We start from the raw sequence: 230,686 nt of genomic DNA on the forward strand, positions 1-230,686 counted from the left end.
GGTGCGCACCGTGTGGCATCCGGCGCTGCTGGGGCGGGTGGAGATCTACCTGGCAGTGCTGCCGGGGGTGGCCTGGTTCGCGGTGCTGCTGGAGTTGAGCCGGCCGTGCGACCGCTGGACCGGCCGGGCCCGCGATGTGGGGTTCATCAGCGTGGTCTCGATCGCCGCATTGATCGGCGCGACCTGGGCCGGCAGCGTCGACGGTCCGCCGCGGGCCGGACACTGGCTGCTGTTCGGGGTGGTCTCGGTGTCGACATTGGCCGCTATGGTCAAGGCCCTGATCCGGCCGGCGCAACCGGGGTCGGTGCTCGGTGTGGCCGCCGTCGCGACGCTGTTCTTCGCCCTGGCCAACGCGATCCTGATCATTCCGCTGGGTGTGGTGCCCAGCGGCATCGCGCTGGCGAGCACCGGCGTCGACGTACTTCTGCTGGGGCTGGCGGTGGCACTATGGGACGCCTTCGACGAGGGGCAGGCGCTGCGCCAGGACATGCTGCGGTCGTTTCTGGCTGCCGTCGCGATGGCAGCACTGCTGGGCGGGCAGGTGCTGATCGGACTGTGGCTGACCCGCACCGAAATCGTGGCGCAGACCGCGTTGACCGTCCTGCTGTTCACCACCATCGCGGTCGGCATCGAGGTTCAGGTGTTTGTCGACCGGCTGGCCGGACTCTGGGATCGGCTCGCGTTCTGGCGGTCGCCGGGATTGCGCGCCGACCGTGCCGCGCTGCGCGACACCGAGGCGGCGCTGCCGCTGCGGTCTACCGGCCCGCTCGACGAGCTTGACGAGGAGACCTTCGCCCGGCTGACCCGGCGGGCGCTGGGGCACTATGGCGATCTGTCGAAGCTCGTGGCCAGTCCGCTGACCGCGTTGCCGGCCATCGACGAGCGGTTGGCGGCGCGGGGCGCGCCCGATGCGCCGCTGGAACGCGCCAACGAGCTCAAGGCCCTGCTGGCCGACCGGATCGCAGCCCTCAAGCCGCGCGACGGTGGCGAGTTCGGCACCACCGAACAGTGGCGCCACTACAACGCCCTGTACTTCCCCTACGTCGTGGGCGTGCGGGCTTACGCGCAGAACGCCACCGCCGCTGGGCTCGATCCCACCGCCCGGCAGGCGTGGCAGTGGCTGGTCACCGAGGTGCCGCAGCGTTCGCTGCACAACTGGCAGAACGCCGGTGCGCGGGTGATCGCCGCCGATCTCCGGGGCCGGATGCCGGTGACGTCAGGTCTGTGACCTGGGCGTGGCAGTGCTTGGCAGCGTCGTGGGTCGATGTGGCAGCGGCTGCTGAGCAGTCTCAAGGGTGTTCCGCCACGCCTCGAAGGGAGATTGACCCATGACCGCTATCGCCACCCCGACCCTGTCCGACTCGACCGATTCACTGCTTCGCTTCGCATTGCGCGCCGACGCCGTGATCGTCGGAATCGCCGGGCTTGCCCTTGCGGTCGCCGCCGGACCGATGGCGGCGCTGGAAGGCTTGACCGCTACCCATGAATACGCCTTGGCCGCGTTCTGCATCGTCTACGGCGTGACGGTCTACTTCCTGGCGGCGCTGCCGAATCTGCGCGGCGTCGGCATCGGCGTGATCGCCGCCAACGTGGTGTGCACCGTCGCGGCCATCGCGGTGGTCGAGTCCGGAGCTTTGCCGCTGACCGGGATCGGCGTTGCGGCAACCCTGGGCTGTGCCGCCTACACGGCGTTCTTCGCGGCACTGCAGTACGCCGGCCTGCGTCGTCTGGGCTGAGACGCAGCCCACTCAGCGTGTCGCCGTCGCCGCCACCGTCTAAAGTTCACTCCCATGATGTGGCGGCTGGCGGCGATGACGCTGATCCCCGGAACCCTGATCTTCGCCGCGGTGCCGGCGCAGGCTGACGAGAAGAGCTACCTCAGCTACCTCGATTCACACGGCTTCAAATACCAGAACAGCCCCGGGTTGACCACGCCGTCCGGTGCGGTGCAGTTCGGCACGGTCATCTGCCAGAACCTGCGGAAGGGCCGTCCCGCCAAGGACCGGTTCGGCGCCAAGGTCGCCGACGGCGTCACCAAGGTCATGATCGACGCCGCGCAACACGAGTTGTGCCCGGACACCTTGACGGTTGCCGCCACCCCGACCCCGGCGGTGCCGCCGCCAGGTGCCGAGCCGTCGCCGGGGCCTGAGGTCCCGCCCCCGCCTGGCTTCCCGCCGCCCCCGGAGTTCCCACCACCGCCGGAGTTCCCACCGCCGCCAGTTTTCCCGCCGCCGCCTGAGCCGGTGCCCGGTCCCGCGGCAGAGCTCCCGCCGCCGCCCGCCGAGCCGGCGCCTCCGCCGCCGGGCCAGCCGCAGCCTGGCACCGCGACACAGCCCTAGGCCCCTAGGCGCTGGGTTCAGAGCTTGCGCAGGCGCAGCCGATTAATGGAGTGATCGGCGTCCTTGCGCAGCACCAGGGTGGCCCGCGGCCGGGTGGGCAAGATGTTCTCGATCAGGTTGGGACGATTGATCGAACGCCAGATGTCGCGCGCGGCGGCCACCGCCTGCTGGTCGTTGAGCCCCGCGTAGTGGTGGAAGTGCGAATCGGGATTGGCGAACGAGGTGGACCGCATCGCCAGGAATCGTGAGATGTACCAGCGCTCGATGTCTTCCACCCGGGCGTCGACGTAGAGCGAGAAGTCGAACAGGTCCGAGATCATCAGCGTCGGCCCGGTCTGCAACACGTTGAGGCCTTCGAGGATCAGGATGTCGGGGTGCTGAACCACCTGCTTGGAGCTCGAGACGATGTCGTAGCTCATGTGTGAATACACCGGCGCGCACACGTAGTCCGCACCGGATTTCACCGAGGTGACAAAGCGCATCAACGCGCGGCGGTTGTAGCTTTCGGGGAACCCCTTGCGGTGCATCAGGTTCCTGCGCTTCAACTCGTGGTTGGGGTACAAGAAGCCGTCGGTGGTCACCAGGTCCACCCGAGGGTGGTGGTCCCAGCGGGCCAGCAGCGCCTGCAGCACGCGGGCTGTCGTGGACTTGCCGACGGCTACGCTTCCGGCCACACCGATGATGAACGGCACCGGCCGGTCAGGACTCAGTTCGTTCTCGCCGAGGAATTCCGCGGTGGCGGCGAACAGCTGCTGACGGGCGGCCACCTGCAGGTGCAGAAGTCGGGCCAGCGGCAGGTAGACCTCTTCGACCTCCAACAGGTCGACCTGTTCGCCGAGGCCACGCAGGGCCACGACTTCGGCCTCGCTCAGTGGCATGGGCGTCGACATACGCAGTGTCCGCCATTGACGTCGGTCGAACTCCACGTATGGACTCGGCTCACTCAGCCGCCGCATGACCACACAGTCTTGCAGCTGACCCGACCATTAGCCTGATCGGGTATGGAGCCCGCCGCTTTGATCCGTGAATACTTGTTGCTCGGTCTGCGCTTCGACCGGATCGAACAGGGGTACGTCGATGCCTTCACCGGCGATCCGGCGCTGCAACGAATCGTCGCCGACGAGCCGCCGCCGGAGCCGTCCGCGCTGGCGCGGCAGGCCGAGCGGCTGGCCGCCGCGTTGCCCGGGGGACTGGATCCGGAGCGGGCCGAGTACCTGCGGGTGCACCTGCGTGCCTTGGCCTGCGCCGGCCGCAAGTTCGCCGGCGAGCAGGTCGGATTCGTCGAGGAGGTGCGTGAGTACTTCGACGTCGACATCGTCAAAGGCGACACCGACCGCTATCGCCAAGCCCATGCCCGCCTCGACGAAGCGCTGGGCGGCACCGGCCCGCTGGCGGAACGGATGACCGCGCACCGCCAGGCCGAGGAGATTCCGCCGGAGCGGCTGGAAGCGGCGATCCACGCCTTCTCCTCGGCTCTGCGCGACCGGGTGCGGGTACACTTCCCGCTGCCGGATACCGAGATGATCACCTACGAGGTGGTGACCGATAAGCCGTGGTCGGGGTTCAACTACTACCGCGGCGACTACCGCTCCACAGTGGCGGTCAACGCCGACCTCAAGCAGCTGATGTCGAACCTGCCGAGACTGGTGGCCCACGAGTCCTATCCAGGCCATCACACGGAGCACTGCCGCAAAGAGGCCGGACTGGTGGCCCGGCTGGGTCAGGCCGAGCAGACCATCTTTCTGGTCAACACCCCCCAGTGCCTGATGGCTGAGGGCCTGGCCGATCTGGCGCTGTATGCCACGGTCGGGCCGGGCTGGGGTGCCTGGGCGGCGGAGATCTATGCCGACCTGGGCCTGCAGTTCGACGGTGAGCGGGCCGAAGCGGTGTCCGAGGCCGCTGCGGCTCTGGCGGACGTGCGCCAGGACGCGGCGCTGATGCTGCACGACGAACACCGCGACGCCGACGAAGTGACCGAATACCTGCGTCGGTGGCTGTTGGTCACCGACGACCGGGCTCGCCAGAGCCTGCGGTTCCTGTCCTCGCCGCTGTGGCGGGCCTACACCTCGACCTATGTGGAGGGCTACCGGCTGCTGCGCGGCTGGTTGGATGCTGCGCCTGCCGGGGTGAGTCGCACCGAGCGCTTCCGCCGGCTGCTCGATGAGCCGCTGACGCCGTCGACGTTGCGGGCCGATTGACGGGCTTGGGCACCGGGCCAGCCCCGCGAGTGTGCGGTTTTACACACCGGACCTCGTGATTTGCGAATAAATCCGCACAGTCGGCGGTAGGGGAGCGATCGCTGGCCTGCGGCAATCGAGCGAAGGTTCGCGTGCCAAACTGGAGGGCGTGACTGCTGCACCGAACACCCGCCCCGCATCCACTATGTCGACGCCGTTGGCAGAACTCGACCCCGACATCGCCGAACTGCTCGGCAAGGAACTGGGGCGTCAGCGCGACACGCTGGAAATGATCGCCTCGGAGAACTTCGTGCCGCGGGCGGTGCTGCAGGCGCAGGGCAGCGTGCTCACCAACAAGTACGCCGAGGGCCTGCCGGGCCGGCGTTACTACGGCGGCTGCGAGCACGTCGACGTGGTGGAGAACATCGCCCGTGACCGCGCCAAGGAGCTGTTCGGCGCAGATTTCGCCAACGTCCAGCCGCACTCGGGTGCCCAAGCCAACGCCGCGGTGCTGCAGGCGCTGATGGAGCCCGGCGACCGGCTGCTGGGCCTGGATCTGGCCAACGGGGGACACCTGACCCACGGCATGCGCCTGAACTTCTCCGGCAAGCTCTACGAGAACGCTTTCTACGGGGTGGACGCTGTCACTCACCGGATCGACATGGATGTGGTGCGGGCACAGGCGTTGGAATTCAAGCCGAAGGTGATCATCGCGGGCTGGTCGGCTTACCCGCGCACCCTGGACTTCGAGGCTTTCCGCTCGATCGCCGACGAGGTCGACGCGACGCTGTGGGTGGACATGGCCCACTTCGCCGGGTTGGTGGCCGCGGGCCTGCACCCCTCGCCCGTGCCGCACGCGCAGCTGGTGTCGACCACCGTGCACAAGACCCTCGGCGGCCCGCGCTCCGGGCTGATCATGGGCAAGAAGGAATTCGCCAAGCAGATCAACTCGGCGGTCTTCCCCGGGCAGCAGGGCGGTCCGCTGATGCACGTGATCGCCGCCAAGGCCGTCGCGCTGAAGATCGCCGGTACGGCCGAGTTCGCCGAGCGTCAGCAGCGGGTGCTCTCCGGCGCGAAGATCATCGCCGAGCGGCTGCTGGCCGCTGACGTGGCCAAGGCCGGCGTTTCGGTGGTCAGTGGCGGTACCGACGTGCACCTGGTTCTCGTCGACCTGCGTGACTCGCCGCTGGACGGTCAGATGGCCGAGGACCTGCTGCACGAGGTCGGTATCACCGTCAACCGCAACGCGGTCCCGAACGACCCGCGGCCGCCGATGGTGACCTCCGGGCTTCGGGTGGGCACTCCGGCGCTGGCAGCCCGTGGCTTCGGGGACACCGAGTTCACCGAGGTCGCCGACATCATCGCCACCGCACTTGCGGCCGGTTCGGCCGCTGACGTGCCGGCGTTGCGGGCCCGGGTCGCCAAGCTGGCCCAGGACTTCCCGCTTTATGACGGCCTGGAGGACTGGAAGCTCGCCTGACCGGCGAAGTCGATCGGGGTGCGGAACACGCCGTACCCCGAGTTGACAAGATAGTGTGAATTAGGGTTACAGTTACTTTCATGGCTGAACGTCCCGTTGCTAATGCACTGATCCGCGAGCTGGAGCCGGTGGTCGACGCGAACTTGGTCCGGCACATCGACACGGTGGACCCGTGGTACGCCCACGACTACGTGCCCTTCGAGCAGGGCCAGAACTTCGCCTTTCTCGGCGGCAAGGACTGGGACCCCTCGCAGGTCAGCCTGCCCAAGGTGATCACCGACGCCTGCGAGGTCCTGCTCGTGGAGAAGGACAGCCTGGCCGGCTACCACCGTGAGCTGGTCGAGCACTTCATCCTCGAGGACAAGTGGGCCCGCTGGATCGGCCGGTGGACCGCCGAAGAGCACCTGCACGCCATCGCGCTGCGCGAGTACCTGATCGTGACCCGCGAGATCGACCCGGACGAGAACGAGCGGGTCCGGATGGAGCACGTTCAGAAGGGCTACCGCTCGGACCGCTACAGCCAGGTCGAGACGCTGGTGTTCATGGCCTTCTACGAGCGTGCGTGCGCCGAGTTCTGCCGCAACCTCGCCGACCAGACCGAGGAGCCCGTGCTCAAGGGTCTGATCGGCCGGATCGCCGCGGATGAGGAACGCCACGAGGAGTTCTTCGCAAACCTGATCGTGCACTGCCTGGACTACGTGCACGACGAGACGGTTGCGGCCATCGCGGCTCGTGCCGCCGAACTCAAAGTCGTCGGCGCCGACATCGATGGCTACGCCGACCGGCAGCCCGTCATCGCCGAGGCGGGCATCTTCGGTCCCGAGCAGTTGCGCCGGGTGATCTCGGATCGGATCAGCGCGTGGGGCCTGGCCGCACACCCCGACCTGAAAGCCTTTGTCGTCGGCTGAGAACTCCGGCGCGCCTGCCCAGCGCGCTCCCGCAGACGGGGGTACCGTCGCAATCGATGGCTAGCCCAAGCTTCGCTGTCTCATCGGCACCACCGGTCGTGATTACGACAGGACCGGCCCCGGTCCTGTGCCCGTGCCCCCCGTCGAACTGTTCGCGCGGGGTCGCGCGTGCCTTCACCGCTGGAGCGCCTAGTGCCTGAAATTCGGACGTACGTGCTCGACACCTCTGTGCTGTTGTCGGACCCCTGGGCCTGCACCCGGTTCGCCGAGCACGAAGTTGTCGTCCCATTGGTGGTCATCAGCGAGTTGGAGGCTAAACGCCACCACCACGAGCTGGGCTGGTTCGCGCGCCAGGCGCTGCGGCTCTTCGACGACATGCGACTCGAGCATGGCCGCCTTGATCAGCCCATTCCTGTTGGCACACAGGGCGGCACGTTGCACGTCGAGCTCAATCACAGCGACCCTGCTGTGCTGCCGACCGGGTTTCGGACCGACAGCAATGACTCGCGCATCCTGACCTGTGCGGCCAATCTGGCCGCCGAGGGCCGCAAGGTCACCCTGGTAAGCAAGGACATTCCGCTGCGGGTCAAGGCCGCCGCGCTGGGCCTGGCCGCCGACGAATACCACGCCCAGGATGTGGTGGTCTCCGGCTGGACCGGGATGGACGAGGTCGAGTCTGCGGTGGAGGACATCGACGCCCTTTTCGACGAGGGTGAGATCGACCTGGAGGCCGCCCGGGATCTGCCGTGCCACACCGGGATCCGGTTACTGGGCGGCAGCTCGCATGCCTTGGGCCGGGTCAACGCCGCCAAGCGCGTGCAGTTGGTCCGCGGGGACCGCGAGGCATTCGGCCTGCGCGGACGTTCCGCCGAGCAGCGGGTGGCGCTGGACCTGCTGCTCGACGAGTCGGTGGGCATCGTCTCGCTGGGCGGCAAGGCCGGTACCGGCAAGTCGGCGCTGGCACTGTGCGCCGGCCTGGAAGCGGTCTTGGAGCGCCGCACCCAGCGCAAGGTGGTGGTGTTCCGCCCGCTCTACGCCGTCGGCGGTCAGGAGCTGGGCTATCTGCCCGGCAGTGAGAGCGAGAAGATGGGGCCTTGGGCCCAGGCGGTGTTCGACACCCTGGAGGGGCTGGCCAGTCCGGCGGTACTTGAGGAAGTGCTGTCGCGCGGCATGCTAGAGGTGTTGCCACTGACCCACATCCGGGGCCGGTCGTTGCACGACTCGTTCGTGATCGTCGATGAGGCGCAGTCGCTGGAACGCAACGTGCTGCTGACCGTGTTGTCGCGGCTGGGCACCGGGTCGCGGGTGGTGCTCACCCACGACGTCGCTCAGCGGGACAACCTGCGGGTCGGCCGGCACGACGGCATTGCGGCGGTGATCGAGAAGCTCAAGGGCCACCCGCTCTTCGCTCACATCACCCTGCTGCGCAGCGAGCGGTCACCGATCGCCGCGCTGGTGACCGAGATGCTCGAGGAGATCAGCGGCCCCGATCTGCACTGAGATTCCCCGGTAGGCTGCCGGGGTGCGGTTAGTAGCAGGGACGGTCGCGACCGTCGCAGCAGTGCTGATCGGGGCCTGCGCCGCCCCGCCGCACCCGGCAGCAGCCGAACCTGTCGACTGCGCCGTGGCCAAGTGTGTGGCCCTGACCTTCGATGACGGGCCATCGCCCTATACCGATCGGCTGTTGCGGATCTTGAACGACTCGGGTGCGCGCTCGACGTTCTTTCTGATCGGCAACAAGGTGGCGGCCGACCCTGCGGGCGCCCGCCGGATCGCCGAGGCCGGCATGGAGATCGGCAGTCATACCTGGGAACACCCGAACATGACCACCATCCCCGCCGCGGATGTGCCTGCGCAGTTCTCGAAGGCCACCGAGGCGATCCAGGCCGCCACCGGCGTCACGCCCACACTGTGGCGCCCGCCCGGCGGGCTCACCGATGATGCGGTCAATGCGCAGGCCGCGGCGGCCGGGCAGGCCGCCATCCTGTGGGACGTCATCCCGTTCGACTGGATCAACGACGCCGACACCAACGCCACCCGCTACATGCTGATGACCCAGATCAAGCCCGGCTCGGTGGTGTTGTTCCACGACACCTACTCGTCCACCGTCGATCTGGTCTACCAATTTCTCCCGGTGCTCAAGGCCAACGGCTACCACGTGGTCACGGTCAGCCAGCTGCTCGGCCCGCGTGCGCCGGGCAGCGTGTACGGGGGCCGGGAGAACGGGCCACCGGTCAACGAGCTGCGCGACATCCCGCCCGCCGACATCCCGGCCCTGCCCGCGACTCCGTCGCCGCCGCCGATGCCGAACCTGCCGATCACCGACATCGCCGGGGCGAATTCGGGGGGACCCAATAACGGGGCGTGAGCCTACGGGATGAGGCTGGCCAGAATCCCGCCCAGATCCGGGAGGCTGGCGTCGGGGTCGAATGCCGCGCCGACGTCGACCACGGACGTCAGGTCTAGGCCCGATGTCAGTGCCCCGGGATCGAGCATCGCAGTCACGTCGTGGATGAGGCTGCTGGGATCGAACGCCACGGCTGCCTCGGCTGCGTCGGCGAACTGCGGGCTATCGAAGCTCGGCGCGATCTGCGACCACAGATAGGCCAACAGCAATGCCCCCGGGAACGCCACGAACAATCCGAGGCCCCAGAGCAGTGGACCGATCAGGGGAAGTTCTTCGATTGCTCCGATGAGGTCTAGCCAGGCGGCGGACCCGGCGTCGGGATTGAACAGGTCGGCCCAGAACAGTTGCCAGAACTCGGGGTCGAGTAGCGCCAGGGTCGCCTCGCTTGTCGCCGCGTCAGCCCACGTGCCGTCGACCAGGCCGGCGAGATCGCCGGGGACTTCGGCCGCGGCGAGGGCAACGGCGGGCTGCAGCACAGCGGGTGCGGCTATCGGCGTGACGGAGATCAGACCGCCACCGAGCACGGCGACACCGGCCGTGGCAAAGGGACGCAGTGTTAATCGCATGGTCAGCTCCTTCGAGCGGTTCCGCCTCATGATGTTGGGAACACAACGACATGCTCGCTCGCCGGAGCCGCGACGGCCTCAGTGGTGCACTACTGCATCTGCGATCCTTGACACCTTGACACAAAAAACTATTCTTTGTGTCAAGCCAGCCGAGGAGGCCACATGACCGCAGTGACCAGCAACGTCACCCGCATTGCCCCGACCGCTCGGATACGGCCCGAGGTCATGGCCCAGTTCCGCCGGCACTCCGGCAGCGTGTTGTCGGGCCTGTTCGGCGCCGCAGCTTTCGACGAGGTGGCGTTGGTGCCGGTGGCCGCCGCCGTCGACAAGACCGGTCGCTTCGAACGTAACTTCACCGACCGCGCCATCCGCAGCGGATTCTCTGCGCTGCTTGCCATCTGGGGCGATGCCGAGGACCGCGCCGCCGAAGGCGAACGACTCAAGCGGATGCACCGCGACGTGCACGGCCACGGCAAGGGGGAATTCGCCGACGTTCGCTACAGCGCACTGAACCCCCGCCTGTGGAACTGGATCGCGATCAGCGGCATGTTCGTGACGCTCAATTCCTTCACCCCCGTCACCGGCATCGCCTGGAATGACGCCGAACGAGAGGCCGCCTACCAGCAGCTGATCGAGGCTTTTGGGGCCCTTGAGCTGCCCGGCAAATCCGGCAAGTTCCCCGCCAGCTATGCCGCGGCCGCCGCCTACTACGACGAGATGGTGCACAGCGACCTGGCGGCCAACCCCTTCTTGGATCGCGTCACCGCCGGTCTGGGACGGCTGCCGCTGCCCTCGGCGCTGCCGGCGCCGGTTCGGGCCGCGGCCGCTCCGCTGTGGTCGGTCCTGAGCGCCGGGGCGGGACGGGTGGTGAAGATCTGCTCGTTCGGGATCATGCACCCGGGCGTGCGGGAGCTGACCGGCTTCCGGTGGGAACCGCGCCACGACGCCGAATTCGCCTTCTACACCCAGCTTGTGCAGATGGCGTGGCGGGTCCTGCCGGATCGTGTGGTGCTGGTGCCGCTGGCCTATAACCGGATGCAGTACGAGAAGCTGGTCAAGATGCATCGCTCGGTCGCGCTGGACTCCTTCGCGCCGCCGGCCGGCTGTCCGATGCGATGACGCACTGGCCCCGATGACAGCGCGACGCAACACCGCCAGCCCCGCCGAGCAGGAGGCGGCCATCCTCAAAGCGGCCGCCGAGGAAGTCGGTCTGGTGGGGGTGGGGCGCGCGAGCCTTGATGTGATCGCCCGCCAGGCGGGGGTCAGCCGCAGCACTTTGTACCGGCGCTTCCCGACCCGCGACGCGTTGATCACCGAGCTCGGGCGACAGGCCTTCGACAACGCGATGCTTCAGCTGCGCACCGTCGCCGTGGACTCCGGCCCGCAAAACGCTGCGGTCGCGGCGTTTCGGGCCGGATTGCGGGTGCTCATCTCCGACCCGGTGGTGCGCAAGCTGCTGCGGCTCGATGCCGGGGTGCCGATGATGGCCGGGATGTACCGCGAGGTCGAGGTCTTCCTGGACAGTGCCTCGGGGGCCATGGCCAAGGCGCTGCGCGCCGCCGGAGCTACCATGCCCGACGAGGAATTGGTGGCCGCCGCCGAACTGCATGTGCGCCTGGCTGCTTCGATCGCTCAGGTGCCCACGTCGGTGCTAGACCCGGGCGATGAGCAGGCGGTCAGCGCGTATGCGACAAAGTATCTGGCCCCGCTGATCTGGTAGCCGCCGGAGCGGAACCCAGCAGGATCACCACCGCGGCCGACGCCAGCGAGAAGGCCCCCACCACCCACAGCGAGGCGTGGGGACCACCCGTCAGGTCGTTGAGCCATCCGGTGACATAGGGGCCACCGAAGCCGCTGATGTTGCCCAGCGAATTGATCAGCGCAATACCGCCGGCTGCCGCGGCCCCGGTGAGAAACGTCGAGGGCAACGCCCAGAAGACCGGCATGGCGCACATGATCGAGCACGTGGTCAACGTGATCGCGACCATCGCCAGATACGGGTTGGCCATATACAGCGCCGCGGGGGTACTCACCCCGCCGACGATCGCCGGGATCGCCACATGCCAGACGCGTTCTCCGGTCCGGTCGGCGTGGCGGGCCCAGGCCACCATGACGATCGCTGCGACGGCGTAGGGGATGGCGGTCACCAAGCCTCGCCCGATGATGCCGAGGTGGGTGTCGTACTGCTGCTGAAAACCCGCCACGATGGTGGGCAGGAAGAACCCGACGGCATACAGCCCGTAGACGATGCCGAAGTAGATGAACGCCAGGGCCAGCATCCGTGGGTGGCTGAGCGCCTTGCGCAGCGGCCAATGCGCAGCGGCCTCCGCCGTCGCCCGCTCAGCCTCCAGCGTGGTCTGAAGCCACTGCCGTTGCTCGGCGCCGAGCCAGCGGGCCTGGGCGGGACGGTCGGTCAGGTAGAACCAGCACACGAACGCCAAGGCGATGGCGGGAAGTCCCTCGACCAGAAACATGAAGCGCCACCCGGCCAGCCCGAGAACGCCGTGGCCCCAGTCGATCACCAGTGCCGAGATCGTGGAGCCGATCGCGGTCGAGACCGGGACCGCCACCATGAACAACGAGACCGCCCAAGCGCGCTGCTTAGCCGGAAACCAGAATGTCAGGTACAAGATGATGCCGGGAAAGAAGCCGGCCTCGGTCACCCCGAGCAGAAATCGCAGCACCACCAGGGTGTGGGCGTTGGGCACGAAAGCGATTGCGGTGCTGAAGATTCCCCAGGTCAGCATGATCCGGGCCAGCCAGCGTCGGGCGCCGAACCGGTGCAGGGCGATGTTGCTGGGCACTTCCAGGAACAGGTAGCCGAAGAAGAAGATCCCCGACGCGAACCCGAACATGGTTGCGCTCAGGCCCAGCTCGGCATTCATGCCGTTGGGTCCGGCGAACCCGATATTGACCCGGTCCAGATAGTTGATGAAGTAGAGCAGCGCCAGAAACGGGATGAGCCGGCGCGTCACTTTCGTGATCGTCGACCGGCCCAGCTCCGATACTGCGGACTCGGGGTTCATCCGCGGCGGCGGTTCAGTCCTTCACCTTGGCCATGGCCAGCACGTCGAGGCGGCGGTCCAGCTCTTCCTCCGACAGATTCTCGCCGATCAGGCCGCGGTCGATCACCGTCTGACGGATGGTCTTGCGCTCCTTGAGGGCCTGCTTGGCCACCGCGGCGGCCTCCTCGTAACCGATCGCGGAGTTCAGCGGGGTCACGATCGACGGGCTGGACTCGGCCAGCTCGCGCAGGTGCTCCTCATTGGCGACCAGTCCGACGATGCAACGCTCGGCGAACAGGCGCGAGACGTTGGACAGCAGCGTGAAGGACTCCAGCGTGTTGCGGGCCATCATCGGGATGTAGACGTTGAGCTCGAATGCGCCGTTGCCGCCGCCCCAGGCGATCGCGGCGTCGTTGCCGATCACCTGCGCCGCCACCTGGGTGACCGCCTCGGGCAGCACGGGGTTCACCTTGCCCGGCATGATCGAGCTGCCCGGCTGCAGGTCGGGAAGCTGGATCTCGGCCAGCCCGGTCAGCGGGCCCGAGCCCATCCACCGGATGTCGTTGGCGATCTTGGTCAGCGACACCGCGATGGTGCGCAGCGCACCCGACGCCTCAACCAGGCCGTCACGTGCCGCCTGCGCCTCGAACGAGTTCGCCGCGGTGCGCAGCTCGGTGATCCCGGTCTCGGCCACCAGGACCTCGACCACCTTGGCGCCGAAGCCGTCGGGGGCGTTCAGGCCGGTGCCGACGGCGGTGCCGCCGATTGCCAGCTCGCCCAGGCGGGGCAAGGTGGCCTGAACCCGCTCGATACCGGCGGCGATCTGACGTGCGTACCCGGAGAACTCCTGGCCCAGGGTCACCGGGACGGCGTCCATCAGGTGGGTGCGGCCCGACTTCACCACCGTGCGCCACTGCGCGGCCTTGTCGGCCAGCGCCTCATGCAGCACCTGCAGCGACGGAATCAGGTGGCGCACCGCGGCCTCGGTGGCCGCAATGTGGGTGGCGGTCGGGAACGTGTCGTTGGACGACTGCGACATGTTCACGTCGTCGTTGGGGTGCACCGTGACGCCGTTGGCCGCCGCGATAGAGGCGATCACCTCGTTGGTGTTCATGTTCGAGCTGGTGCCCGACCCGGTCTGGAACACGTCGATCGGGAACTGGTCGTCGTGCTTGCCGTCGGCGATCTCGGCGGCGGCGGCCTTGATGGCGGCGGCCTTCTCCGGGGCCAGCAGGCCCAGGTCGGCGTTCACCTGCGCACAGGCGCTCTTGAGCAGCCCGAGCGCCCGGATCTGGGTGCGCTCCAGGCCGCGACCGGAGATGGGGAAGTTCTCCACCGCGCGCTGGGTCTGCGCGCGCCACAACGCGGTGACCGGCACCCGGACCTCGCCCATGGTGTCGTGTTCGATGCGGTATTCGATCTCGCTCATAGCTTTTCCGGTCCTCGCTAGACGGTCAGGGCAGGGGGTAGGCGGCGTGAGAGTCGCCGGTGAAGTCGACGGCCGAGTACTCGTTGAGCTTCGACAGCCGGTGGTAGGCCTCGATCATCCGGACGGTGCCGGACTTGGAGCGCATCACGATCGATTGGGTGGTGCAGCCGCCGGGGTAGTAGCGAACCCCCTTGAGCAGGTCGCCATCGGTGACACCGGTGGCGCAGAAGAACACGTTCTCCCCGGAGACCAGGTCTTCGGTGGTCAGCACCGCGTCCAGGTCGTAACCGGCGTCGAGCGCCCGCTGCCGCTCGGCGTCGTCGGTGGGCGCCAGCTGGGCCTGGATCGCCCCGCCCATGCAGCGGATCGCGGCCGCGGCGATGATGCCCTCGGGGGTTCCGCCGATACCGGCCAGCATGTCGGTGCCCGAGTCCGGCCGGCACGCCGAGATGGCGCCGGCCACGTCGCCGTCGGTGATCAGGCGAATGCGCGCCCCGGTGGCGCGCGCGTCGGTGATGAGCTGCGCGTGCCGGGGCCGGTCCAGGATGCACACCGTCATGTCACGGGCGGTCAGGCCCTTGACCTTGGCGACAGCGGCGATGTTGTCCGCGATCGGCTTGGTGATGTCCAAGACGTCCGCGGCTTCGGGGCCGACGGCGATCTTGTTCATGTAGAACACCGCCGACGGGTCGAACATCGCGCCGCGCTCGGCCACCGCCAGCACCGAGATCGCGTTGGGCATGCCCTTGCTCATCAAGGTGGTGCCGTCCACCGGGTCGACCGCGAAGTCGCAGTCCGGGCCGTCGCCGTTGCCCACCTCTTCGCCGTTGTAGAGCATCGGCGCGTGGTCCTTCTCGCCCTCGCCGATCACCACGACGCCGCGCATGGACACCGAGTTCACCAGCTCACGCATGGCGTCGACGGCCGCGCCGTCGCCGCCTTCCTTGTCGCCGCGGCCTACCCAGCGGCCAGATGCCATGGCACCGGCCTCGGTCACCCGCACCAGCTCCATGGCCAGGTTGCGGTCTGGAGCTTCACGTCGCGTGGGTCCCGTCATGCCAGTCACGGCTGATGATTCTCCCAGAGCCGGATCAGCAGTATTGAGCTGGGATACTGGCTCCCGTGACCAACGAGCCCCAGCCGGCGCCCAAGCCCGCCAAACCACGCATCTTGCAGGACTGGCGCGACATGTTCTGGTCGCTCGTTCCGCTGGTCCTGGCCTGCGTGGCGCTGGCCGGTCTCGCCGGAACCTGCGCCTTTCGGCCGGGAGGGGTCACCGCGGGGCCGGTGCCCGCCTATGACGCAGTGACAGCGCTGACCGCCGACGCGCAGACGTTGGGGTTCCCGGTGCGCCTGCCCAAACTGCCCGAGGGCTGGCAGCCCAACTCCGGCAGTCGCGGCAGTATCACCGACGGGCGCACCGACGCCTCGGGCCAGCGATTGCGGGCGGTCACCTCGCGGGTGGGCTATGTCAGCCGGTCGGGCAGGTACATCAGCCTGACGCAGAGCAACGCCGACGAGGTGGCCCTGGTCTCCTCGATCCGGCCCGGCCTGCATCCCACCGGCAGCGAGGACGTCGACGGCACCCGTTGGGTGGTCTACGGCGGTGAGGGCGATCCGGTGTGGACCACCCGGCTGGCCGGAAAGTCGGGGGCGGCGCAGCTGGCGATCACCAGTGCGGGCGACGCGGAGGTGTTCCGCACCCTGGCTGCGGCCGTGCAGTCACAGCCGCCGCTGCCGTCGACCCGCTAGCCGCCGGGCGTAGTTTTCCTAGTCCGCGTTGGCCCGGGCGAGGAAACGCGGCAGCGGTATTCGCCGGCGCGCCTTGGGTTCTTCGTCGGGTTGCTGCATCTCCACGCCGTGGTAGACCGCCAGATACACGTCGATGGTGGTGACGATGATGATCATCAGCACCGGACCGATCACGATGCCCCAGAAGCCGAACATGCCGATTCCGGCAAAGACCGCCAGCAGCATCAGTGCCGAGTTGAGCCGGGCATCGCGTGGCACCAGCATGGGGCGCAGGAAGTTGTCGATGTTGGTCACCACGATCAGGTGGAAGAAGAACACGAACAGCCCGCCGGGAACGTTGCCGAACAAGGCCATGCCGATGCCGAACGGCATGGTCACGATGCCGCCGCCGAGTGGGATGATCGACAACGCCGTCAGCAGGATCGCGAAGATGAAGAAGGCCTGGTGAAAGCCGGCGATGTAGATGGATGCGGCACCGCTGACCCCCTGGCAGAACGCGATCACGAACTGTCCGCCGACGGTGCCGCGCACCATCGAGCCCATCTTGGCCAGGTACAGGTCGGTGGCCTCGGCGCCCAGCGGGTTGAGCCGGCGGATCAGCGTGTGCAGCTCTTCGCGGTGCGTCAGCATCGCCAGGAACACGTACAAGAAGATGATCGCCGAGGTGATCGCGCCGACCGCGCCGCCGACGGCGCCCTGCAACACGTGCAGCAGCAGCTCTCCACCCTTCTGCGCCACCGTGACCATGGCCTGGCGCAGTGACTCCATAGTCACCTCGACATGCACGAACGGCAGCCGGGTCAACGTGCCGTTGACGAATTTCAGCGCCTTGTCGCCCAGCACGGTGGGGTCGGTGGCCTGCACCCATTCAGCGACTTCACCTGCCGTGCGGGAGATCTGCGCCACCGCCAGGAAAACCGACACACCGACCGGCACGATCACCGCGAACAGCGCCGCCAGCAACGTGACGGTGGCCGCCAGGCCGGTGGGCAGCCGTCGTCCCAGCAGACGAAACAGTGGCGTGAACAGGTAGGCGCCCACCGCGGCCACCACGATCAGCACGAAATAGCCCCGGAGAAAGTACGCGCCGAAAGCCAGTGCGAGCACGGTGAAGACGGCCAACGCGCGCCGCTGAGTGGGGGTGAATTCGGATTTCACGGGCGCGGCTCATTCCATTTGTCGGCGATAGCCCGCCAGGGGTCGGCGAACTGCTGTCCGGTGCGGTGATAGGGGGCGCGGCTTCGCAATACGGTCCGGGACAACGGCGCCACCATCCGCAGCAGGCCGCGCAGCGCTCCGGCTCGGGTAGCCGTCTCCGCCAGCATGTCCGGCCAGGAGTGGTGCTGAAAACCCAGTGCTTCCTGGGCGCGGCTGGAATCCATCCAGTCGGTGGTGAACCAGTCTTCGTCGTGATCGGGATTGCCGGGCAACCCGGTGGGCAGACCGTTGACCAGCCCCATGGCAGCGGCCATGGTCGGTGCGACATCGCCTTGAATCTGACGGTGCGAGTCGTCGCCGCCGATCAGCAGGGTTTCACCGACGACGGGCGCGGTGGTGGCTGCGGCGAAGGCCGATGCGACATCGCGGACGTCGACGGTCTGCAGCCTGCCGTCGATGGGGAGCAACTGTTCGAAATAGAGGTTGTCGAGCTTCATATAGGCGCCGGGATCGACGGTGATCACCCCACCCAATCGCAGGATCACCCAATCCAACGGGGAGTCGCGCACCAACTTTTCGGCCTGAAGTTTCTGATCGCCGTAGACGTCGGCGGGATGTGTCGGGGTGTCGGCGCTCAGCAGGCCGGAAACCGTGTGTGGGTTGCGTGACCCGTACACCGCGATGCTGGAGGCCTGCACGAAGCGGGTTCCGGCGGGGGCAGCTGCCAGCAGATACCCGGTGGCATCGACGTTGACGCGCCGCGCCAGGTCACGGCGGGTGTAGATGAACGGCGGGATCACCGCGGCAAGGTGGATGATCGCTGCGGGCCGCACAGCCTCGACCAGAGCGTCCACTGCGGCCGGATCGGTGAGATCGGCATAGCGCACCTGCACCGACGACGGCAGGGCCGCGGCCGCCTTGCGGTGGGCCCCGATGTCGAGGTCGGTGGCCACGACGTCGCGGCCGTCGGCCGCCAATTGCCGTACTACCGCCGAACCGACCAGACCGAATGCGCCGGTGACCAGGACTGCGTTCATGAGCCTCCTCGGTTGTTGATTTTGCATTAAACAAATCAACCGTGTGGCGCTGCGGGCCTATTCTTTTCCGATCGGGTGAAATCCCGGATCGGCGGCGTGACGATGGGCGCGACAATCAGGTGCCAGGGGTAGTGATTCCATGACCACCTGCATCTCGTGCGGCACCGAATTGTCGCAGCACGCCAAGTTCTGCTCCGAATGCGGCGCATCGGTCGCGGTGCCTGCGCCCGCCGAATACAAGCAAGTCACGGTGTTGTTCGCCGATGTGGTTCATTCGATGGATCTTGCCGCTGAGGTGGGCGCGGAGCGGTTGCGCGAGATCATGGCCGAGCTGTTCGACCGGTGCAACGCCGTGGTGCGGCGGTATGGCGGCCGAGTGGAGAAATTCATCGGCGACGCAGTGATGGCCGTGTTCGGTGTGCCGCTGGCGTTGGAGGACCATGCGGTGCGGGGATGTCTGGCCGCGTTAGAGATTCAGCAACAGGCCCAACAACTGGCGGCCGAACTCTCTCGCGCCGACGGTGTCGACCTGGCGCTGCGGGTGGGACTGAATTCCGGCCAGGTGGTCGCCGGAGAGCTCGGCTCGGCCACGCAGAACTACACGGCGATCGGAGAGGAGGTCGGTTTCGCGCAACGGATGGAGTCGGTGGCGCCGCCCGGGGGTGTGATGCTCAGCGAATCGACCGCCCGGCTGGTACACCACGTCGCGGTATTGGGCGAGCCCGAGCTGGCTCGGATCAAGGGCGTCGATGAGCCGGTGCCGGTGCATCGGCTATTGGGGATGTCCCCGGAGCGCCGGCACACTCCGCGCCATGATCCGCGGCTGGTGGGTCGGTCCTGGGAGATGGGGGCACTGCAGGGCATTTTGGACGAGGCGATCGCGGGTAACGGCTGCGTCGTCGGGTTAGCCGGTCCACCGGGAATCGGCAAGAGCCGCATCGCCCGCGAGGTCAGCGCCGCGGCGCGCAGCCGCGGTGTTGAGGTGTTCGCCGTCTACTGCGAGTCCCATGCGCGCGAAATCCCTTTCCACACGGCGATTTCGCTGCTGCGCACCGCGCTCGGGATAGCGGACTTGGACGACGAGGCCGCGCGCGCTCGAGTCGAGGAGAGCGCTCCTGGCGCGGATCCGGAAGACCTGCTGCTCTTCGAAGATCTGCTCGGTATTCGGGGTGGGGCGCAGTTGTCTGCCATCGATCCCGATGCCCGTCGGCGCCGGGTGACACGGTTGGTCAACCTGGTCTCGCTGGCGCGCACCACCCCCGCGGTCTATGTCATCGAGGACGCGCATTGGATCGATGAGGTCAGCGACGCGTTGCTGGCGGATCTGCTGAGCGTGACGTCGCAGACCCCCTCGCTGGTGCTGATCACCTACCGGCCCGAATATCACGGGGCGCTGAGTCGGACGGCGAGCTCGCACATCATCAACCTGGGGCCGTTGAATGCGTCACAGACGGCTCAACTCGCCGCGGATCTGGTCGGGTCGGACCCGTCGGCGGCACCCCTGCGCGGGCGGTTGGCCCAGCGGGCCGCCGGAAACCCGCTGTTCGCCGAGGAGATGGTCCGCGACCTGGCCGAGCGCGGTGTGCTGACCGGCTCGCCCGGAAACTATGCCTGCGCCCTCGATCATGCCGACCTTGTTGTGCCGGCTACGGTGCAGGCCACCATCGCTTCCCGCATCGACCGGCTTGACCCGGCGGTCAAGCGGACCCTGCAAGCCGCTGCGGTGATCGGATTGCGTTTCGACGCCGACCAGTTGGCGTTGCTTGATGGTGAGGCTCAGCTGAACCCCCTACTCGCCGCGGAACTCATCGATCGAGTCAGGATCGCCCCGCGCGCCGAATATGCCTTTCACCACCCCCTGATCCGCATCGTCGCCTATGAGTCTCAGCTCAAGGCCAAACGTGCGGCGCTGCATCGGCAGTTGGCTGCCGCGATCGAGGAACACCACGCGGATGCCCTCGACGAGAACGCCGCGCTGATCGCCGAGCATCTCGAGGCCGCCGATGATCTGCAGGCCGCGTTCGGCTGGCACATGCGTGCCGGAGGGTGGGCGCAGAACCGCGACATTCGCGCCGCGCGGCTGAGTTGGGAACGCGCCCGAGCGGTCGCCGACCGGTTGCCCATCAATAACCCTGGCCGGTCAGCGATGCGGATCTCTCCGCGAACCCTGTTGTGCGGCAGCACCTCGTGGGTCAGCGGGACCGTCGCCGACACCGGATTCGATGAACTGCGCGAACTGTGCACCATGGCCGGCGACCAGGTGTCGCTGGCAGTCGGTATGGCAGGCTTGATGACGACGCTGATCTTCCACAGTCGCTACGTCGACGCCTCACGGGTGGCTTCGGACTGTGTCCACCTGTTGGAGTCGATCGGAGACCCGGATCTCATGGTGGCGCTGGCCATCGCGCCGGGCAACATCAAGATCCAGGCCGGCGAGGCAGTCGAGTGTCTGCGGTTGGCCGACCGCATCATCGAGTTGGCCGAGGGCGATCTCACCAAGGGGAATCTGCTGATCGGTTCGCCGCTGGTGATCGCGCTGATGTTTCGCGGCTCCTGCCGATACTGCCTGGGGTTGCCCGACTGGAGAGCGGACCTCGACGAGGCGCTGGAGCGGGCCCGTGAGGTGGACGTGCGGACCTTTGTCACCGCCGTACTGGCCAAGTACGGCTTTGCGATTCACTCCGGGGTGCTGCTTCCCGACGCGGCGGCAGATCGGCACACCGCGGAAGCACTGGCGAGGGCGGAGCATTCCGGCGACGACTACGCGGTGGACACCGCACTGCTGACCCGCGGACTGGTGCTGGTTCGGCAGGGCGGCGCGCAACGCGAGGCCGGGATGGCATTTCTGGCCGCCTATCGTGACGCCTACCTGCGGCACGGGTATGTACAGGACAGCGTGCGCTTCTACGACACCGAGCTTGCTCGCGAGCAGGCCCGTATCGGTGACGTCGACGCAGCGATCCACACCGCACGCGCCGCCGTGGATTACCTGTTCGACGTGGGAGACATGATCGCGCGTGGCGAGGCCGTCCGAGTCTTCGTCGAGTCACTGCTGCAGCGCGCCACCCCGGCAGACCTGGGCGAAGCGCAGGCCGCCGTTGACCGACTGGCCTCGGTACCCACAGATCCCGGGTATGCACTGAACGCGATTCCGCTGCTGCGCATGCGTGCCCTTTTGGCCCGCGCCCACGGCGACGATGCCGGCTACCGCGAAAATGCCGCCCGCTACCGTGCGCAAGCCGTCGATGCCGGATATGAGGGGCACATCGCCCTGGCGGAGGCGATGACGTGAGGCGGCCACCGTGAGTCTGTCGTGGCCGCTCACCGGACGCTCGGCAGAGCTGCAGACCCTGCAAACAGCCCTGGCGACTCCCGAGACGTCCGGCGTGCTGGTGTGTGGTGCGTCAGGGGTGGGCAAGAGCCGGATCTGCCGCGAGCTGCTGGCGGTGGCCGCGCCCCAGGGGCAGGACCTGCGCTGGGCGATGTGCACCTCGTCCGCGCGAAACGTTCCACTCGGGGCGTTCGCCGCATGGGCACCTACGGGTGTCACCGACACGGTGCAGCTGATCCGCGGTCTGATCGAAGCCCTGACCGCCGCGCCGTCGGGTACTGCGGTGGTGGGCGTCGACGATGTGCACCTGATCGATGACCTGTCGGCCTTCGTGGTCCATCAGATCGTGCAACGTGGCCTGGCGAAAGTGATCCTCACCCTTCGTGAGGGCGAGTCCATTCCCGATGCCGTGCGCGAAATCTGGACTGCCGGCCGTTTCGAGCGCCTGGATCTGCAGCCGTTGTCGCTCAACGAGACCGCCGGTCTGCTGTCGGCGACATTGACTGGTTCGGTGGATGCCCATGCCGCTCAACGGCTGTGGAAGCTCACACAGGGCAATGCGCTGTATCTGCGTAGCATCGTCGAGCACGAGCTGGCCGAGGGGCGCATGGTGCTCCGGCGCGATCAGTGGTGCTGGATCGGGGAACCGACCATGCCCCCGAGTTTGGCCGGATTTCTCGAACCGCGGATCGGGTCACTGCCCGGGCCGGTCGGTGACGTGGTCGATCTGTTGGCGGTCGCGGAACCGATCGAACTCGGGGCGCTGTCGCGCATCGGCGACCCCGCCGCGGTGGAGGAAGCCGAGGTACGCGGGCTCATCACGATCGAGTCCGGTGAAGGCGGTGCGCAGGTGCGGCTGGCGCACCCGTTGTACGGCGAGATCTGCCGCAGCCGCGCCGCCACCACCCGGCTGCGCAGGCTGCGCGGCCTGGTCGCTGCCGAACTCGCGGCTGACGAGGACCGCGACGACATCGCAGCACTGGTGCGTCGCGCCACCTTGACCCTTGAATCCGATCTCCCGCCGGACGCGGACCTGTTCACCCGGGCCGCCAGCGGCGCGGTCTGGCTCGCCGATCTGGTCCTCGCCGATCGACTCGCGCAGGCGGCCGCGCGTGCGGGCGCCGGGCCGGAGTCGAGTTTCGTCTCCGCGCATGCACTGTCGTGGCTGGGGCGCGGGGAGGAAGCCGACGCGCTGTTGGCCAAGGTCGGAACCGGCGACCTCGATCATCGCGACCGAGCCAGGCTGGCGTTCCTGCGCGCCAGCAATATGCTCTGGGCGCTGGGCGAACCCGCGCGCGCCAAGGACATCATCGATGCTGCCTCGGCCACCGTGCCGTCACCAGCCCGCAGCTATATCGACGCCTTTCTGGCGGTGTACTGGTTTGCCACCGATGATCTGGATTCGGCCCGACAGGCCTCGGAGCATCTGGATCTGGAGGACCTGCCGCCGGTGGTGGGCGCCGAAATCGCCTGGGTGCTCAGCGCCATCTCCGCGGATGCGGGCCGCGCCACCGATGCCCTGACCGCCGCGGACACGGGGTACACCATCGCGGCCCGCTCCTTGGACGCCCCGCAGATGATGTTCAACATCGCCGATGCCCACGTCAGTGCGCTGATGTGGGCGGGACGGCTCGACGAGGCCGTTGAGGTGGCGGAGCGGGTGCGCCGGCAGGCTGCCGACCTGCCGGGTGCGGCCCAGCTCCTGGGCGCCGCGATCGCGGGCCGGGCGGCGCTGGGGGCCGGCTGTGTCGACTCGGCCGATCAGCTGTTGGAGCAGGTCGCGCTGGCCTTCTCCGAGCGCGGCCATGGCAGCGGCTGGGGATACCGGTATCTGCTGCCGCGGATCACCGCACTGGCCCTGCGTGGTCGCATCGACGCCGCGGCGACCGCGCTGGACAGTCTCGATACGGTACGGCGGCGCTTCCGGTTGCTTGACCATGAGCGGAGCCTGGCTCGAGCTTGGGTGGCCGCCGGCCAGGGCGCAGTCCGGGAGGCGATCACCGTCCTGCGGTCGGCGGCCGAGGCGGCCGCGGCCAAAGGACAGTTCGCGGCGGAAGTGATGTGTCTGCAGACCGCCGCTCAGTTCGGGGACAGCGCCGGTGCCGCCCGGCTACGTGAGCTTGAAGCTGTCGTCGAGGGGCCGCGGGTTGGTCTGGCCGTCCGGTTCGCCGCCGCGCTACGTGATGGAGATGCCGCGGAATTGGCCGCGGTGTCGCTGGACTTCGAGCGCATCGGGGATCTGGTCGCGGCGATCGATGCTGCCGCCCAGGCGGCGATCGGCTACCGCCGCAAAGACCTACGGGGAACAGCGTTGGTCTGCGGAACCCGCGCCGCCGCCCTGGCCGAACAGTGCGGTGGCGCGAGCACGCCGGCGCTACGTCAAGCCGCGCAGCCCTTGCCGTTGACCGAGCGCGAGCAGGAGATCGTGATGTTGATCAGCGCGGGGTTGTCCAATCGGGAGATCGCCGAGCGGCTGACGCTGTCCGTTCGCACTGTCGAAAGTCATATCTACCGGGCCATGTTGAAAACGGACACCAACGGCCGCGACGAGCTCGCCGCTCTGCGACCGCACCGCCGAAGCGATTCCTGATTCCGGTCAGCGGTGAACCCGACGGATTCATCGCGGGAGGACGTCACCGGCACACCGGAACCGGTGCAGGTGTTCCCGAACAGCGGGGCTGGACATGGCCTCGAATTCTCTGGGCGGCAACGACATCTGAAAGACCAACCCGTGACCGTCGGCCCCTTCCATCAGGGCGCCGAGGCCCGCAACCGGCAACCTCATCAACGGGGTGCAGTAATACGGCCAGGTGTCTTCGAAGTGGATGCGATAGACGCCGAAGCCGCTCCAGTTCGTGATGATCGGATTCCACTGGACCGGATCGAAGGCAGCGGAGACGCAGCGGGCGGCCCGCCAAGAACCGGCGGCGTCGAAGAACTGTTGGTTGATCCGCATGTCGCAGTGCTCGTCGGAAAAGTGGTCCACACTGTGGCGGATGCGTTCGGCGATGGCACTGGCGGCCTCTCCACGTCGCAGGTCCAGGTTGAGCGTCGTAAGGATGTTGCCGGCGAGCATCGGATCCAGGCCGCACCGCTTCCGGGTGTTCACGGCGATCGCGAGCCTGCGACGATCCACCACAGGATCGGCCCTCATGAGCGATTCGGACATGTGAGCGCACACAACGTCGTTGGCCGACAAACGCATCCGGCTGCCGTAGGCGCCGGGCATACGAGCGATCTCGTCGTCGGTGAAGTACAGATTCAGAGTCCGCTGCGAGCGAGCATCCTTTGCCAGGTAAAGCCCACTGCGGGCGAGTTCTGCCCATCCCAGACAACGCACCCCGGGCTCCCGAGCGCCGTCGGTGGGCAGGTGTTCGTCGAGATAGGCGGCGCGGTCTTCCACGATCAACGGCTCTGCGACCGGCCTGCCCGCAGCGGCAGCGACCCACGCGTTCATGAAGTGCATCGCCGTCTGCATGTCGCCGATCGTGTGGTGCCAGGAAAATCCGATCGCCGCAGCCTCGTTCGCGAGATGGGTGAGGCGCACCTTGCACAAGGGACCTCGCACCCATCGCGCTGCGGGGCCGTTGACCGGGTCGATGAGCCAGCCTCCGCTGTCCTCTGATGCCGAACGAATCGCCTGCCGCAGCGTGCGTCCAGAGGACACGGTGGTGAAGGGCACCCCCTGCCCCGCGCAACGGATTCGCATCCTGCCGTGGCTCATGGCCAATCGCCCCGCGAAGAGGGGAAAGCTGTCGAGCACCTGCGCAAAGGCGCCGGTGAGCGCCCGCGCCTCGAGCCGCCGGGGGAAGAAGAAGACAATGTGGACGGCCAGGTTCGCGACGATCGCATCGCCGACGTTGCAGCGGATGTCGAACCGTTGTGGGTGACGTGGCTGGATGAGCTGGGTCGACATGATGGTCTAGGTTCGCCGGCTCACCGTTACGCGGGCGCCGCGTAGGGGAGTGTGCGCGACTCCGCGAAAATACGACTTCTCGTCGGCGGCGGCGTCGGTCTGGATCGAGAAGTGCCGGAGCACCGTCCGCAGCACGACATCTATCTCGGCGACCGCGAAATCAGCACCGAGGCAGCGGCGTGCTCCGCCGCCGAACGCCAGCCATGCCGGCGCGACCGGCCTGGTGTCGAGGAATCGAGACGGGTCGAATGTTTCCGGATGCGGGAAGATCTCGGGATTCTCGTGCAGATCAGCGATACGCACGAGCACCGTGCGCCCCCGCGGAATGCGCCATGGCCCGAGGTCGAAGGTCGACGCGCTGACCCGGCGGCCGATCACGTCGACGACGGTGCGTACCCGCAGCACCTCCCAGATTGCGGCCCGGCGAAGTTCGCTGCCTCCGTCATCGGCCTCCCTGACCAAGTCGGCCAGCACCGCGGGGTGACGTCGCAGCCTCTCGAACGTCCAGCCCAATACCGTTGCCGTGGTCTCATGTCCCGCACCGATGAAGGTCAGCAACTCGTCACAGAGTTCACGGTGCGGTATCGGCATCCCGTTGTCGTGGCTGCCGCGCAGCAGCATCGCCAGGATGTCCCGGCGCTCGGCGAGCTGTGGATCGGCATCGGCCTGCGCGATCAGGGTGAGCATGATCCGGTCGATCGCCGCGCGGTACCTGTCCAACCTGGCCCACGGTCCGTGACGACCGGCCCACCCTGGCGGTGCCGGCACAAAGGCCATGACCTGTCCCAACCGCATATAGGGCGGGACGATCTCGCGGAGTGTGTTCCGCTCCGCGGACGTGGCCCCGGCTGACCCGAAGATGGCCCGCAGGATCACGTTCAGCGTGATTCTGCTCATCGGCTCGAGAATCCGAAATTCTTCTCCCTCAGGCCAGTTCGCGCACTCGCGCAGTGTCTCCTCCGCGATGACCTGCTCGTAGTTATCGAGGCTGCGGCCGTGCAAGGCCGGCGCCAGCAGCCGGCGCCGATCGTGATGCCGGTCGCCGTCAAACCCGAAAACGGATCCGGGCCCGAACCAGTTGCTGAGGTTCGGTTGCACGTTGACCAGCTGTTCGGTGCTCGCGGTACAGACCGTTCGCACCAGGGCTGGGTCGGAGACGACCACGGATCGGCCAAAGAAAGGGATGTTGATCTCGAAGACCGGTCCGTGCCGCGCGGCCCAATGCCGCATCGCCTTGCGACGGAAGAAGGCGAATCCGATCCCCTGCACGAGCCGCGGCAGGCGAACCGACGGCGGGTTTCTGCTCTGCGCCGTCGCTTCTTCGTCGGAGTGGACCGATGCCAGATCGGTCATGTCTTCCTCCCACGGTGTTGTGCTGCGGCGCCCAGAAGAATCGTCGCGCCGGCGCCACCGAACGCGCTCAGTAGTGCGGTACTGCAAACCGGGCGAGATTGCAGTGGCCCGCCACTGCGGTCGTTCTGCCGGACGCGAGTCACGCTGTGACGATCACAGCGCACAAGAAAGAAGGCGCACATCATGGCCACGATGTCTGCGGCACACGCCCATCCGCTGCTGGTGCCCAACCTGAAGCACGTCGAGCTCGTCGTTGTTGGCGCCGTGCGGGCAATGTTCCGCCGCGGGAGGCGGACGGAACGGGCCCACTATGTGCCGCCGTTGAACGTTCTTCTCGAGGACGCCGCCATGGCGCGAGAGCTGCGGCACCTGTGATGGCGCAACCCGCACCGGTCGGCGGGCCGGGTGTTTCCGGCCGACACCGCTACCGCTGCGCCCCGAAGCCAGTGGCGCTGCAGCTCAAGGGCGTCGCCAAGCAGTACCGCTTGGGCGACGAGCAGGTGAACGTGCTTGTCGAGTTCGACTTTGACGTCACTGCAGGAGAATTCGTCGTCGTGACCGGACCGTCGGGCGCCGGAAAGTCGACCCTGCTGCATGTCGCCGGGGGGCTGGATGCGCCGGATACCGGCACGGTCGTCGTCGCCGGCCACGATGTGTGGGCGATGAGCGCGCGGGCCCGGGCCGAGTTCCGGCTCCGCAACCTGGGATTCGTGTTCCAGTTCTTCAATCTGGTGCCGATGCTGACCGCCATCGAGAATGTGTCGTTGCCGCTGGTGCTTGACGGGGTGTCGGCCCGGTCGGCGGATGCGCGCGCGGAGGAGCTGCTGCATCGGGTCGGGCTTGCCGACCGGGCTCGACATCGGCCGGCCGAACTGTCGGGTGGACAGATGCAGCGGGTCGCGGTCGCGCGTGCGCTGGCGGCCCGGCCGTCGATCATCCTTGCCGACGAGCCGACCGGGAACCTCGACCGGCGTTCGTCGATGGAGATCGTGGAGCTGCTGCGCTCGCTGTCGGATGAGGACGGCACCGCGGTGGTGGTGGTGACACACGACCGGGGAGTAGCCCGCTACGGCTCCCGCGAGGTGCACTTGGTCGACGGGCGCGCCTATGCAGTCGCCGGCGTATCCGGCGCGCGGCGATGATCCGGCGACTGTCGGCCGGGTGGGTGTCTTTTCGGCGAATCCACCTCGCCGCACTGGGCGCCGATTGGCGCCGCACGCTGCTCAGCGTGATCGGTGTCGCGGTGGGGGTCATGGTGGTACTCGGGGTCTTGGTCCTCAAGTCCGAACTGGTTCGTCCGTTCGACGCATTCGGTCCGTCGCTGGCCCACGCCGCCGATAGCGGGGTCGTCGAGGTGACCCCGAACATCGACGGCCGGTTGCCGATCGAGACGGTGGACCGCCTGCGCACCGAGGTTGCCGGCGCGCAGGCGGTGATCCCGATCGTCGCCGGCCTGACGCCGGTGGACATCGCCGGAGGCAGCGACACTCGCCCCGCCGAGTCACCCCCGGGTTTCTTCCTGCTCGGCGGGTCCTGCCAGATCGAGCTGTTGGTCGGTTCTTTCAACTGCGAGCAGCGCGCCAAAGACCAGCCCGCGGCCGGACCCGGGGTGCCACTGCAGATTCCGGAGGTGATCGCTGCGCGGCATCACCTGCAGCTCGGCGCCGAGCTGCGCATCCCCGGTCTACCCCCAGGCTCGGCACATGTGGGGTGGATGTTCCAAGAGTTCGACCGCGTGGCCGACATCAACGGGGGCTACGTCCTGCTGGCGCCCTCCGGGGACATCGCCGCTGAACTGCTCTCGGCACGCGGCTACGTCACCGCTGCGTTCGTCGTGCCGAGACCTGAGGCTGACATCACCGCCGGCATCGACCGTGTCATCGCCGGCGTCGCAACGGCAGGCCCGCCCCGGCCGCACCAGCCGGCCATCTTCGCCAACGTCGCACAGAGCCTGGACCTGACCGCGCTGTGCGGCGTTCTGATCGGCTTCCTCATCGCGCTGAACACCATTCTGTTGGCCATCGAGGATCGGCGGGCGGTGCTGGGGACCATCGGCGCGATCGGCGCCAAGCCGGTCGGGCTGTTCGGCGGCATGCTCGGCGAGGGCGCCGTGGTGGGCCTTCTCGGGGGCCTGGCCGGGGTGCCGGGCGGCTTTCTCCTGGGGTGCTACCTGGTGGACCGGTTCGGGCGGTCCATGTTGTCCGGCTCCGGTGGCACCGTCACAGCACACTTCACGCCGAGCCTGATCGTGGCCGGTGCGGTCGCGGGAACGGTCTGCGGCATCCTCGCGATGATCGGCCCGGCCATGCGGCTGGCCCGGGAAGGGCCGCTGGCGTCGATGGCCAGCGCCGGCGGGGTGCAACGTGCCCGGACCATCTCGATCTGGCCGCTGCTGGCCGGGACGGCTGCGCTGGCAGGCGCTTTCGTCGTGATGACGATCTTCGAGCACGGGTCGCTGCCGGCACATGTGGGCATCAACGCAATATCGTTGTGGCAGTTAGGGGTCGCGCTGACGACGGTGTGGCTCGCCCCGCGTGGTGCACGGCTGCTCATCGAACTGCTGACGCTCGCCCGCCCCGACGTCGGGCGCCTGCTGGGAGCCGACGTGCGGCGCTACGCGCTGCTGTTCGCCATCTCCGCGGCCATCCTGGCCATCGGCGCCAGCTTGGCGATCGCCGCGCAGAGCATGCAGTTGCTCGGCACCGAGCAGGTCGCCGCGCAGAAGGCCCAGCGATTGCCGGACTCCCTGCTCATCACCGCGCAATCGATACTCGATCAGCGGGACGGTCAACTCCCCGATGCCACGCTCGCGCTGGCGACCGACGCGGCCGGCGGGCGCAGCGTGTCGTCGCGGTGGAGGTCGATGATCTCCTCGGGCACCGTTGCGCGCCTCGTCATCGGCGTTACGCCGGGTGACTGGTTCAGCCAGGGGCTGTATCAGCCGACCGGTGCCTCCGACACTTTCTGGGAGGAGCTCCGGGCCGGGCAGATCGGCCTGAGCGAGATCGCCGCCAGCCGGCTCGGTGTGGCCAGGGGCGGGACGGTCGAGCTGCCCACCGTGGCGGGATCGAAGCGATACCGGGTGGCGGGGATCATCTCGCCGCGGATGATCGATGACTCCGCGGTGGGCGACATCGTGGTGGCCTCGGAAGCCGTCGCGCGCGCGGACTGGGCGGCGGCGCGCGATCAGATCGCCGTGCGCTATCCGACCGCCGCCGAGGCGACCGCGCATCGCGCTGATTTTCTGGCGCTGGGCGCCGGACTGTCGGTGTATGACAACCAGCAGTGGCGTACTGCCGCCACCGGCGGACTCACGCGATTTCTGGAGCCCTTGACGGTCGCCGCATACGTGGTGATGGCCGCGGCCGGGCTGAGCGTGCTCAATGTCTTCGTCCTGGGGCTGGTGCAACGCAAGCGGGAGCGGGCCGTGTTGCGGGCGATCGGCGCGCGGCCCGGACAGGAGCAGGCTGTCGTCGCGGCTCATGCCGGACTGCTGGGCCTGCTGGTGGCGCTACTCGGTGGGCTCGGGGGAGTGGGGCTGACCTATCTCTGGTCGATGGGCTCACCGGTGTTCTACGGCACCACGATTGACGGGGACGTGCTCGGCCTACCGCTGCGAACCGGGGTGGCCGCCGTGACCGTGCTGGTGTTGGCGGCGGCGGTGTATCCGGCGATCCATGCGCGGCGGTTGGAGACGGCCGAGGTACTACGGACCGCCTGATGTCCGGCGTCGCTAAGTACTACCGCTATGGAGACCGTGAAACTGCAGTGGTGCGCCACTGAGCGCGGCTCACCCAACCTGAGTGACGATCCTGGCAGCGGAGCGAAAACCGGCTTCGGAGTGTTCTTCACCACGACGGGAGATGGACATGCAGGCAGTACAGGTGCCGCACTTCACCACGGCAGCAGCAGTGCTTGGCGCTTGCCTCATCGCCCTTCCCGCGGCGATCGCACCTCCAGTCCCGCAGCATCCGGTCGCGTGGGTGGCCGCCGCGGACCCGATCGAGCTGACGGGCGCATTCAGTCCGATGATCGGCGATCTGAATGCGGGTGATCCGGCGCCCGTGGTCGATGCCTTGGCGAGCGTTGAGTTGGGCACTGCGGAGGCGGATCCGTTCACCGACTTCGTCCAACAGATCTCGAACTACCTGCAAGGCGCACTCTTACTGGGGATTCTGGTTTTCGGCGGCGTCGTGGCCAATGTGGCGCAGGCCTTTGTGGACGTCTATGACTGGTTCGCAGGCATTTTCGGCTTCGAGCCCTACGGCGTGATGGACGCCGCCCCTGCCCTGGCCTCTGACCTCGGTACAGCGCTGGGGGACTTCACCGTGCCGCTCGGCGAACTGATCCCGGCGTTCGACATCAGCGGGGGAGCAGAGGTGAACCCGATAGCCGATGACGCCGGGATCATCGGTGCGCTCGTGGACAGCCTGGGCCTCTGAGGGACGTCCGGCTGTGACCCTATGGAGAGGAATCAGATCATGGCGACTGTGACTGTGGGGCAAGCTCATTGGCTGGCGCTCAGTGTGGGCGTCGTGTTCGCCGGCATTGCTCCGATGCCGGCTGCGTCGGCGGCAGCGCCGCTGCCCGAGGTTGCGTTCGGCGACATTCAGCTCACCGCCGGCGGCACGGCGTTGGTCTATGACGGCAGTGGTGGCCCTATGCTGCCGCCCCCGCAATTTCTCGATGCGATCAACACGCTTTACCTGCAGCCTGGCGGCTTCACCGGCACGATGCAGGCCGCGTTGCTGCCCAACGAGCTCTATCCGATCACCGGTGTCAAGAGCATGGGATTCGGTGCGTCGGTGAGCCACGGACAACCGATCATGCTCTCCGACATCCAAAACCAGATCGCCGCCGGCGGGGTGACGGCGGAGAATCCCCTCGTGGTTTTCGGCTACTCGCAGAGCGCCGCGGTGGCCTCGCAGATCATGCCGCAACTCCGCGATGCGGGTGTCCCCAGTGACCTGGTGCACTTCGTGCTGGTGGGCGATGTCAACAACCCCAACGGCGGCCTGTTGAACACCTTCGATTTTCCGGCCGGCAACAGCTGGGCCTTCACCGCCGCGAACTTCCCGTTCAGCCCCCCGACCCCGTCAGATCTGTATCCGACCGACATCTACACCCTCGAATACGATGCCAGCGCCGACTTTCCGCACTACCCGCTCAATCTGTTGTCGGTCTTCAACGCCTTGATAGGCAACTTCACCCAGCACTTCATCTATGCGAACCTCACCCCGGAGCAGATCGACAGTGCCATTCTGCTGCCGGGATCCGAGGCGCTGTCCGGAGAAGGCCTCACCGACTACTACATGATCCCGAGCGCGAGTCTGCCGTTGCTGATGCCGCTGCTGTTCCTCCCCGGGATTGGCCAGCCCCTGTATGACTTGTTGGAGCCCGTCACCCGCATCCTGGTGAACCTGGGCTACGGCAGCATTGACGAGGGATGGAATCAGGGCCCGGCGAATGTCCCGACGACGTTCGGGTTGTTCCCGCAGATCGACCTGGGTCAGCTTTCTACGGCACTGGGCAACGGCCTGCAGCAGGGAATCAACGACGCCCTCAACGCCCTTGCGAATCCGGTCAGCTACGAAGAGCAGCTCGCGCCCTGGCTGCCCTTCGCGGACTCGATCTACACCCACGGATTCGCGCCGGAGAACCCGACGTTTGACGATGTGATGGAGGGGATTCTCACGCTCGCCGGCTTCCCGGTTTCCGACGTGACGCTCAATTCACCGGTAACCGACATCATCACCATGATCAACAGCACGCTGGCCTACGACTACTCGGCACTGCTGCCCGCCGCCGACGCGATCAGTGCGCTGTTCACCAGCCTGCCCGCGTACGCCGCGAATATCTTTGTCGACCAGCTTCTGGACGGTGACCTTCTTGGCGCGATCGGGCTTCCACTGGCCGCTTATTCAGGTCTGGTCCCGTTCGATTTGCTGCTCGGGGCTCCACCGGCACTGTTCGCGGCCATCGGCACTCTGGACAACTTCATGGAGCTGTTCTCATAAGCGCCCTGGCCCCGTCGATGTGACGTTCGAAGCCGAACGATTCCGCGCTGGCGAGGTAGCTGGCGGCCATGTCCGGGACGGCGGCGTGATCACCGCGGGCCCGGCACAGCAGTGTGTTGAGGCGCAGCAACGTGACCTGATACATCGCCGAATGGTGAGCGGACCACAGGTCTGCCAATCGGCGGAGCGCGCGTTCGGCCTCGGTCAGATCACCGTCGGCGCCGCGCTCCAGCAGTGTCTCCACCAAGAGCCCGGTGCCCCACAACCCGTAGAAGAGGTTGCCGACCCGGCAGAGATCGTCGACTGCTGTGCGCATAAGCGCGATGGCGGCATCGCGATCGCCGCTGTGGGCGGTCTCCCGGGCGGCCCACACATCGGTGACCGGGATGAGGAACAGTGCGCGCTTGCGCAGCCAGATATCGCGGCACTGCATGATCAGTTCGAGCCCCCGGTGACGGTCGCCCGCGCTGTCCCGATTGAGCAGCACCACACCCAAGGCATAGCCGGACAGGCCCAGCGCGCGATCGCTGCTGGCGCGGTGCGCGGACTGCACCGCCTCCTCACAGGCACGTTCGGCGGACTGGTGGGGCCGCAGCGCGCCGAACTGCATCGCGAAACCGTAGGTCCAGGCCACGGTGCTGGACAGCGTCTCGGCGTTGCTTCTGCGGGCCATCTCGACGGCGTCGTGGAGATCGTCGCGCCACTGCGGACGGCCCAGCCACCAGCGGGCAGTGCCGCGCCAGGCCAACGCGATCGCCAACGGTGATCCCACCCCGAAGTTGGCGCCTTTGGCCGGATCTCCCTCGGCCAAGTCGATGATGGTCTGCGACCACCGCGATATCGCGTCGAATTCGCCCACGCACAGCCAGTTGACGAACGCCATGAATGCCAGTCCCATGGTGGGGGAGCGATCGCCGATCGACTCGAACAGTGCCATCTGTTCCGAGGCCAACTGCGCGCCTTCACGGGAGCGGCCTGCGTAGAGCAGCTCGGTGGCGAGCGCCGTCATCCCGATGGCCAAGGACGCGTTGTCCCCGGCGGCGTCGCACAACGCCCGCAGCTCCCCGAACCGGCTCCGGCTCTCTTGGACTTCTCGGGCCTGCCAATCTGTGGCGCACAACATGGTTCGCGGCGCGATACGCATCGACAGCTGGTCTGGCGAGTCGTCCGACAGGGCGTCGGCGATCCGGCGGGCCCGCTCCCAGCTGCCTCGCGCGGCCACCAGGTCGCGGTTGGTGGACCAGGCGCCGGCGCGCATGTGCCAGGCATATGCCGCGTGCAGGTCACCTGCGGCCTGCAGATGCTCGGCGATCAGCGCTGCGTTGTCGTCCACCGATGCGGGGGCGCCCGCCTCGATGGCGGCGGCGAGTTTCCGGTGCCAGTCGGCCCGATCCGATCTGAGTTGCGATTCGTAGACCACCGCACGGATCAACGGATGCCGAAACGCGTATTCGGCGCTGGGGGTGAATCTGACCTGATCGATCAGCTCGGCATGCAGCAGTTCGTCGAAGTCGGCGTCGACGCCCAGCGCGGGCAGTAACTGGGCCTCGAAGCGGGCCCCGATCACCGAAGCCGCGCTCAAAGTTCTTTTGGCCCTGCCTGGGAGCTTGTCGATGCGGGCCTCGATGGTCGCCTGGACCGTGGCGGGCACTGTGACGTCGGCGGCCCGGGTGTGGCAGACGTAGCAACCGTGTTCGCCCGTCAACGTCCCGCGCTGGGCCAGCTCACGCACCATCTCCTCGGCGAAGAACGGATTTCCGGCTGCTCGCCGGGCGATGATCGCGGCCAGAGCGGTAACCGAGGGGTGCGAACCCAGAAGTTGCCCGATCAGTGAGGTGATGTCTGAATCATCCAGCGGAGCAAGGATTATGCGCTCGGTGGCGGGCAGTTGGGTCAGCGCGCCGCGGTACTCGGGTCGATAGGTGATCAGCGCCAGCGCTGGGGTGCGGGGGATCACCGCCAGAAAATCGGCGATCAGCGACTCGCTGACGATGTCCATCCAGTGGGCGTCTTCGATGATGAACAGCGTGGGTTCGGTGCGGGCCAATGATGCGGCGTTGATCAGCGCGGTCAGCTTGCTGCGGCGGGTGTCGGGCTCCCAATGCGGTAACTCGACGTCGGCGTCGGCAATGCCCAACACGTCCTCGAGCAGCAGCAGGTCCTGGGGATCGGCATGCCGAACCCGTTCCCGGACCTGCGTCCGGGCGTCCTGGCCGCCGAGTTCGGTCACGCCGATGCTGGCCCGCAACAGCGTCGACACAGCGTGGAACGGCAGGTCGCTGGCGTGTGACTCGCAGAAGGTCCACACCACCTCGATTCCGCGAGCTGCCGCGGACGCCGCGGCCTCCCGGGCCATCCGGCTTTTGCCGATGCCCGGTGTCCCCACCACGGTGGACACCCCGCCGCGCCCCTCGATCGCGCGGTCCATCATCGCCTCCACCGCCGCCAGCTCGCCGCGCCTACCGATCAGACTTGACTCGGCGCGCCGGACCGTGCGATCCCGCTCGGCCATGCCCAACAACTGGCGGGCGGGCACGGGTTCCCGACTGCCCTTGATCTGCACCGATTCGACGGCACCCAACGTGGCCGCGCCCTCGACGAGCCCGGCCGTCGAAGCACTGAGCATGATCCCGCCCGGCGGGGCGACCGACTCCATCCGCTGGGCCATGCCGACCTGCTCGCCCACGGCGGCATAGCCGAACTGCCCCGAGCCGATCCCGCCCGCGATCACCTCACCGGAGTTCAGCCCGACCCGTAATTGCAGGGCGATACCGTCACGCCGGCCGACGTCGACGGCAAGCCTGGCCGCCTCCTGCTGCACCTCCAGAGCCGCCAGGCAGGCCCGCAGGGCGTGATCTTCCAGAGCAACGGGGGCACCGAACACCGCCATGATCCCGTCCCCGGTCCATTGCGCGATCGTGGCGCCGTAGCGGTGCACCACGGCCGCACAGCGGTCGGCGAGGGCGGCCATGATCTCGCGCAGGCGCTCCGCGCCCACCGCCGTGGCGATCTCCATCGAGTGCACGACGTCGGCGAACAGCACCGTCACCTGCTTGTACTCAGCGGGTGGCGGGGCAATAGCAACGGCCGTTCCACACTCATGGCAGAACTTGAAGGTCGTGGGCAGCCGTGTGCCGCAGGAGCTGCACACCAGGGCCGGCAGCTCCGAGGGCGGCCCAACGCCGTTCACGTCGCTATCGTGTCACCGTCGACCCCTGGCTGGATAGCGGCTTCGGCGAAGAGACGATGCTATTCCGGATGCGGCTCGGCGACCACGGTCGCCAGGTGCGGCTGGGCTTCGGCCTTGACCTGCTCGAAGAGCTTCTTGTAGTACGGCAGGCAATCGGCCATGGCCTGTTCGGTGGTGAACAGCGGCTGGTACCCGAGATCGCGCTGGGCCTTCTCGATGGAGAAGTAGTTGTTCAGGTAAAGCCGTTCCACCGCACCGGGTTCCAGCATCGGCTCGGGCAGGCCGAACCGGAAGTGCAGCCACTGCCAGGCGAACATGACATCGCGCACCATGCGGCCGGAAACCCGGATCTTGGGCCACGGTTCGCCACAGGCCTCGACCACGGGGCGGGCGAACTCGAACATGTTGATCGGGTCACCGTCGTTGATGAAGTAGGCCTGGCCGGGCGCCGAGCCGCCGGGCACCAGGTGTTCGGCGGCCAGGATGAAGCCGTGAATCAGGTTGTGCACGTAGGAGTTGTCCAGCTTGGCGCGCTTGCTGCCGATGAGGACCTTGACGTGACCGGCAACCACGCTCTCGAACAGCCTGCGGAACATGGTCTGGTCACCGTTGCCCCAGATACCCGAGGGCCGGATGGCGCAGGTCAACATGCCGTCCACGCCGTTCTCGCCGAGCACGAACTTCTCGGCGACCACCTTGGTCTCGGTGTAGAGGTCGTTGAACTTGGTGGTGTAGGCCATGGTCTCGTTGCCGCCCGAGATGGCCTTGCCGCCCATCACCACGCTGTTGGACGCGGTGTAGACGAACCGCTTCACCCCGGCCCGCTGCCCGGCCTGGACCAGGTTCTTGGTGCCGTCGACGTTGACCGCGAAGCTGCGGCGACGGATCTCGTCGGTGACTTTCGCGCCGCCCTGCAGGTCGATGATCGCCGCGGTGTGGAACACGGTGTCGATCCCGGCGACCGCCGCTGCCACCGTTGCCGGGTCACAGATGTCGCCTTCCAGTTTCTCCAGGTTGGGGTGGTCGGGCAGCGACGACGGCGCACGGTCGAAGGACCGCACCTGGTAGCTCCGCTCGAGCAGGGTCTGGACGAAATTGGTTCCGACGAAACCGGAGCCCCCGGTGACAAGTACCCGGCCCAGTTCAGTAGTCAGTGAAGGATCACCCATCGGGCGAGCATAACTGAACGTGTTTCAGTTCTTGTGTTCGAAGTCACCCGCGGAGGTCGTCGCCGGGTTCTGCGTCGAGGGCTTCCTGCACTCGGCGGCGGGCTCCGGCCAGATGCTCTTCGCACCGCTTGGCCAGCTGCTCGCCACGTTCCCACAGGCTCAGCGACGCGTCGAGATCCAGCCCGCCCTGTTCCAACCGCTGCACCACATCGATCAGCTCATCCCGGCACTGCTCATAGCCCAGCTCACTAACGGGTGTCACCGGATCGGCTTGCTCAGCTGGCATCGCTGGGTCCGTCAAGAAGTCGTCCTTCACGAAGTCGCCCCTCACTGGTCGCTGCGACGGCCCCATCGGCCACCCGGATGCGCAACCGGGTGCCGGCGGCGGCGTCCTCGACCGACCGCAAGACATGCGGCCCGCCGGCGTCGACAGTCTGGACCACCGCGTAGCCGCGTGCCAAGGTCGCGGCCGGACCCAGGGTAGCCAGGCGTGCCGACAGATGCCCCACCCGTTCGCCCTGTTGGTCGATCAACCGGGTCACGTCGCGGCGCACCGCCGCTAGGGCACGCCGTATCTGGTCGCCGCGCTCGGTCAGGGCGCGCAGCGGGTCGGTCAGCACCGGGCGGCTGCGCAGCTGGGTGAGCAGCCGCTCCTCGCGCACCACCCAGTGCCGCACGGCGTGCGCGCTGCGTCGCCGCAGGTCGTCTACCAGTGCCTGCTCCGCGGCGGCGTCCGGGACGATCCTCTTCGCGGCGTCGGTGGGGGTGGCCGCGCGCAGGTCGGCGACCAAATCGCACAGTGGGCTGTCGGGTTCGTGGCCGATGGCGCTGACCACCGGGGTGCGGCACGCGGCGATCGCCCGGCACAGGGTTTCGTCGGAGAACGGCAGCAAGTCCTCGACGCTGCCGCCCCCACGGGCCAGCACGATCACCTCCACGCCCGCGTCGGCGTCCAGGTCGCGCAGTGCCTCGACCATCTGGGCCACGGCGGTCGGTCCCTGCACGGCGGTGTTGCGCACCGTGAAGCGCACCGCCGGCCACCGGGTGCCGGCCACGGTCATGACATCGTGCTCGGCGGCGCTGGCACGCCCGGTGATCAGGCCGATCGTGCCGGGCAGAAACGGGATCGGCCGCTTGAGCCGGGCGTCGAACAATCCCTCGGCGTCCAGCAGCCGGCGTAGCCGCTCGATACGGGCCAGCAGCTCGCCGATGCCCACCGCACGGATCTCGCTCAGGCGTAGCGAGAAGGTGCCTCGGGCGGTGTAGAAGTTGGGTTTGCCGCAGACCACCACCTGGGTGCCCTCGGTCAGCTTGACCGGCGCGCCAGCCACCAGCTCGGGGCTGCAGGTCACGGTCAGCGACATGTCCGCGGCCGGATCACGCAAGACCATGAACACCGTCCGCACGCCCGGGCGCAGGTTGATCTGGGTCAACTGACCCTCCACCCACACCGAACCCAGCCGGTCGATCCAGCCCTTGACCCGGATGGCAACCGCGCGGACCGGGAACGGGTTCTCCGCGGACTCACCCGGCGCGGGGGAAGTCACTTCGCGGTGGTGCGGGTGATCCTGTTGGCCAGCAGCGTCTGAAACGGTGCGCGGGCCTTGGTGGCCTCTTCGTAGGCGAGCAGGGTCTCCAGCTCGTCGAGGCTGAGCGAGGCCAGGCGGGCCCGCAGCTGGGCCAGGGTCAACGAGCCGTAGTCGAGCTCGTCGACCAGGTCGGGGGTCGGCACGTCGGAGTCCGCAGCGCTGCTCGGGGCGTCGTTGCCGGCGGGCGGGGTGGCTCCGTCGTCACTGAACGAGTACAGGGCGAACCGGCCCTCGGTGCGCGGGTCGGTGTCGTCGTCGTCGAAGGTCGCGCCGGCACCGTCGAAACTGTCCTCGACGTCGTCGTCATCGAAGGTTGCCCACTCCGGCTGCTCGTCCTTGGGGGGAAAAAGTGACTCCAGGGTGGTGTCGCCCTTGTTGACCAGCTCGGCGACGCCCTGCTGCCAGCGCATCACTGCGTGCGCGGCCTGGCTGGCCAGCGTCATCGGGTAGGTCAGGATGGTTTGCGGCAGCTTCAGGGTCTCCTCGACCGCGACCGTCGCCGCGCCGACCAGAAGCCGGACTCCAAAGGGTGCAGGTGCCATGGCCCCCAGCCTGCCTTACCCGCCGGTCATCTCCAAGTATTTGGGTGCGTGGCCGCGAGCTGGCGGTCTCGCGTCGGCAGACCGTACGCTGGTTGCCATGCCGCCGACCGTCCATGTGGAGATCTCTTCCCGTCTCGGGGGGCCGGTTCCCGCCGGCCACGCCGGTAAGCGGGTGCTGCTCGCGGAGCCGCGCGGCTACTGCGCGGGTGTGGACCGGGCTGTGGAGACCGTTGAGCGGGCGCTGGAGAAGCATGGCGCGCCGGTCTACGTGCGGCACGAGATCGTGCACAACAAGCATGTGGTGGACACCTTGACCAATGCGGGCGCGGTGTTCGTGCACGAGACCGACGAGGTTCCCGAAGGCGCGATGGTGGTGTTCTCCGCGCACGGAGTGGCGCCCACGGTGCATGAGACCGCTGCCGACCGCGGTCTGCGGGTGATCGACGCGACCTGTCCCCTGGTGACCAAGGTGCACAACGAGGCCAAACGCTTCGCCCGGGACGGCTACGACATCCTGCTGATCGGCCACGCCGGCCACGAAGAGGTCGTCGGGATCATCGGCGAGGCACCCAACGATGTGCAGTTGGTCGACGGCTTGGACGCGGTGGACACGGTGCAGGTGCGCGACGAGAACAAGGTGGTGTGGCTGTCGCAGACCACACTGAGCGTCGACGAGACCATGCAGACGGTGGTCAAGCTGCGGCAACGGTTCCCGAATCTGCAGGACCCGCCCAGCGACGACATCTGCTACGCCACCCAGAACCGCCAGACCGCGGTCAAGGCGATGGCGCCGGAGTGCGAGCTGGTGATCGTGGTGGGCTCACGCAACTCGTCGAACTCGTGCCGGTTGGTGGAAGTGGCGCTGGGCGCCGGTGCCCGCGCCGCGCACCTGGTCGACTACGCCGACGACATCGACCCGGCGTGGCTTTCGCCCGAAGACGGCCCCGTGCAGACCATCGGCGTCACCTCGGGTGCCTCGGTGCCGGAGATTCTGGTGCGTGGCGTGCTGGAGCGGCTTGGCGAGTATGGCTACGGGAAGGTGTTCCCGGTGGCCACAGCCAACGAGACCTTGGTGTTCGCCCTGCCCCGCGAGATCCGCCCGAGCCGACGCTAGAGGTACGTGCGGCGGCGCAGCGGCTTCTCACTCCGTTGTTGTGGGGCTCCGTAGCGCCGTGAGGTCGGCCAGGGCGATCCGGGCACTCGTCTCGTGCTTGGAGAGGGGCCGCATGTGGTGCCATCCCTCGATCGTCAGCTTCGGCCGGTTGTCCTGACCGCTGAACTCCTCCAGGAAATAGCGCAGGGTCTCACTCGTCGTGTGATCGACGAGGGGCACGTTCGAGCTTAGGTGCAGCTGGACCGTCTGGGTGTCCGGTGGAAGCTGCCCCAATTCCCGAATGACGTGGAACAGGTTGAAACACACCAGCGAACCATCCAGGTGCAGGTGGTAGGCGCCCTCCGTGAAGTCCCGCCGCGACACCGGGTTGCGGAAGAGGCCGAGGAATCGACCGGCAAGGCTCGGTTCGGCGGAATCTGAGCCGGTGTGCGAGGTGTGCCACAGGCTCTCCAGCCACAGGTTCAACACCAATTTCACGGCGGTGCCGGCGAGAAGACCGATGAGCAGGTCCGTCGTCAGCGTCACGAGCAAGGTGATCGTGAAGATGATGAGCTGCTCGGTCCCGACCCGTGCGACATTGAGCCATACCGTGGGCCGACACAGTTTGTAGCCGATGAAGACCAGGACGGCGGCCAACACCGTCAGCGGGACCTTATTGATCAGGTGGCTGAACATCAGCACGAATATCAGCAGAAAGCAGGCGTTGTAGAAGTTGGCCCACTGGGTCCGGCCGCCGCCGAGGATGTTGGCAGTGCTCTTGACCATGCCGGGGATGATGGTCAGGCCGCCGAACACGCTGGAGGCGACGTTAGAGGCCCCCATGGCCTGCAGGGTTCGATCCGGGTCGGAGCGGCGCCGAAAGGGATCGATCTTGTCGACGGCCGCGATCGTCGCCAGGGACTCGACCCCGTCGATCAAGACCAGGGTGAGTACCAGGTAGGCCAGCGCCAGCCAGAGTTCGGGATGGGCGAACACCGTGCCGAACTCGGGCAGGACGACCCCGTCGATGAGCGAACTGGGGACTTCGATCAAGTAGCGCTTGTCCAGCTTGAGGATGAATACGCTGGCCAGCGTGCCCGCGAAGAACACCCAGACCGGCGGCGGCATGACCTTCAGCAGCCGCCCGGGCATCGCAGTCAGGAGGAAAAGCCCCGCCAGGCAACCGATCCCCAGGATGAAGACCGGACGATTCATCGACCCGACATGGCGGGGAACTTCGGCCAGGATCGCCCAGAATTCGCGGCCTTCGAACTTCTCGCCCATAAACAGCGGGATCTGCTTGGCGATGATCATCAGGCCTATCGCGGCCAGCATGCCCTGAATCGCCGCGGCCGGGAAGATGGCGCTCAGCCGAGCCACCTTCAACTTGGCAAGGAGCACCTGCACCACGCCCGCAAGGGCGATGGCAACCAGAACCAGGGGGTATCCCACCGCGAGCAATTCGGATTCCGTGGCGCCCTCGCCCAGGCGGATCTGTCCGAGCGTGATCATGCCGGCGAACAGGACTGGCGCCAGTCCCGCCGCCGGGCCGCTGATGGTCACATACGAACCACCCAAGAACGGCAGGACAAAACCGGCAATGACCGCCGACACGATCCCGCAGATCGGCGGGGCGCCCGAGGTGATCGCGATTCCCATCGAGAACGGCAGCGAGATCATGGCCACCGTGAAGCCCGACCGCAGATCGTAGCGCCAGTGCTTCAGACCGGCCAGGCCATTGCGCGGCTTTTCGGTCAGAACGGTCAGGATCTCTTGCATGAATCAGCTTTCTCGGCAGCGGCTAAAGGTGATTGCGGTAATGCGCTGCCGAAATTCGTGCAGCGTCAATCCACCTTCATAAGGGGAGGCTGCAAATTCGTGCGGGGCGGAAAAACCGCGCCGTCGCCGTTAATGCTGAATGAGCCACTTGAACCCACAGTCTCCGTAAAATCCGCGCTGCGGGGTACGCCAATCTGTCTGCCCGATACGACGATTGACCCCGAACCGACTGGCGCCGGTATCAGCAAGTCCAGCTTGTTGGCGCTGCGCCAACATCGGGATCATAGGCCGAGGCAGCGCGAGAATTCCAAGCCTGGAGCCGCCATTGGTGCATCCACAGCAAGTTGGCAGCAGAAATTACGGATAGACCCAGCTTCGATTTTCGGGCTCGAAATAAGAGGACTTAGGGCACCGAATTTGCTGCATCGCCTGATTTCGGCTCGCGACGATGATCCATGCCAGCCCAAAAAGGACTTGTTTCACCACGTCAGCGCCCCGCCTCCTCGGCAGGCGTCGATCGCCCGCGCATGGCAGGTCAGCGTCGCTAGATGTCGAATTCCCAGGAATCGGCTTGTTCGCGCTGCTGACGGGGGCGGGCGCGGCGCTGCGCGTTGGCCTCCTCAGCATCGGTCCCGCGGTAGCGCACCTGGGATACCGGGTGGCGGGTTCCGTTGCCGTTGCCCCGGCCATCGGCCGACGACGCGGCCGGACGCCGGCCTGGGGCCTCGGTCGGGCGGTAGCTGCGCGGATGCGGATCCCGGTTGGCTCGCGAGAGCGGGTCACCGGTGCGCGGCCCTTCTTGAGGCGGACGCGGCCGCCGGCGCGGCTCGCCCTGCCCGTCGGGGGCGGGACCCCGGCGTGGCTGGCGCTCATCACGGGCCTCGGTCGCCGGGCGTCGGCGTCGCTGCAGCGATTCGTCGCCTGCCGGACGCCGGCGGGGACGCGGGTGTTCGGCGGCCCCGGCCTCCATGGGCGGCCGGACGTGCCGGGAGCGGGTCGGTGCCTCGCCGTTGGCGCGTCGCTCGGGGGAACGAGTGCGGGTGCGGGTCCCGGCGGAGGCCTCCCGCGCGGCCCGACGGGATTCCGCGCTGGCCCGGCGGGGACGCTGGCCGGAGCGCTGTTCACGGGGCGCCGGCTGCTCGATGGCGTGCGCGGGGTTGCGGCTCAGGGCCGAGGAGATCAGGGCGCCGAGCCGGTCGCTGAGCGTGGGGCGTTGGGGTGTGCCGTGGTCCTCGGCGGTGCGGCGTTTGGCGGCGGCGCCGTCCAGCATCCCGAGATACCAGCGGACCATTCCGATCAGCAGCACAGTCGCGGCCGTGAACAGCATCAGCGGGAATCGTTCGATCAGGGGATAGCCGCAGTTGATGACGATGGCTTTGAGGCCGGGGAACCCGGCGCCGCGGAACAGCCAGTAGGCGCCGGGGACGATCACGAACAGGATCAACGGCGGCTGGATGACCGTGGTGAAGACGCCGGACTGCTGCACCATCAGCACCGCCGCGATGCATCCCATGACATAGAGCGCAGAGAAGACGAACGTCAGGTCTTTGTCGCCGGAGCCGGCGTCGAATGCCACTCCGATAGCGGCCGCCACCACCGCGACCGCCACCGCGCTCCACCATGGCAATCCGGCGATGCTCGGCAAGATCGAACGGTGGTCAGCGGCCACTGCCGACTTCTCGCGCGCTACTGCCACACACTGACGGTACCGGCTGACGGTGGCGGGAGCGCAGCGCGGCACGCGTGGCGGTGATCGCCGCCGCGGCGACTCCGGGCGAGGAGAGCCGCCGCCGTACTCCTAGAATTGGCTTCCCGTGAGCCTGAGCCTGGGAATCGTGGGGTTGCCCAACGTCGGTAAGTCGACCCTGTTCAACGCGCTGACACACAACGATGTGTTGGCCGCCAACTACCCTTTCGCGACCATCGAGCCGAACGAGGGCGTGGTGCCGCTGCCCGACCCACGGCTGGTCAAGCTCGCGGAGATCTTCGGATCCGAGCGGATCCTGCCCGCGCCGGTGACGTTCGTCGACATCGCCGGGATCGTCAAAGGCGCCTCGGAGGGGGCCGGGCTGGGCAACAAGTTCCTGGCCAACATCCGCGAGTGCGACGCCATCTGCCAGGTGGTGCGGGTGTTCGCCGACGACGACGTGGTGCACGTCGACGGCAAGGTGGACCCCGAGGCCGACATCGAGGTGATCGCCACCGAACTGATCCTGGCCGACATGCAGACCCTGGAGAAGGCGGTCCCGCGGCTGGAGAAGGAAGCCCGCAACAACAAGGACCGCAAGGCCATGCACGAGGCCGCGGTGGCCGCCGCGGCGATCCTCGACACCGGCAAGACCCTGTTCGCCGCCGGCGTGGACACCGCCCCGCTGCGCGAGCTGAACCTGCTGACCACCAAGCCGTTCCTCTATGTCTTCAACGCCGATGAGTCGGTGCTCACCGACGACGCGCGGGTGGCCGCGCTGCGTGAGCTGGTGGCACCGGCCGACGCGGTGTTCCTCGACGCCAAGATCGAAGCCGAACTGGCTGAGCTGGACGACGAATCCGCCATGGAGCTGCTGGAGTCCATCGGCCAGAGTGAGCGCGGCCTGGATGCCTTGGCGCGGGCCGGTTTTCACACCCTGAAGTTGCAGACCTACCTGACCGCCGGGCCCAAGGAAGCGCGGGCCTGGACCATCCACCAGGGCGACACCGCCCCCAAGGCGGCCGGGGTGATCCACACCGACTTCGAGAAGGGCTTCATCAAGGCCGAGGTGGTCTCCTACGACGACTTGGTGGAGGCCGGATCGATGGCCGCCGCCAAATCCGCCGGCAAGGTGCGCATGGAGGGCAAGGACTACGTCATGGCCGACGGGGACGTGGTGGAGTTCCGGTTTAACGTCTAGCGTTAATAACGGGGGTCGTTATAGACTCCGCATAGTGATCAGGTCCTTTGGGAGCAAGGACACTGAGCGGCTTTCGCGTCGTGAACGTGTTCGTTCGTTGGACCCACAGATCCAACGGGCAGCGCTACGGAAGCTGCGTCAAGTCGGCTCGGCGGTCACGCTCGAAGACCTCCGACTGCCGCCGGGCAATCGGCTTGAGCGACTCAAGGGCGATCGATCTGGTCAGCACAGCATCAGAATCAACGACCAGTGGCGGATCTGCTTCACATGGACCGACGCTGGACCGGAGGAGGTGGAGATCGTTGACTACCACTGACAAGCACCCGCCGATCCACCCCGGAGAGATCCTTCACGAGGACTTCCTGGAAGGCTTCGGCGTCACCCAGAACAAACTCGCGGTGTCGATCGGAGTTCCGCCCCGGCGCATCAACGAGATCGTGCACGGTAAGCGCGGCATCACCGCGGACACCGCATTGCGGCTGGCGAAGTATTTCGGTACCTCGGCCCAGTTCTGGCTCAATCTTCAGTCGCACTACGACCTCGACCTCGCCGAGGATCGGGTTGCCGATCAGATCGCTGCGATCACTCCGCTGAAGAGCGCATGACGCCAGAAGAACTTGCGCGTCAGTGGGATGTGGTTCGCGATGTGGTGCGACGCTCGACCGGTCCGCTGGCCATTGCGTCGGTCGATGCTGACGGTGCGCCGACGATCACCCCGATTGGCACCGTGTTCTTGCGCGATGACGGCACCGGCTTCTATTTCGATCAGTACACCGAGCGCCTTGCGCAAAACCTTGACCGTGACCCTCGCGTGTGTGTGATGGCGGTCGTCAGCGGCCCGGCCTTCTGGCTTCGCTCGTTGTTGGAGGGGCGCTTTCGCAAGGCCATCGGTGTTCGGCTCTACGGAACTGCCGGTCCCCGCCGTCCGGCAACTGTGGGAGAACTCGATGCGGTGCGGCGGCGCGTACGACTGAGCCAATTGACCAGGGGCGGAAGGGCGCTCTGGTCGGACTTCAGCCACGTTCGTGACCTCACGTTCACCGGACTTCGATTCGTTCGGTATCCGGTCATGATGCCGTCGGCGTAATCCTCGCGGGGTCAAAACTGACTCCGGATCAACTTATGCAACAAAGGTTTTGAAGCGGCCTTTGAGATTCGGTGAACTGGGGGTTTAGCGCGTTACTGCACTCCTGGCGGCGCGTCGCAGATCTAAAAGATTTGAGACGGAGACACCCCTGTTGTCGACATCAAGTAGTTGTTCATTCGGGCGGACCGACGGAGACACGGTGATTGTCGCGACGACGGTGAAGGTCAAAGGCGGCGGTGGCTCTGTCATCAAAGCGGGCACGAAGGTCCGTGGAATCCGGCTCATCGCTGATGGCGTCGGCGATCACGATATCGACGCGAATGTGCCCGGCCTGGGCCGAATGCAGCTCAAGTCGAGCGTGGTCAAGAAGGTCGGCTGAACCCGGCTGCGTGAAGACGGTCGACAGCGGTTCTGCAGCGAGCTGACCAACCGGTGTGACGGGTTCGCTCGTTAAATCATTGAAACATCGGGTGCGCAACGGGCCTCTAGGCGGTTAGCTATCGGTACCTGCGGATAGAGGGAGCACCGGATGGCTGCGGACAAGCCGCGATTGCGGCCGGTTTCGGATGACCCGATCCGAGTCGAATACCGAACCGTGCATGGCTATCGCCGGGCGTATCGGGTGGCCGGGGACGGGCCGCCACTGCTGTTGATTCACGGGATCGGAGACAATTCGTCGACCTGGGAGCCGCTGATCCCGCTGCTGGCGGAGAAGTACACGGTGATCGCCCCGGATCTGCTCGGTCACGGGCTCTCGGATCAGCCGCGCGCTGACTATTCCGTCGCCGCGTTCGCCAATGGCATGCGAGATCTGCTGTCGGTCTTGAGCTTTGACCGGGTAACGGTGATCGGGCATTCCTTGGGCGGTGGGGTGGCGATGCAATTCTGCTACCAGTACCCGCAGATGGTGGAGCGACTGGTCTTGGTGGCTGCCGGCGGTGTCAAGCGCGAGGTGAACCCCGCGCTGCGGCTGGCGTCGCTGCCGGCCGCGCCGCAAGCCTTGGCCGCACTGTCGGTGCCCGGATTTGAGACAGCGCTGCGGATGGCGCGGGGGTGGTTCGACGACGTGAGCCTGCCGCCGCTTCTGGTCGATCTTCCCGAGATCCTGCGGGTGCTCGGTGATTTGAGGTCGCCGAACAAGCGGGCAGCGTTCGTGCGGACGCTGCGCGCCGTGGTGGATTGGCGCGGGCAGATGGTCACCATGCTCGACCGCAGTTATCTCACCGAACGACTCCCGATCATGATCGTCTGGGGCACCCACGATCTGGTGCTGCCGTATGCGCACGCCAAGCTCGCACACGCCGCCATGCCGCATTCGCGGCTGGAAACCTTCGTCGATTCCGGTCATTTCCCGTTCCGTGACGACCCGCTGCGGTTCGCCGACCTTGTCGACGACTTCATCACCGGCACGGTGCCGCTGGATTTCGACCTGGAACGGTGGCGTCGGCTGCTCACCGACGGAGCGACCGAACCCGCGGCCGCGGATCAGGATGAGGAGCTCCTGCGCGCGTTGTCCGACGGCCGCAGCGCCACCTGACCCGCGGGGTCTGGCCTGCCGCGCAGAAGTCGCCGACGTGTGTCTCAGCGGTGACCTCACCGCGACGGCGATAGTGCAGGCTCATCCTCATGTCGGTGGTTGAGGCGATCTATCTGGTCGCGGCTGTGCTGTGGATTCTTGTGGTGGTGGCCGCGGCGGGCGTCGGGGGCCACTACCTGGTGAAGCTTCGTGCCAGGCGGCGCCAGGTGACCGGGCTTTTCGACACGGTGCGGCTGTCCATCGAGCGCGCCATCGACCCGTACCGGGCCGTGGCCGCCGGCGGCGCCGCGGTTGTGCAGCGGGTGGTCTCTGGACGCAATGTCTTCGCCAGCGTCGCTCAGTTGATGATCTCGTCGAGCCCGTCAGCGCGCAGCGCGGCCAGCCGATCACGCCACTCCTGAAGCGCCTCGGGCGTCAGTCGCGGCCACTCGATGATCTCGTCGACAACGCGCAGCGGGGCGCTGCTGCGGTAGGAGCGGGTCGGGTTGCCGGGGAACTTCTTGTCGGTGACGTTGGGGTCGTTCTCGAAGTCCCCGGTCGGTTCGACGCGATACACCCGCGGCTCCCCGTCACCGGCGGCGAGCTCGGCCGCCAGCCCGGCCCCGCTGAGCATCGCGGTGAAGTAGATGTGGTTCATCACGATCTCGGGCCGGTAGTTGGACCGGAAGCCCGCGCTGAGCAGGTCACCCGCCACCAGTTGAGCCTTGGTGCCGTGAAAGAACGGGCCCGCTTCCTCGATCGCGTCCATCGGTTCCAGGGTAGAGCTACGGCCGCACTTGATCGGTAACCTGACCGCGGTGCGGATTCGTGATTGCGCCGGCCCAGCCGAATACCCGCTGCTGGTGGAGATCTGGCGCAGTGCGGTCGAAGCGACACACCACTTCCTGGCCGAAGCCGATCGTGCGGACATCGAGGGCCGATTGGCGGATGCCTATTTCCCGAACGTTCGCCTCACCGTCGCCGAGGTTGAGGGCCAGCCGGTGGGTTTCGCGGGCACGGCGGGGGAGCACCTGGAGATGCTGTTCGTCCGCGCCGATGCCCATGGCCGGGGTGTCGGGAGTGCGCTGCTGGAACACGTTGTGGCGAGGCAACGCGTTCGCGGGGTGGACGTCAACGAGCAGAACGCACAGGCGGTGCGCTTCTATCGCCGACGCGGCTTCGTGGTCACCAGGCGCAGTGAGCTTGACGAGGCGGGACGCCCCTATCCGATCCTCGGCTTGATTCGGCAACCCCAGGACGACACCGGTAGCCGCTGTTAGCCTTCGAAAAGGTGGGCCGCAACCTCCGGCTGGGCGGGCACCACTGTCGGTGGCTGCAAGACCACCCTCGATGACAGCTCGCTGACGGGCACGTATCAGTGCCCGATGCTGCCGCCGATCGACATCGCTTTGGTCAGCGCCGGCTGAATCCGGAGAACCCGATCACGCTGATCGCAACCGGGCCGCACCCGGCTACCAGATGACGGCGAGCCCGGCGGCGGTCAGCGCGAGTGCACCCGCGGCGTAGAACAGCGGGCGAGGGGCCTGCCCACCCGACTTGCGCTGGCGGGCCCGGCCGATGCCCAGCACGGCGCCCAGGGCCAGCAGGATCACCAGCTTGATGCTGATCTTGGGGTAGTTGAGCACGATGCCGGCGGGCCAGGGTGCGGCCAGCGCAAGGCCGGTCAGCAGCGACAGCAGCACGCCGTAGTCCATCACCTTGGTGAGCTGGAAGCGCCGTGCCGCGGCTTCGGTGACCAACGCTCCGAACGTCACCGCGAATCCGACGATGTGCAGCAGAACTATTACGTGCCGTAGTACCTCCACGTCGCTCAGGCTAGCCCCTGGCGGCGGCAAATGGTATTCGATCCGAACACCGGAGGGTCGCGCGTTGGCCGACCCGTCGGCGTGGTCTTTACCCTTACCGGCATGACCACCTCGACATCTCGCCTGGCCGCCGTCGTCGCCGCCACCAGTGACCCCGCCGCCGCCGACCCCGCCACCTCCCAGGTCGTGTTCCGCGCCTCGGCAGTCGCCCACGACGCCGTGGCCAGCACCATCTCCCTGGGCCAGTACAAGGTCGAGGTCGACGAGCCGCCCGCCCTCGGCGGGGAGAACACCGCACCCAACCCGGTCGAGTACTACCTGGGGGCACTGCTGTCCTGCCAGGTGGTCACCTGGCGCTATTGGGCAGAGAAGTTGGGCATCACGGTCGATGAGATCACCGGTCGCGCCGAAGGCGATCTCGACGTCCGCGGGTTCTTCGGCCTGGACGACGCTGTCCGCCCCGGCTTCAAGGAGGTGCGGGTGGTGGTCACCGTGACCGGCCCCGAAACCGAGGAGCGCTATCGGGAACTGCACGAGGTGGTGGAAAAGCACTGCCCGGTGCTGGACCTGACCACCAACGTCACCCCGGTGCGCAGCACCCTGGAAATCGGCTAGCCGGGGTCAGTCCAGGTCGATCCGGACGGTCAGCAAGTCGGTGCCGAACGTCCGGACCAGGGCACTGTTGACGCGCGGCAAGGTCTCGAGGCGCGCCTGCGCGTCGTCGTCGGGCATCAGGTGGGCAGTTCCGCTGTGCCAGCGGCCACCGATGCGGACCCGAACGGCGTTGTTGGCCTTGATGTTACGGATGTAGTTCGCCGTTTCGCCGTGCTCGGCGACCAGCCAGAACTGAGTGCCGTCACGTCGCCCGCCGATCGGGGTGGTGCGGCGCTGCCCGCTGACCCGGCCGGTGGTCTCCAATAGGACCTGGGTCGGCAGACGCCGGGTGATCGGATTGGCGATGTGCCGCTGGAAGAAATCGACCATGCTGCGCTTGTGCGCCGGTGCCGTGGACATGTAGACCGATTGTGGTCGGCTTCGGGCACCATGTCATCCGAACCCCATAGTCAGCAGCAACCCACAACCAACGAGGAGCCTCGGTGATCTTCATCGTCGTCAAGTTCGCGGTCAAACCGGAGTGGGCGCAGCGCTGGCCGCAGTTGGTGGCCGGCTTCACCGAGGCCACCCGCGCCGAGCCGGGCAACCTCTGGTTCGAGTGGTCACGCAGCCTGGACGACCCGAACGAATACGTGCTCGTCGAAGCCTTCCGTGACGGCGAGGCCGGCGGCGCACACGTCAACAGCGACCACTTCAAGCAGGCCATGGCCGAGATGCCGCAGGCGCTGGTGTCGACACCGAAGATCATCAGCCAGCAGATCGACGCCACGGACTGGTCGCAGATGGGCGAGCTGAGCGTCGAGGAGCAGGCCTAGCGGACGACGGCGATCTCCCGGCCCAGCTGATAGCCGGGGGCCAACGGCAAGATGTCGCCGCTCCAAAAGGACCCGGGGTCAAACCAGTTGGAATCCTTGTCCGTCGAGAGCAAGCCCATCTCCTCGTAGGTGATGGCCACCGTCTCGGCGCAGTAGGCGGTCTGCAGGGCGACCCGGTTGTTGCGGGCCTTGCGCCGCTGAGTGATCTCGTGGGCCTTGCGGTCCAAGAACGGAATCCCGCGGGTCCAGTCGGCCAGGGTGGGCAACCGGCCCCGCAACCACCGGCCGGTCAATCGGGCGGTGGTGGGAAACGCAGTCCCGTCCATCCGGGCGATCGCCTGCAGCAGGTGGTTCTCCTGTTTGCGGGTGACGGTCCCGTTGAGCTGACGAAACCAGCAGCGCTGCTCGTAGCGGCCCATCCACTGCTCGACGGCGGCGCGGGCATCGTTGAGCTGCACGCCGCGATGGTTGGTGCCGGTCCAGAAGTCATGCAGTTTGTCGCCGAGCTCGGCGTGCCAGATCAGCGGTGGCAGGTCATCAAGGGCCACCGTCATCCCGACATGGTTCACCGGGGAGTTCGACAGCGTTTGGATGGCGCGGTCCGGGCCGGAACGGCCGCGGAACAGCCAGATGTCGCCGGTGCGGGTCTCGGCCAGCGCACGCTCCAAAGTCACTGTGTGTTCATCCACGCTCAGCACCCTAAAGTGTGAGCGTGCGCAGCATCTGGAAATGGATCGGCCTGGCGGGTGTGGTCGGGGTTGCCGCCGGCGGCGTGCTGGTGGCGCGAGACCAGCGACGGCGGCGGGCCTACACACCTGAGGAGATCCGCGCCCGGCTGCACGAGCGGCTGGCCGAGGCCGGCGGCGAGGACTGATCAGTCGGTGACGTCGACGCCGTAGAGACGATGCGTGCCGGCGAAACCTTTGAGTTCGGCGTCGCGCCCGGGGCCCACCGTGATGTCGTCGCATTCCTTGATCGCGTCGCGTACCGGCCCACTGATCAGGATCTGGCCGCCTTCGGCGGCCGCGGCCACTCGCGCGGCCATCGCCACGTTGCGGCCGAACAGGTCGTCACCGCGGCGCACCGAACGGCCCATATGCACCCCGATGCGGACCCGGATCGGATGCTGCGGCTTGCGGCCCCGCGACGACGCCAACGCGTGCTGAATGTCGATGGCGCAGCGCACCGCCTGCTCGGCTTCGGCGAAGGCGATCATGAAGCCGTCGCCCTGACTTTTGACCACGTGACCGCGGTGCTGTTCGACCAGCCGTTGCACCATGGCGTCGTGTCGGGCGATCAGCTTCACCCACGCGCGGTCGCCGATCCGTTCGTTGAGCGCGGTGGATCCCTCGATGTCGGTGAACAACACCACCACATGCCCGTCTGGGGTCAGGCGGGCCAGGTCGGGCCGCTCCACTGCCGCCCAGTCGGCGAGGTCTTCGATCGAACTGCGCACGGCCGCGCCGAATCCCTTCGTGCGCACCAGGTTCGCCGTCTGCCACACCGTCTTGACGGCCTCACGTCCGCCGCTGAGCAGCAGATTGCGGGTGTCGACCTGGCTGCGCAGTGCCTCGACCTCGGCGCGGATCTGCCGCAGCCGGGCAGCCATGAACGCCAGCGCGATTCCTTCGCCGGCAGCCAGGGCCGCCAGCGCGTACGCCGCCAGCAGGGGCGGCGCCAGCCAGCCGGTCAAGGCCCGGACACGAACTCGACGACGGCCGCGCTGAAGGCGTCATTGTCGTCGCCGGCCGCGGTGTGACCGGCCTCGGACAACTCCACTAGTCGCGCGCCCGGAACCTTGGACAGAAAATCCGCGACGCCCTCGGCGCTGACCACGTCGGACAGTTTGCCGCGGATCAGCAGGATCGGAATCTGCAGACCGATGGCGGCCGCCTCGATCTTCTCGGTGCGCAGCGCGGGGTCGTCGCCGGGCTTGGTCATCAATGCCGGATCCCAGTGCCAATACCAGCGGCCGTCACGCAACCGCAGATTCTTCTTCAACCCCTCCGGGCTGCGCGGCTTGGCCCGGTGCGGCAGATACGCCGCCACCGCGTCGGCGGCCTGCTCCAGGGACTCGAAGCCGTCGATGTGGCTGGCCATGAAGTCGCGGATGCGGGCGCTGCCGTCCTTCTCATACCGCGGCACCACATCGACCAGCACCAGCTTGGTCACCCGTTGCGGCCCCGCCTCGTCGGCCACCAAGATGCCGGTCAGCCCACCCATACTGGCCCCGATCAGGGCCACCGGCCGGCCGATCGCCGCGATGACGGCGACCGCGTCGGCGGTCAGGGTCTCGATGGCGTAGTCGGCGTCGGGTGCGCGGTCGCTGTCGCCGTGCCCCCGGGTGTCGAGAGCGATGACGTGATAGCCCCGGTCCGCCAGAATCTGGCCGGTCTTGTGCCAGGAGTGCCGGTTCTGTCCACCGCCGTGCAGCATCAGGATCGTCGGATTCCCAGCCGCCTCGATGGCGCCTCGGTTCCATTCGTCGGCGACCAGCGTGACTCCGTCGACGCCGTCGTATTCGACGGTCTGGGCTGCGCGCATTTCAAGATGGTAGATAGGTTGGACGACAGGGCGGACAGAAACGGCCGCCCGGCCCGGTCTGAGGGGTATGTGATGACTGAACCGCGGTGGATCGACGTGCCGACCCCCGGTATTGCGCTCAAGGCACTGAGTTGGGGGACACCGGGTGACCCGGTGGCGTTGTGCCTGCACGGCTTTCCCGACACCGCCTACGGCTGGCGCCGCCTGGCACCGCGACTGGTGGCCGACGGTTGGCATGTGGTGGCGCCGTTCATGCGGGGTTACGCGCCGTCGGCGATTCCCGACGACGGCAGCTTCCACATCGGCGCCCTGATGGACGACGCCCTGCGGGTGCTCGCCGCCGTCGGCGAGACCGGCCGCGACGTGGTGATCGGGCATGACTGGGGTGCGTTGACGGCCACCGGCCTGGCCGCCATGCCCACCAGCCCGTTCACCCGGGCCGTGATCATGTCGGTGCCGCCGCCCGCGGCGCTGCGTGCCGTCGAGGGGACCGGCCGGCTCAGCCTGGCCGCGCAGCTGCCGGCGCAATTGCTGCGCAGCTGGTACATCAGTTACTTCCAGCTGCCGTGGCTGCCGGAACGCTCCGCGTCCTGGGTGCTGCCGTTGCTGTGGCGGCGGTGGTCACCGGGCTATCCGGCCGAGGAGGATCTGCGGCACGTCGACGCCGCCATCGGAACCCCGGAGGGCTGGCGGGCCGCACTGGGGCCGTATCGGGCGTTGCGCAGCCGGCGGGTCCCCGACCGCTACGCCGAGCTGCACCGGCACTGGCTGCAACTGCCGCGGCTGCCAAGCCTGTATCTGCACGGGCGCACCGACGGCTGCATGGCGGAGGAGTTCACCCGGTGGGTGCAGCCGGCATTGCCGCCGGGCAGTGCCGCGGCCGTGGTCGAAAACGCCGGCCACTTCCTGCAACTCGAGCAGCCCGAGGAGATCGCCGTGCGGGTGCTGCAATTCCTGAGTTGACCCCGGCACCTGATCGCCGGATGACCGCGATCGACGCACAGTTCTACTGGATGTCGGGGAAGATCCCCAGCGACCAGTTCCTGCTGTACGCCTTCGCCGGTGTGCCGGCCGACGTCGACGCCGCGATCGCTGAGGTGCTGGAGCGGGCCCGGCAAGTCCCGGATCTGACCATCCGGGTCGCCGACGCCGGTGCACTGCGCTACCCGCGCTGGATCCCGTTGCGCGAGCACCCGAAAGTGATCCGGCGCCGGGCAGCCGAAGACACCTGGAGCGGCTGCCTGGATGCGGTCGTGGAACTGGCCGATGACCAACTCGACGTCCGGGTGGCACCGTGGCGGCTGCACGTGTTCGTTCCGGTCCACGACATTCCCGGTCACTCCGGCGCAGGCACCGTGGCGGTGCTGCAGGTGGCCCACGTGCTCGCCGACGGCGGGCGTGCGTCGGCGCTGGCCGCGTGGCTGTTCGGCCGTGACGCACCGGTGCGCGAGGTGACAACGCCGCGGCGCGGCTTCCTGCCGTGGCGCGCGGTGGCCGCGGCACGCACGCACCGCGGCCGCGTCGAGGACACCCAGGCCGGGCGGCTGCCGCCACCCGTCGGGGACCGTCCGTTGGTGGCCACCAACAATCGGCCGGCCGGCGGCCGGGCGGTGCGCACGCTGCTGCGGCACCGGGCGGAGCTGAGCGGGCCGACCGTGACCGTGGCGGTACTCGCGGCGGTGTCCGCGGCGCTCAGCGAACATCTGGGCACCCCCGGCGATGAGCTGGGTGCGGAGGTGCCGATGGCCAAAGCCGGTGTTCGCTACGCCCACAATCACTTCGGCAATGTTGCGGTGGGGCTCTACCCGCAGCTGCGTCATGATGAGCGATGCGCGCGGATCGCCGCGGATCTGGAGTGCGGGCGGGCTCGCGGCAGCCACCCCGCCTCGGCCGCCGCCGACCGGGCTTTTGCCGCGACGCCCGCGGCCCTGTTGCGCTGGGGCGTCGGCTATTTCGACCCCGACGCTCGTCCACAGCGGGTGACGGGCAACACGGTGGTCTCCAGTGTCCACCGGGGTGCTGCGGACCTGCGATTCGGTGCGGCGCCGGTGCTGCTCACCGCGGGGTTTCCGGCGTTGTCCCCGGCGATGGGGCTGACCCACGGTGTGCACGGGATCGGCGACACCGTCGTGATCAGCGTGCACGCCGCCGAATCGGCGATCGGTGATATCGACCGATACTTACGCTTGCTGGACGCCGCGTTGTAGTTTGTGCAGATGGTCACTGCTGCTGATGTTGCGCTCCTGTTCCTGCGCCTGGTTCTGGGTCTGACCATGGCGGCGCACGGATTCAACAAGTTCTTCGGAGGCGGCGGAATCGCCGGTACCGCGGGCTGGTTCGAGAGCATCGGGATGAAGTACGGCAAGTTCCAGGCCGTGACGGCGGCAACGGCCGAGATCGCGGCCGGGTTGGGGCTGGCGGTGGGGCTCTTGACGCCGATCGCCGCCGCCGGATTTGTGGCCCTGATGGCGGTGGCGGTGGTGACCGCGCACGCGTCCAACGGCTTCTTCGTGATGAACAACGGCTGGGAGTACAACCTGGTGCTGGCCGCCGGTGCGGTCGCGATCGCGATGCTGGGTCCGGGCTACCTCAGTGCCGACCACCAGATCTTCTGCCACTGCTGGAAGAACGGCTGGCCGGGGCTGTGGATCTCGCTGGGTCTGGGGCTGGCCGGCGCGATCGGTCAGTTGGCGCTGTTCTACCGGCCGGCCGGGTCCACGGCCACCGGCGAGTAGGGCAAGCCGCTGCCGGCGTTCTCGTCGACCACCACGCGGCGGCCCAGGTAGGGGAACGCGCGCTGCGGGCAGGACTCTCGTTCGCAGATCTTGCAGCCCGCTCCGATCGGCACCACGGTGGCGTCGTCGTTGAGGGCGACGCCGGTGGAGTACACCAACTTGTCGGCATGCGCCAGGTCGCAGCCGAGTCCGACGGCGAAGGTCTTGTGCTGTCCCAGGTAGCCGCGTCCCTCCGGCGGGGTGGTGGTGGCGATCCAGAAGTACTTGCGGCCGTCGGGCATCTGCGCCACCTGGGTGACGATCCGGCCCGGCTGGCTGAACGCGTCATGTACCACCCACAGCGGGCAACTGCCCCCGACGCGACTGAAGTGAAATGCGGTGGCCGACTGACGTTTGGAGATGTTTCCGGCCTTGTCGGTGCGGACGAAGATGAACGGTACCCCGCGCCGGCCGGGCTGTTGCAGGGTGGAGAGCCGATGGCACACGGTCTCGAATCCGACCTCGAAACGCCGGCCCAACAGGTCGATGTCGTAGCGCAGATCCATCGCCGACCGTTGAAACTGACGGTAGGGCAACAGGAATGCACCGGCGAAATAGTTGGCCAACCCGATCTTGGCCACGCCGCGGGATTCCGGGCTCAACGACTGATCCTGGGCCACGATGTCGGAGATCAGCTCCTGCTGCGTCAGCAGCGCCAGTTGAGTGGCGATCTGGAACGCGCGTTGGCCCGCCAGCAGCCAATGTGCGATGCGCAGCACTCGGGTGGCCGGATCGAAGACGCGCTTGATTCCCGCCGGCAGGTCGTCGACGATCGCCACGGTGATGCCGAATCGGTCGCTCAACAGCGTCGCCAGCTGAATGTCCAAACCGCCGAAGCGCATCCCGGTGTCGATGAACAGCCGCTCGGCGGCGTTGTCGAGTTCGCCGATGTAGTTGTTGCGATCGTAGAAGAAGTCGCGGACCTCCTCGAACGGCATGGGACGGGCCACCGACTGCGCTGAGTCGACCGAGATCTGTGACCGGTAGGACTCCAATTCCTCAGTGGCCCCGCGGAGCTGGCGATGCATGGTCAGCAGACTGTTGCCGATGTCGGGCATCCGCGCGACCAGTTCCTCGATCTGACTGTCGCTGGCCGCGTGTTCCCCGGCGGTCGCGGTGAACATGTCACGCAGCTCTGCCACCAGCCGGGCGTCGGTGTCTCCGGAGAAGTACTGCGCGGGCAGGCTGAATCGGTCGGTGAGCGCCAGCAACACCGGCACGGTGATCGGGCGCTGGTCGTTCTCGAGCTGATTGACGTAGCTGGTCGACAGGTTCAGTGCGCGTGCCAGCGCCACCTGGGTCAGGCCGCGCTCCTCACGTAGACGTCGCAGCCGGGCCCCGGCGAAGGTCCGGGTAGTGGGTGCCATGCCACGCAGCGTAACCCGCGAACGCATTCGCAACGTTTGCAAAATTGCGAAACCTAGGACGCAGTAATACGCATTTTCCGTGCGTATCGGGGGTGCGACGTCGTGCGTAGGGTGTGGAATATGCAGCTACACGACGTGAAGACCCGCCGCAGTGCCGATGAGTTCCCCCGGGAAGAACACCTCGCCTGGAAGATCGCTCAGGTGGCCGCCGACCCGGTCGCCGTGCCCGACGACACCGCCGCCATGGTGATCAACCGGATCATCGACAACGCGTCCGTCAGCGCCGCTTCGGTGCTGCGCCGCCCGGTCACGGTGGCCCGCCGTCAGGCGCAGGCCCACCCGTCGGCCCCGGGCGCGACCGTCTTCGGCATCGAAGGCAGCTACTCGGCCGAGTGGGCCGCCTGGGCCAACGGCACCGCGGTGCGCGAACTGGACTTCCACGACACCTTCCTGGCCGCCGAATACTCGCACCCCGGTGACAACATTCCGCCGCTGGTGGCCGTAGCCCAGCAGTTGGGCCTCTCCGGCGCCGACCTGATCCGCGGCCTGGCCACGGCCTACGAGATCCAGGTAGACCTGGTCAAGGGAATCTGCCTGCACGAGCACAAGATTGACCACGTCGCGCACCTGGGCCCCTCGGTCGCTGCCGGAATCGGCACCATGCTGCGGCTGGACCCCGAGGTCATCTACCAAGCTGTCGGCCAGGCGCTGCACCTGACCACCGCCACCCGCCAGTCGCGCAAGGGCCTGATCTCCAGCTGGAAGGCCTACGCCCCGGCCTGGGCCGGCAAGGTCGGTATCGAGGCCGTGGACCGGGCGATGCGCGGCGAAGGCGCACCGGCTCCCATCTGGGAAGGCGAAGACGGTGTCATCTCCTGGATGCTGTCGGGCAAGGACCACACCTACCAGGTGCCGCTGCCCGGCCCCGGTGAGGCCAAGCGCGGAATCCTGGACACCTACACCAAGGAATACTCCGCCGAATACCAGAGCCAGGCCCTGATCGACCTGGCCAAGCGACTGCGCGAGCGGATCGGCGACCTGGGCCAGGTGGCCACCATCAAGCTGCACACCAGCCACCACACCCACTACGTGATCGGTACCGGCTCGGGTGACCCGCAGAAGTTCGACCCGGACGCCTCGCGCGAGACCCTGGACCACTCGGTGATGTACATCTTCGCCGTCGCCCTGGAAGACGGCAGCTGGCATCACGTGCGGTCCTACAGCCCCGAGCGTGCGCACCGCCCCGAGACCATCGCGTTGTGGCGCAAGATCTCCACCGTTGAAGACCCCGAGTGGACCCGGCGCTACCACTCGAGCGATCCGAACGAGAAGGCCTTCGGTGCGCGCGCCGAGGTGACACTGGCCAGCGGTGAGGTGATCACCGACGAGCTCGCGATCGCCGACGCCCACCCGCTGGGGGCGCGGCCGTTCGAACGCAAGCAGTACATCGGCAAGTTCGTCGAGCTCGCCGAGGGCATCGTGACCAACGCCGAGCAGGAGCGCTTCCTGGCCGCGGCAGAAGGTCTGGCGGGGCTCTCGGGTGCCGACCTGCGTGGCCTCAACATCGTTGTCGAACAGTCGGTGTTGGACCAGGCGCCGGCGACGCCTGAGGGAATCTTCCGGTGAGTAGCGGCCTGCTCGGGGCCACCGCGGCACCAGCGGAGAAGCGGGCGGCCTTTCGGGCCGGCCTGACTTCTGGCCGGCTGCAACGGTTCCCGGGGGCGTTCTCGCCGTTGGTGGCCAAGCTGATCGCCGAGATCGGCTTCGAGGGTGTCTACGTCTCCGGCGCGGTGCTCTCCGCCGACCTGGGGCTGCCCGACATCGGGCTGACCACGCTGACCGAGGTCGCCGGTCGCGGCGCGCAGATCGCCGCCGCGACCAGCCGGCCCACGTTCATCGACGCCGACACCGGCTTCGGCGAGCCGATGAGCGCCGCGCGCACCATCACGGTGCTCGAAGACGCCGGGCTGGCCGGCTGCCATCTCGAAGACCAGGTCAACCCCAAGCGATGTGGACATCTCGACGGCAAGGCCGTGGTGCCCGCAGGCGAGATGGTGAAGCGACTGCGGGCGGCGGTCGCCGCGCGCCGGGACCCGAACTTCATCATCTGTGCCCGCACCGATGCCGCCGGCATTGAAGGGCTGGACGCCGCGATCGAGCGCGCCAAGGCCTATGCCGACGCCGGGGCGGACCTGATCTTCACCGAGGCCCTGAGCGGGCCGGCCGATTTCGAGAAGTTCCGTGCCGCAGTCGATGTGCCGCTGCTGGCCAACATGACCGAGTTCGGCAAATCGGAGCTGCTGAGCGCGGCGCAGCTGGCCGACCTGGGCTACAACGCCGTCATCTACCCCGTCACCACCCTGCGACTGGCGATGTATGCCGTCGAAGTGGGACTTCGTGAGATCGACACGGCGGGAACGCAATCCGGTCTGCTGGACCAGATGCAGCACCGCAGCAGGCTCTACGAACTGCTGCGTTACGCCGAATACAACCAGTTCGACGACGACATCTTCAACTTCACGTTAGGAGCGTCCCAATGACCGTCGCCCCCTCGGAGACCGCCTCGGCACCCGAGATCCGCAAGGGTCTGGCCGGTGTTGTCGTGGACACCACGTCCATCTCCAAGGTGGTGCCGGAGACCAATTCGCTGACCTACCGGGGCTATCCGGTGCAGGATCTGGCCGCCAACTGCAGCTTTGAGCAGGTCGCCTACCTGCTCTGGCACGGCGAGCTGCCGGGTGACGCCGAGCTGGCGCTGTTCTGCCAGCGCGAACGGGCCGCCCGGCGGGCCGACCGGTCGCTGCTGTCGCTGGTCGACAAGCTTCCCGACAATTGCCACCCGATGGACGTGGTGCGCACCGCGATCAGCTACCTGGGCGCCGAGGACCCTTCCGAGGACGACCCCGCCGAGTCGGCCAACTTCGCCAAGGCGCTGCGGATGTTCGCAGTGTTGCCGACCATCGTCGCCGCCGACATGCGCCGCAGGCGCGGCCTGGCCCCGATCGCCCCGCACAGCCACCTCGGCTACTCGGAGAACTTCCTGCGGATGTGCTTCGGCGAGGTGCCCGACCCGGTGATCGTGTCGGCTTTCGAGCAGTCCATGACCCTCTACGCCGAGCACAGCTTCAACGCCTCCACCTTCGCCGCGCGGGTGGTGACCTCCACCCAGTCCGATATCTACAGTGCGGTCACCGCTGCCATCGGCGCGCTCAAGGGTTCGCTGCACGGCGGGGCCAACGAAGCGGTCATGCACGACATGATCGAGATCGGTGAGCCGGGCAAGGCCGCAGAGTGGCTGCACGGCAAGCTGTCCCGCAAGGACAAGGTGATGGGCTTCGGCCACCGGGTGTACAAGCACGGCGACTCTAGGGTGCCCACCATGAAGGCGGCACTGGAGCGGGTCGCAGCCGAGCGTGACGGCCAGCGCTGGCTCGACATCTACCGCATCCTGGAGACCGAGATGTTCGCCGCCACCGGGATCAAGCCCAACCTGGACTTCCCGACCGGACCGGCCTATTACCTGATGGGCTTCGACATCCCGATGTTCACGCCGCTGTTCGTGATGAGCCGGATCACCGGGTGGACCGCGCACATCATCGAGCAGACCGCGTCCAACGCACTGATCCGTCCGCTGAGCGCCTACTCGGGAAGCCCGCAGCGCGCGCTCGCGGTCTGACGGGGCGCTCAGGCGACGGTGAGCTTCAGGTGCTCCAGGCGTCGCACCAGCAGGCTGGGCAGCCATCGGCCGGCCTGGTCGAGCCCGATATCCGAGGTGCGCGCCAGGAGTTCGCCGATCACGATTCTGGCCTCCATCCGTGCCAGCGTGGCACCGACGCAGAAGTGCGCGCCCCGGCCGAAGGCCAGATGGCCTAAGCCTGTACGGTCCAGCCGGAACTCGTTGGGCTCGCTGAACCGTGACGGGTCGCGGTTGGCCGCGCTCCACAGCAGCAGGAGTCGCTCTCCGGAGCGCAGGGGTACCCCGGCCAGCGTGGTGTCGCGCCGGACGTGCCGGTAGTGGCCCCGAAAGGGGGGCTCGCAGCGCAACACCTCTTCGAGGAAGGGGCCCAGCAGCTCAGGGCAGGCGCGGACCCGGCGCTGAATATCGGGGTGCGTCGCCAAGATCCACGCCGCCGATCCGATCAGCGATGCGGTCGACTCGCCGCCGGCGCTGAACAGGGTGATCATCATGACCTGGGCGGTGACGGTGTCGAGGGCGGCCGTGGCGCAGGCGGTCGCCACGTCGCCGAGGAGGTTGTCGCCCGGATCGATTGCGGCCCGACCGAAGTGGTCGCTGATGTAGCCCGCGAGCTCCATCACCGCGACCCCCGCGGCGGCCAAGCCTTCGGCGTCGCCCAGACCCTCCAAGAGCTGGGTGCCCGCGTAGGCCCACCGCACCAGCTGGTCGACGTCCTCATCGGGCACACCGATCAAGCGCGCGACGATCATCATCGGCAGCCGGTTGGCGACGGCACTCATCCACTCGATACCCCCGTCATGCCGGCCCTCGTGCCATAACCGATCCATGGTCTGGGCGATCAGCGGCTCCACGGCGTGAATCCGCTTGGCAGCCAGCCGCGGCACCAGCATCTTGCGGTGCGCCGCGTGGGCCGGGTCGTCGGCGGTGGCCAGCACCTGGGTTGGTCCGCCGAGCCCGTCCATCTCGAAAGCGCCCACTGTGCCGTCGGGCCGGCGAAGCATGGTCGCGGTGAGATTGGAGGAGAAGTCGTCTAGTCGCTCCACGGCCTCGCTCACTGCGTCCCAACCACACACCGCGGAGAAACCGGAGTCCCCGATCGGGTGCACGGGTGCCGTGGCGAGCATCTGCTCGTAGAGCGGGTAGGGCTGCTGAAGGTAGGCGTCGTCGAACAGCGTCAAGCCCAACCGGTCGGTGCTCACGATCATCGCTCAAGGGTGATCAGGGGCTGCCACCTGCGTCAACGTCGTGGCAGAAGTTGAGTGCCGCCCGCCGGGGCGGCCGCCGAACCTTGTCTCAGGAGGGTCGCGGGACCTGCCCACACGGTGAGATATTGGGGACAATACGTCTCAAGATGAGATCGTCATTCCAGGCGATAGGGGGCTCAGAGTGGCAGGTCATGACTGGCTGGTGGGTGCCGACCGCCGTACCGCGGGCGCCGAACGCATCTACGCGGCGGCCACCGACCTGGTGATGAGCGACGGACTCGACGCCCTCGATATCGACGCGTTGGCGGCGCGGGTGCACTGCTCGCGAGCCACCATCTATCGACATGCCGGCGGCAAAGCCGAGATTCGCGATGCCGTGCTGGCCCGAGCCGCCGCGCAGATCGTCGGCACCGTGCACGAGGCGGTCGCCGGACGCAGCGGGGCTGAACGTGTGGTGACCGCGATCGCGGCGGCGCTGCAGCGGATCCGCGCCGATCCGCTCGGACAACTCATGCTCGGGTCGGTGCGCGGCACACAGGAGATGTCCCGGCTGGCCGCGTCACCGATGCTGGCCGGTTTCGCGCGCGACCTCAGCGGCCTCAGCTACGACGATCGGGAGGCGGCGCACTGGGTGGTCCGGGTGGTGCTGTCGCTGCTGTGCTGGCCGATCGAGGAAGCCGCAACCGAGCAGCACATCCTGGAGCGCTTCGTGGCGCCGGCATTCGCCGGGGGCGGGGACGGTTTTCGCGCGGGGATCTAGAACACGTTCTAGTCTATCGGCCATGGGATTTCTCAAACCTGAACTGCCCGTTGTCGACTTCGCCGAATGGAGCAAGGGCACGCGCAGCGAGAAGATCCGGCCGATGGCCCGGCACTGGGCCGAGGTGGGCTTCGGCACGCCGGTGGTGCTGCACCTGTTCTACGTGCTCAAAATCGGCCTCTACATTCTGGGCGCCTGGCTGTTCGCACTGGCCACTGCCGGTATCGACGGATTCACCGACGTCCGGCAGTGGTGGAGCGAACCGATCGTGTTCGAGAAGGTCGTGCTCTACACGATGTTGTTTGAGGTGATCGGCCTGGGCTGCGGTTTCGGCCCACTCAACAATCGCTTCTTCCCGCCGATGGGGTCCATCCTGTATTGGCTGCGGCCCGGGACCATCCGGCTGCCACCGTGGCCGCGGCGCATTCCGCTGACCTCCGGCAACGCCCGTTCCCCGATGGACGCCGCGCTGTACGCGGCGCTGCTGGTAGCCCTGCTGGTGGCGCTGGTCTCCGATGGAACGGGACCCATCGCCGCGCTGCACACCGAAGTCGGGGTGCTGCCGCATTGGCAGATCTTCACGATTCTGGGGATCCTGGCGGTGATCGGCCTGCGGGACAAGGTGATCTTCCTGGCCGCGCGCGGTGAGGTGTACGCGCCGTTGGCCACCGCGTTCCTGTTCACCGGCGTCGACATGATCATCGCGGCCAAAGCCATCTTCATGGTGATCTGGATGGGCGCGGCGACCTCGAAACTCAACCAGCACTTCCCGTTCGTGATCTCGACGATGATGAGCAACAACCCGCTGATCCGCCCGAAGGCGCTCAAGCGCCGGTTCTTCAAGAATTTCCCCGAAGACCTGCGGCCCGGCTGGCCGTCGAAGGCGCTGGCGCACGTGAGCACGGCGATCGAGATGCTGGTTCCCCTGGCACTGTTCTTCAGCCATGGCGGTCTGCCCACCGCGATCGCGGCCTTCGTGATGGTCTGCTTCCACCTGGGCATCCTGGCGGCCATTCCCATGGGGGTACCGCTGGAATGGAACGTCTTCATGATCTTCGGGGTGCTGTCGCTGTTCGTCGCACACGCCGATCTCGGACTGTCCGACGTCAACAACCCGTGGGCGGTAGGGCTGCTGTTCGCGGTGAGCGCGGGCACCGTGGTGCTGGGCAACCTCTTCCCGCGCAAGGTGTCGTTCCTGCCCGGGATGCGCTACTACGCCGGCAACTGGGACACCACGCTGTGGTGCGTGAAGCCCTCGGCCGAAGAGAAGATCGCCCGCGGAATCGTCGCGATCGCCAGCATGCCCGCCGCGCAGCTGGAACGCTTCTACGGCAGCGCCGAGGCCGCCCAGATCCCGATCTACATGGGCTATGCGTTCCGCGGCTTCAACACCCACGGCAAGGCGCTGTTCAGCCTGGCGCACCGGGCCATGGCCGACGGCGACGAGAGCGACTACACGCTGACCGACGGGGAACGGATCTGTTCCACGGCGATCGGCTGGAACTTCGGCGACGGTCACATGACCAACGAGCAGCTGATCGAGGCATTGCAGCAGCGCTGCGGATTCGAGCCGGGGGAGGTGCGGGTGGTGATCCTCGACGCGCAGCCGATCCACCGCCAGACCCAGGCCTACCGGCTGGTGGACGCCGCCACCGGAGAATTCGAGCGCGGCCACGTCAAGGTCGCCGACATGGTGGCCCGCCAGCCCTGGCAGGACGACCTGCCGGCCTATGTCGACTCGGCCGGCAGGCAGTCCCGCTAGGCGACCGGGATGTCGTGCCCCGGGCCGCGTTCGTCCTCGGGGCGCGGACCGAAGTAACGGCGCTCGTCTTCGGCGATCGCGACATCGTTGATGCTGGCCTCCCGGCGGCGCATCAGGCCGTTGTCGTCGAACTCCCACAGCTCGTTTCCATAGCTACGGAACCACTGGCCCGACGCGTCGTGCCACTCGTACTGAAACCGCACCGCCATGCGGTTCTCGCGGAATCCCCACAGGCTCTTGCGCAGGGCGTAGTCCAGTTCGCGTTCCCACTTGGCGGTGAGGAAGGCGACGATCTCGGTGCGGCCGGTGAGGAACTGGTCGCGGTTGCGCCACACCGAGTCTGGGGTATAGGCCAGGCTCACGTGCTGCGGATCGCGGGTGTTCCAGGCATCCTCGGCGGCTTGCACCTTGGCGAGTGCGCCGGCGGTGTCGAACGGTGGCACGGGTGGGCGTTGTGCGGACATGGTCTCCCTTTCCTCGGGGCTCACAGCGCGACGACGGGCCAATCATTGTCGACTCGCGCCAGGACGTTGAAGTAGTTGGTCAAGGTGTTCAGCGCCAGATGGGCGACCAGTTCGCCGATCTCCTCGTCGGTGACCCCCGCGGCGCGAGCGGCGTCGAGTTCGGTGACATCGACGTCACCGGCGTTGGCTGCGATGGTGGCCGACAGGGCCAGCAGTGCGGCGACATGACTGTCGCTCGACTCGGCCCGGCGTGCCGCGTCGAGTTCGCCGGCGTCGATCTTGGCGACAGTGCCGCCGACGAAGGTGTGCGCCGACAGGCAATATTCGCAACCGTTGAGCTGGGCAGTGGAAATCGCCAGGCGCTCGCGCACCTCGGGCCGCAGGGTGCCGCCGGCCACCGCACCGGACAGGGCCAGATAGCTCCGCAGCAGGGTGGGGCTGTTGGCCATCGCCTTGGTCATATTCGGTGCCTTGCCCATCGATTTCTTGACCTGTGCCAGCAGCGTTGCCGCCTCTCCGGTGGTGGTGTCGGGGTCGACGGGGGCGAAGTGCGTCATGGGGGATCCTCTCCGGGAACTTGCGCCTAACGGGTGGTAGTGCATTCATCCGTTAGAAGATTTAGCACGAAGTTCTAACGGATGCAAGTGCATCTATCCGTGATAATCTGGCGCGGTGACGACCGGAACGCCCGCGTGGCTGCTACCTGACGAGCCGGCGCCGGTCCGCCTGATGAACACCATCTGGGCCGACTCCGGCGCGATTCACGACGCGTTGACCGGTCCGGACGCGGTGCGCGACTGGATCGCCACGGTCGCCGGCCGCGACGGCTCCGAACTGGGCGTTCCCGACGCCGGGGAGTGGAACGATGTGCGGCTGCTGCGCGACGCCCTGAGGTGCCTTGCTGCGCTGATCGCGGGCGGGCCGGATGCCGGGGCAGCGGTGGCCGAGGCGATCGCCGTGGTGAACCGGCTGCTCGCCGACCGGCCTGGCGGAGAACTCGCCCTCGTCGACGGTGGGCTCCGCGTCATCGACGTGCGCCGCGCGTCGCCGATTCGGAGCGCGCTCGCCGAGCTGGCGCAGCAGGCTGTGGAGCTGTTCACCGGGCCGATGGCGGCCAACCTGCGGTCCTGTAACGCCCCTGGCTGCGTGCTGTTTTTCGTCAAATCGCACCCGCGACGTGAGTGGTGCTCACCGGGGTGTGGCAACCGCGTTCGTGCGGCGCGCCACTACCGGCGCATCCGAGAGAATCGCTGACCTGCCAGCCATGGCCTGAGCGCCGCTCCGCTGCGAACGTGACCCAGATCACTGGTACAACCAGTTGACCAGTGCGGTTCGGGTGGCCCAGCATGGAGCCCATGGACCTGGCGCCCATCTCCCGCACCGCGATCTCCGACACGATCTTCGTGCGGCTGGTCGAAGAGATCCTGACCGGACGCCTGCCCGCCGGCGAGGCGTTGCCGTCCGAGCGTGAACTCGCCCTGACTCTGCAGGTCAACCGGCATGCCGTGCGTGAAGCGCTCAAGCGACTGCAGCAGGCCGGGCTGATCCGGATCAGTCACGGGGGCAAGACCCGGGTGCTGGACTGGCGCGAAAGCGCCGGCCTGGACGCCCTGACCGGCCTGGCCGTCGCCGGCGCAATCCCCACTCGCCAGATCATCGGCGATGTCGCGGTCATGCGGCGCTCGATCGCCGCGGATGCAGCACGGCTGTGCGCGCGGCACGCGACGGCCGAGCAGCGGGCGGCGATCACCGCTGCCGCGGCGGCCTACCCGGTGGCGGGGGACCTCGCGGCGGTCAGTGATGCCGATCTGACGTTCTGGACGGCAGTAATTGACGGCTCTGTAAATATTGCCTACCGGCTCGCGCTCAACACCCTGGTGGCCGCCTACGACGAGATGGGACGCGAGGCCATCTATGCACTGGGGGCCGCTGAGTTCGCGGATCGTAGCGCCCACATCGCGTTGGCCGCCGCGATCGCCGCCGCCGACGAGGACGCGGCGTACCGGCTGGCCGACGACTTACTGACCCGCTTCGTCACGGCCTGCCAGGCCGAGGGAGAGGAATAGCCGCATGTTCGATCTCATCGCTCACGCCATTCCGGTGTTCGTGCTCTGCCTGCTCCTGGAAGCTGTCTCGTTCGCGGTTCGCCCCGACGACCAGGAGCGCGGCTACGAAATGCGCGACACCAGCACCAGCCTCACGATGGGAATCGGCAACGTCGTCATCAACATCGGCTGGAAGCTCGTGGTGCTGGCGGCCTACAGCGCGGTCTACCTGGTGGCGCCGGTGCACCTGCCCGCCACCAACCCGCTGACCTGGATCGCCCTGTTCCTCGCCGACGACTTCGCCTACTACTGGTATCACCGCACCCACCACACCATCCGGGTGTTCTGGGCCAGTCACGTGGTGCACCACTCCAGCCAGCACTACAACCTGTCCACCGCGCTGCGCCAGACCTGGACGCCGTTCACCGCGGTGCCGTTCTGGATACTGCTGGCGTTCGCCGGATTCGCCCCGTGGATGATCTTGCTGCAGCAGTCCATCAGCCTGCTCTACCAGTTCTTCATCCACACCGAACGGGTGGGAAAGCTCTGGCGGCCAGTGGAATTCGTCTTCAACACCCCGTCACACCACCGTGTGCACCATGGCTCCAACGCCGAGTACCTCGACAAGAACTACGGCGGCATCCTCATCGTGTGGGACCGCCTGTTCGGCACCTTTGAGCCCGAGGGCGAGCGCGTGATCTACGGGCTGACCAAGAACATCGACACCTTCAACCCGGTGCGGGTGGCCACCCACGAGTACGTGGCCATCTGGCGTGACATCCGCACGGCGCGCGGTTGGCGCTCGGTGTGGGGCCACCTCTTTCGCGGCCCGGGCTGGCAGCCCGCCCCTGGCCGAGCGTGAAGCCCGCCCCCGGCCGAGCGTGAAGTTAGCTGCACACTCGACTACGCAGAGTGAAGCTAACTTCACGCTCGGCGGTGGGTGAGCCGGGGCGGACGGGGCTAGCCGGGGTTAGACGGGCTTGACCCACTCGTCGTAGAACGGCGGCATCTGCGAGGCCTGGGCGGTGAACTGCGCGTCGCGCTTCTCCAAGAAGGCCCGCACGCCGTCGGCGCCGTCGCCGATGCTGGTGTAGAACATCGCCAGCGAATCGACCCGGTGCGCCTCCACCGGATCTGGTTGCGCGGAGTTGCGGTAGAGCATCTGGCGGATCAGTGCGAACGACACCGGCGAGCGACCCTTGGTCCAGGCGTCAGCCAGCGCCCGCGCGTCGGCCAGTAGGGCATCGGGTTCGTGTAGCGACTGGGCGATACCGCAGGCGCGCGCACCCTCGGCATCGAGGATGTCGGCGCGGTAGAGCAGATCCAGTGCCGTGGGCATGCCGACGATCCGGGGCAGAAACCACGTCGAACACGCCTCGGGGGTGATGCCCAGCTTGCCGAACACCAGGCCGAAACGCGCCTTGGTGGAAAACATCCGGGCATCCATGGCCAGCATCATGGTGGCACCGATTCCGACCGCGGGCCCGTTGACCGCGGCGATCACCGGCTTGCGGCAGTTGTAGACCGCCAGGGTCACCCGCCCGCCGGTGTCGCGCACCCGGGCCAGCTCGGGGTCGCCGAGGTCGGCCATGTCGGCCAGCGACGGCGACTTGGACTCGTCAAGCCCGAACACATTGCCCGAACTCGACAGGTCCATGCCCGCGCAGAAGGCACGCCCGGACCCGGTGACGATGACCGCGCGGATGCGGTCATCGTCGTTGACCCCGACGAAGGTGCACTCCAGCTCTTCGGCCATCTCGACGGTGAACGCGTTGAGGTTGTCCGGCCGGTCCAAATACACGGTGAGGACGCCGTCTTCGACCTCATGGCGCAGCGTGGTGAACTCCATCTCCCCGAGGCTAGTGGGCCTCGGCGCCGGACAAGAAGCGGGGCACGATGGCCGACGCGGTGGTCGCGACCGCAGCCGAGCTCAGCGCCTGGCCCCAGCCGATCGGGCCGAGCGGCGTGCACCCCATGAACTGGCTGATGCCCGGGATGCTGATCAACAGGGCCATTGCCGCGAACGACCCACCCGCGGTCGCCAGCAGCACCGGCGAGCGTGACTCCAACAGTGTCTGGCCCAGCTGGGTGGTCACCAGGGCGACCAGCGCCACGGTGGAGGCGCGTCGGGGAAAACCGGTGAGCCGCGCCATGAACCAGGCCGCAAGGGTGGCACTGGCGGTGGTCGTGCCCCGCAGCGTCACCGCGCGCAACAGCGCCTTCTCATCGGGCCCGCGACCCCCGAAAGGCATGGGGCGCCGAGGCTGGCTGATCGCCAGTGCGGTGGCAGGGAACGCGTCGGTCACGATGTTGACCAGCAGCAGTTGCCGGGTGCTCAACGGTGCCTGACCCGTCAGCGCGCTCCCGATGATCGCGAACAGTGCGCCGCTGGCGTTACCGCCCAGCAGCACCGCCACCGCCGCCTGCACCCGCTGCCACAGTTGGCTGCCCTCATTGAGGGCGTCCAGCAGTGTCTCGATCTTGCCGTCGAGCAGCACCACGTCGGCGGCCGTGTGGGCGGCGTCGCTGCCCTGGGCGACGATCCCGATGCCGACCGTGGCGGCCCGGATGGCGGCGGCGTCGTTGGCGCCGTCACCGACCATCGCCGACACCTTGCCGCTGCGTTCCAGCGCCTGCACGACCTGCACCTTGTTCGCCGGCGACATGCGGGCGAACACCACCCGCTCCGCCACCGCACGTTCCTGCTCCTTGCCCGACAGCGTCTCCCATTCCGAGCCGGTGATGACCTCATCGGGCGACAGCGCCACACCCAACTTGCGGGCGATGGCGCGGCCGGTGGTCGGATGATCACCGGTGATCATCCGAATGGGCACCTGCCGGCGGTGCAGCTCGGCCAGCAGCCCGGCGGACCCGGCGCGTGGCGTGTCGGCGATGCCGACGAATCCGACCAGCGTCAGACCGCCGGCGCACTGCTGCGCCAGCGTCGCGAGCTGCGCTTCGGGGTCGTCGGGATCGGCCGAAAGCGATTGCACCTGAGCGGGACTGAGCTCACGCCGCGCGACGGCCAGCACCCGCAGTCCCTCGTCGGCCAGTTGCTCCACCACGTCGTGGATGTCGGCCGCGACATCGTCGCAGGCAGCCAGTATCACCTCGGGTGCACCCTTGATGGTCAATTCGGTGCCGAACACCGATGCCGCGAAGGGCCGCCCGGAACGGAACGGCAGGTGGGCATCGGCGGCCCCCGGTGCGACGGCGCCGGGCACCGGTTCGGCCGCCGCCACGATCGCGGCGTCGGTGGCGTCGACGTGGCTCCGTCCCTTGGCCGACGGGGTCGCGCGCACCGCGCAACGCAGCACCTCATCACGGGAATGCTCGGCCGCCGTGCGCACCTCGGTGACCCGCAACCGGTTCTCGCTGAGGGTGCCGGTCTTGTCGAAGCACACCACGTCGACGCGGCCCAGGGCCTCCACGGAGCGGGGGACCCGCACCAGCACACCGGATTTGGTGAGGCGCTGGGCTGAGGCGTGCTGAGCCAGCGTTGCCACCACCGGCATGCCTTCGGGGACGGCGGCGACGGCCACCGACACTCCGTTGGCCACCGCCTGCTGCAGCCGGGTGGCCCGCAACACCCCGAGCACGCTGACCAAACCGCCGGCCATCAGACTCAGCGGCCAGGTCCGGCTGGTGATCTGTCCGAGCTGATGGGTCAGGCCGATATCCCCATGCCGGCTGGTGACCAAGTCGGCGGCGCGCCGCACCTCGGTGTCGGGGCCCACCGCGGTCACCAACGCCAGACCGGTCCCGGAGGCCACCGTGGTGCCCGCGAAGAGCATGCAACGCCGCTCGGCCAGCTCGGTGCCCGGGGTGGCATCGATCTGCTTGGTCACCGGCAACGACTCACCGGTCAGTGAGGCCTCGTCGACCTCCAACTTCTCCAGTTCGATCACCCGGGCATCGGCGGGCACTACATCGTCGGGACCCACCTCGATCAGATCGCCGCGCTGCAGCTGCTCGGGGAGCACCTGAACCCGGTCGCGTGTGCCATCGGGCCGGATCGTCACCTTCCAGGCGGGCGGGATCTGCTCGGCCAGTAGCCGATCCAGCCGCAGCTCGGCGCTCAACCGTTGACCGGCCGCCAGGACGGCGTTGCTGACCAGCACAGAACCGACCATGAGCGCGTCGATCGGTGCGCCCAGCAGCGCGGTGGCAGTCGCACCCAGTCCGAGGACGGGCGTCAACGGGTCGGACAGTTCGTCACGCACGGCGTCCAGGAACTGCCAGATCACATGCCGCGTGGCGGTATCGGCGTCCGGGGCGGATTCGGGCTGCGACGGCGAGGCCAGGGCGGCACGCACCTGTTCGACCGACATGGCATGCCATTCGTCGACGGGGACCGGCCGGGGCAGCGGCGCCGTGATCACCTGGCGGGCCGACCAGTAGCCGGACACCAGACCCGCGGCCGCGCCCAGCGCGACCGGCTCGGGGCCGCGTCCTCGCACGGTGGGAATGAGCAGCATCGAACCCAATGCCGAAGCGCCGGTGGATAAGGCGATACCAAGGCGGGTGGCCGCTTGGGCTGCGGGCAGGGCATGCAGGACCCGCCATACCCCCGACAGGTCATCGACGATCAGATCCGCCACCGGCTCGCTGGCGTCGGCCAGGATGCCGACGCCGAGGTCGGCCGCCGACAGTGCCTGGGTGGCCGCCGAGGAGATCACCGCGACGGTGTGGCCTTCCTGCTGGTAGTCACGCACCGCATCGAGCAGCGCGCCGTCGATCGAATCGCCTGTCATGGGAGCGATTTCGTCGAACGCGGGCCGCAGTACTCCCAGGCCGATGGAGTCGTCCGCGGTCACCGTCTGCACCTGGGCGCGCTGTGTCTGCGCGAGTGTCGCCGCCGCCAGCGGATGCGGCGCCGGAGCAAACAGTGCCTCGGTGCCGGGGCGGCCGGTGACGGGATGCCAACCTGGCCGCAGTTCGCCTTCCGCGAGCATCGCCCGGGCGCCCTCCCAGGCGGTCAGATCCTTCTCGTCGGCGCCGCGAAGGCGCTCCAGGCGCAATGATTCGGTCCGCAGCACCCGCGGATCGAAGATCACCACGTCGACGCGGTCGAGTCGGCGCAGGCTGTCAGGGTCGATCTGTAATGCCTCGTCCCGGTTGGCCAGCCCGCGGCCCAGCGTGGCCGCAAACGATTCGTGAGTGGCTCGGGCTGCCTTGGGCACCGCGACCAATGCGGCATTGCCGGCCAGCTCGGGGTCGCGACTGGTCGCGGCGACGACGGCGGCGCCCACCGCCTGAATCCAGGTTCCGCGTTGTAGGTGTTGGTCGACCGGGCTCTCCGGTGATTCCGCTGTGCGCTGGGCCGGCCGGGCGGGCGGGCGGGCCAGCTCCGGCTCGCGCCGCGCCCAGGCCCGGGTGTCCGCGCGCGCTTCGGCAGCCCTGATGGTGTTGATCGCCAGGTCTACCGCCAGCATCGACGGCGCCGCAGCGAGTGCGTTGACGGCGGTGGTCGCCATCCCCAACGCGGTGGCGGTGGCCCGCTTGCCGATACGTTCCTCCAGCAGGCGGCGTAGTTGCGGCTGGTGGTCCAAGGTGATGACCGCGCCCTGGAGGCTGGAGGGCAACCGGCGAAACCGCAGAACGCGACTGGCAACGGCGAGCCCCAGGCCGACGGCGTTGATGCCGGCCATTGCGGCACTACTGACCGCTATCAGGCCATCGCCGGGTTCGGGGGCCGGACGAAGGTGGCGCCGTGGGCGCTCAGCCTCCGCTGGTGGGTCGGCAACCACGTCATAGCCCGTTTCGGCGTCGTCGATCAGGGCGGGTATCGAGGGGGGCATCGGTCTCCTTCGCTGGGCGACCGAAGCCTGAGAGAGCGCGCGGAACCTTCGGTCGACATGGTGAATCGTCCGAAGGTCTCGCTCGCGAAAGTCCTGGGTCCGCTGAATGACCGGGCGAGGCGACCCGCCGTATTGACGACCATTCACATCCGCCACCGGTGTGGCGGGTAGGAACTACTCCCCTTCGCCACCGACCGTAGGGCCGGTAAGCGGCGGGCGGCTGAACGCCGCCGAGACCCGACTTGAAATGCCGGTGAATGCTCTGCGTTGCAGACGGTTTCGAGGCGGTTTCAGGAGCGCGGCGACCAGTAGGCGAGCATCTCGGCGAAGGTGTCGAATGCCGGCTTCGCAATGCCGTAGGGAGCCTCGAAGTGCAGGCTCAACGGGAAGCCCAGCTCGGCCACACCATCGATGACCCGCTTGTACAGATCGAGTAGCTGACGACGTTTGGCATCGGGTTCGCCTGCGGCCAATTTCCGCACGAAGTCCTGCTCGGCGGCGACCGCCTCGTTCCCCGGGTCCTGGATGAGCCAATCGATCAGTCCCACCTTGGACTCCATCTTCGGCACGAAGCCGAACGACAACAGAACTTCGGGCCGGTGGTCACTGACGTGGGCGAAGTCGCGGAGGAATCCCACGATGGCATCCGAATAGAGCAGCTGCGTCATCCCGAACGTGGCACCCCGGTCGCATTTGAAGGCAAAGCGCCCCTGCTCGGCGTCGCGGGTCGGGATGAGGATGACTCCCCGGTTGTCCACGAGATCGTCGAATTTGGACAAGGCGTCGGTGGGTGCGACTCCGCTGCCCTCGCCGTCGTTCAGCGTGCGGGGGACACCGACGAAGATTATTCCGTCGAATCCGGCCTGGCGCAGGCCCGCGAGTCGCGTCCGCAGGTCCGCCTCGTCGAGGAATGCGGTCACCTGCGTGCACAGTCCGCGTACGCCGGGCAGTTCGGGACGGATCACCGACCAGAAATCGGCGACGTCGAGTTTGGGGACCATCTCGACCGGCCGATCGTCGTCTTCGGCGATCAACCCGGGAATCATCACGTGGCTGATCCGGCCGGCGATACCCGCCTGCTCGGACAGTCGCAGGACCTTGAAGGCCTCTTCGCGAGCGTGCTCAGGCCCGCGATCGGTGTTGGTCGGCACTAATTCCAGTGCAATGGTGTTCAGCGGCACCAGGGAACTCCGTATCTCATCGGAACGGACATGTTGCGCCCCAGAAAAGCTCTGGGGCGCAACATGTCAGACGGTCACAGGCCGGTGCGGGCGTCCTTGGCGGCGGCAACCAGGTTGGCCAACGACGCGTTCACCTCGTCGGGCTTACGGGTCTTCAGGCCGCAGTCCGGGTTGACCCAGAGGCGCTGCGCCGGAACGGCACCCAGTGCCTCACGCAGCGACGCCGCCATCTCCTCGGTGCTGGGCACCCGCGGCGAGTGGATGTCGTAGACACCCGGGCCGACTCCGTTGGAGAAGCCGATCGCGTTGAGGTCGTCGAGCACCTCCATGTGCGAACGGGCCGCCTCGATCGAGGTGACATCGGCATCCAGATCAGCGATCGCGCCGATCACCTCGCCGAACTCCGAGTAGCACAGGTGGGTGTGAATCTGCGTCGCGTCGGACACCCCCGAGGTCGACATCCGGAACGAACCCACCGCCCAATCCAGGTACGCCGCCTTGTCGGCGTCGCGCACCGGCAGCAGCTCGCGCAGAGCCGGCTCGTCGACCTGGATCACCGCGATACCGGCCGCCTCCAGGTCCACGGTCTCTTCGCGAATCGCCAGCGCCACCTGATAGGCGGTGTCGGCAAGCGGCTGGTCGTCACGGACGAACGACCAGGCCAGGATGGTGACCGGCCCGGTGAGCATGCCCTTGACCGGCTTGTCGGTCAGCGACTGGGCGTAGGTGGCCCAGTCGACGGTCATGGGGTTGGGCCGCGTGACGTCACCGAACAGCACCGGCGGACGCACGCAGCGGCTGCCGTAGGACTGCACCCAGCCGTTGCTGGTGGCGAAGAAGCCCTCCAGCTGCTCGGCGAAGTACTGCACCATGTCGTTGCGCTCGGGCTCGCCGTGCACCAGCACGTCGAGGCCGAGGTCTTCCTGCAGCTTGATGACGGCGGCGACTTCGGACTTCATCCGGTTGGTGTACTCGGCGTCGTCGATCTCCCCGGCCACCAGCGCGGCGCGGGCCTTGCGGATCTCCACGGTCTGCGGGAACGAGCCGATGGTGGTGGTCGGTAGTGGCGGCAGGTGTAGCCGCTCGTCCTGGGCGGCGCGGCGGGCCTGCGCCGAACCGCGCTGGACGCCGGCCGACCGGATCTCGGCGATCTGCGCGCGCAGCTCAGCGTTGTTCAGGCGCGGGTCGGACTCGCGGGAGGCCACCGCGGCGTTGGACGCGGCGATCTCCTGCGCCACGGCGTCCCGCCCGTCACGCAGGGCGCGTGCCAGGGTGGCGACTTCGGCCACCTTCTCGGCGCCGAACGCCAGCCAGCTGCGCAGTGCGTCGTCCAGACCGGTCTCGGGCTCCAGCGAGTAGGGCACGTGCAGTGTCGAGCACGACGTAGAAACAGCCACCGCCTCGGCTGAACCCAGCAGGCTCGCCAGCTTGGCCAGTGCGGCCTGCAGGTCGGTACGCCAGATGTTGCGGCCGTCGACCACACCGGCGACCAAGGTCTTGGAGGCCAACTCCGGCACCGACGCGATCTTGGTGTCGGGGCCGTAGACCAGGTCAACGCCGATGGCCTCGACCGGGGTACGAGCCAGCGCCGCCAATCCTTCGCCGGGGTCACCGAAGTACGTGGCCACGAAGATCGCCGGCCGCTTGGTCAGTGCGCCCAGACGGTTGTAGACCTGCTCGGCCAGCGCGGGGGCGTCGGCGGAGATGTCGGTGACCAGCACCGGTTCGTCGATCTGGACCCACTGCGCGCCGGCCTGCGCCAGCTGGCCCAGCAGTTCGGCGTAGACGTCGGTCAGCTCGTCGAGCCGCTCGATGGGCGCCGCGGCGCCGTCAACGGCCTTGCTCAGCAGCAGGAAGGTGACCGGTCCGATGATTACCGGCCGCGCGTTGACGCCTTGTTCCTTGGCTTCGGTGAGCTCGGAGAGCACCTTGGCCGGGTTCAGGGCGAACGTGGTGTCGGGACCGATCTCGGGAACGATGTAGTGGTAGTTGGTGTCGAACCACTTCGTCATCTCCAGCGGGGCGATGTCGGCATTGCCCCGGGCCGCGGCGAAGTAGCGGTCCAGCTCGTCGGAGACACCGGCCACGCGGGCGGGCAGAGCGCCCAGCAGCACCGCGGTGTCGAGCATCTGGTCGTAGTAGGAGAAGGTGTTCACCGGCACTGAGTCCAGTCCGGCGGCGGCCAGTTGCGCCCAGGTGTCGCGGCGCAGGCCGGCGGCCACCTTTTTCAGTTCGTCCTGGCCGATCCGGCCGGCCCAGTAACTCTCGGTGGCTCGCTTGAGTTCGCGGCGAGGTCCGATGCGCGGTGTGCCGAGAACGGTGGCGGTAAAGGGTTGAGCGGTCACGATGTGGTCCTTCGATTGACGAGGGTGGGTCAACGCCAGCAGTCGTCCAGCTGATCCGGTCCCGTGCCTATATAAAGCACCACAACCCTCAAAACCAGACGCCTATTCCGCGAGGCGTTGATCCGCCGGGCGCGGCGCGCCCAGCACAACAGGCAGGTATTCGGACTCGCAGGCGCGCACCGAGGTGCTCCTAATGGCCGTCGCTTCCCAGTCGGGCGAACCCATGACCAGTGCTTATGACGGCGGTCGTTCCTGCATACCGCTGCGGGACAGTCCCGGATTCTCACCGGGTTCCCTCTCGCGCTCCACACACACCGTGTTGCGCTCGATGCCGAGGCCGCGACTACTGCGGCAACGGCAGACCAGTTGCGTGATCGAGATTACTCGGCCGGGCCGCCGGCGAGTGCCTCCGGGATCGGGGTGGGGCCGTCATTGAATTCGATGGTGCGGCCGATGGTCGCGTCGTCAGCCAGGCAGGCCGCGATCGCTAACGCGACGTTGCCGCGGGAAACCTGCGCCTTGCCGGTGTCGGGGCCGACGGCGATCCGGCCGGTCGCCGGCTCCGCGGTGAGCCGGCTCGGACCCAGCACCGTCCAATCCAAGTCGGTGGCACGCAGATGGGCGTCGGCGGCGGCTTTGGCCTGCGCGTACGGATAAAAGGAATCGCCTTCGGGCACACCGTGATCGGGGCCGGCTCCGAAGTAGGACACCATCACGAACCGTCGAACGCCGGACTGCGCGGCGGCGTCGACGGTGCGCATCGCGGCATCACGGTCCACGGCATAGGTACGGGCCGGATTGCCGCCACCGGCACCGGCGGAGAACACCACCGCGTCATGGTCGGCCAGCAGGCGGCTCAACCCGCCGGTGTCGAGTTGCTCGATGTCGGCCACCACAGGGACCGCGCCGGTGGCCGCCACCTGCGGCGCGTGGTCGGGATTGCGGAACACCGAACTGACCTGGTGGCGGGATTGAGTCAGAAGCGGGGCGAGCAGCAGGGCGATTTTGCCGTGGCCGCCGATGATCACGATGCGTGCCATGGATTCGACGGTACGTGAGGCCCGGAGTGACCCCCGCTGACAAGCGCCGAGTGGCCCGGTTGACAATCGAGGCAACAAACCGCGAACAAACTAAGGAGCACCCATGGCTGAAGCCGTCATCGTCGAAGCGGTGCGCGCGCCTGTCGGCAAGCGCAACGGCGGACTGTCCGGGGTGCACCCGGCCGAGCTGTCTGCCCAGGTGCTCAACGGTCTGGTCACCCGGGCCGGTGTGGACCCGGCGCTGGTCGACGACGTGATCTGGGGCTGTGTGATGCAGGCCGGTGAGCAGGCTCTCGACATCGGCCGTACCGCCGTGCTGAGCGCGGGCTGGCCCGAGAGCGTCCCCGCGGTGACGGTGGACCGCCAGTGCGGTTCCAGCCAGCAGTCGGTGCACTTCGCCGCGGCCGGTGTGGTGGCCGGACACTACGACGTCGTCGTCGCCGGTGGCGTCGAGTCGATGTCGCGCACTCCGATGGGTTCGTCGCTGGCCAACGGCGGCCGGCCGTACGGCGACTCCTTCAAGGCGCGCTACAGCCAGACGCCGAACCAGGGCATCGGCGCCGAGATGATGGCCACCCAGTGGGGCCTGAGCCGCACCGCGCTCGACGAGTTCGCGCTGGCGTCGCACGAAAAGGCCGGCAACGCCCAAGACGCCGGTGCCTTCAAGGACGAGATCGTCTCGATCACCGACTCCGAGGGCAATGTCGTCAGCGAAGACGAGGGCATTCGCCGCGGCACCACCCTGGAGAAGATGGCCCAGCTCAAGCCGGCTTTCAAAGAGGACGGCGTGATCCACGCCGGCAACTCCAGCCAGATCTCGGATGGCTCGGCCGCGTTGCTGTTCATGTCGGCGGAAAAAGCCAAGGAACTGGGACTGACCCCGCTGGCGCGGGTGCACACCGCGTCACTGGCCGGGTCTGACCCGGTGATGATGCTGTCCGGGCCCATCCCGGCCACCCAGAAGGCGCTGAAGCGCTCGGGGCTCAGTGTCGACGACATCGGGGTGTTCGAGGTCAACGAGGCCTTTGCTCCGGTGCCCATGGCGTGGCTCGCCGAGATCGGTGCTGACCCCGCCAGGCTCAACCCCAACGGTGGAGCCATCGCACTGGGCCACCCGCTCGGCGGATCCGGCGCCCGGATCATGACCACCATGCTTTACCACATGCGCGCCAACGGAATTCGTTACGGACTGCAGACCATGTGTGAGGGTGGCGGCCAGGCCAACGCGACCATTCTGGAGCTGTTGTGAGTGCTGGAGCTGCTGTGAGTGAAGGGGCCGTTCTGGTAGAGCGGCGCGGAAACGTCCTGCTCATCACGATCAACCGGCCCGACGCCCGCAACGCCATCAACGGCGCCGTGAGCGCCGGCATCGGTGACGCACTGGCACAGGCGCAGGCCGACGACGAGGTTCGCGCGGTGGTGCTCACCGGCGCCGGCGACAAGTCCTTCAGCGCCGGAGCCGACCTCAAGGCGATCGCCAACCGGGAGAACATCTTCCACCCCGAACACCCGGAGTGGGGCTTCGCCGGTTACGTGCAGCACTTCATCGACAAGCCCACCATCGCCGCGGTCAACGGCACCGCACTCGGTGGCGGGACCGAGTTGGCGCTGGCCAGCGACCTGGTGATCGCCGAGCAGCGGGCCCAGTTCGGGCTGCCCGAGGTCAAGCGGGGTCTGGTCGCCGGGGCGGGCGGCGTGTTCCGCATCGTCGACCAGCTGCCCCGCAAGGTTGCCCTCGAACTGCTCTACACCGGGGACCCGATCTCCGCGGCCGACGCGGCCCAGTGGGGATTGGTCAACCGGGTGGTCGAGGACGGCAAAGCCCTCGAAGCAGCGCTGGAGCTGGCCGAACGCATCACCGGCAATGCACCGTTGTCGGTGCAGGCCAGCAAGCGGATCGCCTACGGGGTCGACGACGGCGTCATCACCGACGAGGTGGCGGGCTGGGCCAGGACCGGACGCGAGTTCTCCACCCTGCTTCGGTCCGAGGATGCCAAGGAAGGACCCCGGGCGTTCGCCGAGAAGCGCGCGCCGGTGTGGAAGGCACGTTGAGCGGCGTGCCTGAGCCACTGATCATCTCGATCGGGGACTTTGTTCCGCAGCGGCACGCCCAGTCATGGGTGGCACCCAACGCGACCCTGATCGGCCAGGTCAGCCTGGCCGCCGGGGCCAGCGTTTGGTATTCGGCGACGCTGCGCGCCGAGGTCGAACCGATCGAGATCGGTGCCGAGTCCAACATCCAAGACGGGGTCACCATCCACGTCGACAAGGACTTTCCCTGCCGAGTCGGCGAACACGTCAGCGTCGGGCATAACGCCGTGCTGCATGGCTGCACCATCGGCGATGGCTGTCTGATCGGGATGGGGGCGATCGTGCTCAACGGTGCGGTGGTGGGCGAGGGGTCGCTCGTCGCCGCCGGCGCGGTGATCCCGCAGGGCATGGTGGTGCCGCCCCGATCGCTGGTGGCGGGGGTGCCGGGCAAAGTGCGGCGCGAACTCAGCGACGCCGAAGTCGACAACAACCGGTACAACGCGGTCGGTTATGGGCTGTTGAGGGAACTACATCGGGCGAACTAGCCCATTTGCGCCACCGGCGGCACTTGGGCCGCTACGTTCAAGGGACGTGCTCAACCCGCCGCTGAGGGGACGTCTCGTATGACCCAGATCAGTCCAGTCCGTCCTGGCCTGCTGCGCGAGATCACCAAAATCGTCACCAAAGTCGCACCGCCCTATCACGAACCACGGGCAGTGGTGCAGCGCCGCCGGGTCGTGGTCGGGATCGTGGTGGTGATCGGTGCCGCGGTGCTCAGCCTGATGCACAGCAAGCTGCCGGGTGACCCGGCGTTCTACTGGCTGTCGCTGGTATTGGCCGCAGTCTGGACGGTGGGTGCGGTCGCGGCCGGACCGTTGCACCTGGGCGTGCTGAGGTTCCGGGGGCGCAACGAGCGGCCGGTGTTCACCGGTACCGGCGTGGGTCTGGTGCTCGGTTCCGTTTTCCTGCTCGGCGGGCTTGCGGTTCAAGACATTCCGCTGCTGGCCAATCAGGTGGTCGCGATCCTGACCTACACCACCGAGGTGTCCTGGCGGCTGGTGGTGGTGATCGCGCTGGTCAACGCGATCGCCGAGGAGTTGTTCTTCCGCGGCGCCCTATTCAGCGCGTTCGGTCGCCGCTCCCCGATGGTGTTCTCCACCCTGCTCTACGTCGCGGCGATGATGACCGCAGGCAACCTCATGGTGGGACTGGCTGCGCTGGTGCTCGGTACCGTCTGCGCCATCGAACGCCGCGCCACCGGTGGCATCCTGGCGCCGGTGATCACCCACATGGTGTGGGGGCTGATGATGGTTGTGGCGTTGCCGCCGATCTTCGGGCTCTAGCGCGAACCGCCTGCTGCCCCGAACCTCAGTTGTCGGTGAAGTGGGGGGAGCGTCGCTCCTGAAACGCCCGGGTGCCTTCGCGGAAGTCGTGGGAGTTCAACAGAACCGACTGTCCGACGTATTCGCGGTCCAGCGTGGCATCGAGTTCGGTCAGGGTCGCGGTGTTGATGGCGTGCTTGGTCTTGGCCAAGGCTGCGGCGGGTCCGGCCAGCAGGCTGGCCATTAGCTTGTCCACCTCGGCGTCGAACTCCTCGGCCGGGTGCACCGCGCTGATCAGTCCCCACTCCAATGCGTCGGCGGCCGAGAGTCGTTCGGCCAGCAGGGCCAGCCGCATGGCGCGTGTCCGGCCGATGGCCGCGGCGACCAGCGCCGAAGCGCCGCCGTCGGGCATCAGCCCAATCTTGGTGAACGCCAACAGGAAAAACGCCTTCTCGGAGGCCACGATCAGGTCGCAGGCCAGCGCCAGCGATACGCCGATGCCAGCCGCCGGGCCCTGCACCACGGCCACAATCGGCCTGGGCAGCGCGACCATCGCCCGGATCGCCCGGTTGGCTTCGATGATGATCTCGGTCGCCAGTTCGTCGGTCGCATCCTCGGCGCTGATCCCGGCTCCCGAACAGAAGCCGCGACCCGCGCCGCCGAACCGCACCACCCGCACCCGGGGGTCGCGGGCGGCAGCCTCCATGGCGTCGGCGATCCCGGCCAGCACTCCGGTGGTCACCGAGTTGAGGCTGTCGGGGCGGTCGATGGTCACCGAGAGCACCCCGTCGGTCAGGGCGACGGACAGGCCTGCCACCGCTGCGAGGGTGTCGATGCCGGAGTCGATTGCAGTCATGGCCCTCACCCTAGGATGCAGAACACACAGGCATTCGACGAGGAGGCAGATATGGCGGGACCACTGGCGGGGCTGCGGGTCATCGAACTGGCCGGGATCGGACCGGGGCCGCACGCGGCGATGATCCTGGGCGACCTGGGCGCCGACGTGGTCCGCGTGGATCGGCAGCCGAAGTTCGGTGGTGGACCCAGCAAGGACGCCATGCTGCGCAACCGGCGTTCGGTGACCGCCGACTTGAAGTCGCCGGAAGGGCGCGATCTGGTGCTGGCGCTGGTGGCCAACGCCGATGTGCTGATCGAGGGCTTCCGCCCGGGCGTCACCGAGCGGCTGGGCCTGGGTCCCGAGGACTGCGCCAAGGTCAACGAAAGGCTGATCTACGGCCGGATGACCGGCTGGGGCCAATCCGGTCCGCGTTCCCAGCAGGCCGGCCATGACATCAACTACATCTCGATCACCGGCGTGCTGCACGCGATCGGCCGCAACGGCGAGAAGCCGGTGCCGCCGCTGAACCTGGCCGGCGACTTCGGTGGTGGGTCGATGTTCCTGCTGGTCGGCATCTTGGCTGCGCTGTGGGAACGTCAGACCTCGGGCAAGGGGCAGGTGATCGACGCGGCGATGGTCGACGGGGCCAGCGTGCTGTCGGCCATGATGTGGAGCTTCCGTGCTCAGGGCATGTGGAATGACGAGCGTGGGGTCAACATGCTCGACACCGGAGCGCCCTACTACGACACCTACGAATGCTCCGATGGGCGGTACGTGTCGGTCGGTGCCATCGAGCCGCAGTTCTACGCCGAACTGCTGGCCAAGCTGGAGCTGGATCCCGCGGCGTTGCCGGCGCAGAACGACGTGACCAGCTGGCCCCAGTTGCGGGCCACTCTCACCGAGGCGTTCGCCGCCCACGACCGCGATCACTGGACCGCGGTGTTCGCCGGCTCGGATGCCTGCGTGGCACCGGTACTGGCGTTCGGCGAGGTTGAGGCCGATTCGCACATCGCCGAACGTGACACCTTCTACGACGTCAACGGCTATCTGCAGCCGATGCCGGCGCCGCGGTTCTCTCGAACCGCTCCCGAGGTCCCCACGCCGCCGGCCGTTCTGGGAGCCGACAACGAGACCATCCTGAACGACTGGGTATAGTCCCGACCAACCAGACGGTTGGGATTGAGAGGGGCCAAGAGAGTGCAGATCAAGGACGCGGTAGCCGTTGTCACCGGCGGTGCTTCCGGATTGGGTTTGGCGACAGCCAAGCGCCTGCTGGACGCCGGCGGACAGGTCGTGGTGATCGACCTCAGGGGTGAGGACACCGTCAAGGAGCTCGGCGACCGGGCCCGCTTCGTGGAGGCCAATGTGGCCGACCCCGAGGCCGTGACCGCTGCACTGGACGTCGCTGAGTCCATGGGACCGGTGCGGATCAACGTCAACTGCGCCGGCATCGGCAACGCGATCAAAACGCTGAGCAAAGACGGCGCCTTCCCGCTGGATGCCTTCACCAAGATCATTCAGGTGAACCTGATCGGCACTTTCAACGTCCTGCGGCTCTCGGCCGAGCGGATCGCCAAGACCGAGCCGATCGACGGCGAGCGTGGGGTCATCATCAACACCGCTTCGGTGGCGGCGTTCGAGGGTCAGATCGGGCAGGCCGCCTACTCGGCGTCCAAGGGCGGTGTGGTCGGCATGACCCTGCCGATCGCGCGTGACCTCTCGCGCGACCTGATCCGGGTGTGCACCATCGCGCCGGGCCTGTTCAAGACCCCGCTGCTGGGCTCGCTGCCCGAGGAGGCGCAGAAGTCGCTGGGCGCGCAGGTGCCGCACCCGTCGCGGCTCGGCGACCCCGACGAGTACGGCGCGCTGGCCGAGCACATCATCAACAACCCGATGCTCAACGGCGAGGTCATCCGCCTCGACGGTGCCATCCGGATGGCCCCCCGATGAGCGCTTGCGCGAAGAGCATCAAGCAGAGCTAGGAGTCCTTATGGCTATTACAACGAAGTTCACCGAGACGTTCGGGGTCGAGCACCCCATCGCCCAGGGCGGCATGCAGTGGGTGGGGCGCGCGGAACTGGTGGCGGCCGTGGCCAACGCCGGTGCGCTGGGGTTCCTCACCGCACTCACGCAGCCGACGCCGGCGGATCTGGCCAACGAGATCGCCAAGACTCGGGACCTGACCGACAAGCCGTTCGGCGTGAACCTGACCATCCTGCCGGCGATCAACCCGCCGCCGTATGACGAGTACCGCCAGGTGATCGTCGACGCCGGCATCAAGATCGTCGAGACCGCCGGCTCCAACCCGGCGCCGCACCTGCCGATGTTTCACGACAACGGGATCAAGGTCCTGCACAAGTGCACCTCGGTCCGGCATGCGGTCAAGGCGCAGAGCCTGGGTGTGGACGGCATCAGCATCGACGGGTTCGAGTGCGCCGGGCACCCCGGCGAAGACGACGTTCCCGGCCTGGTCCTGATCCCGGCCGCGGCGGCTCAGATCGAGATCCCGATGATCGCCTCCGGGGGTTTCGCCGACGCTCGCGGCCTGGTCGCGGCGCTGGCGCTGGGAGCCGACGGCGTCAACATGGGTTCACGCTTCATGTGCACGGTGGAGTCCTGCATCCACCAGAACGTCAAGGAAGCGATCGTCGCCGGTGACGAGCGTGGCACCGAACTGATCTTCCGGTCGCTGCACAACACCGCGCGAGTGGCCAGCAACCAGGTGTCGCGCGAGGTGGTCGAGATCCTCAAGAACGGCGGTCAGTTCCCCGACGTTCAAGAGCTGGTGGCCGGCGTGCGCGGCCGCCGCGTCTTCGACGAAGGTGACGTGGACGCCGGCATCTGGACCGTCGGCACCGCGATGGGCCTGATCAACGACATCCCCACCTGCGATGAGCTGGTATCGCGGATGGTGTCGGAGGCCGAGGAGATCATCCTCGGACGCCTGGGCAACATGGTCGAGGACGACGACGAGGAGAACGTCGCCTGACCAGGGTGGCTTAGGCGCTACCTGCGCCGAACGTGCAATCAGGCCGGAGAATCTACGGATTCTCCGGCCTGATTGCACGTTGGACGTCGTCTTGGACACCGTTGGCTCACGGCACGGCCGGGCCGACGAGGAAATGTCAGAGAAATGGGATGACTGAAGGAAGGCGGCCCACCGAGATGGGGCTGCCGTCGCCATGCAACAGCGTGACCGTGATCGGTGCCGCTCGCGCGGCACCGATCAATCAGCTGGCCAGCGAGTGCAGGCTTTCGAACTGCTCCGAGGTGTCGCCCTCGACGAGAAAATCGCCGTGGTAGAGGGCCTCGAAATCAACTTTGATTACGTCGGCACTGGAGTCATCGATCCACATGAGACTGAGCTTAAGGGTCACTATTAAGGAATCTTTGAGTCACGATTGGGGAAATGGTGGCAATGCTACTGACGGGTAGCGTTTTGCCGGCGCCCTCGTGAGACGGCGCGCGCCCGAGTCCGCCGCCGGGGCTAGGGTGGCAGCCATGACTGCACCGGACACCCTGGACAACCCGCTATTCGCCCGGATTTGGACGTTCATGTCGAGCCACGAGACCGACTGGCTGCGCGATCGGCGCCGGGAGAACCTCGCGGGCTTGAGCGGGCGGGTTCTGGAGGTCGGCGCGGGCACCGGAAGCAACTTCGCCTTCTATCCCGAGACTGTGACCGAGGTGGTGGCAGCCGAACCTGAATCTCAGCTACGCGATGCCGCGCTGATTGCCGCGGCAGCGGCGCCGGTACCGGTCACCGTGGTGGCCAGCACCGTCGAGGCCCTCGACGCCGGGGAGCCGTTCGACGCGATCGTGTGCTCCCTGGTGCTGTGCTCGGTGGACCGTCCCCAGGACGTGCTGCGCCAGCTCTACACCTTGCTGAAGCCCGGGGGAGAGCTGCGCTACTTCGAACATGTCGCCAGCCCCGGCCTGCGAGGCGGACTGCAGCGGGTGGCCGACGCCACCTTCTGGCCGCGTCTGTTCGGCAACTGCCACACCCACCGCGACACCGAGCAGGCGATCACCGCGGCTGGGTTCGCGGTGACGGCGTCGCGGCGCGGCCACCAGTTCCCGGCGTGGGCGCCGCTGCCGGTGTCGGAATTTGCGTTGGGTTCGGCAAGCCGCCCGGCCTGAGGCCGGTCAGTCCACCAGGAAACGCAACCGCTGGGCCATCCCCGGCAGTGCCGCCGAGGCGGACGTCTGCAGGAACACCGTGGCCCGCTCCGACAGCGGCGTGGGTTCCAGATTCACCTGGACCACGGTCTTGCCCAATTCCAGCGCCCGTTCGGGCAGGCTGGCAGCGGGATAGACCACCCCGGACGTTCCCACCACGATCAGGACGTCGGCGGCGTCGACGGCCTCGACCGCGGCATTCCACGGTTCGTCGGGAAGCTGTTCGCCGAACCAGACCACATCCGGGCGGATCAGACCGCCGCATTCGCACGACGGCGGCATGATCTCGAGCACCGGTTCGGGCAGGTCGGGCAGCTGCGTGTCGTGCGGCTGTTCGCAATCCGAGCAGCGGAACGTGAACATCCGGCCGTGCAGATGGTGAACGGCCGAGCTGCCGCCGCGCTCGTGCAGATTGTCGACGTTCTGGGTGATGACCGTGACGTCGTCGACGTGGTTCTCCCAGTCCGCGATGGCGCGATGCCCCAGGTTCGGTTCGTAGCGTCGGGCCAGCTGGCAGCGCCAGGTGTACCAGCCCCAGACCAGTTCCGGCTGCCGGTTCCAGCCATCGATGCTGGACACCTCATAGGGGTCGTACTGCGACCACAACCCCTTCTCGTCATCGCGGAAGGTCGGTATCCCGCTCTCTGCTGAGATCCCTGCACCGCTGAACACCGCCACCCGCACGCCACCAACATAGCGGGATACTGGCCGCATGGACTTCGCGCACCTGCTGAAACCCGACGTACCGTCAGACGCGCCGCTGTTCGAGCAGATCAGGTTCGCGCTGATCGAGGCGGTGCGTACCGGATCGCTGCCGGCGGGAACCCGGCTGCCCACCGTGCGCGACCTGGCCGGTCAGCTGGGCCTGGCGGTCAACACCGTCGCGCGGGCCTATCGCGAACTGGAGGCCGGCGGCGTCGTCGAAACGCGGGGCCGGTTCGGCACATTCGTGGCCAGCAGTGACCCGGCCGAGGCCACCATGACCCAGGCCGCAAGCGCCTTCGTTGCGGCCGCACGCGCGGTCGGCCTGGGCAAGCCCGAAGCGCAGCGCTATCTCGATGCGGCCTTCGCCAGCCCCGGTGGTGCCTAGCCGAATTCGAGCAGCGTCAGTGACGGGCGGACGGGAGCGAGGAAAGGCAGCCGATAGGCACTGGCCAGCACGCTGTTGAACAACCACCCGCGACCGGGCGGGAACTGCAGATCCCGAACCGCCCGGATACCGGGCATGGTGTTCACCAGATCGGCGGCCTCGTTCACCGACAGGTTGAACGGCATCGGCGGGACCTTGTAGCGCAGCGAGGTCCGAATTCCGCGCCGCATCAGCATCGCCAGCAGCGGAGGCGGCACGTCGAACAGCATGCGACCGCCCGGGAAACGGCGAGCGCACTCGGCGATCAGTCCAAGCGACTGCTCGGGCTGCAGGTACATCAGCAGGCCCTCGGCACTGATGAATGCGCCTTTGTCCGGGTCCACCTGGTCCATCCAGCTGTAATCCAAGGCCGACTGGGCGCACACCGAAATCTGCGGTGACGACGGCAGCAGTCGGGTACGGATGTCGACGATCGGGGGCAGATCGACGGTGAGCCAGCGGAATCCGGGGTCGGGAACGCTCGCGCTCACTCGCCAGAAGCTGGTCTGCAATCCTTCGGCCAGGGCGACCACCGTGCCCGACGGGTGCTGGCTCAGGTACTGACGGGTCTGCTCGTCGAAGGCCAGGGCGCGCAGCGCGATGTCCTGGCGGGTGGGCCCGAACTTCGCGAAGTCGAAGTCGATGGAGTCGACCAGTTCGATCGCCATCGGGTCGTCGATGATCCCGTCGGAACGGCGGGCTTCGGTGGCCCGCGCATTCAACGTCAGCAACGCGGTCTCGGAGACGCCGGTCAGGGTGACTTTCTGTGCCTGGCTCACCTGTGCGACCTTACCGGGGGTCGGCGGCGTGCAGCACTTTGCTCAGGGTGCGCAGGTTGCGGGTGGTGGTGGTCGACTTGTGCCGCTTGTTGCCCATCGTCTTGCCGACGATGCTGGACAGGGTGTCGCCCTTGGGGATCTGCCAGTAGATCACCCCGTCGCCGACAGCGATGGTCTCCTCGGAGTTCTCGGCGAGCACGGACAGGTCGGTCCACGCCGCGTCGTCAGCGATGAACGTGACATAGGAGTGCAGGCCGGGGACCTCCGCCTCGAAGGGGAACGCCGCCACGATGTCGCGCAGCTTCGCCACGTCGTACACCAAGACCCAGGCCTCATAGCCGAATCGCTCCCGCAACGTCGACTCGGCGGTGGCCCGCACCGCAGCGGCCTTGGCCGACGAGTCCACCAGTACGTTGCCGCTGGCGAGCAGTGTGCGAACCGCGCTGAAACCGGCGGCGGTCAGGGTCTCGGCGACGTCGGCCATCTTCAGGTTGACTCCGCCGACGTTCACGCCGCGCAGAAACAGCGCATACCGAGTCATGAGGTGGGCTCCAATCGGTGGAAGTACGAGGGTAATCACCCGTGGCGTCGGTAGGCTTCGGACATGGGACGCCAGGTATTCGACGACAAGTTGCTGGCAGTGATCAGCGGGAACTCTCTCGGCGTTCTGGCCACGGTCAAACGTGACGGACGCCCCCAACTGTCCAACGTGTCTTACCACTTTGATCCGCGTTCCCTCGAGGTGCAGATCTCGGTCACCGAGCCGCGGGCCAAGACCCGCAATCTGCGGCGTGACCCCCGCGCGTCACTTCTGGTGAGTGCAGACGACGGCTGGTCCTATGCGGTGGCCGAGGGTGATGCCCAGCTGACGCCGCCGGCTGCCGCGCCCGACGATGCCACCGTCGAGGCGCTGATTGCGTTGTACCGCAATATCGCCGGCGAACACCCGGACTGGGATGAGTACCGCGAGGCGATGGTGACCGATCGCCGGGTGCTGCTGACGTTGCCGATCCACCACCTCTATGGCATGCCGCCGGGCGTGCGCTGAAGCATCTCCCGTCGGTTCGCGGCGCGCTGGGCTAGGCTCCCCGGTATGCCCGAATCAGATTCAGCCGCAGACGAGAACAAGCGCAAGTTCCGCGAGGCGCTGGAGCGTAAGAAGGCGCAGTCGGCGGGCGGCTCGGACCACAAGGACGGCGGCGCCAAGCAGTCGCGGTCGCACGGACCGCTGGAGAGCCGCCGGGAGTTTCGCCGCAAGAGCGGATAGCTACTGCACCGGGCAGGCGTACTTGCGGGCCACATCCATCGCCCGTTGGTTCGCGGCCGGACCGACGACCCCCTGCGCGGCGAGTTCCAACCCGATGTAGCCCGGCAGGCCACCCTCGCAGGACTGGTGGGCCAGGCGCCATGCGGTGTCGGGGTTCAGGTTGAACCCGTTGCGCTCCAAGCCTTCCATGTAGGTGTCGAACTCCGGGGTGCCCCAGATTGACATTCGTTACGCAGCGTGGACGCTAGGGGGCTTTGCGACTGCCTACCGTGCGACGTCAGTTGACTGGCCCGCGGGTGGCGCGGCGCGGCGATATGCGAGGCGGTGCGACCTATCTGCGCCCCGTCACGGTTCGTTGGGGTGACCCCAAGGCCCTGGGGGGCATCCCCACCCCCGTATCCCCGACCGGGCTGTAATGCGTCGGCGGGAACGCGTACGGGTTACAGAGTCCGGTCAGCGCGAAGCTACCTACTTGGGCCAAATGCTCTTTGAGCAGTTATCGAATTGCCAGCGGCCGTCGATGAACGTCCATGTTCGTGGATTCATTGAGTCTGCAGGTGCGCTGGGGTCTTCATCGATTGAAACGACTTGGCCATGCGAACCATTGATGTTTGCGGTGGCGCTTACGTATTTCGGATTTCGGTCCTTGAAGAATATTTCAAGTATCGATCTGAAGTCTTCAAGGTTGCCGATGATAATTTTGCAGCGTTGTGAGTATAAAGCGTAGGCGCCAGCCGCATCCCCCTGCGAAGCTAGCATGTCGAGTCGATGAGCTGCGGCTTCGAGTGCTTCCTTCGAGTTCGGCGCCATGTCCGTAGTGTTCGCCGAGCCAATGAACGCAGTTTTGTACGCCTCGGCGTCAGAAGGCTTGAGTTCCCCTGTGACTCGGAGGACGAGGCTGTCTTTAACCGTGGTCCACTCCTGGCCTACTAAAGGCACGGTCGCTCGCACTTGTTGTATGTACTCGGCGCGCTTCTGCGCAGCATTCTCATCTGGCCATTGCTCGACAGTCGCGCCGCAATCGACGCCTGCGTCAGCGATGGAACACGGGTTTACATTTGAGACGCGTGTGTCGACAAGAACGGTTGCCGCGACGTAACCGTTTGGGCGCCCGATCAGGTTGTTGGTGTCGTTGTCCTCAGTCAGGGCGATCAGGGTGGTTACTTCTGGGATTGCTGCTTGGATCGCTTCTGCGGCAGTCTGCGCCGTTCTCGGACCAGGTGCCGGGGCTGCTGAGGGCCTTTCGGCTCCTATAAGGAACGAACCGGGTTCACCGCTGTGATGGTCGGCTGATAGGCGGGACACAGTCCAAGTGCCGCCGACTATAGCCACGGCTGCGGCAACACCCCCCGCAATCCATACCGCTCGACGTTTTGCTATTGCGTCATATGGCTGTGAATCGGACGATGAAGACGATGGAACGGCTCCGGGGAACTCCCCGGCCTGTGTTGGCGCAGCGTCGGCCAACGTGGCGGCCGGCAGGGCCGCCAGAGTGGCCTCGGCAGCTATGGGCGCTCCTAGTGCATTTCGTGCGAAATCTCGCGCGAAAGCATCGCAATCCAAGTAGCGCCGGTCAGGATTCTTGTCTAGCGCCTTTTCGAATACGTTATCGAGCGCGACCAACTCGGGCCGTAAATCGCTAAGTTTGGGTGGGGTGGCAGTCAGGTGCTGGCTGATGACAGCGACAGGGTTGGTGCTCTGGTACGGCGCTGAGCCGGTGAGCAAATGAAATGCGGTCGCAGCCAAGGCGTACTGATCGGCGCGACCGTCAATCGCTTCGCCCAGTAACTGTTCGGGGGCCGCGTAGGCGACTGTCCCTACGGTCATATTTGTAGCTGTCAGACCGGATGGATCGCTGATTGCGCGGGCAATGCCGAAATCGGCTAATGCGATGCGCTGCCCACCGGGTCGTGGGTGTCCGCACAAGATATTGGCTGGCTTGACATCCCGGTGCAGCATCCCGGACTGGTGCGCGTAGTCCAAGGCGGAAGCGACCGCCGTGACTATTTCGGTGACGTGCAGTACGGGTATGCCTGCTGGATGCTGTGTGCGTATCAACTCCGCGGTGTCGAGGCCGTCGATGTAGTCCATTGAGATCCATAGCCGCCCATCGGCTTCTCCTCGGTCATGAAGGGCTACCAGATTGGGGTGCCACAACGCGGCAGCCAGCTCTGCTTCCTGCTGGAATCGCTTCTGGTACTCCGCGTCCGACGCAAATGACCTCGAGAGAATCTTCAGTGCCTCTTGGCGCGGCAATCGTGGGTGATCGGCGAGGTAAACCTCTCCCATCCCGCCGGAGCCGAGTTGTCGAATGATGCGAAATCCCGCGAAAACTGCACCGTTCTCAAGGGATGGGTTCACTAGCAATGTGGGGTGGTCTTCCTATCTCAAGTGTTCTGTCTGTCACGCTTCTGGTTTCTAGCTGTCGCTCGACCGAACCAATAAGAGCCTGTCGCTCCGGTGATGTAGAACATTGTCCATGAGAATGCTACTAGCTGCCATGTCGGTACCTGTCGCTGTCTTGCTTGCTCCATCGGCGTCTGCGGGAGTGGATGAGTTCGTAGACGAGATCACCAAGCAGAACGTCGACATCGGTATGGCAAACCTCCAACGACACAACCTCCCGTTGATGGGGCTTGAAGCCTGTACCCGTTTGCGAGGGGGGATGAGCTACGAGCAGACCCTCGCCTCATACCCCGGAGTGTTCGGTGACGGTGCCAGCGTGATCCGTATTGCCCAGCAGACCATCTGCCCGGAGACGATCAAGTAGAACTGGCCTTACCTAGGAGAACACCCCCGGCCACCGTGGCCAGGGGTGTCTTTCACCAGCCTGCCCTACGAGGCTGGGTCGTCAGGCTCGCGCGGCGGCATCTGGAGCACGTAGTAAGCCGTCAATGAATCCAACGCAGCAGTGATGGCTTTGCGCCGTAGCTCCGTCCGCATCTCGAAGCCCGTCCTCTTGAAAATCAGCAGCACGGTAGCGCCATTCGAATCAGCCTGACCCATCTGATCGGTAATACGACTGAGGTCGGTTTGCTCCTCCGATGCCCGCTGCATCACTTCCCTTACCGGCCCAACGATGAATTGGTCATCGGCGATCTCGACAATCGCCGAGCCTAGTGCGGAAATTTCTTGCAGTTGTCGTCTGAGCCTCGGCTCTGCATTGCTCCACACCAGGTGTGCCTTACTAAACTGTCGCTTGAAAACTTGCAGCACGGGGATTCTGCGCGTCGGCACTGGCGGTTCAACCGCGAAATCTTCTCTGTCCAGGAAGCTGTTGACAGTGGACCTGAACTGTGTGATTAGTCCGTCCAACGGTTTGGTAGGCGGTAGATCAGTCATGCTGACACCCCTTCGGTCGACGTTACAATTCAGCTCCGGCTATCCGTCGAGATCGCGGAACTCTCCAGGCGGTAACGCTACAGCTAGTGGGTGACAGTCTTGGTGCGCACAAGGGCTTGTGTTTTGGCGTGTCGTTTTTCGCCTCAGCAACTGTCCACATCCACGGCCCAGCAAACGATCTTCCTCAGAGTCCACTCGCTGAGTCGGCGTCGGCGGCCTGCTGGGGTTTCGGGAACGCACAGGGCTATCCGAGTCCTCTAACGCTCCCGGTTATCCGGCCCGGATGTTGAACTCGCGGCCCTTGCTCCGCGGCCCCCGATTCCGTGGTTACGCTCTCCGATGGTGGTGTAGTGCGGACGTAGATCGTCCGCGGTGTCGAGAGGTTGGCGTGGTGACTCGAAAACTTTGCCTCGCTCAAGATCCCGAGGCCGACGAGCTGCTGGCGAAAAATCCGTTTGCTTTGCTAACAGGTATGTTGCTTGATCAGCAGATATCGATGGAACGGGCATTTGCTGGACCAAAGAAGATCGCCGAGAGGCTCGCCCGTAATCGTGTTGATACTTCTCAACCTAGTGGAATTGCACTGATTTGCTATCGCACCGTTGCTACTGACCTGCATCAGGTGGCTTGCCTGCGCTTGGCTGATTCCGACCTGTCTGAGCATCGGCAACCAGTCCCCGTGTATCACCTCCGCTTTGGCCGCGATCAACTTCTAGCCTGAGCGCGATAGGGATTCTTTAGATAGGTTTACCGTACGCGCGTTAGGTGATCTCAACTATTTCTGGAAAACGAGCATCGGGGTTATCTATCTTTTCGACTGATGTGAAATAGCACTGATTGTCGACTTCCCCGATGAGCTGCGTCGTCAGTAACTCTACTCTGGATATTGTTGAGTGACTTCTAAGTGCAGTAAGTATATCCTCACGGAGATGAGCTAGTACGTCTTCTCCGCCGCCGATTGTTATCGCTGAAATATCTACAGAAACAATCGCCGGGTAGCGGCCGGAAAACTGGCTAGCGGCAGATTTGACCGACCGTACGACGCCTTTAACCCGGTCTTGTCGAACCTCGCACGCGATATTGACATTGATAAATCGGCGAAGTGTCCCGTTCTCGTCTACGGTGACTGCCTCGGTAGAAAGCTGATCAAATTCAGTAACTCCCCTGGGTAGAACCAGGCTAGTTGGCCCAACGCCGGCGGGGAGGATAGAAAAATGCGCCGTATAATTCCCCTCATCGGTCTCGCTGAAATTCGAGGGCTCGGTGCTGCGTAAACCTAATCGGGCAGCTGAGGCAATTCGGTCAATAGCGGCCCGGTTCGGCTCGGTGTGAAATGTAACTTCCAGAAGTAATGTCGAGTGGGCTATGTGCCGCGGAAATACGGCACGTAACTTCCGCTTGAGTATCCCATATAGCTCAAACCGCGCTTTATCTCGCGAGCTGACGCTAGTCTTGTGCTTGCACTCAACTTCCATGCAGTCATCTATGAGTAGATCGGGAGTCTGAACCCCTGCCTCCGGGATGAAGAATGCTCGATGCCCGGCTTTTGCATACTCAGCAGCCACCCGAATCTCGTGAATAGCACTTGCGACCCGATCAGGGTCATCCAGTCGCAGATCATCGATGCGGGTATCTAGATTTTGGGTGCCGGAATTTTGCAGGGCTTGGATATTCGACATCAGTTCACCGATCTGTAGCAATTGCTGCGATCGGTGAAGCCACTCAGGTGGTGTGTTCTTATACTGCGCTAGCCACGATGCGATAACGTGCTGACTTCTGTGAGGACGCGATGTATGTGCGGCCAGCCAGTCCGTGCCCATCAACTCGGCCAGCGCATTAGCCCATGCGACGTAATCTTCCGGCGCATAACTCCTTACCCCAGGAGGGCTAGACATGCTCGCAGGATAGACTAAACAGTCCGTTGAGGTAGAACTATGTCCATGAAGCTGATACTCGCCGCCCTGGCCGTGCCCGCTGCCGTCCTGCTTGCCTCACCGGTTCACGCGGGTGTTGACGAGTTCGTGGACGAGATCAACAAGCAGAACATCGACATCGGCATGTACAACCTTCAGCGGTACAACCTGCCGCTGATGGGCCTGGAATCTTGCAACAGGCTTCGCGGTGGGATGAGCTATGAGCAGACCTTGGCGTCGTACCCATCCCTATTCGGTGACGGGGCCAGCGTGATCCGCATTGCTCAGCAGACCATCTGCCCGGGAACGATTAAGTAGCGCAGACTCCGGTTAGTCCGCAGATGGCGGTGTACCGCATGCTGCAAGGGTCTTCTTGATCCAAGTTGTTGTGTGACGGTGCGACCGCAAAATGCATACGCGCATTTCATAGGATGCAGCCGTGAGCGAGGAATCGAATACCCGACCTCCCCTACATCGCCATCCGGTGGCGGTCTGGGGCTTAGGGGTCACTGGCGCTGCGGGCACAGTTGCCTCCCTCGCCAACGGGCGAAACACGCTAGCCGTGTTCACATCTCTCCTTATGGCTGGCGCGCTCGCGTACGCGGCTTACCCACGGGCTTCACGACTAGCGAGAAGCGTGCTCTACGGTTTTGCGGTTGCTGCTTTAGTTGTCGCCGTCCTCTCTTTGAATAATTCGGTAGGGACCGACTTAGGCGGGCGACCGTCTAGCCCAGTCTCGGGCTCGGTGACCACAACCACCAGCACCACCAGCGCCACCAGCCCAACAACAACAATGCCGACGCCCACCGCTCCTACAGGACCGCCCGAGAACGTTGATCTGTCTGTGGGCCAAACCGCAACGGTTTTGGGTGGTGACGCCATGGTTGGACTGAGTTCGGTTTACCCCAGCTCTTTCGTCAGCCTGACGTTCACGTCTGGAAGTCAGTCATGCACTATGAGTCCGTCACCGGCTCAAACGTATGTGGCTCACGGAGTTACACGTGGCGACGTCGAGTCGTATTTCAGCGTGACTCTCGTTGGAATCGCCAAGGGATCTGCCAAGCTGGAAGTCCGGAAGATCCCCGAAAGCGAATACCGTCAGGGAAACCTCTGCTTCTACTGACTATCCCGAAAAGGGTGAGTCCAAGGCGCTACGTCCGGTGCACTTTCTCGACAACAGCCGTTACCGTACTTGTACCTCTACGAGGTCCATATCGAGCGTGGGTCACGGCTACGCTCTCCCGTGGCGGTGTCCGGCGGACGTTGAACGGTCTGCTTTCTATTGAGAGGCGGTGACTTGGTGGCTCGAAAACTCTGCCTCGCTCAAGATCCCGAGGCCGATGAGCTTCTAGCAAACGATCCGTTTGCCCTGCTCACGGGTATGTTGCTTGATCAGCAGATTTCCATGGAATTGGCCTTTGCTGGTCCCAAGAAAATAGCTGACCGCCTTGCTCGTAATCGTGTTGACACCTCTCAACAGATCCCCATGGAAGTCGCGTTCGGCGGCCCGAAGAAGATCGCCGACCGGATGGGTGGGCTGGACCCGCACGAGATCGCCGGTCGCGACCCGGAAGAGTTCGCGGCGCTGTTCGCCGAAAAGCCTGCGGTGCACCGGTTTCCAGGCTCGATGGCGGGCCGCGTCCAAGCCCTCGCCAAAGCCGTATCCGAGCAGTATGGCGGCGACACGACCGCGTTGTGGACCGCCGGAGATCCCGACGGCGCCGAGGTGCTCAAACGCCTCAAGGCACTTCCGGGCTTCGGTGAGCAGAAGGCCCGCATCTTTCTGGCACTGCTCGGCAAGCAATACGGGGTGACCCCACCGGGGTGGCGGCAGGCCGCCGGAGCCTACGGTGAGGCCGGAACACACTTGTCGATCGCCGATGTCGTGGATGAGGCGTCGTTGCAGCAGGTGCGCTCCACCAAGAAGGCCCAAAAGTTGGCGGCGAAAGCCGACCGGGAGAACAAGGGAAAGGCGGCGACGTGAAAACTCACCTGAACTGTCCGTGTGGCGAGGCCATCGTCGGTAAGGACGAGGACAACTTGGTCGACCTGACCCAGAAGCACCTCGCGGATGCGCACCCCGGCATGAGCTACGACCGGGACGCCATCCTCTTCATGGCCTACTGACGCCGCCGCCGACGACGGCGCGCGACCACCACCACACCTGCGGCCGCCGCGATCACCGGGAGCCACGGCAGCAGGAAGCCGGCGACGGCGATCAAGCCGTCGGTGAACGACAGCAGGGCGTGCCAGCCGCGGCGCACCGACGCCACGAAGCCGGCCGACGGCTTCTCGAACTCTGAAGCCACCGAGACGGTCAGCGTCGCATAGCTGATCTGGTCACCCAGCTGGGCGCGCTGCGCCCGCAGACTGTCCAGATCGGCCTGTCGCGACGTCAGCTCCTTCTCGGCCTCCAGCAGATCGGCCGTGCTGGTGGCCGATTTCATCAGCGTGGTCAAGCGGTCCACCGACGTCTGCAACGCGGCGACTCGGGCGTCGAGGTCCACCCGCTGGCTGGTGACATCGTCGTGGCGCACCGTGACTGACGAGACGTCGCCCAGACGCTGTGCCCCGTCGAGAAACTCATCGACCTTCGGTGAGGGAATCCGTACGGTCAGCTCGGCAATGCGGTGGCCGGACGTGGTGCGCTGCGCGCGGTCGTCGACCCGGCCGCCCAAGCTGGTGGTCAGCTCGATCAGCCGATCCACCGATCCTGCGACGTCGGCCACCGTCAGGTCCAGGCTGCCGGTGGTGACGACGTCGCGGTCTGTTGGCGGACTCTGCGGGATCTTCGGGCTCATCGGCGCCGGCGCGGAAACCGCGTCGCCGGCTGTCATCCGCTCCGACGCCATCGGGTCCGACGGCACTCGTTGACCGGCGCAACCGGTGATCATCAGCAGCACCATCGCGGCCAAGCCGATCAACAACGCCCACGGTGTCGACCTGCGAGTGACGCTCATGGACACCACCCTAACGCTGCTCGGACCGGGATTGGGGCGCCAGAATCAGCCGGTCAGGGCACCACCGTCGAGCCGATGGTGGGCACGAAGTTGCACTGGTGGGTCTTGGTGCTGACCTGGCCGAAGATGGTTGACATGATGCTGCCCGAACCGGTGTCGACGATCGCGGTGAGCGTGGTCGGCCCCTCGGGGTTGATGTCGGTGCGGGGCTGCAGGGTGGCGCTGCCGGACTTGCCGGTGGTCAGGTTCACCCACGTCACGTTCAGCGGGAGCTTCTGCGTCTCGGCCGGGCCGGGGGTCCCCATCGCGGTGAAGACGTAGGCCGTCTGTCCGGGCTTGGGGCCGGGGGTCGGAATGGTGGCCGGGCCGGCCACCGACAGTGCGGTGGCGATGACCGTGCCGCCGTCGTCCTGGCAGTTCTGGCCGATCGAGGGGTACATGAAGTCTTGGGTCGGCGGGGCGTCGGGACCGAAGCCCGCGTTGGCCGTCGGCATCGCGTCGGGTGCGGCAACCGCGGCGGCCGCGGCCTCGGCGAGTTCGGGCGATACCGCCACGGCGTCGGCGGGCGCGGGCAGGGCGTCGGGTGCGCTCACCGCGGCCTGGGGAACCGGCCCGACGGACTTGGCCGGGTCGACGCCGGTGGGCAGGTGGGCAACCATCCCGGGTGCTGAACCGGCGGTGGGTACGTGCTCGGGCGGTGCCTGAACGAACTGTGCCACCGTGTCGGCAACCTGGCGCGAGCCTTCGGGCGCGTTGGAGTTTCCGGTGAACGCGGCGGCCGCAGCCATCAGCAGGGAGGTCGCCCCTGCCGGGTCGGCCGCGGCCTGCTGGATCACCGGGCTTAGCTGCTCAAGGGCGGGCAGGCCAGGAAACCCCGCGGTGGGCAACGGCAGCGACGGGATAGCCGGGTCGGCCATCGCTACCCCGCCGACGGCACCGAAGACCAGCACGGCCGACGAGCCGGCCGCGACGGCGGCCTTGGCGGCGGTGGTCCGCGTGGCGGTGAACAGCGTCTGGAGGCGCGACATGATTTCCCCAATCGTCGGCGGTGTCGTCTACGAGAACTGAAGCTACGTTGTTACTGATGAGGCTCAAGTGACACGTGTGTCATTTATAGAACCGTTACGGACCCGAACCGCGACAGTGATCTGGCGGCCGTTCGCTACAGTCGTGCCGGTAGACACCACCCTCGACACCCCGGCCGCACGTTCCTGGGCGACCCGTCTCACCGCATGGGCGCCGCTGCTGCTGGTGGCGAGCATCGCGGCGCGACTCGCCTGGACCTACCTGACTCCGCGCGGCGCCAACTTCGTCGACCTGCACGTCTATATCGACGGCGCGGCCGCGCTGGCGCAACCCGGTGCGCTGTATGACTACGTCTACGCCGATCAGACGCCGGATTTCCCGCTGCCCTTCACCTACCCGCCGTTCGCGGCAGTGGTCTTCTATCCGCTGCACTTCCTGCCGTTCGGGCTGGTCGCGTTCGTCTGGCAGATCGGAACCATGGCCGCGCTGTATGGGGTGGTGCGCCTGAGCCAGCGGCTGCTTGGGGGAGCGGCCGTCCCAGCTTCGCTGAACCGCCCTACCCAAGCGGCGGTCCCAGCTTCGCTGAACCGCCCTACCCAAGCGGCGGTCCCAGCTTCGGCTCTCCTTCGTCGAGCCTCGCTGAACCGCCGGGTCGCCATGCTGTGGACAGCGGTCGGGATCTGGACCGAACCCCTGCGTAGCACCTTCGACTACGGCCAGATCAACGTGATCCTGGTACTGGCCGTGCTCGCCGCGGTCTGCAGCCGGCGATGGTGGGTCTCGGGCCTATTGGTCGGGCTCGCGGCCGGGGTGAAACTGACCCCGGCGATCGCCGGCGTCTACCTGGCCGCGGCACGGCGCTGGGCCGCCGCGGTGTTCTCGGCGGTGGTCTTCGCCGCCACCATCGCGGTGTCGGTGTGGGTCACCGGCGATCAGGCCCGCCGCTACTTCACCGAGCTGCTGGGCGATGCCCACCGGGTCGGCCCGATCGCAACGTCGTTCAACCAGTCCTGGCGGGGCGGGATCTCGCGCATCGTGGGCCACGACGCCGGCTACAGCCTGCCGGTGCTGATCGCCATCGGTGTCACCGCGGTGCTGGCGGTGCTCGCCTGGCGAGCACTGAACAGTACGTCCGCCGGTCCCGATCCCCTGGGGTCGCTGCTGGTGGTCGAGTTGTTCGGGCTGCTGGCCTCGCCGATCTCATGGACTCACCACTGGGTCTGGCTGCTGCCCCTGATGATCTGGCTGCTGCACGGCCCCCACCGCGACCGGCTCGGCGCGCGGGTGTTGGGCTGGGGTTGGCTGGCGCTCACCGTGATCGGCGTGCCCTGGCTGTTGAGCTTCTTCCAGCCGACCATCTGGCAGAACGGGCGACCCTGGTACCTGGCGTGGGCCGGCCTGGTCTACATCGTCGCCGCCGTGGCCACCCTGGCCTGGATGGGGACCACGAGGGTCAGGTCGCCAGAATCCGGTTGATGTCGCCGGCCATCGCCACGTCCTTGTCGGTGATCCCGCCGGCCGAATGCGTCACCAGGACAAAAGTGACGGTGCGCCAGCGAATATCGATATCGGGGTGGTGATCGGCTGCCTCGGCACGCTCGGCCACCCGTCGCACTGCCTCAATGCCGGCCGGAAACGAATCGAACGTCACCACACGGCGCAGCGCACCGTCCGCGTGCTCCCAGCCCTCGATTTCGGGCAACGCCGCGCTCACCTGATCGTCGGTCAACAAAGCCATACCCGACCGTAGGACGGTATAGCCTCACACGCCATGTCCCCCCAGATCGTTGTGGCCGGAGCCGTCATCGCCGACTCGGCGGCCGGGCGCACGGTGCTGATCGCGCAGCGGCGCCGCCCACCGGAGCTGGCCGGGCGATGGGAACTGCCCGGCGGCAAAGTCATGGCCGGTGAGAGTGAACCCGCTGCCTTGGTCCGCGAGCTGGGGGAGGAGCTGGGCCTGGAGCCCGACGCCATGACGGTGGGGCGGCGCCTGGGGGGCGATGTCGAGGTGAGCCCGGACATGACGTTGCGCGCCTATCTGGTGGGCCTGGCACGCGGCGAGCCCCGGCCCCACGACCATCAGGCGCTTCGCTGGGTGACCGCAGGGCAACTGGACGCGGTCGACTGGGTGCCCGCTGATCGCGCTTGGCTGCCAGAGCTGACACAAGCACTCGGGTGAAAATGCTCTGTTAATTCTTGCCCCCGGCATCGGTCGTTGAGCGATATACGCCGCTACGCTGGTGCCTCGGGCTGGCCGCGACGTCGCAAGGAGGAATCAGCCGATGGGTTCACGACCGCCACGGGGTTGCTGGTGAGGGGCCGCGCAGCGCTGCTGGGCGCGTTGGGATGCCTGTGTATCGCAGCGCCCGCTCATGCCGACCCCACCGATGCCGACGCCGCCTTCCTGGGATCGCTGCGAGCGGCCGGTATCACCTACAACAACGCCGACCAGGCCATCGTCACCGCGAAACTGGTGTGTGACCTGATCTCGCAGGGCAAAGCCAGCACCGATGTGCTGGCGGGGCTCAAGGAGCGTAATCCGGGCCTGACAACCGAGCACGGCACCCAGTTCGTGGGGATCGCCGCCCAGTTGTACTGCCCCGACCAGCTGGTGCGTAATGGCACCATGGGCACGCCGTAACGAGTCGGAATACAGTGACAGGCGTGCCACTGCCTGACGACGTCTATGCCCGGCTGCTCGCGTTCCGGACGAGGCTGCGGCGCTTCGAACGGTGGAGCGCCGACCAGGCACAGGCGGCCGGACTCACCCCGGCGCAGCATCAACTGCTCCTGGCGGTCCGTGGCCACAACGATCTGCGCGGCCCCACCGTCGGTGATGTGGCCGAATACCTGCTGCTGCGCCATCACAGTGCGGGGGAACTGATTCAGCGGGCCGAAGCCGCAGGTCTGGTGGTCCGGGTCCGCGACCGTTCCGACCAGCGGGTGATCCGTCTGCAGCTCACCGAAACGGCCGCCCAGTGCCTGCAATCGCTGACCGAACTGCACCTCAAGGAGCTCGAGAGGTTCTCCGCGGACTCGCCCCTCGGGCTGTGACGTGGCTTTCACGTTTTCGCGATTGACAGGGTGCGCTGGCAGACTCACCCGGTGAACTTTCGTAACGTTGCCATCGTCGCGCACGTCGACCACGGCAAGACGACTCTGGTCGACGCCATGCTCCGCCAGTCCGGCGCCCTCTCGCACCGCGGTGATGACGACAAAGAGCGCATCATGGACTCCGGTGACCTGGAGCGCGAAAAGGGCATCACGATCCTGGCCAAGAACACGGCCGTGCATCGCCACAACCCCGATGGATCCGTCACCATCATCAACGTGATCGACACCCCCGGTCACGCCGACTTCGGCGGCGAGGTCGAACGCGGGTTGTCCATGGTCGACGGGGTGGTTCTGCTGGTCGACGCCTCCGAAGGTCCCCTGCCGCAGACCAGGTTCGTGCTGCGCAAGGCGCTGCAGGCGCACCTACCGGTGATCCTGGTGGTCAACAAGACTGACCGGCCCGACGCCCGGATCGCCGAAGTGGTCGACGCCAGCCACGACCTGCTGCTGGATGTGGCCAGCGACCTCGACGACGAGGCGCAGGCTGCCGCAGAGCACGCCCTGGGATTGCCGACGCTGTACGCATCCGGCCGGGCCGGGGTTGCCAGCACCACCGCGCCCGCCGACGGCCAGATCCCGGACGGCGACAACCTCGACCCGCTGTTCGACGTGCTGCTCGAGCACGTTCCGGCCCCCTCGGGTGACCCGGAGGCGCCGTTGCAGGCGCTAGTCACCAACCTCGACGCTTCGCCCTTCCTGGGCCGGCTCGCCCTGATCCGGGTCTACAACGGCCGCATTCGCAAGGGCCAGCAGGTCGCCTGGATGCGTGAGGTCGACGGCGAACCGGTGACCACCACCGCGAAGATCACCGAGCTGCTGGTCACCGAGGGAGTCGAACGCACCCCGACCGAAGAGGCCAGCGCCGGTGACATCGTCGCCGTCGCCGGCATCAGCGACATCATGATCGGTGACACCCTGGCTGATCTGGCTGAACCGGTCGCGCTGCCGCGAATCACCGTCGACGAACCGGCGATCTCGGTGACCATCGGCACCAACTCCTCGCCGCTGGCGGGCAAGGTCTCCGGGCACAAGCTGACGGCACGGATGGTCAAGTCGCGCCTGGACACCGAGCTGATCGGCAATGTGTCGGTCCGGGTGGTCGACATCGGCCGCCCCGACGCCTGGGAGGTGCAGGGCCGTGGCGAGTTGGCGCTGGCGATCCTCGTCGAGCAGATGCGCCGCGAGGGCTTCGAGCTGACCGTCGGCAAGCCGCAGGTGGTGACCCGCAAGATCGACGGCAAGGTTCACGAGCCGTTCGAGCACCTCACCGTCGACTGTCCCGAGGAATACGTCGGTGCCATCACGCAGCTGGCGGCCGCCCGCAAGGGCCGCATGACCGAGATGGCCAACCACACCACCGGCTGGGTCCGGATGGAGTTCATCATCCCCAGCCGCGGTCTGATCGGGTGGCGCACAGACTTCCTCACCGAGACCCGCGGGACCGGTATCGCCAACGCGGTGTTCGAGGGTTACCAGCCCTGGGCCGGTGAGATCCGCGCCCGACACACCGGATCGCTGGTCTCCGACCGGGCTGGGTCCATCACGCCGTTTGCGCTGATCCAGTTGGCGGATCGTGGGCAGTTCTTCGTCGAGCCGGGCCAGGACACCTACCAGGGCATGGTGGTGGGCATCAACCCGCGTGCCGAGGACCTCGACATCAACGTCACCAAGGAGAAGAAGCTGACCAACATGCGGTCGTCGACGGCCGACGTGATGGAGACGCTGGCCCGGCCGATCGAGCTGGACTTGGAGCAGGCCATGGAGTTCTGCGCCGCCGACGAGTGTGTCGAGGTGACCCCCGAGGTGGTGCGGGTCCGCAAGGTCGAGCTGGACTCGACGCTGCGGGCGCGCAGCCGCTCCCGGGCCAAGAACCTTTAAGGCCGGGCGCGGCTTTGCGCGCGGCGCGGCGGTTTTCGCACCGCGATCGTCGCCCGGATACCCTGGTGGCCGTGCCAAGACCCGCCCGCCGTGCCCGTGTCACGGCGGGGGCTCTGGCTTCGGCGACGCTGATGTTGGTGTCGGCGTGCACGGTGAATCCGCCCCCGGCGCCGCAGAGCACCGAGACGCCGAAGAGCGTGGCGCCCCCGCCTCAGCGGATCAGCCAGATCATCATGGGCATCGACTCCATCGGCGCGGGCTTCAACCCCCACCTGCGCTCCGACCTGTCGGCGGTCACCGCGGCGATCAGCGCGTTGGTGTTGCCCAGCGCGTTTCGGCCTATCCCGGACTCCAGCACGGCGACCGGGTCGCGGTGGGAGATGGACCCCACCCTGTTGGTGTCGGCCAAGGTGACCGCCGAGGCGCCGTTCACGGTGACCTACCGGATCCGTCCCGAGGCGTCCTGGACGGACAATGCGCCGATCGCCGCCGACGACTTCTGGTACCTGTGGCAGCAGATGGTCAGCCAGCCCGGCGTGGTCGATCCGGCCGGCTATGACCTGATCACCGGCGTGCACTCCGTCGAAGGTGGCAAGCAGGTGGTGGTCACCTTCGCCAAGCCGTACCCGGCCTGGCGGGAGCTGTTCAGCAATATCGTGCCGGCGCACATCATCAAGGACGTGCCCGGCGGTTTTCCGGCCGGCCTGGCTCGGGCGCTGCCGGTCACCGGTGGCCAATTCCGGGTGGAGAACATCGACCCGCAGCGCGACGCGATCCTGCTTGCCCGCAATGACCGCTACTGGGGTCCGCCTGCCAAGCCTGACCTGGTCTTGTTCCGCCGCGCAGGATCTGCGGCGGCGTTGGCCGACTCCATTCGCAATGGTGACACCCAGGTGGCCCAGGTGCACGGTGGTTCGGCGGCATTCGCCCAGCTGTCGGTGATCCCCAGCGTGCAGACCACCAGGGTGGTTACGCCCCGGATTATGCAGCTCGCACTGCGGGCCGCCGAACCCAAACTGACTGATGTGCGGGTGCGCCGGGCGCTGCTGGGGCTGCTCGACGTGGGTCTGCTGGCCACGGTGGGGGCCGGCAGTGACAACACCGTCACGCTGGATCAGGCGCAGATCCGCGCCCCCAGTGACCCCGGCTACGTGCCGACCGCACCGCCGGCCATGTCTGAAGGGGCCGCGTTGGCACTGCTGCAGGCGGCCGGCTACCGGATCGAAAAGGACGCGCCCCCGTCTGCGCTCGTGCCGCCGGCGGGCGGCGCCACCGGTGTGCCACATCCGCCGGAGATCACCCGCGGGCGGATCAGCAAGGGCGGGGAGCAGCTGTCGCTGGTCATCGGGGTGGCGGCCAACGACCCGACCTCGCAGGCCGTGGCCAGCACCGCGGCAGATCAGCTGCGCAATGTCGGCATCGCCGCCACCGTGTTGGCGCTGGACCCCGTGAAGCTCTATCGGGACGCCCTGGCCACCCATCAGGTGGACGCGATCGTCGGCTGGCAGCAGGCCGGCGGTGACCTGGCGACACTGTTGGCGTCACGCTATGGCTGCGGTGCGCTGACGCCCCTGGCTGTGCCCACCGCGGAAGGGCCGGTACCGACGCCGTCGGCTCCGCAGTCGTCGGCGCCCGCACTGGCACCGCCCACGACGTCGAAGGTTCCGCCGCGGCCCGCTCCCGGGGCGTTGGTGCAGGCGCCGTCGAATATCACCGGGGTCTGCGACCATGCCATCCAGGCGGAGATCGATGCGGCCCTTGAGGGCAGCAAACCCATCAGCGAAGTGATCGCCGCGGTGGAGCCACGACTGTGGAACATGGCGACGGTGCTGCCGATTCTGCAGGACACCACGATCGTCGCTGTCGGTCCGAGCGTCACCAACGTCAGCCTCACCGGCGCGGTGCCGGTGGGCATCGTGGGTGGGGCCGGAAACTGGGTGAAGCTCCCCTGATTCTCAGCAGGGGCAATAGGCGCTGGAGCTGGTGAGACGGTTGGGGCGCGGGGGGTGGAATCGCCTCAAGCCGGCGGGAACCGGCATTCACTGAAGTCTTGTGCACAGACAATTCTTGGGTAAGATTAAGCAACCTGCGCGCGCAACGACGGAGGGGGATTGCCCGTGAAGTACCTCGCTCACCGCTTCGCCACTGTGGCCGCCGCAGCTCTGACTGTCGGCGGCCTCGTCACAGGGCTGACGTCGATGACCCCGTCCCTGCCCGACGTGCAGATCCGCGATTTCGACCTGGCCGCGGCACACATCGACCTCAACCCGGCACTCGACATCGTCGAGAACCACGTGCGGCCGGACTACCTGGGCGGTGGCGGCGCCGACGGTCCGCACATCGACCTGGGCGACCTGTTCTTCGGCGGCGGTGACGACGCCCTCGGTGTCGGCTCGGCGTTCTCCGCCGGCGAGCTCAGCGAGGTGCTGCTGAATCAGCTGGCGGGCGGCAACTTCGACCCGCAGGAACTGCCGCTGGGGGTGCCGTACACTCCCAGCCTCGGCAGTGTGCAACTCCCCTCGGGCGGCCTGTTCCCGGGTGGGACTGAACAAGCCATCAACGCCGCCGCGGCTGACGCGGTGGCCAACTTCGGCGTTTTCCTGCAAGGGCTGCCCGACCCGCAGCAGCTGCTCAGCACCGCCGTGATCACGGCACAGTTGGGGTTCAACACCGCGCTTGTGGCAGCCCAACAGGCCGCGGTCGATCGGCTGTTCGGCGACAGTCCCGAGATCAACGACGCCGTGAACTGGATCTTCAGTGTCAACAACACGGTGTTGGCACAGAACGAGGAATCGTTCAACAACCTGTTCGGTATCAGTTTTGACCCCAGGGAGAGCCTGCTCGGGCACTTCGACCCGCAGATCATCGAGGCTGACTGGGCCGCCACGCTGGGTTTCAACACCGATGATTTCAACGAGATCGTCGAGGCCATCCAGTCCGACAACCTCATGCTGCTGCTGGGCAGCATCGACTGGGAGGACCTGTTCGGCGGCCTGTTCTGAGCGGACCCAGGCCCTCCGGTCGCTTCGCCGGTGCGGCGGTAGGGTTTTGGCGTGTCCGATCGGATTCCACGACTGTTGTTCGTGCATGCCCACCCTGACGACGAAACCCTGACCACCGGGGCCACCATCGCCCACTACGCCGCCCGCGGCGCCCAGGTGCACGTGGTGACCTGCACGTTGGGAGAAGAGGGCGAGGTCATCGGGGACCGTTGGGCGCACCTGACTGTGGATCAGGCCGATCAGCTGGGTGGTTACCGCATCGGTGAACTGACCGCGGCACTGCACGCGTTGGGGGCGGGGCCGCCGCAGTTCCTCGGTGGGGCGGGGCGCTGGCGCGACTCGGGGATGACGGGCACCCCGGCACGACGACAGCAGCGCTTCATCGACGCCGAGGACACCGAGACCGTCGCTGAGCTTGCGGCCGTGATCCGGCGGCTGCGCCCCCACGTGGTCGTCAGCTATGACCCCAGCGGAGGCTACGGCCATCCCGACCACGTGCACGCCCACCGTGTGACCACTGCGGCGGTAGCCGCAGCCGAAGCCGGTGGCATCGACGCCAGCTGGGCCACCCCGAAGTTCTACTGGACGGTGAGCGCCGGCAGTGCCCGGCGAGCCGCCCTGCGGGGACTGCGTGACGCCGATCTGCTGCCGTCATGGACGCTGCCGGCCGACGGGCCCGATTCGGAGGCGTTCGGGGATTTCCCCGACCGGCGGATCGACGCGGTGATCGAGGCCGCAGAGTCTCGCGGCGCCAAGACGGCGGCCATGCGCGCCCATGCCACGCAGATCACCGTCGGCCCCACCGGGCGGGCGTTCGCGTTGTCGAACAATGTCGCCCAGCCGATCCTGGACAGCGAGCACTATGTGTTGGCAGGTGGCGCGTCCGGACCGCGCGATGCCCGGGGCTGGGAAACCGATCTGCTGGCCGGACTTCAGCTCGGGGACGGCGGCCACACGGTAGGCTCCTGCTGAGCAAGATCCTCGATGTAACGCAAGGGCTAGGTGGTTTAGGCATGGATCCCGATCTGGACCCGAACTTGGAGCACTGGCAGTGGTGGCTCGACAGTTACCAATGGATGGTCGGTTCAATGGTCAGCCAGCTGGAGAGCATCCCGACTTGAGCCCGGTCGCGTCGCTCACCGAGCCCGCGATGCCTACCGATACGCCGAGCCCGGCGTTCCACTTCGCCGTACTGGGCCTGCTCGCCGTCGACGGCGTGCTGTGCGCCATTGCCACGGCACTGATGTTGCCCGCGCATATCGGTGCCGTGCCCTTTCCGCTCAGCGCGCTGATCGGAGGGCTGGTCAACGCGGGGCTGGTCTGGGTTGCGGACCGGTGCACGACGTCGCTGCGGTTGGCTGCGCTGCCGCTGTGGTCCTGGTTGTTGACCATCGCCGTGCTGACCCTGGGCGGCCCGGGCGATGACCTGATCTTCGCCGACCGCGGTGTGATGGCCTACGGCGTGCTGCTCATGATTGTGCTCGGCAGTGCGCCACCCGGGTGGGTGCTGTGGCGACGCCGAGAAGAGCTCGCCGCACTGTCGACGACCAGGAGAGCCTGACCGGCAGCGTAGCCCGGCGTGCGCTCGCGTGCGCGATCGGCGCGGCCGCTACTGTGGCTACTATGGCATGCGCGAGATTCCGGGTGCGGGTGACGCGCGGATGACGAACTCGTCGGCACTGCGCCGGGTACTGCGACGGGCCCGCGACGGCGTGCTCCTGAACCCCGACGAAACCACCATCGCGATGACTGCGCGTGGCGAGGACCTGGCCGATCTGTGCGCCAGTGCCGCCCGCGTCCGAGACGCTGGACTGGTGTCGGGTGGCCGGCGTGGTCCGGGTGGCCGGCTTCCGGTCAGCTACTCGCGCAAGGTGTTCATCCCGGTGACCCACCTGTGCCGCGACACCTGCCATTACTGCACCTTTGTCACCGTCCCCGGTGTGCTGCGCGCCCAGGGCAAGCAGATGTATCTGGGGCCCGACGAGATTCTCGAGGTCGCCCGCCGCGGAGCCGAGTTGGGCTGCAAGGAGGCACTGTTCACCCTGGGGGACCGGCCCGAGGAGCGCTGGCCCGAGGCGCGACAGTGGCTCGACGAAAGCGGTTACGACAGCACGCTGGCCTACGTCCGTGCGATGGCCATCCGGGTGCTGGAGGAGACGGGCCTGCTGCCGCACCTGAATCCGGGCGTGATGAGCTGGTCGGAGATGTCTCGGCTCAAGCCAGTGGCGCCGTCGATGGGCATGATGCTCGAGACCACCTCGCGGCGGTTGTTCGAGACCAAGGGCCTGGCCCACTACGGCAGCCCGGACAAGGACCCGGTGGTGCGCCTGCGCACGCTGGCCGACGCGGGCCGACTCTCGATTCCGTTCACCACCGGCCTGTTGGTGGGTATCGGCGAGACGCTGGAAGAACGGTCGGACACCTTGCATGCGATCCGCAAGGTGCACAAGGAGTTCGGGCACATCCAAGAAGTGATCGTGCAGAACTTCCGGGCCAAGGAACACACCGCGATGGCATCGGTGCCTGACACGGGTTTCGAGGACTTCCTCGCCACGGTGGCAGCCACCCGACTGGTGCTGGGCCCCAAGATGCGGGTGCAGGCGCCACCGAACCTGGTGTCGGCCGACGAATGCCTGGCGCTGATCGGCGCCGGGGTGGACGACTGGGGCGGGGTGTCGCCACTGACCCCCGATCACGTCAACCCCGAACGGCCCTGGCCGGCGCTGGACGACTTGGCCGCGGTCACCGAGCAGGCCGGCTATGACTTGGTGCAGCGGCTCACCGCCCAGCCCGATTATGTGCAGGCCGGTGCCGCGTGGATCGATCCGCGGGTGCGCCCGCACGTCGAGGCGCTCGCCGACCCGGACACCGGCTGGGCGCGCGACATCAACCCCGTCGGGCGGGCCTGGCAGGAGCCCGACGAGGTGCAGTCGGCCGGGCGGATCGACCTGCACACCGCGATCGATGTCGACGGCCGGGCCACCGACACCCGAAGTGACCTGGGCAGTGCCTTCGGGGACTGGGAGTCGATCCGTGAGCAGATCCACCAGCTGGCGGCCCGTGCGCCTGAACGCGTCGACACCGACGTGCTGGCGGCGTTGCGGGCGGCTGAACGGGACCCGGGCGGCTGCACCGACGCCCAGTACCTGGCGCTGGCCACCGCAGACGGCCCGGCCATGGATGCTGTTGCAGCACTGGCCGATTCGCTGCGCCGCGATGCCGTAGGCGATGACGTGACCTACGTGGTCAATCGCAACATCAACTTCACCAACATTTGCTACGTTGGCTGCCGATTCTGCGCGTTCGCGCAGCGTAAGGGCGACGCCGACGCCTTCTCTCTGTCGAACGCCGAGGTCGGCGAGCGTGCCTACGAGGCGCACCTGGCCGGCGCCACCGAGGTGTGCATGCAGGGCGGGATCGATCCAGAGCTACCGGTCACCGGCTACGCCGACCTGGTTCGGGCGGTCAAAGCCCGGGTGCCGTCGATGCACGTGCACGCCTTCTCGCCGATGGAGATCACCAATGGGGTGTCCAAGAGCGGTCTGAGTGTTCGCGAATGGCTGATCAGCCTGCGCGAGGCGGGACTGGGCAGTATCCCCGGCACCGCCGCGGAGATCCTCGACGACGAGATCCGTTGGGTGCTGACCAAGGGCAAACTGCCCACCTCGATGTGGGTCGAGGTGGTCAGCACCGCGCACGAGGTGGGACTGCGGTCCAGCTCGACGATGATGTATGGCCACATCGACTCGCCGCGGCACTGGATCGGACACATGCGGGTGCTGCGTGGAATACAAGACCGCACAGGTGGTTTCACCGAATTCGTACCGCTTCCGTTCGTGCACCAGAGTTCGCCGCTGTACCTGGCCGGGGGAGCGCGGCCGGGTCCGACTCATCGGGATAACCGGGCCGTGCACGCGTTGGCGCGCATCATGTTGCACGGCCGAATTCCCAACATCCAGACCAGCTGGGTCAAACTCGGTGTCGAGCGCACCCAGGTGATGCTCAACGGCGGAGCCAACGACCTGGGCGGCACGCTGATGGAAGAGACCATCTCCCGGATGGCCGGTTCCGAATACGGGTCGGCCAAGACCATCGCGGAGCTGACGACCATCGCCGAGGGGATCGGCCGCCCGGCCCGCCAGCGCGCCACCGACTACGCGCCGCTGCCGGTCTAGCCCTATCACGACTTCGGCGCGGTTTCTCCCGCTGAGTGGGAGAATCCGCGCCGAAATCGCCTGAGATGATCAGGCGGCCGGCGGACCCGACCAGCCGTTAGAGCCGGTGGTACCGGTCGCGCCGTCGGCACCGTTGCGGCCCAGGTTCCCGACGCTGCCCTTATAGCCGCCCGAGGGTATTTCACCCGCAGCGCCTCTGGCTCCGCCGTTTCCGCCGGTTCCGCCGGTTCCCCCTACGCCGCCCGTGCCGCCTGCACCGTGCGCGCCATCGTTGCCGGCGCCGAGGGCGGTACCGCCTGCGCCGCCTGCGCCGCCTGCGCCGCCTGCGCCACCGTCCCCACCGGCTCCGCCGTCCCCGCCGTCCCCGCCGTTGCCGCTGATGCTGCAGCCGCAAATCCCCCTCCCGCTGCCGCCGGTGCCGCCGTTGCCGCCGTTTCCGCCGCCGTCGCCGTTTCCACCTGCGGCGCCGTTTCCGCCGGCTCCACCGATGCCGCCGTCGCCGCGGATCACACCGCCGGCTCCACCGGTCCCTCCGGATCCGCCCGCCCCTCCAGCCGTTCCGGCGGCGCCGTCTCCGCCCGTGCCGCCGTCTCCGCCGTAGCCGCCGGTGTTACCGATATTGCTGGTGGGATAACTCAGTGTCAGGGCGAACCCGCCCCTACCGCCGTTGCCGCCGTTGGCGCCGGCGCCGCCGTCACCGCCGCGACCGCCGTCACCGCCGGTACCGAAATCGCTGCCCTGATCACCGCCGTTGCCCCCGGTGCCGCCGTTGCCGCCCGCGCCACCGTTGCCGCCGTCTCCGCCATCCCCGCCGTGAGCAGTGCTGCCATAGTTGACGGTGTCGGCGAGGGCGTCGCCGCCGCGTCCACCGTTGCCGCCGTTCGCGTGGTCAGCGCCGTTACCGCCGTCACCACCAGCACCGCCGTTGATGGTTCCAGGCCAGAACTGGGTCATTTCTCCGGCTCCGCCGTTGCCGCCGTCGCCTCCGCGTTGGCCGAGGGTGCTGCCATCGCGACCGGCTGTGGCGTTTGAGCCATCTCCGCTGCCGTCAGGCGCGCCGTTCAACTTGCCGTTGGTCCCTCTTGGGGCGACGCCGGTCTGGTTGAAGGTGGGATTGACTCCGTTGGTGCCTGCTGCGCCGTTTCCGCCGGTGCCGCCGTTTCCGCCGGTGCCGATGTTGCCGGCTGCGCCGCCGTTGCCGGCGTTTCCGCCGGTGCCGCCGTTGCCGGATTGGGTGGGGTTGAGGGTGGTGAGGTAGCCGTTGCCGCCTGCGCCGCCGTTGCCGCCGTTGCCGCTGAGGGCGGTGTCGGATCCGCCGTAGAGACCGTTTGCGCCGGCTGTGCCGGTGGTGGTGCCGTGGCCGCCTTGGCCGCCGATTCCGATGGCTCCGGCGTTGCCGCCGATGCCTCCGTTTCCGCCGGTGCCGCCTTGGGTGGTTGCGTCGCCGGCGTTGCCGCCGTTGCCGGCGTTTCCGCCGGTGCCACTGTTGCCGCCGGCACCTCCGGTGCCGCCGTTTCCGTCAGCGGCGGCGGGGCGCAGTCCGAGGATTCCGGTCCGCCCGCCGGCACCGCCGTTGCCGCCTGCGCCGCCGTTGCCTCCGGCACCTCCGGTGCCGCCGTTTCCGCCGAGGCCACCGTTTCCGCCGGTGGCCGTGACTGTGCTGTCGACGGTGGTGCCATCGGGTGTGGTTCCTGCGGCCAGGCCGCCGTTGCCACCGTTTCCGCCGTCGCCGCCGGCGGTGCCCACGCCACCGGCACCGCCGGCGCCTCCGATACCACCGATACCGGCGGCTCCGAAGATCCCGGAGCGGCCTCCTGCGCCACCATCACCGCCGGCGCCTCCGGCGAAGCCGGATACGCCGTTGCCGCCGTTGCCGCCATTGCCGCCGTCACCACCGGTGGCGGTGGCACCGCTGAGGGCAGTGGCCGAGCCGCCCGCGGCGCCGTTGCCGCCGGCTGCCCCTGTTGCTCCGTCGCCACCGATGCCGCCGGCTCCGCCGAGGGCATTGGTGACACCGTCGTCGCTGAGGCTGTCTTGACCCAGGCCGCCGTGACCACCGGCCTGGGCGCCGAGGTCGCTGAGTGCGCCGTCGGCGCCGTTGCCACCGGCCAGGCCTGCCGCGTTGAGTGCGGGCAAGAGCCCGCCGTCAGCGCCGTCGGCGGCCCGCCCGTCGAGGACCGGTGCGATTCCGTCAGCTCCCCGGCCACCGGCGCCGCCGGCCCCGCCGGTGCCACCAGCGCCGAACCAGAATCCACTGGCCCCGCCGTCGCCGCCGGCTCCTCCGGCCCCGCCGATGCCGTCGATACCGTCGAATCCGGTCCCGCCGGCTCCTCCGATGCCGCCATTGCCCAGCAGCCAGCCGCCTGCGCCGCCGTTGCCACCGATTCCGCCGGCGATCGCGGCATCAAGGCTGTCTAGGCCGGCCCCGCCGGCACCACCGTTGCCGATCCAGCCGGCGTCTCCGCCATCGGCGCCGGCTGCTCCGGCGCCGCCGTTGCCGAACAGGAAGCCGCCGTCGCCGAGGTCTCCGAAGATTCCCGAACTACCGAATACTGAGTCGTTGGTTCCGGTGAAGCCGTCGATGCCGTTGCCGAGGAGCTCGCGGCCGAATAGGTAAACGTACGGGTCATTGATCACCGAGACGATCTGCGAGACAAAGGGATCGGCCAACACGGACTGGCCCGCACCGGTGACCGTCTCAACCAGCCACTGATCGAAGTCCGTCAGGGAACTACCGAAGGCCGCCCCCGCCAACGGGTCATTCCACGTCAGATCCAGGCTTTCCCACCAGGGCGTGGAGTCCCAGCCCGACGCCGACCACAGGGTCGGATCGAAAAGATCGGACAACCAGTCCCATTCATCAGCTTGAGCCGGCGGGGCCACCGCCGACCCCAACGCCAAAAACGCGCCCACACCCGCCGCAGCGCACCCACGCCGACCAGTCCCACGCGCACCAACCCACCCCACGCTGGGACTGCCCTTCATACCCCGCCGACGCGCCATCACCACTGCTCCTATCCAAGATCTGCTGACATAACTTGAGTGAAAGGCCCTGCATGACATCGCATGCAGGGCCTTTCGCGTACCCGCGGGATCAGACTCCGGGCTGACCGTTGGAGCCGGAGGAACCTGCCGCGCCCTGGCTGCCGCCCGTGCCGGCTGTTCCGGCGGTGCCGACGATGCCGCCCGTGACCACCGTGCCGGCCGAGCCCGCTGCACCGCCGGTGCCGCCGCTTCCGCCGGTGCCGCCGTTTCCGCCGGTGCCCGCGTCGCCGCCCGTGCCGTCATCGCCCGAACCGAGCGCTTTGCCGCCCGCTCCGCCATTGCCGCCCGCCCCGCCGGTGCCACCTGCGCCACCGGTGCCGGCGTTGCCGCCGTTGCCGCCGTTGCCACTGGTACTGCCGGAAAGCTGTCCGGCCCCGCCGTTGCCGCCGGTGCCGCCGTTTCCGCCGACGTCGCCGGTGCCGCCGGTGCCGCCCGTGCCACCCGCGCCGCCGATTCCACCGTTGCCACTGATCGTGCCGCCGCTACCGCCAGCCCCGCCGACCCCTCCGGCGCCGCCGGTCTGCCCGGCCGCGCCGGTGCCGCCGGTGCCGCCGGTGCCGCCGTTACCGGCGACGCTGAAACCGGGGTTCTCGACACTGGTGCCGATCGCGCCACCGGTGCCGCCGTTTCCGCCCTTGGCCCCGGCACCGCCGTCACCGCCATCGCCGCCGTCACCACCGAAGCCGCGGTTGGCGATCGTCGACGTCGTGCCGACGCCGCCGCCGGTACCGCCGTTGCCGCCGGCGCCTCCGTCACCGCCGTTGCCGCCTTGGCCCCCATCGCCGCCGTTGGCGGTGACGATTCCCGAGTTCCTTCCAGCGGCGACGCCGCCGTTGCCACCATTGCCACCGTTGGCGAGATCGCCGCCGTTGCCGCCGTTGCCGCCGTTGCCGCCGCTGGTGCTGGTGAGGGTGCCGCCGGTGACGAAGGCGCCCTGGCCGTTGCCGCCGTTGCCGCCGCCCTGGCCCGTGGTGCTGCCGTTGGTGGCGTTGCCACCATTGGCGCCCGTGCCGCTGGAACTGCTGCTCGATTGGCTGGTTCCGTTCGCGGCGGTACTGGTCTGGTTGGGAGTGGGGTTGACGCCGTTGGCACCGAGGGCGCCGCTTCCGCCGAGGCCACCGTTGCCGCCGTTGCCGATGATTCCCGCGTTGCCGCCGGCGCCGCCGGCGCCACCGTCAGTTCCCGGTGCGGTGGCGTTTTGGCCGTTGCCGCCGTCGCCACCGTTTCCGCCGGAGGCCTGCGAGCCGTCGGTGCCGTCAGTGCCGTCGGCACCACCGGAGCCCCCGGTGCCTGCCGCACCGCCCGTTCCACCAACGCCTGCGGTCCCGCGGTCACCGCCGTTGCCGCCGCGGCCACCGTCGAGGTTGGTGGTGTCGCCGTCCGCGCCGGAACCGCCGTTACCGGCATTGCCGGCGTTGCCTGCGCTGGCGCCGTTTCCACCGCTGCCGTTGGTGCCCTGGGCGCCGTGGGAGGCGCTGCCGGCGTTACCGCCGGCGCCACCGGCGCCCCCATTTCCACCGGCGCCGCCGTCACCGCCGTCATGGCCGGCGCCGTCATCGACCCCAGTCACGCCTGCGGCACCGTTGCGGCCGTTACCACCGTTGCCGCCGCTGGCGCCGTTGCCGCCTGCGCCGCCGTTTCCGGCGTTGCCGGCCAGCGAGCCACCGTCACCGCCGTGGCCACCTGCGCCACCTGCGCCGCCGTTGCCGCCACTGGTTCCGGAGTCCCCGAAGTCGACACCATTGACTCCGTTGGCTCCGGTTGCGCCGTGGCCTCCGGTGCCGCCGTTTCCGCCGGTGCCGATGTTGCCGGCTGCGCCGCCGTTGCCGGCGTTTCCGCCGGTGCCGCCGTTGCCGGATTGGGTGGGGTTGAGGGTGGTGAGGTAGCCGTTGCCGCCTGCGCCGCCGTTGCCGCCGTTGCCGCTGAGGGCGGTGTCGGATCCGCCGTAGAGACCGTTTGCGCCGGCTGTGCCGGTGGTGGTGCCGTGGCCGCCTTGGCCGCCGATTCCGATGGCTCCGGCGTTGCCGCCGATGCCTCCGTTTCCGCCGGTGCCGCCTTGGGTGGTTGCGTCGCCGGCGTTGCCGCCGTTGCCGGCGTTTCCGCCGGTGCCACTGTTGCCGCCGGCACCTCCGGTGCCGCCGTTTCCGTCAGCGGCGGCGGGGCGCAGTCCGAGGATTCCGGTCCGCCCGCCTGCGCCGCCGTTGCCTCCGGCACCACCGTTGCCTCCGGCGCCTCCGATGCCGCCGTTTCCGCCGAGGCCACCGTTTCCGCCGGTGGCTGTCACTGTGCTGTCGACGGTGGTGCCATCGGGTGTGGTTCCTGCGGCCAGGCCGCCGTTGCCGCCGTTTCCGCCGTCGCCGCCGGCGGTGCCCACGCCACCGGCACCGCCGGCGCCTCCGATACCACCGATACCGGCGGCTCCGAAGATCCCGGAGCGGCCTCCTGCGCCACCATCACCGCCGGCGCCTCCGGCGAAGCCGGATACGCCGTTGCCGCCGTTGCCGCCATTGCCGCCGTCACCACCGGTGGCGGTGGCACCGGTGATGGCAGTGGCCGAGCCGCCCGCGGCGCCGTTGCCGCCGGCTGCCCCTGTTGCTCCGTCGCCACCGATGCCGCCGGCTCCGCCGAGGGCATTGGTGACACCGTCGTCGCTGAGGCTGTCTTGACCCAGGCCGCCGTGACCACCGGCCTGGGCGCCGAGGTCGCTGAGTGCGCCGTCGGCGCCGTTGCCACCGGCCAGGCCTGCCGCGTTGAGTGCGGGCAAGAGCCCGCCGTCAGCGCCGTCGGCGGCCCGCCCGTCGAGGACCGGTGCGATTCCGTCAGCTCCCCGGCCACCGGCGCCGCCGGCCCCGCCGGTGCCACCAGCGCCGAACCAGAATCCACTGGCCCCGCCGTCGCCGCCGGCTCCTCCGGCCCCGCCGATGCCGTCGATACCGTCGAATCCGGTCCCGCCGGCTCCTCCGATGCCGCCATTGCCCAGCAGCCAGCCGCCTGCGCCGCCGTTGCCACCGATTCCGCCGGCGATCGCGGCATCAAGGCTGTCTAGGCCGGCCCCGCCGGCACCACCGTTGCCGATCCAGCCGGCGTCTCCGCCATCGGCGCCGGCTGCTCCGGCGCCGCCGTTGCCGAACAGGAAGCCGCCGTCGCCGAGGTCTCCGAAGATTCCCGAACTACCGAATACTGAGTCGTTGGTTCCGGTGAAGCCGTCGATGCCGTTGCCGAGGAGCTCGCGGCCGAATAGGTAAACGTACGGGTCATTGATCACCGAGACGATCTGCGAGACAAAGGGATCGGCCAACACGGACTGGCCCGCACCGGTGACCGTCTCAACCAGCCACTGATCGAAGTCCGTCAGGGAACTACCGAAGGCCGCCCCCGCCAACGGGTCATTCCACGTCAGATCCAGGCTTTCCCACCAGGGCGTGGAGTCCCAGCCCGACGCCGACCACAGGGTCGGATCGAAAAGATCGGACAACCAGTCCCATTCATCAGCTTGAGCCGGCGGGGCCACCGCCGACCCCAACGCCAAAAACGCGCCCACACCCGCCGCAGCGCACCCACGCCGACCAGTCCCACGCGCACCAACCCACCCCACGCTGGGACTGCCCTTCATACCCCGCCGACGCGCCATCACCACTGCTCCCTCCGAGCTACAAACCGCAAACCAACCTGAGAACGCCTCAAGTTGCGCTAAGGGAACCCGATGCCCAAAACCCTGTCCACCCAATGCATCACCATGAAGAAAATGCGCCGGGAGCAGAGAGAGGGGAATCAGCCGAGGGGCTGCTCCGTCAAATCGACCGGTCGCTGAGATTGGCTGCAAGCGGCCTGATTGTGCTGGTGTACAGCGAAAGTCAATTTATGCGCATCAAGATATGAAGTCGCTTCTGTGCCCCATGCGGCCTATTTCCCTGCTGCGCAAGGACATCTGCTATAGGGGCGCCGATCGCGACCGTAGTGATGATCGTTACATTCGGGCGCCGATTGCGCCCGTAGTGATGAGCGTTACAGCCGGGCGGCGAGTTCGGTGCCCTGCTTGATGGCGCGTTTGGCGTCCAGTTCCGAGGCCAGCGCCGCCCCGCCGATGATGTGCGGGTTCACTCCGTGTTGCCGCAAGCCATCTTCGAGGTCGCGCACCGATTCCTGTCCGGCACAGATCACCACGTTGTCCACGGCCAGCAGCTGCGGACGAGACTTGTTGGGGCCGTGACTGATATGCAGACCGTCATCGTCGATACGGTCGTAGTTCACTCCGGAGAGTTGGTGGACGTTCTTGGCTTTCAGCGACGCCCGGTGCACCCAGCCGCTGGTCTTGCCCAACTTGCGGCCTTGGGCGCCCGCAGTGCGGGCCAACAGGTAGACCTCGCGGGCGGGCGGCGCCGGGTCCGGCGGCAGCAGTGCGCCCCTGGCCTCCCAGGGGTCGGCGGCGCCCCATTCGGCCTTCCACTCTTTGAGATGCAGGGCCGGCGAGGACTCCGGTGCATCCACGACCAGGAACTCGCTGACATCGAAACCGATACCGCCGGCTCCCACCACCGCCACCGCGGGGCCGACCGGTCGGCCGGCGATCGCCTCGGCATAGGACATCACCATCGGATGGTCGATGCCCGGGATCTGGGGGATCCGTGGCCGAACGCCGGTGGCCAGCACCACCTCGTCGAAGCCGATCAGCTCCTCGGCCCGGGCGCGGCTACCCAGCCGCACCGTCACCGCGTACTTGTCGAGCATCGTGGTGAAGTAACGGATGGTCCCGGCGAACTCCTCCTTGCCTGGAATCCGGCGGGCGAGATCGAACTGGCCGCCGATGAACTCGTTGGCCTCAAACAGCGTCACCTCATGGCCGCGTTCGGCGGCCGACACCGCCGCCGACAAGCCGGCCGGTCCGGCGCCCACCACCGCAATGCGACGGCGCCGCTGAGTGGGGCCGAGCACCAACAGGGTCTCGTGGCCGGCGCGCGGATTGACCAGGCAGGAGACCTTCTTGTGCACGAAGACGTGGTCCAGGCAGGCCTGGTTGCAGGAGATGCAGGTGTTGATCTGCTCGGCTCGGCCGTCGGCGGCCTTGCGTACCCAGTCCGGGTCGGCCAGCATGGGGCGCGCCATGGAGATCAGGCGCACCGACGTCTCGGCCAGGACCTGTTCGGCGGCCTGCGGCATGTTGATGCGGTTGGACGCCACCACCGGGATCGTGACGTGGTCGGCGACGGCGTGCGAGATTCCGACGAACGCGCCGTTGGGGACTGAGGTCACGATGGTCGGCACCCGTGCCTCGTGCCAGCCGAACCCGGAGTTGATCAGGGTGGCCCCGGCTGCCTCGACTTCGGTCGCCAGCGAGAGGATCTCCTCCCAGCTTTGGCCGCCTTCGACGTAGTCGGCCATCGACAGCCGGTAACAGATGATGAAGTCGTCGCCGACGGCGGCGCGGGTGCGGGCCACGATCTCTACCGGAAAGCGGCGCCGGTTGGCGGCGGTGCCGCCGTAGGCATCGGTGCGCTTGTTGGTGCACGGCGCCAGAAACTGGTTCAGCAGGTAGCCCTCGCTGCCCATGATCTCGACGCCGTCGTAGCCGGCCTCGCGGGCCAGCACCGCGGTGCGGGCGAAGTCGGCGATCGTCGACTCGACGCCGCGGGTGGACAGCGCACGTGGCCGGAACGGATTGATCGGCGCCTTGATGCTCGACGCGCTGACCGAAAAGGGATGGTAGGCATAGCGTCCCGCGTGCAGCACCTGGAGCGCGATTTTGCCGCCTGCGTCGTGCACGGCATCGGTGATACGGCGATGCCGTCGTGCGTCGGCTCGGGTGGTCATCGCGGCGGCGAACGGCAACAGCCAGCCTGACCGGTTCGGGGCGTAGCCGCCGGTGATGATCAGCCCCACGCCGCCGCGAGCCCGCGCTGCGAAGTATTCGGCCAGCCTGCCGGTGTCGGCGGCGCGGTCCTCCAGCCCGGTGTGCATGGACCCCATCACCACCCGGTTGGACAGGGTCGTGAATCCCAGGTCCAGTCCAGACATGAGGATCGGATAGGCGTGGGTGGAATCTGTGGTCACAGTGGCCCCTTCATCTGGGTCGTTCATCGCAGTGCCGCGGCTACCTCGTCGAGCCAGTCGATCGCGCTCTCCTCGGCGCGGATGCCGCCGCGCAGGACCAGGTACTGGTGCAGCGCGGCACCGGACAAGGCGGTGGGGTCGGGGAACTGCTTTTTCTCCAGGGCGCGGTAGACGTCCAGTCGCTCGCCACGTTCGGCCCGCAGGACGGTGGCCTGGTCGCGCACCGCGGCGCGCTCGCCGTGGCCGGCGCCGCGGATCTTGACCGCCAGTTCGCGCAGTCGGTTGTCCAGCACCGAGCTTCCGCGGCCGGTCAGCGGGGCCGCAATCCACCGGGCCAGCTCCGCGCGGCCGGCCTCAGCCACGGTGTAGACCTTCTTGTCCGGGCGACCCTGCTGGGCCACCTCGGTCACCTGCACCCAGCCGTCGGCTTCCATGGTGCGCAGCGTCCGATAGATCTGCTGGTGGGTGGCGCTCCAGAAGTAGCCGATCGAACGGTCAAAGCGGTGCGCGAGCTCGTAGCCCGAGCCCGACTGCTCGTTGAGCGACACCAGGATCGCGTGCGGTAGGGCCACCCGGGCCAGGGTAGGCAGCTCCGCGCCCATATGCAATTAGTTGCAGTGCAACTGTGCGCATAGCTACGGCTGTCGAGCTGGTGGTGGATGCGCTCCCGGGGCGGGCTCTACTATCAGAAACCGATGAATCCACCGCGCCTCGTCGCAGCCCCATGAGTCCTGTCACCGGCGGCAGGTCGGCCGCGCTGCCCACCTTTCCCTGGGACACCCTGGCCGAGGCGACGGCGCTGGCCAGGTCCCACCCCGACGGCATCGTCGACCTGTCCGTGGGCACCCCGGTCGATCCCGTAGCCCCCGTCATCCGTGACGCGCTGGCAGCGGCGTCGTCGGCTCCGGGGTACCCCACCACCGCCGGAACCGCGGCGCTGCGAACGGCGGCGGCGTCGGCGCTGGAACGGCGCTACGGAATCACCGGGCTGAGTGAATCAGCGGTGTTGCCGGTGATCGGCACCAAGGAGCTGATCGCCTGGCTGCCCACCCTGCTCGGCTTGGGCGCCGAGCACGTGGTGGTGGTCCCCGAGCTGGCCTACCCGACCTACGAAGTCGGGGCCCGGCTTGCCGGAGCGCAGTGGGTGCGCAGCGATACGCCGCACCTGCTCGACGGCCCGCCACCGGCCCTGGTCTACCTCAATTCGCCGAGCAACCCCACCGGGGCGATCCTGGGTGAAGCCGAGCTGCGAGCCGTCGTCGGCTGGGCCCGTGAGCACGACGTGCTGGTGGTCTCCGATGAGTGCTACCTCGGTCTGGGCTGGGACGCGCAACCACTCTCGGTGCTGCACCCGGCGGTGTGCGACGGCGACCACCGCGGGCTACTGGCGGTGCACTCGCTGTCCAAGACGTCATCGCTGGCGGGGTACCGGGCCGGTTTCGTGGCCGGGGACGCCGCGGTGGTCGCCGAACTGTTGGCGGTGCGCAAACACGCCGGGATGATGGTGCCCACCCCGATCCAATCGGCCATGGTCGCCGCCCTCGATGACGACGCGCACGAGCGCGAACAGCGCGACCGCTACGCCCGCCGCCGGGCGACGCTGCTGTCGGCCATGCGGGCGGCCGGGTTCACCGTCGAATTGTCGCAAGGCGGGCTGTACCTGTGGGCCACCCGCGGCGAGGCGTGCCGTACCACCGTCGAATGGCTGGCGCAGCGCGGCATCCTGGTGGCGCCGGGCGAGTTCTACGGACCGGCCGGGGCGCACCATGTTCGGGTGGCGCTGACGGCCACCGACGAACGCATCGCCGCGGCCGCCGCCCGGCTGGGTTAGAGGGCGGTGGTGCATCGCAGTCGTCGGTGAGAACCCGCTCGATCGCGTCGTGCTCGGCCTGGGTCACCCACAGGCCGTAGCCGGCCTTCACCCCGACGATCCGCGAGACATAGCTGCAGCGGTAGGACTGCGTTCTGACACGATCAGCGCATCCGGATCGGGTCGGGCGCCAGCGCAATAGGCTCAGCGCATGCGCATTCATCCCGAGGTCGCCGATGCACTGGCGGCCGGCCGGGCCGTGGTGGCGTTGGAGAGCACGATCATCAGTCACGGCTTGCCGCACCCGGGCAATCTGCAGATCGCTCGCGACATCGAGGCCTGCGTGCGCGCGGCAGGCGCGGTGCCGGCCACCATCGCCATCCTCGACGGCCAACCGCAGATCGGGCTGGACGACGATGCGCTGCACCGAATCGCCACCGGCACCACGGCGGTCAAGGTCAGTGTTCGCGAGATCGCGATGCTGGCCGCGGCGGGTGGGGACGGCGCGACCACGGTCGCGGCGACCGCGCACCTCGCTGCGGCCGCCGGCATCACGGTGTTCGCCACCGGGGGTTTGGGCGGCGTGCATCGCGGCGCGCAGGAGACCTACGACGAGTCCGCGGACCTGACGGCGCTGTCGCGCACCCCGGTGCTGGTGGTGTGTTCGGGCGTGAAATCGATCCTCGACATCGGGGCGACGCTGGAGCGGCTGGAGACGCTGTCGGTGGGGGTGATCGGCTACCGCACGGAGCGCTTCCCGGCTTTCTATCTCGCCGACTCCGGCCATCGGCTGGACTGGTGGATTCAGAATCCCGAGCAGGCCGCGGCCGTCCTGCGGGCCCGCGACCGGTTGGGTACCAAGGGTTACGGGTTGGTGCTGGCCAATCCGATCTCCGCTGAGGCCGAGCTGGACCGCGCGCTACATGACCGGGTGCTGGCCGAAGGCCTCGCGGCGGCCGAGGCGGCGGGGGTGCGCGGCAAGGACGTGACCCCGTACCTGCTCGGCCATTTTCACCGCGCGACTCACGGCGCATCGGTGGCCGCCAATGTCGCACTGGTGCTGGGCAATGCCCGCTTGGCGGCCGAGATCGCGGTGGCCTATGCCACCGGGTGACACACTCCGCGGCCTGATACCCCGGTGGGTATAAGTCATTACCAGGAAGTCCTGAACGAACTGAACCCGCAGCACCGCGACCTGCGGCAGCAGATTCCCGGCGTCTACCAAGCATTCGGCGAGATGAGCAAGGCCACATTCGAATCCGGCGCACTGGACCGCAAGGTCAAGGAGCTGATGGCGATGGCCATGGGCGTGGTGCAGGGCTGCGACGGCTGCATCGCCTCACATGCCCGCGCAGCGGCACGGGCCGGGGCCACCAAGGCCGAGGCGGCCGAAGCGATCGGCGTCAGCATCCTCATGCACGGTGGCCCGGCCACCATCTACGGGGCCCGCGCCTACACGGCCTTCTGCGAATTCGCCGACGACACCGAGTGACTGTCGAACCGGCTAGTGGCCGATCACCTTGGCGACGCACATCTCCGGTTCGACGAACGGTTTGAGCTCGGCACTGCCGCCCGCCCCGTTCCTGGCGTTGAGCAGCCCGCGCAACACGCCCAGGTGCATGGCACAGCTCACCTCCGGGTGAGCACGCGCCAGGTCGTACACCGGGCACGCGTGTAGCAGGATGGTGCGCTGGTGGGAGTCCTCGGCATCGGCGTCGTCAGGTGCCATCGCGGCGAGTTCGGCACTGAAGCCCATGCGCGCGAAGATCCCGGCGATCCGGCCGGCGCAGTCATCGATGCCGGCGTCGGGCCCGGATCCGCCGGCGGTGACGGGTCCCTCGGTGGCTGAGTCGTTGGCCGCCAGGATCCGGTCGGCCCAGCGCCGGCCGACCCGTTCGGCCCGCTCGGCGCGCTCGGCGACGGTATCGCCGAGCTCCATAGCCAGGATCTCGGCGAGGTTGCGATAGTCCAGTCGGTCACGAACCGCCACGTAGCCCGTCCGGGGCCGCCCCACCCCGTCACGTTTGATCCGGGTCCGCGCGACAGCCCCCAGGTCGCAGAGGGCGTCGAGGTGAAAGCGCACGGTCGTGACGTGCAACTGCATCCGCTCGGCGAGCTCGGCGGCATCCACCGCGCCATCGGCCGCGCCCACCAGCCGCAACACCCGCTCCCGCTGCTGGTTGCGGGGCAACCGCTGAGGGCCGCGTCGCTGGCCGGGCTGGGTGTGCATCGGAGTGCCTCTTCCTTGAGGAGTCGCCCACAATTAGGGGAACTGATTCGTTGATACCACTAATGACGGTCGGCCGCTGATCGAGCGGATCGCCGGGCCGGTCCCGATGAACGAGTAACGTCCCGGAGATGCTGCTGACCTCGCTGGCCTCCGACGACTCGAACGCCGCAGACATCGCCGACGCGGTACGCATCGACAACACCGTGCTGAGCCGGTCGCAACTGAGCGGCGCTTCCGCGGGCGTGCTCGAAGATCTCGGCGGCGCGACCAGGGTCGCGGTGCTGGCCACCCCGACGGCGCAGACCGTGCTGGCGGTCACCGGCTGTCTGCTGGCCGGGGTGCCGGTGGTGCCGGTTCCCGCCGACGTCGGCGTCGCCGAGCGCCAACACATGCTGCGGGATTCGGGCGCACAGGCCTGGCTGGGGGAGCGGCCCGACGATCCCGCCGGGCTGCCGCATTTCTCGGCGCGCTCCGGGTCGCAGCAGCCGCACGCAGTGGCTTCGTGCGATGACGAAGACACTGCGCTGATCATTTACACCTCCGGAACCACCGGTCCCCCCAAGGGGGTACAGCTGAGCCGGCGGGCGCTGGCAGCCGACCTCGATGCACTTGCGCAGGCCTGGCAGTGGAGCCCCGACGACGTACTGGTGCACGGACTGCCGATGTACCACGTGCACGGCCTCGTCCTGGGCCTGGTGGGATCTCTGCGGCAGGGCAACCGCTTCGTCCACACCGGCAAACCGACGCCGGAGGCCTACGCCGCCGCACGCGGCACGCTGTATTTCGGGGTGCCGACCGTGTGGTCGCGGGTGGTAGCCGACCCGGGCGCCGCCGCGGCGTTGCGGTCGGCCCGAATGTTGGTGTCAGGCAGTGCAGCCCTGCCGGTCCCGGTGTTTGACGCGCTGGTCGAGCGGACCGGACACGCACCCATAGAGCGGTATGGCAGCACCGAATCGCTGATCACGCTGAGCACCCGAGTCGACGGCGAACGCCGGCCCGGTTGGGTGGGGGTGCCCTTGCAGGGCGTGCAGACCAAACTCGTCGCCGACGACGGCAGCCCCGTGCCGCACGACGGAGAGAGCATCGGACGGCTCGCGGTGCGCGGACCGACGCTGTTCAACGGCTATCTCAACCGGCCCGACGCGACAGCGGACGCCTTCGACGGCGACGGGTGGTACCGCACCGGCGATGTGGCCGTGATCGACGCCCAGGGCATGCATCGGATCGTCGGACGCGAATCGGTCGACCTGATCAAGACCGGTGGCTTCCGGGTCGGGGCCGGTGAGATCGAGACGGCATTGCTCGGTCATCCCGCGGTGGCCGAAGTTGCCGTCGTCGGGCTTCCCGACGACGACCTGGGGCAGCGAATCGTTGCGTTCGTCGTTGCGTCGCCGGCCGAGCCCGCACAGCCAGGAGAACTGATCGACTATGTCGCCCAGCAGCTTTCGATTCACAAACGACCCCGAGAGGTACGCATCGTGGATGCGCTGCCACGCAACGCGATGGGAAAGGTCCTCAAGAAGGCGCTGCTGACGTAGGCTCCGCTTGCGTGACACCGACACCGAAAGGGTGGCCCCGTGAAGCCTTCGAAGCGAATCAGTCTCGCTGCGGCGACCGTGTTCGCCGGCGCGACGCTCCTGATCGGCGGATGCTCGGCGGTGGACAAGGTCATCAATAAGGGCGGTGACACGACCTGCGGAGAGTTCAACAGTCACGCCGATGAGAAGCAGCGCTCCGAGGTCTCCAAGATGCTCAAGGACGCCAAGGGTGGCGAGCCGTCGAACCTGGAGCTGTCCGGTACGCAGTTGGCGGTCAGCGCCTTCTGCAAGACGATCGGCAAAGACAGCGACAAGATCAGCAGGGCGATGCTCTAGGCCGGTTCCCAGGTCTGCATCGCGCATTCGACGCCGTCGTCGTCGAGCGCGGCGACCGGCAGCGGCACCTGATCGCCGCGGTAGCGCATCCCGTCGAGAAGCATGGCGACATAGCGGCGCCACAGCTGCGCGTCGACATGGCCGGCGAACTCGCTCACCGTGCCTGCGAGGAGTCCAAGGATCGGCATGTCGGTCGAGGACACCTCGGGACGCAGATGGCCGTCGGCCCGCGCTCGCTCGACAAGTTCTTTGAGCACCGGGACCAGGCGCTCCTGTGCGGCGATCACCCGATCGCCTCCGTAGCACTTACTGAAGGCGATCTCTCGCAGTCCTCGGTCGGTCGCCAGGATCTCGCACATCTGCTCGACGTACGAGGCGAGTCCTTCCCACGAATGTGGTTGGCGCAAAGCCGATTCCGCGAGGCCGGTGAGTTGATTGAGGCCGTCTTCGAAGATCGCTTCGAGTAGTTCGTCTTTGCTGGCGAATCTGCGATAGACGGTCCCGACTCCCACGCCGGCGTGGTGGGCGACGTCGTTGAGGTTGGGCTCCAAGCCTCTGGTTGCGAACAGCTCGCGGGCCGATTCCAGGATGCGCTGGCGATTGCGTGCTGCGTCCCTGCGCAACGGGCGGTTCGGTGTGTCCTCGGCGCTCACAACGGCCCAGTGTAATGCGAACAACAAAAAAACGGATTGACTCTATCCACTTATCTAGTTAGCTTAACTACCTGGAACGGTGCGGGACTGAACCTGGCCGAAATGGGGAGAGCGACGATGAAGAGGCTGATGAAGCGGATGTGGTTGCCGACCCTGATCGTGGTGGCAATCGCCGCAGGCGTCCTCACCGTCGCGCAATTGCGCACGGTGTTCGGGGCGCATCCGGTCATGGTGACCGACCTGTCCTCGGATAACGCCGAGGACTTCAACCCGAAGTTCGTGACGTACGAGATCTTCGGTTCGGGCACCACGGCCGTCATCAACTACATGGATCTCGAAGGCAAGCCGCAGCGCGTCACGGACGTGGCGCTGCCATGGACGTTGACTCTGCAGACCACCCTGCCCTCGGTGATGCCCAACATCCTGGCCCAGGGCGACGGCGACAGCATCAGCTGCCGGGTGACCGTCGACGACGAGGTCAAACAGGAAAGGACGGCAACCGGAGTGAATGCCGAAACCTTCTGCTTCGTGAAGGCAGCATGACCACGCCGACGGCCGGAGCGCCGACCGAGCCCATCCCGGCGGCACGTCACGCCGAGCCCCCGCGGCTACCCCGATTCATCCGGAAGTTCGCGATACCGATCATCCTGGCCTGGATCGCCCTGGTAGCCCTGCTGAACGTCGTCGTCCCGCAGCTCGAGGAAGTCGGGAAGCTGCGTGCGGTGTCGATGAGCCCCAACGACGCACCGTCGATGATCGCCACCAAGCGCGTCGGAAAGGTGTTCCAGGAGTACGACACGTCCAGCTCGGTGATGATCGTGCTCGAAGGCGACGAGCCACTGGGCGCGGCGGCGCACGAGTTCTATGACCGCATGGTGCGCGATCTGCGTGCCGACACCGCCCACGTGCAGCACGTTCAAGACTTTTGGGGCGACACACTGACTGCCAAAGGCGCCCAGAGCGCCGACGGCAAGGCCGCCTACGTTCAGGTCTACATCGCGGGCGACCAGGGGGAGACCCTGGCCAACGAGTCGGTGGACGCGGTGCGCTACATCGCATCCGAACTCCCCGCCCCCGCCGGTGTGAAGGCTTATGTCACGGGGCCGGCGGCGACAAGTTCTGACCAGAATCACGTCGGCGACAAGAGCATGGAAACGATCGAACTGCTCACCTTCGCCGTCATTACGGTGATGTTGTTGGGCGTGTACCGATCCGTCATCACCACGCTGATCGTGCTGCTGATGGTCGTGTTCGAGCTGTCGGCTGCCCGCGGACTTGTGGCATTCCTGGGATTTCACAATCTGTTCGGCTTGACGACCTTCGCATCCAACATGCTGGTGACGCTGGCCATCGCCGCCTCCACCGACTACGCGATCTTCCTGATCGGTCGATATCAGGAGGCGCGCAAAGCGGGTGAGGACCGAGAAGCCGCGTACTACAGCATGTTCCACGGCACCGCGCACGTGGTGCTGGCCTCCGGGCTGACCATCGCCGGGGCCACGTTCTGCCTGCACTTCACCCGGCTGCCGTATTTCCAGACGATGGGCTTCCCGCTGTCCATCGGCATGGTGATCGTGGTCGCCGCCGCGTTGACCCTGGGGCCCGCGGTCATCTCGGTGTGCAGTCGCTTCGGTCGCGTTCTGGAGCCCAAGCGCGTCACCCGGTCGACCGGGTGGCACCGGGTCGGCACCGCAACCGTTCGTTGGCCCGGGGCGATCCTGGTGGCCGCCGTCGCGGCGGCCCTGGTTGGCCTGCTTGCGCTGCCCGGGTACCACACCAGCTACAACGACCGCATCTACCTGCCCGACGACGTCGCGGCGAACGTGGGTTACTCGGCGGCCTTCCGGCATTTCTCGCAGGCGAAGATGAATCCGGACCTGATGATGATCGAAACCGACCGCGATCTGCGCAATCCGGCCGATTTCCTGGTGATCGACAAGATCGCCAAAGCCCTCAAGAACGTGCACGGCATCGCCCAGGTGCAGACCATCACCCGTCCCGACGGGGACCCGGTCAAGCATTCCACGATCCCGTACACCCTCGGCCAGAGCGGCACGGCCCAGCTGATGAACAACGACTACATGCAGACCAACCTGGAGAACCTGCTCAAGCAGGCCGACGATCTGCAGGCCAGCATCGACTCAATGACCGAGATGATGAACATCCAGCAGGACCTGGCCGCGGTGTCGCAGCGGATGGCCGACAAGATGTCCAACACGGCAGTCGACATCGGCGAAATGCGTAATCACATGGCCGATTTCGACGATTTCTTCCGGGTGTTTCGCAACTACTTCTACTGGGAGCCGCACTGCTTCGACATCCCCATCTGCTGGTCGTTGCGGTCGATCTTCGACGCCCTGGACGGCGTGGACACCATGTCTGCCGACTTCGATGAGATCGTTCCCGACATGCAACGGATGGCCGAGCTGATGCCCCGGATGGTCGCGGTGATGCCGGCGCAGATCCAGTCGATGAAGAACCAGAAGCAGACGTTGCTCAACCAGTACCAGGTGCAGAAGGCCCAGCAGGACCAGAACATGGCGATGCAGGAGAACTCCACGGCCATGGGCGAGGCGTTCGACACCGCCAAGAACGACGATTCGTTCTACCTCCCGCCGGAAGCCTTCGATACTGCCGACTTCAAACGCGGCATCAAGCTGTTCATGTCGCCGGACGGACATGCTGTGCGGTTCACAATCATTCACCAGGGTGACCCGTTGACGCCTGAGGGAATCTCGCGCATCGATTCGCTCAAGGTCGCGGCGGCCGATGCGATCAAGGGAACACCGTTCGAGGGAGCCTCGATCTACCTCGGCGGCAGCGCAGCGATGTTCTACGACATGCAGCAGGGCGCCAACTACGACCTACTGATCGTCGCGACGGCGGCACTGATCCTGATCTTCATCATCATGATGGTGCTGACCCGCGCCGTGGTCGCCGCGACGGTGATCGTCGGCACTGTGGTGCTCAGTCTCGGTTCGGCGTTCGGTCTGTCTGTGCTGATTTGGCAACACCTCGTCGGCATCCCGTTGCACTGGATGGTGCTGCCGATGTCGGTCATCGTGCTGCTCGCCGTCGGTGCGGATTACAACCTGCTGCTGGTCTCACGCATCAAGGAGGAGATCCACGCCGGCCTGCACACCGGTCTGATTCGCGCGATGGTCGGCACCGGTGCTGTGGTCACGGCGGCGGGTCTGGTGTTCGCCTTCACCATGGCCTCCATGGCGGTCAGCGCCCTGATCGTGATCGGCCAGGTCGGCACGACGATCGGGCTGGGTCTGCTCTTCGACACCTTGGTCGTCCGGTCCCTGATGACGCCGTCGATCGCGACCCTGCTCGGACGCTGGTTCTGGTGGCCGCAGATCGTGCGTCCCCGCCCGGTTCCGCAGCCCTGGCCGCAACCGGTTCAGCGGGATCCAGAGGCGGCGCTGGTCTAGAGGCGGCGGTTCAGTTGGCGTGCAGGGCCTCGTTGAGCGCGATGCCCTGACCGTCACGGGCCACCACCTCCACCGCGCCGCTCTGGGAGTTGCGGCGGAACAGCAGGTTGTTGCCGCCGGCCAGCTCGCGGGCCTTGGCGGTGGTGCCGTCGGGCAGGGTGACCTTGGTGCCCGCGGTGACGTACAGCCCGGCCTCGACCACGCAGTCGTCGCCCAGCGGGATTCCCAGTCCGGCGTTCGCGCCGAGCAAGCAGCGCCTGCCGATCGAAATCACCTGTGTCCCGCCACCTGACAGCGTTCCCATGATCGAAGCGCCACCACCCACGTCGGAGCCATCGCCCACCACCACGCCCGCCGAGATGCGTCCCTCGACCATCGAGGCACCCAGGGTGCCCGCGTTGAAGTTGACGAACCCCTCGTGCATCACCGTGGTGCCCGACGCCAGGTGCGCACCCAGGCGTACCCGGTCGGCGTCGGCGATGCGGACACCGGACGGCAGTACGTAGTCGACCATCCTGGGGAACTTGTCCACGCCGTAGACGGTCACCGGGCCGCGCCGGCGCAGCCGGGCCCGGGTGGTCTCGAAGCCCTCGACCGCGCACGGTCCGAAGTTGGTCCACACCACGTTGGTCAGTACCCCGAACAGTCCGCCGGCATTGAGCCCATGCGGCGCCACCAGCCGGTGCGAGAGCAGGTGCAGGCGCAGATAGGCGTCGTAGGCATCGACCGCGGTATCGGCCAGCGACCCGATCACGGTGCGTACCGCGACGGTCTCGGTGCCGCGGTCCTCGTCGCGGCCCACCAGCCCGGCCAGATCGGCGGGCACGTCGTCCGCGGCAAGTCGAGTGGTTCCGGGCTGGCCCGAGCCGCCCAACTCCGGTGCGGGAAACCAGGTGTCGAGCACAGATCCGTCTGCGGCCAGCGTCGCTATCCCGACGCCCGAAGCTCCAGTCACGCCGGTCAGGGTACCCGGACCGCTAGTCTGAATGCGTGCTGGATCTGCACTCCGACCCGATTGCCCTGACCGCCGCGCTGGTGGACATTCCCAGCGAGTCGCGGCATGAAGCGCGTATCGCCGACGAGGTGGAAGCAGCACTGCGTGCCCAGACCTCCGGTTTCGAGATCATTCGCGACGGTGACGCGGTGCTGGCCCGCACTCGGCTGGGACGTCCGACCCGGGTGCTGCTGGCCGGGCATCTGGACACCGTGCCGGCGGCCGGCAACCTGCCCAGCCGGCGCACCACCACCGGTGACGAGGGCGACGTGCTGCACGGTTGCGGCACGGTCGACATGAAGTCGGGTGTCGCCGTCTTCCTGCATCTGGCCGCCACGGTCACCGCACTGGAGCACGATCTGACCTGCGTCTTCTATGACTGCGAAGAGATCGAGGCGGCCGCCAACGGGCTGGGACGCATCGAACGCAACCTGGCCGACTGGCTGGTGGCCGATGTCGCCATCCTGGGTGAGCCCACCGGCGGCTACATCGAGGCCGGCTGTCAGGGCACACTGCGGGTGGTGATCAGCGCTGCGGGCACCCGGGCGCATTCGGCGCGCTCCTGGCTCGGCGACAACGCCATCCATAAGCTCGGGGCGGTCCTGGACCGGCTCGCCGCCTACCAGCCGCGCAGTGTCGACATCGACGGCTGCGTCTACCGCGAAGGCTTGTCGGCGGTGCGCATCGACGGCGGGGTGGCCGGAAACGTCATCCCCGATGCAGCCGCCGTCACGGTCAATTTCCGCTTCGCCCCCGACCGCACCCCCGAGCAGGCACTGGCCCACGTGCGGGAGGTGTTCGATGGCCTGGACGTCGACATACAGCAGACCGATGCCGCGGCCGGCGCCCTGCCGGGGCTCACCGCGCCCGCGGCGGCCGCGCTGGTGACCGCCGCTGGCGGCCAGGTCCGGGCCAAGTACGGGTGGACCGACGTGTCGCGGTTCGCCGCCCGCGGCATCCCCGCGGTCAACTACGGCCCCGGTGACCCCAACCTTGCCCACACCGTCGACGAACGGGTGCCGGTCGAGCAGATCAGTACGGTGGCCGAGCTGCTGCGCGGCTACCTCAGTTCCTAGCCCGCTGCAGAATTACCGGACGTCCGTCGCAGGGGCGCTGGCCGCGAGCCGGAATCTGACGACACGACACGCCGATATCGCGTCGTCAGATGCCGACTCGGCGCCAGATGATCGCCGTTTCGATCCTCAGTTCCTAGCCCGCTGCAGCGCGGTTCGGCCGAACGTGCAGTCGACCTCGGCGCACAACTTGACCAGTGGGTCCACCGCCCGGGCGTCGCCGAGCTGGGTGGCCACCGACCACGCCTGCAGCGCCACCGCCGACTGCCCGGTGCGCTCGGCCATTCGGGCGGCATCCCGTGCCGCGGCGATCGCCCCATGCTGATCGCGCATGCCGGCCCGTTGCCAGGCCCGCGCCACCCCAAGCTCGGGAGCGAACAGCGCAGACTTGGTGCCGTGGCGGGATTCGGCCCGGCTCAACGCCTTTGCCGCCCCGGCGATGTCGGATCGGCGGGCCAGCGCGGTCGCCAGCAGGGTCAGCGACAGCGGCCCCCACGAATAGCCGGTGCGCTCCAAGGTGGCGGCTGCCGGCGCCAGCAGCTCTATCGCGGCATCGAATTCCTCGGCGGCGATCAGCACCTGCGCCACCAGCACCTCGCCGATCGCGCGGCCGGGTTGGGCCAGCTCGGCGAAATCGGTGAACTGCCAGGCCAGCTCGCGCGCCTCATCCAGGCGCTGCGCCATCAGCAGGGTGGTGATCTCGGCCAGGCCGACGGTGAACCGCAGCACGCCGGGATGCTCGGCGTCCAGCGCTCGCCGGGCCAGCGGCCCCACCTCGTCGAATCGACCCGCACGCGCGGCGCACAGCGCCGCGGCACTGCCCGCCCAGGCCACCGCCATGTCGTCGGCGGCCGGGTCGGCCAGTACCGCGGTGGCGGTCTGCACGGCCCGGCCGAGGTTGCCGGCATTCATCGCGAACGTGGCGCCCAGTGCGTCCAGGGTGATGCGCGCGCTCGGCCCCGAGACCCGGTCGCGCGTGGCGGCCAAGAATGCGGTGGCACGTTCGGGTTCGCCCAGCATGAAGAACTGGTTGGCGGCCCGCGGTAACGCCCAGGCCAGCAACTCCGGCTCGCTCAGTGTGGCGGGGTCCGCTGCCGCCAGCACCGCGTCGGCGTCGCGGCCCCGGCCCTGCCAGGCCAGTGCGTGCGCCAGCGCCAGGCGAGCCGGCAGGCCGCCGTCGCGGTCCAGGGCATGGCGAGCCAGTCGCTCACCCAGGTGCAGATCGCCCAGCCGCAACGCCTGCTGGGCCGAGTCCACCACGTCCGCGGCAGGCTGGGGTGCGTCGCTGTCGGCGGCCAGCGCCGCCAGCCTCAACTGCTCGCCGACGTGCGCGCAGGGCCGAGCGGTCAGCACCCGCACCGCCTCGGTACGCCGGGCACGGGCACCGGTGTCGCCCATGCAGCCGCGGGCCCGCTCGGCGAACAGCGGGTGGGCGGTATAGACCACCGGGTCGGGTTCTCGGCCGCCACGAGTGCGGGTCTCCACCGCGCCGAGCTCCTCGGCCTGGCGCACTGCCTCAGCGCTGGTGAGCCCGATCAGGTCGACCGATGCCAGCGGCTCGAAGACGGCCAGATAGTCCAGCACCGACCGGGCGTCGGCGGGCAGGCCCGCCACGAAGGTATCCACGTCGCCGCTGGCCTCGCTGCGCTGCTCGGGTGCGTCGACGTCGATGCGTGACAGCAGATCGTCGCCCCACAGCGCGGTGATCGGAGCGGGGGCCGCCGGGGCGTAGTCGGCGCGCCCGGTGAGGATCATGCGCGCTGAGCCGGTCAGCGCCAGCTGGTAGACCAGCGTCGCGGACAAGGTGTCGAGCAGGTGGGCGTCGTCGACCACCAACAGCAGGTCGCCGGACTCTTCGACCAGCGAGTCCCGCGCCGCACGCAACAGCGCGGCGGGCTTGCCGATGTCGGCGACCCGGACCAGATGGCTGAAGGCACCGAAGGGCACCTGCCGTTCGGCGGGGGTACCGATCACCCAGCGCACGCGGGTGTCCGGGTGGCGCTCGGCGTGAGCCTCGGCGGCCAACCGGGCCAGCGTGGACTTGCCGCAGCCGTCTGGACCGAGCACCACGGCCCCGGCCTGCGCGCCGGTGAGTGCCGTGCCGAGCCGATGCAGGGCCGCCGAATGCTCGGGAACGTTCCACCGGATCGGCACCGCGCAGAGTTTACGGTCTGAGCCAACCGCCCGATAGCCTTTCGGATGTGCGTGGCAGCGAATGGGCGGTCTGTGTCTACTGTGCGTCCGGTCCCAGCGATCCGGCCCTGCTGGCGCTGGCCGCCAAGGTCGGCGCCACGATCGCCGAACGGGGCTGGACGCTGGTGTGGGGCGGCGGCAACGTCTCAGCGATGGGTGTGCTCGCGGTGGCCGCCCGGGAACATGGCGGGCGCACCGTCGGCGTGATTCCCAAGGCTTTGCTGCACCGCGAGGTGGCCGACGTCGACGCCGACGAGCTGATCGTCACCGACACCATGCGCGAGCGCAAGCAGGTGATGGACGACCGCGCCGACGCGTTCCTGACGCTGCCCGGCGGCATCGGCACGCTTGAAGAGCTGTTCGAAACGTGGACAGCTGGGTATTTGGGCATGCATGACAAAGAGGTGGTGCTGCTCGATCCCGACGGCCACTACGAGGGACTGTTGACATGGCTGTCCGGGCTGATCGATACCGGGTTCGTGTCCCGACGCGCCATGGACCGCCTCCTGGTGTTCGACGAGATGGAGGCGGCGCTGGACGCCTGTTCACCCGGTACCGCCGGTACTGATTAAGCTCGCCTAGCCACCGATTTCAGTGAAATGAGGCGATAACGTGTCCGATCACGACTCCGGCACCGTCACCCACGTGGGACCGATCGATCTCCTGGCCCGCACGCCGAGACTGCTGGCCGACTCGCCGACCATCCTGCGCGGGCTGTGGACCGGACTGCGGGCCCGCCCCACCTCCAAGGCCTCGATCGGCAAGGTCTTCCAAGATCGTGCAGCCCGCCTCGGCGACCGGGTGTTCATCCGGTTCGGCGACGAGCAACTGACCTACCGCGAGGCCAATGAGACCGTCAACCGCTACGCCGCCGTACTGGCCGCGCGCGGCGTCGGACACGGTGACGTGGTCGCGATCATGCTGCGCAACTCCCCGGACGCGGTATTGATGATGCTGGCCGTCGCCAAATGCGGCGGGGTGGCCGGCATGCTCAACTACCACCAGCGCGGCGACGTGCTGGCCCACAGCCTGGGCGTGCTGGACGCCACGCTGCTGGTCGCGGAGTCCGACCTGGTCGAGGCGGTCACCGACTGCGGTGCCGCCGCTGCGCCGGTGACCATCGAGGAGTTCCGGCGGCTGGCCGCCACCGCCCCGGACAGCAATCCCGCCTCGGTCAACGCGGTGCTGGCCAAGGACACCGCGTTCTACATCTTCACCTCCGGCACCACCGGCTACCCCAAAGCCAGCGTGATGACGCACTACCGGTGGTTGCGCGCCCTGGCGACCTTCGGGGGTCTTGGGCTACGGCTGCGGGGCAGCGACACGCTGTACTGCTGCCTGCCGCTCTACCACAACAACGCGCTGACGGTCGCGGTGTCATCGGTGCTGAACGCGGGCGCGACGCTGGCGCTGGGCCGCTCATTCTCAGCCTCGCGGTTCTGGGACGAGGTGATCGCCGCGGACGCCACCGCGTTCGTCTACATCGGCGAGCTCTGCCGCTATCTGCTCAACCAGCCCGTCAAGGCCACCGATCGGGCCCATAAGGTGCGGGTGATCGCCGGCAACGGGCTGCGTCCCGAGATCTGGGACGAGTTCACCCAGCGCTTCGGCATCAAGCGGGTGTGCGAGTTCTACGCCGCCAGCGAGAGCAACAGCGCCTTCCTCAACGTCTTCAACGTGCCGCGCAGCACCGGCGTCTATCCGGGGCCGCTGGCCTACGTGCAATACGACCCCGACACCGGCCTGCCGCTGCGTGGCGAGGACGGCTGGGTGCAGCGGGTGCCTTCGGGACAGCCCGGACTGCTGCTGAGCCCGGTGAACCGATTCTCACCGTTCGACGGCTACACCGACCCGGAGGCCAACGAGAAGAAGTTGGTGCGCAACGCGTTCCGGGACGGCGACTGCTGGTTCAACACCGGTGACCTGATGCGCCCCCAGGGTATGGGGCATGCCGCCTTCGTCGATCGGCTCGGCGACACCTTCCGGTGGAAAGGCGAGAACGTCGCAACCACCCAGGTCGAAGCCGCGCTGAGCGCCGACCATGCGGTGGAGGAATGCGCCGTCTACGGCGTGGAGGTGCCCGGAACCGGTGGCCGCGCCGGAATGGCCGCCGTCAAACTGCGCGACGGCGCCACCCTCGACGGGCCCGGACTGGCGGCCGTGGTCTCGGGTCAGCTGCCTTCCTATGCGGTGCCGCTGTTCGTCCGGGTGGTGGCGTCGATGGCCCACACCACCACGTTCAAGAGCCGCAAAGTGGAGCTGCGTGAGCAGGGCTACGGCGGCGGGGGCGCCGTGATCGAGGACCCGCTGTATGTGCTGGCCGGTCGCGCCGAGGGCTACGTGCCCTTCTACGCCGACTACCCCAACGAAGTGGCCGCAGGCAAGCGACCGCAGGGCTGAGCGAGCAAGGGCGAAACCCGACCGGGCACCATAGACGGGTGCAGTCCCACTTCTGCGGTCGTCCGGTGGCGGCTGATCGTGCGCTGATCATGGCGATCATCAACCGCACCCCGGACTCCTTCTACGACGCGGGCGCCACATTCAGCGACGAGGCGGCCAAGTCTGCCGTGCACCAGGCAGTGGCCGACGGCGCCGACGTGATCGATGTGGGCGGAGTCAAGGCCGGGCCGGGGCAGACCGTCGACGCCGATGCCGAGACGGCCCGGGTGGTTCCCTTTATCGAGTGGCTGCGCAGCGCCTACCCCGAGCAGCTGATCAGCGTGGACACCTGGCGCGCGGAAGTGGCCAAACGCGCGTGCGCGGCCGGTGCCGACCTGATCAACGACACCTGGGGCGGGATCGACCCGGAACTGCCCGCGGTGGCCGCAGAGTTCGGGACCGGATTGGTCTGCTCACACACCGGAGGGGCGCAGCCGCGCACCCGCCCCTTCCGGGTGAGCTACGGCACCAGCGTCGACGGGGTGGTCGAAGCGGTGATCAGTGAGGTCACCGCGGCGGCGGAACGGGCGGTGGCGGCCGGGGTGTCGCGCGAGCGCGTGCTGATCGATCCCACCCATGATTTCGGCAAGAACACCTTCCACGGGCTAGCGTTGTTACGACACACGGAGGATTTGGTCGGTACCGGATGGCCGGTGCTGATGGCGCTCTCCAACAAAGACTTCATCGGGGAGACTCTTGGTGTGGGTCTGACCGAACGACTGGATGGAACATTGGCGGCCACCGCATGGGCGGCGGCCGCTGGAGCCCGGATGTTTCGGGTTCATGAGGTCGGGCCGACCCGGCGCGTCCTGGAGATGGTGGCATCGATCCAGGGCGTGCGGGCTCCGACCCGCACAGTAAGGGGATTGGCATGACCGATCTGGTCTCGGCGCCGGGCGACACCCGGCTGTCCGGGCGCACCTGGGTCCGCCCGCAATGGAGCGTGGCCGAGCTGCTGGCGGCCAAGGCCAAGACCGGTCGCAGTATCTCGGTGGTGCTGCCTGCGCTGAACGAACAGGCCACCATCGAGTCGGTCATCGACAGCATCACCCCGCTCGTGGACAACCTGGTCGATGAACTGATCGTGCTGGACTCCGGCTCCACCGACGACACCGAGATCCGCTCGATCGCCGCCGGCGCCCGCGTCGTCAGCCGTGAGCAGGCGGTTCCGGAGGTTCCGCCGCAGCCCGGCAAGGGCGAGGCCCTGTGGCGGTCGCTGGCGGCCACCAGCGGCGACATCGTGGTGTTCGTGGATTCCGACCTGATCAATCCCGACCCGATGTTCGTACCCAACCTGGTCGGCCCGCTGCTCACCGGTGAGGGCGTACACCTGGTCAAAGGCTTCTACCGTCGGCCGCTGAAGGTCAACGGCACCGAGGACGCCACCGGTGGCGGCCGGGTCACCGAATTGGTCGCCCGCCCGCTGCTGACCGCCTTGCGGCCCGATCTGGGGGCCGTGCTGCAGCCCCTGGGCGGTGAGTACGCGGGCAGTCGTGAGTTGCTGGCGTCGGTACCGTTCGCGCCCGGCTACGGGGTGGAGATCGGGCTGCTGATCGACACCTACGACCGGTTGGGCCTGGAAGCGATCGCCCAGGTCAATCTGGGGGTGCGTGCCCACCGCAACCGCCCGCTGGCCGAGCTGGCGGTGATGAGCCGTCAGGTGGTCGCCACCTTGCTGTCGCGGTGCGGCGTCCCCGACTCGGGGGTCGGGCTCACCCAGTTCTTCGCCGACGGCCCGGACGGTGTGGACTACCTGCCGCGCACCACACCCCTGTCGCTGGTGGACCGTCCGCCGATGAACACCCTGCGCCAGCGCTGATCGTGTCGGCACCGCCGCGGGTGTCGGTGCAATGAGGCACTATCGATGCCGTGACACTGGTGTTGCTGTATCTCGTTGTGCTTGTTCTCACCGCGCTGCTGCTGTTTGGGGTGGCCAGCACGTTGTTCGGCCGGGGCGAGCAGTTGCCACCGCTGCCTCGGGCGACGACGGCGACCATGTTGCCGGCCTCCGACGTCACCGGAGCTGACGTCGACGCGGTCAAGTTCTCCCAGGTGTTGCGCGGCTACAACACCGGCGAGGTCGACTGGGTGCTGGAGCGTCTCGGTGCTGAGCTTGACCAGCTCCGTGGCCAGCTCGCCGCGGCGCAGGCCGCCGCCGTGAGTTCGCCGGGCGCACGGTGAGCAGCCCTTCCGGGGACGGCCGGATCCGGTGCGGTTGGGTTGAGAGCGCCGCCCAGGTGTACCTGGACTACCACGACCACGAGTGGGGACGTCCGGTGCGTGATCCGGCGGCGCTGTTCGAGCGGGTCAGCCTGGAGGCCTTTCAGAGTGGGCTGTCGTGGCTGGTGATTCTGCGCAAGCGGGAGAACTTCCGGCGAGCGTTCGCCGATTTCGACGTTGAGAGCGTGGCGGCTTTCACCGATGCGGACGTGGCGCGACTGATGAACGATGCCGGGATCGTCCGCAACCGGGCCAAGATCGAGGCGACGATCTCCAACGCTCGTGCCACCCTGGACCTGGGTTCGACCGATCTCGCGGAGTTGCTGTGGTCGTTCGCTCCGCCGGCGCGACCGCGGCCGGCAGATCTGTCGGCAGTTCCGGCCGTCACACCGGAATCGACCGCGATGGCGCGTGAATTGAAGCGTCGTGGCTTCCGATTCGTGGGTCCCACCACGGCGTACGCGTTGATGCAGGCCACGGGCATGGTCGACGATCACGTCCGGGCCTGTTGGGTGCCGCCGCATACCGGCTAGATCCACTAAAATGCACAACGGAATCGGGTCTTGTGCACGCGCCGTCGCCGATAGGGGAGAATGGCGGAGTGAATTTGCAGTTCAATGCCGGAAGCTGCGACTGCGGTGCACACCCGGCGCAGATCATGGGCACGGCCTGCGGGCTGGTACCTGGAGGGAGCACTCGATGGCGGCGATGAAGCCCCGGACCGGCGACGGTCCACTGGAAGCGACCAAAGAGGGGCGCGGCATCGTGATGCGTGTACCACTCGAGGGTGGCGGACGGCTGGTCGTCGAGTTGACCCCCGACGAGGCCGCTGCGCTCGGCGACGAGCTCAAAGCCGTCACCAGCTGACCTCGTTCCGGCTCAGCTGCCGCCGAGACTAGCGACTGGCCTGTCGGTAGACGGCCAGCGTCTGCTCGGCCACCCGAGCCCAAGAGAAGATCTCTTCGCAGCGACGCCGGCCGGCGTCGCCGTACTGCTGTGCGCGGTCCGGGTCGGCGATCAGCGCGTTGACCGCTTCGGCGAGGTCGGCGTGATACCCCTCCGGGTCGGAGGCGGCGTAGTGGACCAGGGTGCCGGTCGCGGCGTCGGTGACCACCTCCGGAATTCCGCCGACATCGGAGGCCACTACGGCGGTGCCGCAGGCCATCGCCTCCAGGTTGACGATGCCGAGCGGCTCATAGACCGACGGGCAGACAAAAACGGTTGCTGCAGAGAGTAATTCGCGTATCTGCCGGGCCGGTAAGGTCTCCTGAATCCAGAACACCCCACTGCGTGTGGCGGCCAGGTCGGCGACAGCGGCACTGACCTCGGCAGCGATCTCCGGGGTGTCCGGGGCCCCTGCGCACAACACCAACTGCGCCTCTGGATGGAACCGGTGGGCGGCGGCCACCAGATGGGCCACACCCTTCTGCCGGGTGATCCGTCCCACGAACGCCACCATCGGACGGTCGGGGTCGACACCGAGTTCGGCGGGCATGGAATCCGGCCCGCCCGGCTGCGGACACCAGGCGTCGGTGTCGATGCCGCTGTAGATCACGTGCACGCGGTCGGGCCGCAGGTCCGGGTAGACCCGCAGCAGATCCTCACGCATGGCCGAGCTGACCGCGATCACCGCGTCAGCGGCCGTCGTCGCTTCCTTCTCCACCCAGGACGACACTCGGTAGCCGCCGCCCAGCTGTTCGGCCTTCCAGGGCCGCAGCGGCTCCAGCGAATGCGCGGTCAGCACATGGGGGATGTCGTGCAGCAGTGCCGCCAGCCGGCCGGCCAGGGCGGTGTACCAGGTGTGGGAATGCGCCACGTCGGCAGCGCTGATGGCATCAACCATCGTCAGGTCGGCCGACAGCGTCCCCAGTGCCGGATTGGCGTCCCGCAGCGCCGGATCAGGCTGATGCGCCTGCGCTCCCGGCCGCAGGGCGCCCATGCAGTGCACGTCGACGTGGCACAACCGCCGCAGCGCTTCCACCAGGTTGGTGACGTGTACACCCGCACCGCCATAGATCTCCGGGGGGTATTCCCGAGTCAGCATCGCCACCCGCATAACCGGCACGGTAGCGGGCGCCGATCATGGGCCGCGCAGCGGATCGGCCGACGAAGTGTGAGCAAGCTTTTGTAAAGAACGGTCGCCAATCGCGCGGCTAGCCTGGCAGCGTCCCGGCGTGGCCGATAGGTTTGTGCCCATGAGGGAAGTGCCGCACGTGCTGGGCATCGTCCTGGCCGGTGGTGAGGGTAAGCGGCTGCACCCCTTGACCGCTGACCGGGCGAAGCCGGCGGTCCCGTTCGGGGGCGCCTACCGATTGATCGACTTCGTGCTGTCGAATCTGGTCAATGCGCGCTACCTGCGGGTCTGTGTGCTGACGCAGTACAAGTCGCATTCACTGGACCGTCACATCTCGCAGAACTGGCGGTTGAGCGGTCTGGCGGGCGAGTACATCACCCCGGTGCCGGCCCAACAGCGGCTCGGGCCGCGCTGGTACACGGGGTCCGCCGATGCCATCTACCAGTCGCTGAACCTGATCTTCGACGAAGACCCCGACTACATCGTGGTTTTCGGCGCCGACCACGTGTACCGGATGGATCCCGAGCAGATGGTCCAGTACCACATCGATAGCGGTGCGGGCGCGACGGTGGCCGGGGTCCGGGTGCCGCGCGCCGAGGCGTCATCGTTCGGCTGCATCGACGCCGATGAGTCCGGCCGGGTCCGCAGCTTCATGGAGAAGCCCGCTAACCCACCCGGAACGCCGGGCGATCCAGACAGCACGTATGTGTCGATGGGTAACTACGTTTTCACCACCAAGGTTCTTATTGACGCGATCCGCGCCGACGCCGACGACGACCACTCTGACCACGACATGGGCGGCGACATCATGCCGCGTCTGGTGGCCGACGGAATGGCCGCCGTCTACGACTTCTCCGACAATGAAGTTCCCGGTGCCACCGAGCGTGACCGCGGTTACTGGCGCGATGTGGGAACCCTGGATGCGTTCTACGACGCGCACATGGACCTGGTCTCAGCCCACCCGATCTTCAACCTGTACAACAACCGCTGGCCGATTCACGGTGCGACCGAGAACCTGGCGCCGGCCAAGTTCGTCAACGGCGGCTCCGCGCAGGAGTCGGTGGTGGGCGCCGGCAGCGTCATCTCGGCGGGATCGGTGCGCAATTCGGTCTTGTCGTCGAACGTGGTGATCGACGATGGCGCGATCGTGGAGGACAGCGTGATCATGCCCGGGGCCCGGGTGGGCCGCGGCGCCGTGGTGCGGCACGCGATCCTGGACAAGAACGTCGTGGTCGGCCCCGGGGAGATGATCGGCGTCGACCTGGCTAAGGACCGGGAAAGGTTCTCCATCAGCGCCGGCGGCGTGGTTGCCGTCGGCAAAGGAATGTGGATCTAGCCGCCACCGAAATCCCGGGGGAGGGCTAGAACGGCTCTTCGGCGCCGCCGGGGTTGCAGCCGTTGGCCAACAGGTTCACGCTGCCCACGTCCGGACGCCACGGCTCCAGGTTCCAGCTGGTCTTGCCGGGCTGGATGAACTCGGCGAACTGCCAGTGGCACAGGAACTGCGCGCGCATCCCGGCAGTGTTCGCCTCGGGATTGCGCTTGACCACTTCCGCCCAGGCCTGCTCGCCCTGGCGCAGCGTGCCGGGCTCGCCTGCCTCGGTGCGGCCGGTCTCGGTCGGGTACACCCGCAAGCTGGTCCCACCGTCATAGGTCACCCACTGGGTGTTCTGCACGTACGGCGCCGCACTGATACCCGCCGAGCCCAGGAAGCCACCGGCACCGCCAAAGCCGCCCGCGCCGCCTTCGCCGCCGAGTCCGCCGTCCCCGCCGCGGCCGAACACCAGCCCGCCTGCGCCGCCGTCGCCACCGGCCCCGCCGTTCTGGTCACCGTCACTGCCCTCGCCACCCACGCCGCCGTCGCCGCCGCGGCCCAGCCACCAGGCCCCCGCGCCGCCGATCCCGCCGTCGCCGCCGATATCGCCGTCGCCGCCTGAGCCACCGGTTCCTCCGGTGCCGAGCATCATGCCGAGTCCCACGCCGCCGGTACCGCCGACAGCGCCGGCGCCGCCGGCACCGCCCTCGCCGCCCAGACCCATGAACCAGCCGCCGGCTCCGCCGTCGCCGCCGGCAGCACCCAAGCCGCCCAGCCCACCGGCTCCACCATTGCCGAAGAAGCCCGCGTCGCCGCCAACGCCGCCGGCTCCGTCGATACCCGCGATGCCGACGCCGCCGTCGCCGAAGAGGAACCCGCCGTCCCCGGCATCGCCGAACCAGCCCAACTGGCCGAAGACGCTGGTGTTGACGCCGTCGAAGGCATCGATGCCGTCACCGATCAGATCCCGGCCGAACAAGGTGGCGAACGGCGCGTTGATCAGGGCGAGGCTGTACTCGCCGAACGGGCTCGAGATCCATTGCTGCAGGCCCTCATGCAGCGGCGCGTAGATGTACTCATTCACCCACTCGGCGCTGTCGAAGGACTGGTTCGGTCCCGGCAGGGCCAGCACCGCGTCGATGGCGTCGGAGAACAGTTTGTTGGTCGCCGGATCGAGCTGGTCGGTGAAGGACTGCACCAAAGCCATCAGACTGCCCAGATCGAGCCCGCCCGCTGCGCTTCCGGCGACGGCCGCCGGCTCCGCGGCGTCGAGCATCCAGGTCCAGTCCCAGTCGGCCTGCGCAGGCGCGCAGGCCAGCATTGGCGCGACTCCCACCACCACGGCGCCCGCCGTGCACGCGGCCAGCCGGGCGGGGGAGATGGTCCGGTCACGACCGCTGCCTCGTACGCGTGTGCGCATGGCCACCAACCTCCCTGAGTCCCAGCTAGAGCTCAGGGAACTATAAGTCAAATACGGGGCCTGCGGTATTTGAGCGAGGCCGCAGTCCCGAGTTATCCGATTCGGCCCCTCATGACGCCAGATCTCTGCGCCGCAGCGCCCCGAAGCCCACGGCGATCAGCCCGGCGTCGATTGCCAGCAGCACGATCAGGGGAACCGGGCTCACACCGCCGTCTGCGACCAGAGGCACGTGGACGAACGGTTCGAAGTCGAGCACCCACTGGGGCAGACCGGACAGGGTGCCGAGCAGATACAGCGCGACGAAGCTGATCAGCACCGCCCATGCGGCGGGGGCGAATCGCGGGGCGAGCCCGAACAGCGCCACCGCCACCGCCGCGGGCAGCCAGACCGCCGGCAGCTGTACCGCGGCGCTGGCCAGCACCGCGGGCAGTTGCCCGCCGATGTCGCCGGCCGCTGTCCCGTAGACGATTCCGGCCGCCAGCCCGGCGGCCAGTATCGCCATTGCCGGACCTACCAAAGCGGCCGCTAGTTGGCTTGCCATCCAACGGTCTCGCGACAACGCGCCGGCGAGCAGGGTCTCGGCGCGGGCTGAAACTTCCTCCTGGTGGAGCCGCAGCACCAGGGACACCGCGAATGCTCCGGCGACCATGCCCAACATGGTGAACGCGACCGCGAGGAACGCCTGCTCCAGCGCCGCAGTTCCGCCCAGCCGGACGACGATCTCGCGGGCGCTGTCGCTGCCCACCTCGTCGGCGATTCCGTGCACCACGCTGCCGATCAGCAGCCCGTAGAGCACCAGGGCCGTGGTCCACAGTGCCAGCGCCGCGCGGTCGAGTCGCCACGCCAGCCCGAACACGCCGCCCAGTGTCGGCGCCGCCCGACGTGGGCCCGGACGGTCGGGCAGCAGCCCGGCACCGACATCGCGACGGGCGGCGAGGCGGTAGGCCAACCAGGTCAGTGCGGCCGTGGTCGCCAGCGGCAGCAGCAGCACCCACCACCGCTCGCCGGCGTAGGGGCGCACCAGCAGCGACCAACCCAGCGGCGACAGCCATGAGCAAGCGCCCGATCCCGCGTCGCCCACGGCGCGCAGCGTGAACGCAGCGGCCAGCACGCCGAACGCGGCGCCGCGGGCGAACCGCGCGCTGGGGGACAGCTGGGCGGTGACCGCGGCCACTGCGGTGAACACCAGCCCTGAGCAGGCCAGCGCCGCCCCGAAGGCCCACGATCCGGCGGCCGGGACGGCGGTGGTCAGCAGCCCGACCGCGCCGATCACCCCGGTGGCCACTGACGCGCCTGCGGCCAGCAGGAGTGCGCCGGTGAGCCCGGCATAGCGGCCCACCGCGGTGGAATCGATCAGCTCGGTGCGGCCGTTCTCCTCGTCGCCGCGGGTGTGTCGGATGACGGTCAAGATCACCGCGACCGCGATCAGCAGGTGGTAGATCCCGGCCTTCCAGATACCCACCGCGCCGAGCGAGTCGTTGTAGACGGGTCCGTACATCGCGCGCTGAGCGGGACTGGCCATGATGGTGGCGGCCAGGCCGGCGCGGTCGGCCGCGGTGGGGTAGACCGCCTCGATGCTGGCGATGTAGACCGTGGCCAGCGGCACCGACAGCAACAGCACCCACAGTGGCGCCACGATGCGGTCGCGACGCAGGCACAACCGAAGCATCCCCAATGTGCCGGTGAAATTCGCCGCCGCCCGGTGGGGTCGGTGGCTGCGCGGTGATACCGGTTGCGCAGCAACGGTAGTCATGACTGTGCCGTGTCGTAGTGACGCAGGAAGAGCTCTTCCAGCGTCGGGGGCCGGCTGGTAAGGCTGCGTACGCCGGCTGCGCCCAGCACCGCGATGAGCTCGGCCAGGCCGGAGCTGTCGACCTGCGCCTGCAGCACGGTGCCGGTGTACCGCACATCCGCGACGCCGGGGATGCGGGTCAGATCGCCGGGGTCGCGCATCAGATCGGCCTGAATCGAGGTGCGGCGCAAATGCCGCAGCGAATCCAGCGAACCGCTCTCGACCACCCGCCCGGCGCGGATGATCGTCACCCGTTGGCACAGTGCCTCGGTCTCGGCCAGGATGTGGCTGGACAGGAGGACGGTGGCACCGCGTCGGCTTGACTCCGTGACGCACTGCTGAAAGACGTTCTCCATGAGGGGATCCAGTCCGGTGCTCGGCTCGTCGAGCACGAGCAGCCGGGCACGGGAGGAGAAGGCGGAGATCAACGAGACCTTCTGTCGGTTGCCCTTGGAGTAGGTGCGCGCCTTCTTGCTCGGGTCCAGATCGAACCGCTCGATCAACTCGTCGCGGCGTTGCTCGTCGATGCCGCCGCGCATCCGCGCCAGCAGGTCGATGATCTCGCCGCCGGTCAACGAGGGCCACAACGTCACATCGCCTGGCACGTAGGCGATCTCGCGGTGCAGTTCGACAGCGTCTGTCCAGGGGTCGCCGCCGAGTAGCCGAACGGTTCCGCTGTCGGCCTTGACCAGGCCCAACAGGATGCGGAGGGTGGTGGACTTGCCGGCGCCGTTGGGGCCGAGGAAGCCATGGACCTCGCCGCCGTGCACTCGGAGGTCGAGCCCGTCGAGTGCTTTGACCTCGCCGAAGCTCTTCTCCAGGCCGTGGATTTCGATTGCCGGCCAATGGTTGTCAGGTCGCATCGCTTCCCCCTTGTTCGGACTCCAGGAATGCGTCATACATGGTTCGGTCGGTCAACAGGCCGTCGGTGTAGACCTCGAGCGCGGGAAGGACCATGTCCCGGGCGTAGTCACGCAATACGGTGCGCAGGTCGGTCGGATCGGCGTGCAGCTGCAGGTACAGCAGGAATGCGCCGCCGCCGGTGAGGGCCAGGTAGCGGGCGCGGGCCTTGGGGTCGCGGCTGGGTGTGATGGTGCCGGCGCGCACGCCCTCCTCCAGGTAGCTCTCGGTGTTGTCGATCATCCTGCGCCACAGGGTGTTCGCCAATTCGCCGCCGGACTGCATGCTGCGGACCAGGTAGGCCATCAAGGGCGCATAGGACTCGATCTCGGCCATGGCCGCGAACCACGTTGCCGGGTCCGAGGACTGGATGGTCTCGGACTTGCTGCTGCGGATCTCCTCGGCGACGAACTCGTCGCAGGCCCTGCGCAGGCCCTCTTTGGAGCGGAAGTGGTGGATGACCAGCGCGGGGCTCACTCCGGCGGATTCGGCGATGGCCCGGATGCTCACCCCGAACCCGTGCCGTCCGAACTGGGCGATGGCCGCATCGCGGATCTTCGCGGTGGCCGTCAGATCGGCTGAACGCATGTTCAGTAGGCTAAACGCGTGTTCAGTCAGGTGTCAAGCATGGGGCCGAGCGCAGGGAAGCGGAGCGGGAACTAGTCGCGGACGGCGGCCAGCAGGCCATCGCCCAGCGGAATCAGCGCCGGGGTCAGGCGCTCATCGACGGCGATCAGCCGGGCAGCTTCGCGTACCGCGAGCACCTCGGCGTCATGGGCCGCCGGATCTCCGGCCCGGCCGCCCAAGGCGGCCCGGTGCACCACCACCACGCCGCCGGAGCGCAGCAGCCGCACCGTCTCCAGGACGTATTCGGGCTGGTCAATCGGGTCGGCGTCGACGAAGACCAGGTCATAGGAGTCGTCGGCAAGCCGGGTCAGCACCTCTTGGGCGCGACCGCTGATGAATCGGGTTCGGCCCGGCCCGATACCGGCGTCGCCGAAGGCTTGCTTGGCGGTGCGCTGGTGTTCGGGCTCGATGTCGATCGTGGTCAGAACACCGTCCTCGCCCATTCCCGAGAGCAGCCAGAGTCCGCTCACGCCGGCCCCGGTGCCGACCTCGACCACCGCCTTGCCGCCGCTGAGCTTGGTCAACAGGCTCAACAGCGCACCCACCGCGGCACTGATCGAGCCGACACCGATCTCACCGGCCCGGTCGCGGGCGGCCGCCAACACCGCGTCCTCGGTCATCGAGTCCTCGGCGTGCGCCAGGAGAGCGTCGGCGCGACTGCGCGGCGGCTCGCCGGGAGTGTCGTCGGTGCTGGCCATGTCCGCAGCGTAGGACAAAGGCGTGACGGGGGGTGAACCGGCGCGCCCGCCCGACACGCCCGGGGTGAAGCCCGTGTCCGAACCGTTACCTGGGCTCATAACCGCAGTGCGCGGCATATTCGAACACAGGTTCACAGTCGGCATTCAGTGACAGCACAGAGCGGGCATACAGCGATACGCAACGGTATCGGCATGGAACGAGGTAACAACCGGCCTCGAGACGCTCGGAATACGAGGGGCCCGTCGCCTGTTGATCGCGATAGTGCGCCGCCGTCGCCTGACGGCGGCCCCGAGTTGGAGGACGCAGCCATAACCGCTTTGTTGCCCCCGGTCACCATGTCGCACCCGACTACCCACTCGGACCGGTACACCGGCACCGAATGGGTGGACCCGTCGGAGGCGCCGCAGGGAACCGCGGTGTTCGACGCCACCGGAGACGTGGCGGCCATGCCGTCCTGGGATGAGCTGGTGCGCCAGCACGCCGACCGTGTCTACCGGCTGGCCTACCGACTCTCGGGCAACCAGCACGACGCCGAGGATCTCACCCAGGAGACCTTCATTCGGGTGTTCCGGTCGGTGCACAACTACCAGCCCGGGACCTTCGAAGGCTGGCTGCACCGCATCACTACCAACCTCTTCCTGGACATGGTGCGCCGGCGCGGTCGCGTCCGCATGGAGGCGCTGCCGGAGGACTACGACCGGGTGCCGGCCGACGAGCCCGATCCCGAGCAGATCTACCACGATGCCCGGCTGGACCCTGACCTGCAGGCCGCATTGGATTCACTGGCGCCGGAGTTCCGGGCCGCGGTGGTCCTGTGCGACATCGAAGGTTTGTCCTACGAAGAGGTCGGGGCCACCCTCGGGGTGAAGCTGGGCACGGTGCGTAGTCGCATCCACCGCGGCCGTCAGGCGCTGCGGGAGTACCTCGCCGACCGGTCCGGTCAGCCTGACGGCTCGGCGTTTCGCGGCATCGCGGCCCGCTGATCCTCGCGTCCACGTCGGGTTTCCGCGTTCGCGGGCGGTATCGCGCTACATTCTTAGTGGGTCTTTAATGAGCCCGACTGGGTGCCGATAGGGCTGTGGGAGCGGAGAGGAGTCCGGTGTGACGGACCGCGGAGGTGTCTTCCGACGCGCGTTCTCCTGGCTGCCCGCCCAGTTTGCCTCGCAAAGCGACGCACCGGTCGGTGCCCCGCGGCAGTTCGGCTCCACCGAGCACCTCTGCAGCGAAGCGATCACCGCCTACGTCGACGGCGAGCTGAGGATGAACGCCCACCTGCGTGCGGCCCATCACCTGTCGCTGTGCCCCGACTGCGCGGCAGAGGTCGAGTACCAGGGCCGGGCACGCTCGGCCCTCCGTGATTCGCATCCCATCCGGATCCCCTCAGCGCTGCTGGGCCTGCTGGCCCAGATTCCCGATTCCCCGGCCGATTGTGCGCCCGACGAGCCGACTAGGCCGATGCCCGCCAGGTTCGACGACGGCAAACCTCAAGATCGCCGTAAACGCCGGTAAGGTGGATCCGGAGCGGCGCCAGCGCCAGGGTGATGCTGTGCTCGCTGAGCCTGAATGCGACTCAGGGGTGGACCCGGAAGAGGAATAGGTGAGCTCCAACAACGAGAACGCCGGCGGTAACCGCTTGGCGCCGCGACCCGTCTACCGGCCCCCCGTGGACACTGCGTCCAAGAAGGCCTTCGGCCGGCCCGATGGGGTGCCCGGTTCCTTCACGCCTGCCGATGTGCGGCCCAAGAAGTACCGCGAGCAGGGCGACTACGTCCCGCGGGACCTGCCGCCGGACCCGGTCCTCAAGGAAGCGTTCGGTCGACACGGTGCCGGGCCCTCGCTCCAGCGTCATCCAGCCGACGCCGGCGCACTGAACCGCAACGGCAAGCCGAACGGCCTCGAAGACACCGGCGACCCGTGGCGTGACCCGGCAGCGGGTGCCGCACTGGGTGCCCCCGCCGTCGTGCCGCCCGTGCCGCGGTCGGCCGGCGGTGACGCGGGCGGTCGTCTCGGTGTTCGCGACGTGCTGTTCGGCGATCGGGTCTCCTACCGGACCCTGGGCGTACTGGCCGCGATCGCGCTGGCGATCGGCATGGTGGGCGGCTTGGTCGGGCGGACCACCGCACAGGTCGTGGAGGCATTCACCACGTCGAAGGTGACGTTGTCCACCAAGGGCAACGCCGAGGAGCCGGCCGGGCGCTTCGCCAAGGTCGCTGAGGCGATCGCCAACTCGGTCGTGACCATCGAGTCGGTCAGCGACGACCAGGGGATGCAGGGTTCCGGCGTCGTCATCGACGGCAAGGGCTACATCGTCACCAACAACCACGTCATCTCCGAGGCCGCCAACAACCCCAGCAAGTTCAAGACCACGGTGGTCTTCAACGACGGCAAAGAGGTGCTGGCCAACCTGGTAGGCCGCGACCCCAAGACCGACCTGGCCGTGCTGAAGGTCGACAACGTCGACAACCTGTCGGTGGCCCGGCTCGGCGACTCCGACAAGGTCAGGGTCGGCGACGAGGTGATCGCGGCGGGCGCCCCGCTGGGACTGCGCAGCACCGTCACCCACGGCATCATCAGTGCCCTGCACCGGCCGGTGCCGCTGTCCGGTGACGACTCCGACACCGACACCGTCATCGACGCCGTGCAGACCGACGCCTCGATCAACCACGGCAACTCCGGCGGTGCGCTGATTGACATGGATGCCCAGTTGGTCGGCATCAACACCGCCGGTAAGTCGTTGTCCGACAGCGCCAGCGGCCTGGGATTCGCGATCCCGGTCAACGAGATGAAGATCGTGGCCGAGGCGCTGATCAAAGACGGCAAGATCGTTCACCCCACGCTGGGTGTGAGCGCCCGATCGGTCAGCAACGCCATCGCGTCGGGAGCGCAGATCGCCAACGTCAAGGTGGGCAGCGCCGCGGAGAAGGGCGGCATGCTGGAGAACGACGTGGTGGTCAAGATCGGCGACCGTACCGTCGCCGACGCCAACGAGTTCGTGGTGGCGGTCCGCAATCTGACCATCGGCAAGGAAGCGCCCGTCGAGGTGGTTCGTGACGGTCGCCATGTCACGCTCATGGTGACACCCACCCCAGACGGTTAGACGTATACCGCTGTGTTCGCCAATGTCGGCTGGGGCGAGATGCTGGTCCTGGTAGTGCTCGGGCTGGTCATCCTGGGACCCGAGCGACTCCCAGGAGCCATCCGTTGGACCGGCGGCGCGTTGCGCCAGGCCCGCGACTATGTCACCAATGCCACCGATCAGCTGCGGGACGAGATCGGGCCGGAGTTCGAGGATCTGCGCGCGCCGTTGAGCGAACTACAGAAGTTGCGCGGCATGACACCGCGCGCGGCCCTGACCCGGCATCTGCTCGACGGGGACGACTCGCTGTTCAGCGCGGTGGGTGCACTGGCCGCTGAGCCCCGTCCCATGCCGCCGGCGCCGGTCGCACTGCCCGAGCCGGGCGTACCGGCTCCCTTCGACACCGACGCCACCTAGCAGGGTTGCGCCGGCGGCGTTCAGCGCCGCGCGCCTCCGGTGTCCAAACCCAACGACATTCCCACCAGCCCGCGACGGCGGGTGGCCAGCGCGTCGGCGACCTTGCGCAGCTCCCGGCCCGCCGCCGACTCCGCTGAGAGCACCACGGGCGAACCGGAGTCGCCGCCGGTCACCATCTCGCTGTCGATCGGCACCTGACCCAGCAGCGGCACGTCACGGCCCATCGCCCGGGTCAGCCGCTCGGCGACTCGCTCCCCGCCGCCCTCACCGAACAGATGCATGGTGGACCCGTCGGGCATGGCCAGGCCGGCCATGTTCTCCACCACGCCGACCACCTGCTGGCGGGTCTGCAGGGCGATGGCCCCGGCTCGCTCGGCGACTTCGGCGGCGGCCTGCTGCGGGGTGGTCACCACCAGGATTTCGGCCGAGGGAACCAGCTGGGCCACCGAGATCGCGATGTCGCCGGTGCCCGGGGGCAGGTCCAGCAGCAGCACGTCCAGATCGCCCCAGTAGACGTCGGCGAGGAACTGCTGCAATGCGCGGTGCAGCATCGGACCCCGCCACACCACCGGGGTGTTGCCCTGGGTGAACATCGCGATCGAGATCACCTTCACGCCGTAGCCGATCGGCGGCAGGATCATCGAGTCGACCTGCGTGGGCAGCGCCGAGACCCCCATCATCCGCGGCACCGAGTGGCCGTAGATGTCGGCGTCGAGCACCCCGACCGACAGGCCGCGTTCGGCCAGCGCGACCGCGAGGTTGACCGTCACGCTGGATTTTCCGACGCCGCCCTTGCCTGAGGCGATCGCGTACACCTTGGTCAGGGAACCGGGCTGGGCGAACGGGATGACGGGTTCGGCGGTATCACCGCGTAGCTGTTTGCGCAGCTCGGCTCGCTGCTCGTCGCTGAAAACATCCAAGGTGACGGTGACGGGACCGGTACCGGGCACGTCGTTGATCGCCGTGGTCACCATATTGGTGATCTCGGTCTTCATGGGGCAGCCCGCGACGGTCAGGTAGATCGTGACGTGCACGCTGCGGTCGGCGGCGATCTCGATGCTCTTGACCATGCCCAGATCGGTTATCGGACGCCGAATGTCGGGGTCCAGCACGGTGCCCAACGCGGTGTAGATCGCGTCGTGCAGGGCGGCGGTGTCATCGGGATTCTCGGACATCGTGTCCGAGTCTAGGGCAGCGCGGCAGGGCCCATGCAGGTCCCGCCCGGGGCGAGATCGCTCTAGGCCGGGGGGCCGGCCTGCGATCCTTCCTGCGGTGTGCCGGGGGCGGACTGCGGGGGCGGGCCGGCCGGCAGATCCGGGGCGCCCGGCGGTGCCGGTGCAACCGCGTACGGCGGCATCGGCGCAGGCGGGGCCAGGGGGGCCTCGGGTGGGGCGAAGGGGGCCGGCGGGAATCCGTTGGGGGGCTCCGTCGGGCTCGGCGCGGCTTGGGGCTCCAGGCAGATCATCCGGCACGCCGCCGACGGACGCGGCAGTTGTTGTTGCTGCTGCTGTTGGTTGTTGGCCATCCAGGGCGGCAGCCAGGGCAGGTTGGCCAGCTGGGTTTCGATGCTTGGTTGACCGAGGTCGATCAGCGTTGACTCGGCGGGATGCTCGACCGGCGACATCCCGTGCAGGCTGAGCGATTCTGGACCGAGCCCCTCCGGGTGCTCCAAGTGCTCCAGGTGCAGGTCGGCGATCGGCGGTGCCGGGCCGACGATAGGTGGCAGGTCGACGGGAGCCACCCCGGTGGCGTAGGCCGCCGCCCAGCCCATCACGTTCTCGGCGTAGGCCATCGAGTTGTTGTAGCGCAGGATCGCGGTCAGCACCTGCGACTGTTCGCGCAGGTTCATCCCGCCACTGCACAGGTAGCGCGCTGCGGCCAGGGTTGCGTCGTAGACGTTCTGCGGGTCCGCGCGACCGTCGCCGTCACCGTCGGCGGCATACCGTGACCAGGTCCCGGGCAGGAACTGCATGGGACCCAGCGCGCGGGCGTAGACCACCCGGCCGGGGGCGTTGCTGGCCACGATAACTTCGTTGCCGGGCAGCGTGCCGTCCAGCGCGGGCCCATAGATCGGTTGGAGCACGTTGCCGCGGGCGTCGGTGGCCCCGCCGTTGGCGTGCCCGGATTCGATGCGGCCGATACCGGCCAGCAGGTTCCAGCTGATCCCGCATTCAGGTGCGGCGACCGACATCTGTTGTTCGGCGTTGCGATAGGCGGCCAGCGCCGTGCTGGGGATCCCCAAGGTGCCCGGCGCATAGACCACCGCCGCCGGTGGCGCCGACGGAGCGCCCGCCGCCACCCGCAGATTCGTCTGCGGGCGGGGAACCGCAACCACCGATGGGCCCGAGGAACGGCCGGTTGAGGAGGTGTTCACCGAGGCCGCCAGCGGGGTCACCGCGGCACTGCGCAGCGGCAGTGTCGTCGACGGGGAGCGGGGTGTGGCGCCCACGGCGCCGGCAAAGACCAACGGAGTGATGAACGTCAGGCCGAACGCAGGCCGCAGGGCGGAACGCGCCGCACGCCGCAATCTGGCGGTGCGGGAAACGCGCTCCGTTGCGCCGCCCCCTGTTGGCACTCGATCGCCCCTAATTTCTGCTAGATGAAACCGTCCGGGCTTCGTGAACTAGGTCACCATACCCAACGGCGATGCTGCTGATGGTCGTTATCTGGTCTGGGTCACGTGTCACCCCGGCCGGTTCGCGGTCTCCGCGGTGGGGGGCTCAGGCTCAGGGCGAAGTGACTCGAGCAGTTCCCGAACGCGTTCGAGCTCATGGTGCAGATAGTCGCGGGTGGCCACCTCGCCGACCGCCAGGCGCAGGGACGCCAGCTCCCGGGCCAGATACTCGGTGTCGGCCTTGGTCTGAGCGGCACGCCGACGGTCCTCGTCCAAACTGACGCGGTCGCGGTTCTCCTGACGGTTCTGAGCCAGCAGGATCAACGGCGCGGCGTAGGCGGCCTGGGTCGAAAATGCCAGGTTGAGCAGGATGAACGGGTAGGGATCCCACTGGAACCGGATCGCGTAGACGTTCAGCAGAATCCATCCCACCACCAGCACCGTCTGAATGGCCAGGTAGCGCCCGGTGCCGAAGAACCGCGCCACCGATTCGGTGAACCGGCCCAGCGCGTCGGGATCCATGTTCAGGCTGGGCAGCCGTGAGGTGCGGGGCGTAGAGAGCCGCTGTGATGTGGAGCGGTCGGTCACGACGGCCTCCCGGAGAGTTTCGGCCCCAGGTCCGGTTCGGGTGTTTCGCGCCAGTCATCCGGCAGCAGGTGGTCCAGCACGTCGTCGACCGTCACCGCACCCAGCAGGTGATTCTGTTCGTCGAGCACCGGCCCGCAGACCAGGTTGTAGGCGGCGAAGTAGCGGGTGAGCTCGGCCAGCGACACCTCGGGGTTCAATGCCGGCAGGTCGGAATCGACGAACCCACCAATGAGTTCGGCCGGTGGCACTCGCAGCAGCCGCTGCAGCGCTACGCAGCCCAGGTAGCGGCCGGTCGGGGTGGCCGTGGGGGCCCGGGTCACGAACACCAGCGACGACAGCGCCGGCGTGAGGTCGGGGTCGCGTACCCGGGCCAGCGCCTCGGCGACCGAGGTGTCGGCGGTCAATACCACCGGGTTGGTGGTCATCAACCCGCCCGCGGTGTCCGGGGAGTGCTCCAGCAGCCGGCGGACCGGATCGGAGTCGTCGGGGTCCATCCGCGCTAGCAGGGCTTCGGCTTCGGTCGGGTTCATCACGCCCAGTAGGTCCGCGGCGTCGTCGGGGTCCATCTCCTCAAGGACATCGGCGGCCCGGTCGGTGCCCAGCTGGCCCAGCACGACGGCCTGACGTTCCTCCGGCAGCTCCTGGAGGATGTCGGCGAGACGGGCGTTGTCCAGCGCGTTGAAGACCTCGTAGCGGCGTTTGGGCGGCAGGTCGCGGATGGCGTCGGCGACCTCGATCGGCCGCCACCCCTCGAATTGCTGCAACAGTTGTGCGACGCCCTGCCCCGGCATGGCCAGCGCGGACGGAGTCAGTCCCTGCACGTTGTGCCAGTCCACGATGTGCACCGCGGCGCGTCGCCCCAACCGCCGAGAATGCCGCACCGCGATCCGCGTCACCAGCCAGTCGCGGGTGCGGCTCTGCTCGATGGCCAGGTCGGTGATCGCCACGTCGACGCCGGCCAGCTCCGGGAGCTCCAGATCGGAGACCCGGACCTTGGTGTCCAGAACCTGGCCGAGTACCAGGGCCTCGCCGGGCCGCTGGTTGAACTTGCGCAGTGACACCGTTCCGGTGTTCAGGGTGACCGCGTTGGGCTCGATCGAGGCGACCCGCAGAATCGGTACGAAGATGCGCCGACGGGTGGGCAGTTCGACGACAAGGCCCAGCACGCGCGGCTGTTGGCGCACGATGCTGAGACTGACCACGACATCGCGGACCCGGCCGACGGATTCACCGAAGGGGCCCAGTACGAGCATCCGCGCGAGCCGCGCTGCATAAACCCTGTTGCTCGACGCCATGGTTGAAAGGGTAGGAGTATTTAGGTGACCAACGCATATCGCCCCCGCCGTACTTGCCTGTCAGTACCTGGCAGCAGTCAGAAGATGATCGACAAGGCCAAGGGCCTGCCTGCCGACGAAGTCTTCCTCGACTTGGAGGATGCGGTGGCTCCGGCGGCCAAGGAGCAGGCGCGGACGTTGGTCGCCGCGGCGCTCACCGCGAAGGACTGGACGGCGCCGTTGCTCGGGGTCCGGGTCAACGACTGGACCACCCCGTGGACCCACGCCGACCTGATCGAGGTGGTCTCGGCGGTCGGCGCCGCCGGGGCTCGGCTCGACGTCATCGTGCTACCCAAGGTGTCCGATGCCTCGCACGTGCAGGCGCTGGATCTGCTGCTCACCCAGCTGGAGACCATCCACGGGCTGCCGGTCGGGCAGATCGGTGTCGACGCCCAGATCGAGGACGCCCGCGGCTTGATGAATATCAACGCCATTGCCGCGGCACCCCGAGTGCAGGCGTTGGTGCTCGGACCCGCCGACCTGATGGCCAGCCTCAACACCCGGACCTTGGAAGTCGGCGAGCAGCCCGAGGGCTACACCGAGGGCGACGCCTACCACCACGTGTTGATGACGATCTTGGTGGCGGCGCGCGCCCATGGGGTCGCTGCGGTCGATGGGCCGTATCTGAAAGTGCGTGACGTGGAAGCGTTCCGGCGGGTCGCCGGCCGCTCGGCCGCGCTCGGCTTCGATGGCAAATGGGTGCTGCACCCCGACCAGATCGCCGCGGGCAACGAGATCTTCAGTCCGCGCCAGTCCGAGTACGACCATGCCGAGTTGATCCTGGAGGCTTACGCCTGGCACACGTCGCAGGCCGGCGGCGCTCGCGGTGCGGTGATGCTCGGTGATGAGATGCTCGACGAGGCCAGCCGCAAGATGGCGCTGGTGGTGGCGGGTAAGGGCCGCGCGGCCGGAATGCGCCGTGAGGCGCCACCGTTCACACCGCCGTCGGCCTAGCCAGTCCTGGCCGCTCGGCGGCTGTCTCGGCCCAGTCCTGGCCGCCCAGATCTAATTGACGGCGATCATCGCCAGGATCAACGAAAACGTCACGGCCACACCGCCGATCGCCGTGCCGGCTACCGCAAGGCCGTGGCCGGCCTCACCGTTGGACTTGATCTGGTTGAGCGCGACCACTCCGAGGATGACACCGGCCAGCCCCAGCGGCCAGAACACCAGGCCGAGCAGCGACACCACCAGTGAGCTGACAGCCAAGACATTGGTCTTCTGTGCCTGGCCGGGATTGAGGTAGTTGCCCGGATACGGCGTGCCGTAGCCCGGGTAAGTGGGGGGCGGTGTGCCGTAGCTCGGCGGCGGGTAGCCCGGCGGGGCTCCCAGCCCCGGGTAGTCGCCCGGGGCGGGGGGCGCCGGGGGCAGGTAGCCACCGGGGGGCAGGTAGTTGCCCGGCGGTGGGGGAGGCGGATAGCTGCCGGCACCGGGGGGCGGCGGGAATCCGGGCGGCGGGAAACCGGGAGGCGGCGGGAAACCGGGCGGGGGATAGCCAGGCCCCGGCGGGTAGCCTTCGAAGCCCGACGGGTACGGCCATCCGCCCTGGTCGGGCGTGGGCGCTCCCGGGTCGGCCCAGGGCTGGTTGGGGTTGCCTCGTGGATTCTCGCCAGAATCCCCGCCGGGAGCTGTCATGCTGTTCAACCTAGCCGATGCGCCGGGTTCGGCCTGTCGTCCGACAGTCCGCAACTCGGAGCGAGGAGAGAGAAATCCCATGACCAGCCCCTTCCAGCCCGGACAAGGCCCCGGTCCGATCGGTGCGGCAGGCCCGCCGGGACGTCGTGACCCGGCCCGACTGCCGACCCCGCCGCAAGGCTGGCCGATCGGGTCCTACCCCACCTACGCCGAGGCGCAGCGCGCGGTGGACTATCTGTCCGATCAGCAGTTCCCTGTTCAGCAGGTGACGATCGTCGGCGTGGACCTCATGCAGGTCGAGCGGGTCACCGGCCGGCTCACCTGGCCCAAGGTGCTCGGCGGCGGAGTGCTGACCGGCGCCTGGCTGGGCTTGTTCATCGGCCTGGTGCTGGGCATTTTCAGCGACAACCCCACCCAGGCGTTGGTGACCGGTCTGATCGCCGGAGTGTTCTTCGGCTTGATCACCTCGTCGGTTCCCTATGCGATGGCCCGCGGGACAAGGGATTTCAGTTCGACCATGCAACTGGTTGCGGGCCGCTACGACGTGCTGTGCGATCCGCAGAGCGCCGAGCAGGGCCGGGATCTGTTGGCCAAGCTCACTCTCTGACTCTGCGTTGTTGCGTAGCGTGGCCGGGCGGCCTTACCGTCGTGGCACGAAACGGCAACGGGAGGCAAGAGGCGTGGCGAGTCGGCGCGGTCGCGTACGGCGGCTGGGCGCGGCTGCGCTGACCGCACTCACCGTTGCCTCGACGGGAACGGCGTGTGGGTCCGCAGGTGACGGCGCCGGCGTGCCGGTGATCAGCGTCTATACCCCGGCCAATGACACCGCGACGTTTCGTGTTCTCGCGCGGCGCTGCACCGAACAGGCCGGCGGCCGCTACCGAGTGCAGCAGTTCAGCCTCCCGCGCGCCGCTGACGACCAGCGTCTGCAACTGGCGCGCCGGCTCACCGGCAATGACCGCTCCCTGGACGTGATGGGTCTGGACGTGGTGTGGACCGCCGAGTTCGCCGAGGCCGGCTGGGCGTTGCCGCTGTCGGCGGACCCGGCGGGCAGGGCCGAGGCCGACGCGGTCGACGACACGCTGCCAGGACCGCTCGCCACCGCCCGTTGGAAGGGTCGGCTCTACGCCGCGCCGGCGGTCACCAATACCCAATTGCTCTGGTATCGGCCAGATCTGATGAAGACCGCGCCGGCCACCTGGGATGGCATGGTTTCCGAGGCCACCCGCCTGCACGCTGCCGGGGAGCCCAGCTGGATCGCGGTGCAGGCCAAGCAGTACGAGGGCCTGGTGGTGTGGTTCAACACCCTGCTGCAAAGCGCCGGCGGCCAGGTTCTTGCCGACGATGGCAAAACCGTCACCCTCACCGACACTGCCGAGCACCGGGCCGCCACGGTCGCCGCGCTGCGCGTGATGAAAGCCGTCGCGACCGCCCCGGGAGCCGACCCGTCGATCACGCAGAGCGATGAGGGCACCTCCCGACTGGCGTTCGAGCAGGGCAAGGCGGCGCTGGAGGTCAACTGGCCCTTCGTGCTGCCGTCCATGCTGGAGAACGCGGTCAAGGGCGGGGTGGGATTCCTTCCGCTGCAGGGACGGCCGGATCTGGCCGGCAGCATCGACGGCATCGGCTCCTTTGCGCCCAGCGACGAGCAGTACCGGATCGCCTACGACGCCAGCCGCGGCGTGCTGGGGTTCGCGCCCTATCCGGAGGTGGTGCCGGGTCACCCGGCCAAGGTGACCCTCGGTGGGTTGAACCTGGCTGTGGCAAAGACCTCCCGCCACCGCAGCGAAGCCTTCGAGGTGGTGCGCTGCCTGCGCGACGTGGCGAACCAGAAATATGTGGCCATCGAGGGCGGACTGCCCGCGGTGCGCGCCTCGGTCTACTCCGACCCGCAGTTCCAGGAGAAGTATCCGCAGCACAAGGTGATCCGTCAGCAACTCACCGATGCCGCGCTGCGTCCGGCGACGCCGGTGTATCAGGCGGTGTCGACGCGGATATCGGCGACCTTGGCGCCCATCACCGCGATCGACCCCGAACGAACCGCCGACGAGCTCACCGTCGAGGTGCGCAAGGCCATCGACGGCAAGGGACTGATTCCGTGACCCGCGCTGACGACGTTCGTGCGCAGCGGCGCCTGGCGTTGGTTCTGGTCGGTCCCGCGGTGATCCTGATGCTGGCCGTCACCGCCTATCCCATCGGTTACGCGATCTGGCTCAGCATGCTGCGCTACAACCTGGCCACCCCCGACGACACCGCGTTCGTCGGCCTGGCCAACTATCAGACCACCCTGACCGACTCCTACTGGTGGACCGCGTTCGCGGTGACGCTGGGGATCACCGTGGTGTCGGTGGCCATCGAATTCGTCCTCGGCTTGGCGCTGGCGCTGGTCATGCACCGCAGCCTGTTCGCCAAGGGGATGGTGCGCACGGCGGTGCTGGTGCCCTACGGGATCGTCACGGTCGCTGCCGCCTACAGCTGGTACTACGCCTGGACGCCAGGCACCGGCTACCTGGCCGATCTGCTGCCATCCGGCAGTGCCCCCTTGACTCAGCAGCTGCCCTCGCTGGCCATCGTCGTGCTCGCCGAGGTCTGGAAGACCACACCGTTCATGGCGCTGTTGCTACTGGCCGGGCTGGCGCTGGTACCCGAGGAACTGCTCAAGGCGGCGCAGATGGACGGCGCCGGGCCCTGGCGCCGGTTGGTGACCATCATCCTGCCCATGATGAAACCGGCGATTCTGGTGGCCCTGCTGTTCCGCACACTGGACGCGTTTCGCATCTTCGACAACATCTATGTGCTCACCGGAGGCTCCAACAGCACCGGTTCGGTGTCGATCCTGGGCTACGACAACCTTTTCAAGGGCTTCAACGTGGGCCTGGGCTCGGCGATATCGGTGCTGATCTTCGTCTGCGTTGCGCTGATCGCGTGGCTGTTCGTCAAGGTTTTCGGCGCCGCCGCACCGGGATCGAGCCAACAGTGACCGAGATTCGTCGTCGCACCGCCTGGCTGATCATCGACCTGGCCGTTGTGGTGTACGCGCTTGTCCCGGTGTTGTGGATCTTCTCGCTGTCGCTCAAGCCCACATCGACGGTCAAGGACGGCAAGCTGATTCCGTCGTCGATCACATTGGACAACTATCGCGGTATCTTCGCCGGCGACGTCTTCGGCTCGGCCCTGATCAACTCGGTGGGAATCGGCCTGATCACCACGGTGATCGCCGTCGTGATCGGGGCGATGGCCGCCTACGCGGTGGCCCGCCTCGAATTCGTCGGCAAGAGGCTCTTGGTCGGGGCAGCCCTGCTGATCGCCATGTTTCCGCAGATATCTTTGGTGACACCTATTTTCAACATCGAGCGAGCCACCGGATTGTTCGACACCTGGCTGGGACTGATCATCCCCTACATCACCTTCGCGCTGCCGCTGGCGATCTACACGCTCTCGGCGTTCTTCCAAGAGATCCCCTGGGATTTGGAGAAGGCCGCCAAAATGGACGGTGCCACCCCCGGTCAGGCGTTCCGCAAGGTGATCGCACCCCTGGCAGCGCCGGGGATCGTCACCGCCGCGATCCTGGTGTTCATCTTCGCCTGGAACGATCTGCTGTTGGCGCTGTCTCTGACGGCCACCAAGTCCTCGGTCACTGCGCCGGTGGCGATCGCCAACTTCACCGGCAGTTCGCAATTCGAGGAGCCGACCGGTTCGATCGCGGCCGGGGCCATGGTGATCACGGTGCCGATCATCGTCTTTGTTCTCATCTTCCAACGACGGATCGTGGCGGGATTGACCTCCGGCGCGGTGAAGGGATAAGCCGATGGCCGAGATCGAACTCCTCCACATCAGCAAGAGCTACCCCGACGGTGCCGTGGCGGTGAAAGATCTGTCGCTGAGCATCGCCGATGGCGAGTTCATCATTCTGGTGGGCCCCTCGGGCTGCGGAAAATCGACCACGCTCAACATGATCGCGGGGCTTGAGGAGATCACGTCGGGGGAGCTGCGCATCGGTGGACAGCGGGTCAACGAGCGCGCACCCAAGGACCGTGACATCGCGATGGTGTTCCAGTCCTACGCGTTGTACCCGCACATGACCGTGCGGCAGAACATCGCGTTCCCCCTGACGCTGGCCAAGATGAAGAAGCCGCAGATCGCCGAGAAGGTGGACGAGGTGGCCAAGATCCTCGACCTGTCCGCCCTGCTGGATCGCAAGCCTTCGCAGCTGTCGGGTGGCCAGCGTCAGCGTGTCGCGATGGGACGCGCGATAGTGCGGCACCCCAAGGCATTTCTGATGGACGAGCCGCTGTCGAATCTGGACGCCAAGCTGCGGGTGCAGATGCGCAGCGAGATCGCCCGCCTGCAGCGCAGGCTGGGCACCACCACCGTCTACGTCACACATGACCAGACCGAGGCCATGACGCTGGGAGACCGGGTGGTGGTGATGCACGGCGGAATCGCCCAGCAGATCGGTACCCCCGACGAGCTCTACCAGCGACCCGCCAATATGTTCGTCGCCGGTTTCGTCGGCTCGCCGGCGATGAATTTCTTCCCGGGCACGCTGACGCCGGCCGGCGTACGGCTGGCCGTCGGCGAAGTCCCGCTCAGTGCCGAGGTTCGTGACGTGATCGGGAGGCATCCGGACCCGGCCGGCGGCGCAGTGGTGGTCGGAGTGCGACCTGAGCATCTCGGCGATGCCGCGCTGCTCGACGAGGTCGCGCGGTCCGCGGCGGTGACGTTGGGGGCCCGCGTGGATCTGGTCGAATCGCTGGGGGCCGACAAGTACCTGTACTTCACTCCCGCCGCCTCAGGCGAAAATCCGGTCGAGAACGAGCTGGTCGCACGGGTTCCCGCTGCCTCCAAAGCGGTTGCCGGGCAACCGATCGAGTTGGCGCTGCGACCCGAGACAGTGGTGGTTTTCGACGCCACCACCGGGGCGAACCTCAGTGTCGCCCCGGCCGGGCGGTGAGCTGTCGGTGAGTGTCGATCTGAAGCTCGTGCGCGAGCATGTCGGGCAGCACTTCGCCGCGGCGGGATTGCCCGCCGCGCCCGACACCGCACGGGTGACGTTCTTGGGGGTCGAGGCCATCGAGGTGCTGCGATTCGGTCCGGGACCGGACCGGATGGTGCATTACGTCTCGGCGGGTTGTTCGCGCCACCCGATGGGCGACCCCGGCCAGCTGGTCGCGGACCCGGTCCTCGGCCCCCTGGCCGAAATTGTTGTGCGCCTGCGATCGTCGGGCTCAGACACCGGGCTGGCCCGCAGCCTCGCTGCGGTGGCGGCAGCCCCGGTGGTCGAGGGGGTGGTGCTGGCGCCTGACGCGCTGATCGACCTCGGCGGGCCACTGTGGACGGGGCCTTCGGGTCCGGTGCCGTTCACCGCAGTGTTGTTGGGCGAAAGTGACATCGCCGATTTGGCGCTGGCGCCGCCACGTGAACCGGTGCGGTTCCTGGCTGCCATCCCGATCACCGCCACCGAGGCGGCCTGGGTGCGGCTCAAGGGCGCCGAGGCCCTGCGGGAGGCCTGGCGCTCCGACGGCGTGGACACCTTCGACCCGGATCGCCGCGCCTCCCAGCCGCAGTAGGTGGCGCCTAGAGCCAGCCGTTGCGGCGAAAGGCGCGGTAGAGCACCGCGGAGATCACGCCCATGCCCGTCACCACCAGGGGATAGCTGAACACCCAGTGCAGCGCGGGCATGTAGTCGAAGTTCATGCCGTAGATGCCGGCGATCATGGTCGGGACGGCGATGATGCCGGCCCAGGCCGACATCTTGCGCATGTCGGTGTTCTGCTGCATGCCCACCCGCGCCAGCGCGGCCTGCACCAGCGAGCTGAGCAACTCGTCGTAACCGGCGATCTGCTCGGCGGCGCGCGTCTGGTGGTCGGCGACGTCGCGCAGATACCGCCGTACCTCTTTGGAGATCAGATCCCGATAGTCGGTCTGCATCCGCTCAAACGGCACCGACAGTGGCGCCACAGCACGTCGCAGTTCGACGACCTCACGCTTGAGCTGGTAGATCGGTTCGACGTCGGTGCGGGTGCCCGGTGCGAACGCGGCCTCCTCGATGACGTCGATATCGCTCTCCATGAGGTTGGTCACCTCGACATAGCGGTCCACCACGTAGTCGGCGATGGCATGCATCACGGCGAACGGACCCAGTCGCATCTGCTCGGGATCGCTGTCCATCCGCCTGCGGACGTCGGCGAGGCCGCTGTGGTCGCCGTGACGGACGGTCACCACGAAGTTCTTGCCGACGAAGATCATGATCTCGCCGGTCTCGACGATCTCGCGCGGCAGCACGGCCGACTCGTGCGGGACGTAGTTGACGGTCTTGAGCGCCAGGAACAGGGTGTCGTCGTAGCGTTCCAGCTTGGGCCGCTGGTGTGCCTGAACGGCATCTTCTACCGACAGTGGGTGCAGTTGGAACGTGGTTGCCACACCCTGCATCTGGGCCTCGCCCGGCTCGTGCAGGCCGACCCAGACGAATGCCGGGCGGCCTTCGGCCTCGATCTCACGCACTTTGGCGCGTGCGCCCGCGGGGGTAAACGTCCCGGGAACCCGCTCGCCGTCGGCGTAGACACCGCAGTCCACCAGTACGCGGGGTGCCGGATCGTGCAACGCGGTCATCGCGGCTCTCCCTCCGGCGCAGGTGCCGGTGAAATGCTACGCGCCTGGCGCGGACCTGCACGGTGAGCGCGTTTCTTCGGCGGGGTCCCCGAGTTTCGGGCAGGACGCCGGTGCGCTAGTTTCGACCCGGACCTAAGCCAGACCAGCCGAACTCGTTCGAGGAGCACTTGACGTGAGCACAACCCCACTCAAGGTGGCCGTCACCGGCGCCGCCGGCCAGATCGGCTACAGCCTGCTGTTCCGCCTTGCCAGCGGCTCCCTGCTGGGCCCCGACCGGCCGATCGAACTTCGCCTGCTGGAGATCGAGCCCGCCCTCAAGGCACTTGAGGGCGTGGTCATGGAGCTCGACGACTGTGCCTTCCCGCTGCTGTCGGGCGTGCAGATCGGCTCGGACGCGAACACGATCTTCGACGGCGTCAACCTGGCGCTGCTGGTCGGCGCCCGCCCCCGCGGACCGGGCATGGAGCGCAGCGACCTGCTTGAGGCCAACGGTGCGATCTTCACCGCGCAGGGCAAGGCGCTGAACGCCGTCGCCGCCTCCGACATCCGGGTGGGTGTGACCGGCAACCCGGCCAACACCAACGCGCTGATCGCGATGACCAACGCCCCCGACATCCCCAACGAGCGCTTCTCCGCGCTGACCCGCCTGGACCACAACCGGGCGATCTCGCAGCTGGCCTCCAAGACCGGCGCCAAGGTCACCGACATCAAGAAGATGACGATCTGGGGCAACCACTCCGCGAGCCAGTACCCGGACGTGTTCCACGCCGAAGTCGGCGGGCGTAACGCCGCCGAGGTCGTGGGCGACCAGGCTTGGATCGAGAACGACTTCATCCCCACCGTCGCCAAGCGCGGCGCGGCGATCATCGATGCGCGGGGCGCCTCGTCGGCAGCTTCGGCCGCGTCGGCCACCGTCGACGCAGCGCGGAGCTGGCTGCTCGGCACTCCCGACAATGACTGGGTGTCGATGGCCGTGGTCTCCGACGGCTCCTACGGCGTGCCGGAGGGCCTGATCTCGTCGTTCCCGGTCACCACCTCCGGCGGCGACTGGAGCATCGTGCAGGGCCTGGAGATCGACGACTTCTCCCGCAGCCGGATCGACGCCTCGACCGCTGAGCTGGCCGAGGAGCGCGAAGCCGTCACCGGACTGGGCCTGATCTGAGCGCGGCGGGCGCCCACGGGCGCTTGCCGTCGACGGTCGAGGTACAGCAGCGCAGTACCCTGGACTTCCGATGACCGAGAACCTTGCGAACATGGTGAACAGCACTCCGATCGTCATCGGAGATGAAGAGATCTTCGAAGCCCATGCGGGCGGAAAGATCTCAGTCGACCTGAAAACCCCACTGGACAGCCAACGCGCGCTCTCTATCGCCTACACCCCGGGTGTCGCTCAGGTCAGTCGCGCCATCGCCGCCGACCACACGCTGGCGGCCCGCTACACCTGGGCGCACCGGCTGGTGGCCGTGGTCAGCGACGGTACGTCGGTACTCGGTCTAGGCGACCTCGGGCCATCGGCGTCGCTGCCGGTGATGGAGGGCAAGGCCGCGCTGTTCAAGACGTTCGCCGGCCTGGACTCCATTCCGATTGTGTTGGCCACCAAGGATCCAGACGAGATCGTGGAGACGCTGGTGCGCCTGCGGCCCTCGTTCGGCGCGGTCAACCTGGAGGACATCTCCGCCCCGAGGTGTTTCGAGATCGAGCGCCGCGTGATCGAGGCGCTGGACTGCCCGGTGATGCACGACGACCAGCACGGCACCGCGATCGTGGCCCTGGCGGCCCTGCTCGGTGCGGCCAAGGTGCTCGACCGCGATATCGCGTCCCTGCGGGTGGTGGTCTCCGGTGCCGGCGCCGCGGGTGTGGCTTGCGCCAACATCCTGCTCTCGAGGGGCATCACGGAGATGATCGTGCTGGATTCCCAGGGTGTGCTGCATCCAGAGCGTCCCGGCATGAACGACGTCAAGCTTGAGCTGGCGCAGCGGACCAATCCCCGGGGACTGACCGGCGGCTTGGCCGAGGCGCTGGCCGGTGCCGACGTCTTCCTGGGCGCCTCAGGGGGAGTCGTGCCCGAGGAGTTGATCGCCACGATGGCTCCGGGTGGGGTGGTGTTCGCGCTGTCCAACCCCGACCCTGAGATCCACCCCGAACTGGCGGCCAAGTACGCGGCGGTGGTCGCGACCGGTCGCAGTGATTTCCCCAATCAGATCAACAACGTGCTGGCCTTCCCCGGCGTGTTCCGCGGTGCACTGGACGCCGGTGCGCGCCGGATCACCGAGGCGATGAAGTTGGCTGCCGCGGAGGCGATCTTCTCCGTGGTCGCCGACGATCTTGCGCCCGACCGCATCGTCCCCAGCCCGTTAGACCCGCGGGTCGAGCCGGCCGTGGCCGCGGCTGTCGCGGCGGCTGCCGATACAGCGTCGTAGAGCCCACGGTGCCCAGGCCGCTAGGACATCACCTGCGCCGCCTGGCGCTGGTAAGCGTGGCCGTGTTGCTCGCCGGTTGCGGCGCGCATCCGGGCCCGGCGCCGCTGGCGGTTGGCATGTCGCCGGACCCGCAGTCGCAGATACTGGCTCACCTGTATGCCAGCGCCTTACGCGGTACGGGTGCGGCGGTGCGCGTGGAGTCCGCCGCCGACCCGGTCGCCGCACTGGATGCGGGGGAGCTGACCGTCGTGCCCGGTTTCACCGGACGCTTCCTGGTGATGTTCGCCCATGATTCCGCCGCGCGCTCCGACCGTGGCGTCTACTGGGCGCTGGCCGGTGCGCTGCCGGAGGGGCTTGCGGTCGGCGACTACGCGATGACCGCCGAGGACAAGCCCACGCTGGCGGTGACGAAGGCGACCGTGGCGGCGTGGGACGGCGCCGACCTGGCCACACTGGCACGGCATTGCGCCGGATTGACGGTCGGCAGCGTCCGGGGTGTCTCGGTGCCGAACGCGGTGGGAAGCTGCACGTTGGCCAAGTCCCGCGAATTCTCTGACGATGCAGCGTTGTTCGCGGCATTGCAGGCCCGCCAGATCGGCGCGGCCTGGTCCAGCACTGCGGCCCCCGACGTGCCGGAGGGTGCGGTGCTGCTCAGCGACGCCCACCCCGCACTGGTGCGCGCCGAGAACGTGGTGCCGCTGTATCGCCGCAATGAGCTGACCGAAGCCCAGGTGCTGGCGGTCAACCAGGTGGCCGGCGTGCTGGACACCGAGGCGCTGGCGGACATGCGTCGCCAGGTGGCCGACGGCGCCTATCCACAGACGGTGGTGGACGCTTTCCTCGACGAGCACCCGCTCGGGCGCTAGGAGCAGCCGTACGGCCGCCGCGAGCCGGAATATCGCTGCGAGACACGCCGGTGTGGCGTCGTCAGTTTCCGGCTGGGCGGCCCTGATCGGCCCCTGCTCCTCTACCGGGGCCGGAGCTTGGGGATCCCGAACGAGAACAGCCGCTGATACTTGGAACCCAGGATGCGCACCAGCAGGTCAAGAATCCGCGCGTCGTTTCCGATCAGCACGCGGGCCCGGCCCTTGCTGACCCCGTCGAGTATCACTCGGGCGGCCTCTTCGGCGCTGGTGGAGGCCAGCTTCCGGTCGAAGAATTCGGCCATCGCCGCGGCGTCCAACCCTTCGACCACGGTGGCATTGCGGGCGATCGCGGTCTGAATGCCACCCGGGTGCACCGTGGTGACCTTGACCGGATGCTTGGCGATAGCCATCTCCTGGTTCAACGCCTCGGTGAAGCCACGGACGGCGAACTTGGCTGCGTTGTAGGCAGCCTGGCCGGGCATTGCCAGCAGACCGAACAGGCTGGAGATGTTGATGACGTGTCCGTCGCCAGATTCGATCAGGTGCGGCAGGAAGGCCTTGGTGCCATTGACCACGCCCCAGAAGTCGACATCCATCACCCGCTCGATGTCCTTGAACGGGCTGACTTCGACGTCGCCGCTGAACGCGATGCCGGCGTTGTTGTAGATCTGATTGACCTTGCCGAAGTGTTCCTTGACCTCGTCGGCGTAGGCCAGGAACGCCTCGCGTTCGGTGACGTCGAGGCGGTCGGCCTTGACTCGTACGCCCAGTGCGGTCAATCGCCGCTCGGTCTGGGCCAGGCCCTCGGTGTCGACGTCGCTGATCGCCAGCTGCGCTCCGGCGCGGGCCAACTCGATGGCCAGCGCCTGACCGATGCCTGAACCGGCACCGGTGACGACAGCGACTTTCCCGGCGAATCCCTGCATGTGCTCTCTCCAACGGTCGGTGGAACAACCGAGCTTAACCGGTACCGCCGGTACCGAATAGATGGCCCCGTCGAGTGCCTCAGCCGTGCGGCTTCGTTCCTCAGCCGAAAGCCGAGTCGATGATCTCCTGCTGCTCGACGGCGTGCACCTTCGACGACCCAGACGACGGTGCCGACATCGCCCGTCGCGAGATCCGCCTGATGCCGGTCAGCTTCTCCGGCAGCAATTCGGGCAACTCCAGACCGAACCGCGGCCACGCCCCCTGGTTGGCCGGCTCCTCCTGGACCCAGAAGAACTCGCGGGCGTTCGGGTAACGGTCCAGAGTCTCCGCGAGGCGACGCTTAGGCAGCGGGGCCAACTGCTCCACGCGCACGATCGCGATGTCGTCGCGGCTGTCCTTGGCCTTGCGGGCCGCCAGCTCGTAGTAGATCTTGCCGCTGGTCAGCAGTACCCGACTCACCGTGCTGCGGTCGCCGATGCCGTCCTCGTAGGTGGGTTCCTCGAGCACCGAGCGGAACTTGACGTCGGTGAAGTCCTTGATGTCGCTGATCGCCGCCTTGTTGCGCAGCATCGACTTCGGAGTGAACACGATCAGCGGCCGCTGGATTCCGTCGAGTGCATGCCTGCGCAGCAGGTGGAAGTAGTTCGACGGCGTCGAGGGGACCGCGATGGTCATCGAGCCCTCGGCCCACAGCTGCAGGAATCGCTCGATGCGCCCGGAGGTGTGGTCGGGACCTTGCCCCTCGTGGCCGTGCGGCAGCAGCAGCACCACGTTGGACAGCTGGCCCCACTTGGCCTCGCCCGAGCTGATGAACTCGTCGATGATCGACTGCGCGCCGTTGACGAAGTCGCCGAACTGCGCCTCCCACAGCACCATGGCTTCCGGGTTGCCCACGGTGTAGCCGTATTCGAAGCCGACGGCCGCGAACTCCGACAGCGGTGAGTCGTAGACCAGGAACTTGCCTCCGGACGGGCTCCCGTCGGCGTTGGTGGCCAGCAGCTGCAGCGGGCTGAACTCCGCGCCGTTGACCTGGTCGATGATCACCGAATGCCGCTGCGAGAAGGTGCCGCGGCGGGTGTCCTGCCCGGAGAGCCGGATCAGCTTGCCGTCGGCCACCAGCGAGCCCAGCGCCAGCAGTTCGCCGAAGGCCCAGTCCACCTTGCCCTCATACGCCATCTCGCGACGTCGCTCCAACACCGGCAGGACGCGCGGGTGCACGGTGAAGCCCTCGGGGATCGACATGAACGCGTCGCCGATGCGGGACAGCATCGCCTTGTCGACGGCGGTGTTCAGGCCGCGCGGCATCGCCTGTTCGGACTCGACCGATTCGCTGGGCAGCGCGGCATGCTTCTCCAGCTCGCGGATCTCGTTGAACACGCGTTCCAGCTGGCCGTGGTAGTCGCGCAAAGCGTCCTCGGCCTCTTTCAGCGAAATATCGCCGCGGCCGATCAGGTCTTCGGTGTAGCTCTTGCGGACACCGCTCTTGGTGCCGATCACGTCGTACATGTACGGGTTGGTCATCGACGGGTCGTCGCCCTCATTGTGCCCGCGGCGGCGGTAGCACAGCATGTCGATGATGACGTCCTTGTGGAACTTCTGCCGGAAGTCCACCGCCAGGCGTGCCACCCAGTCGCAGGCCTCGGGATCGTCGCCGTTGACGTGGAAGATCGGCGCGCCGATCATCTTGGCCACGTCGGTGCAGTACTCGCTGGAACGGGAATAGTCCGGTGCCGTGGTGAAACCGATCTGGTTGTTGACCACGATGTGGATGGTGCCGCCGGTCTGGTAGCCGGGCAGCAAGGCCATGTTCAGCACCTCGGCGACCACGCCCTGGCCGGCGAATGCGGCGTCGCCGTGCAGCATCATCGGTACCACCGAGAAGGCCGGCTCTTCGTCGGTGCCCAAGGTGCCCCGGTCCAACAGGTCCTGACGCGCGCGGACCAGGCCTTCGAGCACCGGGTCCACTGCCTCCAGGTGAGACGGGTTGGCGGTCAACGACACCTGAATGTCGTTGTCTCCGAACATCTGCAGGTACACCCCGGTTGCGCCCAAGTGGTACTTGACGTCGCCGGAGCCGTGCGCCTCGGCCGGATTCAGGTTGCCCTCGAACTCGGTGAAGATCTGCGAGTAGGGCTTGCCCACGATGTTGGCCAAGACGTTGAGCCGGCCACGGTGCGGCATGCCGATGACTACCTCATCCAGACCGTGCTCGGCGCACTGGTCGATGGCCGCGTCCATCATGGGGATGACGGTCTCGGCGCCCTCCAGCGAGAAGCGCTTCTGGCCGACGTACTTGGTCTGCAGGAAGCTCTCGAACGCCTCGGCCGCGTTGAGCTTGCTCAGAATGTACTTCTGCTGCGCCACAGTGGGTTTGACGTGCTTGACCTCGATGCGCTCCTGCAACCACTGCTGCTGCTCGGGCTCGAGGATGTGGGTGTACTCCACGCCGACGTGGCGGCAGTAGGCGTCGCGCAGCACCGACAGGATCTCGCGAAGCTTGCGGATGTCATTGCCGGGCAGGCCGGTGACCTTGAACTCCCGATCCAGGTCCCACAACGTCAGACCGTGACTCTGCACGTCCAGGTCGGGGTGGCTGCGGAATCGGGTGTTGTCCAGGCGCAGTGGGTCGATGTCGGCCATCAGGTGGCCGCGGTTGCGGTAGGCGGCGATCAGCTCGACCACGCGGGCGTTCTTGTCGACGACTGAGTCCGGGTTGTCGGTGCGCCACCGGACCGGCTCGTAGGGGATGGACAGCTCGAAGAAGATCTCGTCCCAGAACGCATCCGATAGCAGCATCTCGTGCACGGTGCGTAGGAAGTCGCCCGACTCCGCGCCCTGGATGATCCGGTGGTCATAGGTCGAGGTCAAGGTGATCACCTTGCCCACACCGAGCTGGGCGATGCGCTGTTCGCTGGCCCCCTGGAACTCTGCCGGGTATTCCATGGCACCGACACCGATGATGGCGCCCTGACCGGCCATCAGCCGGGGCACCGAGTGCACGGTGCCGATGGTTCCGGGGTTGGTCAGCGAGATCGTGACGCCGGCGAAGTCTTCGGCGGTGAGCTTGCCGTCCCGGGCCCGGCGGACGATGTCTTCGTAGGCGTCGACGAACTGTGCGAAGCGCAGCGACTCCGAGCCCTTGATGGCGGCCACCACCAAAGACCGCTTGCCGCCGGCTCCGTGCAGGTCGATGGCCAGCCCCAGGTTGGTGTGGGCGGGTGTGACCGCGTTCGGCTTCCCGTCGATCTCGGCGAAGTGCCGGTTCATGTTCGGGAACTGCTTGACGGCCTGCACGATCGCATAACCCAGCAGGTGGGTGAACGAGATCTTGCCGCCGCGGGTCCGCTTGAGCTGGTTGTTGATGACGATGCGGTTGTCGATCATCAGCTTGGCCGGCACCGCGCGCACGCTGGTGGCCGTGGGCACCGCCAACGAGGTGGACATGTTCTTCACCACAGCGGCCGCGGCACCACGCAACACCTGCAGCTCGTCATCGCCGGCCGGAGCGGGCGCCGCCGCCGGTGCGGGCTTGGCGGCGGGCTTGGCGGGCGCCGCAGCGGCCGGGGCGGGCTTGGCGGCCGGCGCCGCGGGGGCAGGAGCAGCTGCGGCAGGAGCGGGTGCAGCTGCGGGCGCCGGGGGTGCCGCGGCAGGGGCGGGCTTCGCAGCGCCGTCGCCTTGCGATGCGTCAGGTTTGTAGTCCGCCAGGAACTCGTGCCAGCTCGGATCCACCGAGGAGGGATCCTCGCGGAATTTGCGGTACATCTCCTCGACTAGCCACTCGTTCTGACCGAAGGGTGAACTGATACCGCTCACGACAGCTTCTCGCCTCGATTCCTGGTCGTCTGGCGAGGCACTTGCGCCCGCGCCCACCTGCCTCATAAAGGCTAGCCCCTCCCGGATATTCCGCCAGGCTCGCGGCCTGTTGTCCGCCGGTCCGGATGCCGCCGACGACTATGCGGAGTGGGCATCGTCGTCGCGCAGCGCAGGCACCAGGTGCAGATTCACCGGCCAGCGGTGGCTCGGGGGGCCGAACGCCTTGGTGGCGTTGCTGATGATCTTCTTGCCCATCAGGCGGTTGCCGACCGCCCCGATCAGCGCACCCAGGCCCACTGGCAGCAACTTTCCGAACGCCAAGGCCCCGCGACGCAGGGTGAAACGCTTGACGAAGTAGCGCAGCAGCCGGGAGTTCAGTTCCCTGACTGCAGGAAGCGGCAACGCTGCTACGCCTGCGGACCCCTCGGCGAGCCACGCGCCGCCGGTACGTCCCGAGCCCAGCAGGTCGGCGATCGCGCCCTTGCCCTGGTCGCCCACCAACACCGCCAGCACCAGCGCCCGCCGCCGATCGCGGTCGTCCACGGGGATGCCGTGCACCTCCGCGACGGACAGCACGAAGAACGCGGTGGCCTCCAGGAAGACCGCGGTCTCCCCGGCCACCGCCGACAACGCCATCAGGGTGCCGATCGCCGGCACCGCTGCGGTGGCACCGACTGCGGCGCCGCTGGCCGTCGCCGCCGCTAGGAAACGTTTCTCTAGCTTCGCGATGACGTGCGCGGGAGTGGCGTCGGGATCGCTTCGGCGCAGCCGCTCCACATAGGCCCGCACCGCGGGACCCTGCACCCGCTGACTGCGTTCGATCACCCGCGCCAACGCCCGGGCCGCCATGGTCGGCTTCTCCTCGTCGAAGGTCTCGGCCGGAGCCTGGGCCGGCCGTCGCCGCCGAAAGATGCCCATGGTTGCCTCCCATTTCGACTAGGTGCTCTTCAGGCTAACGCGCGGATGGTTGTTTACCCGTTTCAACGGTGCGGCCGGCTCCTGACAGCGAACCGCTGCACGGCGATCCGAGTTGTTCGGAACACCATCTGTCCGTAGCGTCGCAGGAGGTGGCGTGACGCCCGGACAGCACAGCGCAGCGAGGGGAGGGGCGGCGCTTGAGCAGCACGAACAGCCGGACCCGACCGAGTGACGGCGGTCCCGCACGCCCCGCCGATCCGATCAACCCGTGGAATGCCCTGTGGGCGATGATGCTGGGCTTCTTCGTGATCCTGGTCGACTCCACGATCGTGGCGGTCGCCAACCCCAGCATCATGTCCGCGCTCGATATCGGCTACGACACGGTGATCTGGGTGACCAGCGCCTATCTGCTGGGCTACGCCGTACCCCTGCTGGTCGCCGGTCGTCTGGGCGATCAGTTCGGCCCGAAGAACCTCTACCTGATCGGCCTGGCGGTGTTCACCGCAGCGTCCCTGTGGTGCGGTCTGGCCGGCGGTATCGACACATTGATCGCGGCACGGGCGGTTCAAGGCGTCGGGGCCGCCCTGCTGACCCCGCAAACCCTGTCTGTCATCACCCGCACCTTTCCTCCGGAACGACGCGGCGCGGCGATGAGTGTTTGGGGCGCGACCGCCGGAGTGGCCACGCTGGTCGGCCCGCTGGCCGGCGGTGTCCTGGTGGACCGGCTGGGCTGGGAGTGGATCTTCTTCGTCAACGTCCCGATCGGCATCGTCGGCCTGGTGCTGGCCATGGTGCTGATTCCCGACCTGCCGGTGAACCGGCACAGATTCGACCTGCTCGGCGTGGCGCTGTCGGGCCTCGGAATGTTCCTGCTGGTCTTTGCTCTGCAGGAGGGTGAGTCCCAGGGGTGGGCGCCATGGATCTGGGCGCAGGTCATCGGTGGCCTGTGCTGCCTGGTGGCCTTCGTCTACTGGCAGTCGGCCACCCGGGGCGAGCCGCTGGTCCCGCTGCGCATCTTCGATGACCGTGACTTCGGCCTGGCCAACCTCGGGGTGGCCGTCATCGGCTTTGCGGTCACCGGGATGGTGCTGCCGGTGATGTTCTACGCACAGGTGGTGTGCGGCATGTCACCTACCCGGTCGGCGCTGCTGACCGCGCCCATGGCGATCGCCAGCGGAGTGCTGGCCCCGGTCGTGGGAAAGATCGTCGACCGGGCACATCCGCGGACCGTGGTCGGATTCGGTTTCTCGATGCTGGCGATCGCACTCACCTGGCTGTCGATCGAGATGACGCCCGTGACCCCCATCTGGCGGCTTGTGCTGCCATTCGTGGCAGTCGGTGTCGGCATGGCCTTCATCTGGGCGCCGCTGGCCGCCACCGCCACCCGCAACCTCGCGTCGCAGCTGGCCGGTGCCGGGTCCGGGGTGTACAACGCCACGCGGCAAGTCGGGGCGGTGTTGGGCAGTGCTGGGATGGCTGCCTTCATGACGTCAAGGATCGCGGCGAACCTGCCGCCGATGCCCGACGGCCTGCAGGCGGAGCATCCCGCGGCGGTCGTGCAGGTGCCTGAGTTCCTGCATGAGCCGTTTGCGATGGCGATGTCGGAAGCGACGCTGCTGCCGGCGTTTGTGGCGCTGTTTGGGGTGGTCGCCGCGTTGTTCATGGTCGGGTTCTCCGCGCGCCCCGCTCGCCGTGAACTCGTTCTTATCGACGCCGACGAGCCTGACGACGCCTACCAGGTTGAGGAGGCCTTCGAGCCCGAGGAGGCCTTCGAGTCCGAAGGCCTGAGTCCCGCACGCCGGGTTGACGAGCCCACCGAGCCCATCCCGGCCGTCGCACCGCCGCGCCAGCTGCCCAACCGGCAGGAGATTGCCGAAGACCCCGCGACCGAACCGCTGACCGTCGAGCGCGCGCCGGCCCGGATGGTCCGGGCGGCACTCGAACCGGTGTCTGTGCAGCGCAATGGCTTTCATGTCGATGCCGGACGACACTTTCATTCGCTCAGCGACGGGGCAGCGGCACCCGACGTGCTCGCGAAATTCGGGATCACCAGCCACAGTCCCACGCGCCGCAATCGGCACTATCGACAAGATCCCGACGACACCGACGCCTTCGGGCGGCATATGCGTCGCGACAGCCGCCACTAGACCTCAGCGGGCGGTGTTGCCGACGACCTCCACGCCTGAGCCGTTCCAGTGGAACTTCACCAACCCGGTCAACCCCGGTATACCGCTGGAATTCTGTAGGGCCACCGTGTCGCCGGTGCAGTGCGCCAGGTCGATGCCGCTGAATCCGTAGGTGTCCACCACGGATTGGGGCAGGAATTCCCCGCGGTGAAACAGCACCGCACGAGTGCTCGGATGTTCGGCGTTGGTGTTGGCCTTCACGATCACCGCCGAGATATCGGCACACGTGTTGTAGTTGCCGGCCAGCGGCTCGGGGCTCCATGGTTGGCCACTACGCGGATCGCGGGGCAGGTCCGAGACGGCCTTGGCGATCTGCGGGGCAGCCAGATCGACCGCGCACGGATCGGCGGGTGCCGGGCTGCTCGACGGAGCGGAAACCGAGCTGGGCGCCGCCGGGGGCGGCGCGGCCGGGCTGGTGTTCTGCGGCGTCTTGGCGACAGTGGAGTCACCCGAGCCGCAACCGGCCAGCAACGCGGTGGCCAGCGTGGCGATCAGGACGGACGGTTTGTGGACACCCGGCACACGGGCACCGTACCGCTGACTTCCGGCCGCGGACCAACTGCGGCATGGGGAGCGCGTCTTTACCCGTAGACTGCTAAGCGCTATGACCTCGTCTGATACCCCCTCTGAGCCGTTCCCGGACCCCACCGTGTCTTTCGCTGACTCGCCCGACCCGAGCTTCGCCGACCTGCAGATCCACCCCTCGGTGCTCAAGGCCGTCGCTGATGTCGGCTACGAGACGCCCTCGGCGATTCAGGCTGCCACCATTCCAGCACTGCTGGAGGGCTCCGATGTCGTCGGACTCGCGCAGACCGGCACCGGCAAGACTGCCGCATTCGCCATTCCGATCCTGTCGCGCATCGACACCTCCAGTAAAGCCACCCAGGCGTTGGTGCTGGCGCCGACCCGCGAACTCGCCCTGCAGGTCGCCGAGGCGTTCGGGCGCTACGGTGCGCACCTGCCGCGCATCAATGTGCTGCCGATCTACGGCGGCGCTTCCTACACGGTGCAGCTGTCTGGGCTCAAGCGCGGCGCGCAGGTGGTGGTCGGCACTCCGGGCCGGGTCATCGACCACCTGGAGCGCGGCAGCCTGGACTTGTCGCACCTGGACTATCTGGTGCTCGACGAGGCCGACGAGATGCTGGCGATGGGTTTCGCCGAGGACGTCGAACGCATCCTGGCCGACACCCCTGAGTACAAGCAGGTGGCCCTGTTCTCGGCGACCATGCCCTCGGCCATTCGCCGCATCACCAACAAGTACCTGCATGACCCGGTGGAAGTCACGGTCAAGGCCAAGACCGCGACCGCGGAGAACATCACCCAGCGCTACATCGAGGTGGCCGGCCCGCGGAAGATGGACGCGCTGACCAGAGTTCTCGAGGTCGAATCCTTCGAGGCGATGATCGTGTTCGTCCGCACCAAGCAGGCCACCGAGGAGGTCGCCGAAAAGCTGCGTGCCCGAGGGTTTGCCGCGGCGGCCATCAACGGTGACATCGCGCAGGCACAGCGCGAGCGCACCATCGCGGCGTTGAAGAACGGCACCATCGACATTCTGGTAGCCACCGACGTCGCCGCTCGCGGACTGGATGTGGAGCGCATCTCCCACGTCGTCAACTACGACATTCCCAACGACCCCGAGGCCTACGTGCACCGCATCGGTCGCACGGGGCGGGCCGGGCGGTCGGGGACCGCACTGCTGTTCGTCAACCCGCGGGAACGTCACCTGCTCAGGCTGATCGAGAAGGTGACGCGCCAGAAGCTGGTGGAAGCCGAGCTGCCCAGCGTCGACGACGTCAATGCCCAGCGGGTGGCCAAGTTCGCCGACGCGATCACCAACCATCTCGGTGCCTCGAGTATCGAGCTGTTCCGCCGCCTGGTCGAGGACTACAGCCGCGAGCACAACGTGCCGATGGCCGACATTGCCGCCGCACTGGCTGTGCAGTCCCGCGACGGCGAGGCGTTCCTGATGGTGGAACCGCCGCCGGACAAGCGACGCGAGCGCGCCAAGCCGGATCGTGACGGCGGCCGGGACGACCGCAAGGGTGACCGCAAGGGCCCGCCGAAGGATGGATTCGCCACCTACCGGATCGCGGTCGGTAAACGGCACAAGGTAAATCCGGGCGCGATCGTCGGGGCGCTGGCCAATGAGGGCGGATTGAATCGCAGCGATTTCGGCGCCATCAGCATCAAGGTGGACCACTCGCTGGTGGAGCTGCCGGCCAAGCTTTCCGGCGCGACCCTGAAAGCTTTGGAGAACACCAGAATTCAGGGCCAGTTGATCAACATGCGTCGCGAGCGGCCCTCCGGTAAGCCCGAACGTCGCGGCGAAGGTGGGTACCGGAAACGGACCGAATGACCTTGCCGCGCGACGAGGTCGCCCAGGGCGGGCTGGAGCAGGTCGCTGGAGTGGATCGGGTCGCGTCGCTGACCGGTGTGCGCGCGGTGGCTGCGATCCTGGTGGTCGGAACGCATGCGGCCTACACCACCGGCAAGTACACCCACGGCTACGCCGGACTGCTGGGTTCCCGGATGGAGATCGGCGTGCCGATCTTCTTCGTGCTCTCCGGCTTCCTGTTGTTCCAGCCGTGGGTGCGGGCCACCGCTTTCGGGGGGCCGGCCCCCTCGGTGCGCCGGTATGCCTGGCATCGGGTGCGGCGCATCATGCCGGCTTATGTGGTCACGGTGCTGTTGGCCTATGTGATCTATCACTACCGCACCGCGGGCCCGAACCCCGGCCATAACTGGATCGGGCTGCTCCGCAACCTGACGTTCACCCAGATCTATACCGACAACTACATGTTCGGCTACCTGCATCAGGGGCTCACCCAGATGTGGAGCCTCGCAGTGGAAGTCGCCTTCTACGTGGTGTTGCCCCTGTTGGCGTACCTGACGTTGGTCGTGTTGTGCCGCCGGCAGTGGCGCCCGGGGCTGCTGCTGGTCGGGCTGGCCGCCGCGGCGGCCATCACCCCGGCCTGGTTGACGCTGGTACACACCACCGACTTCCTGCCCGACGGTGCCCGGCTGTGGCTGCCGGGCTACCTGGCCTGGTTCGTCGGCGGCATGGTCTTGGCGGTGCTGCAGGCCATGGGCGTGCGTTGCTATGGCTTCGTGGCGCTTCCGTTGGCGCTCATCTGCTACCTGATCGCGTCCACACCCATCGCCGGACAGCCCACCACCTCACCGTCCGAACTGTCCGAGGCGCTGGTCAAGGCGGGGTTCTACGCGGTGATCGCCGCCTTGCTGGTGGCGCCGCTGGCGTTGGGCAACCGCGGCTGGTACGCGCGGTTGCTGGCCAGTCGGCCGATGGTGTGGCTGGGGGAGATCTCCTACGAGATCTTCCTGGTGCACCTGGTGTTGATGGAGGTGGCGATGGTGTGCGTGCTGCGTGCTCCGGTCTACACCGGATCGATGCTGGGCCTGTTCGTCGTCACCATGGTGATCACGGTGCCGGTGTCGTGGCTACTGCACCGGCTCACCCGGGTGCGGAGTCGAGTGGCCCCGACGTTCTCGCCCTCCCGCCCCTTCCGCCGAGCGTGAAGTTGCCTTCACGCTCACGGGTCGAACGTGAAGCTGACTTCACGCTCGGCGGGCGATTTGGCCGGAGGCTACGCAGACCGCGCCGTCGACGAGACGACGACCGGTACCACGAACTGCGCCAGCATCTCTCGCTCGTCGTCGGCGTCGCGTCCCGGAAAGCTCAGTAGCGACGTCACCACCCGGACCACCCAGCGGGCGCGTTGCTGCTGTGCCGCGTCGCTGTCGTCGGTGCCCAATGCCGACAGGAACGACGCCACCATCACGGTGATCACGTCGGACTGGGCGGCCATCGTGGCACCGATCTGCGGTCCGTTCTCGGTGAACCACGACGCCAGCGCCGGGTTTCCCCGCACCAATGCCAGCGACTCGGTCATACCGGTGATCAACCGTTGCGCGGGGTCGTTGATGCCGGCCAGGCGCTGGGTCAGTTCGCGGTAGAGCGCGTTGGCCCACCGATGCACATAGGCGGTGTGTAGCGCGTCGCGGCTCTCGAAGTAGCGGTAGAGGGTGGCGCGGGAGCAGCCGGCGGCGCGGGCGACCTCATTCATGCCCACCGCGGCCGGATCGTGCTCGGCGAACAGCTTCTCGGCGGCGTCGAGAATCTTCTCCGCTGCCAGCTCACCGCGCTGATCCGACAGCCAGGCCCGGCCGGCCATCACGATCCGGCGGTGAAGGGTACCGACAGTGGGCGGCGCACGTAACTGCCGCCGGCCCAGACGATCCCGGACTCGTCGATCGTGTAGTCCGGGCAGCGGGCCAGCAACTCTTCGAGCGCCACCCGTGCTTGCATCCGGGCTGCCTGGTTGCCGATGCAATGGTGCGCGCCGTAGCTGAAGGTGAGGATCTGGTGTGGTTTGCGCGCCACGTTGAGCTCACCGGCGTCCGGTCCGAATTGGCGTTCGTCGCGGTTGCCCGAGCCGTAGAGCAGCAGCACCTTGCGGTTCGCCGGAATGGTGGTGTCGCCGATGGTGACGTCGCGGGTGGTGGTGCGCGACAGTCCCTGCACCGGGGACGTCAGCCGCAGCAGCTCTTCCACGGCGTCACGGATGCGCTCCGGCTGCTCGATGAGCAACTGGCGCTGATCGCGGTGTTGCTGGAGCAGTTGTACGGACCCGCCGAGCATGCCGGTCGTCGTGTCGTTGCCGCCGGTCACCATGGTGAAGGTGAAGGCCAGTACCGACAGCAGTCCCTGGATGTCGCCGTCGGCGCCGATCCCGGCCGCCACCAGATGCGAGACAGTGTCGTCCTGCGGGTCGGTGCGGCGACGTTCGATCAGCCCGGTGAAGTAGCCCATCATCTCGCCGATCGCCTCCCCGGCCGAGGCGACGCCGTCCGGGTTGACCGTGGCCGCGACCACCGCGTCGGTCCAGCCGTCGAATTGGCCGCGGTCCTCCTCGGGAACCCCCAGGTAGTGCGCGACCACCATCGACGGCAGCGGCTTGAACAGTTCGCCGACGATGTCGCCGGTACCACCGTTGGCCCGCAGTCGCTCCAGGCGCTCGACCACGAACTCGCGCACCTTCGGTTCCAGCAACTCCACCTGCCGCGGCATGAATCCCCGGGCCACCAGCTTGCGAAACTCGGTGTGCACCGGCGGGTCCTGCATCACCATGGGCGGATTGTCGGCCAGGCCGATCATTTCGAGCTCGCGATAGTTGACCGTCAGCCCCTGAGCGGAGGAGAACGTCTCGTGGTCGGCGGCTGCCGCCCAGATGTCGGCATGCCGGGACAGCACGTAGTAGTCCTGGTCGGGTGCCTCCGGCGGGACCACGCGGTGGACCGGGTCGTGATCGCGCAACGCGGCGTACATCGGCCACGGGTTGGGCCAGGTTTCAGCGGTGCCGAGCTCAAACTTCGGATGAGACATCGTGGTCGTCATGTCTCATTGATACGACAGCATACATGCGAGTGTCAATGGTGGGTTCAGATCCCCGACCCGGGATTGAGGATGCCCAGGGGATCGAGCGCTGCTTTGACCCGCTGGTTCAGTGCCATCACGTCAGGTCCCAGCTGCTCACCCAGCCACGGCCGCTTCAACCGCCCCACGCCGTGCTCGCCGGTGATCGTGCCCCCCAACGCCAAAGCCAGGTCCATGATCTCGCCGTAGGCGAGTTCGGCGCGCCGCACCTGATCGGGGTCCCGCGGGTCATGCACGATCAGCGGGTGGGTGTTGCCGTCGCCGGCGTGCGCGATCACTGAGATCAGCAACTGGCGCTCCTCGGCGATCTTCTCGATGCCGGTGATCAGCTCCGCCAGCCTCGGCACCGGCACCCCGACGTCTTCCAGCAGCAACGGCCCCTTCGCCTCGACCGCCGGGATGCAGAATCGCCGGGCCGCCACGAATCCTTCGGCCTCGACCGGGTCGTCGGTGGAGAACACCTCCTTGGCGTGGTGTTCGGCGAACACCCGTGCCATCAACTCGACATCTTCGGCGCCGGCGTGGCCACGCTCGTCAGAGGCCGCCACCAGCATGGCGGCGGCGTCGCGATCCAGGCCCATGCGCAGTTGGTCCTCGACGGCGTTGATCGCCGCGGCATCCATGAACTCCAGCATCGACGGGCGCAGCCGACCGGACACGTCGAGCACCGCGTCGGCCGCCGCGGTCACCGAGTCGAAGGTGGCCACCACCACCGAGGAGGCCGGCTGCGCGGGCAACAGCCGCAGGGTCACCTCGGTGACCACGCCGAGGGTGCCTTCACTGCCGACGAAAAGCTTGGTCAGGGAGAGCCCGGCGACGTCCTTGAGCCGTGGCCCGCCCAGTCGCACCGCGGTTCCGTCGGCCAGCACCACTTGCAGGCCCAGCACGTAGTCGGTGGTCACGCCGTACTTGACGCAGCACAGGCCGCCGGCGTTGGTAGCGATGTTGCCGCCGATGCTGCAGATCTCGAACGACGACGGATCTGGGGGATACCACAACCCGTGCGCCGCGACGGCCTTCTTCACCTCGGCGTTGAGCAGGCCGGGCTGGCAGACCGCGGTCCGGGTGACGGGGTCGACGGTGATCTCACGCATCTTCTCGGTGCAGAGCACGATCCCGCCGTCGATCGCGGTGGCCCCGCCGGACAGGCCGGTCCCGGCGCCGCGAGTGACCACGGGCACCTGGTGGGCGGTGGCCCACCGCAGTACCTGTTGCACCTGTTCGGTGCGCAGCGGGCGGACCACCGCCAGGGGTTCACCGGCGGACGGGTCCAGGGCTTTGTCTTGGCGATAACCCGCGGTGATCGTGGGGTCGGTGACCACCATGCCCTCGGGGAGCTCGGCTGTCAGCTGGGTCAGCGCGTCGGCGTTCACGCAGGTGATCCTAGCTGCGGCGTCGGGTCGCACGCCCCTGGTGACGGCCTCAGCTCGTGACCAGACCGCCCAGCGTGCCGACCAGTCCCAGCACCGGATCCAGCAGGTACTCCTGGACCCCGGTGACGTCGTACAGCAGTTGGACTGCTTCGCCGATAGGGCCCGCGATCGCGGTGAAGGCGGTGAAGGGATTGAAGACGTCGTTGAGCCAGGACACCGCCTGTGCGTAGGGAATGCCGATCTCTTCGGCCGACCAGGCTTGAGCGTCGTCGAAGAGGCCCATCAACTCGGCGTAGCCAGGAAGGTCCAGACCGAACAGGTTGAGTGCGTTGTCGGTGCCCTGCACGCTCGCCTGCGCGAACTGCAGCAGGAAGGTCACCGGGTCCAGCGTCGGGATCAGCTCCGCGGGCGTGGGTTCCCCGAACGGCACCGACCTGTCATAGCCGGCTTCGACGATCACCCGCAGTGCCGGCTGTACGACCTCCAGCCATGACTCGGGGACCCCCAACGTCCGCAGCGGACTCAGCAGCGGCAGCTCGGCCGTCGGGATGAAGTAGAAGGTGGTGTCGCCGGTGACCTGTTTAACGATGTCCGTGGAGCCCAACACGTATTCGTCTACATACGGGCCGGTCATCGGTTCGGTCGGCGGCCACACCGCGGGAACCAACTGCGGCAGTGGCCCGCCGCCATAACCCCCGTGGGTGTAGATGAAGCCGAGCAAGGAGTTGAGGCCGGCCACCAGGTTGATGGGAAACTGCGGGTAGTCCGCATTCGCGTCGTATTGCGCCGTGACGTCGACGGTGGTGATGCCACCATTGGTGGGTTCGGCCCCATTGAAGTTCAGGCCGGGCGCGCCCGGGATCACCAGGCCCTCGAAGCGCTCCAGGAATCCGCCGTTGGGGCGGTTGCCCGAGCCGAGCAGAAAGAAGGTGACGTCGGGTGCGGGCAGCCCCGACTCCATCAGATTGATCTTCTCCAAGACCGCGATCTGAGCGCTCTGCGAATACCCCGACACCAGATACGGCAGATCATCGGGCTGTTGCGCCATCGCTGCTTGCAGGTTGGCCAGACCGGTGGGGATCGATGTGCTGGCACCCGACGCCGGATAGGGAACCATGACCGGTGTGTAGGTGCCCCCGGTGGCCGGATCGATGTAGTCGGTGACGATGGCGTCCTGCCAGCGCTGGCTGGGCGTTGGCATGAAGGTGCCGCCCATGATCAGCGCGGTCAACGCGTCCTCGGGGACATCGGCGCGGGCCGGCGCCACCGGTGCGGCGAACAGCACGGTCGCGGCGCACAGCAACACCGGCAGAACGCGATCGGAAAGTCGGCGCAAGCCCATGGTCAGCCCCTTTCCGCCTGAAGGTCGGTCAACTATGTCTGAGAATCTCTCAGAGAGCAAGGCTCTGTGCTCGCCGACTGCCGCGGGCATGCAGAGTGAGACCATGCTCAACCACCCCCGCACCGGCCAGCCGTTCGAGTCGCCGGTGCCGCCCGGGGCAGGCTGGCCCGGAGACCCGGCCACCCCCGCCACCGCGCGGGCTGCCGACGCCACGGAGGTGACGCGACTGGCCGGGGCGGCGCAGTCGATCGGCGAGCTCGACGCGCTGATCAGCGTCTGCCGGGCCTGCCCGCGGTTGGTGACGTGGCGCGAACAGGTGGCCTCGGTCAAGCGAAAGTCCTTCGCCGACCAGCCCTATTGGGGGCGACCGGTGCCCGGCTGGGGTTCGACAGAACCGAAGATCGTGATCGTCGGTCTGGCCCCGGCTGCCAACGGCGCCAACCGCACCGGCCGCACCTTCACTGGCGACCGCTCCGGCGACCAGTTGTATGCGGCCTTGCACCGTGCCGGCCTGGTCAACCAGCCGACCAGCGTCGATGCAGCGGATGGATTGCGTGCCAACGGCATCCGGATCATCGCCCCGGTGCGCTGCGCGCCGCCGGACAACGCTCCCACGACCGCCGAGCGCAACGCCTGTGCGCCCTGGCTCGACACGGAATGGCGGCTGATCGCCCCGCACGTGCGGGTGATGGTCGCGCTGGGCGGCTTCGCCTGGCAGGTCGCGCTGCGGATCGCCGCCGATCCCATGCTCAAGCCCAAACCGAAGTTCAGTCACGGGGCGGTCGCCGACTTGGGCCCGACGTTACGGCTGTTGGGTTGTTATCACCCGAGTCAGCAGAACATGTTCACCGGTCGCCTGACCCCGGCCATGCTGGACGACATCTTCACCAACGCCGCCACCCTTGCCGGCATGAGGAACTGACACGGCTGGCTAGGTCGGCGACGCCCGGGAAGGTTCAGCCCACTGCGGGCGTTGTAAGACGACGTGCGTCTTTCCGTTCTCGATCTCGTTCCGGTCCGTACCGACCAGTCCACCGCGGACGCGCTTGCCGCGACGGTGCGGCTGGCGCAGACCGCTGACCGGCTTGGCTTCACCAGATACTGGGTGGCCGAACATCACAACATGCCCTCGGTCGGGGCCACCAGCCCGCCGGTGCTGCTCGCCTACCTGGCGGCGCAGACCTCGCGGGTGCGGCTGGGCTCGGGCGGGGTGATGCTGCCCAACCACGCACCGCTGGCCGTCGCCGAGCAGTTCGCGCTGCTGGAGGCCGCGGCCCCCGGCCGCATCGACTTGGGGATCGGCCGGGCGCCGGGGTCGGATCCGGTGACCTCGGTGATGTTGCGGGCCGGCCGCGGTGAGGAAGACATCGAGAACTTCCCCGATTACCTCGACCATGTGCGGGCCATGATGAGCAGTCGCGGCGTGCAGGTGCAATTGCGTGACGGCGACTACCTGCTCAAGGCCACCCCGGCGGCCACGAGTGAGCCGCGGCTGTGGCTACTGGGATCGAGCATGTATTCGGCCCGGCTGGCCGCCGCCAAGGGGCTGCCCTATGTGTTCGCCCATCATTTCTCCGGTCAGGGCACCGAGGAGGCCTTGGCCTACTACCGGGCGAACTTCACCCCGAGTGAGGGGTGTGCGGTACCGACGACGTTTCTGACGGTCAACGCGGCGGTGGCCGAAACCCATGATGAGGCAACGGCGTTGATGCTGCCCAACCTGCAGATGATGGCCCGGTTGCGGACCGGACGGCCGCTGGGAGCGGTGGATCTGGTCGAGGATGCCCAAGCAGTGGCGGTCTCCGATGCCGAGCAGCGGATCATCGACAGCGGGCTGCGGCGCGCGGTCGTCGGCGCACCGGCCGAAGCCGCCGAGCAGCTCGCGGCGTTGGCGGAGCAGTTCGGCGTCGACGAGGTGATGATCAATCCGGTTGCCTCAGCGCACCGCGGCACCGACCCCGCCTCCGCGCCTGGTCGTGAACGCACCTGCGAGCTGCTCGCCAAAGAGCTGTTGTAAGCCTCAGCGGCTGATGATGGTGGTGCCGTAGCCGCTCGGCTTGTAGTCGATGTAGACCGGATTCACCGAGAACGGGTAGTAGCCGCTGTTGGCGGCTCCGCCGGACGTCACATATGGACCGTTGTTGGTGGTCGTGTAGGAGTACAGCAGGGTGCTGCCGTCGGCGTTGTACACCGAGATCACCGTGCCGGCCGGAACCTGCGAACCGACCCCGAGTTGTGGGAACAGCGACTGCGGAATGCTGCCGTACATGCCGCCGGAATCGATCGAGGTCGTGACGGCAACCGGGGCGGCACCGTTGATGGAGATCATCGTGTCGACGTACGGCGATCCGGAAACGGAGGTCTCGGGGTCGAGCGGGTTCGGACCAAAGATCACTTGGCCGGTCTGCTCGTCGATGAGCACGCCCTGGTTGAGCGCGCCGGGCAGCGCCGAGATGATCGTGGAGGTGCCGGCGTAACCGTTGTTGGGTCCGATACCGAGCACTCCGACGATGCCGTACTGGTTGAAGTACTGCGTCATCAGTGCGTTCGACGAGGAGGTGACGACGTTGACCCCGGTCGGATCGGTGACGAGATCTCCCGAGCAGGCAACTTTGTCGCAGAAGCCCACCGTGGTGCTGTACGTCTGGTAGCCGTAACTGTTGTTGCCCAGTCCGGCGTAGCTGGCGTTTCCGGACAGCAGCACATTGCCGAGTCCGCCCGGATTGCCGACGGCGCTGTTGAGGATCGTCAATCCGGTCGAGCCGGTGTCGATTTGGACCGGGACCGGCGGTCCGCCATTGATCGAGATGTAGACGATCGGGCTGATGCCGCCGCTTTGCAGATACAGCGGAATGGTGACGTTGACCGGGCCGTCGGGTCCGCCGCGATCGCCGGCGGCCGCAGCGCCGGATCCGGCACCGCCGATACCCCCGGCTCCGTTGGCGCCGTTGCTGCCGACCGCTCCGCCAAGGCCGCCGTCACCACCGTCGCCGCCGTCACCACCGCGGGCACCGGCGCCCCCGGCGGCCGCCGCGCCGGCTGCCCCGCCGTCGCCGCCGTCACCGGCTGCTCCGCCATGGACGTTGGTGCCGGTCAGTGTGGCGTTGCCGCCGTCGCCGCCGTTTCCGCCGTGGCCACCCGCGCCGGCGTTGCCGCCGTCGCCCGCCTGGGCGCCCGCACCTGCGGCGCCGCCGGCACCGGCGTTCCCTCCGGTACCGCCGTTCCCGCCGTCGCCACCGCTGGAGCCCTGCGCGTAGTAGCTGCCGAGGGCGTCGCCGCCGTTGGCGCCCGCGCCACCCACACCGCCGTTGCCGCCGGTCCCACCGTTGAATCCGGTGTCTCCGATGCCGCCGGCACCGCCCGCTCCCGCGGCGCCGCCATTGCCGCCTGCCCCGCCGATCCCGACCGGGGCCTTGTTGATGCCCGGCTGGGCATAGAGCCCAGAACCCGGCGACCCACCGCCACCGGCGGCACCGCCGTTACCGCCGTTGCCGCCGGTTCCTCCGTCGCTGTCGTCGCCTGCCCCGCCGGTTCCGCCGCCGCCACCGCGACCGCCGCCGCCCCCGGCGCCGCCGTTGCCGTTGGTGCCGAACCTGCCGTGTTCGCCGATGGCGGGGTTGCCGGCGTAGGCCGAACCGGCCGCACCACCGGTTCCGCCGGCGCCGCCGTTCCCGCCGTCGAATCCGGTGCCACCGCCGAATGCGCCGTTGGTGCCGAGGCCGCCGTTGCCGCCCACGCCGCCGACTCCACCGTCGCCGCCGCTGCCGTATTGCACGTTGTTCGCTATGTCCAGGGTGGCGATGCCGTTTCCGCCACCGTTGCCGCCGGCGCCGCCCGCTCCACCGGCGCCGCCTTTGCCGGTGCCGGGCCCTTGCGCGCTGACACTGCTGCCGCCGGCCCCACCGGCGCCGCCCTTACCGCCGTTGCCGCCGGCGCCGGGCAGGGTGGCGCTGGGGGGCAGTTGGCTCTGGTCCACGCCGCGCCCACCGTTACCGGCGTTGCCGCCGGCGCCGCCCTTGCCGCCGTTGCCGTCGCCGAGTGAGTTGCCGCCTGCCCCGCCCTTGCCGCCGTTTCCGCCATTGCCGGCGTTGCCGTTGCTGACGACGGGGTTGCCGTTGGCGCCGGTCGCGCCGTTGCCGCCGGCGCCGCCAGCGCCGCCGTCGCCGTGCAGGCTGCCGGTTCCACCAGCGCCGCCGTTGCCACCGTTGGTGCCCGCGGTGACGGCGTTATAGCCGTTGCCGCCGGCGCCGCCGTTGCCGGCGTGGGCCGTCGACGCCGAGCCGGCCACCCCGGTGATTCCCTGGACGGAACCGCTGCCGCCCGCTCCGCCGAGACCGCCGGCACCGACTTGGCCGCCGTTGCCGCCGCGACCGCCGTTCGGGTTGCTGGCGTTGCCGTTGGCGCCCTTACCGCCATCCCCGGGGTTGCCGCCGGTCCCGCCGTTGCCGCCGTTGCCACCCGTGCCCTGTTGGCCCGCGGTTCCCTGCGCGGAGGCGCCGCCGTCGCCGCCGTTGCCGCCGATTCCGCCCTTGCCGCCCTGCATGCCGTTTCCGCCGTTGCCGCCGGCGGACCCCGCGGCGATGGCGTTGGTGCCGGCTGCGCCGTTTCCGCCGGTGCCGCCGTTGCCGGCGTTGCCACCGGCACCGCCCGCGCCGCCGTGGCCGTCACCGAGGGACGCGCCACCGGCACCGCCGTCACCGCCTCGGCCGCCGGCCCCTCCGACACTGCCGTTGCCGCCGTTGGCGCCGTCTACGCCGTTGCCACCCGCGCCGCCGGCCCCGCCGTTACCGTGCAGGCTGCCGGTGCCGCCCGCTCCGCCATTGCCGCCACTGGCGCCTGCGACAGCGTTGGGGTCCGACGCGGCGTCGTAGCCGTTGCCGCCCGCTCCGCCGTTTCCGGCGTAGTCCGACGGGGTGCCGGTCGCGCCGTGCAGTCCTTGGACTGAGCCCGCCCCGCCGTCACCACCCAGGCCACCGGCCCCGAAGGACCCGCCGTCGCCGCCGCGACCGCCGTCGGGGTTGCTCGCCGTGCCGTTCCCACCGGCTCCGCCATCACCGGCGGCCCCACCGGATCCGCCATTGCCGCCGTTGCCGCCCGCGCCCTGCAGGCCAGCGGCGCCGTGCACCGAGGTCCCGCCCGCGCCGCCGTTGCCGCCGAGGCCGCCGTTGCCGCCCTGCATGCCGTCGCCGCCATCACCACCGGCCGCGCCCGCGAGGATCGCGTCGATCCCGTCCACACCCGCTCCGCCAGCGCCGCCTGCCCCGCCGCTGCCGCCGGCTCCACCACGGCCGCCGTCGCCGAACTGCGCCAGGCTGGCCCCACCCGCGCCACCGTTTCCGCCCAGCGCGCCGTTGCCACCGGTGAAGCCCGCCGCCCCTGCCTCGCCGGCGATTCCAGTTCCGCCGATCCCGCCGGCGCCGCCGTTGCCGACCAGCCAGGCGATGGCGTCGCCGCCCGCGCCTCCGACGCCCGCGGCCTCGCCGTCTAGGCCGACACCGCCGGTACCGCCGATCCCGCCGTTGCCCATCAGCCATCCGCCGGCGCCGCCGATGCCGCCATCAGCACCGGCTCCGCCGTCACCGCCGGCGCCGCCGTCGCCGAACATTCCGGCCGCCCCGCCGTTGCCGCCGGCCACTCCGGCCAGACTCTGGTCGAAGCCGTCACCACCGTCGCCGAATAGCAGCCCACCGGCGGTGCCGTCCGGGTTGTACTCGTCCCAACCGTCGACACCGTTGCCGATCAGGAACCTCCCGAACAGCTGGTTGATGCCGCCGTTGATCTGTTCACCCAGCGGGCTGGTGATCCAGGCCTGGAGTGAGGTGTGCAGCGGTTCGTAGAAGAGCTGGTCGAACCAGACCGCGGAGTCGAACGGGTTGGTGTCGGCCGCGACCCCAGCGGCCGGGGTGAACCAGTCGGCGAGCCAGTCCAGGTCCATTTCGTCGGCGTGTGCCGACCCGGTCACCGGTGTCAATCCGACGGCAAGGAAGGCTCCGACCGCGGCTCCGGCTCCCGCCAGGCGCCGGCGTGTTGACATCGACTTGCGCGGCCCGCCCTGACGACTCATCGCCCCAAAGTACTAGCTGAGTGATACCTGAGCAAAGGAGAACGGCCGGCCATTCCGGGAAAGAACGCCGATTAACGCGACGATGCCGGAGTCAGTGCCACAACGGGGATCGGCCGGGTGGTTCGGTGCTGGTAGCCGTTGTATCGATCAGCGTTGTTGGCGTTGACGATTCGCCACAGTCGAGCGTATTCCGGGTTATCCGGAAGCACCGGTCGCGCGGTGGCCCGCAGGCGCTTCGGCCCGACGTTGATCTCTACTTCAGGGTTGGCCTTGAGGTTGTGATACCAGGCGGGGGAGCGGGGCGCGCCGCCCATCGACGCGACGATCAGATAGTCGTCGCCATCGCGGGCGTAGCTCAATGTTGAGGTACGAGCCTTGCCGGTTTTCGCGCCGACGGTGTGCAACAACAGGTTGGGCGGCAGGCCCGGCACCGTGTGGCCGATCCAGCCGTTGGTTCGTTGGTAGATCTGACTGTGCAGGCCGAGCACTCGCACACCCAGTTTTTCAATCCACGACAGACGGTCCATCGCTTCAGTCTGACGGTGCGGTGCCGCTGCTGGCCAGTGCTTCTCGCAGGATGGCCCCGGTCTTCTCACGATCGGGGTCGCGGCGCACCAGCAGGCCTTTGGCGAACGACAGTCGGTCTCCGTCGCGGCGTGGGACCACATGCAGGTGGATGTGGAAGACGCTCTGAAACGCCGCCCGGCCATCATTGATCGCCAGGTTGTTGCCGTCGGCATGGAGCCCGGAGGTGCGCGCCGCCTGCCCGATCCGCTTTCCGATCGCGATCATGCCGGCCAACGTGGCCGCGGGGGTGTCGGTCAGGTCCACGAAATGCTGTTTGGGGATCACCAGGGTATGGCCGCGGGTGAACGGCCGAATGTCGAGAAAGGCCAGGTAATCGTCGTCTTCGAAGACTTTGACGGCCGGTGCGGTACCGGCGGCGACGGCGCAGAACACGCAGGACATGACCGCCACGTTAGCGGTCATGCCGGCCGCCGCGGGTTCCCGGTAGGACCCCGCTAGGTATTCAGCGCACCGGCCATTGCTTCGATCGCCCGGTCCAGGATGGCCCGAGTGGTAGCGAAATTCAGCCGGGCGAAACCGGGCCCGCCGCCGAAGGGGATGCCGGGGCTCAGCGCCACCCGCGCGTCTGTCAGCAGGATCTCAGCCGGCTCGGCCACCAGACCCAGCTCCCGGAAGTCGACCCAGGCCAGGTAGGTGGCCTCCGGGTGGGTGACCCGCAGTCCCGGGACGGCTTCGGGCAGCGCCTGGCTCAGGTGGTCTCGATTGGCCCGCAGATAGCGCAGGAGAGCATCCAGCCAGGGCCCGCCGTTGCGGTAGGCCGCCAGGTTGGCGCTGATCCCGACGGTGGATGCCCCCATGGTGTGCAGCAGGTTGATCCTGCGCCATGCCTCGATGTCGCGTGGATTGGACAAGATCACCTGGGCGCACATCAGCCCGGGCAGGTTCCAGCCCTTGGAAGCCGACATCAGGGTGATCACGGTGTCGGCGGCGGCGGGGGACACCGAGGCAGCTGCGACGTGCGGCCGGTCGTAGACCAGTGGGGCATGGATCTCGTCGGCGATGACCCGGGCGCCGTGCCGCGCAGCAATGTCGACGATCGCACTGATCTCTTGGGCGGTGAAGGCGGTACCCAGCGGGTTGTTCGGGTTGCACAGGATCAGCGATCCCGCACCTGCGGCGAACGCCGCGTCCAGGGCTTCCAAATCCATCAGGTAGCGTCCCGACGCCTGCTGTGTCATCGGGATCTCCACACGCTGGCGCCCGGTGACGGTCAGCAGGTCGAAGAACGGCATGTAGGCCGGCACCGGCAGGACTACCGGGCTCTCCGGGCGGGTGAGGAACTCGATGACGACTTCCATGCCCTTGAGGACGTCGGGCACCACCCGCACCCACTGAGGCTGGACCGGCCAGCCGTAGCGGCGTAGGCACCACTGTGCGAGTGCGGTGGGCAGCGCATCGGAGCTCAGCGCGGGGTAGCCGAATTCCTCGTTGGCCACGCAGGCTCGCACTCCGTCCAGCACCGCGGGCGCGGTGGGGAAGTCCATCTCGGCTATCCACAGCGGCAGCACGTCCGGGCCGAACTGACTCCACTTGATGGTGTTGCGTGCGCGCAGCTGATCCGGGGTCAACGCATCGAAGGCTTCGTCCACTCCGACAGTCTGCGCGATATACGTTGGGGACGTGGCAGACCCCGAGATCGCGGACTTGTTGGAGGGGCTGGACGGCACCGCGCGTGCCGAGCGTGCCGAACTGATCGAATGGCTGCTGGGACAGGGCATCACCGTCGAGGAGATCCGCCGCAACGTCTCACCGATGTTGCTGGCGTCGCGTCGCCTGGTCGGTGACGACGGCACCTATGTCTCGGCTCGGGAGATCAGCGCATCGACCGGCGTCGACTTGGACCAGTTGCAGCGCCTGCAGCGGGCGGTCGGGCTGCCGTGGGTGGAAGATCCGGATTCCCCGGTGCAGATGCGTGCCGATGCCAGCATCGCCGAGCATGCGCGCCGATTCGTCGAGGCGGGTATTGATGCCGAGCAGGCTCTGCAAACCGCCCGCGTCCTGGCCGACGGGCTGGCGCACGCGGCGGAGTTCATGCGTTTCACGGTGTTGTCGGCCGTCGGCGAGCCGGGTATCACCGAGCTGCAGATCGCGCAGCGTTCCCAGGAACTGGTGGGGCGCCTGGCGCCGTTGCTGGGCTCATTCGTGGACGACATGCTGATGTTGCAGCTGCGCCACCAGCTGGACATCGACGCGATCACCGCCGGCGAACGCGCGGCCGGCACACCGCTGCCCGGGGCGCGGCAGATCGTCGTCGCGTTTGCTGACCTGGTCGGCTTCACCCGGCTAGGTGAGATGGTTCCGCCCGAGGAGCTGGTTCAGCTCGCCGAGCGACTGACGTTGCTGGCACGCGAGATCGCAGTTCCACCAGTCCGATTCATCAAGACCATCGGCGACGCGGTGATGTTCGTCTGCCCGGATCCCGAGCCGCTGGTCGACGCGGTGTTGCGGTTGGTCGAGGCGGCTCAGGCCGACGAGAGCCTGCCGCGACTTCGTGCCGGAATCGCCGCCGGTGAGGCGGTGAGCCGGGTCGGGGACTGGTTCGGCAGTCCGGTCAATCTGGCCAGCCGGATAACCGGGGTGGCCCGGCCGGGAACGGTGCTGGTCGCTGAGCCGGTGCGGGTCGCGCTGGAGGATTCCGGTGCCTTCCGCTGGTCATTCGCGGGGGCACGCCACCTTAAGGGCATCAAAGCCGAGGTGAGCCTGTTCCGCGTCCGAACCAGCGCCGACTCCTGAGCTATCGCAGGAACTGGGGACCAACGGCCCCTGTTGCGGCCGGGCCCGGGCTGGGAGCCTGAAGGCGACAAACCCGTTGGAGGTGGCTGATGTTGGGAACGATCGTGGACGCCGAGGTCCTCACCGATGCAGTGCGACTGGCCTGCCGAGCGCCGTCCCTGCACAACAGCCAGCCATGGCGGTGGGTGGCCCATGGTGGTCGGCTCGACCTGCACCTTGACCCCAATCGTGCGGTGCACGGTGACCAGTCGGCGCGGGAGGCGCTGATCAGCTGCGGTGCGGTGCTCGATCACCTGAGGGTGGCGATGGCCGCGGCCGGGTGGACGGCCGAGGTCGAGCGGTTCCCGGATGCCGAGCAGCCCGAGTATCTGGCCACGATCGGCTTCACCGCCAGCGAGCGTGTCACTGACATGCAGCGTCATCGTGCCAACGCGATTCTGGCGCGGCGCACTGATCGGCTGCCGTTCATGGCGCCGAGCAATTGGATCCCCGTCGAGACGGTGCTCAAAGGCGTCATCGAAGATCCGGTGAGCCTCTACATGGTCGGCGATGAACTGCGCGCGAAGATCGCCGAGGCTTCCGAGTTGGCCGACGCCCTCCGTCTCTACGACTCGGCGTACCACGCCGAACTCAGTTGGTGGACTGCGCCGTTCGAGGTGTCCGATGGGATTCCCGAGAGTGCGCTGGTCTCGGCCGCCGAAAGCGACCGGGTGGACATCGGCCGGACTTTCCCGGTCACCCACAATCGGGAGCGACGTCTCGAGGTCGGTGACGACCACTCGCGGATCGTTCTGCTGTCCACCGCAAGTGACGAGCCAGGGGATGCGCTGGCCTGCGGCGAGGCACTCTCGGCGGTGCTACTGGAATGCACGATGGCCGGGTTGGCTACCTGCCCGGTTACCCACCTGACCGAGGTGCCCGCAGGTCGAGCGTTGTTGGCCGGGCTGGTAGGCGGAGATGATTTGCCGCAGATACTGATTCGCATCGGTGGCGTGCCGGCTTTGGAGACCCTCCCGGCGCCGACGCCACGGCGTCCCCTGGCCGACGTGCTGCATTTCAGGATCTGATCAGGGAACGCAGCACCCAGACATTGGGGCAGGCCCGGACTGACGTGGGAGCGTCTACACGTCCTGCGCGGCTGGCTTTCACCCAGATGTCCAGCTCTTCGGATACTTGTCATGTCCGAGCCTGCTTCACTGTCGAATGTACGCCCGTGACGGCCGGTCGGCAATGGAGATTGCGGCTGATTGTCCGCTTCCATCTGTCACTGTATTCACTTGTTTCACTGTGGTTTTGGTTGTGGATGAGTTCTGCGACGTGTCGGTGGTCGGCGCTAGTATTGGCACATGCGTTCGAGCGGTCGTGAAGAGGTCGTCGAAGCCTTCGACGCGCTGTCGGCTGACCTGGATCGGGCGTTGGATCTGGACTTCGATTCCCTGACACCGCGGGAATGTCTGGCCCTGCTGCGCCGCTGCGAGAAGCTACGGCGGCGGCTTCCCGCGGTGGAGCACCCGCTGGTCAACCGGCTCGCCGCCACCGACCCGGGTGAATTGGGCGGCAAACCCCGCTGGGTGCTCGCCGACGAATTGCACATCGCTCGCGGTGAGGCCGGGCGGCGTATCGCTGAGGCTGCCGAACTCGGTGACCGTCGCACCCTGACCGGCGAACCCCTGCCACCGGTACGGCCCGCCGTCGCCACCGCCCAACGCGACGGGCGGATCGGGGCGGGTCACATCGCGGTGATCCGCTCCTTCTTTCACTACCTGCCCACCGATATCGACCCCGGGACTTTGGCCCAAGCCGAACAACACCTCACCGCACTCGGTACCACCTGTCGCCCCGATGAACTCGCGAAACTCGCAACACGGTTAGCCGACCACCTGCACCCCGACGGCAACCACTCCGACGACGACCGCGCCCAACGCCGCGGGATCCTGCTCGGCCCCCAAGGCCGTGACGGCATGAGCCCCATCAAAGGATTCCTCGACCCCCAAGCCCGCGCCACCCTCGATGCGGTCCTAGCCCGCTGGGCCGCCCCCGGCATGTGCAACCCGGCCGATGCCACCCCCTGCACCAGTGGCACACCCACACAAGCCCAGATCGACACCGACACCCGCAACGCCGGCCAGCGCAACCACGACGCCCTCACCGCCATGGGTCGGGCCCTGCTCGCTACGGGAAACCTCGGTCAACACAACGGCTTACCGGCCACCATCATCGTCTCGACCACCCTGGCCGACCTGGAGAATGGCACCGGCAAAGCCCACACCGGCGGCGGTACCTGGCTCCCCATGCGCGACGTCATCGCGATGGCAAGCCATGCCCACCACTACCTACGCATCTATCAGGGCGCCCAAGAGTTGGCCCTGTTCCACACCAAACGGTTGGCCAACCCCGGCCAGCGGATCGTGTTGTATGCCAAAGAGCGCGGCTGTTCCCACCCCGGTTGCCCGATCCCCGGCTACCTCTGCGAAGTCCACCATGACACCGACTACGCGAAAACCCGCCGCACCGACATCACCGACCTCACCCTGCGCTGCGGCCCCCACCACCAACTCATCACCACACACGGCTGGAGAACCCACAAGCGCAACGACGGCACCAGCCAAACCCTGCCCCCACCACACCTCGACAGAGGCCAACCCCGCACCAACCACTACCACCACCCCGAGAGGCTGCTGCAGGACAGCGACGACGACGACGGCCCGTAGCCGGCCTCAGCTGCTTTCGGCCATCGCCCAGTAGGCCCCGCGGCGGGCCAGCAGTTCGGCATGGGTGCCCTGTTCCACAATCCGGCCGGCCTGCATCACCAGGATCAGGTCGGCGTCGCGGATGGTCGACAGGCGGTGGGCGATGATGAAACTGGTTCGTCCCTGGCGTAATTCCCGCATTGCGCGCTGGATCAACAGTTCGGTGCGGGTGTCCACCGAACTGGTCGCTTCGTCGAGGATGAGCAGCTGTGGGCGGGCCAGAAACGCCCGCGCGATCGTGATCAGCTGCTTCTCGCCGGCACTGATGGCCCCGCCGTCGTCATTGACCCGGGTGGCGTAGCCGTCGGGCAGAGTGCGTACGAAGGGGTCGACATGTGCGGCGCGGGCGGCCTCGACGATCTCGTCGTGGCTGGCGTCCGGGCGGCCGTATCCGATGTTGTCGGCAATCGTTCCGGTGAACAGCCAGGTGTCTTGCAGCACCATCCCGATCGAGGAACGCAGCGCGCCCCGCTCCACTGCGGCGATGTCGGTGCCGTCGATCAGGATCTGCCCGCGGTCCACGTCGTAGAACCGCATCAGCAGGTTGACCAGGGTGGTCTTGCCGGCTCCGGTCGGCCCGACGATCGCCACCGTGCTGCCCGGCGCGACGTTCAACGACAAGTCGTCGATTACGGGCATGTCGGGCCGGTAGCCGAAGCTGACGTCGCGAAACTCGACTCGACCCCTGGATGCCTCAAATGGCCTAGGTGGGCCGGCAGACTCTTCGGGCTCGTCGAGGAAGGCGAACACTCGCTCGGCGCTGGCGGCCCCGGACTGCAACGAGTTGAACATCGACGCCAGATTTCCCAGCGGTTGGTTGAACTGGCGGACGTAGGCGATGAACGCCTGAATGCTGCCCAGGGTGATCTGCCCGGTGGCGACCTGGATCCCGCCGATCACCGCGACGGCGACGTAGCCGAGGTTGGCGATCAGTCCGGTCGCCGGTGCGATCAGCCCCGAGAAGAACTGGGCTCCGAATCCGGCCCGGTAGAGCTCGTCATTGCATTCGTCGAATCGTTGCTGCGCCCAGTCACGGTGTCCGAAGGTGCGTACCAGGGTGAAACCGCTGTAGGTCTCCTCCAGGTGAGCGCCGAGTTGTCCGGTGGCGGCCCATTGCGCGGCGAACAGCCGTTGTGAGCGCCGGGTGATCGATCGGACCGCTAGCAGGGTCACCGGTACGCCGGCCACGGTGATCGCGGCCAGTAGTGGCGAGATCTGCAGCATCATCGCCAGCACCACCAGTACGGTCAGCACCGAGGAGAACAGTTGGCTGACCGTCATCGACACCGACGTTGCGGTGTTGTCGACATCGTTGGTGACCCGGCTCAGCAGTTCGCCGCGCCGCTGGGTGTCGAAGTAGCGCAGCGGCAGCCGGTGCAGCTTGTCTTCGACGTCGCTGCGTAACGCCCGCATGGTGCGCTGCAGGATCACGTTGAGTATCCGGGCCTGTGTCCAGATCATCAGCGCCGCAACCAGATACAGGGCCATCGCCAGCGTCAGCGTGCGTGCCACCGCGCCGAAGTCGATTCCGACGCCGGGAACCACGTTCATGCGCGCCAGCATCTCGGCGTAGGTGTCCCGGCCCGCGGCACGGGCGGCGTCGACGGCCTGCTGCTTGCTGATCCCGGCGGGCAGGCCGCGGCCGATGATTCCGTTGAACACCAGGTCGGTGGCGTGACCGAGGATGCGCGGTCCGGCCACACCCAGTGCGATACCGCCTACCGAGAGGCTGATGACGGCCGCGACGAGCCTGCGCTGGGGGCCCATCCGGCGGGCCAGGCGCAGTGCGGTGGGCCAGAAGTTCCCGGCGCGCGTCGCCGGTGCCGGGGCCGTCACGAGCTACCGGCCCCGGTTGTCACCGACTGGGATTCGGCGAACTCGGCATAGGTGGGGCACTGCGCCAGCAACTGCTGGTGGGTGCCGGTGCCCACCACCCGTCCGTCGTCGAGGACGACCACCTGGTCTGCCTGCAGGACGGTCGAGATGCGCTGCGCCACGATGATCACCGTCGCGTCTGCGGCGGCGTCGCGCAGGGCGGCGCGCACGGCGGCGTCGGTGCGGGTGTCCAGGGCCGAGAATGCGTCGTCGAACAGGTAGATCGAGGGCCGCCGGATCACCGCCCGTGCGATGGCCAGTCGTTGGCGCTGCCCGCCGGACAGGTTGATACCGCCCTGTGCCACGGGCATCGCCAGTCCATCCGGGTGGGCCGCCACGAAGTCGTCGGCGGCGGCCACCTGCAGCGCCGCCCACATCTGCTCGTCGCTGACCGTCACGCCCGCCGGGGCGCCGTAGCGCAGGTTGTCGGCCACCGTGCCGGAGAACAGGTAGCCGCGCTGAGGCACCAGCCCGATTCCCGACCACAACTCCTCTGGGTCGCGGTCGCGCACATTCACGCCGTCGATGAGCACCGCGCCTGCGGTCACGTCGCGCAGCCGGCAGATCAGCGACATCAGTGTGGACTTGCCCGACCCGGTGGATCCCACCACCGCGGTCGTGGTGCCGGGGAGCGCAGTCAGTGAGACATCGTGCAGGACGGATCGGTCGGCCCCGGGGTAGCGGAAGCCGACGCCGCGGAGCGCGACCTCGCCGGTACGCGACGCCGGTGCCAGCGGCCGAGCCGGGGCGCCGATGCTCGGCTCGGTGGACAGCACCTCGGTGATCCGCTCGGCGCAGACCGCGGCGCGCGGCAGGATTGCCAGCACCATGGTGGCCATCAGTACCGACATCAGGATCTGCATGAAGTAGGACAGGAACGCGATCAGCGAACCCACCTGCATCTGTCCGGCGTCGATGCGCAAGGCGCCGAACCAGATCAGCGCCACGCTGGAGGCGTTGATGATCAGCGTGGTGGCCGGCAGCATCAACACCTGTAGTTTTCCGACCGTCAGCGAGGCGTCCGACAGGGCGGCGTTGGCCTGGCCGAAACGTTCGCGCTCGTGGGGTTCGCGGGCGAAGGCGCGGATCACCCGGATGCCGGTGAGCTGGTCGCGCAGCACGCGGCCGATGTTGTCGATCAGCATCTGCATGCGGCGAAACAGCGGCAGCATCCGCGACACGATCAAATAGTTGGCCAGCGCCAGCAGTGGCACGCTGACCGCCAACAGCCAAGCCAGCCCCGCGTCCTGGTGCACCGCCATCACCACACCGCCGATGCACATGATCGGAGCGGCGACCAGCGTGTTGGCGCCCAGTTGCACCACCAGCTGGATCTGGCGGACGTCGTTGGTCGTGCGAGTCAGCAGGGTCGGCGCGCCAAAGCGGGTGGTCTCGCGTTCGGAGAACCCGATGACTCGGGCGAACACCGCGCGGCGTAGATCGCGTCCGAATCCGGTCCCGGCGCGTGCGCCGAAGTAGACCGCGGCCACCGCGCACAGCATCTGTAGGCCGGTCACGCCGAGCATCACCGCACCGAGCCGGATGATGATCGCCGTGTCGCCGCGGACCACGCCGTCGTCGATGATCGTGGCGTTGACGGTGGGCAGATACAGCGATGCGAGCGTGCTGATCAGTTGCAGCGCCATCACCGCCGCGACGGGCCGGCGGTAGGGCTGGAGATAGCAGCGCAGCAGCGCCAGAAGCATGGGGCCTACTGTCGCATACCCGTACGGCACCGGCGTTGCTGTGGCGACACGCGGCGACACAAACAGACTGGTCACCGCTGCCGCGTGGTTGAGCGGCGGTGGTGCCGCTACAGTGCATCGTGTGCGGCTCAAACTGACGGTCCCGGCCCTGGTGGCCGCTGCCGTGATTCCCATGGTCGGTGGATGTTCCGACTCCGGCTCGCCCGAAGCGCAGTCCGGTACCCAGTCCGCGTCGCCGACGGCCGAGCAGAGCAATCATGGACCGTCGTTTCCGGTGTGCGGCGGGATCAGCGACGAGACCATGGCCAATCTGACTCGAGTGGCCGGCCTGGTCAGCACCGCCCAGAACTCGGTCGGCTGCCAGTGGCTGCTGCGCGGCGGGATCATGGGCCCGCACTTCTCCTTCTCCTGGTATCGCGGCAGCCCCATCGGTCGTGAGCGCAAGACCGAAGAGGTGTCGCGGACTTCCGTGGAGGACATCAACATCGACGGCCACAGCGGTTTCATCGCGATCGGCACCGCCCCGACCATGGGCGACAACCTGTGTGAGGTCGGCATCCAATTCAAAGATGACTTCATCGAGTGGTCGGTGAGCTTCGCCCAGAAGCCGTTCCCGGATCCCTGCGACGTCGCCAAAGAGCTGACTCGCCAGTCGATTGCGAACTCGAAATGAGCCGCCGGGTTCTGGCTGGGCTCGCCGCACTGGCGGTGCTGATCGCGCCGACGGCCTGCTCCCGTGAGGTAGGCGGTACCGCGGTCAAGGCCGGTGCGGGCGACACCAAGCGCAACGACAACTCCCAGCGGCAGTACCCGAACCTCCTCAAGGAGTGCGAGGTGCTGACCACCGACATCCTGGCCAAGACGGTGGGCGCGGATCCGCTCGACATCCAGAGCACCTTTGTCGGGGCCATCTGCCGCTGGCAGGCGGCCAACCCGGCCGGCCTGATCGACATCACCCGGTTCTGGTTCGAGCAGGGCAGCCTGGACAACGAGCGCAAGGTCGCCGAGTTCCTGAAATACCAGATCGAGACCAAGTCCATCGTGGGCGTGCCGTCGATCGTGATGCGGCCGTCGGACCCCAATGGCTCGTGCGGGGTCGCCAGTGACGCCGCCGGTGTGGTCGGCTGGTGGGTGAATCCGCAGGCGCCAGGGATCGATGCGTGTGAGCAGGCGGTCAAGCTGATGGAACTGACGCTCGCGACCAACTCCTGACGAACGACGCTGATTAGTTTCCTTTTGAACGAAATTTCTCGGCGTCCGGGCTTTGTTCCAATAGCGGGATTATCGTTCTGAACTGCGCTGACTCGCCGAGGCGGATTTGCGGCGGCGATTCTCATCAGGGTCAATCCCGGGCGGGGTTTCCGAATTGACGCGTGTTCGCCGTTTTTTGAACTCGTTATTCGATAACATCGCAGGCCGTGGACGAGATACACGATCTTCAGGCGATGCCGGCGCTGCCCGGGCTGAATGGTCTTGAGCAGGACTGCTGGAAGCAGTTCCTCGATTGTTCGCTCAACCTTGTTGCAACGGTGAATATCTGCCTCAAGGGCGCGCATGATCTTTCGATTCGCGACGTGCTGTTGCTGGAGCTGCTCAGCAAGCCGAATCGGCGGGCGCACCGATTGTGTGCCCTAGCCGAAGCGCTTCGGGTATCGCAAGGTCAGTTGTCCACTCAGATCCGCCGCCTCGAAGCGCAGGGCTGGATCACCAGGAGCCCCACCCGGGGCGACCCGCGTGGCATTCTGCCCCGGATCACCAGCGAGGGCCACAAGCGCCTGCATGCGGTCATGGAGACCTACGCGCAGGGTGTTCGCGTGCACTATCTCGACCAACTCGAGCCCGAGCAGATGCTCAACCTGGTCGACAGCTGCGAACGGATCAACGACTCGCTGAGCACCATCGCTGAGCGGCGGGGGCTCCGCGTCGCCCGCTGAGGTGGCGGCAATCCCGCACTTCTGCGAGGCATATAAATTACGCGACGGACGGTATCTAATTCGGGCATGACGCCTTTGTGGCGAGTGTGGGGAATGGCAAATAGACCGCATTTGTCGTGCGCTACTTCGGGCCGGAGCTGAAGACGCTCAATAGGGGCAATCCTGATGCGGGCGAACGCGACGCCTAAGTATGTTTTGCAACGCGTTCTACGCTGGCCGCGGCTCGTGCGCTGGGGCCGGCCAGCTCGCGCAGCTCGGCGACCGCTTCCGCCGCCGTGGGGGTGCTGTCGGGGTCGATCAGTGACTGGACCATCATGCCCAGGACCACCGCCAGTGCCACAGAACCACCCATCTCGGCGCGTGCGCGTTGCTGGCCTTCGGCGAGGCGGGCGCGCAGTTCGTCGTTTCGCTGGGCCTGCACGATCGCTTCCAGGTGCGAGGTCCACAGCGCCTTGTCGGTGCTGAAGGACTCCAGCACCGCCTGCCACCGGTCCACGGCAGTCGCGGGTTGTCCATCGGGCGCCATGCGCGAGTCGAGTTCGTCGAGCTCTTCGAGCAGCGCCTGTACCAGGAGCCGTTCACGGCTGCCGAAGTGATAGCCGATGGCGGCATGGCTGACGCCGGCCGCCGCGGCGATGTCGCGCACTGTCGTGTTGGCCCAGCCGCGCTCGACGAGGCAGCGCTTGGCGCCTTCCAGCAGATCCTCACGGTTGCCCATCCGTGCAGGTTATCCACCTCCAGCGCGATTGCACAAATGGTTTGACCATATGGATTGACCATTTGGTCAAATCGGAGGTACGGTACCGACACCAGCGCGCGATACCCCGTCGTCGCGGTCTAGTCAGGAGGTGCCGGTTATGGCACATGAAGTAGTCGAACGCGTCGAGCGGATCGCCGCCCAGCTCGCCGACACGGCCGAGGACAGCGAGCGCCTCGGCAAGCTCTCCGAGCAGTCAGTGGACCTGATTCGCCAGGCCGGTGTGATGAGGATGCTGCAGCCGACCGACTTCGGCGGGTACGCCGCCCACCCCCGCGACTTCGCCGAGGCCGTCATGGAGGTAGCCAAGCACTGCGGTTCCACGGGTTGGGTGTGCGGCGTCGGGGGAGTGCACCCCTGGGAGATGGCACTCATGGACCGGCGCCTGCAAGCCGAGATCTGGGCCGAGAACCCCGACACCTGGATCGCCTCACCGTATGCGGCGCAGGGAATCGCGACCCCCGTCGAGGGCGGCTACCGGTTGACCGGGCGTTGGAACTTCTCCTCGGGAACCGATCACTGCAGCTGGATCTTCCTGGGGGCGCGCGTCGCGGAGACCACGCCACCCAAGGTCTTGCACGTCGTCCTGCCGCGCGCCGACTACACCATCGTCGAGGACTCCTGGGACGTCATCGGCCTGTCCGGCACCGGAAGCAAGGACATCGTCGTCGACGGCGCCTTCATCCCCGAATACCGCACCATCGACTTCGAACACGTCGCCTCCGGCGTCAGCGCCGCGGCGGCGGCAGGTCGCGATGAGACTGTGTACAAGCTGCCGTTCTGGACCATGTTCCCGCTGGGGATCACCTCGGCACTGATCGGGATCACCGAGGGGGCGCTGGCCGCGCACCTGGACTACCAGCGGGATAGGGTGGCCGCCACCGGCACCAAGATCAAGGACGACCCGTACGTGCTGTACGCGATCTCCGAGGCTGCCGCGGAGATCGCCGCCTCGCGCGTGCAACTGCTGGACGGCATCAGCCGGATGTATGACCTCGCTGACGCCGGCAAGGAGATCAGCTTCGAAGACCGATCCATGGTGCGGCGTAATCAGATTCGCTGCGCGTGGCGGGCGGTGGCCGCCGCCGACGCGATCTTCGCCCGCTCCGGCGGCAACGCCGCCCGCCGCAACAACCCGCTGCAGCGGTTCTGGCGCGACGCCCACGTTGGCTTGGGCCACGCCATCCAGACACCCGGGACGATCTACCATTCCAGCGCCCTCACCGCCATGGGAGTGGAGGGGTCTCCGGCATTGCGGGCGATGATCTGAGGCCGCTCCTGTGTCGCTGATATTGCAGTGAGGGTCGTGGTTCCCCCGGGAACCACGACCCTCACTGCAATCTGCGGCCGTCAGGGGAGAGGGGGCAAGGAGTCACGCTCATCTCGGCACGCAGAAGTCGACCAGCGCGGCTGATCCCAGCTGTACGTCCGCCCAACCGCAGGGGACATGGAGCACGGCGATTCCCGACGTCGGATACTTCTCTGAGATCTGTTGGGCCACGGCTGCGTCGGTACCATGGCCGGCCAGGCCCAGGGCGACGCTTGACATCGCCGGCTCATGGCCGATCACCAGCAGCGTGTCGACGTCGGCGGCAACGGTGTTGATCGTGGTGATCACGTTTCCGGGCATCGCGTCATAGAGATCGTCGACGTAGCGCACCGGGGCGGTCAGCGCGGTTTGCGCGTAGGTCTGCCGGGTGCGGGTGGCGGTCGAACACAGCACCGCATCGATGGCCGGTGCGTGGGCACGCAGCCACTCGCCGGCCAGCCCCGCCTCGCGGATGCCGCGCGGAGCCAGCGGGCGGTCGTGGTCGACGGCCCCGGGCGGGTAGTCCGACTTGGCGTGCCGAAGCAGGATCAGGGTGCGGTGGGTGCTCATCCAGCAAGGCTATGGCAGCGCCAATGCCCCCGTCCGCGGTGCTGAAGTGTCGGATGTGGCGCACGGGTTGGACCGGTGGTTCAGTCTCGCGGACGTGCCGATCGAGGTCCGCGGGCTTGTCGGTGACCGGCCATACACTCGCGATGCCCGGCCGACGGCCCGGCGGAAAGGGACAGATCCGACATGCGTTTCGTGCACACCGCCGATTGGCAGCTCGGCATGACCCGGCACTTCCTGGCCGGCGACGCCCAGCCACGCTATTCGGCCGCGCGGCGTGACGCAGTTGCCGGACTGGGGGAGTTGGCCAAGCAGACCGGCGCGGAGTTCGTGGTGGTCGCAGGTGACGTGTTCGAGGACAACCAACTGGCCCCCGAAGTCATCAGCCAATCCCTGGAAGCCATGCGCACCATCGGGATCCCGGTCTATCTGCTGCCCGGGAACCACGATCCCCTCGATGCCGCGTCGGTCTACACCAGTGCGCTGTTCACGGCCGAATGTCCCGACAACGTGATCGTGCTCGACGCCGCCGGAGTGCACCGGGTGCGCCCGGGTCTGGAGATCGTCGCCGCACCGTGGCGGTCCAAGCGCCCGACCGCCGACCTGGCGGCGGCCGCGCTCGAGGAGCTGCCGGCCGATGGCACTATCCGGATCTTGGTCGCCCACGGCGGCGTCGACGCACTGGACCCCGATCCGGGAAATCCCGCGCTGATTCGGCTGGCCAGCCTGCAGGACGCCCTGTCTCGCGGCGCAATTCATTACGTTGCCCTGGGCGACAAGCACTCTCGCGCCCAGGTGGGCGAGACGGGCCGAATCTGGTACTCCGGTTCGCCGGAAGTCACCAACTTCGACGACATCGAATCCGACCCCGGCCACGTGCTCGTGGTCGACATCGACGAGGCCGACGGTGCCGTGCAGGTCGACGCCCGTCACGTCGGGCGCTGGCGCTTCGTGACGTTGCACCGCCAGCTCGACACCGGTCGTGACGTTACTGATCTGGACATCAACCTCGACCAGCTGCCGGACAAGGAGCGCACGGTGGTCCAGCTGGCGCTGACGGGTTCGCTCAGCGTCACCGACCGGGCGGCGCTCGACGTCTGCCTGGACCGCTACTCGCGCCTGTTCGCCTGGGTGGGGACCTGGAAACGTCATACCCACCTGGTGGTCGTTCCCGAAGACGGAGAATTCTCCGACCTTGGGATAGGCGGTTTCGCCGCGGACGCGGTCGAGGAACTGGTCGCCACCGCCCGCGATGCCGACGCCGGCGCCGCCGACGACGCCCACGCCGCGCTGGCCTTGTTGTTGCGCCTGGTCGATCGGGGCGTGGCATGAGACTGCACCGGTTGGTTCTCACGAACTACCGCGGCGTGGCGCACCGGGAGATCGACTTTCCCGACTACGGCGTGGTGGTGGTGTCCGGCGCCAACGAGATCGGCAAATCTTCGATGATCGAGGCGCTGGACCTGTTGCTGGAGTCCAAGGACCGTTCCGCCAAGAAGGACGTCAAACAGGTCAAGCCCACGTTCGCCGACGTCGGCGCTGAGGTCACCGCCGAGATCAGCACCGGCCCTTACCGTTTCGTCTACCACAAGCGCTTCCACAAGGCCCCCCGGACGCAGTTGACGGTTCTAGAACCGCGCCGCGAGCAGTTCACCGGTGACGAGGCGCACGAGCGGGTCCGCGCCATGCTGGACGAGACCATGGACACCGGCCTGTGGCAGGCCCAACGGGTGCTGCAGGCATCGTCGACGGCCGCGGTCGACCTCTCCGGATGCGATGCGCTGTCGCGAGCCCTGGACGTCGCAGCCGGTGATACCGCCACCCTCAGTGGCGCCGAGCCCGTTCTCATCGAGCGCATCGATGCCGAGTACGCGCGCTACTTCACCGGGACCGGACGCCCCACCGGGGAGTGGGCCGGCGCCATCGCCGCGCTGGCCGCCGCGGAGGCGGAGGTGGCACGGTGTGCCGATCTGCTCGCCGAGGTAGATGACCGGGTGCACCGGCATGCCGAGTTATCCGATCAGTTGGCCGGGCTGACCGGAGAGCAGGCCGCCGCGGACGCCCGTTACAACGCGGCACAGGCCGCCAGCGTCGCGATCATGGAGCTACGCGGCCAGCTTCGTGATGCGCAGCTGGTGGCCACCGCGGCCAGAGCCACCGCTGCCGCGACCGACAGCGCCCAGGGCGAGCGACAGCGGCAGCGCGACGAACTCGGCTCCCGGGCGGCCGCGATTACCCTGCTGGACAACGAAATCGACGGCGTCGCCCAGGCACAGGCCACCGTGGACACCGAAGCCACCGCCGCAGACGCCGCAGCGGCTGCCGCCGAGCAAACCGTGGACGCTGCCACAAAAAGTGCCGCATCCGCGCGCCGCGTTGTCGATCAACTCGCAGCTCGCGAGGAGGCAGATCGGCTCGCTGACCGGATTGCCCGGCTTGATGCCACCGAAGTTCAGCTCGCCGAGGCAGCGGCTGAACTGGCACGCATCAGCGTGACCGAGCCGATGCTGCGGCGGGTCGAAGAGGCGGCGTCGGCGTGTGACCGGGCTGAGGCGTCGCTGGCCGCGATCTCGGCGACCTTGGAACTCGCCGCGGTCGCCGACATCGATCTGGTCATCGCCGGCGAACCCACGGCGCTGCCCGCCGGCCAGAGCTGGTCGGCCACCGTCACCGACGGACTTGAGGTCGAGCTTCCCGGAATACTGCGGGTGAGCGTCCGCCCCGGCGACAGTGCGCGGGAGGCCAGCGTCAAACATGCTGCGGCACAAGCCGAGCTTGCCGATGCACTGGCGGCGGCAGGCGTGCCTGATCTGGCGCAGGCGCGCCACGCCCACCAGCGGCGCCGCGAACTGCAGGGCGGCCGCGACCAGTTGGCCGCCACCCTGGCAGCGCTGCGCGGTACTGACGAGATCGAGGCGTTGCGCGCGCGGTTGACGCGGTTGCGGGGCGAGCTTGGCGAGATCTCCACCGAGTCCACACCGGAGCAGGCCCGCGCCGACCGTGACGAGGCCGAGGCGCTGCTAGCGCAGGCCACCACCGATTGCGAAGCCCTGCGCCGAGCCGCCCAGGAGGCCATGGCCCGTCGTACCGAGGGCGCCACCCGGCTGACGCTGCTGCGCGAGAAGGGGGCAGCGCAGCGTGTTGAGCTGGAGGCAGTCAACCAGCGCCTGGCCGCACAGCGGGCGACGCTCGGCGACGACGAGCTGACGGCTGCCGCCGACACCAACGCGCAGGCACTGCGCAGTGCCGAGCAGCGGGTGTCCGAGCTGTCCGAGCAGCTGGGCGCCGCCGCTCCCGAGGCGATCGACGCCGAACTCGCCGCAGCGCACACCGTGGCGCAGGAGCTGAAGGCCCGGCACGCCGAGGCCTCCCGCGCGCTGCACGAGGTGGAGGTCGAGCTCGCCGTGTTCGGCACCCAGGGGCGGCGCGGCCAGCTCGACGCGGCGCAGACCGCGCGGGAACACGCCGCTGCTGAACACGATCGGATCGGGCGCCGGGCCCGCGCGGCGGCGCTGCTGCGGTCGACGATGATCCGCCACCGCGACGACACCCGCCGACGCTACGTCGAGCCTTTCCGCGCCGAAATTCAGCGGCTGGGCACGCACGTGTTTGGCGCCGACTTCGAAGTCGACGTCGACACCGACCTGAAGATCTGCACCCGGACCCTCGGTGGACGCACCGTCCCCTACGAGTCGCTGTCCGGCGGCGCGAAGGAACAGCTGGGCATCCTGACCCGACTGGCCGGTGCTGCCCTGGTGGCCAAGGAAGACAGCGTCCCGGTGGTGATCGACGACGCGCTCGGCTTCACCGACCCGGACCGACTGGAGAAGATGGGCGCGGTGTTCGACGCGGTCGGCTCACAAGGTCAGGTGATCGTGTTGACCTGCAGCCCCGATCGCTACGGCAGCGTCAGCAATGCGCACCGCATCGACCTGAGCGCCTGAGCGCCGGCCCCCGGCGGGCCACTAGCCGTTGGTTCCGGGTGAACCGTTCGCGCCCGGACCGCTGGTAGTTCCGTCACCGCCGGCACCCCCGGGCCCCCCGGGACCGTTGTAGCCACCAGAGCCTCCGGTGCCACCAATGCCACCGGAGCCGCCGTAGCCGTACTTGTCCCCGGAGGGGCCGCCATTGCCACCGGGGCCACCTGCGCCGCCCGATGCACCGTAGCTGGATGCCGTGCCGCCCAGCCCGCCCGCGCCGCCGACACCGCCCGAGCCGCCGCCACTGGCATCACCACCGTCGCCGCCGGCCCCACCGGTGCCACCGGAGCCACCGGAGCCACCGGAGCCTGCGGTGCCACCTCCGGGCCCGCCGTAACCGCCCATCCCGCCCCGGCCTCCGAGGCTGCCGACACCGGAGGCATCGCCGCCGTCGCCGCCTGCACCACCCCGGCCGCCGATACCGCCGGCGTTGCCGTAACCCCCCTCGCTCATGCCGCCACCACCGCCGCCACCACCGCCGCCGGCGATACCGCCGTTACTGGCATGCCCGCCGGCACCGCCGTCACCACCCGCGCCGCCGTGCCTGGCCGGGGTCGTATCGGTGCCGGCGCTGATGAGGTGCGCACCGCCGGTTCCACCGTGACCGCCGGCGCCGCCGGTCGAGGTACCGCCACCCCCGATGCCGCCGCCACCGCCGAAGCCACTGATACTTCCGACGCCCCCGCTGCCGCCGTCGCCGCCGACCCCGCCCGTCGAACCTGTTCCGGTGATGCCGCCGGTGCCGCCCCAACCGCCCCAGCCGCCGTTCCCGCCGAGCCCGTGGGCGCCGAGAGCCTTGCCGGCGTCGCCGCCGTGGCCGCCGGCACCACCGACCCCGTTTGCGGCGTAGGCATTTCCCCCGATGCCGCCGCCTCCGCCGCTGCCGGCCATCCCGTAGTCATCAGTGCGCGACGTGCCGCCGTCGCCGCCGTGCCCGCCGAGGCCGCCGGTGAGGTTGCCCAGGCCGCCCTGGCCGCCCATGCCGCCGCTGCCGGCAATCCAATTCGCCGAACCGCCGTCCCCGCCTCGCCCGCCGGCGCCGCCCACGTCGCCGTAGTCACCGGCCCTACCGCCGGTGCCGCCGCTGCCGCCGTTACCACCGATCGCATCGGTGCCGCCGTCGCCGCCGTCGCCGCCCGCGCCCCCGGTTCCGCCGGTGCCACCCTTACCGTCGGCGCCGAACAACGTGCCGGCCCTGCCGCCGAGCCCGCCGTCGCCCCCGGTTCCGCCGGTGCCACCGGTACCGCCGTCGCCGTAGAGATAGCGGTTCGTGCTGTCCTGACCGTCGGCTCCGATGCCCCCGGTTCCGCCCGCACCGCCTCGGCCGCCATTGCTGAACAACAACCCGCCGGTGCCGCCGGTTCCGCCCGTACCGCCCGTACCGCCATTGCCGCCGGCCCCGCCGTGATAGTCGGCAACGCCGGCGCCGCCCGTGCCGCCGGTTCCGCCGTTACCGCCGTTGCCCCAGAAGAAGCCGCCGTCGCCGCCCCTGCCGCCGGCGCCACCGTTACCGCCGAATTGACCGTTGCCGCCGCTGGTGCCGGTGCCGCCGTTGCCGAACAGGAATGCGGCGTTGCCGCCACTTCCCGGTGAGCCGTTGACGGGGGTGGTGGCCAGGGCCATCATGCCGGCGGAGGCGTAGCCGTCGTCGCGGAGCACGAAGCTGCTTTCGCCGTCGGCCGCATCTCCGGCGTTGCCGCCATTGCCGAACAACCAGCCCGCATTGCCGCCGCTGCCGCCGCTGCCGAAGCCGTCACCGCCGTCGCCGAGCAGGAGTCCGCCGTCGCCACCATCGGGATGCTCCGCGGTGCCGTCGACGCCGTTCCCGATCAGGTATGTGCCGGTGAGGCCATTGAGGAATCCGGCGATCTGCACGCCGGCATCGCTGGTGATCCAGTCTTCAACACCGGTGTGCAGTGGCGTGTAGATCAGCTGCTCGAACATGGCGTCCAGGCCCCAGTTGGCCGGATCGAATCCCGCCGTGAAGTCTGAGGCACCGCTCGTGTCCAGGTCGGATCCTGCACTGATCGTGGGGTCGAACAGGTCGGTCAGCCAATCGAATCCGTCGGCCCCGGCATGCGGTGCCGTGGCCGGCACCAACCCTAAAGCCAAGAACGTGCCCACCGCCGTGGCCGCTCCGGCGATACGGGAGTCACGTCGCGTTGCCTTGTCCTTGCCAGACTGCTGATGAGTGACCATCGCGAATGCCCCCTGGGATCCTGAAATCTCCGCTACCAGGTCAAGCAGACCCTTACCCGAACCCTAAATTCTGCTGAGGCCGCAGGGATACAGGGTTTTCCCTTGCATTGGAGCGGGGGGTGCATCCAGGGGGTCAGTCCTTCATGAACCCGATCACGGTGTAGTCCAGGTCGGCCAGCCCCGGCGCCCCGAAATTGGCCAGCGAGCTGCGCACGGCCACGTTTCCGGTGGTCTGAATCAGCGGCAGGCTGAAGCCCTCGGCCCACAGCAGCGTGTCGACCTCGTTGGCCCGGGCCCGCGCGACCGCCGGGTCGAGCGCTTCCAAGGTCTCTTCGATCTTGGCGTCGATCGCTGGGCTGCCGATCTTGCCGAAGTTGGCCTCGCCGTAGGAGGCGGAGATCTGGTTCAGCCCGGCCAGTGGGAATGCATCACCGACCCAGCTGAATTGGGCGATGTCGAAGTCGCCGACGTTGACGTAGTCGGTGAAGAAGCCGCCGCCGGCCTTGGCGTCCAACTGCAGTTTCACCCCGATCTGGGCCAGGTTGTGTTGAGCAACCTGGGCGTACTGCCGGGTGCTCGACGCGTCGTAGAACAGGTGCCGGATCACCAAGGGGCGACCGTCTTTTTCCCGGAACTTGCCGTGCAGGGTCCAGCCGAGTTCATCGAGTTCCCGGGCCGCACGCTCGGGGTCGTAGGCCACGACCGCACTGTTGTCCTGGTAGCCCTCCTGACCGGCGACATAGATGTGGTTGTTCAGCGGCACCGGGTCGGCGGTCAGGCCGCGTTGGGTGACCCTGGCGATCGTTGCCCGGTCGATACCGCGCATCACCGCTAGCCGCAGCGCTTTGTCGGACAGCAGGGCGCCGGGTGCCCCGTTGAAGGTGAAGTGGCTCCAGGCCGGGGTCGGAGCGCGGCGGATCGCAATGCCTTCGGTGCGCCGCGCGATCGTCAACTGGTCCAGGGTGGCCACCCCGGTGGCGTCGATGGTCTGGTTCTGCAACGCCGGCATCCGGGCGGCCTCGTCGAGCACCAGATAGGTGATGGTGTCCAGCTTCGCCTGCCTGCCCCACCATGCGGGGTTGCGCACCAAGGTGATCCGTTGGCTGGTGCGATCCAGGGTCGAGAGTACGAACGGCCCGGCGGAGGGGCCTGGTCTGCTCAGCTGAGCTTTGTTGAAGGTGTCCGGGTCCGAGGTCATGCTGGCCGGCAGCAGCATCGAGTTGCCCGCGAACATGCCGCGCCACTCCGCATAGGGCTTGGCGAAGCGCATGACGGCCTGGCGGTCGTCGACGCCGCGGGTGACTGAGGCCACCCGCTCGGCACCGTTGGTCGTTGCGATCGCGTACTTGTTGTCGACCCCACTGGTGGCGTGGATCTGGCTGGCGATGTCTTTCCAGCTCAGCGGGGTGCCGTCGCTCCACACCGCTTTCGGGTTGATCGTGTAGGTGACGACCTGCGGGTTGGTACCGGTCAGCTCAACACTGGTGAAGTAGTCGGTGTCCACGGTCGCCGAGCCGTCTGCTCCGATGGTGAATGCCCGCGGCATGGTGGCTTTGAGCATGGCGGCGTTCTCGGCCAGGTTGCCGTCGATGTGGAGTGGATTGAAGTTGGGCGGGAATTGCGTCATCGACAGCCGCAGGTTGCCGCCGTCGCGCAGGTTCGCGGGATTCTGCGGGTTGATGTCGTTGGCGGTCCCGACCGCGGCGGTGCCCTCGGGTGCGGTGATGTCGACGGCGGTGCAACCGCTCAGCGCCAAGCTCAGCGCCACGAGCCCGGCCACCACCCCGTTGACTCTGCGTCCACCAGGCGACCTTTTCGCAAAACTGCCTGGTGAGCGCGGAGTCAACGGAGAAGGGGTCATGAATTCACCACCGGTTGCGGAACAGCGGCCAACAGGCGCCGGGTGTAGTCGTGTTGCGGATCGCCGAACACCTGGTCGGCGTCGCCCTGCTCGACGATCTCCCCGGCGAGCATCACCGCGACCCGGTGCGCCAGGTGTTTGACCACCGATAGATCATGCGACACAAACAGATACGACAGCCCGAGCTGCTGCTGCAGATCCAGCAGCAGGTTGATGATCCCGGCCTGGATCGACACGTCCAGGGCAGAGACCGGCTCGTCGAGCGCCAGGATCTTCGGCTGCAACGCCAAGGCGCGGGCGATACCGATCCGCTGCTTCTGTCCGCCGGAGAACTCCGAGGGGTAGCGCAGCGCGTCGCCGCGCCGCAGGCCGACCAGCTCCAGAAGTTCCGCGACGCGGGCATGAATGGCGGCTTTGTCGAAACCATTGGCGCGCAGCGGTTCGGCCAGCAGATCGAAGACCGGAAGCCGGGGATCTAGGGAAGCCACCGGATCCTGAAACACCACCTGCAGGTCACGACGCAGGGCGCGTCTGCCGTCTCGCGTCAACCCGGCGACATCGGATCCCAGCACCTCGATCGACCCGGCCTGCGGTGGGGCCAACTCCAGGATTTGGTGCAAGGTGGTGGATTTGCCCGAACCCGACTCGCCCACGATCGCCAGGGTGCGGCCCTGCTGCACATCAAAACTCACCCCAGACACAGCGCGCACCTCGCCCGCCCGCCGTCGCAGCATGCCCTTGGTCAGCGGGAAGGTCTTCACCAGGTCGCGGACCCGCAGCACGGTGGGGGACTCGCCGGAGGCCACGGCCGCCACGTCGGTGTGCACGCCATAGATGTCGGCGGCGCTGCGCCCGGCCACCTGATCGGTGTGAATGCACGCCGCCGAATGGTTGTCCGCGACGCTGAGCAGATCGGGCTCAGTCACCAGGCAGTCGTCGGCGGCCAACGGGCAGCGCGGGGCGAACGGACAACGCGCGTCCACCCCCGCGGTCAATGACGGCGGGGCACCCGGAATCGGCACCAGTCGGGTGCCCTGCCGGGCGTCCAGGCGCGGCACCGATCCCAGCAGGCCGACGGTGTAGGGCATCCGCCGGTCTCGGTAGAGGACCTCCACCGGTGCGGCCTCCACGACCCGGCCGGCGTACATCACCAGTGCGCGGTCGGCGAATTCCGCGACCACGCCCAGATCGTGGGTGATGATCAGCACCCCTGCGCCGGTCACGTCACGCGCGGTCTTGAGGACATCGAGGATCTGGGCCTGCACGGTGACGTCCAGGGCGGTGGTGGGCTCGTCGCAGATCAGCAGGTCGGGGTCGCAGGCGATCGCGATCGCGATCACCACGCGCTGCCGCTCCCCACCGGAGAGCTCATGCGGAAACGCCCGCGCTCGCTGCTCGGGCCGATTGATCCCGACTAGCTCCAGCAGCTCGACCGCACGCCGGCGCGCCGCGGCGCGGCTCACCCGAGGCTGGTGCACCTCGATGGCCTCGGCGATCTGATCGCCCACGGTGTAGACCGGTGTCAGTGCCGACATCGGGTCCTGGAACACCATGCCGATCGAGGCGCCGCGGAACTTCGACATAGCGGCATCGCCCAACCCGATCAGCTGCGTTCCGTTCAACCGCACCGAGCCCGACACCTGCGCGTGCTCGGGCAGCAGCCCCATCACGGCCATGGCCGCCGCGGACTTTCCGGAGCCGGACTCGCCGACCATCGCCACCACTTCGCCGGCGTCCACGTGGTAGCTGACGCCGCGTACGGCGTGCACCGCCCCGGCACCGGAACCGAACGTCACTGCCAGGTCGGAGACCTCCAACAGCGGGCTCACCGGTGGCCCCGCAGGGTGGCGGCGTCGGGATCCAGGGCGTCGCGCAGGCCGTCGCCGGCGAGGTTGGCGCACACCAGGATCGTGATCAGCACCCCGGCCGGGAACAGGAACACCCACGGGAAGGTGATGGCCGACGCGGTGCCGTCGGCGATCAGCGTGCCCAGCGAGACATCGGGCGGTTGGATGCCGAAACCCAGGAAGCTCAAGCCCGTTTCAGCCAGGATCGCCATCGCGACGTTGAGTGCCGTGTCAATGATCAGGATGGACGCCACATTGGGCACCACATGGTCGACGATGATCCGCCGGCTGGAGACGCCCATGTACCGTGCGGCCCGGATGAATTCCCGCTCCCGCAGGCTCATCGTCAGCCCACGCACCATGCGGGCGCTGATCATCCAGCTGAATCCGGCCAGCAGCAGTACCAGCAAGGCGATGTTGCCGCTGTTCTTGGTGCGCGGGGTGATGATCGCGATCAGGATGAATGCCGGGACCACCAGCAGCAGGTCGACCAGCCACATCAGCACCCGGTCGCGCCAGCCGCCGAAATACCCCGAGATGGCGCCCACTGTCGCGGCGATCAGGGTGGAGATCAGCGCCACGCACACCCCGATCAGCATTGACTTCTGCATGCCGCGCAGGATCTGGGCCAACAGGTCTTGTCCTAAGCCGTTGGTGCCCAACCAGTGTCGAGCGCCCGGCGGAACCAGCAGGGCGTCGTAGTCGAGGTCGGTGTAGGAGTAGGGCAGTAGACCCGGCAGGGTGTAGCAGCCGACGAACATCGCCGCCAACAGCACCAGGGCGCCTACCGCGGTACGGCTGCGCAGGAACCGGCGTAGCACCAGAGTGCGCCGCGAGGTGAATTCAACGTCGGTCATGACACCCGCACCCGCGGGTCGAGCATCGCGTAGATGACGTCGGAGAGCAGGCCGGCCAGCAGCACCACCGCACCGGAGAACACCGTGATGGCGGCGACGATGTTGGTGTCCTGGGTCGCCACGCCCTGCACCACCCATTCACCCATGCCGTGCCAGCCGAAGATCTTCTCGACGAACACCGCTCCGGTGACCAGGCCGGCCACCCCATAGGCGAACAGTGTTGCCATCGGGATCAGCGCGGTGCGCAGTCCGTGTTTGAACAGGGCGCGCCGGCGGGTCAGGCCCTTGGCCCGTGCGGTGCGGATGAAGTCCTGGCCGAGCACGTCGAGCATCGCGTTGCGTTGGTAGCGGCTGAAGCTGGCTGCCGCGCCCAGCGCCAGGGTCAGCGACGGCAACACCAGGTGCTGGAGCCGGTCGGCCAGGCCGGGCCAGAAACCGGTGACCAAGCCGGGGGAGGTCTCCCCGGTGTAGTCGAACAGTTGGGCGCCCAGCGCCCAGTTCACGCGCAGGGCGCTGAGGATCACCAGGTTGGCCAGTACGAACGTGGGCACCGACAGCACCAACAGCGCCGCCATGGTGATGGCCCGGTCCGAGAGGCGGTATTGGCGCACCGCCCCCCACGCGCCGGCCACCACACCGATCGCCGTGCCGGCCAGCGAACCGACGACCAGCAGTCGCAGGCTGACCCCGACCCGCCGGCCCAGTTCCCCGGATACCGGTTGCCCGGTGACCGTGACGCCGAAATCGCCGCGCACGGCATGGCTGGCCCAGTTCGCGTAGCGCAGCGGAATCGGCTTGTCCAAGCCCAGTTCGGCGGCCTTGGCGTCGATCACGGCCTGCGGTGGGCGCGGGTTGCGTTGCATGAGGCTGTCCAGCGGCGCGAAGGCCAACGACGTCAGGCAGAACGTCAGGAACGAGGCGAGGCCCAGCAGTACCAGGTAGTTCAGTGCCCGGCCGGCCAGAAACCGCGTCATGGCCAAAAGGGTAGAGGCCGGCGTCGGAGTAGGCGTTGGCGGCAGAGGATTATCGCGTGATTTTTACCCGTGAAATCCCGGCGTTCGTTCACTAGGCTCCGCTGCACCGCGACAGAGGGAGAACACTCGTGACCGTCACCGATGACTACTTGGCGAACAACGCCGAATACGCCAAGACCTTCCAGGGCCCGCTGCCGATGCCGCCGAGCAAGCACGTCGCGATCGTCGCCTGCATGGACGCCCGCCTCGATGTCTACCGGGTGCTCGGGATCAACGAGGGTGAAGCGCACACCATCCGCAACGCCGGTGGTGTGGTCTCCGAGGACGTCATCCGCTCGCTGGCGATCAGTCAGCGGTTGCTGGGCACCCGCGAGATCATCCTCATTCACCACACCGACTGCGGAATGCTGACCTTTACCGACGACGACTTCAAGCGCTCCATCCTGGAGGAGACGGGCATCCGCCCGACGTGGTCGGCCGAGGCGTTTCCGGACCCGGCCGAGGACGTCCGGCAGTCGCTGCGGCGGATCACGGCCAACCCCTTCATCACCGCGACCACCTCATTGCGTGGGTTCGTCTTCGACGTCGCCTCCGGAAAGCTCGACGAAATCACCCTGTAGGCAGCCCTCACCCGCCGGGGCGCGCGCGGCGTATTGACAGCGACACAGTGCGGCTGGTTGCATAGCCGGCTATAACTAGTAAATATGGTAAGTCTCACCAAGATTATCGGGTATCCCTGGCAAGGAAGTCATGACCAGTAACGTCACTGCGCCCCCGGAGGCCTCCGCCACGGTCGGGCAGTATCAACTCACGCATCTGCGCACCCTGGAGGCCGAGGCCATCCACATCATCCGGGAGGTGGCGGCGGAGTTCGAGCGTCCTGTGCTGCTGTTCTCGGGTGGCAAGGACTCCATCGTCATGCTGCATCTGGCCGTCAAGGCCTTCCTGCCGGGACGGCTGCCGTTCCCGGTGATGCATGTCGACACCGGCCACAACTTCGACGAGGTCATCGCCGCGCGCGACGAGCTCGTGGCCCAAAACGGTGTCCGCCTGGTGGTGGCATCGGTGCAGGAAGACATCGACGCCGGCCGCGTGGTCGACGACGGCCCGTCGCGCAACCCGCTACAGACCGTCACCCTGCTGCGGGCCATCCGGGAGAACAAGTTCGACGCCGCATTCGGCGGTGCCCGTCGCGACGAGGAGAAGGCGCGGGCCAAGGAGCGGGTGTTCAGCTTCCGCGACGAGTTCGGCCAGTGGGACCCCAAGGTGCAGCGGCCCGAGCTGTGGAACCTCTACAACGGCCGGCACCGCAAGGGCGAGCACATCCGGGCGTTCCCGCTGTCGAACTGGACCGAGTTCGACATCTGGTCCTACATCGGGGCCGAGGAGATCACCCTGCCCTCCATCTATTTCGCGCATCAACGCAAGGTTTTCCGGCGCGACGGGATGCTGCTGGCTGTCCACGAGCATCTGCGGCCCGTCGACGGCGAAGAGGTGTTCGAGACCTCGGTCCGGTTCCGCACTGTCGGCGACGTCACCTGCACCGGGTGTGTGGAGTCCACGGCGTCCACCGTCGAAGAGGTGATCGATGAGACCGCGGTGTCGCGGCTGACCGAGCGCGGGGCGACTCGCGCCGACGACCGGATCTCAGAGGCTGGCATGGAAGACCGCAAGAGGCAGGGGTATTTCTGATGGGTGCGGCAACCACGCTGCTTCGAATCGCCACGGCCGGCTCGGTCGACGACGGCAAGTCCACGCTGATCGGACGGCTGCTGTTCGACTCCAAGGCCGTCATGGAAGACCAGCTGGCCTCGGTCGAGCGCACGTCGCGGGAACGCGGCAACGACTACACCGACCTGGCACTGGTCACCGACGGCCTGCGCGCCGAGCGTGAGCAGGGCATCACGATCGATGTCGCCTACCGCTACTTCGCAACGCCCAAGCGGAAATTCATCATCGCCGACACCCCGGGGCACATCCAGTACACCCGCAACATGGTGACCGGTGCCTCCACCGCCCAGCTGGCGATCGTGCTGGTCGATGCCCGCCACGGCCTGCAGGAGCAGTCGCGCCGACACACCTTCCTGGCGTCGCTGTTGGGAATCCGGCACATCGTGCTGGCTGTCAACAAGATGGACCTGATCGACTGGGACGCCGAGAAGTTCGAGGCGATCCGCGACGACTTCCATTCGTTCGCCACCCGCCTGGACGTCCATGACGTGACCACCATCCCGATCTCGGCCCTGCTCGGTGACAACGTGGTGACCAAGTCCGATAAGACCCCGTTCTACGACGGTCCCGCACTGTTGTCACACCTCGAAGAGGTCTACATCGCCGGCGACCGCAACCTGGTCGACGTGCGCTTCCCGGTGCAGTACGTGATCCGTCCGCAGACCCACGAGCATGCCGACCATCGCAGCTACGCAGGAACGGTGGCCAGCGGTGTGCTGCGCCCCGGCGACGACGTCGTGGTGCTGCCGTCGGGCAAGCCCAGCCGCGTTGCGGCCATCGAAGGTCCCACCGGTGCGGTAGCCGAAGCCTTCCCGCCGATGGCGGTCTCGGTGAGTCTTACCGACGACATCGACATCTCCCGCGGCGACATGATTGTCCGCACCAACAACCAGCCGCGCGTTGTCCAGGATTTCGACGCCACCGTGTGTTGGATGGCCGACGGTGCGGCGCTGCAACCGGGCAACGACTACGTCATCAAGCACACCACCCGCACCACCCGGGTGAAGATCATGGAGTTGGACTACCGCCTCGACGTCAACACATTGCATCGTGACAAGGATGCGACGGACTTGAAGATCAACGAGCTGGGGCGCGTCTCGCTGCGTGCACAGACTCCGCTGATGCTCGATGAGTTCACCCGCAACGACGCCACCGGTTCGTTCATCCTGATCGACCAGGCCACCAATGGAACGGTGGCGGCCGGCATGGTGCTGCGCGACGTGTCGCCACGCACCGCCAGCCCCAACACCGTGCGGCATACCTCACTTGTCCAGGCCACCGACCGGCTGTCCAAGGGCCGCACCGTGTGGCTCACCGGGCTGTCGGGCGCGGGCAAGTCGTCAGTGGCCATGCGGGTGGAGCAGCTGTTGCTCGAACGCGGCACGCCCGCTTACGTTCTCGACGGCGACAACCTGCGGCACGGCCTCAACGCCGACCTGGGCTTCTCGATGGCCGATCGCGCCGAGAACCTGCGCCGGCTGGCCCACGTGGCCACACTGCTGGCCGACTCCGGCCAGATCGTGCTGGTGCCGGCGATCAGCCCGCTGATCGAGCATCGTCAACTGGCCCGCCAGGTGCACACCGACGCCGGGTTCGACTTCGTCGAGGTCTTCTGCGACACCTCGTTGGAAGAGTGCGAACAGCGTGACCCCAAGGGGCTCTACGCCAAGGCGCGCGCCGGTCTGATCACGCACTTCACCGGCATCGACAGCCCGTATCAGCGACCGCGGAACCCCGACGTGCGGCTTAGCTCGCAGAACAGCATCGACGAGCAGGCCCGCCAAGTCATCGCGGCGATCGACGATCGAAAGTGAACGACCACCAGCTGGCCGCACAGCTGGCCACCGAGGCGGGTCGGCTGCTGCTGCGGGTCCGCGAGGAGCTGGCCGACGCCGGTGAGGCGGAGCGCAAAGCTGCCGGTGACCAGCGTTCGCACGACTTTCTGATGGCAGCGCTGGCCGCCGAGCGGCCGCAGGATGCGGTGCTGTCCGAAGAGGGTGCCGACAATCCGGTCCGGCTCAGTGCCGAGCGGGTGTGGATCGTCGATCCGCTGGACGGTACCCGCGAGTTCAGCGAGCTCGGCCGCGACGACTGGGCCGTGCACGTGGCGCTGTGGCAGTCCGGCGAGCTGACGGCCGGGGCGGTGGCCCTGCCCGCGCGGGGGACCACCTTGGCGACCCCGTCGGTGTCCGCGCCGCCCGCCCACGATGCCGCGCCGCGTATCGCGGTATCGCGCAGCCGGCCGCCGGCGATCGCGGAAGCGGTGCGCGAGCAGCTGAACGGTGTGCTGGTCCCGATGGGCTCGGCCGGGGTCAAGGTCGCCGCTGTGGTGCAGGGCATCGCCGACGTCTACGTCCACGCCGGTGGGCAGTACGAGTGGGACTCGGCTGCCCCGGTGGCGGTGGCGCGGGCCGCGGGCCTGCACACCTCACGTATCGATGGTTCACCGCTGATCTACAACCGGCCCGATCCGTTGCTGCCCGACCTGGTGGTGTGTCGCCCCGAATACGCGCAAGGGGTGCTCGCGGCAATCGGTTGAGCCGCCAGATGGAAGAATGCTCGCAATGCGCATGTCGGCCAAGGCGGAGTACGCGGTGCGAGCGATGGTCCAATTGGCCACCGCCGAGCCTGGCGCGCTGATCAAGACCGACGATATCGCTGCTGCGCAGGGCATTCCAGCGCAATTCCTCGTCGACATCCTTTCCGACCTGCGCACCGATCGGCTGGTGCGCAGCCAGCGCGGCCGCGACGGCGGCTACGAGTTGGCCCGGGCCGCCACCGCGATCAGCGTCGCCGATGTACTGCGCTGCATCGACGGCCCGCTGGCCAGTGTTCGTGATATCGGGATGGGCGATCTGCCTTATGCCGGACCGACGGCAGCCTTGACCGACGTGTGGCGGGCGTTGCGGGCCAGTATGCGCTCGGTGCTCGAAGAGACCAGCCTGGCCGATGTGGCCTCCGGGGAACTGCCCGTCCACGTCGCCGAACTTGCCACCGACTATCGCACCCAGGAACGCCAGCGGGGTCATTCGCCGGGCTAGCCGCCGGATCACCCGCCTGAATTGCGCCGTGCCACAATCGCGGTCATGCAGGTGGGAATGACCATGCCGGTGATGGAGCCAGACCTCGACGCAATGCTGCTGCGGGACTGGGCGCGAGCGATCGACGACGGACCGTTCGCCTCGTTGTGCTGGGGCGAGCGGATCGCCTTCACCAACCCGGACAGCCTGACCTTGCTGGGTGCATTGTCGGCGTGGACCGAGCGGGTGCGTCTGGTGACCACGGTGATCGTCCCGCAGCTGCATGACCCGGTCATGCTGGCCAAGGCGCTGGCCACCGCGGATGTGCTCAGTGGTGGCCGTCTTACCGTGGGGCTCGGCATCGGCGGCCGCGACGAGGACTACCGCGCGGTCGGCGCCGATCCGGCGACGCAGAAGATGGGCGAGTTGGCTGCGGCGGTGGCGATCATGCGTCGGGTCTGGGCGGGGGAGAAGATCACCGAGGCGGTGCTGCCGGTGGGACCTGCCCCGGTGCAACCGGGCGGACCGCCGCTGCTGGTCGGCACTATTGGTCCCAAGACCCTGCGCAGCGCAGCGACCTGGGCCGAGGGCCTGGCCGGCATCACCATGGACCTCGACGTGGCCAAGCAGAACGAACTGTTCGACGTCGGCCGGGATGCCTGGCGCCAGGCGGGGCGGGGTGCCCCGCATCTGGCCACGTCGTTCTGGTTCGCCCTCGGTGATCCCGACGCCGCCCGCGACCAGGTGCGTCAGCATCTGCTGCGCTACATGAACTGGATTCCGGCCGAATATGTCGAGGCGATGGTGCCGAGCACCGGGTGGGCCGGGAGCGAGGATGAACTGGCCGAGGTTCTGCGCCGGTTTGCGGCGATAGGCACCGATGAGATCCATCTGATCCCGACCAGCTCTGACCTGGGTCAACTGCGCAGTGTGGCCGATGTGGTCGCGGAGGTCGGCAACGCCGGTTAGGCCTGATTCGCCGGTTGCGACACCGTCACGGATGCGTCTCTATCGTTGTCTCAGCGGTCACAGAAGTCCCAGAAATCACTATCGTCGCAGTGGTGGGAGGCCCGGGATCGGGTCCTGGGAAAGGTGGGACATGTCGGCGACACGTCGAATCGTTTCGGCGGCGATGGTGCCCGCTGTGGTTCTCGGGCTGGTCGCTGCCACCGAGTTCGCACCGCCGGCCATGGCGGCCACCTGCAATGCTCCCGAGGCCAACATCGACCCGCCGCCGGGTTCGCCAACCACCGGTGCCGGCCAGCTGCCGTCCGGGCGCCGACCGCGTGGCACCAATGATCAGGCGCCACTGCCCAAACTGGGCCCACTGATCGCCGCGCTGATCAACCCCAACGGCACCATCAAGCAGCAGGCCGCGGTAGTGCCACCGGTGCCGAATCCCGCCGGCGAAGCGGTGCCCAACGTTGCCCAACCGGCCCAGCCCGTCCCGGTCCCCGGCGCGGATCCGGGGTTGTCGACTGCGGATCCCGGTGGTGCCATCGCCGGAGCCCAGACGTCGCTGGTGGAGTGGATGACCGGGCCCAACAGCCCCAACCAAACCCTGCAGCGCTTCGGCGTGTCCGGCACCGACCTCGGAATCCCCTGGGACAACGGTGATCCCGCCAATCGTCAGATCCTCTACGCCTTCGGCGACACTTTCGGCTACTGCCGCATCCAGGGCAAGCAGTGGCGACAGAACGTGCTGTTCCGCAGCAACGACAACATCCTGGCCGACGGGATCACGGTGGCACCCGGCGTCGCGGGCAACAAGTACTCGGGTTCGCCGCTGCGGCAGGCGAATTTCTCCAAGCAGATCCTGCCCGCGGTGCAACTGGCACAGCATCAGGAGGGCATGATCCCCACTGCCGCCATCGGGATCGCCGGCAACCAATACATGAACTTCATGTCGATCAAGCAGTGGGGTCGTGACGGCGAATGGTCCACCAACTACTCGGCGATCGCGGTCTCCAACGACAACGGCGAAACGTGGGGCGTCTACCCGGGAACCGTGCGATCGACATCGCAGGAGAACGTCCCCCGAGCACAGTTCGTCCCCGGCAACGAGAAATTCCAGATGGGCGCCTACCTGCGCGGCAACGACGGCTACCTGTACTCCTACGGGACCCCGTCGGGGCGCGGCGGCTCGGCGTACCTGGCACGGGTGCCCGAGCGTTCCATCCCTGATCTGACCAAGTACCAGTACTGGAATGGAGACAGCGGATCCTGGGTTCCGGCCAACCCGGCCGCGGCCACCCCGGTGATTCCCGGCCCGGTGGGCGAGATGTCAGTGCAGTACAACACCTACCTGCGCCAGTACCTGGCGCTCTACGGCAACGGCGGCAATGACGTGGTGGCCCGCACCGCGCCCACTCCGCAGGGACCGTGGAGCGGCGAGCAGACGCTGATCCCCACCGGCCAGATACCCGGCGGCATCTACGCGCCCTATGTCCATCCCTGGTCGACCGGCAAGGACGTGTACTTCACGTTGTCGCTGTGGAACGCCTACGACGTGATGCTGATGCACACGGTGCTGGGCTGAGGCTCAGGCGTCGAGCACCGCCCGCAACGCCGCTCCGGTCTCGGCGATCGCCCCGGGGTGGTAGGCGGGGATGCTGAAGATCACTCCACTGACGCCGGCATCGAGCACCTTTGTTTTGATCTGCTCGGCGATCGACTCCGGGCTGCCGACCACCATGCGTTGTGACAGTTCCGCAGGGAGCTGGTCGGCGCTGACGTTGGCGTCGGGCACCACCGTGAGCAGCATGCTTGTTTCCAAGGTGGCCGGGTCGCGGTCGACCTGCTCGCAGCTGCGCCGCACCACGTCCATCTTCGCGCGGACCTCGTCGAATCCGGTGATGAGGTTGAGGTGGTCGAAGTGCCGGGCTGCCAGCGGGATGGTCTTCTTCTCGCCGCTGCCGCCGATCAGCAGCGGAATGTGGTCGCGGAAGCGGGGTTCGGCCATCGCCTCTTGGGTGTGGTACCACTTGCCGTCGACTGTGGGCCGTTCGCCCTTGAGCATCGGCAGGATGATCTCCAGTGCCTCGCCCAGGCGGTTGAACCGGTCGGTGAAGGTGCCGAACTCAAAGCCCAACTGGTCGTGTTCGAGCTCGAACCACCCGGTGCCGATGCCCAGGATGGCGCGGCCGGCGCTGACCACGTCCAGCGTGGTGATGATCTTGGCCAGCAGCGTCGGGTTGCGATAGCTGTTACCGGTGACCAGTGTGCCCAACTGGAGGCGTTCGGTGGCGGTCGCCAGCGCTCCCAGGGCCGTGTAGGCCTCCAGCATCGGCTGGTCGGGGGAGCCCAGCATGGGCAGTTGATAGAAGTGGTCCATCAGAAAGACCGCGTCGAACCCGGCGGCCTCGGCCTCGCGGGCCTGGGCGATGACGGTGGGGAAGAGCTCCGCAACACCGGTGCCGTAGGAGAAGTTGGGGATCTGGTAGCCAAGGCGAATCGTCACTTAGTCGACCTTAATTTCGGAAGGCGTCTCCCGGGTTGATTTGCGCTGTGCGCGAACGAGGAATGCGGATCTTTGGTCGAGCAGACCCGGCTTCGGGGCCATGGCGACTCGGTCAAACCCCACCGCAGTGGCTCCGGTGCCGGAGAAGCCCCCGAACGGACCTGCGCTGGCCTTTCAGCGGTTACGCTTCGCCGGAAACCGCACACACTGCGGCTAGGCCGACTCTTTGGAGGTATGCCTCGTGGGGCTCACCATCGGACTCATCGTCGTCGTTGTCATATTTCTACTACTCGCGGTGTTGGTGATCGCGGGCTACAACGGGCTGGTTCGGGCGCGCAACGCCTACAAGAACGCCTTTGCCCAGATCGATGTTCAGTTGCGGCGTCGCTTCGACCTCATTCCCAACCTGATCGAAACCGCCAAGGCGTACCTGTCGCATGAGCGCCAGACGCTGGAAGCTGTCGTCAATGCGCGTGGCGCCGCAATGAACGGCCTTGCCGCTGCCCAGGCCAATCCCGGTGACCCGGCGGCGATGCAGCAGTTGGCCCAGGGGCAGCAGGCGCTCAACGGCGCGCTGAGCCGGCTCAACCTGGTGGTCGAGCAGTATCCCGACCTGAAGGCGAACCAGAACATGATGCAATTGTCGGAGGAACTGACTTCCACGGAAAACAAGGTTGCGTTCGCCCGCCAGGCCTACAACGACGCGGTGATGAGCTACAACAACCGGCGTGAGACGTTCCCCGGCAATGTCTATGCCGGCATTTTCAACTTTGCTCCGGCCGCCCTGCTCGAGATCCCGCCGGAACACCCGGAGATGCGGGACGCGCCGAAGGTTCAGTTCTGACCGACCGGCGGCCATGAACTTCTTCGAGCACCAGCGCGCCGCCAAGGGAACCACGCTGAAGCTGGTGCTTCTCTTCGGGGCTGCGGTGGTGGCGTTGGTCGCGGCGATCGATGCCGCCGCGGTGATTGCCTTCGGCTATCTCTCAAAGGATTACTACGGGATCGACGCGTCATCGATTCTTGCGATCGTCATCGTCGTCACCGCAATCACGCTTTTGGTCATCGCAGGTGGAACGCTGTTCAAGACGATTTCGCTGCGCCGCGGGGGTGCTGCTGTCGCCGCGGCCGTCGGCGCGGTGCCCGTGGACCCGACGACGACCGACCCGCAGTTGCGTAGGTACGTCAACATCGTCGAGGAGATGTCGCTGGCTTCCGGCGTGCCGGCGCCACGTTTGTTCGTCATGCCGGGTGAACCCGGAATCAATGCATTCGCCGCAGGTTTCACGCCTGCCGATGCTGCCATCGCGGTGACGGGGGGAGCCCTGGCGCAACTCAACCGTGACGAATTGCAGGGTGTGATCGCTCACGAGTTCAGCCACATCCTCAACGGTGATATGCGGCTGAACATTCGACTCATCGGACTACTCAGCGGAATTCTGCTGATCGGAATGATCGGCTTGCGCGTGCTGCAGTTCGGCGGTCGCGGGAGTGACAGCAAGCGCGCGCTGCCCCTCGTTGCGTTCGCGTTCGCGATGATGGTGCTCGGCTACGTCGGCGTGTTCTTCGCCAACGTGATCAAGGCCGCGGTAGCACGGCAACGGGAGTGGCTGGCCGACGCGTCGGCGGTGCAGTTCACCCGCCAGACCGACGGCCTCGAAGGCGCACTGAAGAAGATCGGCGGCATACCGACCGGCTCGCAGCTGCGTAACTCCCGCAATGCGGCCGAGGTCAGCCACATGCTGTTCGGAGAAGGCGTGCGACGGTCGTTCACGTCGTTGTTTGCGACGCATCCGCCACTCACCGACCGGATCAGGGCGCTCAACCCAGACTTCGACCCCGGGGAACTCGCCGAACTACAGCAGCGGTACGCCAATCAGGCACCCGACGGCCTGGCCGAGGACGTCGCCGCAGGTTTCGCCCCCGCCGGAACGGCGCTCGGCCGTCAGGCCCCCGTACCAGAGCAACTCCCCAACGCCGGCTGGCGCACCAGTCCTGAGCAAATCGTGGCTCGCGCAGGCACTTTCACTCCTGCCGACCTGAAGTACGGCGCGGCACTGCATGCGCGGATTCCTGACGATGTCCGCGCGCTGGCCAGCCAGCCCACCACGGCCCCCGCGGCCGTCATCGCGTTGCTCCTCGCGCCGTCGAGCGGCGGTCTGCACTCTCGTCAGCTCGCCTCGGTGACCGAACGTCTGGGGCCGACGCAGGCGCGGGAAGCCGCCGCCCTCGCCGACCGGATGCGGGCGCTGCCGCACGAACTTCGGCTCCCGGTAGTCGCGCTGGCTTTGCCGCAGATCGCCACCCACTCTCGTGCCGAACAGGACGCGCTCATCGCCGTGCTGAATGTGCTCGCCGTCGCCGACGAGAAGGTGACGATGTTCGAATACTGCCTGACCCGCCTTGTCTGGGTTTACCTGCTCGATACCAACGACCCGGCTCGCCGAAGCAAGGTGGGCAGCGATTCGCTCACCGGTGTGCGTCCGGTGGTGACAACCCTGCTGGCGACTCTCGCGGTCGCCGGAGGCGCCGACCAAGACGTGGCGGCACAGTCTTTGGACATTGCGCTGCAACGACTTTACGGTGATACCGCGAGGCCCGAGAACCCGCGCCGATTGAGCTGGCAGCAGACCCTCGACGGAGGCTGGGCCGCCCTCGACGCCTTGGATCCGAAGGCGAAGCAGGCACTCGTCGAAGCGATGGTGGAATCGGTGCTGCACGACGATACCGTGACGGCTTCCGAAGCTGAACTACTCCGTGCGGCATGCGGCTTGATGCACGTTCCTTTGCCTGCGCTGTTGGGCTGATTGACTGGATCGCCGGTTGAGATAGCGCCACGGCTCGTGGACTCGCGCATACCGTCGACTGGAGAACCGACGGACGGGTCGTGTTGTCCCGTGTGATTTAGGGAGTTGCTGGAGGAGCAGGAGGAGGTTGATCGCCGGGACTGTCAACCGCCGCGTACCCGAGGGGGTTTACCCCGGGGCACAAGTTATCGATTGCGGCGTTCACGATAAGGGCGGCATCGTCTCGTTCGAGCCGGGGGCTCTGTTCCCAGAGCGTCGTCGCTACCCAGTTTGGATTGCGGCCGAACATCAGGCCGGGACTCGGAGCCAGCATCGAGCACGCCTTTTTGCCCACATGCAGCAGTACATCGTCTCCATCTTCGGAATACATGCCAAGCGCATCCATCGCGGCGAGATAGGAGTCGTTGTCGGCCGACGCAGTGGGGGCGGCTAGCACCGCCAAAGACGCACAGCAACTGATCGCTGACACAACCGTTGCCATCGCTCCAGCGCGCTTGATGATGCTGGCCATGGAAGTCTCCGTCCACTTCGTCTCTGCGTGCCGAATCGCGTGAGCGTACAGATCATGCGCAGCCCGCTGCCAGGAAGTGTACTAACGGCCTGAGAAACGGAGTTCAGATGTGTCCCCGGTGCACTCCGCCAAAGCGGTGGCGTCCATTCCCCGTAAAAGGGCCCACAGGTTACTTTAAGGAACTGTCGATGTGAAAGCCGTGGGCTGTTGCAAACGGGGTACGTAGGCCCTATTCGCGGGCCGCACTAGTGAAAGGTCAGAGTCGCCTTGAATGTCAAGGCAGAGAATCTAGCTAAGTGCCCCCGGCAGGATTCGAACCTGCGGCCTTCTGCTCCGGAGGCAGACGCTCTATCCCCTGAGCTACGGGGGCGCTCGCGTAATGCGGCGCCGTGTGGGCTTTGACAGAGTAGCGCATCATTGCCCGGACCCCCGAACCGGACGGATTCGGGGCCTGACCACGTCAGACCATAAGATGGGGCCTCGTGACCCCTGCCGATCTGGCCGAATTGCTCAAGACCACCGCCGCCGCGGTGCTGGCCGAGCACGACCTGGATACCGCCGCGCTGCCCGCGACGGTGACGGTCGAGCGGCCGCGCAACCCCGAACACGGTGACTACGCCACCAACCTGGCCCTACAGCTGGGCAAGAAGGTGGGCGCCAACCCGCGTGAACTGGCCGGTTGGCTGGCCGAAGCCCTGGAGCGCGCCGACGGGATCGCCGCCGCCGAGATCGCCGGACCGGGTTTTGTGAACCTGCGCATCGAGGCCTCGGCGCAGGGCGCCGTGGTGGCCAACATCATCACCGCGGGCGCCGACTACGGCCACTCTCGGGAGTTCGACGGCCTCAACGTCAACCTCGAGTTCGTGTCGGCCAACCCCACCGGCCCCATCCACATCGGCGGCACCCGCTGGGCGGCGGTCGGCGACGCCCTGGGCCGCCTGCTGAGCACCCAGGGGGCCGCGGTCACCCGGGAGTACTACTTCAACGACCACGGCGCCCAGATCGACCGGTTCGCCAACTCGCTGATCGCCGCCGCCAAGGGCGAACCTGCCCCCGAGGACGGCTACGCCGGCGCCTACATCACCGACATCGCCGCCCAAATCCAGGCCAAGGCCCCCGACGCCCTGACCAGTCTGGACGCCCAGGAGACGTTCCGCGAGATCGGCGTCGACCTGATGTTCACCCACATCAAGAAGTCACTGCACGAGTTCGGCACCGACTTTGACGTCTTCACCCACGAAGACTCGATGCACACTTCCGGCCGCGTCGAGCAGGCCATCGAACGGCTGCGCGCCAACGGCAACATCTACGAGAAGGACGGCGCCACCTGGCTGCGCACCAGTTCCTACGGTGACGACAAGGACCGCGTCGTCATCAAGAGTGACGGCAAGCCCGCCTACATCGCCGGCGACTTGGCCTACTACCTGGACAAGCGTGAGCGTGGCTTCAACCTGTGCATCTACATGTTGGGCGCCGACCACCACGGCTACATCGCCCGACTCAAGGCCGCCGCCGCAGCATTCGGGGATGACCCGGCCACCGTCGAAGTCTTGATCGGCCAGATGGTCAACCTGGTGCGCGACGGCCAGCCGGTCAAGATGAGCAAGCGCGCCGGCACCGTGATCACCCTGGACGACTTGGTCGAGTCCATCGGCGTGGACGCCGCCCGCTACAGCCTGACCCGCTCTTCGGTGGACAGCCCCATCGACATCGACCTGGCGCTGTGGTCCTCGGCGAGCAACGAAAACCCGGTCTACTACGTGCAATACGCACACGCCCGGTTGTGCGCGCTGGCCCGCAACGCGGCCGAGCTCGGCCTGACGGCTGACACCGCCAACCTCGGGCTGCTCGACCACGACAAGGAAGGCGCGTTGATCCGCAACCTGGGCGAGTTCCCCCGGGTGCTGGAAACCGCTGCCGCACTGCGAGAACCGCACCGGGTGTGCCGTTACCTCGAAGACCTCGCCGGGGATTACCACCGGTTCTACGACAGCTGCCGGGTACTGCCCCAGGGTGACGAGGAGCCGGGCGAGCTGCACGCGGCGCGATTGGCGCTGTGTCAGGCCACCCGCCAGGTGATCGGCAACGGGCTGGGAATTCTCGGCGTGAGCGCACCGGAGCGCATGTGAACGTCCACCCCGCCGGCCCCCGGCACGCCGAAGAGATCCACCACGACGGGCTGCCGCCGCGGCCCCAGACCCCGCAGCAGCTGCTGCAGCTGGCGCCGAACGTCTGGCCACGCAACGCCGTTCGCGACGCCGACGGCGTGACCAGCATCGCCGGTGTGAAAGTGACCGACCTGGCCGCGGAGTTCGGCACGCCGCTGTTCGTCATCGACGAGGACGACTTCCGGAGGCGCTGCCGTGAGATCGCCACGGCATTCGGCGGCGGCGACAACGTGCACTACGCAGCGAAGGCCTTCCTGTGCAGCGAGATTGCGCGCTGGATCGACCAGGAGGGGCTGTGCCTGGACGTGGCCACCGGAGGTGAACTGGCCGTCGCCCTGCACGCCGGATTCCCCGCGCAACGCATCACCCTGCACGGCAACAACAAGTCGGTTGCTGAGCTGACCACCGCCGTCAACGCCGGGGTCGGCCATATCGTGCTCGACTCGCTGATCGAGATCGACCGGCTCGACGCCGTCGCCGCGGCGGCCGGCGTGGTGCAGGACGTGCTGGTGCGCGTCACCGTGGGCGTCGAGGCCCACACCCACGAGTTCATCTCGACCGCTCACGAAGACCAGAAGTTCGGCTTGTCACTGGCCAGCGGAGCGGCGATGGAGGCCATCCGACGGGTGTTCGCCACCGAGCACCTGCGCCTGATCGGTCTGCACAGCCACATCGGATCGCAGATCTTCGACGTCGCCGGCTTCGAGCTGGCCGCCCGCCGGGTGATCGGGCTGCTGCGCGACGTGGTCGCGGAGTTCGGCGTCGACAAGACCGCGCAGTTGTCCGTCATCGATCTCGGTGGGGGACTGGGAATCTCGTATCTGCCGCAGGACGACCCGCCGCCCATGGCCGAGCTCGCCGGCAAGCTGGCCGCGATCGTGCGCGACGAATCCGCCGCTGTCGGCCTGCCCACCCCTCAGTTAGTGGTCGAGCCCGGCCGCGCCATCGCCGGACCGGGCACCGTGACGCTCTACGAGGTGGGCACCGTCAAGGACGTCGCCGTCAGCGCCACCGCACACCGCCGCTACGTCAGCGTCGACGGCGGCATGAGCGACAACATCCGTCCGGCGCTGTATGACGCCCACTACGACGTGCGGCTGGTGTCGCGCAGCCTCGACGACACCGATGCCCTGCCGGACCTGGCGCGCATCGTCGGCAAGCACTGCGAGAGCGGCGACATCATCGTGCGTGACACCTGGGTGCCCCACGGCATGGTTCCCGGCGACCTGATCGCCGTGGCGGCCACCGGCGCCTACTGTTACTCGATGTCGAGCCGGTACAACCTGCTCACCCGCCCGGCGGTGGTGGCGGTACGCGACGGGAAAGCTCGCCTTATGCTGCGCCGGGAGACCGTTGAAGACCTGATCAGCCTGGAGGTGGGTAGCTAGTGTCCGGTTCGCAGGTGTCCGGGGCGCCCGTAGGGGTGGCAGTTCTGGGCTTGGGCAACGTCGGCAGCGAAGTCGTTCGCATCCTTGAGGCCAGCGCCGATGACCTGGCTGCACGCATCGGTGCGCCGCTGGTGCTGCGTGGGGTCGGGGTGCGCCGGGTGGCGTCAGACCGCGGCGTGCCGGTGGAGTTGCTCACCGACGACATTGACAGCCTGGTGTCGCGCAGCGACGTCGACATCGTCGTCGAGTTGATGGGT

206 protein-coding genes, 1 tRNA gene, 3 pseudogenes and 1 riboswitch (2 of these 211 cut by a window edge) are annotated in these 230,686 nt (G+C 67.7%); of the genes and pseudogenes, 123 read left to right on the top strand and 87 right to left on the bottom strand.

All coding sequences use genetic code 11. The features are described from left to right. From G6N09_RS13290 to G6N09_RS13300, 3 genes are all read left to right on the top strand, one after another. Window positions 1-1,228: the 3' portion of a hypothetical protein gene (locus G6N09_RS13290; protein WP_083027037.1), read on the top strand. 140 nt of this gene lie to the left of the window's left edge; the window shows 1,228 of its 1,368 coding nt (coding positions 141-1,368); its start codon lies off the left edge, out of view; its stop codon occupies window positions 1,226-1,228. A gap of 100 nt (window positions 1,229-1,328) precedes the next feature. Beyond that, complete coding sequence (locus G6N09_RS13295; protein ID WP_083027036.1) at window positions 1,329-1,736, top strand: hypothetical protein; 408 nt, start codon at window positions 1,329-1,331, stop codon at window positions 1,734-1,736. A gap of 54 nt (window positions 1,737-1,790) precedes the next feature. After that, window positions 1,791-2,339 (top strand): DUF732 domain-containing protein, encoded by a 549-nt coding sequence (locus tag G6N09_RS13300; protein ID WP_083027035.1) that lies wholly within the window; start codon window positions 1,791-1,793, stop codon window positions 2,337-2,339. A 17-nt stretch (window positions 2,340-2,356) separates the two neighbouring features. On the opposite strand, the gene coaA is transcribed toward G6N09_RS13300, so the two are convergent. Continuing rightward, the gene (coaA, locus tag G6N09_RS13305) at window positions 2,357-3,295 is read right to left on the bottom strand and encodes a type I pantothenate kinase (protein WP_083027034.1); all 939 of its coding nucleotides are present in this window, start codon (window positions 3,293-3,295) and stop codon (window positions 2,357-2,359) included. A 45-nt stretch (window positions 3,296-3,340) separates the two neighbouring features. Between coaA and G6N09_RS13310 the strand changes: the two genes are divergently transcribed. The 5 genes from G6N09_RS13310 to G6N09_RS13330 all read left to right on the top strand — a co-directional run bounded on the left by G6N09_RS13310 (window position 3,341) and on the right by G6N09_RS13330 (window position 9,272). Then, on the top strand, window positions 3,341-4,537 hold the full coding sequence (locus G6N09_RS13310) for a DUF885 domain-containing protein (RefSeq protein WP_083027033.1): 1,197 nt from the start codon (window positions 3,341-3,343) through the stop codon (window positions 4,535-4,537). Between the two features lie 184 nt (window positions 4,538-4,721). Next, window positions 4,722-5,996 carry a serine hydroxymethyltransferase gene (gene glyA, locus G6N09_RS13315; RefSeq protein ID WP_083027032.1) on the top strand — a complete coding sequence of 425 codons (1,275 nt, stop codon included), beginning with the start codon at window positions 4,722-4,724 and terminating at the stop codon, window positions 5,994-5,996. 80 nt (window positions 5,997-6,076) lie between these two features. Further along, the gene (locus G6N09_RS13320; RefSeq protein WP_083027031.1) at window positions 6,077-6,904 is read left to right on the top strand and encodes an acyl-ACP desaturase; all 828 of its coding nucleotides are present in this window, start codon (window positions 6,077-6,079) and stop codon (window positions 6,902-6,904) included. 192 nt (window positions 6,905-7,096) lie between these two features. Next, window positions 7,097-8,404, top strand: coding sequence for an RNA 5'-3' helicase PhoH2 (locus G6N09_RS13325; RefSeq protein WP_083027030.1), 1,308 nt, complete (start codon window positions 7,097-7,099; stop codon window positions 8,402-8,404). Window positions 8,405-8,465: 61 nt separating this feature from the next. Further along, window positions 8,466-9,272, top strand: coding sequence for a polysaccharide deacetylase family protein (locus G6N09_RS13330; protein ID WP_234807073.1), 807 nt, complete (start codon window positions 8,466-8,468; stop codon window positions 9,270-9,272). Window positions 9,273-9,274: 2 nt separating this feature from the next. Here the strand turns inward: G6N09_RS13330 and G6N09_RS13335 are convergent, their stop codons facing one another. After that, window positions 9,275-9,877: a hypothetical protein gene (locus tag G6N09_RS13335; RefSeq protein WP_133053097.1), complete on the bottom strand. Its 603-nt coding sequence runs from the start codon at window positions 9,875-9,877 to the stop codon at window positions 9,275-9,277. 162 nt (window positions 9,878-10,039) lie between these two features. Between G6N09_RS13335 and G6N09_RS13340 the strand changes: the two genes are divergently transcribed. Both G6N09_RS13340 and G6N09_RS13345 read left to right on the top strand, forming a co-directional pair. Then, on the top strand, window positions 10,040-10,996 hold the full coding sequence (locus tag G6N09_RS13340; protein ID WP_083027027.1) for an oxygenase MpaB family protein: 957 nt from the start codon (window positions 10,040-10,042) through the stop codon (window positions 10,994-10,996). Window positions 10,997-11,009: 13 nt separating this feature from the next. Further along, window positions 11,010-11,597 (top strand): TetR/AcrR family transcriptional regulator, encoded by a 588-nt coding sequence (locus G6N09_RS13345; protein WP_083027026.1) that lies wholly within the window; start codon window positions 11,010-11,012, stop codon window positions 11,595-11,597. On the opposite strand, the gene G6N09_RS13350 is transcribed toward G6N09_RS13345, so the two are convergent. Genes G6N09_RS13350 through glpX form a run of 3 tightly spaced genes read right to left on the bottom strand, consistent with a single transcriptional unit; the run spans window position 11,554 to window position 15,368 of the window. Further along, window positions 11,554-12,903: an MFS transporter gene (locus G6N09_RS13350; protein ID WP_083027025.1), complete on the bottom strand. Its 1,350-nt coding sequence runs from the start codon at window positions 12,901-12,903 to the stop codon at window positions 11,554-11,556. The genes G6N09_RS13345 and G6N09_RS13350 overlap by 44 nt on opposite strands. 13 nt (window positions 12,904-12,916) lie before the next feature. Further along, a complete protein-coding gene (locus G6N09_RS13355) occupies window positions 12,917-14,311 on the bottom strand; it encodes a class II fumarate hydratase (RefSeq protein WP_083027024.1) in 1,395 nt (464 codons plus the stop codon). A 25-nt stretch (window positions 14,312-14,336) separates the two neighbouring features. Further along, entirely contained in the window at window positions 14,337-15,368 is a 1,032-nt protein-coding gene (gene glpX, locus G6N09_RS13360; protein WP_179959833.1) for a class II fructose-bisphosphatase, read from the bottom strand. Window positions 15,369-15,433: 65 nt separating this feature from the next. Here glpX and G6N09_RS13365 point away from each other — a divergent pair, with 65 nt between their 5' ends. After that, window positions 15,434-16,063 (top strand): DUF4245 domain-containing protein, encoded by a 630-nt coding sequence (locus G6N09_RS13365; RefSeq protein ID WP_083027023.1) that lies wholly within the window; start codon window positions 15,434-15,436, stop codon window positions 16,061-16,063. Window positions 16,064-16,081: 18 nt separating this feature from the next. Here the strand turns inward: G6N09_RS13365 and G6N09_RS13370 are convergent, their stop codons facing one another. Together G6N09_RS13370 and G6N09_RS13375 are read right to left on the bottom strand one after the other, a co-directional pair. After that, a complete protein-coding gene (locus tag G6N09_RS13370) occupies window positions 16,082-17,221 on the bottom strand; it encodes an AI-2E family transporter (protein WP_083027022.1) in 1,140 nt (379 codons plus the stop codon). Further along, the gene (locus G6N09_RS13375) at window positions 17,218-18,258 is read right to left on the bottom strand and encodes an NAD-dependent epimerase/dehydratase family protein (RefSeq protein ID WP_083027021.1); all 1,041 of its coding nucleotides are present in this window, start codon (window positions 18,256-18,258) and stop codon (window positions 17,218-17,220) included. Before G6N09_RS13375 ends, G6N09_RS13370 begins: the two co-directional genes overlap by 4 nt. Window positions 18,259-18,397: 139 nt before the next feature. Between G6N09_RS13375 and G6N09_RS13380 the strand changes: the two genes are divergently transcribed. Together G6N09_RS13380 and G6N09_RS13385 are read left to right on the top strand one after the other, a co-directional pair. Further along, window positions 18,398-21,550: an adenylate/guanylate cyclase domain-containing protein gene (locus tag G6N09_RS13380; RefSeq protein ID WP_083027020.1), complete on the top strand. Its 3,153-nt coding sequence runs from the start codon at window positions 18,398-18,400 to the stop codon at window positions 21,548-21,550. 10 nt (window positions 21,551-21,560) lie between these two features. Next, complete coding sequence (locus tag G6N09_RS13385; RefSeq protein ID WP_083027019.1) at window positions 21,561-24,179, top strand: helix-turn-helix transcriptional regulator; 2,619 nt, start codon at window positions 21,561-21,563, stop codon at window positions 24,177-24,179. A 27-nt stretch (window positions 24,180-24,206) separates the two neighbouring features. Here the strand turns inward: G6N09_RS13385 and G6N09_RS13390 are convergent, their stop codons facing one another. Next, window positions 24,207-25,505, bottom strand: coding sequence for an acyltransferase (locus G6N09_RS13390; RefSeq protein ID WP_083027018.1), 1,299 nt, complete (start codon window positions 25,503-25,505; stop codon window positions 24,207-24,209). A gap of 6 nt (window positions 25,506-25,511) precedes the next feature. Then, window positions 25,512-26,858, bottom strand: coding sequence for a cytochrome P450 (locus G6N09_RS13395; protein ID WP_083027017.1), 1,347 nt, complete (start codon window positions 26,856-26,858; stop codon window positions 25,512-25,514). A 183-nt stretch (window positions 26,859-27,041) separates the two neighbouring features. Between G6N09_RS13395 and G6N09_RS13400 the strand changes: the two genes are divergently transcribed. The 5 genes from G6N09_RS13400 (at window position 27,042) to G6N09_RS13420 (ending at window position 32,875) form a co-directional block, all read left to right on the top strand. Continuing rightward, window positions 27,042-27,233 (top strand): hypothetical protein, encoded by a 192-nt coding sequence (locus tag G6N09_RS13400; RefSeq protein ID WP_083027016.1) that lies wholly within the window; start codon window positions 27,042-27,044, stop codon window positions 27,231-27,233. Then, window positions 27,233-28,000 carry an ABC transporter ATP-binding protein gene (locus tag G6N09_RS13405; protein WP_083027015.1) on the top strand — a complete coding sequence of 256 codons (768 nt, stop codon included), beginning with the start codon at window positions 27,233-27,235 and terminating at the stop codon, window positions 27,998-28,000. The genes G6N09_RS13400 and G6N09_RS13405 overlap by 1 nt, the downstream gene beginning before the upstream one ends. 23 nt (window positions 28,001-28,023) lie before the next feature. Beyond that, window positions 28,024-30,579: an ABC transporter permease gene (locus tag G6N09_RS13410; RefSeq protein WP_234807072.1), complete on the top strand. Its 2,556-nt coding sequence runs from the start codon at window positions 28,024-28,026 to the stop codon at window positions 30,577-30,579. Between the two features lie 148 nt (window positions 30,580-30,727). Beyond that, entirely contained in the window at window positions 30,728-31,300 is a 573-nt protein-coding gene (locus G6N09_RS13415; RefSeq protein WP_133053096.1) for a hypothetical protein, read from the top strand. Between the two features lie 39 nt (window positions 31,301-31,339). Beyond that, entirely contained in the window at window positions 31,340-32,875 is a 1,536-nt protein-coding gene (locus G6N09_RS13420) for a PE-PPE domain-containing protein (RefSeq protein WP_163752791.1), read from the top strand. Here the strand turns inward: G6N09_RS13420 and G6N09_RS13425 are convergent. The 5 genes from G6N09_RS13425 to G6N09_RS13445 are packed head-to-tail and all read right to left on the bottom strand — an operon-like array spanning window position 32,856 to window position 39,365. Then, window positions 32,856-36,065 (bottom strand): adenylate/guanylate cyclase domain-containing protein, encoded by a 3,210-nt coding sequence (locus tag G6N09_RS13425; RefSeq protein WP_234807071.1) that lies wholly within the window; start codon window positions 36,063-36,065, stop codon window positions 32,856-32,858. The two genes, G6N09_RS13420 and G6N09_RS13425, sit on opposite strands and share 20 nt — an antisense overlap. Window positions 36,066-36,124: 59 nt before the next feature. Then, complete coding sequence (locus G6N09_RS13430; protein ID WP_083027011.1) at window positions 36,125-37,234, bottom strand: 3-beta-hydroxysteroid dehydrogenase; 1,110 nt, start codon at window positions 37,232-37,234, stop codon at window positions 36,125-36,127. Window positions 37,235-37,277: 43 nt separating this feature from the next. Beyond that, on the bottom strand, window positions 37,278-37,520 hold the full coding sequence (locus G6N09_RS13435; protein WP_083027010.1) for an exodeoxyribonuclease VII small subunit: 243 nt from the start codon (window positions 37,518-37,520) through the stop codon (window positions 37,278-37,280). Continuing rightward, window positions 37,510-38,781, bottom strand: a complete 1,272-nt coding sequence (gene xseA / locus G6N09_RS13440; protein WP_083027009.1) for an exodeoxyribonuclease VII large subunit — start codon at window positions 38,779-38,781, stop codon at window positions 37,510-37,512. Before xseA ends, G6N09_RS13435 begins: the two co-directional genes overlap by 11 nt. After that, complete coding sequence (locus tag G6N09_RS13445) at window positions 38,778-39,365, bottom strand: lipid droplet-associated protein (protein ID WP_083027008.1); 588 nt, start codon at window positions 39,363-39,365, stop codon at window positions 38,778-38,780. The genes xseA and G6N09_RS13445 overlap by 4 nt, the downstream gene beginning before the upstream one ends. Window positions 39,366-39,462: 97 nt before the next feature. Between G6N09_RS13445 and G6N09_RS13450 the strand changes: the two genes are divergently transcribed. After that, the gene (locus tag G6N09_RS13450; RefSeq protein WP_083027053.1) at window positions 39,463-40,479 is read left to right on the top strand and encodes a 4-hydroxy-3-methylbut-2-enyl diphosphate reductase; all 1,017 of its coding nucleotides are present in this window, start codon (window positions 39,463-39,465) and stop codon (window positions 40,477-40,479) included. A gap of 27 nt (window positions 40,480-40,506) precedes the next feature. Here G6N09_RS13450 and G6N09_RS13455 read toward each other — a convergent pair whose 3' ends face one another. Together G6N09_RS13455 and G6N09_RS13460 are read right to left on the bottom strand one after the other, a co-directional pair. Beyond that, complete coding sequence (locus tag G6N09_RS13455; RefSeq protein WP_083027007.1) at window positions 40,507-42,237, bottom strand: SulP family inorganic anion transporter; 1,731 nt, start codon at window positions 42,235-42,237, stop codon at window positions 40,507-40,509. 544 nt (window positions 42,238-42,781) lie between these two features. Next, on the bottom strand, window positions 42,782-43,933 hold the full coding sequence (locus tag G6N09_RS13460) for a DUF6542 domain-containing protein (protein WP_179959834.1): 1,152 nt from the start codon (window positions 43,931-43,933) through the stop codon (window positions 42,782-42,784). A 118-nt stretch (window positions 43,934-44,051) separates the two neighbouring features. Here G6N09_RS13460 and ychF point away from each other — a divergent pair, with 118 nt between their 5' ends. The 7 genes and pseudogenes from ychF to G6N09_RS13495 all read left to right on the top strand — a co-directional run bounded on the left by ychF (window position 44,052) and on the right by G6N09_RS13495 (window position 48,150). Further along, window positions 44,052-45,125 (top strand): redox-regulated ATPase YchF, encoded by a 1,074-nt coding sequence (gene ychF, locus G6N09_RS13465; protein WP_083027005.1) that lies wholly within the window; start codon window positions 44,052-44,054, stop codon window positions 45,123-45,125. A gap of 34 nt (window positions 45,126-45,159) precedes the next feature. Continuing rightward, window positions 45,160-45,441 (top strand): type II toxin-antitoxin system RelE/ParE family toxin, encoded by a 282-nt coding sequence (locus G6N09_RS13470; protein WP_083027004.1) that lies wholly within the window; start codon window positions 45,160-45,162, stop codon window positions 45,439-45,441. Further along, entirely contained in the window at window positions 45,428-45,730 is a 303-nt protein-coding gene (locus G6N09_RS13475; RefSeq protein ID WP_083027003.1) for a HigA family addiction module antitoxin, read from the top strand. Before G6N09_RS13470 ends, G6N09_RS13475 begins: the two co-directional genes overlap by 14 nt. Then, window positions 45,727-46,212, top strand: coding sequence for a pyridoxamine 5'-phosphate oxidase family protein (locus tag G6N09_RS13480; RefSeq protein WP_083027002.1), 486 nt, complete (start codon window positions 45,727-45,729; stop codon window positions 46,210-46,212). Before G6N09_RS13475 ends, G6N09_RS13480 begins: the two co-directional genes overlap by 4 nt. Before the next feature lie 187 nt (window positions 46,213-46,399). Next, a pseudogene (locus G6N09_RS13485) lies at window positions 46,400-46,591 on the top strand (PhnA domain-containing protein); the annotation flags it as partial. A gap of 150 nt (window positions 46,592-46,741) precedes the next feature. After that, window positions 46,742-47,749, top strand: a complete 1,008-nt coding sequence (locus G6N09_RS13490; protein WP_083027000.1) for an alpha/beta fold hydrolase — start codon at window positions 46,742-46,744, stop codon at window positions 47,747-47,749. 89 nt (window positions 47,750-47,838) lie between these two features. Next, window positions 47,839-48,150: a hypothetical protein gene (locus tag G6N09_RS13495; protein WP_179959835.1), complete on the top strand. Its 312-nt coding sequence runs from the start codon at window positions 47,839-47,841 to the stop codon at window positions 48,148-48,150. Here G6N09_RS13495 and arr read toward each other — a convergent pair. Next, complete coding sequence (gene arr / locus G6N09_RS13500; protein ID WP_083026999.1) at window positions 48,087-48,497, bottom strand: NAD(+)--rifampin ADP-ribosyltransferase; 411 nt, start codon at window positions 48,495-48,497, stop codon at window positions 48,087-48,089. The genes G6N09_RS13495 and arr overlap by 64 nt on opposite strands. Before the next feature lie 49 nt (window positions 48,498-48,546). Between arr and G6N09_RS13505 the strand changes: the two genes are divergently transcribed. Then, window positions 48,547-49,008, top strand: a complete 462-nt coding sequence (locus tag G6N09_RS13505; protein WP_308214840.1) for an acetyltransferase — start codon at window positions 48,547-48,549, stop codon at window positions 49,006-49,008. Between the two features lie 192 nt (window positions 49,009-49,200). Here the strand turns inward: G6N09_RS13505 and G6N09_RS13510 are convergent, their stop codons facing one another. Further along, complete coding sequence (locus G6N09_RS13510) at window positions 49,201-49,554, bottom strand: Fe-S protein (RefSeq protein WP_083026998.1); 354 nt, start codon at window positions 49,552-49,554, stop codon at window positions 49,201-49,203. A gap of 102 nt (window positions 49,555-49,656) precedes the next feature. Here G6N09_RS13510 and G6N09_RS13515 point away from each other — a divergent pair, with 102 nt between their 5' ends. After that, window positions 49,657-50,169, top strand: a complete 513-nt coding sequence (locus G6N09_RS13515; RefSeq protein ID WP_083026997.1) for an OsmC family protein — start codon at window positions 49,657-49,659, stop codon at window positions 50,167-50,169. Between the two features lie 6 nt (window positions 50,170-50,175). On the opposite strand, the gene G6N09_RS13520 is transcribed toward G6N09_RS13515, so the two are convergent. After that, the gene (locus G6N09_RS13520; protein ID WP_083026996.1) at window positions 50,176-50,568 is read right to left on the bottom strand and encodes a nitroreductase/quinone reductase family protein; all 393 of its coding nucleotides are present in this window, start codon (window positions 50,566-50,568) and stop codon (window positions 50,176-50,178) included. A gap of 83 nt (window positions 50,569-50,651) precedes the next feature. On the opposite strand from G6N09_RS13520, the gene G6N09_RS13525 reads away from it, so the two are divergent. Further along, a complete protein-coding gene (locus G6N09_RS13525; RefSeq protein WP_083026995.1) occupies window positions 50,652-50,984 on the top strand; it encodes a putative quinol monooxygenase in 333 nt (110 codons plus the stop codon). On the opposite strand, the gene G6N09_RS13530 is transcribed toward G6N09_RS13525, so the two are convergent. Next, window positions 50,981-51,673, bottom strand: a complete 693-nt coding sequence (locus G6N09_RS13530; RefSeq protein WP_083027051.1) for a guanylate cyclase — start codon at window positions 51,671-51,673, stop codon at window positions 50,981-50,983. The genes G6N09_RS13525 and G6N09_RS13530 overlap by 4 nt on opposite strands. A gap of 23 nt (window positions 51,674-51,696) precedes the next feature. Here G6N09_RS13530 and G6N09_RS19525 point away from each other — a divergent pair, with 23 nt between their 5' ends. Next, entirely contained in the window at window positions 51,697-51,858 is a 162-nt protein-coding gene (locus tag G6N09_RS19525; RefSeq protein ID WP_109558982.1) for a hypothetical protein, read from the top strand. Here the strand turns inward: G6N09_RS19525 and G6N09_RS13535 are convergent, their stop codons facing one another. Further along, window positions 51,859-52,677 carry an adenylate/guanylate cyclase domain-containing protein gene (locus G6N09_RS13535; RefSeq protein ID WP_234807069.1) on the bottom strand — a complete coding sequence of 273 codons (819 nt, stop codon included), beginning with the start codon at window positions 52,675-52,677 and terminating at the stop codon, window positions 51,859-51,861. Next, complete coding sequence (locus G6N09_RS13540; RefSeq protein WP_083026994.1) at window positions 52,674-53,528, bottom strand: alpha/beta fold hydrolase; 855 nt, start codon at window positions 53,526-53,528, stop codon at window positions 52,674-52,676. Before G6N09_RS13540 ends, G6N09_RS13535 begins: the two co-directional genes overlap by 4 nt. A gap of 72 nt (window positions 53,529-53,600) precedes the next feature. Between G6N09_RS13540 and G6N09_RS13545 the strand changes: the two genes are divergently transcribed. The 3 genes from G6N09_RS13545 to G6N09_RS13555 are packed head-to-tail and all read left to right on the top strand — an operon-like array spanning window position 53,601 to window position 56,263. Next, the gene (locus G6N09_RS13545; RefSeq protein WP_083026993.1) at window positions 53,601-54,491 is read left to right on the top strand and encodes an alpha/beta fold hydrolase; all 891 of its coding nucleotides are present in this window, start codon (window positions 53,601-53,603) and stop codon (window positions 54,489-54,491) included. Between the two features lie 20 nt (window positions 54,492-54,511). Next, a complete protein-coding gene (locus G6N09_RS13550) occupies window positions 54,512-55,735 on the top strand; it encodes a DUF1298 domain-containing protein (RefSeq protein WP_083026992.1) in 1,224 nt (407 codons plus the stop codon). Window positions 55,736-55,744: 9 nt separating this feature from the next. Next, on the top strand, window positions 55,745-56,263 hold the full coding sequence (locus tag G6N09_RS13555) for a DoxX family protein (protein WP_083027049.1): 519 nt from the start codon (window positions 55,745-55,747) through the stop codon (window positions 56,261-56,263). Here G6N09_RS13555 and G6N09_RS13560 read toward each other — a convergent pair. Further along, window positions 56,227-57,669, bottom strand: coding sequence for a short-chain fatty acyl-CoA regulator family protein (locus tag G6N09_RS13560; protein WP_083026991.1), 1,443 nt, complete (start codon window positions 57,667-57,669; stop codon window positions 56,227-56,229). The genes G6N09_RS13555 and G6N09_RS13560 overlap by 37 nt on opposite strands. A 120-nt stretch (window positions 57,670-57,789) precedes the next feature. Here G6N09_RS13560 and prpD point away from each other — a divergent pair, with 120 nt between their 5' ends. From prpD to G6N09_RS13575, 3 genes are read left to right on the top strand one after another with little or no spacing between them, the layout of a single operon-like run. After that, window positions 57,790-59,295, top strand: coding sequence for a 2-methylcitrate dehydratase PrpD (gene prpD / locus G6N09_RS13565; RefSeq protein WP_083026990.1), 1,506 nt, complete (start codon window positions 57,790-57,792; stop codon window positions 59,293-59,295). Continuing rightward, window positions 59,292-60,209, top strand: coding sequence for a methylisocitrate lyase (gene prpB / locus G6N09_RS13570; RefSeq protein ID WP_083026989.1), 918 nt, complete (start codon window positions 59,292-59,294; stop codon window positions 60,207-60,209). Before prpD ends, prpB begins: the two co-directional genes overlap by 4 nt. Then, window positions 60,206-61,345 carry a bifunctional 2-methylcitrate synthase/citrate synthase gene (locus G6N09_RS13575; RefSeq protein ID WP_083026988.1) on the top strand — a complete coding sequence of 380 codons (1,140 nt, stop codon included), beginning with the start codon at window positions 60,206-60,208 and terminating at the stop codon, window positions 61,343-61,345. Before prpB ends, G6N09_RS13575 begins: the two co-directional genes overlap by 4 nt. Before the next feature lie 8 nt (window positions 61,346-61,353). On the opposite strand, the gene G6N09_RS13580 is transcribed toward G6N09_RS13575, so the two are convergent. Continuing rightward, on the bottom strand, window positions 61,354-62,571 hold the full coding sequence (locus G6N09_RS13580) for a cytochrome P450 (protein ID WP_083026987.1): 1,218 nt from the start codon (window positions 62,569-62,571) through the stop codon (window positions 61,354-61,356). Between the two features lie 181 nt (window positions 62,572-62,752). Here G6N09_RS13580 and G6N09_RS13585 point away from each other — a divergent pair, with 181 nt between their 5' ends. Together G6N09_RS13585 and G6N09_RS13590 are read left to right on the top strand one after the other, a co-directional pair. Then, window positions 62,753-63,331: a TetR/AcrR family transcriptional regulator gene (locus G6N09_RS13585; protein WP_083026986.1), complete on the top strand. Its 579-nt coding sequence runs from the start codon at window positions 62,753-62,755 to the stop codon at window positions 63,329-63,331. Between the two features lie 22 nt (window positions 63,332-63,353). After that, a complete protein-coding gene (locus G6N09_RS13590) occupies window positions 63,354-65,093 on the top strand; it encodes a DUF3556 domain-containing protein (protein WP_083026985.1) in 1,740 nt (579 codons plus the stop codon). Here the strand turns inward: G6N09_RS13590 and G6N09_RS13595 are convergent. Further along, a complete protein-coding gene (locus tag G6N09_RS13595) occupies window positions 65,090-65,557 on the bottom strand; it encodes a nuclear transport factor 2 family protein (RefSeq protein ID WP_083026984.1) in 468 nt (155 codons plus the stop codon). The genes G6N09_RS13590 and G6N09_RS13595 overlap by 4 nt on opposite strands. Window positions 65,558-65,577: 20 nt before the next feature. After that, entirely contained in the window at window positions 65,578-66,114 is a 537-nt protein-coding gene (locus G6N09_RS13600) for a carboxymuconolactone decarboxylase family protein (RefSeq protein ID WP_083026983.1), read from the bottom strand. Between the two features lie 115 nt (window positions 66,115-66,229). Here G6N09_RS13600 and G6N09_RS13605 point away from each other — a divergent pair, with 115 nt between their 5' ends. The 3 genes from G6N09_RS13605 to G6N09_RS13615 all read left to right on the top strand — a co-directional run bounded on the left by G6N09_RS13605 (window position 66,230) and on the right by G6N09_RS13615 (window position 68,464). Then, the gene (locus G6N09_RS13605; RefSeq protein WP_197745880.1) at window positions 66,230-66,811 is read left to right on the top strand and encodes a CGNR zinc finger domain-containing protein; all 582 of its coding nucleotides are present in this window, start codon (window positions 66,230-66,232) and stop codon (window positions 66,809-66,811) included. A gap of 101 nt (window positions 66,812-66,912) precedes the next feature. Then, window positions 66,913-67,623 (top strand): FadR/GntR family transcriptional regulator, encoded by a 711-nt coding sequence (locus G6N09_RS13610; RefSeq protein WP_083026982.1) that lies wholly within the window; start codon window positions 66,913-66,915, stop codon window positions 67,621-67,623. A gap of 4 nt (window positions 67,624-67,627) precedes the next feature. Further along, complete coding sequence (locus tag G6N09_RS13615; RefSeq protein ID WP_083026981.1) at window positions 67,628-68,464, top strand: sterol desaturase family protein; 837 nt, start codon at window positions 67,628-67,630, stop codon at window positions 68,462-68,464. A gap of 108 nt (window positions 68,465-68,572) precedes the next feature. Here the strand turns inward: G6N09_RS13615 and G6N09_RS13620 are convergent, their stop codons facing one another. The 5 genes from G6N09_RS13620 to G6N09_RS13640 all read right to left on the bottom strand — a co-directional run bounded on the left by G6N09_RS13620 (window position 68,573) and on the right by G6N09_RS13640 (window position 77,969). After that, window positions 68,573-69,451, bottom strand: coding sequence for a crotonase/enoyl-CoA hydratase family protein (locus G6N09_RS13620; protein WP_083026980.1), 879 nt, complete (start codon window positions 69,449-69,451; stop codon window positions 68,573-68,575). Window positions 69,452-69,461: 10 nt separating this feature from the next. Then, window positions 69,462-73,403, bottom strand: a complete 3,942-nt coding sequence (locus G6N09_RS13625; RefSeq protein WP_163752793.1) for a cation-translocating P-type ATPase — start codon at window positions 73,401-73,403, stop codon at window positions 69,462-69,464. Between the two features lie 290 nt (window positions 73,404-73,693). Continuing rightward, window positions 73,694-74,584: a mycobacterial-type methylenetetrahydrofolate reductase gene (locus G6N09_RS13630; RefSeq protein WP_083027186.1), complete on the bottom strand. Its 891-nt coding sequence runs from the start codon at window positions 74,582-74,584 to the stop codon at window positions 73,694-73,696. Between the two features lie 74 nt (window positions 74,585-74,658). Then, window positions 74,659-76,929: a 5-methyltetrahydropteroyltriglutamate--homocysteine S-methyltransferase gene (gene metE / locus G6N09_RS13635; RefSeq protein WP_083027185.1), complete on the bottom strand. Its 2,271-nt coding sequence runs from the start codon at window positions 76,927-76,929 to the stop codon at window positions 74,659-74,661. A gap of 134 nt (window positions 76,930-77,063) precedes the next feature. After that, window positions 77,064-77,264, bottom strand: a riboswitch (cobalamin riboswitch). Between the two features lie 45 nt (window positions 77,265-77,309). After that, the gene (locus G6N09_RS13640) at window positions 77,310-77,969 is read right to left on the bottom strand and encodes an SDR family oxidoreductase (protein ID WP_083027184.1); all 660 of its coding nucleotides are present in this window, start codon (window positions 77,967-77,969) and stop codon (window positions 77,310-77,312) included. A 103-nt stretch (window positions 77,970-78,072) separates the two neighbouring features. On the opposite strand from G6N09_RS13640, the gene G6N09_RS13645 reads away from it, so the two are divergent. From G6N09_RS13645 to G6N09_RS13660, 4 genes are all read left to right on the top strand, one after another. Further along, entirely contained in the window at window positions 78,073-79,218 is a 1,146-nt protein-coding gene (locus G6N09_RS13645; protein WP_083027183.1) for a thiolase family protein, read from the top strand. 14 nt (window positions 79,219-79,232) lie between these two features. Next, window positions 79,233-80,021, top strand: a complete 789-nt coding sequence (locus G6N09_RS13650) for a crotonase/enoyl-CoA hydratase family protein (RefSeq protein WP_083027182.1) — start codon at window positions 79,233-79,235, stop codon at window positions 80,019-80,021. Window positions 80,022-80,026: 5 nt separating this feature from the next. Then, the gene (locus tag G6N09_RS13655; RefSeq protein ID WP_083027195.1) at window positions 80,027-80,545 is read left to right on the top strand and encodes a gamma carbonic anhydrase family protein; all 519 of its coding nucleotides are present in this window, start codon (window positions 80,027-80,029) and stop codon (window positions 80,543-80,545) included. Between the two features lie 78 nt (window positions 80,546-80,623). Beyond that, complete coding sequence (locus G6N09_RS13660; RefSeq protein WP_083027181.1) at window positions 80,624-81,343, top strand: CPBP family intramembrane glutamic endopeptidase; 720 nt, start codon at window positions 80,624-80,626, stop codon at window positions 81,341-81,343. Window positions 81,344-81,368: 25 nt separating this feature from the next. Here G6N09_RS13660 and G6N09_RS13665 read toward each other — a convergent pair whose 3' ends face one another. Next, on the bottom strand, window positions 81,369-82,178 hold the full coding sequence (locus G6N09_RS13665) for an enoyl-CoA hydratase (protein WP_083027180.1): 810 nt from the start codon (window positions 82,176-82,178) through the stop codon (window positions 81,369-81,371). 51 nt (window positions 82,179-82,229) lie between these two features. Here G6N09_RS13665 and G6N09_RS13670 point away from each other — a divergent pair, with 51 nt between their 5' ends. From G6N09_RS13670 to G6N09_RS13680, 3 genes are read left to right on the top strand one after another with little or no spacing between them, the layout of a single operon-like run. Next, entirely contained in the window at window positions 82,230-83,315 is a 1,086-nt protein-coding gene (locus tag G6N09_RS13670) for a CaiB/BaiF CoA transferase family protein (RefSeq protein ID WP_083027194.1), read from the top strand. A 42-nt stretch (window positions 83,316-83,357) separates the two neighbouring features. Then, window positions 83,358-84,110, top strand: a complete 753-nt coding sequence (locus G6N09_RS13675) for a 3-hydroxyacyl-CoA dehydrogenase (protein ID WP_046190422.1) — start codon at window positions 83,358-83,360, stop codon at window positions 84,108-84,110. 40 nt (window positions 84,111-84,150) lie between these two features. After that, window positions 84,151-85,149 carry an NAD(P)H-dependent flavin oxidoreductase gene (locus tag G6N09_RS13680; protein ID WP_083027179.1) on the top strand — a complete coding sequence of 333 codons (999 nt, stop codon included), beginning with the start codon at window positions 84,151-84,153 and terminating at the stop codon, window positions 85,147-85,149. Window positions 85,150-85,390: 241 nt separating this feature from the next. On the opposite strand, the gene G6N09_RS20335 is transcribed toward G6N09_RS13680, so the two are convergent. Then, window positions 85,391-85,516 (bottom strand): hypothetical protein, encoded by a 126-nt coding sequence (locus G6N09_RS20335; protein WP_109370879.1) that lies wholly within the window; start codon window positions 85,514-85,516, stop codon window positions 85,391-85,393. Between the two features lie 145 nt (window positions 85,517-85,661). On the opposite strand from G6N09_RS20335, the gene G6N09_RS13685 reads away from it, so the two are divergent. Then, window positions 85,662-86,300, top strand: coding sequence for a class I SAM-dependent methyltransferase (locus tag G6N09_RS13685; RefSeq protein WP_083027178.1), 639 nt, complete (start codon window positions 85,662-85,664; stop codon window positions 86,298-86,300). 6 nt (window positions 86,301-86,306) lie between these two features. On the opposite strand, the gene G6N09_RS13690 is transcribed toward G6N09_RS13685, so the two are convergent. Further along, on the bottom strand, window positions 86,307-87,023 hold the full coding sequence (locus tag G6N09_RS13690; RefSeq protein ID WP_083027177.1) for an SIR2 family NAD-dependent protein deacylase: 717 nt from the start codon (window positions 87,021-87,023) through the stop codon (window positions 86,307-86,309). 28 nt (window positions 87,024-87,051) lie between these two features. Here G6N09_RS13690 and G6N09_RS13695 point away from each other — a divergent pair, with 28 nt between their 5' ends. Next, a complete protein-coding gene (locus G6N09_RS13695) occupies window positions 87,052-87,429 on the top strand; it encodes an Rv1152 family transcriptional regulator (RefSeq protein ID WP_083027176.1) in 378 nt (125 codons plus the stop codon). Here the strand turns inward: G6N09_RS13695 and G6N09_RS13700 are convergent. Further along, window positions 87,426-88,247, bottom strand: coding sequence for a class I SAM-dependent methyltransferase (locus tag G6N09_RS13700; protein WP_083027175.1), 822 nt, complete (start codon window positions 88,245-88,247; stop codon window positions 87,426-87,428). The genes G6N09_RS13695 and G6N09_RS13700 overlap by 4 nt on opposite strands. Before the next feature lie 10 nt (window positions 88,248-88,257). Then, window positions 88,258-88,788, bottom strand: a complete 531-nt coding sequence (locus G6N09_RS13705; RefSeq protein WP_083027174.1) for a DUF1697 domain-containing protein — start codon at window positions 88,786-88,788, stop codon at window positions 88,258-88,260. 63 nt (window positions 88,789-88,851) lie between these two features. On the opposite strand from G6N09_RS13705, the gene G6N09_RS13710 reads away from it, so the two are divergent. Then, entirely contained in the window at window positions 88,852-89,295 is a 444-nt protein-coding gene (locus G6N09_RS13710; RefSeq protein ID WP_083027173.1) for a PPOX class F420-dependent oxidoreductase, read from the top strand. 45 nt (window positions 89,296-89,340) lie between these two features. Continuing rightward, a complete protein-coding gene (locus tag G6N09_RS13715) occupies window positions 89,341-89,514 on the top strand; it encodes a DUF5302 domain-containing protein (RefSeq protein ID WP_109558992.1) in 174 nt (57 codons plus the stop codon). Here G6N09_RS13715 and G6N09_RS13720 read toward each other — a convergent pair whose 3' ends face one another. Then, window positions 89,515-89,739 carry a DUF732 domain-containing protein gene (locus G6N09_RS13720; protein ID WP_083027172.1) on the bottom strand — a complete coding sequence of 75 codons (225 nt, stop codon included), beginning with the start codon at window positions 89,737-89,739 and terminating at the stop codon, window positions 89,515-89,517. A 1,230-nt stretch (window positions 89,740-90,969) separates the two neighbouring features. Beyond that, window positions 90,970-91,875, bottom strand: a pseudogene (locus G6N09_RS20455) (serine/threonine-protein kinase); the annotation flags it as partial. A gap of 187 nt (window positions 91,876-92,062) precedes the next feature. On the opposite strand from G6N09_RS20455, the gene G6N09_RS13730 reads away from it, so the two are divergent. Continuing rightward, window positions 92,063-92,284, top strand: coding sequence for a DUF732 domain-containing protein (locus G6N09_RS13730; RefSeq protein WP_220096724.1), 222 nt, complete (start codon window positions 92,063-92,065; stop codon window positions 92,282-92,284). 65 nt (window positions 92,285-92,349) lie between these two features. Here the strand turns inward: G6N09_RS13730 and G6N09_RS13735 are convergent, their stop codons facing one another. Next, entirely contained in the window at window positions 92,350-92,856 is a 507-nt protein-coding gene (locus G6N09_RS13735; protein ID WP_083027169.1) for a hypothetical protein, read from the bottom strand. 391 nt (window positions 92,857-93,247) lie between these two features. Between G6N09_RS13735 and G6N09_RS13740 the strand changes: the two are divergent. Next, a pseudogene (locus G6N09_RS13740) lies at window positions 93,248-93,397 on the top strand (HhH-GPD-type base excision DNA repair protein); the annotation flags it as partial. Between the two features lie 220 nt (window positions 93,398-93,617). Here G6N09_RS13740 and G6N09_RS13745 read toward each other — a convergent pair. Then, a complete protein-coding gene (locus G6N09_RS13745) occupies window positions 93,618-94,751 on the bottom strand; it encodes a hypothetical protein (protein ID WP_133053099.1) in 1,134 nt (377 codons plus the stop codon). A 45-nt stretch (window positions 94,752-94,796) separates the two neighbouring features. Here G6N09_RS13745 and G6N09_RS13750 point away from each other — a divergent pair, with 45 nt between their 5' ends. From G6N09_RS13750 to G6N09_RS13760, 3 genes are all read left to right on the top strand, one after another. Continuing rightward, a complete protein-coding gene (locus tag G6N09_RS13750; RefSeq protein ID WP_163752797.1) occupies window positions 94,797-95,087 on the top strand; it encodes a DUF732 domain-containing protein in 291 nt (96 codons plus the stop codon). 982 nt (window positions 95,088-96,069) lie between these two features. Then, window positions 96,070-96,753, top strand: a complete 684-nt coding sequence (locus G6N09_RS13755) for an HhH-GPD-type base excision DNA repair protein (protein WP_083027167.1) — start codon at window positions 96,070-96,072, stop codon at window positions 96,751-96,753. Next, window positions 96,750-96,896 carry a DUF1059 domain-containing protein gene (locus G6N09_RS13760; RefSeq protein ID WP_083027166.1) on the top strand — a complete coding sequence of 49 codons (147 nt, stop codon included), beginning with the start codon at window positions 96,750-96,752 and terminating at the stop codon, window positions 96,894-96,896. Before G6N09_RS13755 ends, G6N09_RS13760 begins: the two co-directional genes overlap by 4 nt. On the opposite strand, the gene G6N09_RS13765 is transcribed toward G6N09_RS13760, so the two are convergent. Together G6N09_RS13765 and G6N09_RS13770 are read right to left on the bottom strand one after the other, a co-directional pair. Then, window positions 96,890-97,729: a DUF4349 domain-containing protein gene (locus tag G6N09_RS13765; protein ID WP_083027165.1), complete on the bottom strand. Its 840-nt coding sequence runs from the start codon at window positions 97,727-97,729 to the stop codon at window positions 96,890-96,892. The two genes, G6N09_RS13760 and G6N09_RS13765, sit on opposite strands and share 7 nt — an antisense overlap. Window positions 97,730-97,782: 53 nt before the next feature. Beyond that, entirely contained in the window at window positions 97,783-98,757 is a 975-nt protein-coding gene (locus G6N09_RS13770; RefSeq protein WP_083027164.1) for an Rv1157c family protein, read from the bottom strand. Between the two features lie 142 nt (window positions 98,758-98,899). On the opposite strand from G6N09_RS13770, the gene G6N09_RS13775 reads away from it, so the two are divergent. Then, complete coding sequence (locus G6N09_RS13775; protein WP_179959836.1) at window positions 98,900-100,231, top strand: mannosyltransferase; 1,332 nt, start codon at window positions 98,900-98,902, stop codon at window positions 100,229-100,231. Here the strand turns inward: G6N09_RS13775 and G6N09_RS13780 are convergent. Continuing rightward, entirely contained in the window at window positions 100,209-100,493 is a 285-nt protein-coding gene (locus G6N09_RS13780; RefSeq protein WP_083027163.1) for a 4a-hydroxytetrahydrobiopterin dehydratase, read from the bottom strand. The two genes, G6N09_RS13775 and G6N09_RS13780, sit on opposite strands and share 23 nt — an antisense overlap. Before the next feature lie 33 nt (window positions 100,494-100,526). On the opposite strand from G6N09_RS13780, the gene G6N09_RS13785 reads away from it, so the two are divergent. The 9 genes from G6N09_RS13785 to G6N09_RS13825 all read left to right on the top strand — a co-directional run bounded on the left by G6N09_RS13785 (window position 100,527) and on the right by G6N09_RS13825 (window position 110,924). Beyond that, the gene (locus G6N09_RS13785; protein ID WP_083027162.1) at window positions 100,527-100,934 is read left to right on the top strand and encodes a (deoxy)nucleoside triphosphate pyrophosphohydrolase; all 408 of its coding nucleotides are present in this window, start codon (window positions 100,527-100,529) and stop codon (window positions 100,932-100,934) included. A gap of 132 nt (window positions 100,935-101,066) precedes the next feature. Continuing rightward, window positions 101,067-101,396 (top strand): DUF732 domain-containing protein, encoded by a 330-nt coding sequence (locus G6N09_RS13790; protein ID WP_083027192.1) that lies wholly within the window; start codon window positions 101,067-101,069, stop codon window positions 101,394-101,396. 23 nt (window positions 101,397-101,419) lie between these two features. After that, window positions 101,420-101,809, top strand: a complete 390-nt coding sequence (locus G6N09_RS13795; protein ID WP_234807082.1) for a MarR family winged helix-turn-helix transcriptional regulator — start codon at window positions 101,420-101,422, stop codon at window positions 101,807-101,809. A 51-nt stretch (window positions 101,810-101,860) separates the two neighbouring features. Next, window positions 101,861-103,747 carry a translational GTPase TypA gene (gene typA / locus G6N09_RS13800; RefSeq protein ID WP_083027160.1) on the top strand — a complete coding sequence of 629 codons (1,887 nt, stop codon included), beginning with the start codon at window positions 101,861-101,863 and terminating at the stop codon, window positions 103,745-103,747. A gap of 65 nt (window positions 103,748-103,812) precedes the next feature. Then, window positions 103,813-105,699 (top strand): ABC transporter family substrate-binding protein, encoded by a 1,887-nt coding sequence (locus tag G6N09_RS13805; protein WP_165756607.1) that lies wholly within the window; start codon window positions 103,813-103,815, stop codon window positions 105,697-105,699. 165 nt (window positions 105,700-105,864) lie between these two features. Beyond that, window positions 105,865-106,749, top strand: coding sequence for a hypothetical protein (locus G6N09_RS13810; RefSeq protein ID WP_083027159.1), 885 nt, complete (start codon window positions 105,865-105,867; stop codon window positions 106,747-106,749). Window positions 106,750-106,800: 51 nt separating this feature from the next. Continuing rightward, on the top strand, window positions 106,801-107,721 hold the full coding sequence (gene mshB / locus G6N09_RS13815; RefSeq protein WP_083027158.1) for an N-acetyl-1-D-myo-inositol-2-amino-2-deoxy-alpha-D-glucopyranoside deacetylase: 921 nt from the start codon (window positions 106,801-106,803) through the stop codon (window positions 107,719-107,721). A gap of 178 nt (window positions 107,722-107,899) precedes the next feature. Beyond that, window positions 107,900-108,310, top strand: coding sequence for a hypothetical protein (locus tag G6N09_RS13820; protein WP_179959910.1), 411 nt, complete (start codon window positions 107,900-107,902; stop codon window positions 108,308-108,310). Window positions 108,311-108,377: 67 nt separating this feature from the next. Further along, window positions 108,378-110,924 (top strand): bifunctional FO biosynthesis protein CofGH, encoded by a 2,547-nt coding sequence (locus tag G6N09_RS13825; protein ID WP_179959837.1) that lies wholly within the window; start codon window positions 108,378-108,380, stop codon window positions 110,922-110,924. A gap of 69 nt (window positions 110,925-110,993) precedes the next feature. Here G6N09_RS13825 and G6N09_RS20340 read toward each other — a convergent pair whose 3' ends face one another. From G6N09_RS20340 to G6N09_RS13845, 4 genes are all read right to left on the bottom strand, one after another. Next, window positions 110,994-113,837 (bottom strand): PE family protein, encoded by a 2,844-nt coding sequence (locus tag G6N09_RS20340; protein ID WP_163752799.1) that lies wholly within the window; start codon window positions 113,835-113,837, stop codon window positions 110,994-110,996. 181 nt (window positions 113,838-114,018) lie between these two features. Next, a complete protein-coding gene (locus tag G6N09_RS13835) occupies window positions 114,019-117,510 on the bottom strand; it encodes a PE family protein (protein WP_163752801.1) in 3,492 nt (1,163 codons plus the stop codon). A 464-nt stretch (window positions 117,511-117,974) separates the two neighbouring features. Further along, a complete protein-coding gene (locus G6N09_RS13840) occupies window positions 117,975-119,981 on the bottom strand; it encodes an NADPH-dependent 2,4-dienoyl-CoA reductase (RefSeq protein ID WP_244959519.1) in 2,007 nt (668 codons plus the stop codon). A gap of 59 nt (window positions 119,982-120,040) precedes the next feature. Continuing rightward, window positions 120,041-120,589, bottom strand: a complete 549-nt coding sequence (locus G6N09_RS13845; RefSeq protein WP_083027188.1) for a PadR family transcriptional regulator — start codon at window positions 120,587-120,589, stop codon at window positions 120,041-120,043. Between the two features lie 152 nt (window positions 120,590-120,741). Between G6N09_RS13845 and dapC the strand changes: the two genes are divergently transcribed. The 3 genes from dapC (at window position 120,742) to G6N09_RS13860 (ending at window position 123,319) form a co-directional block, all read left to right on the top strand. After that, window positions 120,742-121,848, top strand: a complete 1,107-nt coding sequence (dapC, locus tag G6N09_RS13850; protein ID WP_083027155.1) for a succinyldiaminopimelate transaminase — start codon at window positions 120,742-120,744, stop codon at window positions 121,846-121,848. A gap of 190 nt (window positions 121,849-122,038) precedes the next feature. After that, window positions 122,039-122,941: a pseudouridine-5'-phosphate glycosidase gene (locus G6N09_RS13855; protein WP_083027154.1), complete on the top strand. Its 903-nt coding sequence runs from the start codon at window positions 122,039-122,041 to the stop codon at window positions 122,939-122,941. Window positions 122,942-122,965: 24 nt separating this feature from the next. Further along, complete coding sequence (locus tag G6N09_RS13860) at window positions 122,966-123,319, top strand: carboxymuconolactone decarboxylase family protein (RefSeq protein WP_083027153.1); 354 nt, start codon at window positions 122,966-122,968, stop codon at window positions 123,317-123,319. A gap of 12 nt (window positions 123,320-123,331) precedes the next feature. Here the strand turns inward: G6N09_RS13860 and G6N09_RS13865 are convergent, their stop codons facing one another. Further along, window positions 123,332-124,057 (bottom strand): helix-turn-helix transcriptional regulator, encoded by a 726-nt coding sequence (locus G6N09_RS13865; RefSeq protein WP_083027152.1) that lies wholly within the window; start codon window positions 124,055-124,057, stop codon window positions 123,332-123,334. Between the two features lie 128 nt (window positions 124,058-124,185). Here G6N09_RS13865 and G6N09_RS13870 point away from each other — a divergent pair, with 128 nt between their 5' ends. Both G6N09_RS13870 and G6N09_RS13875 read left to right on the top strand, forming a co-directional pair. Further along, on the top strand, window positions 124,186-125,595 hold the full coding sequence (locus G6N09_RS13870) for an acyl-CoA synthetase (RefSeq protein WP_083027151.1): 1,410 nt from the start codon (window positions 124,186-124,188) through the stop codon (window positions 125,593-125,595). A gap of 39 nt (window positions 125,596-125,634) precedes the next feature. After that, entirely contained in the window at window positions 125,635-125,931 is a 297-nt protein-coding gene (locus G6N09_RS13875; protein ID WP_234807081.1) for a hypothetical protein, read from the top strand. Here the strand turns inward: G6N09_RS13875 and G6N09_RS13880 are convergent. Continuing rightward, window positions 125,928-126,584, bottom strand: coding sequence for a TetR/AcrR family transcriptional regulator (locus tag G6N09_RS13880; protein ID WP_083027150.1), 657 nt, complete (start codon window positions 126,582-126,584; stop codon window positions 125,928-125,930). The two genes, G6N09_RS13875 and G6N09_RS13880, sit on opposite strands and share 4 nt — an antisense overlap. A gap of 117 nt (window positions 126,585-126,701) precedes the next feature. Here G6N09_RS13880 and G6N09_RS13885 point away from each other — a divergent pair, with 117 nt between their 5' ends. Together G6N09_RS13885 and G6N09_RS13890 are read left to right on the top strand one after the other, a co-directional pair. After that, window positions 126,702-127,127, top strand: a complete 426-nt coding sequence (locus tag G6N09_RS13885) for an MmpS family transport accessory protein (RefSeq protein ID WP_083027149.1) — start codon at window positions 126,702-126,704, stop codon at window positions 127,125-127,127. Next, window positions 127,124-130,021, top strand: coding sequence for an MMPL/RND family transporter (locus tag G6N09_RS13890; RefSeq protein WP_083027148.1), 2,898 nt, complete (start codon window positions 127,124-127,126; stop codon window positions 130,019-130,021). The genes G6N09_RS13885 and G6N09_RS13890 overlap by 4 nt, the downstream gene beginning before the upstream one ends. 10 nt (window positions 130,022-130,031) lie before the next feature. Here G6N09_RS13890 and dapD read toward each other — a convergent pair whose 3' ends face one another. Next, window positions 130,032-130,985: a 2,3,4,5-tetrahydropyridine-2,6-dicarboxylate N-succinyltransferase gene (gene dapD / locus G6N09_RS13895; protein WP_109558993.1), complete on the bottom strand. Its 954-nt coding sequence runs from the start codon at window positions 130,983-130,985 to the stop codon at window positions 130,032-130,034. Between the two features lie 26 nt (window positions 130,986-131,011). On the opposite strand from dapD, the gene dapE reads away from it, so the two are divergent. Then, the gene (gene dapE, locus G6N09_RS13900; RefSeq protein ID WP_083027146.1) at window positions 131,012-132,091 is read left to right on the top strand and encodes a succinyl-diaminopimelate desuccinylase; all 1,080 of its coding nucleotides are present in this window, start codon (window positions 131,012-131,014) and stop codon (window positions 132,089-132,091) included. Between the two features lie 126 nt (window positions 132,092-132,217). Here the strand turns inward: dapE and G6N09_RS13905 are convergent, their stop codons facing one another. Next, complete coding sequence (locus G6N09_RS13905; protein WP_083027145.1) at window positions 132,218-134,242, bottom strand: ATP-binding protein; 2,025 nt, start codon at window positions 134,240-134,242, stop codon at window positions 132,218-132,220. A gap of 47 nt (window positions 134,243-134,289) precedes the next feature. On the opposite strand from G6N09_RS13905, the gene G6N09_RS13910 reads away from it, so the two are divergent. The 7 genes from G6N09_RS13910 to G6N09_RS13940 all read left to right on the top strand — a co-directional run bounded on the left by G6N09_RS13910 (window position 134,290) and on the right by G6N09_RS13940 (window position 139,807). After that, complete coding sequence (locus G6N09_RS13910; RefSeq protein ID WP_083027144.1) at window positions 134,290-134,853, top strand: cytokinin riboside 5'-monophosphate phosphoribohydrolase; 564 nt, start codon at window positions 134,290-134,292, stop codon at window positions 134,851-134,853. Window positions 134,854-134,893: 40 nt separating this feature from the next. Beyond that, window positions 134,894-136,681: a long-chain-acyl-CoA synthetase FadD6 gene (fadD6, locus tag G6N09_RS13915; RefSeq protein WP_083027143.1), complete on the top strand. Its 1,788-nt coding sequence runs from the start codon at window positions 134,894-134,896 to the stop codon at window positions 136,679-136,681. A gap of 38 nt (window positions 136,682-136,719) precedes the next feature. Continuing rightward, window positions 136,720-137,595: a dihydropteroate synthase gene (gene folP, locus G6N09_RS13920; RefSeq protein ID WP_083027142.1), complete on the top strand. Its 876-nt coding sequence runs from the start codon at window positions 136,720-136,722 to the stop codon at window positions 137,593-137,595. Next, a complete protein-coding gene (locus G6N09_RS13925; protein ID WP_083027141.1) occupies window positions 137,592-138,539 on the top strand; it encodes a glucosyl-3-phosphoglycerate synthase in 948 nt (315 codons plus the stop codon). The genes folP and G6N09_RS13925 overlap by 4 nt, the downstream gene beginning before the upstream one ends. A 50-nt stretch (window positions 138,540-138,589) precedes the next feature. Further along, complete coding sequence (locus tag G6N09_RS13930; protein ID WP_083027140.1) at window positions 138,590-138,901, top strand: DivIVA domain-containing protein; 312 nt, start codon at window positions 138,590-138,592, stop codon at window positions 138,899-138,901. After that, a complete protein-coding gene (locus tag G6N09_RS13935) occupies window positions 138,898-139,473 on the top strand; it encodes a DNA-3-methyladenine glycosylase I (protein ID WP_083027139.1) in 576 nt (191 codons plus the stop codon). The genes G6N09_RS13930 and G6N09_RS13935 overlap by 4 nt, the downstream gene beginning before the upstream one ends. Window positions 139,474-139,639: 166 nt before the next feature. Next, window positions 139,640-139,807, top strand: a complete 168-nt coding sequence (locus G6N09_RS13940; protein WP_003885506.1) for a DUF3117 domain-containing protein — start codon at window positions 139,640-139,642, stop codon at window positions 139,805-139,807. Window positions 139,808-139,835: 28 nt separating this feature from the next. Here G6N09_RS13940 and glgA read toward each other — a convergent pair whose 3' ends face one another. Further along, the gene (gene glgA, locus G6N09_RS13945; RefSeq protein WP_083027138.1) at window positions 139,836-140,996 is read right to left on the bottom strand and encodes a glycogen synthase; all 1,161 of its coding nucleotides are present in this window, start codon (window positions 140,994-140,996) and stop codon (window positions 139,836-139,838) included. 139 nt (window positions 140,997-141,135) lie between these two features. On the opposite strand from glgA, the gene glgC reads away from it, so the two are divergent. Further along, window positions 141,136-142,350, top strand: coding sequence for a glucose-1-phosphate adenylyltransferase (gene glgC, locus G6N09_RS13950; protein WP_083027137.1), 1,215 nt, complete (start codon window positions 141,136-141,138; stop codon window positions 142,348-142,350). A gap of 25 nt (window positions 142,351-142,375) precedes the next feature. Here glgC and G6N09_RS19610 read toward each other — a convergent pair whose 3' ends face one another. From G6N09_RS19610 to G6N09_RS13975, 5 genes are all read right to left on the bottom strand, one after another. After that, window positions 142,376-143,749 carry a DUF2599 domain-containing protein gene (locus tag G6N09_RS19610; protein ID WP_083027136.1) on the bottom strand — a complete coding sequence of 458 codons (1,374 nt, stop codon included), beginning with the start codon at window positions 143,747-143,749 and terminating at the stop codon, window positions 142,376-142,378. Between the two features lie 109 nt (window positions 143,750-143,858). After that, window positions 143,859-145,502 carry an ABC transporter permease gene (locus tag G6N09_RS13960; protein ID WP_179959838.1) on the bottom strand — a complete coding sequence of 548 codons (1,644 nt, stop codon included), beginning with the start codon at window positions 145,500-145,502 and terminating at the stop codon, window positions 143,859-143,861. Continuing rightward, the gene (locus G6N09_RS13965) at window positions 145,499-146,404 is read right to left on the bottom strand and encodes an ABC transporter ATP-binding protein (RefSeq protein WP_083027134.1); all 906 of its coding nucleotides are present in this window, start codon (window positions 146,402-146,404) and stop codon (window positions 145,499-145,501) included. The genes G6N09_RS13960 and G6N09_RS13965 overlap by 4 nt, the downstream gene beginning before the upstream one ends. Further along, complete coding sequence (locus G6N09_RS13970) at window positions 146,394-147,029, bottom strand: TetR/AcrR family transcriptional regulator (protein WP_083027133.1); 636 nt, start codon at window positions 147,027-147,029, stop codon at window positions 146,394-146,396. Before G6N09_RS13970 ends, G6N09_RS13965 begins: the two co-directional genes overlap by 11 nt. Window positions 147,030-147,100: 71 nt before the next feature. After that, the gene (locus G6N09_RS13975) at window positions 147,101-147,766 is read right to left on the bottom strand and encodes an O-methyltransferase (protein ID WP_083027132.1); all 666 of its coding nucleotides are present in this window, start codon (window positions 147,764-147,766) and stop codon (window positions 147,101-147,103) included. Window positions 147,767-147,958: 192 nt separating this feature from the next. Here G6N09_RS13975 and sigE point away from each other — a divergent pair, with 192 nt between their 5' ends. The 4 genes from sigE (at window position 147,959) to tatB (ending at window position 151,260) form a co-directional block, all read left to right on the top strand. Continuing rightward, window positions 147,959-148,750 carry an RNA polymerase sigma factor SigE gene (gene sigE / locus G6N09_RS13980; protein WP_083027131.1) on the top strand — a complete coding sequence of 264 codons (792 nt, stop codon included), beginning with the start codon at window positions 147,959-147,961 and terminating at the stop codon, window positions 148,748-148,750. 118 nt (window positions 148,751-148,868) lie between these two features. Next, window positions 148,869-149,276 carry an anti-sigma E factor RseA gene (gene rseA, locus G6N09_RS13985; protein WP_083027130.1) on the top strand — a complete coding sequence of 136 codons (408 nt, stop codon included), beginning with the start codon at window positions 148,869-148,871 and terminating at the stop codon, window positions 149,274-149,276. Between the two features lie 88 nt (window positions 149,277-149,364). Next, window positions 149,365-150,864: a serine protease HtrA gene (gene htrA, locus G6N09_RS13990; protein WP_083027129.1), complete on the top strand. Its 1,500-nt coding sequence runs from the start codon at window positions 149,365-149,367 to the stop codon at window positions 150,862-150,864. A 12-nt stretch (window positions 150,865-150,876) separates the two neighbouring features. After that, window positions 150,877-151,260 (top strand): Sec-independent protein translocase protein TatB, encoded by a 384-nt coding sequence (gene tatB / locus G6N09_RS13995; protein ID WP_083027128.1) that lies wholly within the window; start codon window positions 150,877-150,879, stop codon window positions 151,258-151,260. Between the two features lie 20 nt (window positions 151,261-151,280). On the opposite strand, the gene G6N09_RS14000 is transcribed toward tatB, so the two are convergent. The 4 genes from G6N09_RS14000 to G6N09_RS14015 all read right to left on the bottom strand — a co-directional run bounded on the left by G6N09_RS14000 (window position 151,281) and on the right by G6N09_RS14015 (window position 155,757). Then, window positions 151,281-152,435: an Mrp/NBP35 family ATP-binding protein gene (locus G6N09_RS14000; RefSeq protein ID WP_083027127.1), complete on the bottom strand. Its 1,155-nt coding sequence runs from the start codon at window positions 152,433-152,435 to the stop codon at window positions 151,281-151,283. A gap of 62 nt (window positions 152,436-152,497) precedes the next feature. Then, entirely contained in the window at window positions 152,498-153,835 is a 1,338-nt protein-coding gene (locus G6N09_RS14005; RefSeq protein WP_163752802.1) for a lytic transglycosylase domain-containing protein, read from the bottom strand. Between the two features lie 108 nt (window positions 153,836-153,943). Then, entirely contained in the window at window positions 153,944-154,462 is a 519-nt protein-coding gene (locus tag G6N09_RS14010; protein ID WP_083028019.1) for a DUF1003 domain-containing protein, read from the bottom strand. After that, window positions 154,459-155,757, bottom strand: a complete 1,299-nt coding sequence (locus tag G6N09_RS14015) for a magnesium transporter MgtE N-terminal domain-containing protein (protein WP_083028020.1) — start codon at window positions 155,755-155,757, stop codon at window positions 154,459-154,461. The genes G6N09_RS14010 and G6N09_RS14015 overlap by 4 nt, the downstream gene beginning before the upstream one ends. A 24-nt stretch (window positions 155,758-155,781) precedes the next feature. Between G6N09_RS14015 and G6N09_RS14020 the strand changes: the two genes are divergently transcribed. Then, on the top strand, window positions 155,782-156,750 hold the full coding sequence (locus G6N09_RS14020) for an HpcH/HpaI aldolase/citrate lyase family protein (protein WP_083028021.1): 969 nt from the start codon (window positions 155,782-155,784) through the stop codon (window positions 156,748-156,750). Window positions 156,751-156,801: 51 nt separating this feature from the next. Here G6N09_RS14020 and G6N09_RS20345 read toward each other — a convergent pair whose 3' ends face one another. After that, window positions 156,802-157,431, bottom strand: a complete 630-nt coding sequence (locus G6N09_RS20345; RefSeq protein ID WP_163752804.1) for a DUF4190 domain-containing protein — start codon at window positions 157,429-157,431, stop codon at window positions 156,802-156,804. Between the two features lie 79 nt (window positions 157,432-157,510). Here G6N09_RS20345 and G6N09_RS14030 point away from each other — a divergent pair, with 79 nt between their 5' ends. The 6 genes from G6N09_RS14030 (at window position 157,511) to G6N09_RS14055 (ending at window position 163,001) form a co-directional block, all read left to right on the top strand. Continuing rightward, on the top strand, window positions 157,511-158,038 hold the full coding sequence (locus G6N09_RS14030; RefSeq protein ID WP_083027895.1) for a YflT domain-containing protein: 528 nt from the start codon (window positions 157,511-157,513) through the stop codon (window positions 158,036-158,038). 73 nt (window positions 158,039-158,111) lie between these two features. Continuing rightward, complete coding sequence (locus tag G6N09_RS14035) at window positions 158,112-159,533, top strand: extracellular solute-binding protein (protein WP_083027894.1); 1,422 nt, start codon at window positions 158,112-158,114, stop codon at window positions 159,531-159,533. After that, a complete protein-coding gene (locus G6N09_RS14040; protein WP_083027893.1) occupies window positions 159,530-160,411 on the top strand; it encodes a carbohydrate ABC transporter permease in 882 nt (293 codons plus the stop codon). Before G6N09_RS14035 ends, G6N09_RS14040 begins: the two co-directional genes overlap by 4 nt. Beyond that, complete coding sequence (locus G6N09_RS14045; protein ID WP_083027892.1) at window positions 160,408-161,235, top strand: carbohydrate ABC transporter permease; 828 nt, start codon at window positions 160,408-160,410, stop codon at window positions 161,233-161,235. The genes G6N09_RS14040 and G6N09_RS14045 overlap by 4 nt, the downstream gene beginning before the upstream one ends. A gap of 4 nt (window positions 161,236-161,239) precedes the next feature. Next, entirely contained in the window at window positions 161,240-162,385 is a 1,146-nt protein-coding gene (locus G6N09_RS14050) for an ABC transporter ATP-binding protein (protein WP_083027891.1), read from the top strand. A 7-nt stretch (window positions 162,386-162,392) separates the two neighbouring features. Beyond that, entirely contained in the window at window positions 162,393-163,001 is a 609-nt protein-coding gene (locus tag G6N09_RS14055; RefSeq protein ID WP_083027905.1) for a suppressor of fused domain protein, read from the top strand. 7 nt (window positions 163,002-163,008) lie between these two features. Here G6N09_RS14055 and corA read toward each other — a convergent pair whose 3' ends face one another. Continuing rightward, a complete protein-coding gene (gene corA / locus G6N09_RS14060; RefSeq protein WP_083027890.1) occupies window positions 163,009-164,043 on the bottom strand; it encodes a magnesium/cobalt transporter CorA in 1,035 nt (344 codons plus the stop codon). Window positions 164,044-164,215: 172 nt separating this feature from the next. Between corA and G6N09_RS14065 the strand changes: the two genes are divergently transcribed. From G6N09_RS14065 to G6N09_RS14075, 3 genes are all read left to right on the top strand, one after another. Beyond that, the gene (locus tag G6N09_RS14065) at window positions 164,216-165,205 is read left to right on the top strand and encodes a malate dehydrogenase (protein ID WP_083027889.1); all 990 of its coding nucleotides are present in this window, start codon (window positions 164,216-164,218) and stop codon (window positions 165,203-165,205) included. 70 nt (window positions 165,206-165,275) lie between these two features. Further along, window positions 165,276-166,463: an NAD(P)-dependent malic enzyme gene (locus G6N09_RS14070; protein WP_083027888.1), complete on the top strand. Its 1,188-nt coding sequence runs from the start codon at window positions 165,276-165,278 to the stop codon at window positions 166,461-166,463. 8 nt (window positions 166,464-166,471) lie between these two features. Then, window positions 166,472-167,329 (top strand): glycine betaine ABC transporter substrate-binding protein, encoded by an 858-nt coding sequence (locus tag G6N09_RS14075; RefSeq protein ID WP_109559034.1) that lies wholly within the window; start codon window positions 166,472-166,474, stop codon window positions 167,327-167,329. Window positions 167,330-167,430: 101 nt separating this feature from the next. On the opposite strand, the gene G6N09_RS14080 is transcribed toward G6N09_RS14075, so the two are convergent. The 3 genes from G6N09_RS14080 to G6N09_RS14090 form a co-directional block, all read right to left on the bottom strand. Continuing rightward, a complete protein-coding gene (locus G6N09_RS14080) occupies window positions 167,431-168,255 on the bottom strand; it encodes an SDR family NAD(P)-dependent oxidoreductase (protein ID WP_083027887.1) in 825 nt (274 codons plus the stop codon). Window positions 168,256-168,355: 100 nt separating this feature from the next. Further along, complete coding sequence (locus G6N09_RS14085; RefSeq protein WP_083027886.1) at window positions 168,356-172,069, bottom strand: multifunctional oxoglutarate decarboxylase/oxoglutarate dehydrogenase thiamine pyrophosphate-binding subunit/dihydrolipoyllysine-residue succinyltransferase subunit; 3,714 nt, start codon at window positions 172,067-172,069, stop codon at window positions 168,356-168,358. Between the two features lie 138 nt (window positions 172,070-172,207). After that, window positions 172,208-172,987: a hypothetical protein gene (locus G6N09_RS14090; RefSeq protein WP_083027885.1), complete on the bottom strand. Its 780-nt coding sequence runs from the start codon at window positions 172,985-172,987 to the stop codon at window positions 172,208-172,210. A 287-nt stretch (window positions 172,988-173,274) separates the two neighbouring features. Here G6N09_RS14090 and G6N09_RS14095 point away from each other — a divergent pair, with 287 nt between their 5' ends. After that, window positions 173,275-175,134, top strand: coding sequence for an MFS transporter (locus G6N09_RS14095; protein ID WP_083027884.1), 1,860 nt, complete (start codon window positions 173,275-173,277; stop codon window positions 175,132-175,134). Between the two features lie 3 nt (window positions 175,135-175,137). Here G6N09_RS14095 and G6N09_RS14100 read toward each other — a convergent pair whose 3' ends face one another. Further along, on the bottom strand, window positions 175,138-175,695 hold the full coding sequence (locus G6N09_RS14100; protein WP_234807116.1) for an LppP/LprE family lipoprotein: 558 nt from the start codon (window positions 175,693-175,695) through the stop codon (window positions 175,138-175,140). Between the two features lie 82 nt (window positions 175,696-175,777). Between G6N09_RS14100 and G6N09_RS14105 the strand changes: the two genes are divergently transcribed. Both G6N09_RS14105 and G6N09_RS14110 read left to right on the top strand, forming a co-directional pair. Further along, window positions 175,778-177,529, top strand: coding sequence for a DEAD/DEAH box helicase (locus G6N09_RS14105; protein WP_083027883.1), 1,752 nt, complete (start codon window positions 175,778-175,780; stop codon window positions 177,527-177,529). Continuing rightward, entirely contained in the window at window positions 177,526-178,710 is a 1,185-nt protein-coding gene (locus G6N09_RS14110) for an acyltransferase family protein (protein WP_083027882.1), read from the top strand. Before G6N09_RS14105 ends, G6N09_RS14110 begins: the two co-directional genes overlap by 4 nt. Before the next feature lie 68 nt (window positions 178,711-178,778). On the opposite strand, the gene G6N09_RS14115 is transcribed toward G6N09_RS14110, so the two are convergent. Genes G6N09_RS14115 through G6N09_RS14130 form a run of 4 tightly spaced genes read right to left on the bottom strand, consistent with a single transcriptional unit; the run spans window position 178,779 to window position 183,343 of the window. Next, window positions 178,779-179,366 carry a TetR/AcrR family transcriptional regulator gene (locus G6N09_RS14115; RefSeq protein ID WP_083027881.1) on the bottom strand — a complete coding sequence of 196 codons (588 nt, stop codon included), beginning with the start codon at window positions 179,364-179,366 and terminating at the stop codon, window positions 178,779-178,781. Beyond that, window positions 179,366-180,589 carry a cytochrome P450 gene (locus G6N09_RS14120; protein ID WP_163752806.1) on the bottom strand — a complete coding sequence of 408 codons (1,224 nt, stop codon included), beginning with the start codon at window positions 180,587-180,589 and terminating at the stop codon, window positions 179,366-179,368. The genes G6N09_RS14115 and G6N09_RS14120 overlap by 1 nt, the downstream gene beginning before the upstream one ends. Window positions 180,590-180,633: 44 nt before the next feature. After that, window positions 180,634-182,001, bottom strand: a complete 1,368-nt coding sequence (locus tag G6N09_RS14125; protein ID WP_083027880.1) for an FAD-binding oxidoreductase — start codon at window positions 181,999-182,001, stop codon at window positions 180,634-180,636. Between the two features lie 49 nt (window positions 182,002-182,050). Then, on the bottom strand, window positions 182,051-183,343 hold the full coding sequence (locus G6N09_RS14130; protein WP_163752808.1) for a PE-PPE domain-containing protein: 1,293 nt from the start codon (window positions 183,341-183,343) through the stop codon (window positions 182,051-182,053). A gap of 88 nt (window positions 183,344-183,431) precedes the next feature. Between G6N09_RS14130 and G6N09_RS14135 the strand changes: the two genes are divergently transcribed. Both G6N09_RS14135 and G6N09_RS14140 read left to right on the top strand, forming a co-directional pair. After that, entirely contained in the window at window positions 183,432-184,265 is an 834-nt protein-coding gene (locus tag G6N09_RS14135) for a uracil-DNA glycosylase (protein WP_083027901.1), read from the top strand. A gap of 63 nt (window positions 184,266-184,328) precedes the next feature. After that, complete coding sequence (locus G6N09_RS14140; protein WP_083027878.1) at window positions 184,329-185,360, top strand: LLM class flavin-dependent oxidoreductase; 1,032 nt, start codon at window positions 184,329-184,331, stop codon at window positions 185,358-185,360. A 3-nt stretch (window positions 185,361-185,363) separates the two neighbouring features. Here G6N09_RS14140 and G6N09_RS14145 read toward each other — a convergent pair whose 3' ends face one another. The 4 genes from G6N09_RS14145 to G6N09_RS14160 form a co-directional block, all read right to left on the bottom strand. Further along, entirely contained in the window at window positions 185,364-189,407 is a 4,044-nt protein-coding gene (locus G6N09_RS14145; protein WP_163752810.1) for a PecA family PE domain-processing aspartic protease, read from the bottom strand. 71 nt (window positions 189,408-189,478) lie between these two features. Then, on the bottom strand, window positions 189,479-189,934 hold the full coding sequence (locus tag G6N09_RS14150) for a nitroreductase family deazaflavin-dependent oxidoreductase (RefSeq protein ID WP_083027877.1): 456 nt from the start codon (window positions 189,932-189,934) through the stop codon (window positions 189,479-189,481). A 4-nt stretch (window positions 189,935-189,938) separates the two neighbouring features. Continuing rightward, window positions 189,939-190,376 carry an HIT family protein gene (locus G6N09_RS14155; protein WP_083027900.1) on the bottom strand — a complete coding sequence of 146 codons (438 nt, stop codon included), beginning with the start codon at window positions 190,374-190,376 and terminating at the stop codon, window positions 189,939-189,941. Window positions 190,377-190,429: 53 nt separating this feature from the next. Continuing rightward, window positions 190,430-191,584, bottom strand: coding sequence for a MalY/PatB family protein (locus G6N09_RS14160; RefSeq protein WP_109559031.1), 1,155 nt, complete (start codon window positions 191,582-191,584; stop codon window positions 190,430-190,432). A 31-nt stretch (window positions 191,585-191,615) separates the two neighbouring features. On the opposite strand from G6N09_RS14160, the gene G6N09_RS14165 reads away from it, so the two are divergent. The 3 genes from G6N09_RS14165 (at window position 191,616) to G6N09_RS14175 (ending at window position 195,439) form a co-directional block, all read left to right on the top strand. Continuing rightward, window positions 191,616-192,728 carry an adenylate/guanylate cyclase domain-containing protein gene (locus tag G6N09_RS14165; RefSeq protein WP_179959839.1) on the top strand — a complete coding sequence of 371 codons (1,113 nt, stop codon included), beginning with the start codon at window positions 191,616-191,618 and terminating at the stop codon, window positions 192,726-192,728. Window positions 192,729-192,817: 89 nt separating this feature from the next. After that, window positions 192,818-193,795 carry an Acg family FMN-binding oxidoreductase gene (locus G6N09_RS14170; protein WP_083027875.1) on the top strand — a complete coding sequence of 326 codons (978 nt, stop codon included), beginning with the start codon at window positions 192,818-192,820 and terminating at the stop codon, window positions 193,793-193,795. 279 nt (window positions 193,796-194,074) lie between these two features. Further along, complete coding sequence (locus G6N09_RS14175; RefSeq protein WP_083027874.1) at window positions 194,075-195,439, top strand: HNH endonuclease signature motif containing protein; 1,365 nt, start codon at window positions 194,075-194,077, stop codon at window positions 195,437-195,439. A 6-nt stretch (window positions 195,440-195,445) separates the two neighbouring features. Here G6N09_RS14175 and G6N09_RS14180 read toward each other — a convergent pair whose 3' ends face one another. Beyond that, on the bottom strand, window positions 195,446-197,314 hold the full coding sequence (locus G6N09_RS14180) for an ABC transporter ATP-binding protein (protein ID WP_170309971.1): 1,869 nt from the start codon (window positions 197,312-197,314) through the stop codon (window positions 195,446-195,448). After that, entirely contained in the window at window positions 197,311-199,059 is a 1,749-nt protein-coding gene (locus G6N09_RS14185; protein WP_083027873.1) for an ABC transporter ATP-binding protein, read from the bottom strand. The genes G6N09_RS14180 and G6N09_RS14185 overlap by 4 nt, the downstream gene beginning before the upstream one ends. A 172-nt stretch (window positions 199,060-199,231) precedes the next feature. On the opposite strand from G6N09_RS14185, the gene G6N09_RS14190 reads away from it, so the two are divergent. The 3 genes from G6N09_RS14190 to G6N09_RS14200 all read left to right on the top strand — a co-directional run bounded on the left by G6N09_RS14190 (window position 199,232) and on the right by G6N09_RS14200 (window position 200,993). Continuing rightward, entirely contained in the window at window positions 199,232-199,732 is a 501-nt protein-coding gene (locus G6N09_RS14190) for a DUF3558 domain-containing protein (protein ID WP_083027897.1), read from the top strand. Then, the gene (locus G6N09_RS14195) at window positions 199,729-200,271 is read left to right on the top strand and encodes a DUF3558 domain-containing protein (RefSeq protein WP_083027872.1); all 543 of its coding nucleotides are present in this window, start codon (window positions 199,729-199,731) and stop codon (window positions 200,269-200,271) included. Before G6N09_RS14190 ends, G6N09_RS14195 begins: the two co-directional genes overlap by 4 nt. 206 nt (window positions 200,272-200,477) lie before the next feature. After that, complete coding sequence (locus tag G6N09_RS14200; protein WP_234807115.1) at window positions 200,478-200,993, top strand: MarR family winged helix-turn-helix transcriptional regulator; 516 nt, start codon at window positions 200,478-200,480, stop codon at window positions 200,991-200,993. Window positions 200,994-201,177: 184 nt separating this feature from the next. Here G6N09_RS14200 and G6N09_RS14205 read toward each other — a convergent pair whose 3' ends face one another. After that, complete coding sequence (locus G6N09_RS14205) at window positions 201,178-201,711, bottom strand: TetR family transcriptional regulator (RefSeq protein WP_083027871.1); 534 nt, start codon at window positions 201,709-201,711, stop codon at window positions 201,178-201,180. Window positions 201,712-201,850: 139 nt separating this feature from the next. On the opposite strand from G6N09_RS14205, the gene G6N09_RS14210 reads away from it, so the two are divergent. Beyond that, complete coding sequence (locus tag G6N09_RS14210; protein ID WP_083027870.1) at window positions 201,851-203,020, top strand: acyl-CoA dehydrogenase family protein; 1,170 nt, start codon at window positions 201,851-201,853, stop codon at window positions 203,018-203,020. 108 nt (window positions 203,021-203,128) lie between these two features. Here G6N09_RS14210 and G6N09_RS14215 read toward each other — a convergent pair whose 3' ends face one another. Continuing rightward, window positions 203,129-203,629 (bottom strand): SixA phosphatase family protein, encoded by a 501-nt coding sequence (locus G6N09_RS14215; protein WP_083027866.1) that lies wholly within the window; start codon window positions 203,627-203,629, stop codon window positions 203,129-203,131. Window positions 203,630-203,812: 183 nt separating this feature from the next. Here G6N09_RS14215 and G6N09_RS14220 point away from each other — a divergent pair, with 183 nt between their 5' ends. Next, window positions 203,813-204,958 carry a metallophosphoesterase family protein gene (locus tag G6N09_RS14220; RefSeq protein WP_083027865.1) on the top strand — a complete coding sequence of 382 codons (1,146 nt, stop codon included), beginning with the start codon at window positions 203,813-203,815 and terminating at the stop codon, window positions 204,956-204,958. Next, entirely contained in the window at window positions 204,955-207,570 is a 2,616-nt protein-coding gene (locus G6N09_RS14225; RefSeq protein WP_083027864.1) for an AAA family ATPase, read from the top strand. The genes G6N09_RS14220 and G6N09_RS14225 overlap by 4 nt, the downstream gene beginning before the upstream one ends. A 21-nt stretch (window positions 207,571-207,591) precedes the next feature. On the opposite strand, the gene G6N09_RS20350 is transcribed toward G6N09_RS14225, so the two are convergent. The 5 genes from G6N09_RS20350 to G6N09_RS14250 form a co-directional block, all read right to left on the bottom strand. Further along, a complete protein-coding gene (locus tag G6N09_RS20350; protein ID WP_197745881.1) occupies window positions 207,592-209,805 on the bottom strand; it encodes a hypothetical protein in 2,214 nt (737 codons plus the stop codon). A gap of 133 nt (window positions 209,806-209,938) precedes the next feature. Next, window positions 209,939-211,666, bottom strand: coding sequence for an oligopeptide ABC transporter substrate-binding protein OppA (locus tag G6N09_RS14235; RefSeq protein ID WP_407662614.1), 1,728 nt, complete (start codon window positions 211,664-211,666; stop codon window positions 209,939-209,941). Next, entirely contained in the window at window positions 211,663-213,495 is a 1,833-nt protein-coding gene (locus G6N09_RS14240) for an oligopeptide ABC transporter ATP-binding protein OppD (RefSeq protein WP_083027862.1), read from the bottom strand. Before G6N09_RS14240 ends, G6N09_RS14235 begins: the two co-directional genes overlap by 4 nt. Then, on the bottom strand, window positions 213,492-214,370 hold the full coding sequence (locus G6N09_RS14245) for an oligopeptide ABC transporter permease OppC (protein WP_083027861.1): 879 nt from the start codon (window positions 214,368-214,370) through the stop codon (window positions 213,492-213,494). The genes G6N09_RS14240 and G6N09_RS14245 overlap by 4 nt, the downstream gene beginning before the upstream one ends. Further along, window positions 214,367-215,344, bottom strand: a complete 978-nt coding sequence (locus G6N09_RS14250; protein ID WP_083027860.1) for an oligopeptide ABC transporter permease OppB — start codon at window positions 215,342-215,344, stop codon at window positions 214,367-214,369. The genes G6N09_RS14245 and G6N09_RS14250 overlap by 4 nt, the downstream gene beginning before the upstream one ends. Before the next feature lie 128 nt (window positions 215,345-215,472). On the opposite strand from G6N09_RS14250, the gene G6N09_RS14255 reads away from it, so the two are divergent. From G6N09_RS14255 to G6N09_RS14285, 7 genes are all read left to right on the top strand, one after another. After that, window positions 215,473-215,964, top strand: coding sequence for a beta-class carbonic anhydrase (locus tag G6N09_RS14255; protein ID WP_083027859.1), 492 nt, complete (start codon window positions 215,473-215,475; stop codon window positions 215,962-215,964). 130 nt (window positions 215,965-216,094) lie between these two features. Beyond that, window positions 216,095-217,036: a sulfate adenylyltransferase subunit CysD gene (cysD, locus tag G6N09_RS14260; RefSeq protein WP_083027858.1), complete on the top strand. Its 942-nt coding sequence runs from the start codon at window positions 216,095-216,097 to the stop codon at window positions 217,034-217,036. Continuing rightward, window positions 217,036-218,889, top strand: coding sequence for a sulfate adenylyltransferase subunit CysN (gene cysC / locus G6N09_RS14265; protein ID WP_083027857.1), 1,854 nt, complete (start codon window positions 217,036-217,038; stop codon window positions 218,887-218,889). Before cysD ends, cysC begins: the two co-directional genes overlap by 1 nt. After that, complete coding sequence (locus tag G6N09_RS14270; RefSeq protein WP_083027856.1) at window positions 218,886-219,614, top strand: 3'(2'),5'-bisphosphate nucleotidase CysQ; 729 nt, start codon at window positions 218,886-218,888, stop codon at window positions 219,612-219,614. Before cysC ends, G6N09_RS14270 begins: the two co-directional genes overlap by 4 nt. 25 nt (window positions 219,615-219,639) lie before the next feature. Beyond that, window positions 219,640-220,116, top strand: a complete 477-nt coding sequence (locus G6N09_RS14275) for an Rrf2 family transcriptional regulator (RefSeq protein WP_083027855.1) — start codon at window positions 219,640-219,642, stop codon at window positions 220,114-220,116. Between the two features lie 57 nt (window positions 220,117-220,173). After that, window positions 220,174-221,064: an LLM class flavin-dependent oxidoreductase gene (locus G6N09_RS14280; protein ID WP_083027869.1), complete on the top strand. Its 891-nt coding sequence runs from the start codon at window positions 220,174-220,176 to the stop codon at window positions 221,062-221,064. A gap of 130 nt (window positions 221,065-221,194) precedes the next feature. Further along, window positions 221,195-222,634, top strand: coding sequence for a glycoside hydrolase family 183 protein (locus tag G6N09_RS14285; RefSeq protein ID WP_083027854.1), 1,440 nt, complete (start codon window positions 221,195-221,197; stop codon window positions 222,632-222,634). 3 nt (window positions 222,635-222,637) lie between these two features. On the opposite strand, the gene G6N09_RS14290 is transcribed toward G6N09_RS14285, so the two are convergent. Continuing rightward, the gene (locus tag G6N09_RS14290) at window positions 222,638-223,555 is read right to left on the bottom strand and encodes an LLM class F420-dependent oxidoreductase (protein ID WP_083027853.1); all 918 of its coding nucleotides are present in this window, start codon (window positions 223,553-223,555) and stop codon (window positions 222,638-222,640) included. Between the two features lie 241 nt (window positions 223,556-223,796). On the opposite strand from G6N09_RS14290, the gene G6N09_RS14295 reads away from it, so the two are divergent. After that, complete coding sequence (locus G6N09_RS14295; RefSeq protein ID WP_083027852.1) at window positions 223,797-224,399, top strand: LemA family protein; 603 nt, start codon at window positions 223,797-223,799, stop codon at window positions 224,397-224,399. Between the two features lie 13 nt (window positions 224,400-224,412). After that, window positions 224,413-226,362, top strand: coding sequence for a M48 family metallopeptidase (locus tag G6N09_RS14300; RefSeq protein WP_083027851.1), 1,950 nt, complete (start codon window positions 224,413-224,415; stop codon window positions 226,360-226,362). 97 nt (window positions 226,363-226,459) lie between these two features. On the opposite strand, the gene G6N09_RS14305 is transcribed toward G6N09_RS14300, so the two are convergent. Both G6N09_RS14305 and G6N09_RS14310 read right to left on the bottom strand, forming a co-directional pair. Then, window positions 226,460-226,873: a DUF732 domain-containing protein gene (locus G6N09_RS14305; protein ID WP_083027850.1), complete on the bottom strand. Its 414-nt coding sequence runs from the start codon at window positions 226,871-226,873 to the stop codon at window positions 226,460-226,462. 297 nt (window positions 226,874-227,170) lie between these two features. Continuing rightward, window positions 227,171-227,243 (bottom strand) — tRNA-Arg (locus tag G6N09_RS14310). Window positions 227,244-227,355: 112 nt separating this feature from the next. Here G6N09_RS14310 and argS point away from each other — a divergent pair. The 3 genes in view from argS to G6N09_RS14325 are tightly spaced (at most 14 nt apart) and all read left to right on the top strand, a layout consistent with a single transcriptional unit that may run on beyond the window. Then, entirely contained in the window at window positions 227,356-229,002 is a 1,647-nt protein-coding gene (argS, locus tag G6N09_RS14315; protein ID WP_083027849.1) for an arginine--tRNA ligase, read from the top strand. Then, window positions 228,999-230,429 carry a diaminopimelate decarboxylase gene (lysA, locus tag G6N09_RS14320; RefSeq protein WP_083027848.1) on the top strand — a complete coding sequence of 477 codons (1,431 nt, stop codon included), beginning with the start codon at window positions 228,999-229,001 and terminating at the stop codon, window positions 230,427-230,429. Before argS ends, lysA begins: the two co-directional genes overlap by 4 nt. 14 nt (window positions 230,430-230,443) lie before the next feature. Then, on the top strand, window positions 230,444-230,686 hold the 5' portion of the coding sequence (locus G6N09_RS14325; protein ID WP_083027868.1) for a homoserine dehydrogenase. It continues 1,077 nt past the right edge of the window; 243 of the gene's 1,320 nt are visible here — the first part of the coding sequence; the start codon lies at window positions 230,444-230,446; its stop codon lies off the right edge, out of view.

Source organism: Mycolicibacter minnesotensis (assembly GCF_010731755.1).
In the GTDB taxonomy this organism is placed as follows: Bacteria; Actinomycetota; Actinomycetes; order Mycobacteriales; family Mycobacteriaceae; genus Mycobacterium; species Mycobacterium minnesotense.

Coding starts and splice junctions, on each gene's coding strand:
- cysD (WP_083027858.1), top strand. CDS start 216,095: ATGACCAGTAACGTCACTGCGCCCCCGGAGGCCTCCGCCACGGTCGGG.
- G6N09_RS13715 (WP_109558992.1), top strand. CDS start 89,341: ATGCCCGAATCAGATTCAGCCGCAGACGAGAACAAGCGCAAGTTCCGC.
- G6N09_RS13865 (WP_083027152.1), bottom strand. CDS start 124,057: ATGCACACCCAGCCCGGCCAGCGACGCGGCCCTCAGCGGTTGCCCCGC.
- G6N09_RS13560 (WP_083026991.1), bottom strand. CDS start 57,669: ATGGCACCCACTACCCGGACCTTCGCCGGGGCCCGGCTGCGACGTCTA.
- G6N09_RS13970 (WP_083027133.1), bottom strand. CDS start 147,029: ATGCGTTCAGCCGATCTGACGGCCACCGCGAAGATCCGCGATGCGGCC.
- G6N09_RS14220 (WP_083027865.1), top strand. CDS start 203,813: ATGCGTTTCGTGCACACCGCCGATTGGCAGCTCGGCATGACCCGGCAC.
- G6N09_RS14175 (WP_083027874.1), top strand. CDS start 194,075: ATGCGTTCGAGCGGTCGTGAAGAGGTCGTCGAAGCCTTCGACGCGCTG.
- G6N09_RS13705 (WP_083027174.1), bottom strand. CDS start 88,788: ATGACTCGGTATGCGCTGTTTCTGCGCGGCGTGAACGTCGGCGGAGTC.
- G6N09_RS13380 (WP_083027020.1), top strand. CDS start 18,398: ATGACCACCTGCATCTCGTGCGGCACCGAATTGTCGCAGCACGCCAAG.
- G6N09_RS14050 (WP_083027891.1), top strand. CDS start 161,240: ATGGCCGAGATCGAACTCCTCCACATCAGCAAGAGCTACCCCGACGGT.
- G6N09_RS13545 (WP_083026993.1), top strand. CDS start 53,601: ATGACTGAACCGCGGTGGATCGACGTGCCGACCCCCGGTATTGCGCTC.
- G6N09_RS13855 (WP_083027154.1), top strand. CDS start 122,039: ATGCGCATTCATCCCGAGGTCGCCGATGCACTGGCGGCCGGCCGGGCC.
- G6N09_RS20335 (WP_109370879.1), bottom strand. CDS start 85,516: ATGTGGATCGATGACTCCAGTGCCGACGTAATCAAAGTTGATTTCGAG.
- G6N09_RS13940 (WP_003885506.1), top strand. CDS start 139,640: ATGGCGGCGATGAAGCCCCGGACCGGCGACGGTCCACTGGAAGCGACC.
- G6N09_RS13445 (WP_083027008.1), bottom strand. CDS start 39,365: ATGGCACCTGCACCCTTTGGAGTCCGGCTTCTGGTCGGCGCGGCGACG.
- G6N09_RS13745 (WP_133053099.1), bottom strand. CDS start 94,751: ATGTCTAGCCCTCCTGGGGTAAGGAGTTATGCGCCGGAAGATTACGTC.
- G6N09_RS13435 (WP_083027010.1), bottom strand. CDS start 37,520: ATGCCAGCTGAGCAAGCCGATCCGGTGACACCCGTTAGTGAGCTGGGC.
- G6N09_RS13720 (WP_083027172.1), bottom strand. CDS start 89,739: ATGTCAATCTGGGGCACCCCGGAGTTCGACACCTACATGGAAGGCTTG.
- G6N09_RS13355 (WP_083027024.1), bottom strand. CDS start 14,311: ATGAGCGAGATCGAATACCGCATCGAACACGACACCATGGGCGAGGTC.
- G6N09_RS13870 (WP_083027151.1), top strand. CDS start 124,186: ATGCTGCTGACCTCGCTGGCCTCCGACGACTCGAACGCCGCAGACATC.
- G6N09_RS13595 (WP_083026984.1), bottom strand. CDS start 65,557: ATGTCCGCACAACGCCCACCCGTGCCACCGTTCGACACCGCCGGCGCA.
- corA (WP_083027890.1), bottom strand. CDS start 164,043: ATGACCGCGTTGCACGATCCGGCACCCCGCGTACTGGTGGACTGCGGT.
- cysC (WP_083027857.1), top strand. CDS start 217,036: ATGGGTGCGGCAACCACGCTGCTTCGAATCGCCACGGCCGGCTCGGTC.
- G6N09_RS14190 (WP_083027897.1), top strand. CDS start 199,232: ATGGTCGGTGGATGTTCCGACTCCGGCTCGCCCGAAGCGCAGTCCGGT.
- G6N09_RS14300 (WP_083027851.1), top strand. CDS start 224,413: ATGAACTTCTTCGAGCACCAGCGCGCCGCCAAGGGAACCACGCTGAAG.
- G6N09_RS14145 (WP_163752810.1), bottom strand. CDS start 189,407: ATGAGTCGTCAGGGCGGGCCGCGCAAGTCGATGTCAACACGCCGGCGC.
- G6N09_RS13295 (WP_083027036.1), top strand. CDS start 1,329: ATGACCGCTATCGCCACCCCGACCCTGTCCGACTCGACCGATTCACTG.
- G6N09_RS14130 (WP_163752808.1), bottom strand. CDS start 183,343: ATGGGCTTGCGCCGACTTTCCGATCGCGTTCTGCCGGTGTTGCTGTGC.
- G6N09_RS13550 (WP_083026992.1), top strand. CDS start 54,512: ATGACCGCGATCGACGCACAGTTCTACTGGATGTCGGGGAAGATCCCC.
- G6N09_RS14215 (WP_083027866.1), bottom strand. CDS start 203,629: ATGAGCACCCACCGCACCCTGATCCTGCTTCGGCACGCCAAGTCGGAC.
- glpX (WP_179959833.1), bottom strand. CDS start 15,368: ATGACGGGACCCACGCGACGTGAAGCTCCAGACCGCAACCTGGCCATG.
- G6N09_RS13300 (WP_083027035.1), top strand. CDS start 1,791: ATGATGTGGCGGCTGGCGGCGATGACGCTGATCCCCGGAACCCTGATC.
- G6N09_RS14115 (WP_083027881.1), bottom strand. CDS start 179,366: ATGGCCGGCCGGGCCTGGCTGTCGGATCAGCGCGGTGAGCTGGCAGCG.
- G6N09_RS13765 (WP_083027165.1), bottom strand. CDS start 97,729: ATGAGCGTCACTCGCAGGTCGACACCGTGGGCGTTGTTGATCGGCTTG.
- G6N09_RS13770 (WP_083027164.1), bottom strand. CDS start 98,757: ATGTCGCGCCTCCAGACGCTGTTCACCGCCACGCGGACCACCGCCGCC.
- G6N09_RS20345 (WP_163752804.1), bottom strand. CDS start 157,431: ATGACAGCTCCCGGCGGGGATTCTGGCGAGAATCCACGAGGCAACCCC.
- G6N09_RS13615 (WP_083026981.1), top strand. CDS start 67,628: ATGTTCGATCTCATCGCTCACGCCATTCCGGTGTTCGTGCTCTGCCTG.
- G6N09_RS13575 (WP_083026988.1), top strand. CDS start 60,206: ATGACCGTCGCCCCCTCGGAGACCGCCTCGGCACCCGAGATCCGCAAG.
- sigE (WP_083027131.1), top strand. CDS start 147,959: ATGGAACGAGGTAACAACCGGCCTCGAGACGCTCGGAATACGAGGGGC.
- G6N09_RS13660 (WP_083027181.1), top strand. CDS start 80,624: ATGACCCAGATCAGTCCAGTCCGTCCTGGCCTGCTGCGCGAGATCACC.
- G6N09_RS14245 (WP_083027861.1), bottom strand. CDS start 214,370: ATGACCGACGTTGAATTCACCTCGCGGCGCACTCTGGTGCTACGCCGG.
- G6N09_RS13495 (WP_179959835.1), top strand. CDS start 47,839: ATGTCGGTGGTTGAGGCGATCTATCTGGTCGCGGCTGTGCTGTGGATT.
- G6N09_RS13390 (WP_083027018.1), bottom strand. CDS start 25,505: ATGTCGACCCAGCTCATCCAGCCACGTCACCCACAACGGTTCGACATC.
- coaA (WP_083027034.1), bottom strand. CDS start 3,295: ATGCGGCGGCTGAGTGAGCCGAGTCCATACGTGGAGTTCGACCGACGT.
- G6N09_RS13310 (WP_083027033.1), top strand. CDS start 3,341: ATGGAGCCCGCCGCTTTGATCCGTGAATACTTGTTGCTCGGTCTGCGC.
- G6N09_RS13555 (WP_083027049.1), top strand. CDS start 55,745: ATGGTCACTGCTGCTGATGTTGCGCTCCTGTTCCTGCGCCTGGTTCTG.
- G6N09_RS13640 (WP_083027184.1), bottom strand. CDS start 77,969: ATGGCACGCATCGTGATCATCGGCGGCCACGGCAAAATCGCCCTGCTG.
- arr (WP_083026999.1), bottom strand. CDS start 48,497: ATGGACGCGATCGAGGAAGCGGGCCCGTTCTTTCACGGCACCAAGGCT.
- G6N09_RS20350 (WP_197745881.1), bottom strand. CDS start 209,805: ATGGTCACTCATCAGCAGTCTGGCAAGGACAAGGCAACGCGACGTGAC.
- G6N09_RS13750 (WP_163752797.1), top strand. CDS start 94,797: ATGAAGCTGATACTCGCCGCCCTGGCCGTGCCCGCTGCCGTCCTGCTT.
- G6N09_RS14070 (WP_083027888.1), top strand. CDS start 165,276: ATGACCGAGAACCTTGCGAACATGGTGAACAGCACTCCGATCGTCATC.
- G6N09_RS14015 (WP_083028020.1), bottom strand. CDS start 155,757: ATGGCGTCGAGCAACAGGGTTTATGCAGCGCGGCTCGCGCGGATGCTC.
- G6N09_RS14080 (WP_083027887.1), bottom strand. CDS start 168,255: ATGCAGGGATTCGCCGGGAAAGTCGCTGTCGTCACCGGTGCCGGTTCA.
- G6N09_RS14170 (WP_083027875.1), top strand. CDS start 192,818: ATGTTGGGAACGATCGTGGACGCCGAGGTCCTCACCGATGCAGTGCGA.
- G6N09_RS14280 (WP_083027869.1), top strand. CDS start 220,174: ATGACCATGCCGGTGATGGAGCCAGACCTCGACGCAATGCTGCTGCGG.
- G6N09_RS14090 (WP_083027885.1), bottom strand. CDS start 172,987: ATGGGCATCTTTCGGCGGCGACGGCCGGCCCAGGCTCCGGCCGAGACC.
- G6N09_RS14095 (WP_083027884.1), top strand. CDS start 173,275: ATGATGCTGGGCTTCTTCGTGATCCTGGTCGACTCCACGATCGTGGCG.
- G6N09_RS13520 (WP_083026996.1), bottom strand. CDS start 50,568: ATGTCCACGGCACCGGCGCACAAGCGCAGCATGGTCGATTTCTTCCAG.
- G6N09_RS13785 (WP_083027162.1), top strand. CDS start 100,527: ATGTCCCCCCAGATCGTTGTGGCCGGAGCCGTCATCGCCGACTCGGCG.
- G6N09_RS14185 (WP_083027873.1), bottom strand. CDS start 199,059: ATGCTTCTGGCGCTGCTGCGCTGCTATCTCCAGCCCTACCGCCGGCCC.
- G6N09_RS14030 (WP_083027895.1), top strand. CDS start 157,511: ATGACCAGCCCCTTCCAGCCCGGACAAGGCCCCGGTCCGATCGGTGCG.
- G6N09_RS13345 (WP_083027026.1), top strand. CDS start 11,010: ATGACAGCGCGACGCAACACCGCCAGCCCCGCCGAGCAGGAGGCGGCC.
- G6N09_RS13490 (WP_083027000.1), top strand. CDS start 46,742: ATGGCTGCGGACAAGCCGCGATTGCGGCCGGTTTCGGATGACCCGATC.
- G6N09_RS13415 (WP_133053096.1), top strand. CDS start 30,728: ATGCAGGCAGTACAGGTGCCGCACTTCACCACGGCAGCAGCAGTGCTT.
- G6N09_RS13350 (WP_083027025.1), bottom strand. CDS start 12,903: ATGAACCCCGAGTCCGCAGTATCGGAGCTGGGCCGGTCGACGATCACG.
- G6N09_RS13395 (WP_083027017.1), bottom strand. CDS start 26,858: ATGACCGATCTGGCATCGGTCCACTCCGACGAAGAAGCGACGGCGCAG.
- G6N09_RS14155 (WP_083027900.1), bottom strand. CDS start 190,376: ATGTCCTGCGTGTTCTGCGCCGTCGCCGCCGGTACCGCACCGGCCGTC.
- G6N09_RS13885 (WP_083027149.1), top strand. CDS start 126,702: ATGAAGAGGCTGATGAAGCGGATGTGGTTGCCGACCCTGATCGTGGTG.
- G6N09_RS14210 (WP_083027870.1), top strand. CDS start 201,851: ATGGCACATGAAGTAGTCGAACGCGTCGAGCGGATCGCCGCCCAGCTC.
- G6N09_RS14250 (WP_083027860.1), bottom strand. CDS start 215,344: ATGACGCGGTTTCTGGCCGGCCGGGCACTGAACTACCTGGTACTGCTG.
- G6N09_RS14135 (WP_083027901.1), top strand. CDS start 183,432: ATGCAGAGTGAGACCATGCTCAACCACCCCCGCACCGGCCAGCCGTTC.
- G6N09_RS13965 (WP_083027134.1), bottom strand. CDS start 146,404: ATGCGACCTGACAACCATTGGCCGGCAATCGAAATCCACGGCCTGGAG.
- dapC (WP_083027155.1), top strand. CDS start 120,742: ATGAGTCCTGTCACCGGCGGCAGGTCGGCCGCGCTGCCCACCTTTCCC.
- G6N09_RS13960 (WP_179959838.1), bottom strand. CDS start 145,502: ATGACTACCGTTGCTGCGCAACCGGTATCACCGCGCAGCCACCGACCC.
- G6N09_RS14205 (WP_083027871.1), bottom strand. CDS start 201,711: ATGGGCAACCGTGAGGATCTGCTGGAAGGCGCCAAGCGCTGCCTCGTC.
- G6N09_RS13480 (WP_083027002.1), top strand. CDS start 45,727: ATGACGCCAGAAGAACTTGCGCGTCAGTGGGATGTGGTTCGCGATGTG.
- G6N09_RS13610 (WP_083026982.1), top strand. CDS start 66,913: ATGGACCTGGCGCCCATCTCCCGCACCGCGATCTCCGACACGATCTTC.
- G6N09_RS13540 (WP_083026994.1), bottom strand. CDS start 53,528: ATGCGCGCAGCCCAGACCGTCGAATACGACGGCGTCGACGGAGTCACG.
- G6N09_RS13340 (WP_083027027.1), top strand. CDS start 10,040: ATGACCGCAGTGACCAGCAACGTCACCCGCATTGCCCCGACCGCTCGG.
- glgC (WP_083027137.1), top strand. CDS start 141,136: ATGAGGGAAGTGCCGCACGTGCTGGGCATCGTCCTGGCCGGTGGTGAG.
- G6N09_RS13590 (WP_083026985.1), top strand. CDS start 63,354: ATGGGATTTCTCAAACCTGAACTGCCCGTTGTCGACTTCGCCGAATGG.
- G6N09_RS13685 (WP_083027178.1), top strand. CDS start 85,662: ATGACTGCACCGGACACCCTGGACAACCCGCTATTCGCCCGGATTTGG.
- G6N09_RS13620 (WP_083026980.1), bottom strand. CDS start 69,451: ATGGAGTTCACCACGCTGCGCCATGAGGTCGAAGACGGCGTCCTCACC.
- prpD (WP_083026990.1), top strand. CDS start 57,790: ATGCAGCTACACGACGTGAAGACCCGCCGCAGTGCCGATGAGTTCCCC.
- G6N09_RS13335 (WP_133053097.1), bottom strand. CDS start 9,877: ATGCGATTAACACTGCGTCCCTTTGCCACGGCCGGTGTCGCCGTGCTC.
- G6N09_RS14275 (WP_083027855.1), top strand. CDS start 219,640: ATGCGCATGTCGGCCAAGGCGGAGTACGCGGTGCGAGCGATGGTCCAA.
- G6N09_RS13680 (WP_083027179.1), top strand. CDS start 84,151: ATGGCTATTACAACGAAGTTCACCGAGACGTTCGGGGTCGAGCACCCC.
- G6N09_RS13665 (WP_083027180.1), bottom strand. CDS start 82,178: ATGACTGCAATCGACTCCGGCATCGACACCCTCGCAGCGGTGGCAGGC.
- G6N09_RS14195 (WP_083027872.1), top strand. CDS start 199,729: ATGAGCCGCCGGGTTCTGGCTGGGCTCGCCGCACTGGCGGTGCTGATC.
- G6N09_RS14225 (WP_083027864.1), top strand. CDS start 204,955: ATGAGACTGCACCGGTTGGTTCTCACGAACTACCGCGGCGTGGCGCAC.
- G6N09_RS13625 (WP_163752793.1), bottom strand. CDS start 73,403: ATGCCCCCCTCGATACCCGCCCTGATCGACGACGCCGAAACGGGCTAT.
- G6N09_RS13975 (WP_083027132.1), bottom strand. CDS start 147,766: ATGGCCAGCACCGACGACACTCCCGGCGAGCCGCCGCGCAGTCGCGCC.
- G6N09_RS13645 (WP_083027183.1), top strand. CDS start 78,073: ATGGCTGAAGCCGTCATCGTCGAAGCGGTGCGCGCGCCTGTCGGCAAG.
- G6N09_RS14000 (WP_083027127.1), bottom strand. CDS start 152,435: ATGTCCGAGAATCCCGATGACACCGCCGCCCTGCACGACGCGATCTAC.
- G6N09_RS13430 (WP_083027011.1), bottom strand. CDS start 37,234: ATGGGTGATCCTTCACTGACTACTGAACTGGGCCGGGTACTTGTCACC.
- G6N09_RS14110 (WP_083027882.1), top strand. CDS start 177,526: ATGACCTTGCCGCGCGACGAGGTCGCCCAGGGCGGGCTGGAGCAGGTC.
- G6N09_RS13820 (WP_179959910.1), top strand. CDS start 107,900: ATGCCTACCGATACGCCGAGCCCGGCGTTCCACTTCGCCGTACTGGGC.
- G6N09_RS13735 (WP_083027169.1), bottom strand. CDS start 92,856: ATGACTGATCTACCGCCTACCAAACCGTTGGACGGACTAATCACACAG.
- G6N09_RS13515 (WP_083026997.1), top strand. CDS start 49,657: ATGACCACCTCGACATCTCGCCTGGCCGCCGTCGTCGCCGCCACCAGT.
- G6N09_RS14150 (WP_083027877.1), bottom strand. CDS start 189,934: ATGGACCGTCTGTCGTGGATTGAAAAACTGGGTGTGCGAGTGCTCGGC.
- G6N09_RS14120 (WP_163752806.1), bottom strand. CDS start 180,589: ATGACGACCACGATGTCTCATCCGAAGTTTGAGCTCGGCACCGCTGAA.
- G6N09_RS13670 (WP_083027194.1), top strand. CDS start 82,230: ATGGCGGGACCACTGGCGGGGCTGCGGGTCATCGAACTGGCCGGGATC.
- glgA (WP_083027138.1), bottom strand. CDS start 140,996: ATGCGGGTGGCGATGCTGACTCGGGAATACCCCCCGGAGATCTATGGC.
- G6N09_RS14235 (WP_407662614.1), bottom strand. CDS start 211,666: ATGACCCCTTCTCCGTTGACTCCGCGCTCACCAGGCAGTTTTGCGAAA.
- G6N09_RS13400 (WP_083027016.1), top strand. CDS start 27,042: ATGGCCACGATGTCTGCGGCACACGCCCATCCGCTGCTGGTGCCCAAC.
- glyA (WP_083027032.1), top strand. CDS start 4,722: ATGTCGACGCCGTTGGCAGAACTCGACCCCGACATCGCCGAACTGCTC.
- G6N09_RS13420 (WP_163752791.1), top strand. CDS start 31,340: ATGGCGACTGTGACTGTGGGGCAAGCTCATTGGCTGGCGCTCAGTGTG.
- G6N09_RS13780 (WP_083027163.1), bottom strand. CDS start 100,493: ATGGCTTTGTTGACCGACGATCAGGTGAGCGCGGCGTTGCCCGAAATC.
- G6N09_RS13825 (WP_179959837.1), top strand. CDS start 108,378: ATGCGCGAGATTCCGGGTGCGGGTGACGCGCGGATGACGAACTCGTCG.
- G6N09_RS13695 (WP_083027176.1), top strand. CDS start 87,052: ATGGACTTCGCGCACCTGCTGAAACCCGACGTACCGTCAGACGCGCCG.
- G6N09_RS19610 (WP_083027136.1), bottom strand. CDS start 143,749: ATGCGCACACGCGTACGAGGCAGCGGTCGTGACCGGACCATCTCCCCC.
- G6N09_RS13925 (WP_083027141.1), top strand. CDS start 137,592: ATGACCGATCTGGTCTCGGCGCCGGGCGACACCCGGCTGTCCGGGCGC.
- G6N09_RS13600 (WP_083026983.1), bottom strand. CDS start 66,114: ATGACGCACTTCGCCCCCGTCGACCCCGACACCACCACCGGAGAGGCG.
- G6N09_RS13580 (WP_083026987.1), bottom strand. CDS start 62,571: ATGATCGTGAGCACCGACCGGTTGGGCTTGACGCTGTTCGACGACGCC.
- G6N09_RS13455 (WP_083027007.1), bottom strand. CDS start 42,237: ATGCAAGAGATCCTGACCGTTCTGACCGAAAAGCCGCGCAATGGCCTG.
- G6N09_RS13710 (WP_083027173.1), top strand. CDS start 88,852: ATGGGACGCCAGGTATTCGACGACAAGTTGCTGGCAGTGATCAGCGGG.
- G6N09_RS13405 (WP_083027015.1), top strand. CDS start 27,233: ATGGCGCAACCCGCACCGGTCGGCGGGCCGGGTGTTTCCGGCCGACAC.
- G6N09_RS13375 (WP_083027021.1), bottom strand. CDS start 18,258: ATGAACGCAGTCCTGGTCACCGGCGCATTCGGTCTGGTCGGTTCGGCG.
- G6N09_RS14105 (WP_083027883.1), top strand. CDS start 175,778: ATGACCTCGTCTGATACCCCCTCTGAGCCGTTCCCGGACCCCACCGTG.
- G6N09_RS14305 (WP_083027850.1), bottom strand. CDS start 226,873: ATGGCCAGCATCATCAAGCGCGCTGGAGCGATGGCAACGGTTGTGTCA.
- G6N09_RS13840 (WP_244959519.1), bottom strand. CDS start 119,981: ATGTCTGGACTGGACCTGGGATTCACGACCCTGTCCAACCGGGTGGTG.
- G6N09_RS13320 (WP_083027031.1), top strand. CDS start 6,077: ATGGCTGAACGTCCCGTTGCTAATGCACTGATCCGCGAGCTGGAGCCG.
- G6N09_RS13890 (WP_083027148.1), top strand. CDS start 127,124: ATGACCACGCCGACGGCCGGAGCGCCGACCGAGCCCATCCCGGCGGCA.
- G6N09_RS14285 (WP_083027854.1), top strand. CDS start 221,195: ATGTCGGCGACACGTCGAATCGTTTCGGCGGCGATGGTGCCCGCTGTG.
- G6N09_RS13450 (WP_083027053.1), top strand. CDS start 39,463: ATGCCGCCGACCGTCCATGTGGAGATCTCTTCCCGTCTCGGGGGGCCG.